Annotated in this window: 201 protein-coding genes and 2 pseudogenes (2 of these 203 cut by a window edge); 102 read left to right on the forward strand and 101 right to left on the reverse strand. The window is 57.4% G+C overall.

The features are described from left to right. Positions 1-2,079, reverse strand: partial view of an efflux RND transporter permease subunit gene (locus tag DFO48_RS03250; RefSeq protein WP_114862509.1) — the 5' portion only. The gene continues 1,176 nt to the left of window position 1, outside the view; the window shows 2,079 of its 3,255 coding nt (coding positions 1-2,079); its start codon is at positions 2,077-2,079; its stop codon lies beyond the left edge, outside the window. After that, the gene (locus tag DFO48_RS03255) at positions 2,080-3,366 is read right to left on the reverse strand and encodes an efflux RND transporter periplasmic adaptor subunit (protein ID WP_114862510.1); all 1,287 of its coding nucleotides are present in this window, start codon (positions 3,364-3,366) and stop codon (positions 2,080-2,082) included. It lies immediately after the preceding gene. 490 nt (positions 3,367-3,856) lie between these two features. Between DFO48_RS03255 and DFO48_RS25095 the strand changes: the two genes are divergently transcribed. Both DFO48_RS25095 and DFO48_RS03260 read left to right on the forward strand, forming a co-directional pair. After that, positions 3,857-4,189 (forward strand): hypothetical protein, encoded by a 333-nt coding sequence (locus tag DFO48_RS25095; protein WP_147282722.1) that lies wholly within the window; start codon positions 3,857-3,859, stop codon positions 4,187-4,189. Between the two features lie 54 nt (positions 4,190-4,243). Beyond that, complete coding sequence (locus tag DFO48_RS03260; RefSeq protein ID WP_233506292.1) at positions 4,244-5,089, forward strand: HNH endonuclease; 846 nt, start codon at positions 4,244-4,246, stop codon at positions 5,087-5,089. Positions 5,090-5,110: 21 nt separating this feature from the next. On the opposite strand, the gene mobV is transcribed toward DFO48_RS03260, so the two are convergent. Together mobV and DFO48_RS03270 are read right to left on the reverse strand one after the other, a co-directional pair. Beyond that, a complete protein-coding gene (gene mobV, locus DFO48_RS03265) occupies positions 5,111-6,241 on the reverse strand; it encodes a MobV family relaxase (protein WP_114862512.1) in 1,131 nt (376 codons plus the stop codon). Between the two features lie 1,047 nt (positions 6,242-7,288). After that, positions 7,289-8,560 carry a site-specific integrase gene (locus DFO48_RS03270; protein WP_158545653.1) on the reverse strand — a complete coding sequence of 424 codons (1,272 nt, stop codon included), beginning with the start codon at positions 8,558-8,560 and terminating at the stop codon, positions 7,289-7,291. A 134-nt stretch (positions 8,561-8,694) separates the two neighbouring features. Here DFO48_RS03270 and msrA point away from each other — a divergent pair, with 134 nt between their 5' ends. The 3 genes from msrA (at position 8,695) to DFO48_RS03285 (ending at position 12,143) form a co-directional block, all read left to right on the forward strand. Further along, positions 8,695-9,249, forward strand: a complete 555-nt coding sequence (msrA, locus tag DFO48_RS03275; RefSeq protein ID WP_114862514.1) for a peptide-methionine (S)-S-oxide reductase MsrA — start codon at positions 8,695-8,697, stop codon at positions 9,247-9,249. Between the two features lie 172 nt (positions 9,250-9,421). Next, complete coding sequence (locus DFO48_RS03280) at positions 9,422-9,847, forward strand: hypothetical protein (protein ID WP_114862515.1); 426 nt, start codon at positions 9,422-9,424, stop codon at positions 9,845-9,847. 160 nt (positions 9,848-10,007) lie between these two features. Further along, a complete protein-coding gene (locus DFO48_RS03285; protein WP_114862516.1) occupies positions 10,008-12,143 on the forward strand; it encodes a TonB-dependent receptor domain-containing protein in 2,136 nt (711 codons plus the stop codon). A gap of 61 nt (positions 12,144-12,204) precedes the next feature. Here DFO48_RS03285 and DFO48_RS03290 read toward each other — a convergent pair whose 3' ends face one another. Together DFO48_RS03290 and pdxH are read right to left on the reverse strand one after the other, a co-directional pair. Then, positions 12,205-13,284: a site-specific integrase gene (locus DFO48_RS03290; RefSeq protein WP_114862517.1), complete on the reverse strand. Its 1,080-nt coding sequence runs from the start codon at positions 13,282-13,284 to the stop codon at positions 12,205-12,207. Between the two features lie 143 nt (positions 13,285-13,427). Next, positions 13,428-14,075 (reverse strand): pyridoxamine 5'-phosphate oxidase, encoded by a 648-nt coding sequence (pdxH, locus tag DFO48_RS03295; RefSeq protein ID WP_114862518.1) that lies wholly within the window; start codon positions 14,073-14,075, stop codon positions 13,428-13,430. Between the two features lie 34 nt (positions 14,076-14,109). Here pdxH and DFO48_RS03300 point away from each other — a divergent pair, with 34 nt between their 5' ends. Beyond that, positions 14,110-14,742, forward strand: coding sequence for an NTP transferase domain-containing protein (locus DFO48_RS03300; protein ID WP_199406949.1), 633 nt, complete (start codon positions 14,110-14,112; stop codon positions 14,740-14,742). Between the two features lie 142 nt (positions 14,743-14,884). On the opposite strand, the gene DFO48_RS03305 is transcribed toward DFO48_RS03300, so the two are convergent. Next, positions 14,885-15,496, reverse strand: coding sequence for a superoxide dismutase family protein (locus tag DFO48_RS03305; RefSeq protein ID WP_114862520.1), 612 nt, complete (start codon positions 15,494-15,496; stop codon positions 14,885-14,887). Between the two features lie 102 nt (positions 15,497-15,598). Continuing rightward, positions 15,599-16,228 (reverse strand): gamma-glutamylcyclotransferase, encoded by a 630-nt coding sequence (locus tag DFO48_RS03310; RefSeq protein ID WP_114862521.1) that lies wholly within the window; start codon positions 16,226-16,228, stop codon positions 15,599-15,601. A gap of 301 nt (positions 16,229-16,529) precedes the next feature. Here DFO48_RS03310 and DFO48_RS03315 point away from each other — a divergent pair, with 301 nt between their 5' ends. Next, a complete protein-coding gene (locus tag DFO48_RS03315; protein WP_114862522.1) occupies positions 16,530-17,054 on the forward strand; it encodes an OmpA family protein in 525 nt (174 codons plus the stop codon). Between the two features lie 78 nt (positions 17,055-17,132). Here the strand turns inward: DFO48_RS03315 and DFO48_RS03320 are convergent, their stop codons facing one another. The 8 genes from DFO48_RS03320 to DFO48_RS03360 all read right to left on the reverse strand — a co-directional run bounded on the left by DFO48_RS03320 (position 17,133) and on the right by DFO48_RS03360 (position 30,122). Then, positions 17,133-17,660: a nuclear transport factor 2 family protein gene (locus tag DFO48_RS03320; RefSeq protein ID WP_114862523.1), complete on the reverse strand. Its 528-nt coding sequence runs from the start codon at positions 17,658-17,660 to the stop codon at positions 17,133-17,135. Positions 17,661-17,805: 145 nt separating this feature from the next. Continuing rightward, positions 17,806-18,222: a lactoylglutathione lyase gene (gene gloA / locus DFO48_RS03325; protein WP_003079160.1), complete on the reverse strand. Its 417-nt coding sequence runs from the start codon at positions 18,220-18,222 to the stop codon at positions 17,806-17,808. A gap of 164 nt (positions 18,223-18,386) precedes the next feature. Next, positions 18,387-19,199, reverse strand: a complete 813-nt coding sequence (locus DFO48_RS03330) for a hypothetical protein (protein WP_034349620.1) — start codon at positions 19,197-19,199, stop codon at positions 18,387-18,389. Beyond that, positions 19,199-19,471, reverse strand: a complete 273-nt coding sequence (locus DFO48_RS03335; protein WP_147282723.1) for a hypothetical protein — start codon at positions 19,469-19,471, stop codon at positions 19,199-19,201. Before DFO48_RS03335 ends, DFO48_RS03330 begins: the two co-directional genes overlap by 1 nt. Before the next feature lie 2,461 nt (positions 19,472-21,932). Continuing rightward, on the reverse strand, positions 21,933-23,030 hold the full coding sequence (locus DFO48_RS03345; RefSeq protein ID WP_114862526.1) for a hypothetical protein: 1,098 nt from the start codon (positions 23,028-23,030) through the stop codon (positions 21,933-21,935). Position 23,031: 1 nt separating this feature from the next. Beyond that, positions 23,032-25,722, reverse strand: a complete 2,691-nt coding sequence (gene mobH, locus DFO48_RS03350) for a MobH family relaxase (protein ID WP_114862527.1) — start codon at positions 25,720-25,722, stop codon at positions 23,032-23,034. Beyond that, a complete protein-coding gene (locus DFO48_RS03355) occupies positions 25,719-26,267 on the reverse strand; it encodes a hypothetical protein (protein ID WP_114862528.1) in 549 nt (182 codons plus the stop codon). Before DFO48_RS03355 ends, mobH begins: the two co-directional genes overlap by 4 nt. A gap of 231 nt (positions 26,268-26,498) precedes the next feature. Next, positions 26,499-30,122, reverse strand: a complete 3,624-nt coding sequence (locus DFO48_RS03360; protein WP_114862529.1) for an ATP-binding protein — start codon at positions 30,120-30,122, stop codon at positions 26,499-26,501. Positions 30,123-30,804: 682 nt separating this feature from the next. Between DFO48_RS03360 and DFO48_RS03365 the strand changes: the two genes are divergently transcribed. From DFO48_RS03365 to DFO48_RS03460, 21 genes are all read left to right on the forward strand, one after another. Further along, the gene (locus tag DFO48_RS03365; RefSeq protein WP_114862530.1) at positions 30,805-31,308 is read left to right on the forward strand and encodes a hypothetical protein; all 504 of its coding nucleotides are present in this window, start codon (positions 30,805-30,807) and stop codon (positions 31,306-31,308) included. Between the two features lie 311 nt (positions 31,309-31,619). Continuing rightward, on the forward strand, positions 31,620-32,675 hold the full coding sequence (locus tag DFO48_RS03370; protein WP_233506294.1) for a hypothetical protein: 1,056 nt from the start codon (positions 31,620-31,622) through the stop codon (positions 32,673-32,675). Positions 32,676-32,678: 3 nt separating this feature from the next. Beyond that, positions 32,679-33,209 carry a hypothetical protein gene (locus DFO48_RS03375; protein WP_019042358.1) on the forward strand — a complete coding sequence of 177 codons (531 nt, stop codon included), beginning with the start codon at positions 32,679-32,681 and terminating at the stop codon, positions 33,207-33,209. Position 33,210: 1 nt separating this feature from the next. Then, a complete protein-coding gene (locus DFO48_RS03380; RefSeq protein WP_099736900.1) occupies positions 33,211-33,750 on the forward strand; it encodes a PFL_4695 family integrating conjugative element protein in 540 nt (179 codons plus the stop codon). After that, positions 33,747-33,917, forward strand: a complete 171-nt coding sequence (locus DFO48_RS25380) for a hypothetical protein (RefSeq protein ID WP_199406942.1) — start codon at positions 33,747-33,749, stop codon at positions 33,915-33,917. Before DFO48_RS03380 ends, DFO48_RS25380 begins: the two co-directional genes overlap by 4 nt. Before the next feature lie 11 nt (positions 33,918-33,928). After that, positions 33,929-36,160: a type IV conjugative transfer system coupling protein TraD gene (traD, locus tag DFO48_RS03385; RefSeq protein ID WP_114862531.1), complete on the forward strand. Its 2,232-nt coding sequence runs from the start codon at positions 33,929-33,931 to the stop codon at positions 36,158-36,160. Continuing rightward, positions 36,157-36,933 carry a TIGR03747 family integrating conjugative element membrane protein gene (locus tag DFO48_RS03390; protein WP_199406943.1) on the forward strand — a complete coding sequence of 259 codons (777 nt, stop codon included), beginning with the start codon at positions 36,157-36,159 and terminating at the stop codon, positions 36,931-36,933. Before traD ends, DFO48_RS03390 begins: the two co-directional genes overlap by 4 nt. 23 nt (positions 36,934-36,956) lie before the next feature. Beyond that, positions 36,957-37,271 (forward strand): RAQPRD family integrative conjugative element protein, encoded by a 315-nt coding sequence (locus tag DFO48_RS03395; RefSeq protein WP_019042353.1) that lies wholly within the window; start codon positions 36,957-36,959, stop codon positions 37,269-37,271. An 18-nt stretch (positions 37,272-37,289) separates the two neighbouring features. Continuing rightward, positions 37,290-37,532: a DUF3262 family protein gene (locus tag DFO48_RS03400; protein ID WP_059441475.1), complete on the forward strand. Its 243-nt coding sequence runs from the start codon at positions 37,290-37,292 to the stop codon at positions 37,530-37,532. 26 nt (positions 37,533-37,558) lie between these two features. Continuing rightward, positions 37,559-37,942: a DUF2976 domain-containing protein gene (locus DFO48_RS03405; protein ID WP_003055198.1), complete on the forward strand. Its 384-nt coding sequence runs from the start codon at positions 37,559-37,561 to the stop codon at positions 37,940-37,942. Position 37,943: 1 nt separating this feature from the next. Next, positions 37,944-38,372 carry a TIGR03750 family conjugal transfer protein gene (locus DFO48_RS03410; RefSeq protein WP_003055197.1) on the forward strand — a complete coding sequence of 143 codons (429 nt, stop codon included), beginning with the start codon at positions 37,944-37,946 and terminating at the stop codon, positions 38,370-38,372. Then, positions 38,372-39,112 carry a PFL_4703 family integrating conjugative element protein gene (locus tag DFO48_RS03415; protein WP_003055196.1) on the forward strand — a complete coding sequence of 247 codons (741 nt, stop codon included), beginning with the start codon at positions 38,372-38,374 and terminating at the stop codon, positions 39,110-39,112. Before DFO48_RS03410 ends, DFO48_RS03415 begins: the two co-directional genes overlap by 1 nt. Positions 39,113-39,117: 5 nt before the next feature. Beyond that, positions 39,118-40,206 carry a TIGR03749 family integrating conjugative element protein gene (locus DFO48_RS03420; protein ID WP_059441474.1) on the forward strand — a complete coding sequence of 363 codons (1,089 nt, stop codon included), beginning with the start codon at positions 39,118-39,120 and terminating at the stop codon, positions 40,204-40,206. A gap of 7 nt (positions 40,207-40,213) precedes the next feature. Next, entirely contained in the window at positions 40,214-41,632 is a 1,419-nt protein-coding gene (locus DFO48_RS03425; RefSeq protein WP_059441473.1) for a TIGR03752 family integrating conjugative element protein, read from the forward strand. Continuing rightward, positions 41,619-42,104, forward strand: a complete 486-nt coding sequence (locus DFO48_RS03430) for a TIGR03751 family conjugal transfer lipoprotein (RefSeq protein WP_099736892.1) — start codon at positions 41,619-41,621, stop codon at positions 42,102-42,104. Before DFO48_RS03425 ends, DFO48_RS03430 begins: the two co-directional genes overlap by 14 nt. Beyond that, the gene (locus DFO48_RS03435; protein WP_114862533.1) at positions 42,101-44,950 is read left to right on the forward strand and encodes a conjugative transfer ATPase; all 2,850 of its coding nucleotides are present in this window, start codon (positions 42,101-42,103) and stop codon (positions 44,948-44,950) included. Before DFO48_RS03430 ends, DFO48_RS03435 begins: the two co-directional genes overlap by 4 nt. Further along, complete coding sequence (locus DFO48_RS03440) at positions 44,947-45,393, forward strand: TIGR03757 family integrating conjugative element protein (protein ID WP_114862534.1); 447 nt, start codon at positions 44,947-44,949, stop codon at positions 45,391-45,393. The genes DFO48_RS03435 and DFO48_RS03440 overlap by 4 nt, the downstream gene beginning before the upstream one ends. Positions 45,394-45,455: 62 nt before the next feature. Next, a complete protein-coding gene (locus tag DFO48_RS03445) occupies positions 45,456-46,685 on the forward strand; it encodes a TraU family protein (RefSeq protein ID WP_059441470.1) in 1,230 nt (409 codons plus the stop codon). A gap of 20 nt (positions 46,686-46,705) precedes the next feature. Further along, positions 46,706-48,088, forward strand: coding sequence for an integrating conjugative element protein (locus DFO48_RS03450; protein WP_019042342.1), 1,383 nt, complete (start codon positions 46,706-46,708; stop codon positions 48,086-48,088). Continuing rightward, a complete protein-coding gene (locus DFO48_RS03455; protein ID WP_114862535.1) occupies positions 48,085-48,498 on the forward strand; it encodes a hypothetical protein in 414 nt (137 codons plus the stop codon). Before DFO48_RS03450 ends, DFO48_RS03455 begins: the two co-directional genes overlap by 4 nt. A 5-nt stretch (positions 48,499-48,503) precedes the next feature. Further along, positions 48,504-50,120 carry a conjugal transfer protein TraG N-terminal domain-containing protein gene (locus DFO48_RS03460; protein ID WP_114862536.1) on the forward strand — a complete coding sequence of 539 codons (1,617 nt, stop codon included), beginning with the start codon at positions 48,504-48,506 and terminating at the stop codon, positions 50,118-50,120. Positions 50,121-50,127: 7 nt separating this feature from the next. Here the strand turns inward: DFO48_RS03460 and DFO48_RS03465 are convergent, their stop codons facing one another. Together DFO48_RS03465 and cadR are read right to left on the reverse strand one after the other, a co-directional pair. Then, a complete protein-coding gene (locus DFO48_RS03465; RefSeq protein WP_233506298.1) occupies positions 50,128-50,394 on the reverse strand; it encodes a hypothetical protein in 267 nt (88 codons plus the stop codon). Positions 50,395-50,647: 253 nt separating this feature from the next. Then, positions 50,648-51,067 carry a Cd(II)/Pb(II)-responsive transcriptional regulator gene (gene cadR, locus DFO48_RS03470; RefSeq protein WP_114862538.1) on the reverse strand — a complete coding sequence of 140 codons (420 nt, stop codon included), beginning with the start codon at positions 51,065-51,067 and terminating at the stop codon, positions 50,648-50,650. A gap of 186 nt (positions 51,068-51,253) precedes the next feature. On the opposite strand from cadR, the gene DFO48_RS03475 reads away from it, so the two are divergent. From DFO48_RS03475 to DFO48_RS03490, 4 genes are all read left to right on the forward strand, one after another. After that, complete coding sequence (locus tag DFO48_RS03475) at positions 51,254-54,181, forward strand: heavy metal translocating P-type ATPase (RefSeq protein ID WP_199406950.1); 2,928 nt, start codon at positions 51,254-51,256, stop codon at positions 54,179-54,181. Then, positions 54,171-54,677, forward strand: coding sequence for a signal peptidase II (gene lspA, locus DFO48_RS03480; protein ID WP_114862540.1), 507 nt, complete (start codon positions 54,171-54,173; stop codon positions 54,675-54,677). Before DFO48_RS03475 ends, lspA begins: the two co-directional genes overlap by 11 nt. Positions 54,678-54,764: 87 nt before the next feature. Further along, positions 54,765-55,568, forward strand: a complete 804-nt coding sequence (locus DFO48_RS03485; RefSeq protein WP_114862541.1) for an undecaprenyl-diphosphate phosphatase — start codon at positions 54,765-54,767, stop codon at positions 55,566-55,568. A gap of 230 nt (positions 55,569-55,798) precedes the next feature. Further along, positions 55,799-57,748 carry a cytochrome c/FTR1 family iron permease gene (locus tag DFO48_RS03490; protein WP_114862542.1) on the forward strand — a complete coding sequence of 650 codons (1,950 nt, stop codon included), beginning with the start codon at positions 55,799-55,801 and terminating at the stop codon, positions 57,746-57,748. Between the two features lie 574 nt (positions 57,749-58,322). Here DFO48_RS03490 and DFO48_RS03495 read toward each other — a convergent pair. Together DFO48_RS03495 and DFO48_RS03500 are read right to left on the reverse strand one after the other, a co-directional pair. Next, entirely contained in the window at positions 58,323-58,709 is a 387-nt protein-coding gene (locus DFO48_RS03495; RefSeq protein WP_083994787.1) for a type II toxin-antitoxin system VapC family toxin, read from the reverse strand. Beyond that, on the reverse strand, positions 58,709-58,924 hold the full coding sequence (locus DFO48_RS03500; protein ID WP_059441461.1) for a DUF2191 domain-containing protein: 216 nt from the start codon (positions 58,922-58,924) through the stop codon (positions 58,709-58,711). Before DFO48_RS03500 ends, DFO48_RS03495 begins: the two co-directional genes overlap by 1 nt. An 85-nt stretch (positions 58,925-59,009) precedes the next feature. On the opposite strand from DFO48_RS03500, the gene DFO48_RS03505 reads away from it, so the two are divergent. After that, positions 59,010-59,828 (forward strand): SprT-like domain-containing protein, encoded by an 819-nt coding sequence (locus DFO48_RS03505; RefSeq protein ID WP_059441460.1) that lies wholly within the window; start codon positions 59,010-59,012, stop codon positions 59,826-59,828. A 314-nt stretch (positions 59,829-60,142) separates the two neighbouring features. On the opposite strand, the gene DFO48_RS03510 is transcribed toward DFO48_RS03505, so the two are convergent. The 5 genes from DFO48_RS03510 to DFO48_RS03530 all read right to left on the reverse strand — a co-directional run bounded on the left by DFO48_RS03510 (position 60,143) and on the right by DFO48_RS03530 (position 67,244). Then, positions 60,143-62,554, reverse strand: coding sequence for a heavy metal translocating P-type ATPase (locus tag DFO48_RS03510; protein WP_370449553.1), 2,412 nt, complete (start codon positions 62,552-62,554; stop codon positions 60,143-60,145). Positions 62,555-62,946: 392 nt separating this feature from the next. Continuing rightward, positions 62,947-63,873: a copper homeostasis membrane protein CopD gene (copD, locus tag DFO48_RS03515; protein WP_114862543.1), complete on the reverse strand. Its 927-nt coding sequence runs from the start codon at positions 63,871-63,873 to the stop codon at positions 62,947-62,949. A gap of 4 nt (positions 63,874-63,877) precedes the next feature. Further along, entirely contained in the window at positions 63,878-64,264 is a 387-nt protein-coding gene (gene copC / locus DFO48_RS03520) for a copper homeostasis periplasmic binding protein CopC (protein ID WP_003055083.1), read from the reverse strand. 111 nt (positions 64,265-64,375) lie between these two features. Continuing rightward, the gene (locus DFO48_RS03525; RefSeq protein WP_179954953.1) at positions 64,376-65,347 is read right to left on the reverse strand and encodes a copper resistance protein B; all 972 of its coding nucleotides are present in this window, start codon (positions 65,345-65,347) and stop codon (positions 64,376-64,378) included. 25 nt (positions 65,348-65,372) lie between these two features. Then, positions 65,373-67,244, reverse strand: coding sequence for a copper resistance system multicopper oxidase (locus DFO48_RS03530; protein ID WP_114862544.1), 1,872 nt, complete (start codon positions 67,242-67,244; stop codon positions 65,373-65,375). Between the two features lie 366 nt (positions 67,245-67,610). Here DFO48_RS03530 and DFO48_RS03535 point away from each other — a divergent pair, with 366 nt between their 5' ends. After that, entirely contained in the window at positions 67,611-68,294 is a 684-nt protein-coding gene (locus DFO48_RS03535; protein WP_034371158.1) for a heavy metal response regulator transcription factor, read from the forward strand. Further along, on the forward strand, positions 68,295-69,686 hold the full coding sequence (locus DFO48_RS03540) for a heavy metal sensor histidine kinase (protein WP_114862545.1): 1,392 nt from the start codon (positions 68,295-68,297) through the stop codon (positions 69,684-69,686). Between the two features lie 51 nt (positions 69,687-69,737). On the opposite strand, the gene DFO48_RS03545 is transcribed toward DFO48_RS03540, so the two are convergent. Then, complete coding sequence (locus DFO48_RS03545) at positions 69,738-70,022, reverse strand: heavy-metal-associated domain-containing protein (protein ID WP_034398819.1); 285 nt, start codon at positions 70,020-70,022, stop codon at positions 69,738-69,740. A 296-nt stretch (positions 70,023-70,318) separates the two neighbouring features. Between DFO48_RS03545 and DFO48_RS03555 the strand changes: the two genes are divergently transcribed. Continuing rightward, positions 70,319-70,663 (forward strand): DUF4148 domain-containing protein, encoded by a 345-nt coding sequence (locus tag DFO48_RS03555; protein ID WP_114862547.1) that lies wholly within the window; start codon positions 70,319-70,321, stop codon positions 70,661-70,663. On the opposite strand, the gene DFO48_RS25850 is transcribed toward DFO48_RS03555, so the two are convergent. Continuing rightward, a complete protein-coding gene (locus DFO48_RS25850; RefSeq protein ID WP_369346160.1) occupies positions 70,649-70,906 on the reverse strand; it encodes an integrase core domain-containing protein in 258 nt (85 codons plus the stop codon). The two genes, DFO48_RS03555 and DFO48_RS25850, sit on opposite strands and share 15 nt — an antisense overlap. On the opposite strand from DFO48_RS25850, the gene DFO48_RS03560 reads away from it, so the two are divergent. From DFO48_RS03560 to DFO48_RS03595, 8 genes are all read left to right on the forward strand, one after another. Then, positions 70,793-71,503: a cation diffusion facilitator family transporter gene (locus DFO48_RS03560; RefSeq protein ID WP_003062571.1), complete on the forward strand. Its 711-nt coding sequence runs from the start codon at positions 70,793-70,795 to the stop codon at positions 71,501-71,503. The two genes, DFO48_RS25850 and DFO48_RS03560, sit on opposite strands and share 114 nt — an antisense overlap. 192 nt (positions 71,504-71,695) lie before the next feature. Further along, complete coding sequence (locus DFO48_RS25385) at positions 71,696-72,049, forward strand: hypothetical protein (protein ID WP_034350255.1); 354 nt, start codon at positions 71,696-71,698, stop codon at positions 72,047-72,049. A gap of 188 nt (positions 72,050-72,237) precedes the next feature. Next, positions 72,238-73,422, forward strand: a complete 1,185-nt coding sequence (locus DFO48_RS03570; RefSeq protein WP_114862548.1) for a TolC family protein — start codon at positions 72,238-72,240, stop codon at positions 73,420-73,422. Positions 73,423-73,538: 116 nt separating this feature from the next. Beyond that, entirely contained in the window at positions 73,539-74,030 is a 492-nt protein-coding gene (locus tag DFO48_RS03575) for a hypothetical protein (protein ID WP_034371214.1), read from the forward strand. Continuing rightward, positions 74,027-75,145 carry an efflux RND transporter periplasmic adaptor subunit gene (locus tag DFO48_RS03580; RefSeq protein ID WP_114862549.1) on the forward strand — a complete coding sequence of 373 codons (1,119 nt, stop codon included), beginning with the start codon at positions 74,027-74,029 and terminating at the stop codon, positions 75,143-75,145. The genes DFO48_RS03575 and DFO48_RS03580 overlap by 4 nt, the downstream gene beginning before the upstream one ends. Before the next feature lie 15 nt (positions 75,146-75,160). Continuing rightward, on the forward strand, positions 75,161-78,304 hold the full coding sequence (locus DFO48_RS03585) for an efflux RND transporter permease subunit (RefSeq protein ID WP_114862550.1): 3,144 nt from the start codon (positions 75,161-75,163) through the stop codon (positions 78,302-78,304). 59 nt (positions 78,305-78,363) lie between these two features. After that, positions 78,364-78,735 (forward strand): hypothetical protein, encoded by a 372-nt coding sequence (locus DFO48_RS03590; protein ID WP_003055055.1) that lies wholly within the window; start codon positions 78,364-78,366, stop codon positions 78,733-78,735. Between the two features lie 38 nt (positions 78,736-78,773). Further along, positions 78,774-79,169: an EamA family transporter gene (locus DFO48_RS03595; protein WP_370449546.1), complete on the forward strand. Its 396-nt coding sequence runs from the start codon at positions 78,774-78,776 to the stop codon at positions 79,167-79,169. Here DFO48_RS03595 and DFO48_RS03600 read toward each other — a convergent pair. The 8 genes from DFO48_RS03600 to DFO48_RS03635 form a co-directional block, all read right to left on the reverse strand. Next, positions 79,166-82,135: a Tn3 family transposase gene (locus tag DFO48_RS03600; protein WP_088167154.1), complete on the reverse strand. Its 2,970-nt coding sequence runs from the start codon at positions 82,133-82,135 to the stop codon at positions 79,166-79,168. The genes DFO48_RS03595 and DFO48_RS03600 overlap by 4 nt on opposite strands. A gap of 2 nt (positions 82,136-82,137) precedes the next feature. Further along, positions 82,138-82,698, reverse strand: a complete 561-nt coding sequence (locus DFO48_RS03605) for a recombinase family protein (protein ID WP_003055107.1) — start codon at positions 82,696-82,698, stop codon at positions 82,138-82,140. A 129-nt stretch (positions 82,699-82,827) separates the two neighbouring features. After that, on the reverse strand, positions 82,828-83,817 hold the full coding sequence (locus DFO48_RS25565; protein ID WP_001276635.1) for a DUF3330 domain-containing protein: 990 nt from the start codon (positions 83,815-83,817) through the stop codon (positions 82,828-82,830). Further along, positions 83,814-84,050 carry a broad-spectrum mercury transporter MerE gene (gene merE / locus DFO48_RS03615; RefSeq protein WP_003090697.1) on the reverse strand — a complete coding sequence of 79 codons (237 nt, stop codon included), beginning with the start codon at positions 84,048-84,050 and terminating at the stop codon, positions 83,814-83,816. Before merE ends, DFO48_RS25565 begins: the two co-directional genes overlap by 4 nt. Further along, a complete protein-coding gene (gene merD, locus DFO48_RS03620) occupies positions 84,047-84,412 on the reverse strand; it encodes a mercury resistance co-regulator MerD (RefSeq protein ID WP_003090698.1) in 366 nt (121 codons plus the stop codon). The genes merE and merD overlap by 4 nt, the downstream gene beginning before the upstream one ends. 17 nt (positions 84,413-84,429) lie before the next feature. Further along, the gene (merA, locus tag DFO48_RS03625) at positions 84,430-86,115 is read right to left on the reverse strand and encodes a mercury(II) reductase (protein WP_003090700.1); all 1,686 of its coding nucleotides are present in this window, start codon (positions 86,113-86,115) and stop codon (positions 84,430-84,432) included. 71 nt (positions 86,116-86,186) lie between these two features. After that, positions 86,187-86,462 (reverse strand): mercury resistance system periplasmic binding protein MerP, encoded by a 276-nt coding sequence (merP, locus tag DFO48_RS03630; RefSeq protein WP_000732290.1) that lies wholly within the window; start codon positions 86,460-86,462, stop codon positions 86,187-86,189. A 15-nt stretch (positions 86,463-86,477) separates the two neighbouring features. Then, on the reverse strand, positions 86,478-86,828 hold the full coding sequence (locus DFO48_RS03635; RefSeq protein ID WP_001294666.1) for a mercuric transport protein MerT: 351 nt from the start codon (positions 86,826-86,828) through the stop codon (positions 86,478-86,480). A 71-nt stretch (positions 86,829-86,899) separates the two neighbouring features. Between DFO48_RS03635 and DFO48_RS03640 the strand changes: the two genes are divergently transcribed. Both DFO48_RS03640 and DFO48_RS03645 read left to right on the forward strand, forming a co-directional pair. Beyond that, entirely contained in the window at positions 86,900-87,334 is a 435-nt protein-coding gene (locus DFO48_RS03640) for a mercury resistance transcriptional regulator MerR (RefSeq protein WP_000414383.1), read from the forward strand. A gap of 54 nt (positions 87,335-87,388) precedes the next feature. After that, positions 87,389-88,090 (forward strand): annotated as a pseudogene (locus DFO48_RS03645) (DMT family transporter); the annotation flags it as partial. Positions 88,091-88,140: 50 nt separating this feature from the next. Here the strand turns inward: DFO48_RS03645 and DFO48_RS03650 are convergent. After that, positions 88,141-88,521: a chromate transporter gene (locus DFO48_RS03650; RefSeq protein WP_158545654.1), complete on the reverse strand. Its 381-nt coding sequence runs from the start codon at positions 88,519-88,521 to the stop codon at positions 88,141-88,143. Positions 88,522-88,849: 328 nt separating this feature from the next. Between DFO48_RS03650 and DFO48_RS03655 the strand changes: the two genes are divergently transcribed. The 6 genes from DFO48_RS03655 to DFO48_RS03680 all read left to right on the forward strand — a co-directional run bounded on the left by DFO48_RS03655 (position 88,850) and on the right by DFO48_RS03680 (position 96,201). Continuing rightward, positions 88,850-89,194: a DUF4148 domain-containing protein gene (locus DFO48_RS03655; protein WP_003055050.1), complete on the forward strand. Its 345-nt coding sequence runs from the start codon at positions 88,850-88,852 to the stop codon at positions 89,192-89,194. Between the two features lie 268 nt (positions 89,195-89,462). Continuing rightward, entirely contained in the window at positions 89,463-89,846 is a 384-nt protein-coding gene (locus tag DFO48_RS03660) for a hypothetical protein (RefSeq protein ID WP_114862552.1), read from the forward strand. A gap of 76 nt (positions 89,847-89,922) precedes the next feature. Further along, positions 89,923-91,155, forward strand: a complete 1,233-nt coding sequence (locus DFO48_RS03665; protein ID WP_114862553.1) for a TolC family protein — start codon at positions 89,923-89,925, stop codon at positions 91,153-91,155. Further along, entirely contained in the window at positions 91,152-92,672 is a 1,521-nt protein-coding gene (locus DFO48_RS03670) for an efflux RND transporter periplasmic adaptor subunit (RefSeq protein WP_003080380.1), read from the forward strand. The genes DFO48_RS03665 and DFO48_RS03670 overlap by 4 nt, the downstream gene beginning before the upstream one ends. Further along, positions 92,669-95,851, forward strand: coding sequence for an efflux RND transporter permease subunit (locus DFO48_RS03675; RefSeq protein ID WP_034359533.1), 3,183 nt, complete (start codon positions 92,669-92,671; stop codon positions 95,849-95,851). The genes DFO48_RS03670 and DFO48_RS03675 overlap by 4 nt, the downstream gene beginning before the upstream one ends. Positions 95,852-95,862: 11 nt before the next feature. Beyond that, positions 95,863-96,201 (forward strand): copper-binding protein, encoded by a 339-nt coding sequence (locus DFO48_RS03680; protein WP_003075106.1) that lies wholly within the window; start codon positions 95,863-95,865, stop codon positions 96,199-96,201. 231 nt (positions 96,202-96,432) lie between these two features. Here the strand turns inward: DFO48_RS03680 and DFO48_RS03685 are convergent, their stop codons facing one another. Beyond that, positions 96,433-97,401, reverse strand: a complete 969-nt coding sequence (locus DFO48_RS03685) for a tyrosine-type recombinase/integrase (RefSeq protein ID WP_232538231.1) — start codon at positions 97,399-97,401, stop codon at positions 96,433-96,435. 216 nt (positions 97,402-97,617) lie between these two features. On the opposite strand from DFO48_RS03685, the gene DFO48_RS03690 reads away from it, so the two are divergent. The 12 genes from DFO48_RS03690 (at position 97,618) to DFO48_RS03745 (ending at position 109,778) form a co-directional block, all read left to right on the forward strand. Beyond that, positions 97,618-98,379 carry a DsbC family protein gene (locus tag DFO48_RS03690; protein WP_114862554.1) on the forward strand — a complete coding sequence of 254 codons (762 nt, stop codon included), beginning with the start codon at positions 97,618-97,620 and terminating at the stop codon, positions 98,377-98,379. Next, positions 98,376-98,948: a hypothetical protein gene (locus DFO48_RS03695; protein WP_003075103.1), complete on the forward strand. Its 573-nt coding sequence runs from the start codon at positions 98,376-98,378 to the stop codon at positions 98,946-98,948. The genes DFO48_RS03690 and DFO48_RS03695 overlap by 4 nt, the downstream gene beginning before the upstream one ends. Positions 98,949-98,950: 2 nt before the next feature. Continuing rightward, on the forward strand, positions 98,951-99,847 hold the full coding sequence (locus DFO48_RS03700; protein WP_224648116.1) for a hypothetical protein: 897 nt from the start codon (positions 98,951-98,953) through the stop codon (positions 99,845-99,847). A 7-nt stretch (positions 99,848-99,854) separates the two neighbouring features. Next, positions 99,855-100,436: a lytic transglycosylase domain-containing protein gene (locus tag DFO48_RS03705; protein ID WP_114862555.1), complete on the forward strand. Its 582-nt coding sequence runs from the start codon at positions 99,855-99,857 to the stop codon at positions 100,434-100,436. A gap of 227 nt (positions 100,437-100,663) precedes the next feature. Continuing rightward, positions 100,664-101,248, forward strand: a complete 585-nt coding sequence (locus tag DFO48_RS03710) for a TcpQ domain-containing protein (RefSeq protein WP_233506303.1) — start codon at positions 100,664-100,666, stop codon at positions 101,246-101,248. Beyond that, the gene (locus DFO48_RS03715; protein ID WP_003055007.1) at positions 101,245-103,035 is read left to right on the forward strand and encodes a hypothetical protein; all 1,791 of its coding nucleotides are present in this window, start codon (positions 101,245-101,247) and stop codon (positions 103,033-103,035) included. The genes DFO48_RS03710 and DFO48_RS03715 overlap by 4 nt, the downstream gene beginning before the upstream one ends. A gap of 7 nt (positions 103,036-103,042) precedes the next feature. After that, positions 103,043-104,386, forward strand: a complete 1,344-nt coding sequence (gene pilO2, locus DFO48_RS03720; protein WP_003055006.1) for a type 4b pilus protein PilO2 — start codon at positions 103,043-103,045, stop codon at positions 104,384-104,386. Next, positions 104,373-104,825, forward strand: coding sequence for a hypothetical protein (locus DFO48_RS03725; RefSeq protein WP_003055003.1), 453 nt, complete (start codon positions 104,373-104,375; stop codon positions 104,823-104,825). Before pilO2 ends, DFO48_RS03725 begins: the two co-directional genes overlap by 14 nt. Before the next feature lie 10 nt (positions 104,826-104,835). After that, entirely contained in the window at positions 104,836-106,626 is a 1,791-nt protein-coding gene (locus DFO48_RS03730; RefSeq protein ID WP_114862556.1) for an ATPase, T2SS/T4P/T4SS family, read from the forward strand. Next, positions 106,626-107,750 (forward strand): general secretion pathway protein, encoded by a 1,125-nt coding sequence (locus tag DFO48_RS03735; RefSeq protein WP_114862557.1) that lies wholly within the window; start codon positions 106,626-106,628, stop codon positions 107,748-107,750. Before DFO48_RS03730 ends, DFO48_RS03735 begins: the two co-directional genes overlap by 1 nt. A gap of 37 nt (positions 107,751-107,787) precedes the next feature. Beyond that, positions 107,788-108,369, forward strand: a complete 582-nt coding sequence (locus tag DFO48_RS03740) for a prepilin-type N-terminal cleavage/methylation domain-containing protein (protein ID WP_034371094.1) — start codon at positions 107,788-107,790, stop codon at positions 108,367-108,369. 44 nt (positions 108,370-108,413) lie between these two features. Then, on the forward strand, positions 108,414-109,778 hold the full coding sequence (locus tag DFO48_RS03745) for a type II secretion system protein (RefSeq protein WP_114862558.1): 1,365 nt from the start codon (positions 108,414-108,416) through the stop codon (positions 109,776-109,778). 408 nt (positions 109,779-110,186) lie between these two features. Here DFO48_RS03745 and DFO48_RS03750 read toward each other — a convergent pair whose 3' ends face one another. The 13 genes from DFO48_RS03750 to DFO48_RS03810 form a co-directional block, all read right to left on the reverse strand. Beyond that, on the reverse strand, positions 110,187-111,218 hold the full coding sequence (locus DFO48_RS03750; protein WP_114862559.1) for a CAP domain-containing protein: 1,032 nt from the start codon (positions 111,216-111,218) through the stop codon (positions 110,187-110,189). Positions 111,219-111,518: 300 nt separating this feature from the next. Continuing rightward, positions 111,519-113,912 carry a DEAD/DEAH box helicase gene (locus DFO48_RS03755; RefSeq protein ID WP_114862560.1) on the reverse strand — a complete coding sequence of 798 codons (2,394 nt, stop codon included), beginning with the start codon at positions 113,910-113,912 and terminating at the stop codon, positions 111,519-111,521. Positions 113,913-114,013: 101 nt separating this feature from the next. Then, the gene (locus DFO48_RS03760) at positions 114,014-114,610 is read right to left on the reverse strand and encodes a hypothetical protein (protein WP_114862561.1); all 597 of its coding nucleotides are present in this window, start codon (positions 114,608-114,610) and stop codon (positions 114,014-114,016) included. A gap of 60 nt (positions 114,611-114,670) precedes the next feature. Then, a complete protein-coding gene (locus DFO48_RS03765; protein WP_114862562.1) occupies positions 114,671-114,922 on the reverse strand; it encodes a hypothetical protein in 252 nt (83 codons plus the stop codon). Beyond that, entirely contained in the window at positions 114,915-115,262 is a 348-nt protein-coding gene (locus tag DFO48_RS03770) for a hypothetical protein (RefSeq protein ID WP_029158312.1), read from the reverse strand. Before DFO48_RS03770 ends, DFO48_RS03765 begins: the two co-directional genes overlap by 8 nt. 222 nt (positions 115,263-115,484) lie before the next feature. Beyond that, positions 115,485-115,781 (reverse strand): hypothetical protein, encoded by a 297-nt coding sequence (locus tag DFO48_RS03775; protein ID WP_224648123.1) that lies wholly within the window; start codon positions 115,779-115,781, stop codon positions 115,485-115,487. A 426-nt stretch (positions 115,782-116,207) separates the two neighbouring features. Beyond that, positions 116,208-117,335 (reverse strand): DUF6094 domain-containing protein, encoded by a 1,128-nt coding sequence (locus DFO48_RS03780; protein ID WP_003054986.1) that lies wholly within the window; start codon positions 117,333-117,335, stop codon positions 116,208-116,210. Between the two features lie 77 nt (positions 117,336-117,412). Beyond that, a complete protein-coding gene (locus DFO48_RS03785; protein WP_114862565.1) occupies positions 117,413-117,973 on the reverse strand; it encodes a hypothetical protein in 561 nt (186 codons plus the stop codon). 101 nt (positions 117,974-118,074) lie between these two features. Beyond that, positions 118,075-118,308: a hypothetical protein gene (locus DFO48_RS03790; protein ID WP_003054981.1), complete on the reverse strand. Its 234-nt coding sequence runs from the start codon at positions 118,306-118,308 to the stop codon at positions 118,075-118,077. 214 nt (positions 118,309-118,522) lie between these two features. Then, the gene (locus tag DFO48_RS03795) at positions 118,523-118,807 is read right to left on the reverse strand and encodes a hypothetical protein (RefSeq protein ID WP_003054979.1); all 285 of its coding nucleotides are present in this window, start codon (positions 118,805-118,807) and stop codon (positions 118,523-118,525) included. Between the two features lie 450 nt (positions 118,808-119,257). Continuing rightward, entirely contained in the window at positions 119,258-119,932 is a 675-nt protein-coding gene (locus DFO48_RS03800) for a DUF3275 family protein (RefSeq protein ID WP_003054976.1), read from the reverse strand. Between the two features lie 388 nt (positions 119,933-120,320). Continuing rightward, positions 120,321-121,055 (reverse strand): DUF3577 domain-containing protein, encoded by a 735-nt coding sequence (locus DFO48_RS03805; RefSeq protein WP_034400598.1) that lies wholly within the window; start codon positions 121,053-121,055, stop codon positions 120,321-120,323. A gap of 722 nt (positions 121,056-121,777) precedes the next feature. After that, positions 121,778-122,686: a LysR family transcriptional regulator gene (locus DFO48_RS03810; RefSeq protein WP_114862566.1), complete on the reverse strand. Its 909-nt coding sequence runs from the start codon at positions 122,684-122,686 to the stop codon at positions 121,778-121,780. Positions 122,687-122,808: 122 nt separating this feature from the next. Here DFO48_RS03810 and DFO48_RS03815 point away from each other — a divergent pair, with 122 nt between their 5' ends. The 5 genes from DFO48_RS03815 to DFO48_RS03835 all read left to right on the forward strand — a co-directional run bounded on the left by DFO48_RS03815 (position 122,809) and on the right by DFO48_RS03835 (position 129,146). Further along, entirely contained in the window at positions 122,809-123,879 is a 1,071-nt protein-coding gene (locus tag DFO48_RS03815) for a tartrate dehydrogenase (RefSeq protein ID WP_114862567.1), read from the forward strand. A 133-nt stretch (positions 123,880-124,012) separates the two neighbouring features. Further along, positions 124,013-125,299: a glycerate kinase gene (locus DFO48_RS03820; protein WP_114862568.1), complete on the forward strand. Its 1,287-nt coding sequence runs from the start codon at positions 124,013-124,015 to the stop codon at positions 125,297-125,299. Then, on the forward strand, positions 125,300-126,718 hold the full coding sequence (pyk, locus tag DFO48_RS03825; RefSeq protein ID WP_114862569.1) for a pyruvate kinase: 1,419 nt from the start codon (positions 125,300-125,302) through the stop codon (positions 126,716-126,718). It abuts the gene before it with no gap. Positions 126,719-126,725: 7 nt separating this feature from the next. Continuing rightward, a complete protein-coding gene (gene eno / locus DFO48_RS03830) occupies positions 126,726-128,009 on the forward strand; it encodes a phosphopyruvate hydratase (RefSeq protein WP_114862570.1) in 1,284 nt (427 codons plus the stop codon). Positions 128,010-128,210: 201 nt separating this feature from the next. Then, positions 128,211-129,146: a tripartite tricarboxylate transporter substrate binding protein gene (locus DFO48_RS03835; protein ID WP_233506328.1), complete on the forward strand. Its 936-nt coding sequence runs from the start codon at positions 128,211-128,213 to the stop codon at positions 129,144-129,146. 445 nt (positions 129,147-129,591) lie between these two features. Here DFO48_RS03835 and DFO48_RS03840 read toward each other — a convergent pair whose 3' ends face one another. Beyond that, positions 129,592-130,515 carry a LysR family transcriptional regulator gene (locus DFO48_RS03840; RefSeq protein WP_114862572.1) on the reverse strand — a complete coding sequence of 308 codons (924 nt, stop codon included), beginning with the start codon at positions 130,513-130,515 and terminating at the stop codon, positions 129,592-129,594. 123 nt (positions 130,516-130,638) lie between these two features. Between DFO48_RS03840 and DFO48_RS03845 the strand changes: the two genes are divergently transcribed. The 4 genes and pseudogenes from DFO48_RS03845 to DFO48_RS03860 form a co-directional block, all read left to right on the forward strand. After that, on the forward strand, positions 130,639-131,940 hold the full coding sequence (locus tag DFO48_RS03845; protein WP_114862573.1) for an MFS transporter: 1,302 nt from the start codon (positions 130,639-130,641) through the stop codon (positions 131,938-131,940). Positions 131,941-131,993: 53 nt separating this feature from the next. Further along, positions 131,994-132,893, forward strand: coding sequence for a L(+)-tartrate dehydratase subunit alpha (gene ttdA, locus DFO48_RS03850; protein WP_114862574.1), 900 nt, complete (start codon positions 131,994-131,996; stop codon positions 132,891-132,893). Beyond that, positions 132,890-133,498: a L(+)-tartrate dehydratase subunit beta gene (gene ttdB, locus DFO48_RS03855; RefSeq protein WP_114862575.1), complete on the forward strand. Its 609-nt coding sequence runs from the start codon at positions 132,890-132,892 to the stop codon at positions 133,496-133,498. The genes ttdA and ttdB overlap by 4 nt, the downstream gene beginning before the upstream one ends. Before the next feature lie 85 nt (positions 133,499-133,583). Beyond that, positions 133,584-134,082: pseudogene (locus DFO48_RS03860) on the forward strand (transposase); the annotation flags it as partial. Positions 134,083-134,369: 287 nt separating this feature from the next. On the opposite strand, the gene DFO48_RS03865 reads toward DFO48_RS03860, so the two are convergent. The 5 genes from DFO48_RS03865 to DFO48_RS03885 all read right to left on the reverse strand — a co-directional run bounded on the left by DFO48_RS03865 (position 134,370) and on the right by DFO48_RS03885 (position 137,578). Continuing rightward, the gene (locus DFO48_RS03865) at positions 134,370-134,804 is read right to left on the reverse strand and encodes a hypothetical protein (RefSeq protein WP_034400596.1); all 435 of its coding nucleotides are present in this window, start codon (positions 134,802-134,804) and stop codon (positions 134,370-134,372) included. Positions 134,805-134,911: 107 nt separating this feature from the next. Beyond that, a complete protein-coding gene (locus tag DFO48_RS03870; RefSeq protein WP_003054969.1) occupies positions 134,912-135,898 on the reverse strand; it encodes a hypothetical protein in 987 nt (328 codons plus the stop codon). Between the two features lie 111 nt (positions 135,899-136,009). Next, positions 136,010-136,255 (reverse strand): hypothetical protein, encoded by a 246-nt coding sequence (locus DFO48_RS03875; protein WP_003054968.1) that lies wholly within the window; start codon positions 136,253-136,255, stop codon positions 136,010-136,012. 64 nt (positions 136,256-136,319) lie between these two features. Beyond that, positions 136,320-137,063, reverse strand: coding sequence for a hypothetical protein (locus DFO48_RS03880; protein ID WP_003054966.1), 744 nt, complete (start codon positions 137,061-137,063; stop codon positions 136,320-136,322). Between the two features lie 77 nt (positions 137,064-137,140). Beyond that, on the reverse strand, positions 137,141-137,578 hold the full coding sequence (locus DFO48_RS03885) for a hypothetical protein (RefSeq protein ID WP_003054965.1): 438 nt from the start codon (positions 137,576-137,578) through the stop codon (positions 137,141-137,143). 252 nt (positions 137,579-137,830) lie between these two features. Between DFO48_RS03885 and DFO48_RS03890 the strand changes: the two genes are divergently transcribed. Then, complete coding sequence (locus DFO48_RS03890; protein ID WP_003054963.1) at positions 137,831-138,127, forward strand: H-NS family nucleoid-associated regulatory protein; 297 nt, start codon at positions 137,831-137,833, stop codon at positions 138,125-138,127. 63 nt (positions 138,128-138,190) lie between these two features. Here DFO48_RS03890 and DFO48_RS03895 read toward each other — a convergent pair whose 3' ends face one another. The 12 genes from DFO48_RS03895 to DFO48_RS03950 form a co-directional block, all read right to left on the reverse strand. Next, positions 138,191-140,041 (reverse strand): DEAD/DEAH box helicase, encoded by a 1,851-nt coding sequence (locus DFO48_RS03895; protein ID WP_059441057.1) that lies wholly within the window; start codon positions 140,039-140,041, stop codon positions 138,191-138,193. A gap of 149 nt (positions 140,042-140,190) precedes the next feature. Further along, positions 140,191-140,475 (reverse strand): hypothetical protein, encoded by a 285-nt coding sequence (locus DFO48_RS03900; protein WP_003065071.1) that lies wholly within the window; start codon positions 140,473-140,475, stop codon positions 140,191-140,193. Positions 140,476-140,529: 54 nt separating this feature from the next. After that, positions 140,530-140,856: a hypothetical protein gene (locus DFO48_RS03905; protein ID WP_003054957.1), complete on the reverse strand. Its 327-nt coding sequence runs from the start codon at positions 140,854-140,856 to the stop codon at positions 140,530-140,532. Positions 140,857-140,883: 27 nt separating this feature from the next. Next, positions 140,884-141,330: a single-stranded DNA-binding protein gene (locus tag DFO48_RS03910; protein WP_003054955.1), complete on the reverse strand. Its 447-nt coding sequence runs from the start codon at positions 141,328-141,330 to the stop codon at positions 140,884-140,886. A 66-nt stretch (positions 141,331-141,396) separates the two neighbouring features. Further along, positions 141,397-142,017 (reverse strand): hypothetical protein, encoded by a 621-nt coding sequence (locus tag DFO48_RS03915; protein ID WP_230630078.1) that lies wholly within the window; start codon positions 142,015-142,017, stop codon positions 141,397-141,399. Further along, positions 141,962-143,086: a PFL_4669 family integrating conjugative element protein gene (locus DFO48_RS03920; protein WP_233506307.1), complete on the reverse strand. Its 1,125-nt coding sequence runs from the start codon at positions 143,084-143,086 to the stop codon at positions 141,962-141,964. The genes DFO48_RS03915 and DFO48_RS03920 overlap by 56 nt, the downstream gene beginning before the upstream one ends. Before the next feature lie 28 nt (positions 143,087-143,114). Then, complete coding sequence (locus tag DFO48_RS03925; RefSeq protein ID WP_003054949.1) at positions 143,115-143,567, reverse strand: hypothetical protein; 453 nt, start codon at positions 143,565-143,567, stop codon at positions 143,115-143,117. Between the two features lie 161 nt (positions 143,568-143,728). Next, complete coding sequence (locus tag DFO48_RS03930) at positions 143,729-145,486, reverse strand: hypothetical protein (protein ID WP_003054947.1); 1,758 nt, start codon at positions 145,484-145,486, stop codon at positions 143,729-143,731. A 12-nt stretch (positions 145,487-145,498) separates the two neighbouring features. Continuing rightward, complete coding sequence (locus DFO48_RS03935; protein WP_003054945.1) at positions 145,499-145,945, reverse strand: hypothetical protein; 447 nt, start codon at positions 145,943-145,945, stop codon at positions 145,499-145,501. Between the two features lie 49 nt (positions 145,946-145,994). After that, entirely contained in the window at positions 145,995-146,618 is a 624-nt protein-coding gene (locus DFO48_RS03940; RefSeq protein WP_003054944.1) for an STY4526/YPO1902 family pathogenicity island replication protein, read from the reverse strand. Between the two features lie 16 nt (positions 146,619-146,634). After that, positions 146,635-148,323: a hypothetical protein gene (locus DFO48_RS03945; RefSeq protein ID WP_230630075.1), complete on the reverse strand. Its 1,689-nt coding sequence runs from the start codon at positions 148,321-148,323 to the stop codon at positions 146,635-146,637. A gap of 15 nt (positions 148,324-148,338) precedes the next feature. After that, on the reverse strand, positions 148,339-149,232 hold the full coding sequence (locus tag DFO48_RS03950; protein ID WP_003054942.1) for a ParA family protein: 894 nt from the start codon (positions 149,230-149,232) through the stop codon (positions 148,339-148,341). Positions 149,233-149,813: 581 nt separating this feature from the next. On the opposite strand from DFO48_RS03950, the gene DFO48_RS03960 reads away from it, so the two are divergent. After that, positions 149,814-150,692, forward strand: coding sequence for an EAL domain-containing protein (locus tag DFO48_RS03960; protein WP_114862578.1), 879 nt, complete (start codon positions 149,814-149,816; stop codon positions 150,690-150,692). 158 nt (positions 150,693-150,850) lie between these two features. On the opposite strand, the gene DFO48_RS03965 is transcribed toward DFO48_RS03960, so the two are convergent. Next, positions 150,851-151,573, reverse strand: coding sequence for a response regulator (locus tag DFO48_RS03965; protein ID WP_370449554.1), 723 nt, complete (start codon positions 151,571-151,573; stop codon positions 150,851-150,853). 386 nt (positions 151,574-151,959) lie between these two features. Here DFO48_RS03965 and DFO48_RS03970 point away from each other — a divergent pair, with 386 nt between their 5' ends. After that, positions 151,960-154,491 carry an ATP-binding protein gene (locus DFO48_RS03970; RefSeq protein WP_114862707.1) on the forward strand — a complete coding sequence of 844 codons (2,532 nt, stop codon included), beginning with the start codon at positions 151,960-151,962 and terminating at the stop codon, positions 154,489-154,491. A gap of 45 nt (positions 154,492-154,536) precedes the next feature. Here DFO48_RS03970 and DFO48_RS03975 read toward each other — a convergent pair whose 3' ends face one another. The 8 genes from DFO48_RS03975 to DFO48_RS04010 all read right to left on the reverse strand — a co-directional run bounded on the left by DFO48_RS03975 (position 154,537) and on the right by DFO48_RS04010 (position 165,934). Continuing rightward, positions 154,537-156,681 (reverse strand): ATP-binding protein, encoded by a 2,145-nt coding sequence (locus DFO48_RS03975; protein WP_114862579.1) that lies wholly within the window; start codon positions 156,679-156,681, stop codon positions 154,537-154,539. Positions 156,682-156,736: 55 nt separating this feature from the next. Beyond that, positions 156,737-157,912 (reverse strand): CfaE/CblD family pilus tip adhesin, encoded by a 1,176-nt coding sequence (locus DFO48_RS03980; protein WP_114862580.1) that lies wholly within the window; start codon positions 157,910-157,912, stop codon positions 156,737-156,739. A 72-nt stretch (positions 157,913-157,984) separates the two neighbouring features. Beyond that, entirely contained in the window at positions 157,985-160,690 is a 2,706-nt protein-coding gene (locus DFO48_RS03985) for a TcfC E-set like domain-containing protein (RefSeq protein ID WP_114862581.1), read from the reverse strand. Positions 160,691-160,768: 78 nt separating this feature from the next. Next, positions 160,769-161,272 (reverse strand): cable pilus major pilin CblA, encoded by a 504-nt coding sequence (gene cblA / locus DFO48_RS03990; RefSeq protein WP_114862582.1) that lies wholly within the window; start codon positions 161,270-161,272, stop codon positions 160,769-160,771. A gap of 3 nt (positions 161,273-161,275) precedes the next feature. After that, positions 161,276-162,097, reverse strand: a complete 822-nt coding sequence (locus DFO48_RS03995) for a fimbrial protein TcfA (protein WP_114862583.1) — start codon at positions 162,095-162,097, stop codon at positions 161,276-161,278. A gap of 1,089 nt (positions 162,098-163,186) precedes the next feature. Next, positions 163,187-164,158, reverse strand: a complete 972-nt coding sequence (locus tag DFO48_RS04000) for a tripartite tricarboxylate transporter substrate binding protein (RefSeq protein WP_114862584.1) — start codon at positions 164,156-164,158, stop codon at positions 163,187-163,189. A 30-nt stretch (positions 164,159-164,188) separates the two neighbouring features. Continuing rightward, complete coding sequence (locus DFO48_RS04005; protein ID WP_114862585.1) at positions 164,189-164,551, reverse strand: hypothetical protein; 363 nt, start codon at positions 164,549-164,551, stop codon at positions 164,189-164,191. Between the two features lie 3 nt (positions 164,552-164,554). Then, complete coding sequence (locus DFO48_RS04010) at positions 164,555-165,934, reverse strand: acyclic terpene utilization AtuA family protein (RefSeq protein ID WP_114862586.1); 1,380 nt, start codon at positions 165,932-165,934, stop codon at positions 164,555-164,557. An 80-nt stretch (positions 165,935-166,014) separates the two neighbouring features. On the opposite strand from DFO48_RS04010, the gene DFO48_RS04015 reads away from it, so the two are divergent. Further along, positions 166,015-166,905, forward strand: coding sequence for a LysR family transcriptional regulator (locus DFO48_RS04015; RefSeq protein WP_114862587.1), 891 nt, complete (start codon positions 166,015-166,017; stop codon positions 166,903-166,905). 366 nt (positions 166,906-167,271) lie between these two features. Further along, the gene (locus DFO48_RS04020) at positions 167,272-168,840 is read left to right on the forward strand and encodes an argininosuccinate lyase (protein ID WP_114862588.1); all 1,569 of its coding nucleotides are present in this window, start codon (positions 167,272-167,274) and stop codon (positions 168,838-168,840) included. 160 nt (positions 168,841-169,000) lie between these two features. Here DFO48_RS04020 and aspD read toward each other — a convergent pair whose 3' ends face one another. The 3 genes from aspD to DFO48_RS04035 form a co-directional block, all read right to left on the reverse strand. After that, entirely contained in the window at positions 169,001-170,602 is a 1,602-nt protein-coding gene (gene aspD / locus DFO48_RS04025) for an aspartate 4-decarboxylase (RefSeq protein ID WP_003075087.1), read from the reverse strand. A gap of 44 nt (positions 170,603-170,646) precedes the next feature. Continuing rightward, a complete protein-coding gene (aspT, locus tag DFO48_RS04030; protein WP_199406944.1) occupies positions 170,647-172,332 on the reverse strand; it encodes an aspartate-alanine antiporter in 1,686 nt (561 codons plus the stop codon). Between the two features lie 380 nt (positions 172,333-172,712). Then, complete coding sequence (locus tag DFO48_RS04035; protein WP_114862590.1) at positions 172,713-173,696, reverse strand: DNA-binding protein; 984 nt, start codon at positions 173,694-173,696, stop codon at positions 172,713-172,715. 443 nt (positions 173,697-174,139) lie between these two features. Between DFO48_RS04035 and DFO48_RS04045 the strand changes: the two genes are divergently transcribed. Beyond that, complete coding sequence (locus DFO48_RS04045; protein WP_114862592.1) at positions 174,140-175,246, forward strand: site-specific integrase; 1,107 nt, start codon at positions 174,140-174,142, stop codon at positions 175,244-175,246. On the opposite strand, the gene DFO48_RS04050 is transcribed toward DFO48_RS04045, so the two are convergent. Next, entirely contained in the window at positions 175,216-176,136 is a 921-nt protein-coding gene (locus DFO48_RS04050) for an alpha/beta hydrolase (RefSeq protein WP_114862593.1), read from the reverse strand. The two genes, DFO48_RS04045 and DFO48_RS04050, sit on opposite strands and share 31 nt — an antisense overlap. Before the next feature lie 190 nt (positions 176,137-176,326). On the opposite strand from DFO48_RS04050, the gene DFO48_RS04055 reads away from it, so the two are divergent. Continuing rightward, positions 176,327-177,424 (forward strand): OmpP1/FadL family transporter, encoded by a 1,098-nt coding sequence (locus DFO48_RS04055; protein ID WP_233506309.1) that lies wholly within the window; start codon positions 176,327-176,329, stop codon positions 177,422-177,424. Between the two features lie 53 nt (positions 177,425-177,477). On the opposite strand, the gene DFO48_RS04060 is transcribed toward DFO48_RS04055, so the two are convergent. The 6 genes from DFO48_RS04060 to scpA all read right to left on the reverse strand — a co-directional run bounded on the left by DFO48_RS04060 (position 177,478) and on the right by scpA (position 185,878). Then, on the reverse strand, positions 177,478-177,942 hold the full coding sequence (locus DFO48_RS04060) for a VOC family protein (protein ID WP_003054918.1): 465 nt from the start codon (positions 177,940-177,942) through the stop codon (positions 177,478-177,480). Positions 177,943-178,011: 69 nt separating this feature from the next. Beyond that, positions 178,012-178,824, reverse strand: a complete 813-nt coding sequence (locus tag DFO48_RS04065) for a YdcF family protein (RefSeq protein WP_034348465.1) — start codon at positions 178,822-178,824, stop codon at positions 178,012-178,014. Positions 178,825-178,969: 145 nt separating this feature from the next. Continuing rightward, positions 178,970-181,018 (reverse strand): acetyl/propionyl/methylcrotonyl-CoA carboxylase subunit alpha, encoded by a 2,049-nt coding sequence (locus tag DFO48_RS04070; RefSeq protein WP_114862595.1) that lies wholly within the window; start codon positions 181,016-181,018, stop codon positions 178,970-178,972. Positions 181,019-181,045: 27 nt separating this feature from the next. After that, positions 181,046-182,581, reverse strand: a complete 1,536-nt coding sequence (locus DFO48_RS04075) for an acyl-CoA carboxylase subunit beta (RefSeq protein WP_003065036.1) — start codon at positions 182,579-182,581, stop codon at positions 181,046-181,048. A gap of 80 nt (positions 182,582-182,661) precedes the next feature. Beyond that, complete coding sequence (meaB, locus tag DFO48_RS04080) at positions 182,662-183,666, reverse strand: methylmalonyl Co-A mutase-associated GTPase MeaB (protein WP_199406945.1); 1,005 nt, start codon at positions 183,664-183,666, stop codon at positions 182,662-182,664. 37 nt (positions 183,667-183,703) lie between these two features. Then, positions 183,704-185,878 carry a methylmalonyl-CoA mutase gene (gene scpA / locus DFO48_RS04085; protein ID WP_003075075.1) on the reverse strand — a complete coding sequence of 725 codons (2,175 nt, stop codon included), beginning with the start codon at positions 185,876-185,878 and terminating at the stop codon, positions 183,704-183,706. 122 nt (positions 185,879-186,000) lie between these two features. Between scpA and DFO48_RS04090 the strand changes: the two genes are divergently transcribed. The 5 genes from DFO48_RS04090 (at position 186,001) to DFO48_RS04110 (ending at position 193,178) form a co-directional block, all read left to right on the forward strand. Continuing rightward, positions 186,001-186,636 carry a GntR family transcriptional regulator gene (locus tag DFO48_RS04090; protein ID WP_003075074.1) on the forward strand — a complete coding sequence of 212 codons (636 nt, stop codon included), beginning with the start codon at positions 186,001-186,003 and terminating at the stop codon, positions 186,634-186,636. A gap of 120 nt (positions 186,637-186,756) precedes the next feature. Next, positions 186,757-188,301: an MHYT domain-containing protein gene (locus tag DFO48_RS04095; RefSeq protein ID WP_003075073.1), complete on the forward strand. Its 1,545-nt coding sequence runs from the start codon at positions 186,757-186,759 to the stop codon at positions 188,299-188,301. A gap of 76 nt (positions 188,302-188,377) precedes the next feature. After that, on the forward strand, positions 188,378-190,327 hold the full coding sequence (locus tag DFO48_RS04100; RefSeq protein ID WP_114862597.1) for a long-chain fatty acid--CoA ligase: 1,950 nt from the start codon (positions 188,378-188,380) through the stop codon (positions 190,325-190,327). 802 nt (positions 190,328-191,129) lie between these two features. Beyond that, positions 191,130-191,342: a pyocin activator PrtN family protein gene (locus tag DFO48_RS04105; RefSeq protein ID WP_255413068.1), complete on the forward strand. Its 213-nt coding sequence runs from the start codon at positions 191,130-191,132 to the stop codon at positions 191,340-191,342. Between the two features lie 231 nt (positions 191,343-191,573). After that, positions 191,574-193,178, forward strand: coding sequence for a sensor domain-containing diguanylate cyclase (locus DFO48_RS04110; RefSeq protein ID WP_114862599.1), 1,605 nt, complete (start codon positions 191,574-191,576; stop codon positions 193,176-193,178). Between the two features lie 30 nt (positions 193,179-193,208). Here DFO48_RS04110 and DFO48_RS04115 read toward each other — a convergent pair whose 3' ends face one another. Beyond that, entirely contained in the window at positions 193,209-193,571 is a 363-nt protein-coding gene (locus tag DFO48_RS04115) for a hypothetical protein (protein ID WP_114862600.1), read from the reverse strand. Between the two features lie 142 nt (positions 193,572-193,713). Between DFO48_RS04115 and dusA the strand changes: the two genes are divergently transcribed. From dusA to DFO48_RS04130, 3 genes are all read left to right on the forward strand, one after another. Then, on the forward strand, positions 193,714-194,748 hold the full coding sequence (gene dusA / locus DFO48_RS04120) for a tRNA dihydrouridine(20/20a) synthase DusA (RefSeq protein ID WP_114862601.1): 1,035 nt from the start codon (positions 193,714-193,716) through the stop codon (positions 194,746-194,748). 170 nt (positions 194,749-194,918) lie between these two features. Then, the gene (locus DFO48_RS04125) at positions 194,919-196,352 is read left to right on the forward strand and encodes a polyhydroxyalkanoate depolymerase (RefSeq protein ID WP_114862602.1); all 1,434 of its coding nucleotides are present in this window, start codon (positions 194,919-194,921) and stop codon (positions 196,350-196,352) included. Positions 196,353-196,381: 29 nt separating this feature from the next. Next, positions 196,382-197,044 carry an RnfABCDGE type electron transport complex subunit B gene (locus DFO48_RS04130; RefSeq protein WP_199406946.1) on the forward strand — a complete coding sequence of 221 codons (663 nt, stop codon included), beginning with the start codon at positions 196,382-196,384 and terminating at the stop codon, positions 197,042-197,044. 88 nt (positions 197,045-197,132) lie between these two features. On the opposite strand, the gene DFO48_RS04135 is transcribed toward DFO48_RS04130, so the two are convergent. Continuing rightward, positions 197,133-198,626 (reverse strand): methyl-accepting chemotaxis protein, encoded by a 1,494-nt coding sequence (locus DFO48_RS04135; protein WP_114862604.1) that lies wholly within the window; start codon positions 198,624-198,626, stop codon positions 197,133-197,135. A 189-nt stretch (positions 198,627-198,815) separates the two neighbouring features. Between DFO48_RS04135 and dapC the strand changes: the two genes are divergently transcribed. The 5 genes from dapC to prmB all read left to right on the forward strand — a co-directional run bounded on the left by dapC (position 198,816) and on the right by prmB (position 204,496). Further along, a complete protein-coding gene (gene dapC / locus DFO48_RS04140) occupies positions 198,816-200,021 on the forward strand; it encodes a succinyldiaminopimelate transaminase (RefSeq protein ID WP_114862605.1) in 1,206 nt (401 codons plus the stop codon). An 81-nt stretch (positions 200,022-200,102) separates the two neighbouring features. Beyond that, positions 200,103-200,936 (forward strand): 2,3,4,5-tetrahydropyridine-2,6-dicarboxylate N-succinyltransferase, encoded by an 834-nt coding sequence (gene dapD / locus DFO48_RS04145; protein ID WP_003075060.1) that lies wholly within the window; start codon positions 200,103-200,105, stop codon positions 200,934-200,936. A 197-nt stretch (positions 200,937-201,133) separates the two neighbouring features. Then, the gene (locus DFO48_RS04150) at positions 201,134-202,303 is read left to right on the forward strand and encodes a PilT/PilU family type 4a pilus ATPase (protein ID WP_114862606.1); all 1,170 of its coding nucleotides are present in this window, start codon (positions 201,134-201,136) and stop codon (positions 202,301-202,303) included. 49 nt (positions 202,304-202,352) lie between these two features. After that, positions 202,353-203,552, forward strand: a complete 1,200-nt coding sequence (gene dapE, locus DFO48_RS04155; RefSeq protein WP_003075056.1) for a succinyl-diaminopimelate desuccinylase — start codon at positions 202,353-202,355, stop codon at positions 203,550-203,552. Then, positions 203,549-204,496: a 50S ribosomal protein L3 N(5)-glutamine methyltransferase gene (prmB, locus tag DFO48_RS04160; protein ID WP_114862607.1), complete on the forward strand. Its 948-nt coding sequence runs from the start codon at positions 203,549-203,551 to the stop codon at positions 204,494-204,496. Before dapE ends, prmB begins: the two co-directional genes overlap by 4 nt. 78 nt (positions 204,497-204,574) lie before the next feature. On the opposite strand, the gene DFO48_RS04165 is transcribed toward prmB, so the two are convergent. Genes DFO48_RS04165 through DFO48_RS04175 form a run of 3 tightly spaced genes read right to left on the reverse strand, consistent with a single transcriptional unit; the run spans position 204,575 to position 207,414 of the window. After that, on the reverse strand, positions 204,575-205,438 hold the full coding sequence (locus tag DFO48_RS04165; RefSeq protein WP_114862608.1) for an SAM-dependent methyltransferase: 864 nt from the start codon (positions 205,436-205,438) through the stop codon (positions 204,575-204,577). 60 nt (positions 205,439-205,498) lie between these two features. Then, positions 205,499-206,497, reverse strand: coding sequence for a MerR family transcriptional regulator (locus DFO48_RS04170; RefSeq protein ID WP_114862609.1), 999 nt, complete (start codon positions 206,495-206,497; stop codon positions 205,499-205,501). Positions 206,498-206,553: 56 nt separating this feature from the next. Further along, the gene (locus DFO48_RS04175) at positions 206,554-207,414 is read right to left on the reverse strand and encodes a ferritin-like domain-containing protein (protein WP_114862610.1); all 861 of its coding nucleotides are present in this window, start codon (positions 207,412-207,414) and stop codon (positions 206,554-206,556) included. Positions 207,415-207,595: 181 nt separating this feature from the next. Between DFO48_RS04175 and DFO48_RS04180 the strand changes: the two genes are divergently transcribed. From DFO48_RS04180 to DFO48_RS04200, 5 genes are all read left to right on the forward strand, one after another. Further along, on the forward strand, positions 207,596-208,576 hold the full coding sequence (locus DFO48_RS04180; RefSeq protein WP_114862611.1) for a LysR family transcriptional regulator: 981 nt from the start codon (positions 207,596-207,598) through the stop codon (positions 208,574-208,576). Between the two features lie 202 nt (positions 208,577-208,778). Beyond that, complete coding sequence (locus DFO48_RS04185) at positions 208,779-210,392, forward strand: class I adenylate-forming enzyme family protein (RefSeq protein ID WP_199406947.1); 1,614 nt, start codon at positions 208,779-208,781, stop codon at positions 210,390-210,392. 1 nt (position 210,393) lies between these two features. Beyond that, on the forward strand, positions 210,394-211,614 hold the full coding sequence (locus DFO48_RS04190) for an acyl-CoA dehydrogenase family protein (RefSeq protein ID WP_114862613.1): 1,221 nt from the start codon (positions 210,394-210,396) through the stop codon (positions 211,612-211,614). Positions 211,615-211,652: 38 nt separating this feature from the next. After that, entirely contained in the window at positions 211,653-212,666 is a 1,014-nt protein-coding gene (locus DFO48_RS04195; RefSeq protein ID WP_114862614.1) for a tripartite tricarboxylate transporter substrate binding protein, read from the forward strand. Between the two features lie 99 nt (positions 212,667-212,765). Next, entirely contained in the window at positions 212,766-214,814 is a 2,049-nt protein-coding gene (locus tag DFO48_RS04200; RefSeq protein WP_114862615.1) for an ABC-F family ATP-binding cassette domain-containing protein, read from the forward strand. Positions 214,815-215,552: 738 nt separating this feature from the next. Here the strand turns inward: DFO48_RS04200 and phbB are convergent. The 3 genes from phbB to DFO48_RS04220 form a co-directional block, all read right to left on the reverse strand. Then, positions 215,553-216,290 (reverse strand): acetoacetyl-CoA reductase, encoded by a 738-nt coding sequence (gene phbB / locus DFO48_RS04210; RefSeq protein ID WP_003075030.1) that lies wholly within the window; start codon positions 216,288-216,290, stop codon positions 215,553-215,555. A gap of 260 nt (positions 216,291-216,550) precedes the next feature. Then, positions 216,551-217,732, reverse strand: a complete 1,182-nt coding sequence (locus DFO48_RS04215) for an acetyl-CoA C-acetyltransferase (RefSeq protein ID WP_114862617.1) — start codon at positions 217,730-217,732, stop codon at positions 216,551-216,553. A 145-nt stretch (positions 217,733-217,877) separates the two neighbouring features. Then, positions 217,878-219,770, reverse strand: a complete 1,893-nt coding sequence (locus DFO48_RS04220; RefSeq protein ID WP_114862618.1) for an alpha/beta hydrolase — start codon at positions 219,768-219,770, stop codon at positions 217,878-217,880. 204 nt (positions 219,771-219,974) lie between these two features. Here DFO48_RS04220 and DFO48_RS04225 point away from each other — a divergent pair, with 204 nt between their 5' ends. Continuing rightward, entirely contained in the window at positions 219,975-220,289 is a 315-nt protein-coding gene (locus DFO48_RS04225; RefSeq protein ID WP_114862619.1) for a hypothetical protein, read from the forward strand. Here DFO48_RS04225 and DFO48_RS04230 read toward each other — a convergent pair. Beyond that, positions 220,206-221,123 carry a polyphenol oxidase family protein gene (locus DFO48_RS04230; RefSeq protein WP_114862709.1) on the reverse strand — a complete coding sequence of 306 codons (918 nt, stop codon included), beginning with the start codon at positions 221,121-221,123 and terminating at the stop codon, positions 220,206-220,208. The genes DFO48_RS04225 and DFO48_RS04230 overlap by 84 nt on opposite strands. 10 nt (positions 221,124-221,133) lie before the next feature. Then, the gene (maiA, locus tag DFO48_RS04235) at positions 221,134-221,799 is read right to left on the reverse strand and encodes a maleylacetoacetate isomerase (RefSeq protein ID WP_114862708.1); all 666 of its coding nucleotides are present in this window, start codon (positions 221,797-221,799) and stop codon (positions 221,134-221,136) included. Positions 221,800-221,961: 162 nt separating this feature from the next. On the opposite strand from maiA, the gene DFO48_RS04240 reads away from it, so the two are divergent. From DFO48_RS04240 to DFO48_RS04250, 3 genes are all read left to right on the forward strand, one after another. Further along, the gene (locus DFO48_RS04240) at positions 221,962-222,657 is read left to right on the forward strand and encodes a fumarylacetoacetate hydrolase family protein (protein ID WP_003075020.1); all 696 of its coding nucleotides are present in this window, start codon (positions 221,962-221,964) and stop codon (positions 222,655-222,657) included. A gap of 138 nt (positions 222,658-222,795) precedes the next feature. Further along, positions 222,796-223,356, forward strand: a complete 561-nt coding sequence (locus DFO48_RS04245) for an NUDIX hydrolase (protein ID WP_003075018.1) — start codon at positions 222,796-222,798, stop codon at positions 223,354-223,356. 294 nt (positions 223,357-223,650) lie between these two features. Further along, positions 223,651-226,125 (forward strand): bifunctional diguanylate cyclase/phosphodiesterase, encoded by a 2,475-nt coding sequence (locus DFO48_RS04250; protein WP_114862620.1) that lies wholly within the window; start codon positions 223,651-223,653, stop codon positions 226,123-226,125. Between the two features lie 70 nt (positions 226,126-226,195). Here DFO48_RS04250 and DFO48_RS04255 read toward each other — a convergent pair whose 3' ends face one another. From DFO48_RS04255 to DFO48_RS04270, 4 genes are all read right to left on the reverse strand, one after another. Then, positions 226,196-228,685, reverse strand: coding sequence for a YgiQ family radical SAM protein (locus DFO48_RS04255; RefSeq protein WP_114862621.1), 2,490 nt, complete (start codon positions 228,683-228,685; stop codon positions 226,196-226,198). A 234-nt stretch (positions 228,686-228,919) separates the two neighbouring features. Beyond that, positions 228,920-229,459 (reverse strand): PepSY domain-containing protein, encoded by a 540-nt coding sequence (locus DFO48_RS04260; RefSeq protein WP_114862622.1) that lies wholly within the window; start codon positions 229,457-229,459, stop codon positions 228,920-228,922. A 215-nt stretch (positions 229,460-229,674) separates the two neighbouring features. Continuing rightward, positions 229,675-229,863 carry a DUF2783 domain-containing protein gene (locus DFO48_RS04265; protein ID WP_003075010.1) on the reverse strand — a complete coding sequence of 63 codons (189 nt, stop codon included), beginning with the start codon at positions 229,861-229,863 and terminating at the stop codon, positions 229,675-229,677. A gap of 12 nt (positions 229,864-229,875) precedes the next feature. Then, positions 229,876-230,686, reverse strand: the 3' end of a protein-coding gene (locus tag DFO48_RS04270; RefSeq protein WP_114862623.1) for an FAD-dependent monooxygenase. Its footprint extends 887 nt past the window's final position; 811 of the gene's 1,698 nt are visible here — the last part of the coding sequence; its start codon lies beyond the right edge, outside the window; the stop codon is at positions 229,876-229,878.

The following is a 230,686-nucleotide window of genomic DNA, read 5'->3' on the forward strand; positions in this document are numbered from 1 at the left end:
CATGAGCGAGAACTCGACCTGCTTTTGCCCGCCCACGGCCTCGCGCAGGCCCACGTGGGTGAGCTTGATGCCTGCAATCGCCTGCAGCCTGGGGCGCAGATAGGCAGAAATCTCGTCCACATTGCGGCTGCGCTGGTGGCGGTCAACCAGGCGCACATAGATATTGGCGTAGTTCTTGCCGTTGGCATTGCCGGTGTTGATGGTGGTCAGCGTGTAGCGCACCTCGGGCAAGGCGCGCAATATGTCCGTCACCTGTCTGGCCTTGGCTTCGGTGGCTTCTATCGAGGAGCCTTCGGGGGTGTTGAAGCTGATCGAGGTTTCCGAGAAGTCCGCCTTGGGTACAAATTCGGTACCAAGCAAGGGTACAAGAGCGATGCTTGCTATGAAAATAATGAATGCCAGCGCCAGGGTGAGCAGCTTGTGGGCCAGCGACCAGCGCAGTATGCCCTGGTAGAAGTCCGAGAGCCGATCGCTCATGCGCTCCACCCAGGCCGTCACGCGCCCCAGCGTGCGGTCGTACAGGCTTTTGCTGCCATGCTCGCCATGGGCGTGAATCGCCGGGTCATGCCAGACGCTGGAAAGCATGGGGTCCAGCGTGAAGCTGACAAACATGGAGATCAGCACGGCTGCCACGATGGTGATGCCGAACTCATGGAAGAACTGCCCGATGATGCCGCCCATAAAGCCTATGGGCAGAAATACGGCAACGATGGAAAGCGTGGTGGCGAGCACGGCCAGCCCGATCTCCTGCGTGCCTTCCATGGCTGCCTGGTAGGCGTTCTTGCCCATCTGCACATGGCGCACGATGTTCTCGCGCACCACGATGGCATCGTCGATCAGCAGGCCCACGCACAGCGAGAGCGCCATCAGCGTGACCATATTGATGGAAAAGCCGAACCAGTACATGAAAAGGAAGGTGCCGATCAGCGCGATGGGCAGTGTCAGTCCCGTGATCACCGTGGAGCGCCAGGAGTTCAGGAACAGAAACACGATGAGCACCGTGAGCAAGGCACCCTCGATCAGTGTCTGGCGCACGTTGTCCACGCCCACGCGGATGGCGCGCGAGTTGTCGGCAATTGCCTGCAGGCGCACGCCGGGCGGCAGCTCGGGGGCGATGGCCTTGATCGCTGCATTCAGGCCGTCGACCACCTCGATGGTGTTTTCGTCCTGGGCTTTTTGAACGGACATCAGCAGGGTACGGCTGCCGTTGTACAGCGCCAGGGTCTGCAGCTCCTGCGCATCGTCCTGCACGCGGGCCAGCTGGCCGACGCGGATCGGAGCGCCATTGCGGTGGGCCACGATGATGCGGGCGAATTCCTCGGGGCGCTGAATGCGGGCATCGATCTGCACCACGCGTTCCTGGGCCTTGGAGCGGATCGCCCCCACAGGCAGATCCTGGTTCTCGGCCCGCACCGCCTGGGCAACCTGCTCGGGGGTGATGGAGTAGGCCTCAAGCGCCTGCGGGTCTAGATAGACATTGATTTCCCGCTTGGTGGCTCCCACCATGTTCACGGCGCCCACGCCGCGCACGTTCTCCAGCCGCTTTTTCAACACCTGGTCGGCCCAGCTGGTCAGTGCAATCGCATCGGGCGGTGTCACGCTCTGGCCATCGGGGGCGGTCTCGCCGTGCAGGGCATGGGGGTCTGGCAGCACGGCCAGCGACCAGACAGCCGTGCTGGCCGGGTCGAAACGGATGACACGCGGCTCCTTGACCTCGTCACGCAGAGTGGGGCGCACCGAGGCGACCTTCTCGCGCACATCGTCGGCAGCGCGGCGCCCGTCTATATGCAGCTGGAACTCGATGATGACGACGCTGGTGCCTTCATAGCTGCGTGAGGTCAGGGCATTGATGCCGGCGACCGAGTTGACGGCCTCCTCGATCTTCTTGGTGACCTCGCTCTCCACGATCTCGGGCGAGGCTCCCGGATACTCGACCGTCACCACTACCACGGGAAATTCGATGTTCGGGAACTGGTCGACCTTGAGCCGCTGGTAGGAAAAAACGCCCAGCACCACAAAGGCCAGCATGAGCATGGTGGCCAGCACCGGGTTTTTCAGACTGATGCGCGTGAACCACATTTATGGGCTCCCGGGGCGATCTGCATCCGCCGCCTTGGCGCCTTGGGCAGCAACCGCAGCCGGGCTTGACGCTTCAACCAGCGTGCCTTCGCGCAGACCGCCGGTGCTGCCGGCCAGTACTCGGTCGCCCGCATTCAGGCCCTTGAGTATCTGCACCCAGGTTGCGCCTTCATGGGCGGACTGGCGCCCCAGTTCCACGGTCCTGTGAACCACGCGAAGCTCTGTGCGGCCGGCCATCTCCTGGGCACGCTCCGGTGCGACTGCGGCCACGGCCGGCTTGCCGGCTTGCAGCACTTGCACATAGGGCAGGGGTTTGTCGGTGCGCACGGCGGCCAGAGGCACGGCCAGTTGGTTGTCCTTGCCGGTCGTTATGCTTCCCTGCAAGAAGAGGCCGGGGCGCAACTGGGGCGCGCGCTGGCTGTTATTGTTCTTGGCGGCCTCATTCTCTTGTACCGCCAGATAGGCGGCCACGGTGCGCGAGCCGGTCTGGGCGCTGGGATTGATGCGCGCCACCTTGGCGCTGATGGCGGTCATATCCTGGGGGGCACCGGGTACTTGCAGCTCGGCCATCTGGCCGACCTGGACCTGTACCGAATCTGCGGGTGCGAGCTGGGCCATGATTTCCAGCTTGGCTGGGTCGACGACTTCGACAATGCGCGCTTCCACACCGACGCGCTCGCCGTTCTGGACAAAGCGCTGGGCGATCTGTCCGTTCATGGGGCTGGTGATGACGGCGTCGGTGACGGACTTGCGGGCCGCATCGGCGGCGGCCTGGGCGGCGGCCAGATTGGCGCGGGCCGAATCCAGGTTGGCCTGAGAGGTCAGTAGCGCCGTGGTGGAGATAAAGCCTTTTTGTACCAAGGCTGCATTGTTGTCCTGATTGCGCTGGGCAATCGCCAGCTGGGCTCTGGAAGCGTCGGCCTGCTGCTGGGCCTGGCGCCAGCGTGCCTCGGCCTCCGTGGCATCGACGCGCGCCAGCTGCTCGCCCTTGCGAACGCTATCGCCTTCGCGCACCGTCAGGCCGCGCAGCTCGCCCGCGACATAAGCCTTGACCACGGCCGAGTTCACCGCCTGAACCACACCGTTGAGCGGAACGCTCAAAGCAAGCTGAAGGGGCTGGGCCGTCAGAACCTCCTGGGCAGCCAGTTGTATGGGCAGCTCCTGCGGAGCCGCAGCATGGTTCGCGGCCTGTTTTTTATGCTGCAGATTGACGACTGCGCGCCAGCCTATGACGACCAGCAAGCCGATGAGGGCCAGACTCAAGGCCCAACGGCCGGAACGCTTCATGGTGTGTATCCCTCTGAGGCAGGTTTTTCTGTTCTATGCGCCACATGGTAGGTGCGCCGTAAACGGCTTGTATTGCAAAGCAGCAAGCAGTGTAGTGGGCGCCCTGCAGCATAGCGGGGCGGCAATCGCTGTCATTGGTGAAAATGGGTAGTTGATTTGAGCTACGCTTGACGCGTCTTAAAAACAAGGAGCCGGTGATGGCAGCGGAAACCATTTATCTGGGCGGAGGTTGCTTCTGGTGCAGTGAATCTGTTTTTAAATAAAAAACTCAATAAAATCAATTGTTTGTGAAATTTGTAAAGTGATAATTTGTGAAATTCCAGTCTTTTTCACCAGTCGCTATCACAAATAAATAACTTGAATTTTTTGCTTTGCTACTAATTTTAGGTCGCATGGGCTTGCCGGAGGTGAGGCCAGGTGACCACCCTGCCGAGAGGGCTAAACTGTTGAATGAGATTTAAATTCCTTTGACTAAGGTGTGAGAATATTTATGGAAGATGAGATACCAGAGTACCCAAAAGAAATTGAGGTTGAATGGAGTAAAACTCACATATCAATGATTTTGTTGTCGTTTTTTATTTGGCCTGCATTTTTTTACATAAATCAAGGTGATATTTTTCCTAAAATATTATCAGTTGCTGGGTTGTTTCTCAACTCCGTTGGGGCAACAGTTGCGACACTAAAACCTCCATTTTATGGTTTATATATGGATGGAGGTGCATTGCAAAGAAAGAGTGAAAAAATAGCATATAAATACTTTAGGTTCGGTATGCTTATAGTCGCTTTAGGATTTATCTTGCAGGCAGTTAAAGAGGTCCTTTGAGAAATTTATCAAGCGAATTTAATAGAGGCTGAATAAGAAATTATTTGTGATTTTTTGGGATTTTTGGCTTGCAAGAAACTAGGTAAAGTCGAAGCTATTTTTCAGGTCTTAGAGGATTGGAACGCTGGAATGAGTTTATTTGCAAAGCTTGTTAAGTTTCGAAAAAAAATTAGAATAAATCAGAAAAGAATTATCGAGACAATAATAAAAGACCATTCTGCAAACATTTGCATATTTTGTGGTACGGACGACAACCTTACCAAGGAGCATGTAATTCCGCAATGGGTCTACAGTCATTGCCCTGAAAGATTTTTTATAACAACAACAAATGGTAGCGAGCAAACCTACAATAAAACAACAGTCCCTGCTTGCAGTGACTGCAACACCAATCTTTTAGGTGCGCTTGAAAGACATATTAAACATGAATTTGAGAAAGCTGATTTCAAAGAAAAAGGATTTACTTCAGAGAATCTAGAGTTAATTATTATTTGGCTCGAAAGTTTGGAGTATAAATTTCAAGTGCTTGATTTGCGCAGGAAATTGAATAGGGTCAAGGGTGGCGAATATATTCCATATATTGGGAAGATGCCAATTTCAATGTTTCAAGGGCCATTGGATACAAGTCCAGCAAAAGTTTTTTCTAACTTGCGCTCTGCCCTAAAAGTACTGGGCGTTAAATCAAAAGTACCAAGATTAAACTCGTTATGCGTACTCCATACTAAAAATGAAAACTTTCATTTCTTCCATTCTAGTAATAATTTTATATTTATTGAGTTAGCGGTTTTTGGGGTTGCATTTTTCTATTTCTATAAAGAAAATTTTGACAAACATGAAGATGCTGTATCAAAGGTATTTGAAATTGTCAAAAAAGAGTATTCTAAAAAAGAAGCAAAAAAATAATAAGAGTATCCATCTGCTATATTATTTCTTGAATGCCAGAGGCATGTTTTCTCTCAAGATAGAAGGGGGAGCTAGTTCCTCTGGAACTTGCTGACGCTCTTGCACGCTAAGGCGTGTGGGTTCTGGTGTTTCATTGGCTTTATCTAGTTTCTTTTTCAAAGGACTACCGCCAACCTTTAGAACATAATCAAAAGCTTCTTGAGCCTTCTTCCTTTGCTCCTGCTCTTGTATAAGGCTAGCCTCATATTTTTTGTGTAGCCTTTCTTGTTCTCGTCGGTTTTTTAATTTCTCGGCTTCCAATTTTTTGTCATATTCTTTAAGGGCACGCTGTGCGTCTTGCTCTGCTGGGGTAAGTTGATTCCAACCAGTAAAAAGGCCGGTTTTAATGGTTTTTGCCATATTTCCTAGCTTTACTAATGGTTTTTGAGCTTCTTTAAGTGCCTGAGCTTTACCAGCTTTTAAACCTCGACGATAGCCTTTTTTCTCTGCTTGCTTAATTGCATTGGCAAGCTTGTCGTCGTGCTTTTTCTCACTGCTGATGCCACGTCTTAGACCCGTTGCTTTGCTGTAGTTGTCTTGCCATTTAGTGGAAGTAACTGGGGTAAAAAACTGCTTTGCAGTGAGTTTTCCATTTACAACAGGGACAACAAGTAAATGCATATGGGGTGTCTTCTCATCCATATGAAGGATAAGATTAACAACGTTTTTACCAAATTCATTTTGTACCCAAGCGACAGTATCAGTTTTCCACTTTTCAAAATTATCTTTTTTCAAATGTTTTTGAACTCTTGCGAGTTTCTGCCAATAAACATCCATTCGGTCTTTATAGTTTGCAGGTATTAACTCATCCCACTGCTCTCTTGTAATACTGGCTTTTTCAAAATCGTAAAAATATTCCGGTGAAGCTGAAAGCACAATCTCTATTGCGCGATTCGCGTCTTTACGAACTGCTGTTTTTAAATCTAAATCATCAATGATTTGATTGAGAGTTTTAACAGTGTCACGACTGCCGAGAAGTAGCTCGTTATCGCTGCTGCGAGAATGGTTTACGTTCGGCTCTGTCTTGCTTCCACTTGCTCGCAAGTTGTGATTATGGGCGGCAGTCTCGGTGCCCTGGTCAATCTTCTGTATTCTTAATGACGCAAAATTCATAAATAAACTCCTGTTATTATTTTTATAGGGTTATTTATTTTGTAAGAGTAACGCTCAAAATGAATGACCTAACAAGCATAGCGCGTTAGGGTATTTTGCGTCCGCAGGACCCCGCACCTTCGCAGAAGGTATAGTGGGTGTATACCTTACGCATATACATATTATAAGAATAACGATTTTTTGGCAAAAATCAAATACCAGAATACCAAGATTAGATGGCCCCTGATGGGTGGGGTACTTATAAATAAAAAAGAGCACCATAAAGGTGCTCTTGTGAATTTTATTTATTCTTGTTTATTGTTGCGTAAAAATATTGACACTCTCCAAAGATATATATACTAAATCGTAGTAGAAATAATAAATGGAATGCTAATAATGCTTATATGTCAATAGATATACATAATCTAATTTATTATTAGATTATGATTGAGCCAGAGAAGGCAAAGTCTACCCAAAGCCCAAAATATAACAATCGAAAAATGATTTTATTTTGTGCTGTTGACTTTCCTTGCTCTGGCTCGATATGTATAAAAGCACTTGTGTAAATGCACTTATGCATATCGCCGTCGTTTAGGACTGATAACTATTAAGCTGTATCAGTTTTGCAGTTCGTAGTGCTTAAACTACTTAAGCGGGGTCTGCTCTGAGTCTTCCCTAACGGCTTTGCTTAATTCCCATTCTCGCCGTCTTTAAACAATACTGAACCTAATCCATAAGTTATACAGAATAGGTATTTAATGCGTATTTCAAGGTTACAGGTTTAACTGCATAAGATGCTTTAGTCTTACGACATGGCTAGTCCAGTTAGCCTACGCTTAAAATCTATTCTGCTGTAATGTTTTCTGAGTATTTTTCGAATCGTGATAATTAAATGACGCATAAAAAAACACCCTTCAGTTTCGCTGTGGGTGTAGATGAATACTTGACTTTTCATAAAATCTTTTTTATTATATTTCTACTACAGCGACCAAACTGTTAATTAAATTTATATAAGATTTTTCTGAAAAGTCAAATATGAATTTGAAAAGGAACCTTTCGGTTCCTTTTTTATGTGCTTTTCTTGAGTGAGAAATAGTGCTTGCTAGTTACATTGGGGTTTTTGTGTCCTATAGATTTCAAAACGCCTTCTTGCGTTTCAAGATTAGGGCGGTCTTTTTCTACTTCTTTAATAGTCTTTTCCAAGTGTCTTATGTTTGAAATTCCCAGAATTTCCGCGATTAGCAATGAGTTCTGTCCACCAATTTGCTCAATGAAGTTAGAAACCGCTTCTTTTCTTAGTTTATGAGCTGTAATATCTTCCATTCCATTTGCTTTTAATAGCTTCGTATATGAGCCTTCGAAGCCGGATACAGTGTATTTAAATAATCTATCTTGTTTTGGGTTTTTTGTTATTTGAGCTAGAACGTCTTTGGCTTTCTTTGTGAGAAATACTGTTCGAGGGTCTGTTTTGGTGGTTTCTAGCTCAATATAGCTTTCGTGTATTTGAGACCATCTAAGTAGAACTACTTCGCTACGCCTCATTCCAGTGAATAGCATGAGCTTGATGATATGGCTCATATCTTTATTGCTGTATGAGTCAATAACGCTTAGATATTGTTCTAATTGCGCTTCTTCAAACCTAAAGAATTTTTTCTTGGGCTTCTGTGAAAAACCCAATAATTTTTTATCAATCCTCAATACAGGGTTGTCGTGTAAGATGTATTTTTCATTAAAATATTTAAGATTTCTGAATATATTGCTGATAAAGGTTAATTCTCGCTCAATCGTTCCACGCCGTTTTTGCATTGCCGTGCGGTTAACGATATAAGAATTCAGGACATTAGGGGTTATTTCTTCTATTGTGCAATCGTTTAAACGCTTTTTTTCAGTATTAACTTTATGAAAAGCCCCAATACCTTTATCAGTTCCCAATAAAATGAATTGATTTCCGATGATTTCAAAGAATTTTACGATGTTGTAATACTGGCGATAAAGTTTTTTATCGTCTGCTGTTTTAAATAATTGTGAATATCGCTTGGAGCTAATCCTGTTTATTGCCCTTCTTTTTTGTTCTTCATTGATTAAGGGGCAGATGCTGGGGAATTTAGGCTCTATGTATGTCTTAAGGTACTGGTCTACATAATCTGAGAATAGAGGCTCTACAGTGCCTAAAATTCGCTGAAGAATTAGTTTTCCTTCGTAACTCTCCAGCGATTTGTTTACATCAAATATAAGTGGGATAGGTTTTAAACCTAGTTTTTTCCTCTGTTCATTGAGGAAGATTGTGGCTGTCTCAAGGTCTGCAAAGAGCTTGTTGACCTGCAAGCCCTTACGGTTCATCTGCACTCTGTACGATGTGACGACGATGCCTTCTTTGGTCGTTCGTGTGAGCTTTTGAACACCCTTTGGAAGTTTGTAGAGTTGTGAAATTTGCATAAAAGTTGTGAAATTTCAGAAAGGAATTTAAAAGCATTATGAATGAAATCAATAACTTAAGTCAACAAACCATCTACCTCGGCGGAGGTTGCTTTTGGTGCACTGAAGCCGTATTCGACCGTGTGCGCGGCATTGTCGATGTGCAGAGCGGCTATGCCAATGGCCACCTGGATCATCCCAGCTACGACGATATCTGTACCGGACAGACCGGCCATGCCGAGGTGGTCAAGCTTGAGTTCGACCCTGCGGTCATCAGCCTGCGCGATGTGTTGCTGATCTTCTTCGGCACCCATGATCCGACCACACTGAACCGCCAGGGCAACGACGTGGGCACGCAGTACCGCAGCGCGATCTTCACCACCGACGCGCAGCAAACGGCCGAGGCACAGGCATTGCTGCAGGAAATGCAGAACGAAAAAGCATTTGATGCGCCCATGGTCACTCAGATCGAGCCCCTGACCAATTACTGGCCTGCCGAAGACTATCACCAGGACTATTTTCTGCAGCACCCCGGCCAGGGGTACTGCGCTTTCGTGGTGGGCCCCAAGGTGCAGAAGTTCCAGAAAGCGTTTTCACGCTGGCTCAAGGAATAAGCCAGTCTGTCAGCGTATGGCCCGGAGTGCAGATACACTCTGCAACCCTTGGCCGCTTTCGCACCGTCCGAGGCCGAACTAGCTCCATAACGTGTCACTTCACTCCCATCTGCGTCGACCCACCCGCTCAGCCCGTGCTGACGGTCGTCTGTGTCTGCGCGAAATCTGGGTGATGCGCTGGCTGATGGGCCTGCTGGCCCTGGCCATGGTGCTGGGGCCGACGCTGGGCCAGATGCACCGTGCTGTTCACCTGGGCAGCTCGCCCGGGGGCAAGATCTATGCGGCGCACAGCCATGCGGCACCCACGCTATCGGCAGCCTCTGCCGAAGTGGCGGGAGATTGCCAGGCCGACCGCAGCAACTGCGCCTCGGACCTGTCCTGGGTGCATGCGCTGTTTGCCGGTCATGGACCGGCAGAATGCCAGCTGCTGGACCAGGCCAATCACGGCTATGCCGGACCTGTGGCCGTGCTTGCTTTCAGTGCGCCGCCACCCGACAGCTTCATCCCCCGGCCTTTTGCTCCCGCGCCCAGATCCGTCTTTATTGCAGCGCCGCTGGCTGCACGCGCGCCCCCTCTGTCTCTCAGCTCCCTGGCCTAGGTAAGAGCCATACTGCGGCATGGCTTGCCGCCCAGGCCAGAAACTTCAGAATTGATAGCTATAAGCGCTTTATAGATAAGCGATTAAGGCTGTTTTTATTGAATATCCGTGCGTACTTTCTTTGATCGTCTGCGTGCGCACGGTTGTTTGTGGAACTGAGATGTCTCAACGTTTTTCGAATTCTTCAGCCCATTCCTTGCGCCGCTCTCCCAAGTCGGCTCTGGCCCGCGCCATCGAGGCGCTGCAGCCGGCAGGGCGCGGACTGGCCCTGGGCACAGGCCTGGGCCTGCTGGCCTGTTCACCCCTGGCCTTTGCGCAGTCCGATGCGGCCAAGCAGGAGTCCAGCCTGGCTGAGGTGACCGTTTCGGCGACCGGCATGGCCGCCGGCGATATGGCTACGCCCGTTCAGGTGCTCGGCGAAGAGGAGCTGCGCCTGCGCCGCGCTGCAACCCTGGGCGAGACCCTGGCGGCCGAGCCCGGCATCAATGCCAGCCATTTCGGTGCGGGAGCCAGCCGCCCGGTGATTCGCGGTATGGATGGTGCGCGGGTCTCCGTGCTCAGCGATGGCTCGGAGTTGCTCGACGCATCGACCGTCAGCCCCGACCATGCGGTGACCACCGAGCCTTTGCTGGCCCGGCAGATCGAAGTGCTGCGCGGCCCTTCGGCCTTGCTTTACAGCCCTGGCGCCATGGGTGGCGTGGTGAATGTGCTGGACGGCAAGATTCCGACCCAGGCGCCCGAGAAGGGCCTGGAAGGTTCGGCCGAGGTGCAGGCTGGCACAGCTGCAGGCATGTCGGCAGGTGCGTTCTCCCTGACCACGGCCACACCGCTGAAGAACGATAACGGCCAGTTGGTGCTGCATGCCGAAGGAGTGGCGCGCAACGCGGGAGACTATCGCGTAGGCAGCGGCTGGGGCCAGAGCAAGGTTCCGGGCAGCTTCAGCCGCGGCAACACGGGCAGCGTGGGTCTTTCCTGGGTTGGCAATCAGGGCTATCTGGGCCTGGCCTACACGCGCCAGCAGGCCAAATACGGCTTGCCCGGCCATCAGCACAGCTTCGAAGGCTGCCACGCACATGGTGATCACCTGCACTGCGGCTCCCATGACGGGCACGACCACGACCATGATCACGAGGAAGGCGGCAGCGTGCCCGTGGTCGATCTGACCAGCGAGCGCTGGGATCTGCGTGGCGAGTGGCGCAAGCCCACCGCCGGCATTGCCGCGCTGCGTCTGCGCGGTGGCCTGACCAATTACCGTCACGACGAGATCGAGGACGGCAGCGTGGCTACCCAGTTCAGAAACAAGGCCCATGACCTGCGCCTGGAGATGGAGCATGAACCCATCGCCGGCTGGCGTGGCACGCTGGGTCTGCAGACCCTCAAGCGCCGCTTCAGCGCCACGGGCGAAGAGGCCTATGTGCAGCCCACGGATACCCAGCGCCACAGCCTCTATCTGCTGGAGGAATACCGCTGGCAGGATTGGAGCTTTCAAGGGGCCTTGCGTCACGACCGCCAGCGTGTGGAGGCAGAGTTGAGCAACGAGCGTCGCAGCCATAGTGCCACTTCGGCGTCGCTGGGCACGGTCTGGAAGTTCCAGCCCGGCTACAGTGCATCGGCTTCGTTCACCAGCGGCAGCCGCATGCCGACGGCCGAAGAGCTGTTTGCCAACGGTCTGCACATGGCCACGGCAACCTACGAGATCGGCAATCCCAATCTGTCCCGCGAGCGCTCGCAGGCGCTGGACCTGGGCATGGCCAAGACGGCCGGTGATACGACCTGGAAGCTCAATGCCTATCACTACCGCATCAAGGGCTATATCTACGGCGCCACGCTGGATGCCCACGAAGGGCTGCAGCTGCTGCAATACACCCAGGGCAATGCGCGCTTTACGGGCTGGGAGGCCCAACTGAGCCAGCGCCTGAGTCGCGAGTTGAGCCTGAGTGTGTTTGGCGACGGCGTGCGTGCGCGTCTGGAAGACGGCTCTGCGCTGCCACGCATTCCGGCATTGCGTGCCGGCTTGCGTGTGAACGCGCGTCTGGCCGGCTGGGACACCATGGCTGAATGGACCCAGGTGCTGCGCCAGAATCGCACGGCCCAGTACGAAACCCAGACGCCGGGCTATGGCATGCTGAACCTGGGCGCCAGCTACCTCTGGAAAAGTGGTGGCAACCAGTGGCAGTTCTATGTCAAGGGCCAGAACCTCACCAACCGTCTGGCCTACGCTGCAACCTCGTTCATCAAGAGTGCTGCACCTTTGACGGGTCGTAATCTGGTGGTCGGTCTGAGAATGGACTTCTGAAGCAGCTCTTTGTGAGCTAAATGACATCCAGCCCAGGTTTGCCCTGGGCTGGATGCCATGGCTATAGATAGTGCTGCAGATGGCGCAGGGAACGAGTGCTGTCCACGCCTATCCTTGCAATCACTTCCGATTCGGGCACGCCGGCGCGCAGCCATTGCACGATGGCCGTGTTGCGCAAGACCTGCGGCCCCACGCGCTGCAGCGGAAATTTCTGGCTGTCCTCGGGCTGGGCATTGTGAGCGCGCTGAATGATCTGCGAGGCCACATGGAACAGCATGCGTACCGACAACTCGCCGCCACGGCGCGAATAGAAAACGATATGGTTGCCGTCGATCACCGACGGCCCGCGCTGTGCGGCGCTGAATCTTCTCCAGCTTTGCAAGGCCTGGGCCACAGAGTCGGGCAGCTCAAGCAGCCTTTGCTGAGCATTTCTGCCGCCTTCTATCTGCAGATAGCGGGGCAGGGGTGACTCTCCATTCGCAATGCTCTCCGAGCTGCCAACCCAGACCTGATTTGCGTTTGAAAGCAGGTTCTTCCATAGCAGGCAGCGCACCTCTTCGGGGGCCAGAGCCAGCTCGTAGAGCAGCAGCACAATGGCGCGGTCGCGTGCGTCCTGATAACCGTCGGCGCTGGGAAAGTGCCTTGGCAGTGACTGCCAGAGCAGGGGAGGCAGGCAATGGCCCTTGCCGTCTTCCGAGGGGGGGCGTTCGGCTGGTTCAAGACCGGTTGCGGGGTTGGCGCTGATCCAGCCGTGCTCCATCGCATGGTCGTAGATACGCTCCAGCAGCCGCCAGTAGCGGCGGCGGGTGACCGGACTGATCTTGCGCTCGGGGTGGTGGTGCGCACGTTGGCCGTCGCGTATCTGCAAGAAGCTCTGCACATCCAGCTCGGTTGCCTGATGCCAGGACTTTGAAGAACGCGGCCTGCGGGCAGGGCGCTTTTTGTCGACGATAGCAACCTGTCCGGACAGATGCATCAACCAGGCCTGCCAGACCTTTTCATAGTTACCGTCTGGAGAGGTGTCCAGCGCATCCCAGCTCTTGCTGCCCTCATGCTCGAGCCAGTCGCGAAACAGCTGGCTTCCGGTTGGCAGTGTGGATGGATCTGGAGGCTGCTGATCCGGAATGTTTCTGTCTTGCATGTGATGAGTTTAATGTAACTTACATGAATTGGTTATTGCTACCCACAAAAATATATTCACTTAACCACAAGCCTGAAGTAAACAGCGAAGAGGGCGCTTTCTGTCGCAGCGCCCTCACATTCTCATGAAGGACCCATCAAAACTCAGGGCGCCAGTCGCTCACGAATCCAGTGCTGACCTTCCTGGCGGTAGCTCAGGCGGTCATGCAGCCGGCTCTTGCGCCCCTGCCAGAATTCCCAGCGCTCGGGCACCAGACGAAAACCGCCCCAGTGGGGAGGCCGGGGAGGATTGAGCAAAAACTGCGCACTGTATTTGGCGGCATTGGCCACCAGCACGCTGCGACCGCTGATGACCTGGCTTTGTGGGCTGGCCCATGCCCCGATCCTGGAATCCAGCGGGCGGCTGGCAAAATAGGCATCGCTTTCCTCGGCGCTGACTTTTTCCACACGGCCTTCGATGCGCACCACACGCTCCAGCTCCACCCAGTGAAATTGCAGGGCAGCGAATGGATTGCCCGCCAGTTGCTGACCCTTTCGGCTCTCGTAGTTGGTGTACCAGACGATGCCACGCTCGTCATAGCCTTTGATCAGCACGATGCGCGTGCTGGGTCGCAGGTCGCCGCTCACGGTCGCCACAGTCATGGCATTGGGCTCGGGTACCTGGGCTCTCACGGCTTCCTGCAGCCATTGGTCGAACTGCTGCAGGGGATTCTGGTTGGAAGCGGATTCGCTCAGCTCTGCGCGTTCATAGCTTTTGCGCAGATCGGCAATGGATGAAGATAGGCTGCTCATGTTCACATTGTGCCGCGCAGCCAAAGCCGGCGTTATGCTCGACAGCAATATGAATCAAGAAGTTTTGCCCGTTCCCATGGTCGATCCGGACCGGCCTTGTGTGCTGGTTCTCGCTGCGGGCAGGGGAGAGCGCTTTCTCGCATCGGGCGGCTCCAGCCACAAGCTCCAGGCCATGCTGGGCCAGCAAACCGTTTTGCAAACTACTCTGGCTGCAGTGCAGGCCTCTGGCCTTCCATGGCATCTGGAATGCGGGCCGCATCCCGGCATGGGCGACAGCATTGCGGCTGCCGTCAAGGCCACAGCCGGCGCCAAAGGCTGGCTGATCCTGCCAGCAGATTTGCCTTTGGTTCAGGCCGCTACGCTACACGAGTTGGCCTTGCAGCTAACGCGGCTGGATAGCCGTGAGCTGCATGTGATTCAACCCTTCTACCAGGGGCGGAAGGGCCATCCAGTGGCTTTTAGCCGGGCGGCAGCTCAGGCACTCGCCCTGCTGAGCGGCGATCAGGGCGCGGCCTCCATCGTGCGCAATGCGGCGGAGAATCAGCGTCTGCAACGCTGGGACTGCGACGACATAGGCTGTGTGCTCGATGTGGACACCGTGCAGGCCTTGGAGGAAGCGCGCAAGATCTGGCATGACCGCAATTCATGGTCGTCAAAAAGCCCCTGAAGGAGGGGCTAGGACTCGACAACCATTGACTTTGCCGAGCTCGTCCAGGTTTGTCGCTGTGTCTCGGTCAAGGCTTGGTCGACCATCAGACCTTGTCTTGCTGGCGCGCGTTCGCGGCTCTTTCCATGCGAGAGCGACGGCTTTACGCGCCGCGCTCGATTACGGCACAAGCCAGGCGCGCGCCTGAATTGCCGGTAGGCTGGGTCGTGTAGTCATCCGGATCGTTGTGCACGATCAGCGACCGACCCAGAATGCCGTGGCCTCCTCTGTCCAGTTTGAACTCCTTGCTCACAAAATCGATAGTTGCCACGCCCTGGGTATCGGCGTCAAGGCTGGGCAGGTCACCGATGTGATGGGCCTTGCTGTCGCCGAATTTGCCATGCGCCTGTTGTCCAGGGTTGAAGTGGCCGCCGGCGCTCAAGCCGTCACCGCTGGAGCAATCGCCTTTTTCATGGACGTGAAAGCCATGCTCGCTGTTCGGCGCCAGTCCTTCCACGCGGCCCTGTACTCGAACGCTGCCATCTGGCTGTGGGAAGAACTGCACCGTGCCCGTTACCTGGCTGCCCTTGGTGGCTTCCAGACGTGCAATCGATTGCACGCCTTTGCTGGGAGTTGCTGTAGGGGCTGTCTCCGAAGAAGAGGGCGCGGCCGTGTTGCTGGTCGTGGAGCAGGCCGTCACGGCCAGGCTTGCAGCAAGCGCCAGACCTGTCCAGGCTGGGCGCGAAAAGAGGGCGGCAACACGGTTAGGGAGCATGGCAGTCTTTCCGAAATCAAAAGGCCATTGTGCCCCGGATCGTCAGAATTTCAAGCATTTTTGCCTTGTAGCCCAATACAGCAGAGCGATGTTAGCTACGTTTCAAATAGCAGCAAGAGCTGAGCACTTGGCTTGCTGGAAGTCCGCATAGGCCAGCAGGCGCTTGAGCGCCTTGTCGTCGATGCCCAGCCGTTGCAGCTCGTCAAAAGTGGCCTGGGCGTAGTCCAGTGTCGTGCCGTATATGCCCTGGGCCTCAGAGAAGATGCGCCGGTATTCATCCGGCGCCAGCTCGCCGGTATGGTGCGGGCTTTGGCGCGAGAGCGTGAATGCGAGGGCCTTCACAGCCCCATGCGGGGTGCGGCAAGGCAGCCAGCGCGGGTCATAGACGGCATTGGGCATCTCACGCAGCCAGAGCTTGCGCATGACGGTATCGCCCTGGTTTCGAGGAATACGGAAGGCCATGCCTTGGCAACTGCCGCCCGAGAGCATGCCAAACACCAGGCCTGGCACCTGGGGCGTGCCACGGTTGATGGTGCTCCACATTTTGAGAGCACGATGCCAGCCATGAACATGGGCCGAACGGCGTTCGCTGAAGTCAAATTCGGGGCGCCAGATCAGGGAGCCATAACCAAAAATCCACAAATCCTCGTCACCTCCCCACTGCGCCAGAGCCCGCTCTAGCATCTGGTCAGCATCGCGCATGGAATGGTTCAACAAGGGCAGGGCGGACATGGGAACTCCTCAAACCGGATTCAGAGCTGAATTGACTTTGATATATAACGCGCGGACGCGCCATCGGTGTACCTGTGCACGCACGAAGGCGTAAAAGCAACGCTTTCCCGCTCTGAAGCAGCTGAAATTTGAATCTTTTTTGCGATTGCCGTGAAGGCAGCCGTTAGGGCGTTTCACGGCAAACCTCTAGAATGCGTGGTTTTGTCGCTTTGTCAGCCCGAAGCATGTAGTCGGGCCGCAAAGTGTCATGAATACAGGTTTCGTACTTTCATAATCACCCGCAAATACGGAGATTTCATTCATGTCCTTCAACAGCTCTGACGACGATAGCCAACAACGCTTTGCCCTGGGTTTTCTGTTTGCCCTGATCGCTCTGGTTGTCTCCACCGTCGTCGGCACCGTCGTCTACAAGCGTGGCATTTCCCATGCTCCCAAGGCTGAAGCCGCCGCGTCCGCACCCAGCGCGACCAACGTGCCTGTGGTGGTGGTTGAAGAGGCTGCCCGCGTGATCGTGGAAAACGGTGTGGTCAAGTTCTACTTTGTCTCGGGCAAGGCGGAAGTGGCCGCTGGCGCCAACGAAGCGCTGAGCGACGTGGTCAGGGGCGTGGCCGAAGGCAAGCGCGCCGTGATCTCCGGCTTCCATGATGCAACCGGCAGTGCTGAAATCAATGCCGAGCTGGCCAAGCAGCGTGCGCAAGCGGTCCAGGCCGCTTTGGTGGCACTGGGCGTGGCAGAAGACAAGGTCGAGCTGAAGAAGCCCGAGCAATCTCAGGCCGACGGCTCCAATGCCGAAGCTCGCCGTGTGGAAGTGATTCTGGCCGACTGATAAACCCAGTTCTCTTGCACAAAGCCCGATATGGCATTCGCTGTATCGGGCTTTTTGGTATTTGCAGCAGAGCAAGGATCAGTTGTTTTCAATGAATCCAGCTGCTGGAGGCTTGCCCAGGGCAATGACTCTTTCAATACCTGTCGCATCGACCTGGCGCATGACAAACGATCTCCGCGCAAAGCGCATGGAACGGATCTGCCAGCACCCGTTGATGCGCTCGTACTCATCGCTGTACTGACCTGAGAGGTTGACGATGGTGCGTTCCTTGACATTGACCTGGCAGAACTCCAGATCCCACAAGCCTTTTGCACTATCAGCTCCCGTAAAGCTGATCTGAGGGTTGTGGCCGTGGTGCATGTCCTGGATGGACGGATTGGCAACTGCCAGTCTGGTGAAGGTTTCAACCCATTCTTCTCGATCCGTAAAAGACGGAAAACCATCGGCTTCGATGACTGCACCATGCTCCACAAAGCACTCACGCATGGCATTCGGCTGCTTCTGATCACAGGCTCGCAAGTACCGAGCCTTCAAAGCCTGTATCGACTGAATATCCTCAAGATGCTGCAAACGCTGCTGGAGCTGCTCCAGAACCGAGTCACTCATTGCCTGTCTCCTGATTGGTGTTGGAGTACCGAGTCTGGAATGCCGGCCAATGCCTGCAAACCCATGTTTGGACGATAGGTAGGTCGTTCAGGCAAAAAAAGCGGCACTCATGTGCCGCTCGATCCAGGAATCTGGAGAAAAAGAATCAGCGCAGACCGGTGCCGGTGCCCAGGTCGTCTTTGCGTTGAATCAGTTCAATCTTGTAGCCGTCGGGATCCGTCACAAAAGCAATCACGGTACTGCCGCCTTTGACGGGACCTGCTTCACGGGTCACATTACCGCCGGCCGCCTTGATCTTCTCGCAGGCTGCATAGGCATCGGGCACACCCAGGGCAATATGACCGTAAGCCGTGCCCATGTCATAGCTCTCGGTTCCCCAGTTATAAGTCAGCTCAATTTCCGCCTGACCCGGGTTACCACCTTCGAAGCCAAGAAAGGCCAACGAGTACTTGTACTCGGGGTTCTCGGACTTGCGCAGCAGTTGCATGCCGATGACGTTGGTGTAGAAGTCAATAGAGCGCTGGAGATTGCCAACGCGCAACATCGTGTGGAGGAATCGCATGGTCACCATTTTGCCAGCAGGTTCGGAGCTGCGTATGCATAGGCTTGGCAGCTCTTGTCGATAAATTTGGCCTGCTCGTGGACTTGCAGCCGCGCTGCGAGGTTGAAGCCGCTTAGAAGACGAAAAGGGCGAGAGCAAAAGCAAGGAGAGAACGCATGGCGTAATCAGGAGGCGCGTGTACGGGGTTTCTGGGCTGTGCGCAGTGCTTTAGCAGCATTCAAGGCATCCTCGGCAGCGCTGAACTCATCCGGGGTCAGCAGCTTGTCCCCGGGGCACAGGAACCAGCCCTTGATGGATGAAAGATCGTGCACCGCGAGCTGGAGGTGTGTGTCATCGTATATTGCGCTCGATGGGTCAACTTGCTTGCCTTGTTCAAAGGCACCCCTCGAAGCTTGAAACGGTGCTGTATTGACAATCTGCAGGGTGGCTTCTCCGAGTTGCTTCAGCTGCGATGCAGTCAACGAGGATGAACCGCTCTCATTTAGCCCCAGCAACTGAGATAACTGAGCCGCCAGAGCGATCGCCTCGGTATTTGCATGTCTGCGCAAGGCATGAACCATCTTGCACACTTCTCGGTCGAAGGCACGGTGAAGATTTTCGGTGTCACCCGGAAATGAAGGCCTATTCTTGGGCGGCTCTTTGCCATCGACTTCATAGGCCTTGACCATGAGTTCCGCAGCGAGGGTGAAGTTTTCAATCCCGCTCTGCGTGGTCAGGTCGAACAGGCGATCAATCTCAATAATTGCCCCAACAACAGCTGGCGTAGCTATAGGGTTGCGTGTGAGCTTGTGTTGAGGCCGCTTGCTGGAGGCTGTAGCAAGCTTCAAGGCGCGGGCTGAGTCGCCTTCGAAAAAGTACATTCCGTCATAGAGCCAATCATATGGGTTGGACGAAGGTACAGGGCTAGTGCGTCGTGATACCAGTGCATCACGGACTGTCGCATCGGTGCCGTGATACGCAATGAGGATCTGGCCCATCAGGACTTGGGCTTGGAAGTCTTTACTTTGCTAGACAAGGCGAAGCCGCCAACGCTGCGCATGAAGTGCAATGCCTCATGGCCTGTCAGTTTGGGAACAACGAAGCCAAGATGGCTGTTGACGGACGCCTTACGCGCGGCGGCCATTTTCTTCTCAAAGCTGCGCGCGATCACCTCTTTGGATGTGCTTTTGTCAGCAGATTGAGTAACCACACGACCGCCTGCGGGGATCGTGCCCGTTTTCGCTTTGGTGAGTGTGTGTGCTTTAGACATGGTCATAGTTTGCCACATACGAAAGAAAAGGACAGGTGTTGGTCATTTCTGAATGGCTCTGGCTAGCCGACACTATGTGTTGCTGATCTCATTCGGCCAGCGCCAGCAGAGCGCGAACACGGTCCAGTTCTTCTGGGGTGTGGACCGAGCCACCGGCATTGATTCTCAGCATGTCCGTCGCGAGCGTGGCCATGCTCGCCAATGCAGCCGAGCCGAGTAGGGTGGCAGGCTGCACAAAGACCGCCAAAACACGCACCTGCTAAAGCCATTCCGGTCGGCCAGTTGAGTTCTGCGAATCCAAGTTCGCGCCCCCTCAAGGTGATGACGTTTGAAGGCGGCGACATTTCAGCACTGGTCACTCCGGTTCGCATCAAGCTTCCAGCGCCAGAAAACGAGCCATTCAAAAAGCTGCCGATCCAGTGGCTGATTGACGGAGGTAGCGGGGCCGCGCCCCTGATGTTTACCCGTTAATCAGGCAATGCCGGCCGAAAATGAATCACGCGATCACGGCACCACTCGCAAGGCGCGGTACAAGCTCGCGTGGCGCGCTTCTGGCAAGCCGACAACCGTCGGTGTATGTCTGCTTACTAGAGAGGTTTAGCGCAGCTTTTGTGCGAAATTTTTCCGAATTTCGCGGCTAATGTAGCTATTCAAACCCACGCCAGCCTGAGCAAGACGCTGCATCTTTGAAACTGCTACTGCACCGGGTCGAAGAGAGTTATACAGGTATAGTGTCCCGTCTTTAAATTGAACAGTGATTTGCCCTGGAGCGACTTCATAGCTGATGACCCCAGAGTCCCCGCCGTGATTTGCATAACGCTGCACTTTCTTTCCTTTGATGGATGAATATAAACGTGGGTGCTGTTTTGGATCAGAACTAATCTATCCTTAATCAGGGTTAACTAGCACTGAGCCTGCACCCAGATTACAGGGATTGTGCACAACCAGTAAAAACAAGAGAGGTATTCGCTAAGTCAACCCTACTAGAAGGGTATAGCGTTTCAACATTTTTGTAGCCTACGCATTAGTTTTCTGAAATTGTGTGGTTGCAATACGCGACTGGAATGGGATCCTTCATCATTAATTGCCACCACTTACATATCAGTTGATTGGCGGGCTCTTGCTATGTACTCTATGATTGCGCCCATAGAGGAAGAGGGCGTTATGGGACACTACGATCCTGGAGAATGGAAAAGGGATAATCCGTTCACGAGTGGGAGACATGAAATGGGCTTTGTCACAAAGCTCATTCTTACTGTTGCAGTGCTTTTGGCTTGTGCACTAGCGTACAGATACCAGTCCGAAATATTGCGCTTTTTAGTTGGCCCTCCTCGGACGGCTCCTCAACAATCTGCATCTCGGCCTCCGCCAGAGCCCGTGGTCGTTGCTCCAAGAGTCTTGGTACCTGAAAAGCCTCGTACCGAAGCCGCAAGCCAGATTTATCGGTGTGGAAATACCTACAGCACTACGCCCTGCGAGGGTGGTCGGCAGATTGCGCAACCAAGCGGGGGGCCAAGCTCGAGGGAGATTTATCTCTGCAAAGACTTTCAGGGCAACCTGACATGGGAAAGCGCTCCATGCTCAGCTAACGGGCGCTTTATGGATCGCATTGCGCGTGTCCCGACCAATGTCTCATGGGAAGAGCAAGTAGCAATTGCGAGACAGCAACGGGATAGGGCGCACGCAATTGCCGCTGAGCAAGTAGTTCCAGTCGCAACTCGTCCCACTGGAGGCAGAGCGAATGCTGCTGAGTGCCAGACTCTAGATGAACGTGTGAATTGGCTGGATTCCTTGGGGCGAATTGGCGGTGGCGGTTACACCATGGATTGGATTCGTGAAGAGCGACGTAAAGCTCGCGATAGACAATTTCGCATTGGTTGCTAGCCAATTTGGAGAATTGGAGCGTTTGCCGATGCGGTTTTATGCCTCGCAAGCTCCTTTTCCATGGTCAAGATTTGCTTGATAAGCTTGGCGTTTTTGCGATTCAGAGATTCGGCTAGTGCGTAGTTGCCCGCTGCATGATTGAAAGCGATGGCGTCGATGGTAGAAATTCCCCATCGTTACTCCCAAAAACAGCGCTAAATGAACGGCGCGAGGTGCTTGCCCGCCACGCCGATACTTCTTGATGGCGGGTGGCTTGAGGTCTAGGCAATGTGCAGGGTAAGGTGCTCTAAACATCACCCAGCATTTCGCATTCGCAGCCTTTAGATGCTTACAGTGAAAGGGCGTACTGCTGCAACTAGCCTAGCATTTGATATTTAACATAATATACATCGTGTCTAGTAGAAAAGCTCTAAAAATAGGAGCGCTAGAGCTCCAGTTTTCAACGCTTTCAGTAGACCCATGGGACTACGTTTTTACCTCTTCCTCTTAACCAATTCCGCGAGAGTTACAAATAGCTCCCGTTGACGCACGGTACGGACTCTAAGGACTTCGCTGCCAACTGTCAAACATTTTTGTTTCACCTGTCATGTTTTGGCGGCTCAGGCATTGAGTCGATTGCTACAAACTCGCAAGCACCAGGCCCTCCATGAGCGGCCAATGGGTCGCCGCACTTCTTGCACGGACTCAAGTCGATCTCGTCCAGCTCGTCGCCCCCGGAGTCAATGTCGCCACAGCCCATCGGACAGCAATGCGGGTCCAGACCGTGGCTGCAGCATCCGTCATCCTGCAGCATCCGCTCTGTCTGTGCACGTTGCTCTGCCGTGGTGTATCCGTGCTCAGTGGCGATCTCGATGGCACGTGGCCGCAGGAGCTCGGGGACCTGCTGCAGCGCCAGGTCAATGCTGGCTCCGACGCGCAGCTCGTAGGTCTCGTACACCAGGCCACAGCCTCGATTGGCAGCATCCGACAAGGCTGCGCACTTCGCTGCCCAGTCGTTTTCCGAGAAGACTTGCGCCTCGCTCGCTGGTGCCACTTCGAGCGCGACGACACTTGGAGACGTAGTAGTAGTTCTTTGTATAGAAGACCCTTGTATATAGAGTGCAGGAAACGGCAAATCCAGTTTGCAGGTTTCGGCAGACGTTTTTGGCTCAAGTTTGCAGGTTTCGGCAAGCGGCTTTGTGGCCTGCTTGATGACTTGGCCAAGCCATTGGCCATCGACGTAATCGAGTAGCCCCTCGAGGACGGCCTGCCGCTCGTCATTGGTCATGGGGCGACCTGGGCATTGCGTGGGCAAGGCCCTGCCAGATCCGCCGCAACTCCTGCACTGGGTGCGATCGTGGCCGATGCTGTGGAGTGAAAAAACAGCGGCCCGTGGCGCGGGCTTGTCGGAGTCCATCATGGTGCGATCGATGTGCTCGAGCTCGGCAATGACGGCTGGGCAGACTGGCATCAATCCATTGCCCGGTGGCCAGCGCTGTAGCCACATGACTTGATCCGGGTACTTGAGGCCGAGCTTCGCGTGGTGCCAGGTCAAACTGCCCTCGGCAAAAGCACTGAGCACGTTCCATCGGTGCCGCAGCCGAAACCAGAAGCTACGCGATTTCCATAGCTCTAGGCGCTTGTCTGGCGCGGTGTTGTCGCCAATCTCGTAATCAGTTGAGCAGGTGGATTTCATATCAAACCATCTTCAATGCGGGATTGCTGGGGGGGATGGGCTGGACCCACCGGCCTGGGCTGGTGAGGACAACACAGGACAGATGGGCCACAACCGTGCCGCGGCTGTGGATCTCATAGCGGACGATGTTTGTGCGGTTCGCGGCTGGCAGGTGCCAGCCACACTTGATGACCTCCCGCTGGGTTTTGGTGCTGAGCTCGTCGACGGTGAGATCCTCGTGGCCGTCCTCACGGTCGCCATGGCGTGCGTACTCCTTGAAAATCTTGGGCGAAACCAGGGCCATGCCCTCCTCCACGAAGTGAATCGCCGCGCCGGTCTCATTGAACTTGAGCTCGCGATTGACCAGACCCATTTGCACCCACTGCATGAAAGCCAATGCCAAGGGGCTTGGCTCGGGTGGCGGCTTGTCGGGGTTTGCGTCGATGTCGGGCAGCGGCTGCAGTAGGAGAACCGGCCCTGGTGTTGCTGCGGCCGGCGGCGGCGGACTTGCAGTGACGGAGCGTCCCTTGAGTACGGGCAGTTCATCGAGCTCGTCCAGCTCAGCGGCCATGCGCTTGAACTCGGCACTCACGCTTTGAGAGCGCGGCACTTGGTCATGGCGTGGCTCGGGGGCGGGATTCTTCGGTGGGCTTGGCGTGGGCGGCGGCGCAGCTGCTGCAGGTTTGACAGAAGGCGGCCTTGCGGCCGCAGTTGCGGCAGCTTGGGGCGGCTGGTGCAAGGTGGCGGGCTGAGGAGGCGCAGCTGGTGGAGGCACCGCTGCGGCATCTTGGAATGGTTGCTCCAAGGGCGCTGCGCCTTTCTCTGCTGGCTGTGGGTTCTTGGCCGGCTTGTTCTTTTTGCCAGGTCTGTCCGATGCTGTTGCAGATTCGGATGGATCGAGGAAGTAGCTGCCCTCGCTGTCGCCCAGCAAATACGCGGCTTCGCCGTTGTCGAGGCTGTCGTAGTCCAGCTTCAATGGGGTGGGCACGCCGGATCTCGATGCTGCCCCAACTTCAAACTCGTCGTAGGCTGTATCAGCTTGGGTCTGCTGCACTGGCGCCGTAGGCGCCCTAACTGCCATGACTGCCGCAGTTTGGGATGGAGTTTCTGGTGCAGTGGGCTTGGCTGCTGCCGCAGTGGTTGCCGCAGGCCTGGGCTTTGCCGCAGCATTCGGCGGCTTGGTGAAAGTGGGCTCCCGCATGATGGCGGCATGCTTTTTAGCTTCTGCAGCATCCTGGGGCCGTTGCTTCGCAGGCTTTGCCGCAACTTGGGATGGTTGGGCTGAGGATGCCGCAGCTGCTGGTGCGTTGGCATCGATTGCTGCCGCAGATTCCGATGCACTGAGAGTTGCAGCAGCTTGATGTTCGTCTTGCCCTGCTCCATCCTTGCGACGGTCGCGGATCTCCAGCCGCCCGCGCATGGCGGCCGGGTACTTGCTCTCGTGGTTGAACAGCTTGGCCAGAGGGAACTTGAGCATGGCAAAGTCATGCATGTAGGCCCCCTGCTCTGACCCATCCTCGGCGTAACCGTGCACTGTGACATGCCAGACGGCCTGGCCGCTGGCCGGGTTGAGCTCGATCGCTCCGTAGTCCTGCCAGGTGTCGAACAGCCGGTCGTTCTTTGCGTTGCCAGGCACGCTTTCATCGGGCTCGTTTGCTTGAATATGCTCTCGCACGGTATCGGCGAGGCGCTTGGCCACGAACCATATTGCCCCCTCAAACACCCACCCTGCCGCACCATTGCGATTCAGGGGGAGCTGTGTGCCAGCTTGGAGCATGGTCCTCATGGATTGCATCAGCAGCTCTATGAGTGGCACGGCCTTGGCCGTGGCGAATCGGGCCTTGGAGCCTTTTTGCAAGGCGCGCTGCGTGGACAGCTGGTCGGCCCGCTTGACGATCTTGGCGACGAGACTGTCCTTGTCCTGGCCGGTGAGGTATTGCTCCAGGGCATCCAAGGCTGTGGGCGTGTGCGCCAGGAATCGCAGCGCACTTTCTGGCGCAATGCGGGGTAGCAGAAGCTGGGCCAGCTTGGCATGGGCGCTGTAATCGCGCTGCCCCTTGGGCGCGAAGTCCACCAGGTACTCGGCAGTGCGTTGGCCAGCGATCTGCGACAGGCTTCCGCCTGCAGGTGCCCAACGGATTGGATCGGCCTCGCCCACAGGACGCCATGCGATACGCAGGTCGGTCATGGGCTTGGCGATGTCATGCAACAGAGCGCAGAAGAACACCACATAGGTCCACTGATCGCGCTGGGCGTCAACGATCTCGATCTGGCTTCCGCCAGGCAGCAGATGGGCATTGCGCCAGGTCATGGCCGCAAGCAGCATTTCGATGGTGTGCGACAGCAGGCCCCCTGCGTGGGCGTGGTGGTGCGCTTCCGATGCTGGCATGAGCTGCACGAACTCGGCGTACCGCCGAATCGCCGGCAGCAGGTCCCGCTCCCAAATGGCCTGGGACTGGTGCGACTGGCTCCAGATCTGGGTGATAGCCCGCTCTGCGCGGACGGTGGCCAGCAGCTGTTGGGCATTGAGCACGCGCAACCATCCGGGCTCACTGCCCGCGATGTGGATCTCGTCTGGCTTGAGTGGCTGGTCTTGAGGCCGCGTTGATACGGGCGCGTCGGGCAGCGGCAGCGGGCCTGCAGGCGCAGACTTCACGGGCGTGGCCTTGCTCCAGGGCACCATGGCAAGCAACTTTGAAGCAATACTCTTCACGCGCACTCCTCTTGTAGCAGGATTCGAGCGAAGTGCTGGGCACGCGCTGACTTGCCATCGGTGGGAGTCCAGATAGAAAGCTCCTCCCCAGGCTGGCCCAGCGCGAGGAAGTCCATGAAACTCTGCTGCAGCGGGTCCCATTTGATGCGTGACGCGATGCCGTCACGGCCCCAGTCACCGCATGTTTGCACGAACGGCTGCGCCACGACTCGCATGACAAAGCTGTGCCAATTCTTAACTTGCTGAGGTTTGGGCACATGCGGCATTTTGGGATGGTCAGCAACCAGCTGCAGCAGGATTGAGCGCACGCTCAAAATTGGATCAAGCTCCTCTTCCAGATGCTGCTCCAGCCCCTCGAATCTTCCCAACCAGCGCATGAGCGGATTGGTTTTGCTGGCAAGGCCCAAAAGCTGCAGGCTGTCTGCGATAGCGAATATCGAGCAGCCACGATCAAGCGGATCTCTGCCTAGAAATGGTGGATCACTGTTGGCTCTCTGCTGGATGTGCTGACTATGTAGGTGCGGTGCGCGGGCGAGGTCGTCCATGGGGCGCAACCGTACCTAGTGCGCCCTCACCTGTCAGCGCGAAACCCTGTGGTGATGACCGGAGGCTTTTCGCTTGAATTTCCACGCTACATATGCTACCGAAGTAACATATAAACACAAATACCGTCGAGTCTCTCTCCGTCAGCACTGCCTTTTCTGGTCAGGATGGGTTTAGGTTCATCGTATTTAGGCCTAGACAGACAAAGGCCATCTCATACCGAAAAACAAGAATCAAGACCCTCGTGTCCTATAGAGGTTAACAATTAACTTGTTTTCGAAGAGAAACGAACTCTCACTCCATGAGGAAATAATATTACGTGAGTCGAGCCAAGTTAAAAAATGGATATTTACGGGAGTATTCTCTAGCCTTGGCCTGTTAAACCCTATTTTTATTTCTGAGAAAGGTTCAGGCAGTGCAGCTAATAACTCACGTACTTCATCGTCACTAAAAACTGAGTGATATCTATTGAAAAGAGATATCTTTGTTTCGTCGGGGTGAGAGTTTATAATAACTGACTTAGCAATATTGGCATCAATCTGTGGTAATTTTTCTTCGATGGAATTAATGATTGGGCCGATAAGCGCAGCTCGTTCAGGCAGGTTAACTATCGCTGTCAAATCCATTAGCAAAACAACTTTTTGCTTATCCGAGGTACTAATATTTGTTCTAAGGAGAGCTTCTCGAAATTCATCATCTAGCGCAAGAGCGTCGGGGTCATCAAAATACATATTGATGTTGCTGGCTACGAACAATACCTGGAGCTCTATAAAATTTGAGAGTGATTGGAGGTTTTTCTTGGTTAGTTCTATTTTCTGTTCACTCACAAGAATTTGAAGTTTAGATAGTTCTGCCTTCTCCGGAAATGTGCCAAGTTTAAACGGTATGACATGCATGTAATCCCGATAGGAGTCATCCGATAAACTGATTGAGCTAATAAGAAACTCTCCAAGTTCCTGCAGTTCTGGCCCGTTCGGTAGTGGGAGCTGCAAGATAGCTGCACGGACATCATCTTGATCTAGGTATCCGATAAGTGCATCCTCCACAAAAGCTTCAGCGTTTATAAAAGCATGGCAATTTCCCCAACTTGCTTCAATTACCTTCGTTCTGAATAGCATCTCATATAAAGTCTCGGGGACTCCTTCAAGGTTCTCTAGTTGATTTCTCTGTCTTTCGAGGAAACTCTGTAGATTTGCTTCAGAATTAATATTTAGGCGGAGGATTTCCAGAATAGCAGAAGCATCCTCTTCAGAGTTGTCATCCAATTTTAAGAGAATATCGTGCAGATAGTGATTGATGTCATTCTCTATCCTTTTTGTGAGCGACTTATTATTTAGAGCACATATGGTAGTGAAATTCTTCTCACGAAGTGAATGAATGTCGCTTTGCCCTAAGATATCCTGGTAAATATATTCAATATTTTCAATTGTGAGTTCATAAAGTCCCTTCTCGAACATCGTGCGTACGATTTCCGAGTGGTCTTTTATCGCACCAAGGTTTTTAATCTTAAAGTTAAGACATTCAAGGCGCTCAGGCGCCATTTGGGGAAAGCCCGCTAGTATTTCTTGAAGGTTTTCGGAAACGAACGTAGATAAGGCTTCATGGCATTTAGCGAGATTTTCTAGAGAGATTACTGGCAGACTTGCGATCAATTGAGTAACGTGGGTGACATTGTTTGGACTGGAAATTGCAGTTGGTAACAGTTCTTTCCAAGAATTTATTAATCTATAAAGCAGTGCTGCAGTTTCCCGCCCACTAGTGTAATATGAATCAAAAAATTCTTCGCATCTCTCAAATTCAGATGAAATAAAATCTATCAAATGACTTGCTTGATTCGAATACGCCTTCTGTTCATTCAGGAGAGTATCTACGATTTTGACATTTAGGACGTAGCTTTGCCGGAAGTCGGCATCTCGCATCGCCGCGATAACTTCTTTAGGATTGTCCAGCGGGAAATTGGGCTCAGGCGTTATGAATGCTCTTATCTGAATCAGAAATTTATTGTCGTTTGGTGACAATCGGCCAGAGTGAAACAGTGAGGTGTATTGATAGTAGGTGTCGTCGAGATGGCCTTCGAGAATAAGAAAGCGGGCAAGCTCACCGTTCTCATCGAATCGCTTAAAAATATCTTCGATGCTTTCAGCGTTTAGACGCAACAACTCATTCAGCTTAGTCATCCTAAGCGTTGCTATTTTTGATCTGAGGTCATATATTTTCTGCAGAATCTTGTTCTTGCTATCAGCGGTCTTGTTCTCGATTTCCTCTTTTCGTTGCAAGTAAGATTTTTTAGGAGCCACGTCGGATTGCCAATTTGACAGATCGATCGTAGTCTGACCCTGATTTTGAATAAGCGCGAATAGACGTGATGCCCCAATGATGATCTCGAAAGAGTCATGATTGGCGAGCTCAGTAATCGGAATCCATGTTCCTCGATCAAAACTAACGTGGTGAGTCGCCCCTGGCATTTTTTCAAGCAGAGTCATGGCGTATATTTTGCGCAATTCTGTCAAATCGACAGGAGTCTGTCGCTCAGCAATTTCTAGCCTACTTTCTAGAATTTCTATCTCAGTCCGATATCTATCTTCTCCTTTTTGTATGAGTTCATCTTGGCGGTTCAGTAGTTCCGCAATATTCCCTGTCCCACGGTGTAATTGCTCAAAATCTCTAGGGTAGACATTCTTATAAATCAGGATTGCGAGAAGTTTGTTGGCGTTAAGCAGGATTTCCCCGTCTGTTTCCAAATTAGCTACGTAGACAGCGTATTCGTTAAATATATTCTGAATCAATCTGAGGTCGTTCAAGTAGCGCGAGACCTCTCTTAGAAATTGTCGATCTAGGCGTTTATCAAGCTCTAGTCTTTTTCCATGAGCCAACACCATATCAATGGAGTTCGATGAATTAATTATTGGTATGACTGGTATAATAAATTCAAAGAACTTAGTTCTGTCAGTACTGATAAACATGTCGTCACGTAAAGCGTATAAAAATCTGATGGTTCGCTTTACACCTGAATTTTCATTTACAAGACTATTAATTTCTCTTAGTGTTACGAAAATATCTGGTTCATTAAATCTATCCAGATCCTCTACGATTACAAGATCATATTTCGTTGACTGGAAGAAATATATTATTTCATCCAAATGCCGATTAAGTATTGACGTCTGATCGTCATATGCCGGCTTTATCTCAACGTCCTTCAATGAGATGCTCTTTAGTGACAGTCCAAAGCTAGCTACGTAAAAATGATGCAACGTTACCCATAGGAAAATTACGGCGAATATGCACGCTGCCAAATCGATCGCGTTGCTTAATACAAGTGGCTTAAAGTAATTCTCAGTAAATATCTTTTCTCGAATGGTGTACGTGTACCAAAGTGAGAGAACTCCCGCTGTTATATACAGAGACTTAAGGAATGACCATATGCTCGGAGACTGAATTCTTTTGAACCGTGAAAGTGGAAGTCTGTTGGCGTCGGCACCATACAGCATCTGCTGCAAAATACTTCTCTCAATCTCTTGTCGACCGATTTTTCCACCTTTTGAGTCCGTTTCGGGAATGAACGCCGCAAGTGAGATGTGAAGAGCTGGCCGCCGATAAGTTTTTAAAAAGGACTGAATGATGCTGCTCTTCCCTGATCCATAAGGACCGGTTAAAGCTATATTGGTAACCTTCTTATTATTCGTGGCAAAATGAATTGCTTCGCAGTATACGCCGGCCTTATCAGCTTGATCAGTTGGGGCGAGATCAATAAATTTGTTCTTGATATCTAAAGATCTATCTTTGCTTTCCATCCAAGATAAAATAGTATTTAGTTGGTTGCTGATCCAGCATGTTATAGCAGTGATATTTTTTATCATTAGATAGTCTTTAGATTTAATATCTCAGAATTAACTTCTATTCAGTATTGTTCATATTAGCATCAGTTCGAGGTGAGTGCTCCAGGTTGGGTCGCTTGGCAGGACTGATTGACTCTGCAGATGCATCGCTTAGTCTGTTAGCTTGTTCCTCCCTTTCCATTTCGGCTGCATCAGGGGCCCCGACCCTGAAGTTGCTGCCCGCTAGCCCATAAAGGCCCTTTCCCTGTACCAGTAAATCCTTTGCGCATGCTCCGAGCTTTGAGGAGCATGCGCGCCCTTTGAGTAGGCCCTGTACCCAGTAAAGCCGTTTTCCCCGTATGCGAGCGGCCCCTGGCGCTCGCTTTCCTTTGGGCCTTATCACCATTTAATTACCTTGTTGTCAAGCGCAAACGCTTCGGAATGAAAGGTATGGTTTCCGCTGGTGATAAAGCTATCGCTCTGAGAACATACAGCTCGGCGACTACTTTCTCGGCAAATATTTGACAAGCATTTATTGTCTTTTGTGTCAAGCGTATACCGTTAGGTATGTAACGTACGGTTTCCGCTGGTGACAAAGCTGCAGCTCTAAGAACATTCGGCCCGGCGACTGACGCATTGCGTCGACACCCCCGGGCCACTGATCTTCTTCGCACACCTCCTCTTGGTTGTGGTCCGGGTTCTTTTTACGGAGTTCCTACGGTCCATGACCCGCACGCCCAGATTCTTTGCCAGCATGGCTTTGCTGGCCATGGCCTCAGCCCAGGCCACCCCTCAGCTTGTTGACGGCAACAAGCGCCTGCAGTTGGGCCGCTACACCACTGCCGAAGCCCTGCCGCAGCCGCATCTGAATGAGCCGCTGGCCCTGGTGGCCCAGCTCACATTCCCGCGCGAACAGGTGACGACCGTTGGCGAAGCCATCGAGTACACGCTGCTTCGTACTGGCTATGCCCTGGTGGATTCCCAATCACTGACTTCCGATGCGCGGCGCTTTCTCGGTCTGCCGCTGCCCGAGGCTCAGCGCACGCTGGGCCCGTTCTCTGTTCAAGACGTTCTGAATGTGCTGGTGGGCACAGCATGGCGCTGGCACACCGACCACATCACTCGCCGCGTTTGGTTCACCCTGGCCAACGCACCCAAGCCCCGCCGCCTGGAGCCTATCGTCAGCCCTAGCACTACGCCTCAGCCGAAGGCGTCCGCCAAGGAGTGAGCATGTCGGAACAAAGCACTGTCGATGCGGACGTACAAGTGACTGAGCCAAGCGTGCCACCGCCGCCGCCTCCCAATGTGGCAGATTTGCCGCCTGCGGTTTCTGTGGCCCCCGAGGTCACTGGTGTCGACGATTCTGCCGTCGACCATTCTTGGTTGAGCGAGCTTGAGACTGCGGCTCCACTCAGTGCTGCCACTGCAACTGCGGCGGCAGCTGCTGCGCCTGTAGAGGCTGAAAAACGCCCAGGATTCCTCGCCCGCGCATTTGGTCGCGCACCAGTTGCAGCAAAGCCACGTAAGGCCGATGTGCCTGTGAGTGTTGAGTCCAGCGAAATCCCATCTCGCCGCAAGGCGACGAACCCATGGGTACTGCGCGCAGTCGGCATTGCGGGTGTCGTGGGGATCTTGGCATTGGGCTACCTTCAATATGGGCAAAAGCGTCTGCCAGCACTGGATCTGCTTGGCTCATCGCTTCCCGAGGCCGGCCTGGTGACGCCGCAGCTTGCTTTCGATGCTTCCGAGTTCGATCCGCGCCTGGCTGACACCTCCCCGCTGCCCCTTGCGCCCTTGGCTGATGCGGCTGCGGCACCTATCGGCGGAGCACCAGCTGGCGATGCGGACCCAATCCCCGTGGGCGTGCAACCAGAATTCGATCCAGAGGCGGTTATGCGGCAGTCTGCAGCTGATGCAGGCGTTGCCAGCCTGGGGGACGCGGGCGCTGTGCCGCAAGCCGTGGCCAACTTGGCCCCCCAACGAAATGAGGCCGCTGCTGCAGCACCGGCTGGTAGTGCCCCTATTACTGCCGCACCCGCGCCGACTATGGCGGTGGCCCCCACGGCAGTGGCGACTGCAGCACCAGTCGGCGTTGATCCCCAGATGCTCGATCGCATGAAGCGCATGGAAGACATGATGTTGCTGATGTCGCAGCAGTTGGCCGCTATGCAGCAGGCCAACGCGATGGCTAGCAAGCCCTCTGCGGCATCGGCTCCCGCTCCTGCGGTAGCGCCTGCAGTGGCTCCGGCAGCCGCACAGGCCGCCCCCGTCGAGCAGCCGTCGCCGCGCCCAGCGCCCAAGCGCGTCATGGTGAAGGCGAAGCCTGCGACTCCACGCCAGGCTGCAAAGGTCGTCGCTGCGAAGCCTGCGGCAGCCCCTACGGGTGCCCAGCTTGTGTCCGTCGATATGTGGAACGGCGAGCCTTCGGTCGTGGTCGCGTCGGGCGTGCCCGGTGATCGCCGAGTGCGTGTCTTGCGCCCAGGTGATGTGGTCAATGGTCTGTCGCTCAAGTCGGCAGATCCTGTGTCTCGCACAGCCACATTCGTGGCTCCAGGCAGCCAAGGCCTGACCCTTTCAGTGAGCAATGGAGGCTGATTCATGAAAAAAACTGCCTTTATTGCCACCGTGGTCGCATTGCAGCTGAGCACGGGCGCCCTTGCGCAGCTGCGCACTGGCCGCACTGCAGAAGCGAGCTCGCTGCCCAGCACGACTCAACAGGGCCGCTCGCAACTGGACGAGACAGCGCGTGCTGTGCAACAGATGTGGGGTCTGACTGCCGATGAGATGCAGCGCGCCAAGGTGCTGTCGCTGGGACCTCGTGCCAATTTCTCAGTCAAGGAGCTCTCGCCCCTTGAGGTCCTGGGCATTCATGCTCGCAACGATGCAGAGCGCCGCCAGTATGCCGAGCGCATGGCGCGGATCTTCCACCAGGATGTGGAGCGAAGCATCTTGTGGGACCGTGAAATGCAGGCGGCTATGGCCCGCCTGTATCCCAACGAGCCGATGGTGAACTATGACGGCCTGCCGCGCGTGCAGTCGTCTGTAGGTGCAGCCGACATGCTGAACGTGCCACGCACGCAGATCATCGAGCGCGCATCGCCAGCTCCCGCCAACCGCGGAAAACGCTGATATGCGCTGCCGCTTCGCCATCCTCGCCCTTGGATTCGCTTGCAGCGCGCCGGCCCTGGCCGGCGTGGAGCTGGAGATGATCCACGACAGCGGCAAGTCGGTGCCGTTGGCGCCCTATGTGGCCCAGATCGTGGGCGGCACAGATGAGGCGAATGTGCTCGACGGGCTGCGTTTCCCATTTCGCAGCCAATTGCGCGGAGGTGTGCTCAAGCAAGACGGCGTGCAGGTCTTCAATGGCCAATGGCTGACTCAGCCCATGTTCGTGATCGGCGCGGACGACGCGTCTTTGCGCTGGGTAGCCTTCAATCACAAGAAGCTAATACAGCTGAATGCTGTCGGCATTGTGGTGCAGGCAGCAACGCCAGCCGCATTCAAGCTGCTGCAGCAAGTGGCCAACCCCTTGCAATTGGCTCCTGATACAGGGGCATTCCTTGCAGAAACATTGATCGCCAAGGGTGCGCCAGTTTTTCCCGTGCTGGTGCACAGCAATGGCCGCGCCTACCAGATCCTGCCTCAGCGCACGTTTGGAGTGGCTCCATGAGCGAACTCGGCCTGGTGCATATCGGATTGGAAGGCGCGATGAAAGCATGTGCCAATGCTCGGCTGTTGCGCTTTAGGCTGGTTCAGCTTGGAACGCCTTTTGCGGCTGCGAAGTCCCAAAATGTTCCAAGCCATCACGGCATGTTCCAGCTGGAGGGCATGCAGTGAGTGACGGGACCATGGAAGGCGTGCTGAGGCCGCCAGTCGAAGCATTGAGCGCAGCCACAGCCTTTGGGATTGCTGGCGTAGCTGCAGCCGCGCCATGGGCGCTGATGATGCCCCACTCGCTGGGCGCCGTCTCGGGCGCAATCGCTGCCGGCTTCGGTTGCGTGCGTGCGCGCCAGGCGTTCCAGGTCTATAGCTATCAACGCGGGCTGAAGTTCACCAAGATGACGCGCTTGGCCCCTCACAAGCTTCCTGTCAATCTCAAGGAGCATCTCTACCTGGGCGAAGGCTTTGAGTGGACGCAGTTGCACACCCAGCGCTTGCTGGACGCGCGTGAGATAGATGTTCAGCGCTTCGTGAAGGCCTCGCCTACCGAGCTCAAGCGCGCAGCGACCGGCGAAAAGATGCGCAAGTGGGCGCAGGCCAAGACCGACAGCCTGCTGGCCAGGGTACTGGAGCGTGCGCTTGATGTCGGCGGTACCGCCAACCCCTTCGCCACGGGCGTGGACCTGGGTGGCAACCCTGTGCTTCATGGCGTGGGAGTGCAGAACGAAAAGCCGGTGGTGTTGCGCCAAGGCTCGCGCTCTGGCCACTTGCTGGTGATGGGCACGACTCGCGTGGGCAAGACGCGCCTCCTGGAGCTTCTGTGCTCTCAAGACATTCATGCCGGCCATGTGGTGATCGTCATCGACCCCAAGGGCGACGCGGAGCTGATGCTTCGCATGCATGCTGAGGCACGACGCGCCGGACGCCTGGATCAGTTCTATATGTTCCATCTGGGCTACCCGGAGATTTCTGCGCGCTACAACGGCATTGGCAATTTCGCGCGTATCACCGAAGTCGCTGGCCGTGCCACGAATGCCCTGCCCTCCTCGGGCAACTCGGCAGCCTTCAAGGAGTTCAGCTGGCGGTTCACCAACATCGTTGCTCAGGCCCAGGTGGCACTCGGCCGCATTCCGACCTACGAGACGCTGCTCAAGGACGTGACTGGCATTGACCCGCTGTTCATGGACTACGCGGGCATGACGTTTCGCAAGCTCGCGATTGACCATCCCCAGCGCTTTGGCAGCTATCAGGACCGCCTGGTGGAGCTGGAGCGCGCCATCGTGGCAAAGAAGGCTCCGGTCCCTCGAAGCCTGCAGGATCGTTCACCCGATCAGGTGGCGATGTATCTGCTCATCAAGGAAGCACGACTGGACGACAAGGTACTGGTCGGCCTGGCGGCAGCATTCAGCTACGAGCGTTCGTTCTACGAAAAGATCATTGCCAGCCTGGGGCCATTCCTCGAAAAGCTCACATCGGGTGCCGTGGGCAAGCTCATCAGCCCCGACTACTTCGACCCGAACGACAAGCGGCCGATCTTCGACTGGATGACGGTGTTCCGCCAGGGCGGCATCGTGTATGCCGGCCTGGATGCCTTGTCTGACTCCGTGGTTTCGTCTGCCGTGGGTAATTCCATGCTGTCCGATCTCGTTTCGACCGGCGGCAAGCTCTACAAGACAGGCCTCGACCCACACGGCGACGGGAAGCTGCAGCTGCCGACTGTGTGTTGCCATTTCGATGAAGTCAATGAGATTGCAGGCCCCGAGTTCGTGCCCATGGTCAATAAGCTGGGCGGCTCTGGCTTTCGCATCACTGCATACACCCAGTCGATGTTTGACATCGAGGCGAAGGTTGGTGACAAGGCCAAGGCTGGCCAGATCCTCGACAACTTCAATCACCTATGCATGCTGCGGGTGCGCAGCAAGGCGACTGCGAGCCTGCTGACGGACCAGGTGCCACAGGTCAATGTGACGGTGCTCACGCCGGTATCGGGCGTGTCGGACACGGCGGCACAGGGAAATGGCGTCGATTTCACCAGCCAGAACAACGACATAGCGAACAAGTCGAAGGCACCGCTGATCGAGCCTTCTGATGTTCTCTCATTGCCACAGGGGCAAGCGTTTGCGCTGCTGGAAGGCAACCGCTGTCACAAGATTCGCATCCCTCTGGCTGATACCAAGGACGACCCGTTCATCCCTGCGTCGCTCAAGGCGGTTGCTGAGGACATGAAGCGCCGTTATCGCACGAGTGAGACATGGGCGGCAGAAACCGACTGGCTCAGTACCCAGCCCTTGGGCGCTGGTGCAGGTGGGCTGATCGACACGGATCTCGCCTCTGCCTTTGATGACGATATGCCTGGCTACGCCATGACAGGCGCCACTTCGTCCGCCGTGGCCGGCAACGTGATGGGACCGCACTCATGACGGCTCCGAACTCGCCCGCCAGAAAGCCAAGCACACACGGCCCTGTGGGGGTGGCCGTGTTGGTTGGCTTTGGACTATTCAGCGTGACAGTGTCCTCGTGGCTCATTGGTCTGGTGATTGAAGTCGGCGGTGGCTATTTCTTCTGGCGTGGCCAGGGCATCCGCCATGCACAGGAGATGGTGCAGCAGGATCTGCGCTATATCGCAGCCGCTCCACGCAGTCTGCTAGTGCCAGACACCGTGGACTTTTCGCTGCGCATCGTGAAGTGGGTACGTATGCCCTACGAGCGCCTTGGCGCGCTGCGCTGGTATCAGCGCAACTTGGCCGCCCAGCAGGCTGGCACAGATGCGGCACTGCCTAGCTTTCTGGGTCAGAGCGTGCAGCCTCAACTCAAAGGGTTGGCCATGGCTGGTGCGTCGTTCATCCACATGCTCAGCGAATGGGTGGTCATCAGCATGTTTGTCCTGCAGGACGTTCTGCTGCGCCTCTGCACTGCAGTTTTCGCACTCCCTGCATTTGCGCTCGCCTGCCTGATGGGGGTGATCGACGGCTTGGTGCGCCGGGACCGCCGCCGTTGGCAAGGTGGCCGCGAATCCTCGTTCGTCTACCACCACGCCAAGCGCTATGTGGGCTGGGCGCTTACGGGTGGCTTTGGTTTGTACCTGTCCTGGCCATTCGGCGGATTCAACCCGGCCTACATGGTGCTGGTGTTCACGGTACTTGTGGCATTCACCCTATCGACAACGGTAGGCGCGTTCAAGAAATACGCATGACATTGATTTTGAAGGAGATATTGATGAAACGCTCACGACATTCGTTCTTTGCCCTCTTGGTGATTGGAGTGCTCTCCACCACTGCGATGGCCTGGGCTGATGTGGCCGACGACGAGCTGGAGCGCGAGCGCCTGGCGCGCATCGCTGGCGAGATCGAGCAGGTGCAACTGATGGTTGCTGATGCGGAAAAAGCCGCGCCGACCGGCCAGCGCGTGAAATTCCGCTACGACTGGCTGCAGCGCGACCTGGAGCTGCTGCGCCTGGGCGTAACGAACCATGTGGATGCGCCTCGCCAGCCTCGCCCCGTCGCCCCATTGCGTGGTGACTATCGGCAATAACCAAAAGAAAAACAAACCATGCGTTCAGAAATGGCGACGGCATTCGTACAAGGCGCCGGCTTCAATCCTCAAAACTTGAAGTACCTGATTTTTGTCTTGGTGTTTGCGATGGTGTTTTCTGTCGGTGCATGGCTCGGGACACTGATATTGAAGGCCTTTGGGGATGGAGAGCTAGATACATCGGAGGCCATGAGGGCATGTATTGGTGTCGCTATTACCGTTTTATTAGTGACCGGAGTGCTTGGATCAATCATCCTATAGAAATCAATTAATCGACTGGAGAAATCATGAAGAAACACTTGAAAAAAATTAACTCTGGCATCGCATCTATCGCATTGGCTCCGGTTGTGCTGCTTGCAACCTGCCCTGCTTTTAGCGCTCTGCCAACAATTCAACCTCCTGCAGGTGGAAGTATCGGCGGCGGCACCACACAAGAAGGCGATATTCTTGGGATCATAGGCGCTTATCTGAAACTCGGATTTACTATCCTGGGGTTGGTCCTTGCGGTTGCCGCATTTTTATATGTGGTAATTGCTTCGCTGCAACGCTATCGCGACTACACCAAAGGCACTATTCAGCTTGGCGATCTAAAAGAGCACGTAATTGTTAGCGTCATTATTCTCAGTCTCGTGGTGTTGATGGTCAATTACGCTACTCAGACCCTGGCCTGACATGACAGCGAAAGACACCCGTCCTCAAGGCATGTCCATTGCTTCGGCTCCGCTGACCGATCGCGTGAACTCTGAGCCACCTATTATCAACGGCATGGCAGCAAGCGAAGCCGGGTACATTGGGGCCGTGTCTTTCGCTGCCAGCCTGTTTGTCGGAGGCGTGGTTGCATATATCTCCGGGCTTTGGATCACTGTTCCAGTTATATGCATTATCGTGCCTTTCACAGTGCTGTGGTATTCATCACTGTACCTGCAAGAAGTAAAGAGAAACCGCCCTGAAGGCTACTACCTTCATTGGATGCATTTTTTTCTCGTGTCACATAACTTGGCCAAACCAAAATTTCTGGTCCATGACGGCCGGATGCAATTGGGTTGCAGCTATCGCTTGAATTCGATCAGGGCTGAAGCCAAATCATCGGAAACCAAATAATGAGCAGTGGTGATTATCTGGACGCACTTGCGTCCGAGCGCAGCCATAGCGCAAAGCTTACCAAAATCATATTTGGCATAGTAGGGCTGGCAGTAGCTGGCATGTGGTTCGCTTCGCGCGTTCCAAAGAATATCGACTTGCACGTCGCGCCAGATATTAAGGCGGGTGACACGATACGGGTTATTGATGGGCAGTCTCCAGTGCCGTCTACAAATGCCTACGGTTTTGCGTACTACATCTGGCAGCAGATTAATCGCTGGCAAAGCGATGGCTCTCAAGACTATGGCAAGCAGATTTATGCGATGCAGTTCTATCTGACGCCTCGTTGCCAGGCGCAACTGCAAACCGATATGCAGCAGCGTCATGCCAAAGGCGAGTTGCGCCGCCGTACTCGCCAGATCAGCGAGATCCCCGGATTCCCGTACAGCGAAAACCGTGTGATCCGTGAAGGCTCGGATGCTTGGACGGTGCTGCTGGACATGCAGGTTCAGGAGACCTTCGCAGGGCAGCCGGTCAAGGACGTATTCATTCGGTACCCGCTGCGCGTGGTGCGCTTCGATGTGGACCGTGAGCGCAACCCTTGGCGTCTGGGCTTGGATTGCTTCGGCAGTAGCCAGCCCGCACGCCTCAATCCTGCGGAGCTCAAGCCTGGCGCGCCGGTTCAAGCGGACCTGAAAGCACCGCGTCTGCCCGGAACTATTGCCCCTTCGAGCCTGCCTCGTGACACCTCTGTCGATTGATCCACATGATCCAACGTCGTTCTCTTTCGATCTGCCTCCTGGTCGCCCTGCAGCTTCTGCATGGCAGCGTCGCTGCTCAGCAGGTCGAATCGCTGGCGGGCAGTACCGAGACGCCCGAGTTCAATGAGCCTATTGACCTGGGCCAAACGGGTGCAGCAGCTGCAACACCAGCTGCAGGAGCCAATGCAGGACGCGCCCCAGCTGGCGGGCGCATGGTGGCAGGCGTTAGCGTGCCCGCACCGCTGGCGAATACAGCCGTAGGTTCCGCCAGGCGCGCAGCTGCCGAAGCGTCTCTTCGCCGCGTTGGCCCGGCTCCTTTGACTTCTGGCCCCGCCGAGCGTGCTGTGTTTGCGCGTGAGCCAGTCCGGGTGAATCTGACGGTCGGCCAGGAGCGCCTTGTGACCCTGCCAGCCGATGCGTTGCTGCGCATGCCCAGTGACATGGATAGCGTGGCGCGTATCGAGACGATCGCCGGCACGATCTATGTGACTGCGCTTGTGCCATTCACGGCGATCCGAATCATTGCCGAGCTTGTTGATAGCGGCCAGCAGATTCCGATGGATCTGATTGCGGTAGCCGCTCCAGACGCCAAAGACTCCAAGGGCAAGGTCGTGTCCACGCAGTCCGCTAAAGGCGAGCTGCAGGTTTCTGTGATCGAGCCCGCGACCGTGCCGAACCCCATTGGTGGAGCTGCATTGTCTGGTGGCCAGTCTCAACAGCAAGAGAGCGTTGCTGCGGACATGGTGCAGCTCACTCGACATGCTGCCCGCCAGCTCTACGCACCTCGACGCTTGGCTGGTGGCACGCCAGGTGTGAGCCAGGTTGGCGTAGGAACCGAGCCCGTGCCGACACTGTTCCGTGGCGCTGCCGTGGACGCTGCGCCCGTAGGCCAGTGGAAGTCGGGAAACCTGTATGTGACTGCGGTGCGCGTCACCAACCGCTCGCGCTTTGCCCTGGAGCTGCCCTTGGAGAGCTTGCGCGGGCGCTGGCTCTCGGCCACTGCCCAGCATGGCCGGATCGGTGCTGCTGGTACAGACACCGACACCACGGCGGTGTACCTGGTGTGCGATCGCACTTTCGAGTCTTGTCTGTGAGGCACCCATGGCAGTGAAAAGCAACAAACTCACCCCTGTTCTTGTCATCGTGGCCTTCGTCATCGTCGGCTCGGTCATGGTCATGCGCCAGAACAATGTGCCGACCGCTGCGCCAATGGCAGCGGCCCCGCTGCCCAAAACGGCAGGCGCAGATGAGGACACCCCCAGCGAGACGCTGGCCACAGTGGTCGCGGCCAACAAGGATCTGCGAGCAGATATTCAGGACGTGCTCCGTGCTAACCAGGATTTCAGCAAGCGCCTGGAGCGCTTGGAGAAAGGTACACCTGCAGGCACTTCTTCTGCTGGTGCTGTCGGTGGTACCAGCAATGACACAGATCCAGCCCCAGTCGATGTCTTTAAGCCCATTGGCGACGCCATCGACTCTGTTACGGGGCTTGGCTCGAATGGCGCCGGCGGAGGTCATCGTCCCGTTGGTGGCTCCCAGGATCTAGGCTTGTCCGGTGGCAGCACTGCCTATAAGGTGGTTCCGCCCATGGGCTACACGACCGAGACAACTCAGCTTCAAGGGAAGATGGTTACGCGCTACGTGCGGGTAGCCCCGGACGGCACGCAATCCATGCCCAGTGCTGTCAGCGCGGCCCAGGCCGCACAAGCTGCTCAGGCCTCTCAGGCGGCCACGAAGCCGCAACCCGTGGCTTATTTCACGCTGCCGGAGAACTCCACGCTGGCGGGCGTCACCGCGATGACCAGTTTGATCGGCCGTGTGCCGGTCAATGGCCGTGTGACGGACCCCATGCAATTCAAAGCCATGGTCGGGCGCGACAACTTGGCCGCCAACGGCTGGGATTTGCCCGAAGACCTCGCCGGGATGATCGTTACCGGCGTGGCCGTAGGCGATATGGCGCTTTCGTGCACCGAGGGAAAGATCCGCAGCATGACTTTCGTGTTCAACGATGGTGCGATCCATACGGTTTCGGCGCGTCGTGCGCCGCAGACCCAGGCAGGTGCCGGCGTCACAGCCATGGCTACCAATGGTTCCACAGACCTTGGATTCATCAGTGATCTGTACGGCAACCCCTGTATTCAAGGCAAGTTCGTGACCAATGCGCCGGCTTACCTGACCGACATCATTGGTGCCAAGGGCTTGGGCGTGGCCGCCGAGGCCTTGGCGCAGGCCCAGACCAGCACCATGGCCAGCAGCAATGGCACCACATCCTCGATCACCGGAAACGCCGGTAGTTTTGCACTGGGCCGCATGGGTTCTGGAGCCACCGATGAGCTGGTGCGCTGGCTGACTGAGCGCCTCAAGAGCTCGTTTGACGCGGTGGTCACGCCCGCTGGCCAGCAACTGGTCGTGCATCTGGACCGCCAGATCGAAATCGACAAGCCCGCCAACCCAAGAAAGATCGTGCACCGCACGCAGTCCCCCAATGTCCTGTCTGGAGCCCGCTATGGCCTCGAATAATTCCCTTCTTCTTGCCATCGTGCTTCCCGCGCTACTGGCTGGTTGCACGGCTATTGGGTCGCGCGAGTCTCCGCTGAAGGAAGCTACGGCTGGCAGTCCGACCCTGGTGGATGTGTATCGGGGCAAGTTTCAGCCTCCGCAGTCAGCGGCTTCCTCTCGCGAGACGGCGCGGGACCGCCTGGAGCGTGCGTCTAGTGCGCGCCCGATCGCGCGCGGCGACGAAATGACGCAGCGCTACTGGTCAGCCCTGGAGCCTATGCAACAGCGCTTTGCACGCGTACCCAACCCGGATCTGGTCATGGTGGTCTATCCCCACCTGGCCAAGGGTCGTTACCCCGTGCCTGGCTATGTCACGGTTTTCCCAATGTATGAGTCAACGGAGTACGCCATGCCCGGTGAGGTGGCCGAAGAGCTGCAACAAGGCCGCGCCGCATTCTCACGCGGCCGCACTGCGCGGGAGGCTGGCCAATGAGCGGATTGCTGGAAATGCTGGGTCTGTCTGGGGGCACCAAAGGCAAGCACAAGCGCCGGCTCATGACAGCCGCCGACCGCAAGCAGATGGCCGCCCGTCCGCCCTCCTTCACTGAGCTGCTGCCTTGGGTCAAGTTTTCCCCCAAAGACCGCAACTTTGTGATGCGCGACGGCAAGACCTTGGGCGCGCTGTTCGAGCTGGGCGCAGTCGCTACGGAGGCGCAGCCGCTGGAGTACCTGCAAGAGCACTGCCGCAAGATTCAAGAGGCTATTCAGGCGATTCCCGAGGTCGACTCTTCTCCTTGGGTGGTCCAGTTCTTCCTGAGCGATGACCGAAACATCGACGGGCTGAACCAATACCTTCACGACTACATCCTGTCCCAGCACAAGGACGCCAAGCGCGCGCAGGCCATCATCGACTCGGAATACACGCAGTCCGTGCTGAAAGAGTTCCGCAGTCACCTGTCGCAGGTTTCCCGAGAGCAAGGGCTGTTCACCGACACCTTGGTGACGGGCCAGACGTGGCGCGGCCAGCAGCGCCGTGTTCGCTGCTGCATCTATCGCCAGTTTGATGACTTGGTCAATGAGCGTCGCCTGGCCGAGCAGCAGATGGAGGCGGTGGCCACAACCTTGCTGGCCACGCTGAACGAAGCCGGCGTGACGGCGCGGCGTGCCAACGGCAAGGACTTCTACGAGTGGATGCTTCCATTCTTCAACCGTAATGTGCCCTGGGCCAGCACGGGCGCCGAGCTGTTCCGCGGCGCGCCCTATCCGGGTGATGAGGCTCCAGAGGGTATTTATGACTGGGATTTTTCCGAGTCGCTGAACCTTTCGGAGCCCTCGTGCAACCAGGAACAAGGCTGCTTCGAGTTCGATGGCCAGCCGGTGAAGTTCCTCACGCTGCAAAACCTTCGTGCCCACCCTAGCATCGGGCACTTCTCCGCAGAAAGCAGGATTGGGAACGAAGCCTATGCACGGTTTGACCGGCTGCCGCCTGGCTCGATGCTGTCCGTGACGGTGACGATTGCTGCGCAGTACCAGGTCGAGCGCCACGTCGAGGACATCAAAAGGGCTTCCCGTGCTCAAAACGCCGTGGCGCAGGAGACCCATAGAGAGTCGGAGCAAGTGCTCCAGCACATGGCCACCGGGGACAAGCTGTATCCGATGTTCATGGGGCTGTACCTGAGCGGCAAGACCCATGCGGATCTGGATGCGGCTGTTTCCGAGGTCAATGCCCAGCTGACGCCGACCGGAATGCGTTTCATCGAATCCCGAGAGGACCTGGTGCCGCATGACGCGTTCCTGCGTGCATTGCCATTCGCATTTGATCCCACGTTCGATCTGCGCAGCATGCGACGGTCGCGCCTGACGTTTGCGAGCCTAATCGCCGCCATTTTGCCGGTCTATGGGCGCTCACGCGGCACGGCCAACCCCGGCTTTTGGTTCTGGAATCGGGGCGGCGAGCCCTTGTGGATCGACCCACTCAACAAGATTGACCGTAAGAAGAACGCCCATATGGTGGTGTTCGGCCCTACAGGTGCGGGCAAGTCGGCGACGTTGAATTACCTGTCCATGCTGGTCATGGCCATCCACCGCCCACGCCTGGTGATCGCGGATGCAGGCAAGTCCTTCGATCTGATGGTCAAGGACATGGCCACCAAAGGCTTGAGCGTGTATCGCGTCAATCTGAGCGGTGATACCGATGTGTCACTGCCTCCATTCGTATACGCCAGCGAGCTGCTGCAGGACAAGGAGATCATGGATTCCTTCAAGGCAGCTGAGGAATACTTCGGCGCTGGAGCGGACATTCCCTCCGAAGAGGATGCTGAGCTCGTCGGTGCCGAGCGACTGATGGAGTCGGTCAATGAAGTGATGGAGCCGGCTGACGCCGACGACGACTCGGACGAAGAAAAGCGCGACTACCTAGGCGAGATGCTCATCTCGGCCATCATGATGATTACGGGTGGTGAAGACGCCGAGCTAAAACGCATGACGCGCGCCGACCGCTATCTGGTCACCAGGGCCATTATTCGAGCCGCAGTGCGCGCATCCAAGGAAGGCAAGCCCCATCCTCTGACACAAGACGTTGCCCTGGAGCTGACGGCCATGGTCAAGGACGCATCTCTGTCGGAGCACCGCCGCTCGCGCGCCGAAGAGATGGGCCATTCGATGATGAGCTTCACGACAGGCCTGCGCGGCAAGCTCTTCAACCGCTTGGGCCAGGACTGGCCCGATGCTGATGTGACCCTCGTGGAAATGGGCACACTGACCAAAGACGGCTATGAGGATGCGCTCGCTGTGGCCTACACCAGCCTGCTGGACTCGGTGCAGTCGCGCGCAGAGGCCGCTCAGCATGAGGATCGCCCCCTCATCATGCTGACTGATGAAGGGCACTTGATTACTACTAACGAGCTGCTTGGCCCGAAGGTGGCCAAGGGCACCAAGATGTGGCGAAAGCTCAATGCCTGGTTCTGGCTGGCCACGCAGAACTTGAAGGACTTCCCCGGCAGCATGTCCCGCGTGCTGTCCATGTGCGAGTTCTGGATGTTGCTGACCATGGACAAGAACGAGATCGAGGAGATCGCGCGCTTCAGGTCGCTCACACCAGAGCAACGCCACATGATGGAGTCTGCCGTCAAGGAGCCGGCGAAGTACACAGAAGGTGTGCTCATCAGCGCGAACAATCAGTGGCTGTTCCGAAACGTGCCGCCGGCATTGCCAATTGCGCTGGCAATGACCGAAGGCCACGAGAAGGCTGAGCGCCGCCGTCTCATGGACGAGCATGGATGCACCGAGGTTCAAGCGGCCTACCGCGTAGCGGCACGCCTGCAGGAGGCGCGCGCATGATGCGGTCATCCCTCACTGCCCTGGTGCTGGGCGTTTGCTCTCATGGCGTCCTGGCCCAAGGCTCCATCGGCCCTTCGGTGACGACCGTGGAAGTCTTCGCCAATTCGGCCACGGTGGTGCGGCCGCCGTTTCGCCAGCCTGGCTACGTGCTCAAGGTCTATCGGGTGGACGCTATGGCTCAGCTTGAGCAGCAGCTCAATGCTGGGCTGCCCAAGAACGAGGCCGACGCCATGGCCTACATGCGTCAGCACGAGGGCGAGATCCGCCGCCGCTACAAGGACCAGATCACCAATGCGGCCTCCGGCATGACGCTGGCCGTCCAGTACCGATTGGACCGGCTCCCGGCCATCGTCATCAATCGCGCCAAGGTCATTTATGGAGTTGCGGATGTGGACCGCGCCATCGAACTGTTCGCCGCGGCTCAGCAGAGGCCTTCCCGATGAAAAAACGAGCTTCCCTAAATCTCAGCCTGCGCCGTCTCGTCGCGGCCGTCAGTACGGCCTCGATGTGCGCCGTGCTCACACCGGCCACCACCATGGCAGGAACCACCACCCCGGCCATCATCGCGAATACGGCCAAGGCAGCCTTGTCTTGTGTGTCGTACTCCGTCGAGGGCGTGTGCTTCTTCTTGAGCTGCGGCTGGACCGGATGCTGGATTCGGACCTCGATCAAGATCTCCCACTATGTGCCAGATGTGGTGGTCAGCACCTACAACGAACCGCTGCGCCACCCTTGGACCGACATCGGCACGGTCGTGGCCACCACGTTGACAACGGCTGGATCTGCACTGACAGGACGGCTGCTGGACTCGTCCGCCGGCGGCCTGGACAGCAACTCGGCAATGGCGAACTTCAAAGGGGCGGATGCCATAGGCAATCCTGCCGGCATGTTTGCCAGCATGCTCGCGTCGGGGGGAATGTTCACGATGCCGAAGTCCATTGCATTTCCCACGGTTAGCGAGTTGGCCAAGTTCCCCTCGAAGGAGCTGCCGAACATTGGGCGCCAGTGGACCCAAGTGCCTGCCAGCATCGCGGAGACCGTGGCATCTGACGCCAAGGGCCTGTTGAGCTCGGAATCATTGCTGGCCAGCCTTGGAACGATCCTCAAGACCATTGAGGGCGTGAAGCAGGTGATGGAGATCGCCGAGACAGTGCAGCAGATCCAGGTAGGCATCGCCGGTCTGCAGCAGCTCTCCGAAATTCTCTCGGGCAGCACCGGAGGTGCCCTCTTCTGTCCTGGCGGAGCCAGCTATTTCAACCTGCACTTCCAAAGCGAGCTCGATGCGCCTTTCTGGCGCGGCATCGTGCCGGTGGAAATGATCTATCCGCAGGCCTGGGTACCCGGCCTGGGCGAGATCGGCTCGGGCTATACGCAGACCTGGGGCAACCTGTACCCACGTACCGGAGAAATCATCCAGTCGCATCCCGTGAAGGCTTCTGCAGTGCTAGCTGAGCGTGTCGCCTCGATCATCTACAAGGAAGCTCAGCCTCACATCTACTCGCGCGTCCAGCCCTCCGGGGGCTATCGCTACTTCAACTATGGCGAGAAGCGTAAATGGCAGATGTTGTATCCGCAGGCTTGGTCCGGGTGCCAGCAATTCGGCCAGAACGACTCGCTGTCGCTGACTTCGTTCGGGGATGGAGCCACCAGCTCCGATGACGGCTACGCCTGGAACCTTTGGCAAAAGTACACCTGCTGCCGGCGTCGTGGCGTGTATCTCTACTCCGTGCCCTGACCTCCCACTCCAATTTCACTATGACAATCGCACACTCCTCTTCTCTGCGCTTCAAGCGGATCTGCGCGGCCGTGACCTTGGCCTGCGTGCTGGCTCCGTCGGTCGTGACACCTGCGGCCGCCCAGACGATTACCTCGTCGGGCCTCTACTATCGGATGGGCGGGGGCTCGCCGATCAGCGCTGCCCCACATCGCAGCGCGCTATCGATGCAGTTGGGTGCCGGCGTCCGCGCGAACTATTCCTGCGGGAAGTTTGACATCGGGCTATCGTGGTCGGACCTCATGAATAGCATCCAGAACCTGGGTGCGACGATTACCGGGGCCGTGCAAGCCGGTATCTCGGCCCTGCCGCTGTATTTCCTGCAGCGCGCGCAGCCAGGCCTCTATCAGCTCTTCCAAAACTTCAGCCAGAAGGCGGATCTGCTGGTCTCTGCATCGCTGAAGACCTGTGAGGACATGGAGGCGATGATTAAGAATGGCCAGGACCCGTATGAGGAGTACATAGCCCTGGCCAAGGGCGATGCCTGGAAGGTCAAGGCCAATACGGGCGGCAGCGTGGTTAATGCCAAGCTCGATATCAACAAGAACGAGGCGGGCCAGCGTGCCGGGTTGCCATGGGTATTTGGCAGCCGTGCCGGTGGGGCTGGGACCCCACCTATCCAGCCAATCCGCGACCTGGCCGTCGCCGGCTACAACGTCACCATCAACAAGGCAGCCAACTCCCTGTCGACGGCGAACTACGGCAGCTCCTCGCTGGCATCGACGCGCCTGGTCCAGGCCTTCAAGACCCCGGACGACCTGGCTCGCTGGAGCGCCGAAGTTCTTGGCGACCAGAAAATCTATATGTGCACCCAAGGCTCCGATTGCCCGAGCCCCACCATCACCTCGACGGCGACCGGCCTGGCCCCGAAATTCGAGCGCGAGCTCGACGAGGTACTGCCCACGATGCGCAATATGGGCTTCAGCACTTCAAGCAGCCATGCCGACCTGGCCAAGGTCAGCGCTCCCGGCATGGCCGTGAGCCCACAGCTGATGGACGCTGTGCGTAAGCTGCCGACCGATGTGCGGTCCGTGGCCATTAACCGCCTGGCCCAGGAGGTTGCGGTCTACAAGACCATCGACAAGGCGTTGATCGCGCGTAACGCGCTGATCTCCGGCATGAGCCTGCCCGAGGCCACGGGCGCTGCTCCCGTTAGATCCGAGGTGCAGACGAAGATTGACCGCCTGACTCAGTACATCAACGACATGATGTTCGAGTTCCGCATACGCAAAGAAATGACCGGCGAGACAGCTTTGTCGATTATGGGCAACCAGCAGCAAGCCGGTGCCGCGTCGATGGATGTGCAAGGGGGCACGCGTGCAGATCCTGCGCCGTTGGTCGATGGACGTGTGAGCACAAGATGACCGACACCGAAAAAGTCGTGGAAGCGTCTGAGCCAGTTCCAAAGCGTAAGGGGCGGCTTCGTCGTTGGCTGCCCTGGCTCATCTACGGTGCCTTGATCGTATTGATTGGCGGCACCCTATTGACCTGGCTGCTCAAGCTGGAGCCCTCACAGGTCGTATCTGTCTCAGCGTGGTTTCGCAAGGGCGCGCAACTCGGGACGCTTACTCAGACCGCCCTGTGCAGTTGGGTGATTGTGAGCTGGCGTCCGATCGTGGCCTGGGGATTCAGACGCGGCTACGTGGCCAAGCATGAGCTGCGGGCGGTGCTGGCTATGCGCTGGCGCGTCGCCGGCATGCTGGCCATGTACTTGGCACTCGTGCCAATTGGCGCGGGCAATATTGCCCGATTCATCATGGGCCTTATCTCCTGATCGATATGCAGCTCGATAGCTATCTTGAACTATTTACGACGCTCTACGGCTGGGCATTCGCCAACTTACTCGGCGAGATTTTGACCGGCACCGGCCTGGCCGCCCTGCCCTTCGCGCTCATCGCGTTTAACGCGTGGCATAGCGCCAAAGAAGAAGGCGCAGGGTTTAACGGCGTGCTGGCTCTCATCGAGTCCATACAGACCAAGCTGATTACGGCATTGCTGGTTATGGCGCTGTGCTTTGCGACAACGCCTTTTACCTCGCTGCACAACATCAATCTCAGCTACAAGCCAGAGCGGGCTGCAGATGGTTCTGAGCCCCAGGTCGTGTCGACACAGGGCGGGACGAACTCGGGCTACGACCGAGCCATGGCAGACGCGGTGAACGGCTCTTTTGCCCGATCTGGAAACCTGTCCTATGTCCCCTTGTGGTGGTACAGCGTCATGGGGCTGTCCTCTGGCATCAATGGCGCTTTTCGGGCGGGCATGACCAGCTCTGAACGCGATCTGCGCGTCGTAGCAGATCTGGCCAGGATGGCCACGATTGAAGATCCGGCTCTGTTGCACGATGTGCAGCGCTTCTACAGCGAGTGCTTTGTGCCGGCACGGAGCCAGTATTTCTCAATGGACAAGAACCAGATCTCGGCAAGCGGCCGGGGCATTCTTGCTGAGGGAAGCATCTATGGCCCCACGGATGTGGACTGGGTCGGCAGCCAGTTGTTCCGAACAGAGCCCGGTTTCTATGACGTGATGCGCTCATATAACCCGGTGCCTGGCTGGAGCATCGACTTCAATCGCGACAGCGAATACATGCAAGGTGGCGCTTCGGATCAGGGCTTTATGAACCCGGACTGGGGGCGCCCAACCTGCAAGCAATGGTGGGAAGCTGATGCTGCTACCGGAGGAGTGCGAGAGCGCCTCACCAGCAACACCTCGACATGGCGGAGTCTCTTGCAAGTCGCCCAAAACTCTATCACGTTTAACTCGACAGATGAGGCCAAGGATGCCATGGCCAAACTGGCCTTCGAGAAGGCCAACCCAACTTTTGTCAGCCCAGACAAAATGCTCGGCGATGACTATGGCAAGGGTACGAATGCTTGGCGAACTGTCACTGGGGGAATTAGTACCATCGGCGTGGCTCAGCAAGCGTTTGAGTCGTCGCTCAGTATGGCCCCGATGCTTAATATGCTGCCAATGCTACAAGCACTAGTGTTGATGGCTCTTTATATGTTCCTACCCTTAATCATCTTAATCAGTGGCTATGACCTCAAGGTGATGCTGGTTGGTGGACTAGCTATATTCACGATCAAATTCTGGGCCGTAATGTGGTTCGTCGCACGATGGCTTGATGCCCACTTGATCGACGCCATGTACCCTGGCTTTACAGGATCGGCATTGATGCAAGAGATCACCCATAGTATTAGTTCTGGTCAGCCGCAGTTGTATAAACGAATAATCCTCAACACATTATTAGCGGTGATGTTCATCGCACTTCCGCTTATCTGGAGTTCCATGATGGCGTGGGTCGGCTATCGTGTGGGGTTTGAGAACTCCAGTATTAACAAGGCAGACAATCTTTCTGACAAAGCAGGCAAAGGCTCAAGCATTCGCTTAAAGCGGTGATCGTAATTTAAAGATCTTCTTCTTGTTGACAATAATACTGAAGGTCCGCCATGCCTACTTCCCCATTCTGGAATGCTGTATGAGCATCGTATGCAGAGGAAATTGAGGTGCTTTCTTCAATAGTCTTGGGTGACGTGAAGAAGGCCAAGGCTGCATTCCAGAACGATCCGAGCACCAACCCACCAATAATGAGGGCGAATCGCCAAAGTAGGCCGATGAGTGCGATTAAGAACTTGAGCATAAGAAGCCCCAACGATATGAAATGGATCTTCATGTTTCCCTGGTAGATCGTGCATTCCACACGATCCAAATTGAGTGACTTCGACATCCCTAGAAGGTTGGGCGTGATGTTTCTATGTATCGAACCGACTGAGGTTCAGATTGTCAACGTTGCGCGATCAAATCAGAAGTACCTGTGCAAGTATGCGCAATACACCGAAAGTCCATCGTCCATGCAGACGCCTCGTGTAAATCAAATCTCTTCCGAGGCAAACTCTTGGGTTCGCTGAGTAGACGGCCGATATCTTTCATAACATCCTTGGCACCGGACTTTGCAACGCCGATGACAGGCCATCAAGTATTCCACACAGCTCGACGACTTGCCCGGAACAGCATTGCGCTCTAAGGGCGATCAACTGTCCCTCGAGAGCCTTCAGCTCCTCAATGCGTTTGACTAGCTGGAGGATATGTTTGTCCAGAAGCTCATTGACCTCGCCGCAAGGTTCGCACTGCCTATCTTTCAATTGAAGTAAAGACCGGATATCGTCCAGCCCAATATCCAACGAGCGGCAATTTCGCACAAACGCTAGTCGCTGGACGTGCGATCCGTCATATCGCCTGTAGTTGCCTGCCGTCCGTGCTGCAGGCGGCAGCAATCCCTCCTGCTCGTAGAAACGAATTGTTGGGATCTGCACCCCTGTCGCGCTGGCCAATTCACCGATCTTCACTCTGTATTCCCTGGAACTAGTTGCGGGTTTCCCTTGACTCTCAATCTGCTTTAGGGTTTTTAATGATGCGCTAGATGGACTCCGAAGTCAAGTGACGGCGTGATGATCAAACAGAGTGCGCTGTCGCACCTGATGCCGTTGCTTCCTGCAGCGAACCAGCGATCAAAAATTCAAGGACAACTGACTATGAACAATGCAATGACGCAAGCAACTTGCGGCTCAACATGTGGGTGCCCTACAGGAACCACGAAAGCGACAGTTGAGCCGCTCGTGACAGGTTATTTCATACGCAATATGGACTGCCCTAGCGAGGAAGCCCAGATCCGCAAGCGGCTAGCGCAAATTGATGGCATCCAAGATGTAGTTTTTGACTTGCCCGCTCATTACTTGGAAGTAGTACATGGACCTGCCGGCCGAAATGCAATCCTGCGTGCACTTCACGACATTGGCATGCAGGCGGTCGTGCAACCCAGGTCTTCGCAGCTTGTCTATCTCATCCAGCAAATGGATTGCCCCAGCGAAGAACGCCAGTTGCGCGCAACGCTGGAGCCTTTGGAAGGGGTAGAGAAGTTGGACTTCGACCTGAAGGCCCACACGTTGACGGTATCCCATACGCTCACCGATACCACTCCGATTGCCCAGGCCATCGTGAATCTGGGTATGCAGCCGGTAGAAAAGACGGCGGGTAGCATGCCAATCGCTGTCGAAGCCCTCCCCCCTCGCATGGCGGCGTCTTCAATCCGGACACCGGCGACAGGAAACGGTACATGCTTCCTTATTCCGAATATGGATTGCCCCACCGAAGAGGCAACGATCCGCAAGCGCTTGGGTTCAATCAACGGTATCGAGCGACTGGATTTCAACCTAATGGGGCGACGGCTCGATGTTCTGCATCATTTGCCGGACCCTGCGCCGATCCTCAAGGCGCTGAACGATGTTGGCATGAAGGCCAGCATCGAGCGCAGCGGCGACACCGCGCCGCAGGACCAGGCCGTCTACCTCATTGAAAAAATGGACTGTCCAACCGAGGAGGGGCTGCTGCGCAAGGCGCTCGAAGGCATGCCAGGGGTGAAAGCCCTGAAATTCAATCTGATGGGCCGTACGCTTACGGTGAGCCACGATCTTGCCGATCTGGCTCCGGTAACGACCGCGATTGAGCGACTCGGCATGGCTCCAGTGCTCCAAAGCACGTCCGACCCAGAGCCATCCGCGCCCCGTGATTTCGGCACCAGCATCTCGCGCGGGCAATGGATTCGGATGGCGGTCTCCGGCGTACTAGCGCTCGGCGCAGAGGCCATGGTCTTTGCGGGGGCATCCGAGGCCTCCTGGCCCATCATTCTTGCTTGCCTCGCGGCCATCAGCTTGGGTGGGGTCGAGACCCTCAAGAAGGGCTGGATTGCGCTGAAGACGCGCTCGCTGAACATGAACCTGTTGATGACGGTCGCCGTCATCGGGGCGGCCCTGATTGGTCAGTGGCCTGAGGCGGCGGTGGTCATCTGGCTCTTCGGTATCGCTGAGATAATTGAGGCCTTGAGCCTGGATCGGGCCCGCAATGCCATCCGCAAGCTGATGGATCTGGCGCCGGAGAACGCATTGGTACATCAGCCGGACGGGCAATGGCGTGAAGTCAAGGCGGATTCCGTGCCGCTCGGCAGTGTTGTGCGGGTGCGTCCGGGTGAACGCATCGCATTGGATGGTGAAGTCGTCGCGGGTCAATCATCGGTAAACCAGGCGCCGATCACCGGTGAGAGCATGCCCGTGGAGAAAACCGCCGGTGCCACGGTCTTCGCCGGCACCATCAACGAGCGCGGCACGCTGGAGTTCCGCGTCACCTCTCGAAAGGGTGAAACCACCCTCGACCGTATTGCACGATCGGTGCAGGAAGCGCAGGGGCAACGCGCACCCACGCAGCGCTTCGTGGACAAGTTCGCCAGCATCTATACACCGGCGGTCTTCGCGGTTGCTCTTGCCGTTGCAGTCATTCCTCCGTTCGCTTTCGGGCAGCCCTGGTTCGAATGGGTCTACAAAGCGCTGGTGATGCTGGTCATTGCCTGCCCCTGCGCATTGGTGATCTCCACGCCGGTTACCGTGGTCAGCGGCCTGGCAGCTGCCGCACGCCGGGGCATCCTCGTCAAGGGCGGTCTTTACCTCGAACAGGGGCGACACCTGAAATCGGTGGCTTTGGACAAGACGGGAACCCTGACTCATGGTCGCCCTTCTCTGACCGATGTCATACCGTTGCGTGGCCAGCCGACTGAAGAAGTTCTGCGCATTGCAGCGAGCATCGATGCGCTGTCGGAGCATCCTGTGGCCACTGCCATCGTGGCTGGCTACAACCAACCGCACGCTCAGGTGAGCAATTTCGAAGCGATCCCTGGACGAGGCGTCAAAGGCAACGTCGATGGAGATGTCTATTACGTCGGCAACCACCGGCTGATCAAAGAGCTGGGACTTTCAACACTTGAGATCGAGACTCAGCTCGATGCGTTGGAGAACGAGGCCAAGACCGTTGTGCTCCTCGCAGCTGACCAGAAAGTACTCGCCCTGCTGGCCGTGGCCGACACGGTGCGCGACACCAGCCGGCAAGCGATCGCCGAACTCAGGTTGCTGGGGATCGAGCCAGTCATGTTGACTGGGGATAATTCGAAAACCGCGCAAGCCGTGGCTGCGCAGGTGGGCATCACCGACGCCAAGGGCGAACTACTTCCGCAGGACAAACTGTTGGCAATCGAAGGGCTACTCGCGCGCGGGCCAGTCGGTATGGTAGGGGATGGCGTTAACGATGCGCCAGCGTTGGCCAAGTCGAGCATTGGCTTTGCGATGGGCGCTGCTGGCACCGATACAGCGATCGAAACGGCTGACGTCGCATTGATGCAAGACAACCTCCGTAAGCTTCCGGAGTTCATCCGACTATCGCATCGCGTTGCGGGCATCTTGACGGCCAATATCGTGTTTGCGCTTGGGACAAAGGCGGTGTTCATGGCCTTGGCCATTACTGGACATGCAAGTCTGTGGCTGGCGATTCTGGCCGACATGGGGGCTAGCCTGGCCGTCGTTTTCAATGGGATGCGCTTGCTGCGGTCGTCTGAGGAAATCAAGCCCCATGGCCATTAAGAGGACTAATATGTGGGTATACCTGCTGGCCGTGACTGTGCTTACCGCCGACATAGCGACCAAGGCGGCCATCGTCGCGTGGATTCCTTTGTATGGCTCCCATGAAATCACACCATGGTTCAACATCGGGCATTGGCTGAATCCAGGTGCGGCCTTCAGCTTCTTGGCGCAGGCGGGTGGGTGGCAACGCAGCTTTTTAGTTGCTCTTGGCATTGCTGCTTCTGCCTTTCTCACCTGGCTTATTGCCCGCGAAAAGACTGCAACACCTGATGCTGTGGGCTATGCGGCAATTCTCGGAGGCGCTCTCGGCAATGTTATTGATCGCGTGCGGCATGGGGCCGTGGTGGACTGGCTCGATTTCCATTGGGGTGATTGGCACTGGCCGGCGTTCAATGCAGCCGACATTGGCATCACCCTGGGAGCGGGGTTTCTGCTGATCGCTGCTTTTCGCGGCCATGAACGAAACGGCGCAGATTCCCATTCGCCAGCACGATGATCCATCTTTTCATTGACACATGCGGAGCCGTGAACATGGATTCGGAGAAACTGATGACCCACTCGGCGCTACCACTGTCGTCTGCAAATGCACGCTGAACTTATTCTCAAGACGCTAATGATGGGCGTCGTCGAAGGCATCACGGAATTCTTGCCAGTCTCCTCGACAGGGCACTTGATCCTTGCGGGCAATGCGCTCTCATTCCTTGCGAAAGAGAAACGCGACGTCTTTGAAGTGTTCATCCAGTTCGGCGCGATGCTCGCGGTCATCTGGGAATATAGGGCTCGTCTGGCAAGCGTTGTTGTTTCAGCGCGTGCCGATCAGGAATCACGCCGGTTCTTAGTGAACCTCGCCATAGCATTCATGCCTGCGGCAGTGCTCGGATTGCTGATTGGATCTCATGTGCAGAGGCTGCTATTTAGCCCTGGGCCAGTGGCCGTCGCACTCGTAGTCGGTGGTATCGCGATTTTGTGGGCCGAGCGACGGCCCGTGCATGTAAAGGCCGAGCGTGCCGAAGAGATCAGTCGAATCGACGCATTGAAGATTGGTTTTGTGCAGTGCTTTGCACTTTGGCCGGGTACTTCGCGCTCAGGCGCGACGATTATCGGCGGGCTATTGTTCGGGGCTTCACGGCAGGCTGCGACGGAGTTTTCGTTTTTCCTTGGCATTCCAATCTTGGGGGCCGCCTCCGGATACAACCTCTTCAAGCACTGGGACGCATTGTCGAGCGACGACGTCGGCGTTTTTGTAATGGGTCTCCTTGCCTCTTTCGCATTTGCGCTGCTTGCCATACGCCTTCTGATGCGCTATCTGACCGGACATGGATTTGGAGTTTTCGCGTGGTATCGCATTGCACTGGGGACACTAATCTTGGCAGCGGTTGTCACGTAATCGTTCAGCAACCACGACGAAGATGGATATGTTGCCTCTTAAAGGCATTCAGCACAGTTGGCTGTGACTCGATCGAGAAATGCAACCTAAGATATTTGGCGTTGTGGGTTAAGTCATTTTTTGCCTACAACAAGCAAATCTCCTTTTTAGAAACTTATGCCGAACGGCCTTGGGCAACGCCCAGTAGACCATATTCTGAATAAAATGAGAATCAATAACGCTTCCATATCATGAAAATGCTTTCTCTTTACGCCAGAAGATTCCTGGCAATAGCCGCATTGTTTGTGCTCTGGTCGGCTTCTCCCGCCTGGGCTGCCGACCCTGCCGCCAGTGATCAGGCTAAGCAGACCTGGCAGTTGCTGGACTACCTGGCGGTTGACTATGGTGGCGCAGTAAGCAACGGCCAGATTCAAAGTGCGAGCGAATACGAAGAAATGAAGGAGTTCGCGGCAACCGCTGTACTGCAGCTCGCCGCATTGCCGAGCACTGCGATGCTGCCCGAGTTGCAGCGGCAGGCCAAAGTGCTCGGAGACCTCATTGCCGCAAAGGCGGACGCCAAAGCAGTGGCCGACAGCGCCAATTCGCTGGCTGCGGCGTTGGTCAAAGCCTATCCGTTTCCGCTATCTCCGACTCAGCCACCGGATCTCGCACGCGCTAAGGTGCTGTTTGAAACCAAGTGCGCGTCATGCCACGGGGCAACGGGTGCTGGCGACGGCCCACTCAGCACCAAGCTAGACCCGCCCCCGATCGCCTTCACCGATCATGATCGTGCCCGTTCGCGAAGTGTGCTCGCGCTGTACCAGGTTATTTCTCAAGGCATGACCGGCACATCGATGCCGGGCTTTGGCACGCTCGCTGACGAGGATCGATGGGCGCTGGCCTTCTTCACAGGAACACTGTCGCATGACGATGCCATGCGTGCTCGCGGCGAACAATCCTGGGGTCGAGACACCGCCGCTAAGGCTGTCTTTCCCGACCTAGCTGCTGCAGCGACCTTGACCGAAGCCGCTTTATCCGAACTGATAGCTCCAGACGCTGCTCGCGACCTCACCGCATATGTTCGTAGCCACCCAGAAGTCACCGCTGTCGTGAGCGGCTCTGGCGGACTAACCCAGGCCCGCTCGCTCCTTCAGGAGAGCCTTGCCGCGGCGCGCGCGGGTGACCGGGCCAGCGCAACACGACTGGGCCTGTCGGCCTACTTGGATGGTTTTGAGCCGCTGGAGCCTGCATTGCGCGCGCGCAACCAGGCACTTCTCACAGAAGTCGAAAATGCCATGCTGGCCTATCGCGGTGCGCTCGCCGGTGGGCGGTTGGAACAAGCCGATGCCACAGCACAGAAGTTGGACGATCTGTTTGCCCAGGTGGACGCCGAACTCGGCGCTAATAAGGCAGACCCACTAACCACCTTCGTTGCCTCCCTCACGATCCTGCTACGCGAAGGGGTTGAAGCGCTGTTGATCGTCGTGGGAATGCTGGCTTTCCTGAAGAAGGCAGAGCGACGCGATGTGCTGGGCTATGTGCATGGTGGTTGGGTGGCCGCACTGGCTTGCGGTGGTCTGACCTGGGCGGTGGCCACCTACTTCATGAGCATCAGCGGCGCAAGCCGTGAGGTGACCGAGGGGGTTTCATCTCTGTTCGCGTCCGTTGTGCTGCTGAGCGTAGGGCTCTGGATGCACCAGAAAAGCGCAGCGGGCAAGTGGCAGGCCTACCTAAAGGAAAAACTTTCGGCAGCTATGACGCGGCGTTCAGCGTGGGCATTGTTCGCCTTGTCGTTCATCGCCGTCTACCGCGAGGTGTTTGAGACCGTGTTGTTTTACTCGGCACTGACCAGTGACGGCAACAACAGTGCCTTGCTAGGCGGATTGGTATGCGGAGTGGCCATCCTAGCCGTCATTGCATGGCTTATGCTGCGGAGCAGTGCGCGCATGCCGATTGGCAAGTTCTTCAGCCTCAGTTCGATCCTGGTTGCGGTGCTCGCGGTAGTGCTCGCTGGCAAGGGGGTTGCCGGCCTCCAGGAGGCCGGCTGGTTGAGCGCGAGCCCGATCCATTGGCCGCGCATTGAAGTGCTTGGCATCTATCCGTCAGCGGAAACCGCGATTGCCCAAGCTTTGGTGTTTGCCGTTGCTTTAGCGGGCTTTGCCATGAACGCCGTGAAGGCTCGAACCCCCCGAATCGTTTGAGACTAATAGGCGCACTTAGTGGGGTGTTTCGGGCATGCTCCGAGCCCCCTACTCTCAGAGATCTTCAGGCGCCAGCAAAAACATGATCCATTGGGGAATGTCCAACAGCAGTAGCCGGAAGCACACACCTGTACTGCCAATAACGGATGCCTGTTTTAGTCCAATTTTCGGCGGTTGGTAGCAGCTAAACGAAAGCCCACGATGGCTCGCGAATTTAGAGCTCTGCTAGTACGCTTTGCGCCTAAACGAATGTCTTAACCAAAGAGCCTGCCGTGGACGGCAGGCTCTTTTTTTATATCAGCGGCTCGGTTTCAGTTCCTTAACCATGGCCTTGCCATTGATCGCCTCTGCTTGGAACGGAATGGAGTGAGTTGCTGCTGTCATGGCTTTTACCTGCATGGATGTACAGTATAAAAACCTGAAAGCTTATTTGCGCTATGACGTTGATGGCATTTAGCTAATGCTGCGGATTGAGTAGCAGCACTTCTTGTCTTAATGCGGTCGGCGCGACTTCAGGATGCGGCGAGGTTCGGCGTCTGCTTATCCGATCGACGAAGAAGGGCTTTCCCGACTCTCAATGCGTTGGTATGGCATAGGCCACGCCAAGCTGAGCGGCCAACTCCGCGAGGCGTCGATCTGCAGTCCAAAGCAAAGCGCCTGGTGTGATTAGCGTCGAGGCCAGCAGCGATAGATCGACCAAGCCGCAGCCCTTACCGAATAGCTTGTTATTCTCAAGGAAGGCCAAAGTCTCGGGAATTGACGCTTCCTGGCTCGGACGCAGCATGGCCAAAGCTGCGAGCGTATCGGCACGCGGCGCTGGCGGCGTGCCGCAGGCCAACTCTGCATGCACCATGGGATGCATCAGCACGCTGTCTTGCACCAGCAGCTCCTGCAGGTGTGTGTCGGCCTCACGAAAATGCCTCACCCACACCGATGTATCGACTAGAACGGACACCGGCATCAGCGAGAGCCTTCAGCATCCGCCTCACTGCCACGGCGTGGCACATCAGGCATGTCTGGCACGCTTCCGCCCAGGGCAGCCAAGCGCTTGCCTGCCTCGACGCGAGTGAAGGTTTCAAGTGCTAGGCGTACTAGTTCAGGCACAGCAATACCAGGCGCTGCAACAGCACGGGCACGGTTCACGACTTCGTCGTCGATCGTAAAGGTCGACCTCATGGCTACTCCTTTAACATCAAATTTGATGCATTGTCGCATCAGATTGGATGTTTGTGAATGATGATTTGTATTGCACAATACAAATATGATCAATCAGCCAAACCAGCTTGACCTTGTGTCCTCACCCCGCTTGGCGCCCACGCAGGAAACCTACAAGGAGCTGCAGATGGCCTACGACCATTTCAACGAGCGGCTGTTTGAGGGGCAGCTTCCAAGCTGCTTGATTACGCTGCAGTGGAAAAAGCGGACTTTCGGCTACTTCTCTGCAGCTCGCTTTGCCTCGTTGGACGGCTCAACCACGGATGAGATTGCGATGAATCCGACCTACTTTGCGGTCGTACCGATCATCGAAACACTCCAGACCCAAGTCCATGAAATGACGCACTTGTGGCAGCACCATTTCGGAAAGCCTGGGAGAGGCCGGTACCACAACGAGGAATGGGCACGAAAGATGGAAAGCATTGGGCTCATGCCCTCTTCCACCGGGCAACCCGGTGGCGCGCGAACCGGTGATTGCATGGCGGACTATGCGGTCGCAAGCGGCAGGTTTCTGACTGCTTGCCAGGAGCTGCTGACAGCAAAGTTTCAGCTCAGTTGGTACGATCGTTTCCCTTCGGTAGATCACGTACTTGCAGGCCAAGCCAGCATGGCCAACCACATTCAAGGAATTGAGGGCAGCAAGCCGCCGATGGTCAGCATGCCCGCATTGGCAGAAGCTTTGAAGCCCGCCGGCCAAGCTTTCGCGACCGCTACCGATGATGAGGGGGCACTGATTGCCCCTGCGAACAAGTCGAACCGAGTGAAATACAGTTGCACCGGCTGCAAAGATTCGATATCCGTCTGGGGGAAACCGGGCATTAAGCTGATATGTGGTGAGTGCAGAAAAAGTTTTGACGTTCAATAAATCATCAACGACAGGAGATTCATCGAGCGCACGCATAAACTTCGCTCGTTTGACCGGACTGGCTAACATCTGCCTGCATTCCATTCTGGCTTGTCTTAGAAAGAACAACTGACAATCATTCGGTTTCCGGTATGGAGAGCGACTGGACTGCCCCGCTACAGTAGATAATTCCCAGCCTCTTGCTCAAGCACGCTCAAACGTTTTGAGCGCAGTCCGGCACCATCAAGCTCAATGCTTGTATTCACCCGATGAATGACCCCGAGGCATTGAGCGGAACGGCCGCGTAAGTAAACTGAAAATCACCAATGCAACCGCTACCTTCTTAAACGCAGTGCATTGAAGATTACAGACGCCGAACTCAGGCTCATAGCGAGTGCTGCGATCATTGGCGACAGAAGCCACCCTGTAAACGGATACAGAACTCCCGCAGCAATCGGTACACCAATTCCGTTGTATATAAAGGCAAACAGCAAGTTCTGACGCATGTTGCGCACTGTGTCAGTTGAGATTTCACGAGACTGGGCAATGCCACGCAAATCACCCTTGACCAGCGTGATCTGACCGCTGTTCATTGCTACGTCGGTCCCTGTTCCCATGGCTACACCTACATCAGCTTTTGCCAAGGCCGGCGCATCGTTGATCCCGTCACCAGCCATGGCAACCACATGGCCTTCACTTTGCAATCGCTCCACGAGAGCTAGCTTGTCGGCGGGCTTGACTTCGCCATGGACTTCATCAATTCCAAGCTTGGCACCAACAGCCTTGGCTGTGGTCAGACCATCTCCGGTTGCCATGACAATTCGCAAGCCGCTTGCATGAAGCGTTTGGATGGCATCCAGAGTGCTAGCTTTGATAGGGTCTGTTACCGCCAGAATGCCCGCGAACTTCCCATCAGCCGCTAAATGCATGATGCTTGCACCCTCTCCTCGCAGGCGTTCTCCGTCCGCTTGCAAGGAAGATACAGATACGCCCTCTTGAGCCATCAATGTGGTGTTGCCTAATGCCAAGCGCCGCCCCTCAACGGTTCCACGTACACCAATACCGCTGGCGGAATCGAAGTCCACAGGTTTAGCGAGCTGCAAGCCTTGTTCACGTGCAGCTCGGACGATGGCATCCGCAAGCGGATGCTCGCTACCCTGATCCAAGCTAGCGGCAAGCCTCAAAACTTCGTCAGCGGTGAAATCTGGAGCAGGAATCGCTTTATCGAACGCAGGCCGACCTTCTGTAAGGGTGCCCGTTTTATCTACGATGAGGGTATCCACTTCACGCATTTTTTCGATGGCGCCCGCGTCACGGAACAAAACGCCTTGCTCTGCAGCGCGCCCTGTGGCCACCATTACTGACATGGGTGTGGCCAAACCTAGCGCACATGGGCAGGCGATGATGAGTACCGCGACGGCATTGATCAACCCAAACACCCAACTGGGCTCTGGGCCAAAAATTCCCCAGACGAAGAAGGTCACTACAGCAACTAGCACGACAACCAGAACGAACTTTCCAGCCACTACGTCGGCCATTCGCTGCATCGGTGCCTTAGACCGTTGGGCCGATGCAACCATCTGAACTATCTGGGAGAGCATGGTGGCAGTGCCCACCTTTTCTGACCTCATGACCAGAGCTCCACTCGTATTGAGTGTGGCGCCGATCAGTTTGTCGTCAACGCGCTTTGTCACAGGTATTGGCTCGCCCGTGAGCATCGATTCATCAACGGCGCTTTGACCTTCCGTGACAATGCCATCCACGGGTACTTTCTCGCCTGGACGTACGCGCAGCAGGTCTCCGACATGCACGTGGCTGAGGGGAACATCTTCCTCACTGCCATCTGCATTGATACGCCTTGCCGTCTTAGGAGCTAGGCTAAGCAATGATTTGATAGCGGCCGAGGTCTGAGAGCGAGCCTTCAGCTCAATGATCTGCCCCAACATGGTCAAAGAAATGATGACCACCGCTGCCTCGAAATAAACAGCTACACGGCCCATGGATACGAACGAGTCGGGAAACACACCAGGTGCCAGCGTCGCTACGAGGCTGTAGACAAAGGCGGCTCCCGATCCCAAGCTGATCAACGTCCACATGTTCGGACTGCGGTGGATGATTGACTGCCAGCCTCGAACAAAAAAGGGCCAGCCTGTCCATAGCACTACGGGCAGCGAAAGAGCCAACTCGACCCATGTTTGGGTCTGCATAGTGAACCAGCCGAACTTGTGTCCGAACATGGCCAGAGTAGTAACAATCAGTGTGAGTGGTAGCGTCCACCAGAATCGCCGTTGGAAGTCTTGCAACTCGCTGTTGTCCTCTTCTCCAACCGGGATCAGTGGCTCAAGAGTCATTCCACACTTGGGGCAGTTTCCGGGATGATCTTGCCGGACCTCCGGATGCATCGGGCAGGTATAGATCGTTCCTGCCGGAACCACGCCCGGGTCATCAAACGATTTCTGATCTGAATGTCTTGCAGACCCATGAGCATGTTCGTGCGAGCTGAGCAACTGGGCCTCAGGCACCAAATGCATTTGGCACTTGGGGCAGCGCCCCGGATGATCTTGATGGACTTCAGGATGCATTGGGCATACATAGACTGTGTCCCCTCCTGCGTGATCAGCCTGCTCGTTACTCGATATGAATTGCGCAGGGCCATGAGCAAATTTTTGCTGGCAACCGTTACTGCAGAAGCGATAGATCCGTCCTTCGTGAACTATCCGATGGGGCGACTGTGGAGAGACAGTCATACCGCAAACAGGATCCTGCAGAGGCTCGGCGTCAGTTATGGTTTTTTCCAACTCAACTGATTCTGAAGAAGATCGATGCTGATGATGTTGCATGCAGATGGCCCTTCGCGATGTTGGATCGATTCTTGGCTCTTACACCATGTGAATGTCAAGCCAGAATCTGCTTGAGAAATAACTCTGTCCACCTCTTCTGAGGTACCGCAACTTGAGTACGGTGTTTGTGGCCATCTCAATCCACGAAATGATTCTGGGGTTGAGGTGGCCTTTGCCATGACTACATGACACGGAGATCATCCAAGCATGAATCCTCCGAAGCGATGTACCCTTCCTCTGCGTGTGCAGTTCTGCCTTGTGCAGTCCCCGTGTCAGCTGTCGGTGGGTGATCTAAAGGTTCAAATTCCTTTTGGCGAAAGAATCCCTAGCCAAGCCACACTCGCCAAAACCAGAACTGCCAGTGTTGCTTCCATGAACAGACTCTGGCGTAGCTTGGCGACTGCTTGCGCGCGATTCCCTGAGCCCAATGATGCCTCCAGACTTGGACTAAGCCGGAACCGATTTGCAGCTGCCAAAGCAAGCATTCCGAGAACCAGCACTAGCTTGCCTAGCAGCAACTGACCATAGAGTGTCGAAACAAGCGGATCAAGCGAAGGCCCTGCGATCAATACATAGTTGACTACACCACTGGCCGCAAGAACGAAAACGATAAGAGTTCCGATATGGGCGAAGCCGTTTGATGTTCGGCTCAATATGGCGACAGTGTCCTGTGTCGCATTTGCCCTACTTGTTGCTAAGATCAAAAAAGCAAGTAACGCGCCGACCCATGCACCTGCTGCCCAGAGATGGAAGATATCTGAAGCAAGGTGGACGTATCCACGCATTCCGTCGTCCATCGCACCGTGACCAGCCCAGGCCAGTGTCGCCAGCGCTACACCGCTAGATGCGGACATGGCAACGAAGCGAAACGTTGGATTGAACTTCACTAGGGCAATCAAGATGCAAAGCGCTAGCGCAAGAATACGAATGCACCAAGCAAGGCCCATGTGAGTGCCGGTGATGAGCATCTCGAAAACATGTGTTGATAACTCGGCATATGTTTGCGCACCGGACATTGCCTTGGCAAGGACTGTCATGCTGACCACGGACAGCCCAATTCCGAATGCTGCAAATGCACCGACACATATTCGATAGCTGCGCGCAATTGCCAAGGATCGCTCGTCATGGCCAAGGGCATAGACGCCAAACATGGCGACGCCAAAAGCCGCTGCCATGTCCAGATAAAGCGCAAGGCGCAAAACGATGGTGAACCAATCCTCGGCCATTTGGTTACTTCACCTGAAATGTGACATTGCCATTGATCGGGTGTGTGTCCGAAGACACGGCACGCCAATCCACGCGATAGGCACCGGGTTGAAGTGCTTGCGCAGGAGTAATGACCATGGTTTTGCCATCGCTAGCGCCAGAGACGCTTGCGCTGACCTTCATTGCACCGTGGTTCGGCATCCCGGGCATGCCCGTCATGATCAAGTTCGCAGCCGAGAACTGAGGAACCAGCGTTTCCGAGAACTTCAGCTCAATCGTTGCAGGTGCAGCAACCTGCGACTTATCCGCAGGTGACGAGGAGACTAGCGAAGGATGGGCAAATGCTGCAGAAGCGAACAGAGTTGCGGCGATTGGTGCGATGTACTTAGCTACCAGGGTTGAGCGGTTCATGAGGACTCCTATCTAAGTGTGATGGTGGTTTGAAAATCGATTGCGAATCTGGGTCTATGGAGTTGGCGCGCCCTCAAGAACGCGCCAGCGAGGAAGTGCACATTGGTCTGGCTAGAACCAGAAGCGGACACCGGCCACCCATCGTGTTTGTTGAGCACGGCCGCCGTCTGCACGAACGAGATCTGCGGTTCGCCCGAAACTGCCCGCACGTTCGACGCCGATATATGGAGCGAACTGACGGCTGAACTCGTAGCGCAGTCGCAAGCCCGCAGATGCTTCGGCTAGGCCCTTGCCGATGTGGCGCTCTGGATCATCCTTGCCGTAAAACTGCATTTCAGCTCTAGGCTCAAGGATCAGGCGCTGAGTCAGCAATAGTTCGTAGCTTGCATTTAGGCGAAGCGCAGTTCTGCCGCCACTGCCAACATAGGCTGTGGCCTCCAGCTCGAACCAGTAAGGGGCTAGGCCCTGTACACCAAATGCCAGCCATTGACGGCTAGGTCCCACGCCGTTGTCTAAGCGCAGACCAAGCTGTGTATCCCAATAGGTTGTGGCAGCACGGCTCCATAGCAGTTCGGTGCGAGACTCTTCGAGCTTTCCTTTGGCGACGTCACCTTCTGCCTTCAAGACAGCTTTGTTGTATGAGGTCCCGTACCATGCTTGCAAGTCATAGGCCGTTGAATCATCACCTCTGCGTGAAAAACGGCGTTCCAGGGTCTCACCACGCAGCGAGGCAAAGGTATGCTCGTCCGCAAGCATCAAGCGCGGGACGCCAGGCACCGCGTAATCGCCCGATCCCAAGGTCAGCCCATTGGAATACCCATGTGGGTCGCGAGCATCTGGAGGTGCGGATCCCCCTTGCATCTGCATGCTGCCGTGATCCATCGCAGGGCCGCTTGCAGCGCTGCCAGTCATAGCACCATGACCTGCATGTGGATCAGCTGCAGTTGTGGCAGGGCTTGCCGGTGCTTCCATTTGCATATCCGCTTGGCCATGCGATGAATGGTCGCTTTGCGCCTGGGCCGCAATACTCACCAGAGCGAGGAGCGCAGTGGACAATGCACGAATAGGGAGTGCTTTGGACATTTTTGATCTTCCTTGTGAGGTTTGTTCAAGACACTACGACTTCGCGGAACATGCCTGCATCCATGTGGAACATCAGGTGGCAATGCCATGCCCAGCGCCCCAGAGCATCTGCCGTCACCAAGAAGCTGATGCGTTGCGCAGGCTGTACTGGCAAGGTGTGTCGACGGGCGAGGAATCGACCATCAGGGCTCTCCAGTTCACTCCACATCCCATGCAAGTGCATAGGGTGAGTCATCATGGTGTCGTTGTGTAGGATGACCCGCAAACGCTCGCCGTGACGGAAGTGAACAGGCGTTGATTGCCCGAACTCCAATCCATCAAGAGACCAGGAATAACGCTCCATATTGCCCGTCAGGTGCAACTCCACCTCTCGTCCAGGACCGCGCGAGTCCATCGGACCTGAAGGTGTATGTAGATCGGCCAAGGTCAGCACGCGTCTGCCGTTATTGCGCAGACCGATACCGGGATCGTCGAGATTGGTGCGGGCCATATCGACTCGCATATCTGTTCTCGCGCCATATTCAGTGCGAGCATGGCGTGCTGTGGTGCTGGGCACTGCCAAGCCCCCAGCAGACCTGGCATGCTGACTATGGTCCATCGCCATACCACCGTGATTCATGCCGCCCATCGCACCATGATCCATGCCTGCCATTGCCCCCGACATACCAGCCATGCCCGTCATGCCGGTCATCCCAGACATGCCAGACATCTCCATGTCGGCTCCGGCAGTGCCATGGCTCATGGCGCCCATCATGTCGCTCATACCCAGCCATTCGACGGGATCGAGTGCGGGGACAGGAGCTTGCAGACCTTCGCGCACTGCTAACGTAGCGCGTGCGTAGCCTGTTCGGTCCATCGACTGAGCAAAGATCGTATAGGCGTCATCACGTGGCTCGACAATCACGTCTATGGTTTCGCCAGGGCCGAATCGGAATTCATCGACAGTCACAGGCTCTACGTCGACGCCGTCAACATGCACCACCGTGAGCTTCAGACCCGGAATACGTACGTCATAGAAAGTATTGCCCGCGCCATTGACCATGCGCAGTCGGACACGCTCGCCTGGGCGGAAAAGAGCAGTCCAATTGCCGGCAGGTGTGACGCCATTTGCGAGGTAGGTCAGGGTCGCAGAAGAGAGATCGGCTAAATCCGTTGGATTCATGCGCATCTCGTTCCACATCTTGCGCTTGTCTAATGCCGCTGACACGCCATCACGCGATGCATCACGGAAGAAATCAAAGACCGTGGGCTGGTTGTAGTTGTAGTAGTCGCCCTGAACCTTGAGCTTTGCGAAAACGCGCATGGGGTCTTCGTCAGTCCAGTCAGAGAAGAGCACGACATGGTCACGATCTGCACGGATAGTCTCAGGTCCTGCGGGATCAATGATGATCGCTCCATACATGCCGGTGAGTTCCTGCATGCCTGAATGTGAGTGATACCAGTAGGAACCGCTTTGCTGAACCTTGAAGCGGTAGGTAAACGTCTCTCCAGGAGGAATGCCCGCAAAGCTGATGCCTGGAACTCCATCCATCTGGTAGGGCAAGATAATGCCGTGCCAATGAATAGAAGTGGCCTCGCGAAGCTTGTTCGTGACGCGAATCGTCACCGTCTCACCCTCTCGCCAGCGCAGGGTTGGTGCAGGAAGCGATCCATTGATCGTTGTCGCCATGCCAGGCTTGCCCGTAAAGTTCACTGCGGACTCGGCGATCACCAGATCGAACTCGTTACCCTTCAGCACCGGCGCGGCCCCACGGACTGTTGAGCTCTGCTGCGCGAATGCCATGAGCGACTGCGTTGACAGGCCCGCCAGCACGCCTCCTGCGGCCAGTCCCTGAACGAAGCGCCGACGAGAGAACCCTTGAGTGGGAGTGACAAAAAATGGCGAATGACGCGGCATAAGGTGAAATCCTCCAGAGCTTTCAACAAAATCGTTTTCGGCGACGCTTGCTTGAAGCAAAGAGCGCTCGATATGTTCAGTATGCTAGGGCGCGCTGAATTTCGGTGGAGTGACTCGCTCATTACATTCATGTAATGCTCGCGTCATGTTCACTGCGACTGGAGGCGTCTATCAAGAAATGCCTTCGTTGCAGCCAGGAGGTTCACTCTGCTCGCCACGCTTGATGACTGACCAGGAGGGAGCAACTAGGCAGTGTTAAGTCTTTCTATCGCCAGGATTTCAGGAGCATTACATTTTTCTTATCTTCATGTCAGAGGGCGTCAAACTAGGCACACTCTTGAGCATCTACTGCAGCGGAGCGATTACATGAGGGTTTTGATTGTCGAGGATGAGCCTAAAACAGGTGAGTACCTGCGCCAAGGATTGACCGAAGCTGGCTACATTGCTGATCTGGTTCCAAATGGTTCAGATGGCTTGCATATGGCTCTGCAAGGAGAATACTCATTGGTGATCTTGGACGTCATGCTGCCGGGTCTCAATGGTTGGCAGGTCCTCCAAGCTCTGCGTGATCGGGGACTACATATGCCGGTTCTGTTCCTTACTGCACGGGACCATGTCGAAGATCGCGTCAAAGGGCTAGAGCTCGGTGCAGATGATTACCTGGTGAAGCCGTTTTCGTTTGCGGAGCTACTTGCCAGAGTTCGCATCATTCTTAGACGCGGACATCCGGCCAACGAAGGCACTACTCTGACTGTTGCAGATCTTGAGCTAGACCTGCTGCGTCGCCGCGTATCTCGCAGTGGCAAACGTGTTGATCTCACTGCCAAAGAGTTCGGACTCCTGGAGTTGTTGATGCGCCGACATGGGGAGGTGCTGCCACGTTCATTGATCGCATCACAGGTATGGGACATGAACTTCGATAGTGATACCAATGTCATCGAGGTGGCCATGCGCCGTCTGCGAGCCAAAATTGATGAAGGCCACTCGATCAAACTGATCCAGACCGTACGGGGAATGGGCTACGTGCTTGACGTTCCTGAGGAGGAATAGGTGCAGCGTCTCAATCGCAAGGGAAAGCTCTCTTTAACTAGTCGTTTGGCCCTTTTCTTCACGTCTGTTGCGGCAGCCGTAGTGCTTGGCTTAGGTGGTTTGTTCCTAGTTGTTACAGAAAAGCATTTCGTGGAACTGGACCGAATGACGCTTCAGGACAAGCGCCATTTGATTGAGAAAATTCTCCAGAACACCAAGTCGGTCGATGATGCTCGTTGGCGTTTAAATGAGGCACTGAACTATCACGAGGATCTTCAAGTCCAGGTGAAGGATGCCCAAGGAGAAACCGTATTTCAATCGCCCGCATCCGGCTTTGCAGTGCCGGATCGCAACTCGGGTTTTATCGACAAGGAAGGATCGTTTGGGGTGTGGCGGCACGCAGATGCAGAATTCCACACCTTGAGCTTTGAGACGCTACCGGCCTACGCACCGTCACCATTAAAGGTACTGATCGCTGCAGACACAAAGCATCACATTCAATTTCTCGACGGAATTCGAGCAAGCTTCGCCATTTATGTGATTGCCGCAATTTTGCTGTGCTCGCTTCTGTCTTGGCTCGCCGCTCGACAAGGGCTGGCACCGCTGCGAGAGATGAAATCACGGGCGGCAGTTGTGACCGGGCAGAAGATGAGTGAACGCATGCCGGTCGAGGCTGTGCCCGTTGAAATGGCCGATCTGGCGCATGAGCTCAATCGCATGCTGGATCGGTTGCAGGATGATTTTCAGCGACTGACAGATTTCGCGTCTGACTTGGCCCATGAACTACGTACACCCATCAGCAACCTGTTGACCCAGACTCAGGTTGTGCTGGCGTCCAAGCGTGATGCCGCGACATACAGAGACATTCTTGCCTCGAATGCCGAAGAGTTTCAGCGTTTGGCTCGCATGGTGTCAGATATGCTGTTCCTGGCCAAAACCGAACGGGGCGTGAGCTTGCCGCGTAAGGAGCAGTTCTTCGCAAAACAAGAAGCATATGCATTGCTGGAGTTCTACGAGGCTGTCGCGGAAGAAAAGCAAATTCATTTGAAATTAAAAGGCGATGGACTCATTGATGGTGATCGGCTGATGTTTCATCGTGCTGTGAGTAATTTGCTATCTAATGCTTTGCGCTACACGCCGCAAGCAGGCATGGTCACCATCGACATTGAGACCGCAGCTTCTTGGACACTTGTCACTGTGGAAAATACAGGACAGGACATTGATCCCAAAGTCCTGCCCAGGTTATTTGACCGATTCTACCGAGCTGACCCTTCCAGGGCTCATCCGGACTCAGACGGTAGCGGATTGGGTTTGGCGATCACCCGAGCGATTGCTGAAGCCCATGGCGGCTCCATTGCGGCCACTTCTGCTGATGGACGAACTCGCTTCACCTTGAAATTCCCCAAGCCGTAGCCGACTTCCTAAGCAGATCGAAAACCGGTTTTTATTGAGCGAAGGAAGACGCTATCCACAGCAAGAGGTCTTTGCTGAAGTTGAGCCGCAACATTTCGACTGCGGCTCCTCAGCATTTGCCTGCTCGGTTTCGGCTAACGCCAATAATTCTGGAGTGTATCCAGCGGCCTGGATAGCCAACATGTAGTCGGTGTCGCTCAGATCGCCGGAGACTTGCACCGTTTTATCGCGCGCATGCACTCCGATATTTGCTTCATCATCGATTGCCAAAATGGAGCGCTGAATCCGCGCGGCACAGGCACCACATTTCATGTCATTGATGCGAAAAATAGCCATTACGTACTCCTTTAAAGCTTGTGGCTAAAGTTTCATCCTTCACATCATGTGAATGTCAAGTGTCTGTCTGCACAAGCACTGGAGCACGCTGTGTACACCAACTAGGTTGGTCTTCACTTTTCGCTTTGGGCTTTTGGTGTACAGATTTGGGATAAGAACTGCCGCGAAAAAGCTGACAACAATGTCACCGGACAGTCCTGTTTTTGTTGGGCTCTGCTTCCTAAGATCAACCCATCTTCTCCTCACCTTGATCAAGGCCCAGGAGATGTGTTCATCAACTTTCTTAGGAGCCAACCATGTCTCAAAACCGCATCTCCATTTCCTCTGTACTCGCAAGCGTTGCTGCTGTTATCACACTGGCTCTTCCTGGAATTGCGTCCGCAGGCTATGAGCATCCAGCCAACAATGAACAAGGCGTGATCGTGCATCCGGAGCACTTTGTAAGCCAGAAAACCCGAGCTCAAGTCAAGGCCGAGACTGAAGCCGCCATGAAGCAAGGCCGCCTTTCTTACGGTGAAAGCAATTTCCCACGTGGTACTCCCGAGACTGGATCGAGCAAAACCCGCGAGCAAGTTATCAACGAAATGCGTAATGAAACAACAGCTGAACGGGATGCTCGCATGCAATCAACTGCGAACTAAACACGCTGAGTGTGAAGCCCCCTCGCTTTCCTGTGTGACATAAAAGCAGAGGTTGGTGAAACTTTTAACAAAATACGCGACCGGCGGTCTTCGGCTCAACGATTCGTGCAAACGATAGTGGTTGTAAAAATGCTGCCAGCCCTCGTTCCTAGACCGGACTTCCTGTACGGATCCATAGACATCGCAGTCGAGCACCTCCGTTCGGCAGGACCTGTTGAAGCGTTCGACGTAAGCGTTCTGGATCGGCGTGCCTCGCTGAATGTGGCGAAGGTTCCTACCCTTGCTCTGCGCCCATCGCTTTACTGCGTGGGCAAGGAACTCTGGCCCTTAGTCCATCAGCATCAGCATCATGGCCATGATCACCATGGGCACAACCACGACGACAACTCAGATCATGGCGACCTTAACTTGCGTTCAGCCTATCTTCACGTCCTTGCGGATGCCGCTACTTCGGTGCTAGCCATCGTTGCTTTGCTGGGTGGAATACACTGGGGTTTTGGTTGGCTGGACCCCTTGATGGGCATCGTCGGTGCGGCTCTAGTCGCCATTTGGGCGTGGGGTCTGTTGTGTGATAGCAGTCGAGTCTTGCTGGATGCCGAGATGGATGCACCAGTGGCCGAAGAAATTCGAGAATCCATCGCCGAAGGTCCATATCGGGCTGTCATCACGGACCTGCACGTTTGGCGGGTGGGCAAAGGGAAATATGCCGCCGTCATTGCCGTAGAAGGAAACTCTGAAGTCACCCCTGACTACATCCGCCAACTTGTCACTATTCATGAGGAGTTAGCGCATGTTTCAGTGGAAGTGAATCCACTGAACTCATCAACGGCACTCATATAAGCATTTGCTTGGCCGCTGCTTTCGCCGGAAGCAGACTCTCGTGACTTTTCATTGAGCGGCAGCTTTTTGCCTCAGTGGAAGCGTTACGCAAATTCAGTCAGTATGAGCAATACTGGTCTGGCCGTGCGTCAAACAATTTCGCAGCGTCCACAAAGATTGTGGGAGATACCTTCCACATATAATTTCTGAACTATGACACGCCGTCTGGCCATGTTCTTCGTGATGCTGAGCGTCTTCTGGCAAGCCCTTGCTGTGGCTGGCCAGATGCCTGTCTTCGCGTCACATGAAGCGCTTGAGCATGCGGCGATGCATCTTCAAGAGGAAGGCCACCACCACCATGATGATGGTGCCGTGGAGCTCGATGACTCCTCTGACTCCAAACTGCACATGATGGCCAATGGGATGCCATCTGCAGCGGTTGAAGCTTTCACCTTGAGTGTTCCGGTGCCCGACTGGGTAAGCTCTCCACTCTGCCCGGTCGTCGATTCCATGCTCCCCCATCCGATCCTGGAAGGTCTTCGACGGCCTCCCAGACTCACAGCCTAGCTCTCTTTAGGTCGGCTTCATCCGTCTGAAGCCATCCCTTCGTTCGTGCATGTCATATCTGTCGCAGTACCTCGCGACGGTATTGCTATGTACCCAGAGCATTTAGAGGCTTTGTGAACCCCAAAATTAAATGGAGGCTCTGCATTCTTGCAGGGCTGACGTTGGCGTGCACGTCGTACGCACAGCCAATGGAAAGCGTTGCTGCGCCAAAATCGAGCAGCAACATTCAAAAAACAACCTTGGCGACTGCCGTTGAAGGGGCCTGGAACCGCGCCGTTGCGTCTGCTGAGGCGGCAGGCATTTCTCGGCAGGCCACCGCAGCAAAGAAAGCGTCAAGCGCTCTTTGGGCTGCACCTCCCTCGGTGGAGTTAAGCCACCGCAATGACCGCCTGCAACGCAACAATGGCGCTCGTGAGACTGAGGTAGCTTTGGCGGTGCCGCTCTGGCTTCCTGGCCAGAAAAGCGCCAAGCAACAAGCCGCAGATTCGCTGTCATCTCTATCTCAGTTGTCTGAAGCCGAGGGAAAACTGCGTGTTGCAGAGGTCGTCCGTGAGTTGCATTGGCAGATTGCCGAGTTGCAGGCCAGCCAATCTTTGTCAAAGCAGCAGACCAGCACTTTTGCGGCCATCGCATCAGACGTGGATAAACGTGTCAAAGCCGGTGATCTGGCAAGAGCAGATGCCTTGGCAGCCAAGGGGGAGCTTTTAAGCGCACAAGCAACTCAGTCACAGGCTGAAACCCAGCTTGAAGCAGCAAAGCGCCAGTGGACAGCCCTGACAGGATTGGCCCAAACACCTGACGCTACGTTTGCGAGTGCTGAAAGCCCATCGCCTCGCCAGTTGGCTGAGCATCCCGAACTGTTGCGTGCAGAACAACAAGTAGACCTGGCACGTAAGCGTTTGGATTTGGTTGCCAAATCGAATCGCAGTGCTCCAGAGCTGATCACCAAGTTCAGGCAAGACATTCCAGGCCATGGTCAGGGTTCCGCCTACAGCCTGGGCCTTGCTGTGCGTATTCCGTTCGGCACAGACGATAGAAATGCACCCTTGCAAGCTGCCGCCTTGACCGAACTGGACATAGCTCAGCGCAAGGAACAGGTGCTTCGTGCTCAGTTGTCTGCTCGCATGGAAAGCGCCAAGGCTGCAGCAGCGGCAAGTCAGTTGCAGTTGCAGACCGAGCGTGAAAAAGCCTCTTTGCTTAACGAACGAGCCAAGCTGATTCGAGCCTCCTTCAATGCAGGCGAGACATCGCTCCCAGAGCTTCTGCGCGCAGCCAGTGCAGCAGCTCAAGCCGACTACAGCGCTGCTCGGCAGGAGGCTGCATTTGGCCTCGCACGTGCACGTCTTCAACAAGCCTACGGACAGCTACCATGAATTCCCCGTTTTCTATTCCTTGCGTTGTGAAGCGCGTGTTCTTATTGAGCGGCTTCGCCCTTTCTACGGGGATCGCCGTGGCGTCCCCTGGTGCACATGGTCCCAATGGAGAGCATTTGGATGCTGCCCCCACGGCAGGAGCCACTTCTTCTGCACCCAGGTTCGAGGCTAAGTCCGAAGACTACGAGCTGGTTGGTCGTCTGCAGGGGGGCGAGTTTTCGATGTTCATTAATCGATTTGCTACGAATGAGCCCGTGGATCAAGCCAAGGTGGAAGTCGAGCTGGGTCAACTGAAAGCCGCTGCGCCTTATCACTCGGACCAGGGTGACTATGCAGTGGCTGACGAGAAGTTCTTGGCAGAGCTCGGCAAGAAAGGGTCACACGCGCTGGTGATCACGATTCTGGACGGCAAAGAGTCTGACCTGCTGGACGGCACTTTGGAAGTCGGGGCGACCCAAGCTGCAGCTGAGGCCACCCATGCTCATGGAGATGAAAACGCTTTGCTGTTTGGCGCATTGGCAATTGCCGCATTGGCCGCAGTGGGTGGATTGGGATGGCTCTTGGGCCGCGGCTCTAACAGCAAGGTAGCAAAGGGAGGCGCCCAATGAAACGCATCTTCATCATGTCTGCGGTCTTGGCCGTCACCATGGCTCAAGCCTCTCCGGGCGCTCATGGCCCCAACGGAGAGCATCTGGATACGGCCTCGGCCACTCCATCGGCAGCAGGTTTGAGTCGCCTGCCTGATGGCAGCGTCAATGTGCCCATGCTGTCCCAGCGTCGATTGGCAATTCGCACGGAAATTGCCCTGATGTCCGAAGCAAGCGCAACCACCGAGCTGCCCGCCAAAGTCATTGCGGACCCCAATGCAAGCGGCCTGGTTCAGACGGTTGTGGGCGGAAAGATCGAGGCCGGAGCCCAAGGCTTGCCGTTCGCTGGCAAGACTGTACGTAAAGGGGAGGTCCTGGCGGTCGTAGCCCATCACGCAGAGCCACTTGCCTTGTCGGGACAGCGTGCCCAGTTGGCCGAACTCAGAGGTGCCCGAGAAATCGCACAAAAGCGTGTGGAGCGGCTTAAAGGGCTTGAAGGCACTGTCCCGCGCAAAGAGATTGAAGCAGCTCAGACAGAACTTGCAAGCCTGAGGGCACGTGAAAGCGCAATCGGTGGCGGTCTTGCAGCCAAGGAAAACGTTGTCGCACCGGTTTCGGGTGTCATCGCCAGCGCCAATGTGGTGCTCGGCCAGGTTGTCGAATCCAAGGATGTCTTGTTTGAGATCACCGATCCAGCCAAGGTCATGGTGGAGGCCACAACGGCCGATCCTGCTCTAGCAGCCAACATCAGTGCAGCAACGATCAAAGCGACGCCGGGAGTCCGTTTGGAGCTCATTGGTGCTGGTCGAAGCTTGCGCGACGGTGTGTTGCCATTGACATTCAAGGCGGTTGCGTCCGATGGCACTCAACAGCTACCGATTGCTATTGGCCAACCTGTCACCGTGATTGCCAACTCCAAGCAAAGTGTCAAAGGCTTTGTTCTTCCCGCACAGGCGATTACTCGCAACCCTGCCAATGAGCCTGTCGTCTGGATCAAGTCAGGTGCAGAGCGCTATATCCCGCAACCCGTGCAGTACCAAGCGCTGGATGCGAACCGGATCGTCGTCACCAAGGGGCTTGGCGATGAAAACCGGGTCGTGGTTCAAGGTGCGGCGCTGATCGCACAAATCCGCTGAACTGTGAGGTGACACATGTTCAACTGGATTGTTCGTAACAGCCTGCATAACCGGCTGTTTGTGCTGGCGTTCGCTGCGATATTGATGGTCTACGGAATCATCACGGCGGTCAAAACGCCTGTTGACGTCTTCCCGGACCTCAACAAACCTCTGATCACTGTTTTGACCGAAGCCGGGGGCATGGCCCCCGAAGAAGTCGAGCAGTTGGTGACTTTCCCCATTGAAACAGCATTGAATGGCATGCCGGGGGTCACTCGCGTGCGCTCCATGTCCGGGGTCGGTTTGTCGATTCTCTATGCCGAGTTTGACTGGGGAACTGACATCTACCGCAATCGCCAGTTGGTGGCGGAGCGGCTTGCGCTCGTACGCGAGCGACTTCCCGCTGATGTGGTGCCGGTGATGGGCCCTGTGTCCTCCATCATGGGTGAGGTCATGCTGCTGGCCCTGCCCTTGAATGTGAGCGAAAAAGGCGCATCTGCCGCAACACCCATGCAGGCACGGGAGTATGCAGACTTTGTGCTGCGTCCCCGCTTGTTGGCGGTCCAAGGGGTTTCGCAAGTCATTCCCATCGGGGGTGAAGTACGTCAATTGCGTGTGGAGCCTGACACCGCCCGGATGGCTCAGTTCGGCGTCACCCTTTCTCAGCTGGAAACGGCTCTCAAGGGGTTTGCTGGCAATGCAGGCGGTGGATTCATTGACCTCAATAGCAAGGAGTATCTGATCCGTCACATTGGGCGCACCAACAAGGTCGAGGACCTGCAGTCCGCTGCCGTGGCCTGGCGAGATGCCCGTCCAATCCGCCTGGAGCAAGTTGCCAATGTCCGGTTTGCTCCAGCCATGAAGCGCGGTGACGGTGGTTACAACGGCTCTCCTGCGGTCATCGTCAGCGTTCAGAAGCAGCCTGAGGCCGATACCGTTCGCGTGACGCGTGACATCGAGCAAGCGCTTCGAGAACTCAGCAAGGGCCGTCCTGAAGGCATCAACGAACCCAGAGCCCTGTTCCGACAGGCGGATTTCATTGAAGCCTCCATTGGCAACGTGACAGAGGCACTGCGTGATGGAGCCATCATGGTCGCCATCGTTCTGTTTGCCTTCTTGCTTTCAGCCAGAACCACTCTGATCTCACTAGTCGCGATCCCGCTGTCGCTGGCTGCCACGGCGCTGGTATTTCACTGGCTGGGCCAATCCATCAATGTGATGACCTTGGGTGGACTTGCCATCGCTATTGGTGAATTGGTTGACGATGCGGTGGTGGATGTAGAAAACATTCTGCGCAGACTCAAGCAAAACCGGGAGCTGGAGCACCCGGCGCCGACGCTTGAGGTTGTCCGCAAAGCCAGTGTGGAGGTTCGCTCCGGCATCGTCTATGCCACAGCCATCGTGGTGCTGGTGTTCGTGCCCCTGTTTGCTCTGCCAGGCGTCGAAGGCCGCTTGTTCTCGCCGCTGGGCATCGCCTACATCATCTCCATTCTGGCTTCCATGCTGGTGTCGATGACGGTGACGCCGGTACTGTGTTCCTACCTCTTGCCGAGAATGAAGCGCATTGATCACGGCGACAGCCCCATCGTCAGACGCCTCAAGCAATGGGATGAAAAGCTGCTGGCTTGGTCTTTCACAAGAAGCAAGGCACTGATGGCTGCGGCCTTGGCTGCAGTAGTGATTGCACTGGCCAGCGTTCCCTTCTTCCCGAGAGCGTTCCTGCCAGCCTTCAATGAAGGCTCTCTGGTTCTGGGCATGGTGTTCAATCCGGGGACGTCCTTGGCAGAAGCCAATCGAATGGGCTCCTTGGCTGAGACCTTGATCATGGAAGTGCCCGAGGTCACCCAGGTTGGGCGCAGAACAGGTCGCGCAGAGCTGGATGAGCACGCAGAAGGGGTTCACTCTGCAGAGATCGACGTTGATCTGAAGCGCAGCGAGCGTGATCGTGAAGCCGTGATGGCCGATATTCGTGCAAAGCTGTCTGTGCTTCCCGCACAAGTCGCGGTGGGCCAGCCGATTTCTCATCGGCTGGATCACTTGCTATCTGGTGTCCGCGCTCAGATCGCCCTGAAAATTTCCGGTGACGATACCGACACGCTGCGTGGTTTGGCCGAGCAGATGCGCCAAAGCCTTTCGAGCATCCCTGGCCTGGTTGACCTGACCGTCGAGAAGCAAGTGCTGATTCCTCAGATTACTGTGCGTCTTGACCATCAGAAAGCCGCCCAGGTGGGGTTGGCTCCCGGGGAGGCTATTCGTGTGCTGCAAGCGCTGACGGATGGTGCTCATGGTGCACAGATCGTGGATGGCCCTCGTCGCTACGAACTGGTGTTGCGTTTGCCCGATGAAGGTCGGAGCCCGCAAGACCTGGCTCGAACCCTGATCGACACGCCGGCTGGCAGGATTCCTGTCTCAGCGATTGCGACGGTCTCCGAGACGGATGGACCCAACCAGATTGGCCGGGAAAACGGTCGTCGTCGCATCGTGGTCTATGCCAATACGGATGGATCAGACATGAGTCGTATCGTGCGTGACATCCGCGCAGCGATAGATCGCACCCAGCTGCCGACAGGCAACTCCATCTCTCTGGAGGGGCAGTTCCAGGCTCAGGAGCAGGCTGCGCAGAAGATTGCGTGGCTATCGCTGATGTCTCTGGCTTTGGTGTTCCTGGTGCTTTACACACGCTACCGCTCCACGACGCTGGCCTTGATCATCATGGCCAATATCCCGTTGGCTCTGGTGGGCAGTGTGCTTGCAATGTGGCTTTCGGGAATCACGCTCTCCGTGGCCTCCATGGTGGGCTTCATTACCTTGACAGGCATTGCAGTTCGCAACGGCATCCTCAAGGTGAGCCACTACATCAACCTCTGCAAGTTTGAAGGGGAGCAGTTCGGCCAGTCCATGGTTGTCCGCGGCTCGCTGGAGCGCCTGACGCCTGTTCTGATGACTGCACTGGTGGCTGCGTTTGCCCTGACGCCTTTGCTGCTGTCTGCCGATGCTGCTGGCAAGGAAATCTTGCATCCAGTTGCGGTGGTCATCTTCGGTGGTTTGGTGAGCTCCACGCTCCTAGATACGTTGTTGACTCCACTGATGTACCTGGCATTTGGTCGAACGGCCACCGAAAAGCTTCTGGCTTCAAATCCAGAAGCCGAAGGCACGCCTGAGCAGCAAGAAGCGTTTTAAAGCAATTACGGGCTTTGAGGCGCAGCCCTTGATGCGCCTCGCTTTAGCTAGGAATAGTTATGAAAAAACTGCTGTCTGCAGCTGTCCTGGGCCTTTCTCTGATCAGCATGAACGCCATCGCGCATGGCACTGCCAAGCCTCAGCACGGCGGCATTGTCCAATCGGCCAGCGATCTGTCCTTTGAACTGGTTCCACAAGCCAATGGTGCTGCCATCTACGTAATCGATCACGACGATCCTGCTGACGTGAGCAAGATGGGCGGAAAACTGACCGTGCTCAATGGTGCGGAAAAGTCTGAAGCCGACATCAAGCCTGCCGGTGGCAACAAACTTGAAGCAACAGGTATCAAGGTTGCCAAGGGCAGCAAAGTTGTTGCAGCAATCACCGGCGTTGAAGGCCAAACTGTCACCGTGCGTTTTTCGGTCAAGTAATACCCAGCTCGACAAAGCATAGGTAAGACGAGGTAGCTATGAATGTTCTGGCAAACCGTGGAGTTGTGGCCGCACTCAGCGCAGCAGTTCTGTTTGGTGCAGGTACCCCAGCAGTCAAGATGCTGCTGGAGCATGCCAGTCCCTGGTTGATGGCAGGCATTCTCTACCTCGGCTCTGGTATCGGCCTGCTGATCTACAGGCTGATTACGAAAGCTCCTGCAGTCGCCCTGAAGCGGCATGAAATGGGGTGGTTGGCTGCAGCCGTCATAGCAGGCGGCATGATGGGGCCGCTGCTTTTGATGACAGGCTTGTCTGGGATGGCTGCGACCGACGCATCTTTGCTGCTCAACGCCGAGGGCGTACTGACAGCCGTTCTCGCGTGGTTTGTGTTCAAAGAGGGGTCGCCTCAGAAAACGGAAAATAAAGCACGCTAAGCCGGTTGCAACGGTCGTAGCGGCCTGAACTTGCCCGCGCCGATCTTGGCGCTGCTGCGCCAGAGGTAATCGCCGGTCAGGTTGATGTGTTCCCAGCCGAGCGGCGACAGGTATTGCAATAGCGCGTCATCGACAGCATGCCCGTTGCCACGCAACGCATGTGCTGCGCGCTCCAGATAGACCGTGTTCCACAACACGACGGCCGCCGTCACCAGGTTGAGGCCGCTGGCCCGGTAGCGCTGCTGCTCGAAGCTGCGGTCGCGGATTTCGCCCAGACGGTTGAAGAATACGGCGCGGGCCAGCGCGTTGCGCGCTTCGCCCTTGTTCAGTCCAGCGTGGACGCGGCGGCGCAGCTCCACGCTTTGCAACCAGTCCAGGATGAACAGCGTGCGTTCGATGCGCCCCAGCTCGCGCAGGGCGATGGCTAAGCCGTTCTGGCGCGGATAGCTGCCGAGTTTCCGAAGCATCAGCGAGGCTGTCACCGTGCCCTGCTTGATCGAGGTCGCCAGCCGCAGAATTTCATCCCAGTGGGCACGAATAGCCTTGATGTTCAGCCTGTCGCTGCTAATCATCGGTTTGAGCGCGTCATAGGCGGTATCCCCCTTGGGGATGAACAGCTTGGTGTCGCCCAGGTCACGGATGCGCGGCGCAAAGCGGAAGCCCAGGAGATGCATCAGGGCAAAGACGTGATCGGTGAAGCCTGCCGTGTCGGTGTAGTGTTCCTCGATGCGCAGGTCGGACTCGTGGTACAGCAGGCCGTCAAGTACATAGGTCGAGTCGCGCACGCCGACATTGACCACCTTGGTGTGGAACGGCGCGTACTGGTCGGATATATGGGTGTAGAAGGTTCGCCCAGGGCTGCTGCCATATTTCGGGTTGATGTGACCGGTACTCTCGGCCTTGCTCCCGGTTCGGAAGTTCTGGCCGTCCGACGATGACGTGGTGCCGTCGCCCCAGTGTTCGGCGAAGGGATGCCGGAATTGGGCGTTCACCAACTCGGCCAGCGCTGTCGAATAGGTTTCGTCGCGGGTATGCCAGGCTTGTAGCCAGGCGAGCTTGGCGTAGGTCGTGCCGGGGCAGGACTCGGCCATCTTGGTCAGGCCCAGGTTGATCGCGTCGGCCAGGATGGTGGTCAACAGCAGATTTTTGTCCTTGGCCAGATCGCCCGATTTCAGGTGCGTGAAGTGGCGGGTGAAGCCCGTCCACTCATCGACCTCCATCAGCAGCTCGGTAATCTTGACGTGCGGCAGAATCATGGCCGTCTGGTCGATCAATGCCTGCGCGGTGTCGGGCACCGCAGCATCCAGCGGCGTGATCTTCAAGCCCGATTCGGTGATGATGGCGTCCGGTAGGTCGTTGGCCGCCGCCATGCGATTGACCGTGGCAAGTTGCGCTTCCAGCAACTCCAAGCGCTCGCTCAGGTACTGGTCGCAATCGGTGGCCACGGCCAGCGGCAATTCGCTGGACTGCTTGAGGCTGGCGAACTTCTCGGGTGGCACCAGGTAGTCCTCGAAGTCCTTGAACTGACGTGAACCCTGTACCCAGATGTCGCCCGAGCGCAACGCGTTCTTAAGTTCCGACAGTGCGCACAACTCGTAATAGCGTCGGTCGATGCCGGCGTCGGTCATCACCAGCTTCTGCCAGCGCGGCTTGATGAAGTTGGTCGGTGCATCAGCGGGCACCTTGCGGGTGTTGTCGATGTTCATGCCGCGCAGCACCTCGATGGCGTCGAGCACGTCCTTGGCGGCGGGCGCTGCTCGCAGCTTGAGCACGTCGAGGAATTCCGGCGCGTAGCGGCGCAAGGTGGCGTAACTTTCGCCGATGCGGTGCAGGAAATCGAAGTCATCGGGCTGAGCGAGCTTCTGCGCCTCGGTGACGCTTTCGGCGAAGGCATCCCAGGACATGACGGCCTCGATGGCGGCGAACGGATCGCGGCCAGCTTGCTTGGCCTCGATCAGCGCCTGGCCGATGCGCCCGAACAGCCGCACCTTGGCGTTGATCGCCTTGCCGGATGCCTGAAACTGCTGCTGATGCTTGTTCTTGGCGGCGTTGAACAGCTTGCCCAGGATGCGGTCGTGCAAGTCGATGATTTCGTCGGTGACCGTGGCCATGCCCTCGATGGCCAGCGCCACGAGGGTGGCGTAGCGCCGTTGCGGCTCGAACTTGGCTAAGTCGGCGGGCGTCATCTGGCCACCCTCACGGGCGATCTTGAGCAGGCGGTTCTGGTGCACCGACCGCTCGATACCGGAAGGCAGATCGAGCGCCTGCCACGCCTTGAGGCGTTCGATGTGTTCCAGCATGTGCCGCGAGTTCGGTTTAACCGGCGACTGGCGCAGCCAGGCCAGCCAGGTCGTCTTGCCGTTGTCCCGGCGCCTGAGCAGATCGTCGAGGCGGCGGCGATGCGTGTCCGACAGTGGTTCGGCCAAGGCGTCATAGATGCGCCGGTTGGCGCGAGTGATGGCCTCGGCGCTAGCGCGCTCGATGGCGTTGAGCGCGGGCAGGATGATCGACTGTCGCCGCAGATGCTCAACCAAGGTGCTAGCCAGCACGATGCCTTTGTCGGTTTGCATGGCCAGGTCGGTCAGCGTGTGCACGGCCTGCCGGTAGTGGCTCATGGTGAACGGCTGGAAGCCAAACACCGTTTGCAGCTCGACCAGGTGCTCGCGCCGGGTCTGCTCCCGCTGCCCGTAGTCGTCCCAGCTTTCGACGCCGACCTTGAGCTGGTCGGCGACCAGTTTCAGTAGGGGCAAAGACGGCGCCTGATCGACACCAAGGAAGATTCCGGGAAAGCGCAGGTAGCAGAGCTGCACGGCAAAGCCCAAGCGATTCGCAGGCCCGCGCCGCTGGCGGATGATGGAGAGATCGGTATCGCTGAACGTGTAATGTCGAATTAGGTCGTCCTTGGTGTCCGGCAACGCCAACAGGCTTTCCCGCTCGGCGGCGGACAGTATGGAACGACGAGGCATATTTATTGATCCAATTTCAAGTATTGATACAGGGTCTCCCGGCTGACACCAAATTCACGGGCCAGCTTCGCTTTTTGCTCGCCCGCCGTGACGCGCCGTTTCAGTTCAGCAATCTGTTCACCGCTCAGAGACTTCTTTCGGCCTCGGTAGGCTCCGCGTTGCTTAGCGAGCGCGATGCCTTCGCGCTGCCGCTCACGGATCAAGGCCCGCTCGAATTCGGCGAATGCCCCCATGACCGACAGCATCAGGTTCGCCATCGGTGAATCCTCGCCGGTGAAGGTCAGGCTTTCCTTGACGAACTCGATGCGCACGCCGCGCTTGGTCAGCTTTTGTACGAGGCGGCGCAAGTCATCGAGGTTGCGCGCCAAGCGATCCATGCTGTGAACCACCACGGTGTCGCCTTCGCGCACGAAGGCCAGCAGCGAATCAAGCTCGGGCCGCTGGGTGTCCTTGCCCGACGCCTTGTCGGTGAACACCCTGCCGACTTCGACATGCTCCAGTTGCCGCTCCGGGTTCTGGTCGAAGCTGCTGACCCGGACGTAGCCGATGCGTTGACCCTGCAAGATACCTCCAAATACGAAAGTGTCAGGAAGAAATCTATGACCTTTCGCCGCAGGTGTCAAGAAACACAAAAGTTAACTCTATTCTGACGTTGCTGGGTGGCTTCTCCTGACATCAGGATAGGGTATGCCTCAGTCTGACAGTGATGAGTCGCAGGCGTTCGGATCGGCATCGGTTTCGCTCCCGGTCTTGGCGCGCGCCTGGAAGCGCTGATAGCACTCCAGCCCGCAGAAGTGCTCGACGTATTCCGCGCCTTCCGGGGTGAAGGCGGCATCGAGCGGGATTTCCTTGCAGCACACGCAGCAACTGGTGGCAGTCGGATCATTTGCATTCATGGTGGCACCCCTCCATTGACTGACGAAGACGGCGAATGCCGCCGCCGGCATCGGCTTGGCGAACAGGAAGCCTTGTCCTGTGTCGCAGTCCGCTTGTCGCAACAAATCAAGACTCGCCGATGTTTCCACGCCTTCGGCCACTACTTCCATGCCAAGCCCATGCGCAAGCTGAATCACGGTGCGCACGATGGTCTGGTCGCGGTGGTCGTTGGCGAGTCCGGCGACAAACGATTGGTCGATCTTGAGCGTGCTGATGGGGCAGCATTTCAGGTGTTGCAGGCAGGAATAGCCGGTGCCGAAGTCGTCGGCGGCGAAGCGCACACCGATCTGTCGCAAAGCTTCCAGGGCGGGGAAGATCGCCGGATCACCGAACGCAACCGATTCGGTCAGCTCAATTTCAAGATACGCGGCGGGCAACCCGGCATCGGCCAGCACGCCCTTTACCCACTTGTCGAAATCTGGCCCCACTTGGCTCGCCGAAACATTGACGGCCAGCCGGAACGGTTGCCATGCCAGCACCCGCCAGTCGCGCATTTGACGGCAGGCTGCGCCCAGCACCCATGCGCCGATTTCCGGCATCAGGCCGGACGATTCGATCACGGGCAGGAACTGGCCCGGCGGCAACAGTCCGAGCGTCGGATGACGCCAGCGCAACAGGGCTTCCGCGCCGACAATCTGCTCACTGCGCAAATCGACAATCGGCTGGTAGTGCAGCTCAAGCTGCCCGCGCTCGACCGCCTGCGCCAGTTGCGCCACTGTCCATTCAATTGGCTGGGAAGCGCTCATGATCGACCTCTGAAGGCCCGCAGCAGCCGCGTCACAGACAGGACAAACAAGCCGGTCAGCGTGAGGGCTGCAATACCCCAGTGCTCGCCGATGAACGCGCCGGCCGTCGTGCCGGCCAGCACAATGGCGAGAATCGGCAAATGACAGGGACAGGTGAGCACCGCCAGCGCACCCCACAGGTAGCCGGTGAACGGCTTGTGTGTCTCGGTCGGCAAGCGCTCGGGGCTGTTCATGGCAGACTCTCCGCTTGCTGGGCCGGCGCGGTCGGCATCGCGGCCAACTGCACTTCCAGATCGGCCAACGCTTCGCGTCGGCGTTCGACGAACTGACTCAGCACGGCAAGCTGTGCGGCTGTTTCATCGCAGTCCGCCGCATCCAGCGCCCGGCACAACCGCGCCAATGCGTCCAGGCCGATGCCCGCCTCAAAAGCGGCCCGCACAAAGCACAGCCGCTGCAAGGCGGCGTCATCGAACAAGCCGTAGCCGCCCGTGGTGCAGGCGACTGGCCGCAGCAATCCGCGCAGCAGGTAGTCGCGCACGATATGCACGCTCACCCCGGCCTCAAGGGCCAGTCGGGACACTGTGTAGGCGTTCATCGAACACCTCCTTTTCCTTATCCGGCGCAGCAGGACAGTTGCTTCACGTCCTTGCTGAAGGTCTGCGCCGCGAGCTTCAAGCCCTCGACCATCGTTAGGTAGGGGAACAACTGGTCGGCTAGTTCCTGCACCGTCATGCGGTTGCGAATGGCGAGAACAGCCGTCTGGATCAGTTCGCCCGCTTCCGGGGCCACCACCTGTACGCCAATCAGCCGTCCGCTGCCTTCCTCGATGACCAGCTTGATGAAGCCGCGGGTATCGAAGTTGGCGAGCGCACGCGGCACGTTGTCGAGCGTCAGCGTGCGGCTGTCGGTTTCGATGCCATCGTGGTGCGCTTCCGCCTCGCTGTAGCCCACGGTCGCCACTTGCGGGTCGGTGAACACCACGGCCGGCATCGCGGTCAGATTGATGGCGGCGTCGCCGCCGGTCATGTTAATGGCCGCACGAGTGCCGGCCGCTGCCGCCACATAGACGAACTGCGGCTGGTCGGTGCAGTCGCCGGCCGCGTAGATGTTCGGGCTACTGGTGCGCATGCCCTTGTCGATGACGATGGCCCCCTGCGCATTGACGGCTACCCCCGCCGCTTCCAATGCCAGGCTGCGCGTGTTCGGTGTCCGGCCGGTGGCGACCAGCAGCTTGTCGGCGCGCACTTCGCCCTGTCCAGTGGTCAGCACGAATTCGCCGTCCACATGGGCGACTTGGCTGGCTTGCGTATGTTCCAGTACCTTGATTCCTTCGGCACGGAAGGCGGCTGTGACGGCCTCGCCGATGGCAGGGTCTTCGCGGAAGAACAGCGTGCTGCGCGCAAGGATCGTGACCTGGCTACCCAGCCGGGCGAAGGCTTGCGCCAGTTCCAGCGCCACCACCGACGAGCCGATGACGGCCAGGCGTTCGGGAATGGTGTCGCTGACCAAGGCCTCGGTCGAAGTCCAGTAGGGTGACTCTTTCAGGCCCGGAATCGGCGGCATGGCCGGACTGGCACCCGTGGCGACCAGGCAGCGGTCGAACATCACGACGCGCTCACCACCCTCGTTCAAACTAACGATAAGGCTCTGGTCGTCCTTGAAACGCGCTTCACCGTGCAGAACGGTGATGGCTGAATTGCCGTCCAGGATGCCTTCGTACTTGGCATGACGGAGTTCTTCGACACGGGCCTGCTGCTGGGCCAGCAGCCGCTCGCGCAAGATCGTCGGCGGTGTGGGTGGCATGCCGCCGTCGAATGGGCTTTCCCGGCGCAGATGGGCGATGTGGGCGGCGCGGATCATGATCTTGGACGGCACACAACCGACGTTGACGCAGGTGCCGCCGATGGTGCCGCGCTCAATCAGCGTGACCTGCGCGCCTTGCTCGACGGCCTTCAGTGCTGCCGCCATCGCGGCTCCACCGCTGCCGATCACGGCGACTTGCAACGGGCGCTCGCCGCCGCTGCCCTTGTCGGCGGCACCCATCCAGCCGCGCACCTTGTCGAACAGCCCAGTGCGGTTGTCGGTCGGCGGGGCATCGGCGAGCATCGCTTTGTAGCCCAGGCCAGCCACGGCGGCGGTCAGTGCGTCCGGCGCTGTGCCTGGATCAAGGGCGAGCTGGGCCGCGCCCTTGGCATAGGACACTATGGCAGATTGGACGCCGGGTACTTTTTCCAGCGCTTCCTTGACGTGCGCCGCGCACGAGTCGCAGGTCATGCCGGTGATTTTTAGATGGGTCATGCGACAGATCCTTTTTCGTTTGTGGTAGCAGACAAGGGCGTCAGATGTGCTGCGCTGCCGTTTTCAGTGCCTCACTTCTTGACGCTGGACGGATAGCCTGCGTCTTCGGTGGCCTTGGTCAGCTTCTGCACGCTGGTCTTGGCATCATCGAAGGTGACAACCGCTTCGCGTGTCTCGAAGGTCACGTTAACTTTGCTGACGCCTTCGACCTTGGAAATCGCCTTCTTGACGGTGATCGGACAAGCGGAGCAGGTCATGCCCGGTACGGACAGCGTGACGGTCTGGGTGGCGGCCCACACGGGGGCAACAACGGCAGCGATGGCGAGAGAGGCAAACAGTTTTTTCATGATGAACTCCTGTGATTAATAGAAAAATGGCATGACGTAGGGAAATCCGAGCGCGACCAGAACCAGCGCGGCCACGACCCAGAAAATGAGCTTGTAAGTAGCGCGCACTTGGGGAATCGCACACACATCCCCTGGTTTGCAGGCTTGCGCCGGTCGGTAGATGCGCCGCCAGGCGAAAAACAGCGCCACCAACGCCGCGCCGATGAAGATCGGGCGATAAGGTTCCAACACCGTCAAGTTGCCGATCCAAGCGCCGCTGAACCCCAGGGCGATCAGAACCAGCGGCCCCAGGCAGCAAGCCGAGGCGAGGATGGCGGCTAGCCCGCCAGTGAAGAGCGCCCCGCGCCCGTTTTGAGGTTCAGACATACGCTTGTCCTTTCAAATCTGGATTGGATAGCTTAAGCTTACTTCCGTACCAATGTACGGAGTCAAGCGATATGGAAAAAAATTTGGAGAATCTGACTATTGGCGTTTTCGCCAAGGCGGCCGGGGTCAACGTGGAAACAATCCGGTTCTATCAGCGCAAGGGCTTGTTGCCGGAGCCGGACAAGCCCTATGGCAGCATCCGCCGCTATGGCGAGGCGGATGTGACGCGGGTGCGCTTCGTGAAATCAGCCCAGCGGCTCGGATTCAGCCTCGACGAGATCGCAGAGCTGCTGAGGCTGGATGACGGCACCCACTGCGAGGAAGCCAGCAGCCTGGCCGAGCACAAGCTTCAGGACGTGCGCGAAAAAATGACCGACCTGGCGCGCATGGAAACCGTGCTATCCGAACTTGTGTTCGCCTGCCATGCGCGGCAAGGGAACGTTTCTTGCCCGCTGATTGCTTCGCTGCAAGGGGAGAAAGAGCCGCGTGGTGCCGACGCGGTGTAGCCGAGGGTAGTTACGCCTTAGCGTGCTTTATTTTCCGTTTTCTGAGACGACCCCAAAGAAAACTTTGATCGCCGCATCGCCTTGGGGATGGTGGCAATCGTCGCTGGTGCAGTCGTGCTCAGTTGGCCGAGTCAAACAAGCACTGCCAGTCTTTGGCCCACGCTTGCAGTGCTCGGTGCCTGTCTGTCCTGGGCCATTGATAACAACCTGACCCGTAAGGTGTCGATTGCGGATGCCTCCTTCATTGCCATGATGAAGGGCCTGGCTGCCGGCGCTACCAATTTGCTGTTGGCTCTGGCAACTGGTGCAGTCTGGCCGTCACCAGGAGTCGTGGCTTTGGGGGCGGTGATTGGCTTCCTGAGCTATGGCACGAGCTTGGTCTTGTTCGTGATCGCCTTGCGCTATCTGGGTACAGCTCGCACAGGGGCGTATTTCTCCATCGCGCCGTTTTTTGGAGCCGTGCTGGCCATTGCTTTCTTGGGAGAGCCTGCATCGCCTCGATTGCTCGTTGCTGGCGTTTTGATGGGTATCGGGGTCTGGCTACACCTTACTGAAACCCATCAGCACGAGCACACCCATGAGTTGCTAGAACATAGTCATGAACATGAACATGAACATGATGAGCATCATCAGCATGTCCACGCGGATGGGTCGATGCCAACGGGTAAGCATGCACATTTGCACACTCATGAGCCTACGACGCACAACCATGAGCATTTCCCAGATTTCCATCATCAGCACGAACACAAACACTGATGTGCAGATTCAGCGTGCCGACACGCGTGAACCGCACTCGCCTTACGATGTCAATGATCTAGTTGATAGATGACAAGGCCAACATCTGAAGCTGCTGCGACGATGACTGGCCCTGGGAGCTTTGTTTGAAGTTTCCACTGAGTTACTGTAGAAATGATAGAAATTGCAGCGGCGATCCCGTCTGTAATTGATCGCTGCGCAATGACTGCAACTGCACCGATGATTTTTCCTATCGCTGCAGCAGTAATCCCACGAACAATGGCGATGAAGCCTGGCTTTTTTTCCATATTTCTTGAAATACGGAGATAGAACCAACGTGAACAAGAGGCAATGCAGAAAGTCGCCGCAGCCGCCTCGACCACGCCTCTGAAACCGTGCACGAGAAAGCCATTAAACACTGGCGTACTGACAATAGGTCCAGGGTTGGTCATGCATGCCATTCCATTTTTCCAATAGTCGGTCGGCATAACCTCCGGGTTGCGAAGCGAGTCTCAACCTTTAAGCTGCGTGGATGTCTAGATGTACTTCGCAATCCTGCTTGAGCCACCTCGAACGGATTTACATGCCATGCTTTGTTCGTCTCAACTGGCGCACTGAGTTGAACCTCTGAAGCCAAGGAGGCTGCAAAGAAGCTGACAACAATGTCACCGCGCTGTCCCGATTTTGTTGGGCGCCGATTCCTAAGATCAACACATCTTCTCTTCACCTTGATCAAGGCCCAGGAGATTGTGTTCAACGACTTTCTTAGGAGCTTCAACCATGTCTAAAAGCCGATTCTTCATCTCTTCCACACTGGCAAGTGCTGCAGCAGCCATTGTCCTAGCGCTTCCGGGTATTGCCTCAGCAGGCTACGAGCATCCGGCAAATAATGAACGAGGCGTGATCGTGCATCCAGAGCATTTCGTGAGCCAAAAAACCCGAGCTCAAGTCATAGCAGAAACTGAAACTGCGATGAAACAGGGTCGCCTGTCGTACGGCGAAAGCAACTATCCAACCCAGGTACCTAGCGTGGGCTCTAGCAAAACACGCGCAGAAGTAATCAATGAACTGCTGCGTGAATCACCTTCAGAGCGTGAGGCCCGTCTCCAATCTATGGCGCGCTAAGCCTTGAGTGTGTCTTAGGTCCACCGTCGTATACTGGGCCTAAGACTTAAACCATTTCATTCACCTATTGGCTTTGCTTGACTGACATTTCAGCATCTGGGACTTGTGTTTACAATATGGAGGCTTCTTCAGCCTCCTTTAGCCAAGGCGACGAATAAGATGCGTGCAGGCCATCTGCCCCCTCTAAGACCTTTGACATCTAGAAAGCGGTTATGTCGTGTAGCGTTGACTGCCCAAGGCTGGTAGATTGACTGCACTTCCTGTAATCATGCTGCATCGTCGCATTTACCGCCTGACCACCGCCATCGTGGTGGTGCTTTCGGTGCTGTTCGCACAGCTGGCGTTGGCGGGCTACGTCTGCCCGCAAGAGGACAGCGTTGAAGCGATGACGGCCAGGATGGAGGCCGGCATGCCATGCGAAGGCATGGACCAACAGCAACCGGTTCTGTGTCATCAGTACACCAATGCCCCGGATGTGACCTTCGAGGCAATCAAACTGCCCGTGGCGTCATTACCAGCCATCGTGCAGGTATTGGAGCTGCCGCTAGTGCTCGAATTTGATGCTGCGCTTGCAGTGTCCTGGCCCATCACCTTGGACGTTCGACCGCCTCCGGACCCTCTTTTTCTCTCTATTCTCAGACTCAGAGTCTGATCACTTCGTCGACTGACTGGTGCTGGCGTGGCTTGTCCATACGCCGGCAATGCCCTCGTTCGTCCACGGAGTTTCCATGTCCCCTATTTTTTTGCGAGCAGCCTCCTTGGCTGCCGTCTTTCTGCCGGCCGTTGCTGCTGCAGAATCGATTTCATTCGACCAGGCAATAAGCTTGGCCGTCCAACGCTCCGAAGCAGCCCGCGCAGCCCAGGCGGCGATGCAAGGCTCTGTCCATTCCATCCAGGCTGCGGATCAGTTGCCAGATCCCATGCTGCGGGCCGGCATCGACAATTTGCCGGTTACCGGCTCAGACCGCTTCAGCGGTACCCGTGAGTCCATGACGATGAAGCGCATCGGTGTCAGCCAGGAGTGGCTCTCTGCAGATAAACGAGCCGCGCGCGAAGGTGTGGCTCGTGCACGGGCCGACCGCGATGCCGTACAAAAAGACATTGCCGAAGCCGAGGCTCGCCTGCAGGTCAGCATGGCGTATGTCGATGCGTGGTTCGCCACTGAAGCACTCAAGCTAACCACACAAACCGAGCATCACTTGCACGAGGAGCTGAATGCGGCAAAAAGCCGCATAGTAGCTGCCACAGGCAACAGCGCAGAAGCGTTGCAGCTCCTATCCGCCAAAGGGATTGCAGAGGATGAAAGCGAAGAGGTTCGCCAACAGCAGTCTGCAGCCATGGTTAGTCTGCAACGCTGGATCGGCATTCTTCCCGATGCCCTCAACAAGCCGCCTGCCTTCCCGGTTCCCGAGGAATGGGACTACGTGGCGAGATATCCAGCCGTCGCAGGCTTAAAAAGCGACGTCGAAATTGCTCGCCAGAGTGCAAACGTCGCAGCCAAGGAGCGCTCTCCCAACTGGACCTGGGAAGTGTCCTACGGCCAGCGCACCGGCTATTCCGATTTGGTTTCGGTCGGTGTCAGCATCCCGCTCCAAATCGCACCAAGCCAGCGCCAAGACCGCGAAACCTCGGCCAAGCTGGCCATGGTCGACAAAGCAGAGGCTGACCTGACGGAGGGAATGCGCGCAGCCATGGCCGATTACCGCACCTTGACTAGCGACGCCGCGCGCCTGCAGCAGCGTATCGAGAGATACCAAGGCTCCGTAGTGACTCCGGCCAGACAGCGCACTTCCGCCGCCCTGGCAGCCTACCGCTCAAATCAATTGGCCCTGACCGCCGTGTTTGAGGCACGACATGCCGAGGTCGAAGCTCAGAGAAAACTCCTCGCACTGCAGCGTGATTTGGTACGTACGCAGGCCCAACTAAACCTCAAACCCATCGCTCAGGGAGGTGCCCAATGAAGCGCACAGCACTGGTCACTTCATTGGTTACGGCAGGCGTACTGCTGGCAGCCGGTGGCTTCTTTATTGGCCGCTTGACCTCCGAAGGCGCTGCCCCCCAGGCCGTAGCCGCCTCGGAATCCAAGGCTCCCACAGGCGAGCGCAAGGTCCTCTACTGGCATGACCCCATGGTGCCGGGACCACGCTTTGACAAACCGGGCAAGTCGCCATTCATGGACATGCAATTGGTGCCCGTCTATGCGGACGATGCCAATGACACAGGTGTCAAAGTCAGTCCAACGGTGCAGCAGAACCTCGGCATTCGGACCGCGACGGTCAAGCGAGCCGACATCGGCGCGTCGTTCGACGCCGTTGGAACGGTGCAGTTCGATGAGCGTCTGAGTGTCGCCGTTCAGACCCGTGTTGCCGGTTATGTCGAGCATTTGGCTGTGCGCGCTCCCATGGAGCAGGTTCGCAAAGGTCAGGCTTTGGCCACCATTTTTGCGCCCGAGTGGCTGGGGCCACAAAACGAACTGCTCGCACTCAAGCGTTCAGGTGTACCTCAGGAGCTTATTACGGCAACCCGTGAGCGCATGCGCGCCATGTCCATCCCCGCAGAACTGGTACGCAAGAGTGAGGAAACCGGGGTCGCCCAAGCTCGCTATACCTTGCAGGCTCCGGTAAATGGCGTGGTGACGGAACTTGGTGTGCGAGATGGAGCCCAGGTGTCACCTGGCCTTACGTTGTTCCGTATCTCCGGCCTAGAGAAGGTCTGGGCCGTGGCTGAAGTGCCGGAAGCACAAGCCGTACGTCTGACGCGTGGCCAGAAGGTCAAGGCCGTTCTGCAAGCCGATGCATCCCAAACCTTCGAAGGCGAGTTGAAGGAAATCCTGCCACAGGTCAACGCCAGCACACGCACCCTGCAAGCGCGATTCGAGGTCGTTAACCGCAGCGGCAAACTGATACCCGGGTTGCTGCTGCGCCTGCAGGTCGGCGACGCTCCAGCCTCGCGCCTAGTCCTGCCTTCCGAAGCCGTCATCCGTACCGGCACCCGTGCATTGGTCATCGTCCGCAAGGAGTCTGGCAACTTCGAGCCTCGGGAAATCAAACTGGGCGAGGACTTGGGTGATCAATTGGAGGTGCTGCAAGGCTTGCGCGAAGGCGAAGAGGTGATTGCCAGCGGCCAATTCCTAGTGGACTCGGAAGCGCGGCTCAAGTCAGCTCTGGGAGCCATGGAGGCCGGGCAATCCCAGCCTGTGCCCGCTACGGCCACCGAAGCCCCCGACATCTTCCGCGCCGAGGGCAAGGTGGAAAGCATGGATGACGACGGGATCACGATCTCGCATGGCCCTGTGCCGGCTCTCAAGTGGCCCGCCATGACAATGAGCTTTGGCAAGGCCGACTCGATGACGCTCACGGGCTTGAAGCCAGGAGATCTGGTGCGCTTCGAGTTCCGAAAAGGCGGGCCCATGGATTGGGAAGTCATCTCCGTGCAGAAAAGCGGCAGCGCCGCTGGAACCACCGGAGGCGCCAAGTGATTGCTGCTCTGATCCGTTGGTCCATCACCAACCGCTTTCTAGTGCTGATTGCCACCGCGTTCCTCGTGGCGGTAGGCATCTGGTCGGCATCTCGCACCCCGGTCGATGCATTGCCGGACCTCAGCGACGTACAGGTGATCGTTCGCACCACCTACCCAGGCAAGCCGCCCCAGGTGGTGGAGGACCTCGTGACCTACCCGCTGACCACAACCATGCTGAGCGTACCTGGGGCTAAAACCGTCCGAGGCTATTCGTTCTTTGGCGACTCCTTCGTCTATATCCTGTTTGACGACAAGACCGATCCATACTGGGCACGGTCACGGGTGGTGGAGTATCTGAACCAGGTGCAAAGCCGCTTACCAGTAGGTGCGACAGCCGCGCTAGGCCCGGATGCCACTGGTGTGGGCTGGGTCTACGAGTACGCGCTGGTCGACCGCAGCGGCCATAACGATATTGGACAGCTGAGAGCCCTCAACGACTGGTTTCTGAAATTCGAGCTGAAAACCGTTCCGGATGTGGCGGAAGTCGCCAGCATCGGCGGCATGGTCCGCCAATACCAGGTGGTGCTCGACCCGGACCGCATGCGAACGCTCGCCATCACACAGTCCATGGTCGTGCAGGCCCTGCAGAAGGCCAATCAGTCGTCTGGCGGCTCGGTAGTGGAAATGGCCGAGACCGAGTACATGGTGCGCTCGCGCGGATTCCTTCAATCACTGGAGGACTTCCGTACCATCCCGATCACCCTCAGCGGAGCGACACCCGTGCTGCTGAGAGATGTGGCCATAGTCCAGATAGGCCCGGAAATGCGACGGGGCATCGCCGAACTAGATGGTGAGGGTGAAGTCACGGGAGGGGTAGTAGTCATGCGCTCCGGCAAGAATGCCCGAGCCACTATCGAAGCCGTCAAAGCCAGGCTGGAGACGCTCAAACCCAGTCTGCCCAAAGGCGTTGAGGTGGTGGAAACCTATGACCGCTCCAAACTCATTGATCGTGCAGTCGACAACCTGCGTGTCAAGCTTCTGGAGGAGTTCGCCGTCGTCGCCGTCGTCTGTGCCATCTTCCTATTCCACCTGCGCTCCGCGCTGGTGGCAGTTGTAACACTGCCTATTGGGGTGCTAGCGGCTTTTGGCGTGATGCACTGGCAAGGCGTGAGCGCGAACATTCTCTCGTTGGGCGGTGTGGCCATTGCTCTAGGGGCTATGGTCGATGCCTCGGTGGTCCTGGTCGAAGCTGCGCACAAGCATCTGGAGCACTTTGAAGAACGACATGGACGCCCATCGTCCGTGGCCGAGCGCTGGGAACTGATCGCGCAATCAGCCGTGGAGGTCGGTCCTGCGCTGTTCTTCTCGCTGCTGGTCATCACGCTGTCGTTCCTGCCCGTGTTCACCCTGGAGGCCCAGGAAGGACGGCTGTTCTCGCCACTGGCCTTCACCAAGACCTATGCGATGGCGGCTGCTGCTGGCTTGTCGGTGACTCTGGTTCCAGTGCTGATGGGATACCTCATTCGAGGACGCATTCCAAAGGAAACTGCGAACCCTATCAACAGAAGCCTTATCGCCATTTACCGGCCTGCTTTGGAGTTGGTTTTGCGTTTTCCTAAGTTCACGCTGCTGGCAGCGACATTGGCCCTGGCCATCACCGCAATTCCGGTCATGCGGCTGGGCGGTGAGTTCATGCCGCCGCTGGACGAAGGCGATCTGTTGTACATGCCCTCGGCGTTACCTGGTATTTCGGTCTCAAAGGCCGCAGAGTTGTTGCAACAGACAGACCGGCTTATCAAAACAGTGCCCGAGGTTCAGCGTGTGTTCGGCAAGGCGGGACGGGCAGATACTGCGACCGATCCTGCGCCGCTGGAGATGTTCGAGACCACGATCCAGTTCAAGCCACGTGAGCAATGGCGTCCTGGCATGACCCCGGAGAAGCTGGTTGAAGAACTGGACCGGGTGGTCAAGGTTCCGGGTCTATCAAACGTGTGGGTGCCCCCGATCCGCAACCGCATCGACATGCTGGCCACCGGCATCAAGAGCCCCGTCGGCATCAAGGTCGCCGGACCAGACCTCGCCACCATCGACAAGCTCGCGGCACAGATTGAATCCGCCGTGCGCGGAGTGCCTGGTGTTTCTTCCGCGTTAGCCGAACGCTTGACAGGGGGCCGGTACATTGACGTGGATGTGGACCGACAAGCCGCTGCGCGGTTCGGACTTTCTGTGGCAGACGTGCAGGCGGTCATATCCACAGCCATCGGTGGTGAGAATGTCGGAGAAGTCATTCAGGGTCGAGAGCGTTTTCCAGTGAACGTCCGCTACCCGCGCGAAATCCGCGATTCGCTGGAACGCCTGCGCAAGCTGCCTTTCGTGACAGACAAGGGTGCCACTGTGCTCCTGCAGGACGTTGCCAAGATCGTCATCGCAGAAGGCCCACCTATGATCCGCAGCGAAAACGCAAGGCTCTCGGGCTGGGTCTATGTCGATGTACGTGGCCGGGACTTGCGCTCCGTCGTCCATGACATGCAAGCCATTGTCGCCAAGCAGGTGGCCATGCCTGCCGGCTATGCCTTGTCGTGGTCTGGCCAGTTCGAGTACTTGGAGCGGGCTACGGAACGCCTGAAAGTCGTCGTACCACTCACTCTGGCTGTCATCTTCATGCTGCTCTACGTCCTGTTTCGCAGTGCAGGCGATGCCGCATTGGTCATGGCAGCAGTTCCATTCTCGCTTGTCGGTGGATTCTGGTTCATCTGGGCGCTCGGTCACGCGGTGTCGGTGGCCTCTGCCGTGGGGTTCATTGCCCTGGCCGGCGTTGCCGCCGAGTTTGGCGTCGTGATGCTGGTCTACCTGCAGAACGCCTGGAGACAGCATCTAGCCTCAGGCGAGCCGGACAATGAAGAAACGTTGCTGGCTGCCATTCGCGAGGGAGCCGTCATGCGCGTGCGGCCAAAGGCCATGACCGTGGCTGTAGTCATGGCGGGTCTGCTTCCTATTCTGGTCGGACATGGCACGGGCTCGGAAGTCATGACCCGCATCGCCGCACCGATGGTCGGCGGTATGGTCACGGCCCCCCTCCTAAGCATGCTGGTCATCCCAGCTGCCTGGTACTTGATCCATCGCAGGCGTCCATCAACTGGGCGCCACGCTCCAAACCAGACCCCTCCCGCAATCGAAGCTTCCAAACCGCATTTTTGAAAGACAGACTCATGAAGGCAAACCACATTCTTGCCACAGTTCTCGCTCTGGTCGCGTTCGCGGTAGTCCACGCCCAGGACTTGAAAATGCAGATGGCGCCTGGAACTGGAGCCTCTGCAGCCACCATGCCCCTCGTTGATGGCGAAGTCCGCAAGATCGACGTCCAAAAGAACCTTATCGTCTTGCGTCATGGAGATATCCCGAACCTGGCTATGCCCGCCATGACCATGGGGTTTGAGGTGGCCGACAAAAAGATGCTCGACGGCCTGCAGGTCGGTGACAAGGTGAAGTTCCAGGCCAAGGTCATCAAGGGTAAGGCCATAGTTACGGAATTGAAACCGAGCCGCTAATAAAAAATAGACTGCCCTACCCATGACAGTCTATTTTCTGAAAAGCCTCGTTTATACCGCAAGACACAGCAGATACGCTGCATTGCCACAAATTGGAAGAATGGCGCTACACATGCTGATTTGCTGACAGTGCAGCGGGTAGTGCTTTGAGACAATGGCTCTGCGATATTCAAAAGCTCAGGCGCGTAGAAAACGCGGAAATGCTACCGATTCAGCCTCAACGGGACAAGACTACCAACGCACATAGCGCTCGAAATTCGCGCCACGTGGATGGTGCTGATCCGCCATGGCACGAATATCCTCATGCAAGATAGAGACATAGTGTGCAGTCGTCTCTTGACGCTCATGACCCAGCAGTAACTGGATAGTGTGAAGAGACGCTTTTCCCTGGTGCAGATGCGACGCAAAGGCGTGTCGCAATGCATGGGGTGTCAAGCGAAGGCCGCATTCGCGGCCGTAACGGCTGACCATTCTGCGCAACTGGTAGTAACGGTAGTCTGGATAGCGTCCGCTACTAACAAACAGTTTGGATGTGGATCTTTTGCCATGGCCTCCGGCTGCAAGGATCGCTTGTCGCGCCGCTTTGTATTGAGCAAGCCAATACCTAGCATGTTCTCCAACGACAACCAAACGCTCTTTGCTCCCCTTTCCCCATATCTGCATGGGCTTGCCGCTGGCGGGGACCTGATCGAGCGTGATGTTCAGCAGCTCTCCTGCACGTAGTCCAGATCCATAAAGCAGCTCCAAAGCTGCGCGATCTCGCATGCCGTTGGCAGTTTTCGTGTCCGGTAGCTCCATCAGCTTAGCGATCGCGTTACTCGATGGTGGGCGACGTGGGCGGCGCAAGCCTCCGCGCAGTGGTAGCAGCGCGCGGTGAACGCCAAGGTCCACGATGCCGGACTCTTTCGCCCAACGGTACAGCCGCTGCAGCATCCATTGTTTGAGTCGTAGCGCCGACACTGATCTGGTGTCTTTCCAGCTAAGTAGGAATACCTGCAAGTCGTCGACCGTAGCATGTTCCCAAGAGCGGCCGGTCGCTTCAAACAGCCATGCGTTGAAAGCTCGCAACTGGATCTGGAGCACCTGAAGAGTGCTATCTGCCAGGCCCTCTTGAAAAAATAGATCGGTTAGAAAATCTCCAAAACGGAAATCCCAGCCGGCGGGAACATCCATCGTGCCGGCAACAAGCAAATTATTCATTCATCTACCCGTGTGAATGCCCGCACGAAGAAGCCGCCTCATCGGCGCCTTCTTTGGCTGGCGAGACACACACCTCGACAGTTCAAAATATAGATCAATTCGGGTTTGATATGTCAAGCGGAAACCGTGATGTATGTAACGCACGGTTTCCGCTGGAGGCAACGCCGACCGCTCCCTACAGTGCGGTCCATGCAAAAGCAATCACATATCAAAGCAATGCCTCGCGTTGTGAGAGGCAGGCTTGCCGCAGCCGCGGCTTTGTTCGTTAGCCTGACGGCTGGAGCAATAGCTGCAGACGTATCAGAGAAGGTTGCGGCGCAGATCAAGGCTGGCGTCAACGCAAACACGAACGGAGCGGTGCGTGTAGAGCAAATCAATACAACACCACTCACCAACATTTATGAGGTGATTTCCGAAGGGGAGATATTCTATGTGAATGAAACGGGTCGTTACAGTTTTGTTGGCGGCTCGTTGATGGATTTGAAGAGCAAAACAGACCTGACCGCCTTGCAACAAGACAAGAGGATGGTCATCCCATTCAACAAGCTTCCCCTGCAGCACGCGATTAAGGAAGTGCACGGAGATGGAAGCCGTGTGATGGCGCTCTTCGAAGACCCGTTCTGCCCCATCTGCCGAGTCTTCACAAAGTTCGTCGACCAGATCGACAACGTGACGATCTATCGTTTCATCTTCCCTATCACTGACCGGCGAAGTCAATCTCTTGCACGTATGGCCTGGTGCTCACGCGACCGTGCCGGCGTGTGGAAAGCCATCATGGACGGCGCACGGCCGCAATTGCCCGAGTCGTGCAACACCGATGGTTTGGTTGAGATCCTCAAGCTCGGCGAGCGCTATGACATGAACAACACGCCCACCGTGGTGCTGGCAAGCGGCAAGCGCTTGGTTGGCGCCACACCGCCCGAGCAATTCATGGATGAGTTGGAGCGTGGCGGTCGTTTGAAGGCGGACCAACGATGATCGCGCCCGCCTCCGTTCGCCCCCTCATTTCTGCCCTATTCCCTGCGCTTGCCATTGCCATGGCGACAAGCTCTCACGCGCAGTCCTGGGAGATCATGCGAGAAGTCGTCTTCGACAGCTCGGTGTTTTCGTCCACGGGTACAGCGGAGGACCGGGAGATCCTCAAGACAGTTTGGGCAACAGAGCTTTCCGCTCCACGACTGGGCAGTGCAGGAAAGCGCATGCCTGCGTTCGCGCTGCTGGGTGACGCCGCAACCGCTGAGGGCAAAGTCATCTTCAGCATGTTCGCCGCTGCGGGCAACACACTTTGCCTGGATGCACCAAATGGCGCGGCAGCCATGGACATCTACAGTGTCTGCACCATGCGTGTCATCGCTTGGCCGCCTCGGCCTGGACTGCGCGCCATTGAACTCCCCGGCTACTGCATGTTGTACGCCAATACCGACCGATCGCAGAACCGCGTCGAGTACCGCATAGAGCAGACCCAGCCAGCCCTGACGATTCGATTCCGCGCATGGCAGTTCGGCAAAGTCATTCCCGCATGCAATCGCGCCATGCGCCTGAGCTAGACATGAGCTGCCGCTTTTTCCCGCGACTATCCAAGCTTGTGTGGCTATTGCCAGCCGTGGCTCTGGCCGCCATCGTCAGCTCTGCAGACATTACCCAAGCCATTCAAAACTCGCCAAATGCGAGTGCCTGGCTAAAGCAGAACGCGCAGGCTGTGGCCAACCTCGCTATCAACGTTGAATCGGGCGGCAACACCAGCGCGTTCAACGGCAGCTGCTGCTATGGCGTCCTGCAGATGAACAGGACAAACATCGCCAAGTATGCAGGGGTGACGCCTGAACAGTATCGCCAGCTGCCCCTGCAGGCCCAGATCGATGCTTGGTCCCAACTGACCGCCGACGCCATGCGTTCCGGGGTGGTCCGCCAATTGATTGGCTTGGGCACTTTTGATGGGCGCGCCGTCGACGGGAATCTGGTGCTCGCTTGCGTGCAGCTTGGCATCGGCAACTGCCAGCGAATGATTAACTCAGGGTCTTGCCGTGGCTTTGCCGACAGCAATGGCACATCTATATGCGACATGGCCGCCAGGATGGCCAATGGACGACCTACCAACCCAGGCAACACCAACCCGCCCGGAAACGGCTCTGGAAGCACGGGTGGCAACGGTGGCACAGGGTTGAGTGGCAACAGCTGCCCGCGAGACGTCACCGGCGCATGCATGGAAGTTTCGGCGGCAATGCAGCAAGGCTTCCTGCAGGGCTCCGGGATACAGATGCCCAGCCTCAAGCAAATGCTGCTTGCAGGAAGCGGCGCGTTTTTCTTTCTTGTCACAGCCAGTGCCTTCAGCGGCCTTTACGGTCGCTACACCTCGGGACGTGTTGCCACGGGCGAGCTTGTGCACTATCTCGTGAAAGGCACAACAACCTTGCTCATTGGGCTGTTGGCCCTCTCGATGCTGTGAGGCGCGGATGTTTAGCCTAGCCCACATCACTCGCAATCTGCTATTAGCAGCCCTCGTCGCCGCACCTGGCCTGTCCCTGGCCCAGGTGCCGCCGAAAAAGCTCCCGACCTACGACTGCCTTCGCGGAAATTCCAGGTCTGCCCACTGTGAGCAACTGCTCCGCAACTATTGGCAGCACGAGCCGGCCATTCGCGCGATCGCTGTTCACTACGGACTGGAACCTGCGCTGCTAATGGCTCTCGTGGCTATCGAGAGCCAATTCAACTCGCGTGCGAGATCGCCTGCAGGTGCTCTCGGTCTCACTCAAGTCATGCCAGATACAGCCCGTGGCGAAGGCTTGCAGGACCCAAAGGTGAACCTGTATCAGCCCGAGATTGGGCTGGCCACCGGCGCAGCTTACCTGCGAAAGATGTGGTTCGAGTTTAGAGACTGGGAGCTGGCACTCGCCGCATACAACGCCGGCCCTGGCGCCGTGCGTAAGCACAAAGGCATTCCGCCGTACCGCGAAACACAAGCCTACGTCCCCATGGTTCTCGCTTTGTACCGCGAGTTTGCCTGGGCAGACGCCATGGCCCGAGCAAGCAAATGAGGAACGCAATGAAATTTCATCACCTAGGACGATGCGTGGCAGCTGTCGCTGTTGCGCTTACTGCCTGGCCGACCATGGCACAGGAAGCTGAAGGCACCAGCGCCAAATCAACGCTCCTGCAATCAGAAATCGAAGTCACATGGCAGGACAAGGCGCAAGGCCTGGCTCAACTCTTGGCAGATCGGCTGGGCGTTCCCTTCAGCAGCCCAGTACCACTGGACACTCAGGTGTCCGTCAAACAGGCAGGCGGCTCCACGGTCGCCAATCTGATCTCGACGGTCAACAGCCAACTCCCTCCAGGGATCAAGCTTCAGCTCACCGAAACTGCTGCTGGCACCAAGCTGGAAGCAGTAGCAGCGAGCGCACCGACTACAGCGGTGGCCACTGCAGTGGTACAGGGAAGCGCACCATCGCGCGCGCAGATTGAGGGACTGTTCACAACCAGCGCAGTTCCAGGCTCGGGCTCGTGGGTGGACCAGGCGCGCCAACACTGGAAAGCCTCCTTCACTGACGGCTCTGGACAGCCTGCACGTCGCTGGGAGCTCAAGCTCCAGGACGTAACGCTGAACAAGGCCTTCACACGCTGGGCCGCAGAAGCCGGCTATCGCGTGCGCTGGGATGCGCGCAAGCATGTCGTGATCGGAAGCCCCGAGACCTACGAAATGCCATTCGAGCAGGCCGTGACCGCCGCCCTGTCGTCACCAGGCATTCAAGCGAGCGAATACCCGCTCGATGTCTGCTTCTACCCCAATAACCCGCCCTTGGCCCGTATCACCCGCCGTGGCGAGCAAGACAAGGAATGCACCCAATGATTCTGGCCAACCTAAAGCACAGCGTCGTACCCACGGCCCTCGTTTCTGCTCTGCTGCTCGCAGGATGTGTCTCGCCCGCAGTCACCCAGCAAGTTCGTGGCCACATTGACAGCTCCATGGAGGCCGCAGGTGTCATGAATCGGAGCCTGCGCGTAGAAGAGTCCACACAGGGCCACAAGACTGCCACAAATGCAGCGGCAGCCCGTCAGCTCTCGCCCATCGTTGCGCGCCGTGCATCGCGTCCATGGATCGGCTCGGAGATGATCGAGATCAGCTCCGAAGACTCCCTTCCCGCCATCTTCGATGAAACCTTCAAGCTCATCAGCTTTGAAGACAAAAGCACTGGCGGCAAGGTCAGCCTCGCAGTTTGGGCCGAACGCATGTCCCGCATAACTGGCGTTCCGTTTCGCATCAAGCAGGACGTATACAGCTCGGCGTCATCGGCAGTCGCCTCTAGCCCAAGCACCGCCCAGCCGGCCAAGCCCGCGACCGCCACAGTTGCAGGAATGAGCATGCCTGCACCTCTGGCCGCTGCTGGCCAGGCGAGCGTCGAGGTCATACGCCCTGGTCCAAACCTCCTGCTCGACACGGTTGAGATGGACTGGAAGAACAACACGCCGCGCGGCATCACTGAGTTCGTGACAGCCAGGCTGGGACTGTCCTATGCGTATCGCGATGGCGTGATCATTATTGAGCGCTACGTCACAGAAACCTTCGAGATCGCCGCTCTTGAAGGAAGCAAGGACTTTGCTATGAATTTGCAAGGTGGCTCAACCTCGGGCGCAAGCAGCACCACCGGCGCCACCGGCAATTCCCAGTCAAATTTCCGCATCGACGAAGCTGGATCACTGGACATCTTCAATTCATTCATGAATAGCCTGCAGCAGATGGTGGCTGCGGTGCCCGGATCATCCATCGCTATCAACCAGGGTACCGGTAGGTTCGCGGTGACGACGACCAAGGAAGCCATGCAGCGCATCCGCCAAGTGGTCAAGTCCGAGAACGAGTCGCTGACACGCCAGGTCCGCATTCAGATGGACATCTACTCCATCACGACGAAAGACGGCGACGAGAAAGGCGTGAACTGGGGCGTGGTGCTCAATTCGCTGACCTCCAAATGGGGCGCCACCATTGATTCGCCCACTTCGCTGGTGGGCGACACGGCTGGCCAATTCGGGATGACGATCCTCTCTTTGGCAAATGGAGGCAACCCGAACAGCGGCACGGTAGCACGCTGGGGAGGCTCACAGGCGGCCATTCAGGCGCTGAACGAGTATGGCACCAACATCCAGCATCGCCCCATTGAAATGCAGGCGATGAACCGCCAATGGGCTCGAAAGACCAACCTCAACGACCGTTCATACGTGTCTGAGACGCTGCCTTCAACCTCCACTGCAGCCGGCTCAGGGTCAGTGGGCATGAAGACTGCCAATGTCACTACGGGCGATCGCTTCATGATCCAACCCGCGATCTTGGACAACGGCTCAGTGCAGTTGAGATTCGGCATCAGCATGACCAACCTGGTGGCGATGACTGAGACGACCTCGGGCCAGGGTACTTCGATCTCAAGGGTCCAAAACCCCGAAAGGTCAGGCATCGACGATCAATCGACGGTCATGCTCAAAGCTGGCCAAGTCATGGTCCTCACCGGCATGGCCCGCTACAAAGCCAAAGACAACCGCCGCCGTCTGGCTGAAGGTTGGAGTTTGCTCGCTGGCGGCTCTGACGCGCAAAGCCTGGAACGTGAGGAATTCCTCGTTGTGGTTCGTCCTGTGCTCATGAACTGAGGCCACCATGAGCGCATACCTCATTGAGCGGCGCTATGTGATCGGCGTGACTTGGCAGCAGACTGTCCAAGCCGTGAATCTCAAGAAGCACGCACAACAACTTGCCCGCAAGGGGAAGGCGGACTACTACTGTACGGTAGCACCAGCCACCGTGGGCACCGCGAAACTCAAAGTCTCCAACCAGGGGGAAAAGCTCATCGCCTTGGCTACCGGCGTGGCCGCCTTCGCCAATGGCCATGTGTTTGCAGCCATCAGGCTCCCACAAGGGATCTGGATCTGCGCCGCAATCGACGGAGCACCAGCGACTGGCTTCGATGCGCTGGTGACGGACGAAGAAGCGGCTCGCGCGCGGCTGGCTGCATTTGAGCGCTTGGCCACCTCGTCCATCTCACTGTTCACGAGTGAGCCAGATTTACTTTACCCTGCCCCACAGGTTCAGCCCGTAACGCTGAGCCAGGTCATCAGCGCAGCAGCCAGTAATGAGGCAAGCGAGCCCTTGGCCAAGGTCGGCACCAGCATCCCTCCAGCTGTGCTCTACACCGTCGCCGGCGCGATCCTTTTGCTCGGGGGAGTTCGTGCTTGGGACTATTGGCAACTGGAGCAAAAACGCCAAGCAGAGCTCTTGGCCAACGCCAATGAGCTGGACCCCAAGACAGCATGGACTCAAGCCTTCCAAGCATATGCACAGGAAAAGTCTACCTACGGGCACGAAGCGCTACGCGCATTGCGCGAAGCCACTGAAAAACTACCCACCAGCATCGCGGGGTGGCGCCTAAAGGAGACCGACTGCAAGCCAAGCGCTGGCAGCACTTGGGGCTGCACGCTGAAATTCGAGCGCACCGCAGACGTGGGTCTCGACCCCACCAACGAGGACTTCGACCGCTTGCGCCCACGCGAGTGGACGGTCCGCTATTCCACAGTGGATGAAATAGAGGCTGTGATGCAAGTGTCAGCGCCTGCACGCCGCCTCAATTTCGATGAACTAACCCCACTGGCCACCCAGCAAGTACGTGGTCTCAGCTCGTTGCAGCTCATCTTGCGCGCTTTCAGCGGAAAAACCATCGGGCCATTCCAGCCGGAAGCAGTTCCTGCACCGCTCAACAAGGTCGGAGAGCCCGTGTCCATGCCTGCCGAGCTAGGGCTGGCCATCTACAAAGCTGCGTTGACCAACCTTAGCGGCCCCTTGCTCAGCGTGGATCTGCTGATCGCTCCAGAGGTGCCAGTGGCATGGACCTCATTCAAGGTTGACTTTGCCCGCCTGCCAAACGACTGGCAGGCCAACGGCGAAGCGTCTCTCAAGAAAAGCCTCATGACGGCCACATTGGCCGGAGAAATCTATGCAAAGAACTAAGCCCGCCGTTGCAGCCGCGCTGATTGGCTTCGCTATGCACGCTGCCGCCCAGGATCTCGCTGCGGCCGCATCGCAGCCACAGCCAGGCTATGGCTTTGCTCCAACCGTGAAGAAGCTCATGCAACTCGAAGCCGATAAAGCCGTTGAGGCTGCGCTCGGCCAAACGGGCGGCTCCGCTCCTTCAGCCGCGGCTCCACAAGCACCTGCACCAACGGTGCAGCCAGCCGTAGAAGTCCCGCCAGAGCCTCGCCCACTTCTTACCCTCGATGGCATCTACGGGCGCGGAGGCCGCTGGACGGCCGAGGTCGCTATCGACGGTCGAATCTACGCCTTTATGCCTGCAGAGACGAAGGCAGGCTACACAGCGAAGCGCATTGATGCGCGGTGCATCGAACTGCAGCACAACAAGTTCCCGCAGAAGCTCTGCAGCGACCGCTGAGGAACCAAAGATGCAGTGGCCATTCTTCTCACGTCAACGCTCAACAGTCCCAGCTCCACCGACTGCGACCACTTTCGTCCTCAGTCAACGTGTCATAAAGACCGAGACCGAGCTGCTCAAGGAAGTGAGCTTCCATCGCCCGCTCGGGAAGGACAAGGACATCAACCTGGCGGGAAGTCTGGCCCAGCACATCTGTCCTCTCGAAACACGAAAAGACAGCAAACAGTTCATTTTGCTCGTGAGCAACCGCCACCGAAGCTCGCAAGAACTACGGGCTACGACCGAGCTCCTCCTGTCCAAAAACTACCGTCTCGCACCAGGCGCCAACGTCTATCTGGTCGAGAGTGAAACCATCATCCATGCCGTCTCGCGTGGCCACATCGACGGGACCCAGGGGGAGCGCCTTCGCAACATCTTGGGCGACAGGGCAAAAGCCGGCTACTACCAGTCGTTCGAGGAACTGGTGCGTTACGGCGTAACCAACCGCGCCTCTGACATTCACCTGAACATCTTCACTGCCCAAGCACGCAGCGAGGTCCGGTTCACCATCGAGGGCAAGTACGTGGCCCCACCACGCTTCCACTTGCCAACTGCCACGCTTCTGTCCATCGCTGGAGTCGCGTACCAAACTGCCAAGGGCGTCAAAGACCCCGTTTTCAATGGCACTGTCGAATCCCAGTGCCGGATCTTCATCGATCTGGCCGAGTTTGGACAGTTCATGCTGCGCTGGGCGTCGATGGCCTGTGACGAAGGCCCGCAGATAACAATGCGGATCACGCCCATTAATGCCAAGAAAGAACCGCTGACGCTGGAGCAACTGGGCTACCTCCCTACACAGATCGCCATGCTGATGCGAGCCATGCGATCCGAGGGCGGTGCAATCATCCTCTCGGGGGTCGTTGACTCGGGCAAATCGACAACGATATCGACACTACTCAGTGGAGTTCCAAGCACGCGCAAAGTGATGACAGTGGAAGACCCGCGAGAAAACATCTTGCCTGGCAGTCACTTCCACCAGAACACAGTGAGTCGCGACCTTGAAAGCGATGAGGACCCTTTCAAGCCAAAGAAGAGAACATTAAAGCGAACCGCTCTTAACGATCTATTCATCGGCGAGATTCGTGACCAGCAAACCGCAGCACTGCTTCAAGATGCTATCGAATCGGGTACTAACTGCTACACGACTGTGCACGCTCGTAATTGCATGGGTATACCAGCACGCTTGATATCGCCAGGTATTGGCATTGACATCGATGTCGTTTCCACACCAGGGAACCTCAAGCTGCTGGGATATCAGGCGCTACTTCCGAAAAACTGCCCAGGCTGCAAGCTAAAGGCCACAAAGCTCCTCCAAGGTGAAGACGCAATAGAGTGGGAAGATTACTTCTCACGCATCAAACGTCTCTACGGCATTGAACCAGAGAAAATATATGTCAGAAACCCCGATGGATGCGATAAATGCCGGCGTGATGGATTGCCTGAACTGAATGGGCTACTTGGTCGCACCGTGGTCGCCGAGTTGGTCGAGCCTGACGACCATTTCCTGGAATGCATCCGCGACTCCAAAACAATTGAACTTAGCCGGTATCTGGCGTCATTGCGTACTGCACCCTATGACGATCCAGATATGACCGGAAAGTCTGCAATGGACTGTGCCATATACAAAATGAGCAAAGGTGAAATAGACCCTAGAGAGATCGAGCCTCGATTTATGTCGTTCGTCACAGTGGAACGACGCCGTGAAATGGCTGCAGTTCACACAAAAAATCTTCAATCTATTAAGAAGCTGCAGGCTGTGTGATGCATTCCATACTTGATTTTTTCTCGCCATTAAATCGCGCAGCACGTCAATTCAGAAGGCATCGTGCTGACTATTACGAGTATCTCGCAGACGTGCTTTCAGATTCCGATGGCCGAATTCTCATGCACGATATATTCGTGAAGGATGCTCAACGCTACGCGCCAAAGAACCGTTGGCAGAAGCTCCGCCCCCATCCGCGAGCAGTGCTTTCTGAATACTGGGCAGGCAAGTTTCTGGACACGGGCACAGACATCGGCGCTACTTGGCGAGGCACGCTGCCCGATGCAGACATGCTGATTATTGCTTCAGCAGCTAACCACGGAGGCACTGGATCAGTACCGGATGCATTGAAAGAGGCTGCGCGCTTGGTGAGAGTGGTTGATGAGGCCCGTAGCCTGTTTCTCTCAATCATTGCTGTAGCAATATTCGCAATTATTGTTGTCCTTGCAACTCTCACAAGCGTGCCTGCTTTTGTGTGGCCGCAAATTAAGGCGACCTTCGACTTCGTTCCTGAAACACTTTATGGTCCGCATGCATTGGATCTGGATCATTTCTCCAAGGTCTTCGCCTCATACATTATTCCTCTAGCAATAGGAATCCTAATACTTTGCATCGCATTTAGTTGGTCCTTGACACGCTGGAGCGGTCGCTCTCGTCAATGGGCGGAAAAGATAATTATCTACCGTGTCTACAGGAACTATCGCGGCGCGATGTTTCTTTCGACCCTATCCACTCTGGTGAAGCGCGGCTCTGGTCTAAACCTTCGAGAAGGCATAAAGGCAATCTCATTGCAGGCGGAGCCTTGGCTGCAATGGTATTGCCAACGCATTCAAGAAAATATCGAGCTCGGCTTTGTGGATGGTAGGCTATTCGATGTAGGCCTAATGGAGCCGGATGCTCTTTATTACTTGTTCGACATTTCTGAAGCAAAGTCTTTAGAAGCCGGCCTTCAATTAACAGGCCGCCGCACAGAGCGAGATATGGGCAAGAGCATTAAAAAGCGTGCATTCATCCTCCGATGGGGAATTCTGTTTGTATCGTTAGCAATAGTCGGTTGGGTTGTTTTCAACACATTTTCTGCCATTCAAGAAATGACCGATGCCGCAAAAATGGTTTTCCTGTAAGTCTATTTCAACCTGCTTTTTCAAGGAGCAAAAAACTATGCAGAGCTTTATCAATCAATCTCGTCGCATGCGCAAGTCGTTTCGACGCAAAGGAAAAGAAGATGGCTTCACGCTGATCGAATTGATGGTCGTTGCGGGCATTATCGTGATCCTCGCGGTGCTGGCATTTCCAGCGCTACAAGGACTCTATCGAGAATACCGTGCGCCGTACTTTGCGCGAGACCTTGCCAAGGCCGTGGCGTCGATCCAGGGCGCAGCAAACACCGTGGCCACTGCGACGCCGTATACGGGCGTGACAACGGCCACGCTGGCCAGCGCACTGAAAGACTCTGCTTTCAGCGTTTCCGGCGCTACCGCGACCCACTCCATACAAGCAACCGGATTGAACCCACAGGCAATTGCCGTAACCGGCACGCCTGGCGCCAATCTGCTGGTCACGGTCTCAAAGGTTCACGAGAAGGCCTGCATGCCGATGATTACGCAGATGGTGCGTGCAGCAGAAAGCATCAAGGTGGGAACGGTCGTCGTAAAGGCCGCTGGTGGCCAGCCTGCTATCGCAACGCTGCAAAGCAGCTGCGCGGTGCCGGCGGGCGTCGACATTGAATACACCTTCCAATAACTCCCCCGCACGCCGTGCCGCCTCTGGCACGGCCAAAGGACACTATGCTGCGCAAGCGCCCTCATCGTAAACAACAGGCTGGCTTCCTCCTGCTTGAGCTCATCGCTGTGCTTGGCTTGACCGCTGTTCTCGGCGTCTATGCATCCAAGGAGGCAATCGACAAGATCAACAGCGGCCGCGCAGAAGCTACTGGCGTCTACCTCTCGACGCTCAAGGATGGAATGGACAAGTTCCTGAACCTCAATGCCCAGGCCCTTGCCATGGGATCGGTTGTGGCCGGCTTCTCCGATCCGCTCGCTCCCACGATCGACGAGCTGCGCACTGCCAAGTATTTGCCTGCCTCATTTCCTCTCATCGACCCAATGAGACGCCGGCAACTTCTCACGGTAGATCGATCTGGCTGCCCCGGATCGGCATGCTCGCTGACCGCATATTCGTATAGCCACCTACCACTGACCGCCAGTTGCAATGGATATGCAGCCGATGGAGGCTGCGCGGCCGCCACGGGCTCCGTTTGGCATGTGCAAGCTGAAGAGATCAGATCCGCCAGCCAGGGGTATGGCACTACGGTGACCTTGCTTGCGCCGAGCCGCCTGCGTGGGAGCAGCTGTGACTATCCGGCTCCAGTGGGCGCAGGCCCAGCCACTTATGGCGTTTGCACGACCAGGACTGCAGCGATCTATTCTCAATTTGTACGCATCCGAGACGACCGAGATCCCGATCTGCAAGGCGACTTGAGTGTGGTGGGGAAAGTGAAGTCAGGTTCGCTCGTGTCTCAGTCGTTGTCAATCAGCAATGGGCCAACCGAGACCACCAACATCAACAGCAGCGGCGACCTGACGGTTAAGAACGGCTCTGGCATCCCTACAGCCGGCATCTCGATGAGCGACGGTTCTGGTCGAACGTACGGCCAAGTCATCAAGCCAACAAGCATTCAAATCAAGGGCAACTGGTGCGCAGGAACAAACCAGCAAGGCGATATTGCTCAGGATTCGACCGGCCAGGGACTTGTCATGTGCATCGGAGGCTATTGGAAAGGAATCTCCCCACAAAAAGATGCTGTAGCTGGAGGATGGTGTCCGCAGAATGGAGGAGTTGCATGGAATGCACAGGATATTGCCCTCTATTGCTCTGGAAACCAATGGGTACCGCTAGCAGATCGATTTGGAAAGAAGATATTTGTTGAATCTTACTCCGCGAGCAATGGGACCTGGGTATCTAAGCCAGCCTGCGTTTCTGGAACTGCGGGATCGATGGTTATCCTCACTCCCAAGAATCAAAGCACTGATGCCGTCAAGTTGAATCACTATGCCACTGACTACGGCTGGGCGTGGTTAATCTCGGTAGTAGATAACCTTGGTTCGCCAGCTACCGGCGAAGCAATTGCTCAGACTTATTGTATTTACTAAAGAGGCGCACATGAAACGCATACTCGTCGCGTTGGTCACTTTGGCGGCTTATTCGTCAAGCGTGATCGCCCAAAACTACGATTCCACCGGGACAAACCGCCTTTATGTTCCAACCCCTCCAACACCTCAAACAGTCGTCCCTGTCCCTGTCCCTGGCTATGGCGGCGCTCCTGAGGGGGCAGTGGTTACCATACATTCCTCAAAGACAGGCGCTGTCACAACCTTCTATGCTTGCGTGGTTAGGGCTGGGGCTAGCGGTGGACGCCCGCCGCTAACTAATGGCACCTCATGTCCTACCAACACCATTCCGATAGTTACGGCATCAGGCGTTTATCACGATGGCGGTGGCAACGATGGGGGCTGAGCCGCAGGGATAAAAAAAGGCCTGAAATTCAGGCCTTTTTTGCTTTAATACTGAGTACCAGTTCTGTAGCTAAACGACTTAGCGAAGTGCTTGCCGTTCACTGTCCCGGTGATTTCAACCTGGTAGGCGGTATTACTTTGCAGAGGCGCGTCCGGGACGATGAACACCTCATTCTCTTTAACCAAGCGCTGCGGGTCGTTGGAGCTCGTCAAGGTTTGCGCCTGGACAGAGCTACCGCTGCTGGTCACCTTATAGCTGCTAAGTGCAATCTTTTGCTGGGCTGGAGCTGCGACATAGATCGGCATGCCCATGGGCGCTGCGTTGAAGTCTCGGGCCGGGAATGGGCTAGGAGACTCGCCAATGAAAGCCGGCGCAACATCAGCTACGCCCTCGCAAGGGAACGTGCGAACGTCAGAGCCTGCGTATGCCACAGGCTGAGAACCCTGCGGCGTTCCAAAATTCACAACGGCAGCAGAGTAAAAGTTCGTCGTTCCAGGCACGGCTGAGATGTTTTCGCTAATCGAGAATCCTATGCCCATGTCGCTGTGCTCTCCCAAAGCTCCCTGCAGGTGGTAGACCGTCGCAAAAAGCTGTTTGATGTTGTCCAGGCCAGAGGGCTCGTCAGCGCTAAACCCGCCCGCCCCGGCAAACAAAGTTCCACCGCTGACAGCAGAAGCTATCTCAATCGCTCCCATGGTTTCAAATCCCGCCTTCGCGATGCGCTCGCTAAGTGTCGCAGCATAGAAATCCGGATTTCCAGCGTATTCAACATGGCCTAGCGTCTTATTTACTTGAAGATATTTGGCATGCCGCCCGGCTGACTCGTCCAGTTCCGCACGCTGCTTTACCGAGTTGAAGCCGCACATCGTACGATTCTTGTTAGTGAAGTCGTAAATGTCGGCCCGGTTCTTGTCTGCATAGCTGCTTGGCACGATGTTTACAGGGAAGTTCTCCTTCGGAGTCTCCGGGACGCTTCCACCGTTAGATGGTGTGTCATTACCACCGCCACCACCACCGCCGCAAGCAACTAGCGCGCAGGCAATTGCAACAATCGAGAGAGTGCTGGAAATCTTCATCTGGAACCTCTATTTCAAATATGAAAGCTGCGCTCGATCGACTGAAAAATCGAGTGCGAAAAATTGAATGGAAATTTGGAAGAGACGCGACAGTCTGTATGGACTGTGCTTGGTAACGATATGGCGTTATTTCATTGGTACTCCGCGTGGGACATATCTTGTGGGCTTCTCACAAGGGGTGACGCGAAGATTTCCAACGAAGCCTTGTGTAACTTTGCGTGACAATTGTATTTCTGTCAAGTGCCTCCAAAATAAAAAAAATGACCACAAGCTGTGAAAACAGCTTGTGGTCAAAATGGGCTACATCGTCAAAAGGTCTCTCGCGAGAGCCATCTCAATGCTTTCGCCCTCGTTGTCGTTGAGAACGTCCAGTCCACTTTCAGGCATATCGCCAGAGGTGGACTGCGATACCGCGATTTTCTTGGCCATGAGTCGCAGGCATTCCATTTGTGAAGTGCCGGCGTAGCCAAGGAAGATCACGCGAACATCATGCTTCTGACCAATGCGCCAGGAGCGCCTGGCAGCCTGAAGCATCGTGTAGACGTTGAATCCCGATTGCATGAAAGCGATCGTTGGGAACTCAAGCAAATCCAGGCCAGTCTTCACCAGTTCGGGATTGGTGATGAGCACATCGATGCCTCGCTCTACCTGGTCTGCTACCCAGTCTTCACGCTTGGCCGCATCTACGCTGGCACGCAGCACAGCTACCTTGAACCCCCTGGCTTCGAGCAGCATGCGCAACCGGGCCGTGGTGTCGCGGGTGCCTGAATAGATTGAATAGACCAGGACCTTGCGGCCGAGGGCTTTCTCATCCATGCAGAGCTCAATGAGCTTGGCCTCTTTCGGAGTGCATTCCACATCATCGAACAGAGCCGGCTGCATGTGCAGCAGCTCCTTGCTTCTTGGATGCCTCACCGTTTCCGAACGAAAGCAGCATTCTGGCCATGCAAGCAATACGTTCATGACCACACCCAACAGCGTGCTGTCCTTCATGGCCAAGGCCTGCTTAAGGATCTGCACCAGTTTCATCGACATAGCGACGTATGCCTCGGCTTGGTCATCGCGCATTTGCACGTCAACAAAGGACTCGTCATACGCCGGCAGCACCTTCTGCCCAATGTCCCGCAGCTTTAGGAATACCGTAATGGGAAGCACGTAACGCAAGATACCCACAGGGCCGAACCCTGGAGCCTTGCTTGTGCGAACAGTCACGCCTTTGCCCTTGGCCGTGCGGTGGGAAGTAGTTGAGGTCTCTTTGTAGATGTCCTTAAGCACTCCATGCACGCGCATGAAGCCCATGGTCGCGGCAGCCATGGAGCCGGTCTTGGATGGCTTGAACCCGTCCTCGATCAGCACCCTGGGATTGACGCGCCAGAGCAGGTGAAAAAGATCATCCGCATAGCCGCCCATGAGTGTGCCCGTCAGCAGCAGCACTTTTTCGCACTGACTGGCCAACACGCCCATTGCCTGACCCTGGGCCGAGCCCTCGTTTTTGTACTCGTGTCCTTCATCGACCACCAGCAAACCAAAGTAGTTGGTCGGCAGATAGCGCTTGATGAACTCCGTGGGCTGATAGCCGCCCTGCCCGATTGAAAACTCGAACGTGGCCAGGCTTCGCTCCATGCGCTTCGCCTGCTTGTCGCTGAATACAAGCTCCCCGTTCTCGTCCATCAAGTTCAAGAACTCGTAGACGTTGTCCTCCAGCATCGCAGCCAGTGTTTTCTCTCCAAACTTGCTGAGCAGCCGCTTCGCAGAAACCGGGCCGATGGTTGGCATCTGCTGAAGTGCGTTGAGCACCAGGTCGGACATAGAGTCAATGGGCCGCCCATTGCGAATCAGCGTCCACAGCGTCGAGTTGCAGTGTTCGCACTTTCGCCGGCGGTCACTGAGGACCTGCTTGGCCAAGGGCACGGACATGGGCAAGGTCTCGTCGTCATCGCCCTTCGATTCGAGCGGCCGCATGCAGCAAGGGCAGCATGCAGCCACGAAACGCTGGCCACCAACGAGGATGGTGCGCTCGATAAAGGACGGACGCCAATGAAACCCCATACGCATCCGCACACGGCCCAGCACGAAGAACTCCGGCTGGCTCGTTGTGATGCCCAAGCGGGCGCGCATCTGCAGCAGCTTGCGCAGCGTGTCCGGGCCATTCAAGATCCAGACCCGAGCGCCGGGTACCGTGTCAAGAATCTCCCGACGCCACTTGTAGACAAGGTGCGGCGGTGAGATCACAAGAGTGCGCGGATTGCGTCGCTGCAGCTGCTGAAGCAGCACAGACACGCAGATGGCCATCATGGTCTTGCCCGTGCCCATCTCCGCGTTCAAGACCGCAGCTGGCTCGCCTCGATCAGCCAGGAGCTTTACGATGGCCTGAACCGCTTCGGATTGCTCTTTGAATGGCTTGCGCTTCAAATTGTCGAGGATCTGCTGGCGGGCCAGCCAGACCTCGGACAGTTGATCGCGCTGCGGTAGATAGACAGGCGGGTTCTGTGACCGGACCTGATCGAGCAGCCCTTGGCCAAACTCGCGTATGAAATCTCCCAGGGGCAGGGTTTCATCAATCACTTCGGCCAGAAAATCTGCGCCTTCGATCGTGCCAAGTTCATCAGCGACTTCCTGTACCACCGGGGCGGCCTCGGCCGCAGTAGTCAATGCCTCTGTCACAGCGGGCTCAGCAATTACCAAATCGTTCATTGTTTGCTCCAAAAAAATGAGCGCACACCCCACAAAGGAGTGCGCGCCCAACGGTTAGATGAATGAAGGTGAGAAAGGCCTCTGGCGAGGCCTTGATGGAGTTAAGGAAGGAGAACGCGGTTGCGAACGCCCTCGCTTACATGCCGAATGAAGTGATCAGAAATACTTACACGCAGCGCGCGAAGATTTCCGATCCGTGGATAGAGGCCACCCCCGAGCTCGTGGACAGCGCCCTTCTCTCGACACCAGGCAATCAAGGGTGCTTGCCAGTGATCGAGCAGCGCAATGGGAGCCAAGGTTTTCACCAGGGTCCACACCTTTTCCTCGATGCCGGCGTCGACGTTGGACACGACCCAGCCAATGCGGTTGGGCTTGTCGATCTCCTGAAGGCGTTTGTCGTAGACGAACAGGTGGTTCAAGGGTCCAAAGAGGTTCTGACGCGGCAGACGGCCGGTGAACTTTCCCAGGCGCTCCGCAGATCCAACCTGGACATGGTTTCGCGTTCCTTCAGGGCTCACCAACGTGAAATCCGTGATTCCGTGCTCAGTCCTGCCCAGCTCCATAGCCGCGATGAACTGCATGGCAGAAGCATCGCGCCCATAGAGCGAGAGAAACATGAGCTCGCCCTCATCGTTACGCAGGCAAGCGTCGGCCCATAGATCCGCGAAACCCTCTATACGGTGAAGCGCTCTTTGCATGAAATGCTCCTTTTATGGAGCAGCCCACAAGGGGCGTGCCCCGTGTGGGTGGATGAAAGACTATGGATTCGGTATCCAGAGCCAGGCGGCGACGTAGGTACCGTCTTCCGCCGGCGCTACCAGCGGCAAGGGATCGATGACACATTGGTCATCGGCGTGGATCTCCCTGGCACGGGCGATTGCATCGGCGCACTCAGCGCGATTCAGATCCTGGTTGTTGAGAAGCCTGCCGAGCTGCGTGACAGCACCGGCAAGGTCGCCCGACTCCCAGGAGTCAACGACATCCCGCGCTGCTTCCTCCAGCTCATGCATGGGCAGCCGCCTTGCGTTTCTCCAAGGCGTCGTAGTGCATCTCGACCTGCAGTTTGAGGTCCTCGATCTGGGTCAGCGCCTGCGTATGCTGTTCGCGGACAACCTTCTCAGTCACACGCTTAGGCTTTGAAGCCACGAGCGTCTTGCTGAAATCGCCATCGCCGCCAAAGCCCATGACAAAGCGCTTGAAACCTCCCTCAACCAATGACACAGAGGCCGATGTGACGAGGGAGCTATTCAACTTACGTGTTGAGACGGTGAGCACACGCCGGTCGCCGAGATCAATCTCGGTGTTCCCACGGTGGCCATCACGGATGTTGTTAGAAAAAGATGTATTCATGGATCGCTCCTGGTTGAAGTGGATGGAGCGCGCCCCTCCCCTGCGGGAAAGGCCCGCACGGGTGGTTGAAGAAATGCCAAGGTCTCTCGACCTGGTGCGCTTTCGTGGCTCAGCGCGCCTTAAAACCGCTTCTGATAGGTCAAACGGTTTTCCGCAGCTCACCCTACAGGTAGGCTGGGGAAAACCGGCTGCAGCCGGTTCTCGTGGGTTTAATGGGTCCTATCAGAATCCATCACTGATGCACGGCTTGCTGCTGGAAGCAAGCAGGCCAAGCGCCAGTGACAGATCGAAGGCAACCAGGTTGCGAAAAGTCCGGTCAGATTCCGTCATGCGCTCCCCGAGATGGAGCATGACGTTCTCAAGACTTGCAGATGCATCACACGCCTTGTTGAGCGCATCCAAGATCTGGGGAATCTTGGCGGGCAGCTCTGCGAGTGCGGTGGCCATAGGCGCGTCCAGCAATGTCAGCCCCTGTTGATCGAGGCTGAGGATGTGTTCCAGTAGCTGGACGGTATTCATTGAGCTCGCCATTCGGATGGAAGCATCAACTTTGTCACCGACCAGTCAGCACTTGTCAGGACCCATACATACTCGCTGTTGACGAGGAATGCAGATAGTCGCTGGCCACGCGCCGCTTCCAAGTCGCGCGCAAGCATGACCATCTTCGTGTTGGCCAGCTCGCCTGGATCGCCACAGATGTGCCGCTGCAGGAGCTCGTGGGGATTGATGGTCCCCTGGCAAATTAGGTTGTCTAGGCCCAGCGTTGCTACGCATCGGCCCGGTCGAAACAGCGGTGTGTCATAACGCTGCGCTGGTTGTGCTGGCTTCACAGCATTTCTCAAGGACATCTCCAATCAAGTGAATGAACGAGGACGACCTTCCCTGGGAAAGTGTCCCCAGGGGGTTGCGGTTCGCTGACCGAGGCCAGCAGTGGTTAAGGAAAAACTATGCGACGTTGACGATCCGACCCAGCCGGTGGTCGGGTGTGAACTCGATGGCATTGATGACGGGGACGAATCGGTCCAGCATCACCGTGGTTTGCGATGCTTGACCTTTCTCGTCAAAGTCAACGGACACCTTGCGCTCCTTGCGCTTGTAGGTATCCCCCTTTATCAGGAGCGTTCTGCCGCCGGCGCCGTGGATCATTCCGACCACCTGGCCAGCCGCAAGGGCAAGCGCAAGGTGCCATGGCGTCAGATCGCGCAACGGCGGTCGACAAGCGCCGCCGACCTGACTGAACTGCGATGAAAGCCCGCTCCAAAGCAGACTCGATTCATACTTGTCCAGCTCGTCGCCGAGCTGCTCGGCATCGATCTGCACAGCGTGGAAGTCGAACTCCTGATCGACCTGCAGCGCAGGAATGACATATGGCTCCAACTCCCAGGAGTCTGGAATGACAGGGGCGCCCTCTTCCGAGGCCTGGGCCTCAGTCAGTGGCTGCAGGGCCGCCTTGGTGGCATGGGTTGCCCGGCAGCGCTTGCCAATCACAATGCATTGTCGAAACTGCTGCACTGGCGCCATGAAGATCCGCAGATCCTCAAAGTTGCGCACCAGGTAGCTGCGTATTTCGTCGTCGAGCGCGTAGTGCGGAATGATGTAGACAAGCACTCCGCCATAGGCGAGATATGGCAAGGTTTTCCGAAGAAAGGTTCGCTCCAGGCGCTCGGCCTTATCAGCCTCCGCCAACAGCGAGCGCTGGGCTGATTGATCGGCTACGCCGAAGCCATAAGGCGGATTTAGAAACAGCAGGCCCATGCTTCTCGGCTTGAGCACGACATCGTGCACGTCCGAATGAATCACACGGTCGAGGATTCCCTTTGCATGACGCGCTCTGTCACGGTCGAGCTCGATGCCAAAGGCCTCGGCACCGCCGATTCGCCCTCGATCGACGGTCAGTAGCTGCCGTAAATCGGCGAGCGCGCTGCCCTCGCCGCAGCAAGGGTCAAACATGCGTATACCCCCCTTCTCGGGCATCTGCAGCAGGTTTGAGATCCGGCGTATGGATTCCTCGTCCGTGGGGTAGTAGCCGTTTTTGACATAGTTGTGCGCCAGGCGCGAGAACATTAAGGCCATGGGCAGCTCCAGAAATAGAAAAGCCAGTCTCCTTATGGAGAGCTGGCTTGGTTAAAGAGGTGGTACGTCAGTACCGCTTAGAACGGGATCTCGTCAGGATCAAGACCCACGCCGGTAAGTTCTTGAACCTTTCCGTAGATGTCGAGGCGCGGCAATGCCCGCTTCAAGGCTTCTCGGTAGAGAGGGTTAGAGCGTGCATGCACCGCGATGACGGACGCTGCTGACTGCTGAGCAGGCAAGTCTTGAATGCGGCGAAAGGCCACGGTATCGGCAAGCGCCATTACGTCTTCAACGTCTGGCGACTGCAGCTCCTCAATCTCAGCACGCATCTCTAGGCGACGCATGATGTGAAAGAGCGCCTCATGATCGAACAGCCTCTGCACGGTCGACAGCATGCTGCCGCCTTCATGCATCCATATGCCATTGACATACCGGATCTGCTCCACGGTGCGGTCCATGAGACGACACTGGAAGGCTGTCAAGCCCAGCTCAGTTGCCTTAGCAATAGCGTCCTTCGCGATATAGAGCCGGTATTTCACCTCCATATGCGTGTCGTAGACCTCGTAGCGATGCGCGGGCTCATTCTGAGTCCACAGGAGAAGCTCTTTGAACGCAGCTTCATTTGCACTAATAGACATAGAGTCCTCCAAACAAGGCTCAGGGAACTCCAGCCCATAGGGACCAAAGCCCCATAGGGAAAGAAAATGCCAGCCCTGATTTCTCAGGGACTGGCACGGGTTTAAAGGTGGTCCTTCTGGGACCAGTGACCCTTCGCCCAGGCCTTTTCAGCCTTGGCTTGGGTATTCCAAGTCTCCAGAGATTCACGAGTGAACGGGCCACGCTCGGTACAAGTACCGAGGTAGAAGCCGCCTCCACTACGCAGAACCTGCATCGGCAGAACCTCGCCACATTGAGCAGCGAGAACGCCGTAAGTCACACCAGTAGTTGCTTGCGATTGAACGATTTGCGTCATGTCTTTTCTCCTGTTGATGGGGGAAAAGGACGAGCGCGCCCGAATGGGACACGGCCCATCCGGGGTTGAGAGAGGTTGAAAACGTGAGACACTTTCCAGATGACTGAAAAGCGTCCCCAGTTGAGAGTGATAACAGGGACTCCTCGTCTTGAGGAGCCTCTGGACCTAGTGCATCTTTTCGAGGAAATGGATGCGCGCGATGCGCTACCTATTCTTAGAAAGAGGATGCGTCAGCAGACGGCGGCGGCAAATTCCGCTCTTTCAATAGTTGAACCAAGCTCGACGGCATGCCGTCAAGCAGCTCCGGCTTTTGATAGCAAGAACTGATCAGCGTCACGATCGAACAAACCTGCCCTGGTGCAACCTGCTCGCGCAGTCGCATCAGTGCTTCGTAGTCCTGCTCGGTACACATCGCCACGAACTTGCGATAGGCGTCATGCATTTGCATGCGCTGGTCCTCAGACCAAGCAATGAGCTTAAGGCTGGAAGGTGTGCCCATGGAGACTCCTCCCGATAAGGAGCGGGCACGCCGGCCCTTGCGGACAGTTGTGCCCGCGAGGGTTATAGAAAAATGATGCCCATGGCATTGCTGCCTGCACTTTTCAAGGGCTCAAAGTGCGCGAAACCATATTGATGGTCAGATGGTTTCCCAGAAGATCCGCAATTGCTGCAGACACTCTGGGAACCCATCGGGCTCCCGGCATTGCCAGATTACAGTACCCAGGCCGCTAGGCTGGCCGGCTGTCACAACGGGCTCAGACAGCCAAGGAACGGCGCGGTCACGAGGCCGGCTTGGCTTTCACCGGACACGCACTATCGCAAAGCCGCTGCGCATCAGGTCGCAGCCACCCTAATTCCACCTTCCCGCTGCCTGGCTACCAGGCAGTAGGCTGATCCATATACGCGCGTTCACGCATATGGATCAGCCCGCTGATGCGGGCGATGGGCTTTATTTTGGATGCCAAGTTTGATCTTGGAACACAAATTTATAGGAGCCCAGTTGGCCGATGGCCTTGGTCTGCTCTCGCAACATCGAGCGATCGACAGTGGGATCGAGCTTCACTGGTTGAAGAGCGCGGATCTGATCCCAGTATTCCCGGAGCACTTCAGGAAGATCGGGCGTATCGACCTGACCTACATCTTCGACTGAGGACGCTTGTGCAATTGCTTGGGCTGGTTGCCCAGGGTTTCGCTTTATTCTCTCAATGCGCTCTCGCATCTGTTCGCCCAACCGCCTGGACCCCTCGGTCTTCGACTCGGTACTCGGCGCGGGCAGCGGAGCTGACCACACAGGCGTTTGAGACGCCAGGGATGGCGATTCAAGCAGTGGGTCGGGCTCGGCCAATTCCGTTTCGACAGGAGCGTCGGAGGCGCTATCGAGCTGCATGTCATGCAGCGTTGCTCTCATCTCCGTGACGGCTTTTCCAAACGCAATGTACTGGTGCAGAAAGATTCGGCTGATCCAAACAGTACCGTGATACTCGCCTTCTTCAAACTGATCCAGGAGTGAATCCTTGACCTTGAGTTCGCAGCACTGGTGGAATAGCTCCCCGACGCAGAAATCGCCGTAGCGGCCCCCTCGAATTTGTTTGACACGCAACGTCACGTTTTCGAGCTTTATCAAGCTTTTGCTCCATCAGATTGCGGAGCACCAGTCCAACGCGGGGCCAGGCCCGCGTGGGTGAAAGAAAAACACTCCACACGCATATGCCTGTGGAGTGCTGTTTGGAATCTCCAAAGGACTTCCGATCCTTTGGGAATGAGACAGAACACACCGGTTCGAGGTGTGCGTCAACGAGTGAAGTGTGTACCGTCTATAAGTGCCTCGGCCCGTAGGGCGCGCAAGTTTCAGAGGCTCACCTGCTTCGCTAGTTGCCTAGCATCCGGTTTGGTTTGAGTGATACCGGCAAACACTTGGAAAGGCTGAGAGCATAGCGCAATTCCAGGGAATTCGGGCCACAAATCACTCCCTGAATTGCTTTCGCAATTCAGGGGTGGGTGGCTACTGCTGATTACGCGTAATCATGTTCGCGTCGATCAGCATATCCGCCTTGCCGTTGATGGCCAGGCGTACTGCCGTACCCGCCAGAGCGGGCTGGCTGGCGCGTAGGCGCCGAAGGTGTACGGCCCTGCGGAGCAGGAGCACGATACTGAGGTTGCTGACGTGGAGCTGGAGCTTGTGCACGTTCCTGCGGTGCAGGTCCATGTGGTTGCTCATCCTGGCCGCCCTGCTCGGGACTGCCAACACCATGATCATCGTAGAACGCTTCATCGCCCTGCGGTTGACTGCCGACATGAGCAGCCTCCGCATTCGACTCGGCACGTTGATACACGAGCTGACCATCGACCCTCACCGAGTTCACAAGAATCAGACGGCCCTTGATGAGGCCGGCCAGTTCCTTCTTCCCGGTGGGGCGTCCCTTCTGATCACGCTCGTCTCGTTCATACGGGTGAGCATAGAGGTCAGCTATACGGAAAGAGATCAGCACCTTGCGGCGCTCATCAACTTCCTTTTGCAGACTTTCGATAAGCTCGATGGCCTCGGCAGAGGACACGCGCAAATCGAAGTAGGTGTAGTCAGGAGAATCCGCTGCCCCACGCAGCGCACTGATAGCGCAAGCGAGGAACGGTTCAGCCTTGCGACCACGACCAGTGGGCGTAACCCAACGAACACGGGACAAATATCCAATGCCGTTAGCGTGCAGGTTGAAAAACTCACGTTGAGCAGGTGCTTGTTGTTGCTGCATGATGACTCCAAATTTCCAATGTTTGGACGGAGCACAGCCACACCTGACCGCAAGGTCTGGATGGGGCGATGATCCCCATCCGGGTTGCGAGGTAATGCTTTGACCGATCCTTGGGGGATCGGTTGACGACTCTCAAAAGCTCAGTCGTCTATGTGTGCCCAAGGGCGTTCACGTGCAGGAGAATAAACGGTAGATTTCTGCCCGTCAAACAGTGTTGACAGTTGGCGCGGCGAGTTTGCGGGCGCTGGCCTTAATTGACCATCATTCCGAGACGTGATGACCGGCCTGCTTGTACTGACCACCGGCAGCAATCGACCCGTTGCGGTCCTTCGCCCCTCGGTAGCTAAAGTCTGCTTCACAGCAATTGCCGTCGTTCGCATCCGGACCTGAATACACGGTGCGTGGTATGAAAAGGCCTCGGCTCATCCGGGTTTCCATCTGCTTCAAAGGCCTTGGAGGGAGCAGCGGTGTTTCCGCCAGCGGGCGGTGTCCATACCATCTCAGTCGAATGCCGCAGCTAGTCAGAAAGAGCAGGCCGGTCATCTCGTTGTGGAATGATGGTCATTGAAGACCTGCGCCCGCAATAGATCAGCTCGAGCGTCATAGACTCCCAGTAGTCTCGTTCGGAAAGGCTCTGAAGCTGGTGCGGATGTGTCCTCATTCACCGGTACGAGAGGTACTCAACTTCGTAGAGCGAGCGACTAGAGAGCGCGTTGCGTGCGCTAGCGCTGGAATGCCTGGGTCACATACTCCACGAAGGCTTGGACGCGAGTGGCCATTTGATGACGCTGAGGGTATACCGCGTAGATATCGGCATCTGGAGTGTGCCATTGCGGCAGCACTTGCACGAGACGACCGCTATGCAAGTAGCGCTCAATGTCCCACTCGGCACGCATCAGAATGCCATGACCATCGAGGGCCCAGGTCACGGCAATTTCTCCATCATTGGTGGTGAGGTTTCCTCGTGTCTTTATGGTGCTCACCTTCGCGCTGCTCCCGCGCCCGCTGGAGAGTCTCCAGACACCATAAGCTTCCTCACCTTGGCGGATGCCTATGCAGTTGTGTTTGTTCAGATCATTGGGTACTTTGGGGGTGCCATGTGCAGCAAGATAGGCAGGGGATGCACACAGCAGACGGCGATTGGGTGCGATGCGCTTGGCAATCACTCTTGCATCTGGCGGTGGGCCGAATCGAATGCACACATCGAAAGAGTCGTCTGTCAGCGCTGGCGGGTTCACCGAAAGTTGAAGCTGTACCTCTACCAGGGGATGCTTGCGAACAAACCTGGATATGAGCGGTGATACATGCGTACGGCCAAAGCCCAGCGTCGCGTTTACCCGCAACAGTCCTTTTGGCGTGGCCTTTCCGTGGCCTAACAGGTGCTCCATGTTGTCAATCTCACCCAGGATGCGACGAGCATGCTCAAGGTACACCTCGCCCTCTGGTGTCAAGCTCATGCGCCTTGTCGTCCGGATGACGAGTGCCGTGTTCAGCCGGCTCTCCATCAGGGTAAGGTGCTTGCTCACTGCGGGCGTTGTAATGCCCAGCTCTCGTGCCGCTGCGCTCAAACTGCCTGCACGAGCGAGAACTGAGAAAAAACCAAGATCCGCAGGCTGGATGGATGCCGTCATATTTCCCCTGAGTGAGGTTGGAAGATCGTTAGCTTGAAGTAAACAATGGATTCACTTGCAGGCTGAATTCTAGGCTTTGACGTGCATATAGTCACTCATCGACTAACTACTCGGAGACCCTAGTGAAGACCTACAAAATTGCGACTATTCCTGGTGACGGCATCGGCAAGGAAGTGGTTCCTGCAGGCCAGCAAGTCTTGCAAGTGCTGGCCGAGCAGAGCAAGGCTTTCAGCTTCGAATTCGAAGACTTCGACTGGGGTGGTGATTACCATCGTAAGCACGGCGTGATGATGCCGGAGGACGGTCTGGACGCATTGCGTGGCAAGGATGCCATCCTGTTCGGCTCAGCAGGAGACCCCGATATTCCGGACCACATCACACTGTGGGGTCTGCGTCTCAAAATCTGCCAGGGCTTCGACCAGTACGCCAACGTGCGTCCCACGCGCATTCTGCCTGGCATCGATGCTCCACTGAAACGTTGCAAGCCCGAGGACCTGAACTGGGTCATCGTGCGCGAGAACTCCGAGGGTGAATACTCCGGCGTGGGTGGTCGTGTGCACCAAGGACACCCCATCGAAGCCGCAACCGACGTGTCCATGATGACCCGTGCCGGTGTCGAGCGCATCATGCGCTTCGCCTTCAAGCTGGCACAGTCGCGCCCTCGTAAGCTGTTGACCGTCATTACCAAGAGCAATGCGCAGCGTCATGCCATGGTGATGTGGGATCAGATTGCTCTGGAAATCTCCAAGGAGTTCCCTGACGTCAAGTGGGACAAGGAACTGGTGGATGCCGCCACCGCTCGCATGGTGAACAAGCCCGCCACGCTGGATACCATCGTCGCGACCAACTTGCATGCCGATATTCTGAGCGACCTGGCCGCCGCGCTGGCCGGAAGCCTGGGTATAGCCCCCACTGGCAATATCGATCCCGAGCGGCGCTATCCCAGCATGTTTGAGCCCATTCACGGCTCGGCCTTCGACATCATGGGCAAGGGCCTGGCTAATCCTGTCGGGACATTCTGGTCGGTGGTCATGCTTCTCGAACACCTGGGCGAGTTTGAGGCAGCAAAGCGCGTGATGAGCGCTGTTGAGAAGGTCACGGCAGACCCATTGCTCCACACCGGCGACCTGGGCGGCAAGGCTACCACCGTTCAGGTCACCAAGGCTGTCTGCGACGCGCTCGCGGCCAGTTAAAGCGCTCTTTCCAAGGGACCTACAACGCCGCAAGGCGTGTCAATCATCGAAGCTTGGCGGCGCTTGCTGTGCCGCTAGCTCTGCTGCAGCCGCCATCAAGAGCGGCCAGCTTATGAACGGACGGAGACAAGAGATGGAGTCCAGCGAAATCCGGCGACTGTTGCGTGCGATGTTCGACGCAGCCGTGGCCGCTGCACAGCCTGCCTTGTGCATTCCGCCTCACTTGCCAGCTGCGCCTAAAGGGCGCTTGATAGTCATCGGCGCGGGCAAGGCATCGGCCGCCATGGCACAGGCTGTCGAGGCGAACTGGTCGGGCCCGTTATCCGGCCTGGTCGTCACGCGATATGGCTACGCACAGCCGTGCCAACACATAGAGATTGTTGAAGCGGCACACCCTGTTCCTGATGCAGCGGGAGAGCAAGCCGCAGCCCGCATGCTCGATATGGTACGAGGCCTAACTGCGGATGATCTCGTGCTCTGCCTCATTTCCGGAGGCGGGTCGTCCCTGCTTCCGCTGGCCCTGCCTGGACTGACACTGGAAGACAAGCAATCGATCAATCGCGCATTGCTCCGCAGTGGTGCCAGCATTGGCGAGATGAATGTCGTCCGGCGGCACCTGTCCGCCATCAAAGGGGGACGGCTTGCAGCCGCGTGCTACCCCGCACCGGTGGTCAACCTTCTGCTGTCCGATGTGCCCGGGGACGATGCCATGGACATTGCATCCGGCCCCACGGTCGCCGATCCAACTACATGTGCGGATGCGCTCGCCATCCTGCGACGCCACTCCATAGAGATACCTCCCGCCGCACTCGCCCTTCTGGAAAGCGGTGCCGGTGAGTCCATCAAACCTGGCGACCCACATCTACCGTCCATCGAGACCCGCTTCATTTCTACGCCGCAGATGGCATTGGAGGCTGCCGCGAAGGTGGCAGCCTCGGCGGGTGTCGCCGTTCACATTCTGGGCGATGCGATTGAAGGCGAAGCCCGCGAGGTCGGCCGTGTCATGGGCGGCATCGCAAGCCAGGTAGCCCGTCGAGGGCAGCCTTTTGAAGCGCCCTGCGTGCTTCTGTCGGGGGGTGAAACCACCGTCACTGTACGTGGGAAAGGCCGGGGCGGGCGCAACGTCGAGTTCCTCCTGGCTCTTTGCATCGCGCTCGACGCCACGCATGGAGTGCATGCGTTGGCGGCGGACACAGATGGGGTGGATGGCCAGGAAGAAATTGCCGGTGCATTGCTCACTCCTGACACCCTGAGTCGCGCCAGGGAACTCCGGCTGCGCGCCAGAGACCACCTGGACGATAACGACGGACACGGATTCTTCGAGGCATTGGGTGATTCCGTGATCACCGGACCGACATGTACCAATGTGAATGATTTTCGGGCCATCTATATCGGAAGCCCTCAACCTGGAGCCTCGTAAATGCTTCATTTACGCAACGCAAAAATTCTCGCCACGCTTGGCCCCGTCAGCACTGAACGCAAAACCATTGAGGCCCTCGTACATGCAGGTGCCGATGTCTTTCGGTTGAACTTCAGCCACGGTACCCATGAAGACCATCGACGTCGTCATGAAGCCATTCGCGCCATCGAAGCAGAGCTTGGCCGGCCTATCGGCGTGCTGTTGGATCTGCAAGGCCCCAAGCTTCGCGTCGGCACGTTCAAGGAGGGGCCTGTTCGTCTCATCGAAGGCGCTACGTTTCGTTTGGACCTGGACAAAAGTACTCCTGGCGATGCGACTCGGGTATCTATGCCACACCCTGAGATATTTGCAGCACTCCGCCCTGGGGTAGACCTGCTTCTTGATGACGGACGCTTGCGGCTTTGTGTCGAGGAGGCCGGACTGGACTTCGCAGTGACCCGTGTCGTCACCGGCGGCATATTGTCCGAACGCAAAGGCGTGAATGTGCCGGGCGTAGTACTTCCGCTCTCCGCATTGACCCAGAAGGACCGGGATGACCTCGACTTCGGCCTCTCGCTCGGTGTTGACTGGGTTGCCCTGTCATTTGTGCAACGCGCTGCCGATATAGATGAAGTCAAAGCGATTGTGCAAGGCCGTGCAGCCATCGTCGCGAAGCTCGAAAAACCTGCGGCCATTGACAGCTTGGATGCCATCCTGACCGCAACAGATGCTGTCATGGTTGCACGCGGAGACCTCGGTGTAGAGATGCCAGCCGAACAGGTCCCTGCAATACAGAAGCGTATCGTCCGTGCTTGTCGGCGTCTAGGCAAGCCCGTGATTGTCGCAACGCAGATGCTCGAGTCCATGATCAATGCACCGGTTCCGACGCGAGCGGAAGCCTCTGATGTCGCAACGGCCATCTACGACGGAGCGGATGCGGTGATGCTGTCAGCCGAGTCGGCATCCGGTCAATTCCCGGTCGAGTCAGTGGCCATGATGAGCCGCATCATCGTGCAGACAGAGGCCGACCCTCAGTACCGCGCGTCGCTGGATGCCAGCCATACGCCACCCACAGCCCGGACCGCCGATGCAATTGGCTGGGCTGCACGTTCGGTTGCAAGCCTGTTGGACGTAGCAGTCATGGTCGCCTATACGAGCTCGGGCACATCGGCGCTCAGCATGGCGCGGGAGCGCCCAAGAGCTTCTATTCTGGGTGTGACGCCGCACGCGTCCACAGCACGCCGGCTATCCCTAGTCTGGGGCGTGAGGCCGGTTATCAGTGACGACGTACCCACGGTCGACAGCATGACTGATGTAGCAGTCGATGCCTCCATCCGCATTTTGAAGGCGCAGCCTGGCCAAACCATAGTGATTGCGGCCGGTCTGCCCTTTGCCACTCCAGGTTCCACGAACCTGCTGCGCATTGCGCAAGTACCTTGAGGTAAATATGGTAGTGATACAGAGCATCTCTGGATTCGAGATACTGGATTCGCGTGGCAATCCTACGGTGGCCGCTGAAGTCGTGTTGTCGGATGGCGCGCGCGGATTTGCAGCAGCACCGTCAGGGGCATCGACCGGCTCTCGTGAGGCCATTGAACTGCGTGACGGTAACCCCAGGCGCTATGGAGGAAAAGGCGTCACCAAGGCCGTCTCAAACGTGAACGGCGAGCTGCGCCGCGCGCTGGTCGGACAGGACGCATGCGATCAGGAGAACATAGACCGGCTCATGATTGCGTCGGATGGAACGCCCAACAAGGGCCGGCTTGGCGCTAACGCGCTGCTGTCTGTATCGCTCGCAGCCGCCCATGCCGCCGCCGCGTCAGCAAGCGAGCCTCTATACCGCCACCTCGCTAATGGCTGCTCGCCCAGACTGCCTATGCCCATGATGAACATCATCAACGGGGGTGCACACGCAGACAACAGCGTGGACATGCAGGAGTTCATGATTCTTCCCGTTGGAGCTCCCAGTTTTGGAGAGTCCATGCGCTGGGGCGTGGAGGTATTTCACGCGCTGAAGGCAATCCTCAAGACGCGAGGCCTGTCGACCGCTGTTGGAGATGAGGGTGGATTTGCCCCCGACCTACCTTCCAACGAGGCTGCAATTGAAGTCATTCTGGAGGCTATCGGGCTGGCAGGCTTCAAGTCAGGAAGCGATATTGCCTTGGGCCTTGATGTTGCTAGCTCTGAGTTTTTCTCCTCGGGCGTCTACAAGCTGGCATCAGAGGGTAAACAGTTCAGCTCGGAGCAATTCGCGGATTTTCTCGGCCATTGGGTGGATAGCTATCCCATCGTCACCATTGAAGACGGTATGGCAGAGGGTGATTGGATGGGTTGGGAGCTACTGACCGCCAAGCTTGGAAAAAAGGTGCAATTGGTTGGTGATGACCTGTTCGTCACGAACACCGAGATTCTGCGTGAGGGGATTGAGCGTAGCGCTGGGAACGCCATCCTTATCAAGCCAAACCAGATTGGCACCCTGACCGAAACATTGGCCGCTATCGATATGGCGGAGCGCGCCGGCTTTGCGTCTGTGGTCTCGCACCGCTCCGGAGAAACGGAAGACACCACGATCGCGGACTTGAGCGTCTGTACAGCCGCAACCCAAATCAAGACGGGGTCTCTATGCCGGTCAGACCGCATGGCTAAGTACAACCGACTGCTGCTCATCGAGAGCGAGCTTGGAGCCGCTGCCGCTTTCGCTGGTCGTTCATCCATTCGGCAGCTTCGGTAGCCGGCCTCGTGTTCAGGCATGTCTGTCGCTGCGGCATGCCTGCCCAGGCTTGCTGCCACTGTTGAATCTGAGTTAACCATGCATTCACCGTGGCAGCGGGTTCTTTCCTCAAAGGACCATAGAGTCCGTTTCATAAGCAAATAGGAGACAAGCATGAGCAACAAGCGTACCTTTCGAATCAAATTCCTGCCGGCGATTGCCATGGTGGCTGTGCTGTCCAGCACTGGAGCCATCGCGCAGAGCTTCCCTAGCAAGCCCATCACCCTTATCGTGCCGTTTCCGGCCGGCGGTACCACCGATGTGTTAGCTCGTTCACTTGGAGATCGCCTATCGCGTAGCTGGGGCCAACCGGTCATCGTAGACAACCGGCCTGGTGTGGGTGCAACTCTGGGTGCAAGCATGGTCGCCAAGTCAAAGCCCGACGGCTACACACTGCTGATTGGCGCGGTTCATCACACTATTGCGACGAGCGTATATCCGAAACTTTCCTACGATTTTCAGAAGGATTTCGCACCCATCACTGTGATCGCGATGGTTCCTAATGTCTTGGTTATTAATCCGCGCGTACCAGCAAAGAATGTGGCCGATCTCGTGGCGTTGGCAAAAGCCCAGCCGGGTAAGCTGAGCTACGGGTCCAACGGAAATGGCACAGCACAGCATCTGATTGGCACCCAGTTCACGAACATGACAGGGACGCAGATTCTGCATGTGCCCTACAAGGGCAGCGGCCCGTTGGCAACCGACTTGCTTGGCGGACAAATTTCAATGTCATTCGACACCATCACCCCCGTGCTTTCCCACATCAAGGCAGGCAAACTGACTGCTTTGGCGGTGACCACTGACAAGCGCTCACCAGCTCTTCCCGATGTACCGACTTTGGACGAAGCTGGTCTGAAAGGCTTTAACCTGGGTACGTGGTTCGGTGTTCTGGCTCCTGCAGCCACACCCAAAGACGTGGTGAGCAAGCTCAATGCGGAGATGGTCAAAATCATCCACTCACCGGAATTCCGCCAGAAGATGGAGGAGATTGGCGCTGACCCCATCGGCAACTCACCAGAACAGATGGCCAAACAGATTGGTGAAGAAACCCAGAAGTTCTCGAAGCTTGTGAAAGAGGGCAAAGTTGCAATTGAGTAATCCCTAGATACTGAACTGCCCATGCGCCAGCCGTATCTCTCAGCGCCATTGGAAGAACAACTTCTTCCGAGCTTGGGCAGTTCCAGCTTCGATGCGTCAAGGGATGGTACGCAACTGGCATACAAGCATTCCGAAACACAACAAGGCGATATTGGATGCGTTAAGGTCCGCCCGCACCCTCTATCAGCCTACGTGAATGCGAGTACCTGCTGATAGAACCTATCCATGCTCTATGCCGCAGGACAGTGGCCTAGCTGGCCCGAATGGGTAGCTTGTAAAAACTGCATGCTGAACTGTTTTGATCGGCCCACTTATTGGGAATCGTCCTAGCTTTGAACTTTGCACGGCGACTTATTAATGCACAGCTCTCCAATGCATCGTTGTGCGGCATGCCTGCGTGAGAGGTGGACGAGGAAAATGCCATCGCGGCTGACCTAGATTGCTACTACCAATTTGAATCGCCCGGTCTAGGACCATCTGCATGCTGCCCCAAGTACTCGCGAAGGTAGTCAACAAAGCAGGTCACCTTCGCAGACAGGTTTAGACGCTCAGAGAAAACAGCGTGAATGTCGGCTGCCGGCGTTTCATAGTCCGCTAGAACTTGCGTCAATCGGCCACTACGCAGGTATTTGGCGACATCCCATTCAGCACGCATTAAGATTCCTTGGCCCGCCAAAGCCCAACCAAGAGCTACTTCACCATCATTGGTACTGAGTGTTCCGTGGACCTTAATGGTCTCCGATCGATCACCTTTAATCAATCGCCAGTTCCCGTAGGCCCCCGAGTTTTGACGTAGCACGATGCATTGGTGCTGTGTCAAATCATGGGGGTATACCGGCGTTCCAGATGCATGCAAATAGGTGGGTGAGGCAACCAGCAAACGGCGGTTCGACGCCACCTTGCGGGCAATCAACCGCGAGTCAGGGATCTCTCCGAAGCGGATCGAAATGTCAATGGACTCGTCGGGCAGACTCACTGGTCGATCTGTCAAATGCAGTTGAACTGAGACCTCTGGATAGTCTTTGCTAAAGCCTGAAATAGCCGGTCCCACATAGGAGCGTCCAAATCCAAGAGGCGCATTGACCCGCAGCATCCCCTTTGGGGCTGCACGACTGCTGGACACAAGACGCTCCATGTCATCAATGTCGTTGAGGATGCGCTGGGCACTCCTGAAATAGACCTCCCCCTCGCTGGTTAGGCTGATGCGCCGCGTTGTGCGGTTGAGCAGTCTTACACCCAATCGGTCCTCAAGCAGCGCCAGTCGTCGAGACACGGCAGGTGGTGTCAGGTTCAGTTCACGAGCTGTTGATGCCAAGCTTCCTTGTTTGACCAGCAAGCAAAAGAACCCAAGTTCAGAGTCTTCTTTCATTATTCAGTTTTTTGCACTTATAGATTAATTTTAAGTCTATTCATCAGTGATGTGGTGTGACTTACAGTCTGCCCATCTTGGCTCCCACGATATTGAACACAGACCAAGATGAAGGAGACATAAGTGGAAAACGAGCTTGAAAAGCGCACGCTGCGCAAAGTCGGATGGCGCATCGTGCCGTTCATCATGTTGCTGTACTTCATTGCGTACATTGACCGTGTCAACATCGGATTCGCCTCTCTGACCATGAAGGACGATCTAGGCTTCACGGCCTCTATCCTGGGGTTCGGCGCTGGCATCTTCTTTTGGGGCTACTTCATATTCGAAGTCCCCTCGAACATCATCTTGCACAAGGTCGGTGCACGCATATGGATAGCACGAGTGATGGTGACCTGGGGGATCATTTCCGCAGGCATGGCTTTCGTCCAAAGCTCGACTAGCTTCTACGTAATGCGATTTCTACTGGGTGCTGCCGAAGCAGGGTTCTTCCCTGGGATCATTCTGTATCTCAGCTATTGGTTTCCAGCCCGCCGCCGTGCAGGAGTCACTGCTTTATTTATGGCAGCAGCTCCCATATCCACTGCATTGGGGTCACCGCTTTCCGCGGCCTTGCTGGAGATGAACGGCGTGATGGGGCTGCACGGTTGGCAATGGCTGTTCATTATTGAAGCCATACCTGCTTTGATACTTGGTGTAGTGGTCTTTTTCTATATGACCGACAGGCCCGAGAAGGCCTCCTGGCTCAAGGATGATGAGCGTGCCTGGTTGGTGCAGGCAATGAAAGCCGAAGATGCGGGCAAGGCCGGAAGTGGTAAGCACGGAAGCTTTGCAGGATTGACCAATCCTCGCGTTTTGGCATTGGCTCTCGTCTACTTCGGCACCTCGGCTGGCCTGTATACCCTTGGTATCTGGGCTCCGCAGATCATCAATCAGCTGGGCGCAACCTCAATGCAGGTTGGTCTGCTCAATGCGATCCCACCAAGCATTTCGGTCGTAGCCATGATTCTGTGGTCACGTCACTCTGATCGAACCAACGAACGGACGTGGCATGTCGTATTGGCCTGTTTGGCTGCAGCAACCGGCCTGGTCATTGCTTCGGGCTCGAACAGCCTGATCGGCTTAATCGCCGCACTGACATTGGTGAACATTGGCATCAGTTGTGCCAAGCCCCCCCTCTGGAGCATGCCGACGATGTTTCTCTCCGGTGCCGCTGCTGCCACAGGCATTGCAACCATCAATTCGATCGGCAACCTTGGAGGCTTCGTAGGCCCCGTCATGATTGGTTGGATCAAGGACAAGACTGGCAGCTTCTCCGGTGGCCTGGCGTTCGTGGCCGGCTTGCTCGTGATGTCGGCGGTGTTGACGCTGATTCTTTCTCGCACGCGGGTTCAGACCGTATCGCCCGTCAATTCGGTCAACTCTTGACTAAACAAATTACAAGTCCCCCTCCCCCACGAACTGAAATTCAGGAGTTACTCATGGAAAAGGAAGTTGCCATTCAGTCCCTCACGGACACCATGGCCAAGTTCACTGCTTATATCGGCAAGCGGCTACCCAAGGACGTCAAAGCCAAGTTGGCAGACTTACGAACAATGGAAACCAACCCATTGGCCAAGTCGGTCTACGACTCCATGCACGGCAACCAGGAGGCAGCTGACAAGCTGAACCGCCCCAGCTGTCAGGACACGGGTGTGATCCAGTACTTCATTGAGGCGGGCGCGCAATTCCCACTGCTCGGTGAGCTGGAAGATGTACTGAAGGACGCTTTGGCTGGCGCAACGAAGCTGGGGCCACTGCGTCACAACGCAGTCGAGACATTCGAGGAAAAGAACACTGGTACCAATACCGGAACTCAGATTCCGTGGCTGGACTGGCGAATCGTTCCGGACAAGGACAGCTGTACGATTGATGTGTACATGGCTGGTGGCGGTTGCACGTTGCCCGGTGCTGCAAAGGTGCTGATGCCAGGTCAAGGCTATGAAGGTGTGGCTGAGTTTGTAATGGACGTCATTACCGAACGCGGGGTTAATGCATGCCCTCCCTTGTTGGTCGGTGTCGGTGTATCCACCTCTGTCGAAACGGCCGCACGACTTTCCAAACTGGCCATCCTTCGCCCGGTTGACTCCCAGAGCTCAAATCCACGCGCAGCGTTGATGGAACAACTGCTCGAACAAGGTCTGAATGAAGTTGGCATTGGCCCACAAGGACTGACTGGCAACAACAGTGTCATGGGGGTGAACATCGAATCGTCTGCACGTCACCCATCCACCATTGGTGTGGCTGTTAATACGGGCTGCTGGGCGCACCGGAGAGGGAAGATCCGCATCAATGCCGATCTGTCCTACGAAATTCTGTCTCACGAAGGAGTTGTGCTGTGAAGAAGATTCTTACGACCCCCATCAGGAACGAAGACCTGGAAGATCTGAAGGTCGGAGATGTCGTGTATCTGACCGGCAAGCTCGTTACCTGTCGTGACGTGGCCCATCGTCGCCTTATTGAGCAGGGCCGCGAGCTGCCGGTTGACCTTGAAGGTGGTGCGATCTTTCATGCGGGACCCATCGTCCGCAAGAAAGACGACGGCAACTTCGAAATGGTCTCCATTGGACCCACGACCAGTATGCGCATGGAGAAATTTGAGCGCGAGTTCATCAAGCAAACCGGTGTAAAGCTAATCGTGGGTAAAGGTGGGATGGGTCCAGAGACAGCTGCGGGTTGCCAGGAGAACAAAGCAGTTCACGCTATCTTCCCGGGAGGCTGCGCTGTGCTCGCGGCCACTCTGGTCGAGGAAATCGAGGATGCGCACTGGCAGGATCTGGGCATGCCCGAAACGCTATGGGTCAACCGGGTTCGTGAGTTTGGCCCCTTGATCATCTCTATCGACACCAAGGGCAACAACCTGATCCAGCAAAACAAGAGTGTCTTCAATGAGAAGAAGAAACCTATCCTCGAGAAGATCAGCAAGCAACTGAGCTTCATTAAGTAAAGCCAGTCAGTGGCGCCAGAGCAGAGCTTCTGGCGTCATTTGGCGTTGTTGCATAAATCGCCTGCTGCCCTCCGGGTAGCCTCGGGTGCCGAGTCAGCCCGCGTCGCCCAAGCCCCGCTACCGCACCACCAACTGGAAGCAGTACAACGCCACACCCAAGGCTCGCGGCTCCTTGACCGTCTGGTTGGACAAGACCATGTCTTGGTTTGCCCCTGCCAGCGGCAAACGCGTCCGCAGTCCGAAGCGTCTCCGATGCGACCATTGACCATCAAGAACTTCTTTGGATTGGCCTTGCGGCAGACCATATGCTTTTTTCAGTCACGACTGGCGCTGTCTGGACTGCTGTGGCCAATTCTCAACTTCAGTACATTGTGTCGCCGCCAACGCAGTCTAGACGTGCAGGTGGCGTACCGCTCTAGCGCAGCCGGCCTGCACCTGCTGGTTGACTCCACGGGCATCATGTTCCTCGGCGAAGGCAGGTGGAAGTGCAAAAAAATGGGCCAGAGCGCTGCAGCCGATGGCGAAAGCTGCACATCGGTATTGATGCGCAAACGCTGCAGGTACGGGCCATCTGCGCTACTTCTGCCGTTCGGCGACAGACCGCTTACAGCTTAGACCTGCCGCCCACGGCAACCGACCGAACGACAGCTTCTGGCCGAACTCAGTCGGTCACGACCAGCAGACTGGCCAGCAGCAACCGGCACAGGCGGTCAGTTCGACCGGAATACGCAGCATATCGAGGTAACGTACCTTCTGCGCATCTTTCCGTGATCGACGGACGGCCAAGGAAACTAGGACAGCAGGCCCGGCACCACCAATGAAAAAAGCCCAGTCACAAGAACTTGTGAGCTGGGCTTTTTGGGTGTGGCAATTACATGCCAGGACTCAGAGAGTCGTTAGTGACTTGCTTAAGCAATTGCTCGTGACGCAGGGTCACAAAGTCTGGGCATGTCAATGTAGCGATGTTGGCTTCAGCCTCGACGCCATCCCAACTATCGTTACACCAGGCACTGATGTCGAAGTCCGACGCAAGATCTGGGGAGTAGATGCCATTGGTTTCGTTGTAGAAGAAAACGACCTCTGGTTTTCCGTTGAACTCCGCTTTCAGGATCACATAGGGGCTATGTATCTCCTGAATGCCGGTCATCAAAGGCGCATCAGCGAGTAATGATGACGCGGCTGCTATCCACCCCTTAAAGGTGCGGAGATCGTGGCCAGCGATGGCAATGGCGACCTGTTCAGCAGTCAGTGCGTAGCTCTGACGATCCGCAGTTGTGCAAAGCGGCTGATTGTTAGTTGCGGTCATTTCCAACTCTCTAAATTGGAAAGGCGCGGCCCGACTGGGCGACAACGCCCGTCCGGGTTAAAAAATCGCTGGCCCTTGGCCAGCGCGAGGTTCAAATAGCTTGCGCTTTAGATGGCGATAACGGACGCAAAGCACACCTTCAGATACCCATCGGAATCCTGGTATCCAGGCCAGTCTTTACTGCAACTGCTCATATCACCTGGACGATAGTTGCAGTGGCCGCAAGATGCGCATAAGTCATCGTCAGCGATGCTTTTGACGCCAAATGACTGGACCTTGAGCAATGCACCGCTCGCCAAGGCATATGCCTCGTGAATAGGGATGCAGTTCTCGCCCTCCTCTGCTGTCACTTCACACGGCCCGAACACCTTTGCCGCGGAAAAGCCAGCCCAACTATCTCCAGCCCAAAAGCCCGTTTTATCTTGTACGAATTCGTGATCCGAGAAGACAACAAACAACTTGGATTCGAGCTGCAGAATTGGCGGCACAAAGCCCAGAATGCGGTTCAGAACCGATCCTATGCCTTCGCCAGGATGCTTTTGGAAAGCGCCCTTCAAGAGCCGCGCATGCATCGTGTCAAGACGCTTGAGCACATCCTGTTCATCGAGTACCGGCCATTCACCTTCTTGTGGCAAGACATCACAGAGCAGAGATGGCACATAGGCTTGATAGTCCTTGGATTGCAGCAAAGCATATGTGCCAAGATCTTCCTCGCTGTCAGTGAACCAAGCCCACACAGGGTTATCGGTTGGCAGCACGGACGGCATCTGTTGGCGAAAGCCCAGCTGTAGCAGTCGTCTGTCGGATTCCGTTTGCGTGTAAGGCTCGTGCTCGATGAAATCATTACTCCCATCGAACATTGCTTCGATAGCCAGGCGATCCATCATTTGGCGAGGGACTACTAAGCCATGCTCTGCAGTCACGGTGAGCAACCAGCCAGAGTCCTTCGACCCGAGCTCCACCAGTGAGGTGTAGTAAATGTCGCCTTCGGAATGAATATTGGCAAAGAATGAGCCTGTTGGGCGGTCGTAGCCGCATTCCAGAACCATTTCAATACCGTTCACGTTCGTTTGATTAATTAAGTGCTTGGACATGGGATTCCTTTCGTTGAAAGCAGAAAGGGCACCGTCCCCCCCAGGGGCATGACGGCGCCCCAAGGGTAAAAAGAGAGTTAGAAGAAGATTACCCAGTGAATACGGGACAAGTTACAGAACCCTGTCTTTCGCTGTGAGCGCTTTCTGGAGCATCGTGCGAAGATGATCCTGTTCCAGTACAACACGAGCCTTATATTTCTCTTTAGCAGATGGTTCCAAGGCATCGTTTGAAGCTAATGTCCAAATTGATGCAATCACCATTACCTGGTCCATCAACAATTCAATGCTCGGGTTTTTCTCTGTATGCACCATGGATTTGTAATTCCTTGGACGTTCAAAGGTGTTTTCGAGGCTCATATTCATCTCCAGTAGATAAGGAAGATGGACACTTGCCCCAGGGCATCTAGTGCCCATCAGGGATTTATAGGTTGACACCCAACTTGCTCATTGCCGCAGACGCCGAAGCCTGCACATTTGCTTTTCGGTATGCCAGGTACGCATCAATGTCTTTGGTACCCACGTACACGGACTTTTGATTGCTCATCAACTCAGAATGGTCCCTGCGACAATCGGAGGCGTAAACAAATGAATAGGCTACTGCCCGCATCCGTTCCTTCACGCTTTGTTTCTCATGAAAGGTCAGATATAGCGACAGGATAAATTCATTGGCTGGTACGTTGAGATACCGCTTATTCAAATGAAACCAATCACCAACGCAACTGCGCGTTTTGAAGTTGTCAGCCTCAAGCAATAACTCAAGCTCTAGCTGAAACTCCACTTCATCGCCATGCCAGCGTGCTTGCGCAAACGCATCGCATTCTTCATTCTGATCGGCAAGAACCGTCTTATCGTAGAACTCCTTATAGCTCTTAGCCCAATTTTCTAGCGGAACCAGCGACTCGGCGAGATCGCGCATCATCGTTGAGGCATCCTTCAATTGCTTCAATTGAGTTGGATTGAGGTTCTCGAAATTACTTTGAGCTTTCACCAATGAGGTGGCGGTTCGCTTCGCATGGGCAATCTGATGTTTGATCTTCGCAACGCCTCGGAGCTGAATTTCAAAGTACCAACGTTCAATGAGCTCCATATCCAATGACGCGCCACGCCTTGAAGCCTTCAATGGATGCAATTCGAGATAGCGTTCAAGGACTGATTTCTTATTCATATGGCCTCCAAATATTCGAACAAAGAAAAACCCACTACCCGACGAATTTCGGGTAATGGGTTGGTTAGAGCCTCTGCTTAGTTATCTGTGCCAGTTGCCTTGCGAGACAACGGGAGCATGATGACATTGGCAGAAGGAGCCGGTGGCTTAGGCGATTTATGGGACTTTTGCAGCTTGTACTCATTGAGAGCCACACGGGTCCAACGAGCAAAGCAAACGCTAAGCGACCAAAGGGCACGAAGCAACTCCAAACACTTTCGCTTGATTCGCGCAGTAGCCTGACCCACGTCATGAGCCTTTGCATATCGAATCTGCGAGCGCTTGACCGTCTCTTCCGCCATCAGATAGGCACCTAGGAACTGAAGTTTCAGATCCGGGTACATATCCAACGTGTTGAGAAATATGCGTGCTACGACAGGGTCGTTGACGCGAGAGATCATCTTCACCAGCAGCTGGCGATCCACGTCAAAAGGCGAGGATGCCGGCTTCTTGGCAGAACGTTGAGATTGATGCATGTGTTGCTCCTAGATGTTGGGCAACACGGTCCCCGACGGGATTGTGTTATCCCGTGGGGTTGAAGAATGTCCTCGCCAGCGTGAGCTGATGCGCATCTCTCAAGGACTCAGATGCTACAAAGCTCCGAAGAGCCAATGTGCGTCGATTTTAGCGCCGAAACTGAGTGCAACGCAATCCTTGCTTCCAGCAAAGCAACCATCATCTCTTAAAATGCCTCATAATATGTTCTGTCATTTTAATGGAGCATATTGATGTCTAACTCTGCGGTGTCGTACAAGGATCTGCTGGCCCAACGCGCAACACTCGAAGCCCAGATTGAAGCAGCACGTAAAAGCGAAATCGGCACAGCCGTGCAACAGATTAAGGGTTTGATCGCGACATATGGATTGACCCAAGACGATATATTCCCCCAAGCGAAAGCAAAAGCAATTCGCGGCTCTGTTGACCCCAAGTATCGTGACCCTGAGACTGGTCAAACTTGGACAGGCCGTGGCAAGCCTCCTGTCTGGATCAAAGATAAGGATCGCTCGCAATTCGAAATCAAATGATTGCAGCAGGTTTGATATTAGATGGCCACTAAGTGGCCATTTTTTATGAGCACTTAAAATAGATCAGGCATATTCAAGTGCCCGCACTTCCTCGCGAGCTTCATCTGGCACAGTTTCTACAGCCGCTCGTTGTTGGACAGGCAATGCTTTCTTGGCTGCCTCCACCACTTCTATTTCTGTGGTGTGCTTGTTCTCCTGCTGCTGCAGCACGCCCTCATCGATAGTGCCCTGGATGATGGGCACCAGGACCAGCACATCGCGGATCTGACCCAAGCGGTAGGCCCGGTCCTCTGCCTGGCGCATCAAGGCTGGCGTCCACGGCATGGAGGCAAATGCCACGATGTTGGCAGCCGTCAGCGTGATGCCCACGCCCGCAGCCATGGTGGTGCCAATGAATACCTTGATGCTTGCGTCCCTCTGGAACGCATCTACCGCAGCCTGCCGACGCTTCAAGCTATCTGAGCCGACCAGCGAGACACAGCCTACGCCAAGGCTGGCCAGGGCCTGTTTAAGGGCCTCCACGGTGCTCATGTACTCGCAGAAGATGATGAGCTTGTCGTCCTCTCCCATTGCCTGCACGGTTTCGACCAGGTACGGAACCTTCAGACCTTCAAGGCATTTACGCAGGCGAACGATCTTGGGCATGGCCTGCAGGGTCATGTCGCCATAGATCTCCTTGTAGACATCGAGCCCCTCTGGCGACAGAGGCACAAACTGCCTCGCCTTGTCACCCAGATCCTTGAGCACGTCCTTGCTGCGACGGATCATCCAGCCCTGGATCGCTGCAGCCAGTGCTGCTCGCTTCTCAGGGCTACCCGCGTAGCTCTTGCGGAACTCAGCCAGCGTGAGACTACCGAGGCGATGGCCCGTGATGCGCAGCAGTGTATGCATCTCAATCTCGCGATTGAGCAACGGCGTGCCGGTGACGACAAAGCATCGCTCTATCCGTGCTGCCAGCAGGAACACATTGCGCGTGCGGCCGCTCTTGTATTCCTTCAGGTAGTGGGCTTCATCCACGGCCATCACCGCGAACTCCAGCTCACTCTCGCGCACTAGGCCGCCCATGCGTTCGTAGTTGCCGATCACCCAGTCACAGCCAGCCAGCGTCGAAATCCGGTCCTCACCGATCATCCCGACGCGAGCGTCTGGGTAGACCATCTTGATCTCTCGCTCCCAGTTCAAACGTAGGGATGCAGGGCATACGATCAGGACCCGGCCGCTGCCAGCAGCCATCCGGGATGCCACGACCGTCTGGCGGCTTTTGCCCAGGCCCATGTCATCGCCCATGCAGGCGCCCGATTGGCGCAGCATATGTGCGACGCCTTCGGCCTGGTAGTCGCGCAGCACGCCACAGGCGACCAGGCTGGCCAGGGCCACCCGGTCATACGGCATGTCATCGACGTGGCCATGCTCAGTCGATAGGAAACCGGTGCCCTCTTCTTCACCAGGCCCGCCGCCCTCGCCCAGCGGTGGCGATGCAGCGGGCACGCTGATAGGCGAGCCTTCGTTGCCACTTGTGGTCAACTCTTCGATGACCACCGGCTGCTCATGGACGAATACGAACTCCGACGACACGCCGGCAATGCTGGCCAGCCGCTCCATGATGAGCTCAGGATCGGCTCTGACTTGCCACGCTGACGCATGCTTGTGGAAGTAGCCGCCCAACGAGCGCATCGCCTTCACGCATAGCGGGTCGTAGGTAAAGCTAACCGCCCATGAACCGCGTGCTAGGTCTCCCTTCACCAGCGGGAAGATCTGAACATCGAGCAACTGCGAGAAGTAGTCGGGATCAGGAGCTGCGACAGCGGCGCGCAGTTGCACATCGAGCTGCTCCATATCCACGAAGTGCCCAGCAAACGCATGCTTAATCACATCGTCGGCATAACTGGAGTCGGTAGTTTGAAGCAGCCACATGCGCCGAGCTCCACTCCACCAAGCATCGTAGTTTGCAAGTGGACGGCTCACACCTGGAACTGCCAGGAGCTGCAGGCCGAGCCTGCGTCCATCCGAGACGGCTTTGATAAGGAGATCCGGCGGGCGGATCGTGACGGGCCTAGGCAACATCAAAGCCCCTCGCGAACAACTCTTGTTGCTGGTGACTCATAACCCCAACCTTCGGCCATCCATAGCGCCCATGTGAGCGTTGAATCAGAAACCTGCAGCCCCGATATAAGCGGATCAAAATCGCTGGAACACTTCAAGATAAAAGTGTCGTAGGACTTCCCGATCAGAGCGATATTTTTATTGAACACATCCTGGCAAGTATTGGCCCATGCCACAGGATCGAAATTCGTATCGACTGGATCGGGAACAACGAGCCCCAAAAATTGATATTTTTCTTGCACCATATTCTCCTGTGGACTCAATTGGCGACTGAGCATGCGCCACAGGAAAACCGATATTTATTCTGTCATCTGGTAGCTGAAGTTATGACGGACAAGCCATAACCGCACCACCGCATCAACGCGACTATCAAAGTCGCCAATCAACATAGAGTCCGACTGCGACGATTCATCGTATGTGACCGTGAGACGCGTGTGCCAGGTACCATCAAACTGGAGCTTGCAATATCCCACGCATACATCCTTGCCATTGGAATCTCGCACGACTAAGAATGCGGGTGCGTTTTCTTCATTCACCTTTTGCGATGGCGCAACCACCATGGTGAATCGACCATCGACAAGCAATGTGATGTCGTCCGAGGCCTGTTGATCGGGATGTAAAGTCAAGATGTGCTCCTTGGTTAAAAACGGTCTTTAAGCAGGCTGGCCTGCGTGGTAGGGTTCCTGCACTTCGCCTGAGGAGCCATCCGACTGCTCCGTGGACGAGCGGCGTGAAGCCTCGAACTCAATGGTCTTCACACGCGACAGCAGAAGTGCGACATCCTGGGCCTCGATCTTGAACACCATCACTTGACCGCCAGTAGCCTCATCGCGCGCCATGTACTCAAGCTCTTCCCCCATCACTAGCACTCTGGCTCCCTTGCGCAGGAGCCGCGCGGCATCGCGAGCCTTCGCTCCGTAGATTTCCACCTCGCGCCAAAAACCGCCAACCTCTTCGATTCCGCCCTCCTCGGTGCGGCCGTATCGGCTGAACCGAACACGCATACTGGCGACATCAAACTCGCCGTTAGGCCCACCCTTGAGCGTCCTGAGACTAGGAGAACTACCCAGGTTTCCCTTGCCGATAAACAATTGCGACATATCCAATTTCCTTGCAGTGCTGATTGAATGCCCGAGCTGCTGCACCAGGTCAGCCCAGGCACGGACTTAGAGGGTCGAAATCGGGGAGCGTGGATAAAGAAAGACAGGAGCCTTGTCCACGCTCACGCGAATACGCTTGATATCTCCACGCGTCTGCTGGTGCTCCTCATTCAAGGCCACAGCGCGTTGGGACGCTGCCATGCACCATTGACGGAGTTCACTGGGCAGGCCTGACGCAAGCTCCTCCACCTCTTCAAAGCTCAAATGGCGGTTAGAGCCCATGCGTTGGCGCCAGCGCAGAAAGACATAGCCCGTTGTGCTTTTCTGGTGCACGACCAGATAGAAGCTCAGTCCTGGAACAGATTTCGACTTCTCGGACAAATCGCGCATCTGTTTCAGGATTGCGTCGATGCCGTCAAGTTTCTGGCGCAATCTGGACAGGGTGCCCCTACCCGTAAGGGCCTTTACGTCAGCTCGATCTTGACAGTCCTGATCCGCCAGGGCTTGACGACCCCACAGCACGTTGTTGACGACTCGGCCACGACCGGTGTGCTGCGAAGCCCCTTTTATTTCCAGATCCCTTTTCACACCAATCCCTTTCAATATCAGTTCCAAACGACTGCGCGCGGTCTTAATCAGCGGTGGCTGTAGCTTCTGGGCCAGTAGAAGCGGATGCATCGGAGCCATGCTCTTGCGCCTGCTGCAATTGGTCGCCAACTTGCTGCAGCAACGCACGTTCGGCTTCGCTGATGTTGATGAGCCGGCGCGAATGCGAAGGCTTCACTTCGGCCTTGTAAATCTGGGCTGGCACTGCACCAAACGTGCTCACCACAAACTGAATGCGCTTCGCAGCTTCCGGGTCTGCACTGAACCAGTCAGAACGGCTCAGCTCACGAATCTCTGGACGGCCAAGCCATTTGTCGAATCGGGCAGTGCCATAGAACACGCCAAGGATGGCGCGGCTCATTGCGCTCAGCACAGCACGCGCCTGCTCATCACTCAGCAAGTTCTTGCGCTGCAGCGTTTTCTGGATACGAACAAAGTAGTCGTAGTCCACGATCAACATGGAGATCGCATAGCCGTAAGGGCTGCGGAATCCGAGGTTCAGGGTCATAGGGCGAGCGGACTGAACGATGCTCAGGCTCAGGCCGCGCTTGCGCTGGCTCTCCAGCAGCTCCTCGGCTTTAGCGATTTGGGTGCGCAACGACTCTTGAACTTGCGAGATGCCGTACTCATGGCGTACCAGTGCCCAATCTGCATATGGGTTGTCACGGCTCGTCAGTGCCCAAAGGTTCCGCAGAGAGGAAGCAACACGCTTGCCGCCAATGATCGCGTTCAAGCGCTTTTCAGGCTCCCCAGATCGCCCCTGAAAAAGTCGGTGGGCCTCGATGGTGTGAATCGTCATCTGGTCCACGCCTTCGTTCGTCAGCGGCCCGAGATCATCAATGCCTTGTGCTTCGGAGTTCGTCACCACCGCGTCCGCACCACGACGATCGCGTCGCTCCGCTTGCATCTTCTGGAATTGCTCTTTGCGATCTTCCAGCTCTACATAGCGATCAAACAAAGGATCGTCTTCAGACGCGCCAGCCTGGATGAATGCCGCCAAAGCAGCTTCTTCACCAGCAATTGAGTAGCCGTCACGAAATGGCGAATTCGGGTCGGTGGCGAATTTAATGCCTGGTGCACCTGCACCCAATACACCGGCCAGCATTACTGGCTGAAAGCCGGGGTCTGTTTTGATTCGATCAGTAGCCAAGGTCTTCTCCTTAAATTAAATACTTCGTCTATCCAGCGTCCGGGACTTCTCCCGACTTCCCGCCCTCGTCGGCACTGGCGTTCTCTATTGCCACTTGCGCAGCTTCTTTAGCGATGTCTTCATTCCAACCGTCGATAAATGGAAAGTGCTTCTTACTAACTGATGGCAGCCGCTCGGCAATGGGCTGTCTTAGCAAATCGAGTACCGCATCGCGATTCACGGTCACCAGCGTTTTCGTGTTCTTCTGCACGCGGACATTAATAAATCCGGTCTCTTGCAACCGCTGGAGAGTTCGTTTTACGGTGGGTAATGGAATGGTTCGGCACAGTTCGACTTCAGTGATCGACCCAGACGTAATGGCGATCTCTCCAATATCCCCCCGCTCTTTGAGTAAGACCCAAAGAACCGCAGCATCCGTGTAGCTTCTGAATTGCTGAACGAGCTGAATAAATAGATCGTTCCCTGATTTCTGATAGCTCATATTGCTTCTCTTGAAAATTGCTGTGGCTCATTTCGAGCTACATGGCACTAAGTGCCGCGTGGTTCATTTCGAGCCACATGGCACTAAGTGCCGTGTGGTTCATTTCGAGCTACTTGGCACTGAGTGCCATATGGCCCATCTCGGGTTATTCGGAAGTCAGCTCATTTCTTCGCCATTCCGACCTTCGCTGCCCGCTCATTGCGAAGAGCAAGCAACTTGGCACGCGCCGCTTCTTTGCCCAAAGGCCCATTGCCTTCGACCGCCACTCGCACTGGATTGGCGACGGCGTTGGCCGATCCTTCGTGAAAAGCTTTCAGCGATGCTTCTTTCTGGGCCTGTTGAGCATCGGCCTGTTTGGCTAACTCAATGCGCTCTGCAGCGATGACGGGGGCATACGCCCAGATGCATTCGCCGTCTCTATATTTCTTCACCACACTGTTTAGCCAGGCCACTGGCGACTTCACTTTATGAAATCGCCGGTTCGCACCTTCCATCTCGTCCAACGCTTGCTGTTGTTGCTCAAGGGGAAACTTGGCCAGCACCTTGGAGAGGGACGCGTGCAGTGACTTCTCAATCCAGGTGGGGAAGATGAGGCCAGAGGCAAGTCCGGCGTTCAGCTTGTCCGAACTCGAAGACTTACCACCCTCACCTGCCTGAACGTCAGCCGTGCTGCTGGTGTTCACCGGCGAAGTAGTAGTGGATTGAATAGAAGTCCTTTGAATATTGATTGCGGGAAACGGCAGATCAAGCCTGCAGGTTTCGTCCAAAGAGTCAGGCTCTTGTTTGCAGGAAACGGCAAACGATTCCTTCGCTCCACCCTCGCTACCCTTATCGCTAAAGCTCTTCGCTAACTCCTTGCTGGCATTGGAGATTTGCTCCGACTTGGCGGGCTGCTCACTGATCGAAGAAGTAGCTCCAGCTTGTCGGATTTCGACAGGTTTGTGAGGCACCAGATCGTCGTTCAAAAAAGACAGCAAGAGATCGCGCGGGCGGGGAGCAGGAGGGGTCGCGGACAGTCCAAGCGTCGCTTGCGAGAACGCGAATGAAAGGCCGGACAGGTCCAGCGTCTGGTTCGTGGCTGGAGCGCTATTTGACGGTGCAGCCTTCGTTGACGCCGCAGGAGTAGCCTTGTCCGCGTCAGCCTTGCGAGGCAAAGGCTTGATGCTTTGCCCACGCAGGCACAGCAGAATGGCGTCGAAGTTAATGCGGACCAACGCTCCGCCGATGCCGACCTCGTTAATGAATCCAGCCTTCTTCAGCCGCTCCCGAGCATTGCGCTGGACCTTCGGACCGAGCACAAGCGCTGTTGAGATTTCATCCTGGCTGACCGGGATAGCGCCATCGGTGAGCTGGCCTAGCTTCAGACACTCCCGGTGCCGCTGCAGCAGATAGGCCAAGTACAGCCCGCCTGCGATGCTTCCAGCCACATCAGCCAGGGGCTTGTAGTAGACCTTGCAGCCCTTGAACCAGCTACTTGCCAAGTCCCACGTAAGTTTCTGCCCCTTGCCGCGCATGGCCAGTGCCTTGGCGAGTGCAGGTACGTTCAGGCGGTAGTTCAGCACCGCAGGACGCCCAACGAGCATCTCTTCGAGAACGCCCTCGCCCATCAGCAGCTCGCGCACACTGGCTTGCTCGGTGCGGGTCAGCCCAATGGCCGACTTCCACTGCTGCAAGGACATAAAGAACCAGCCACCGCGCTCGGGATGGTTGCGGAGACTGTGGCGCGTCCAGTAGAGCGCCATGCCCACGAAGATGGCGGCTTTGTGGCCGAATTTTTCAGCCAGCACCGGATGAAATGGAACGAAACCTCGATCGTCCAGATGCAGAAAAATTTGCTCGGCACCCTGGTGGATCGGCGCATCCTCCGGCAGTTCATAACGAACTGTTGGAATTGCTGCGAGTGAAAGAGAGCCGCGCACTGACAAGCTCCATCAGTGCGCAGCTGCGGCTACGGAGGTTGTCGCTGCACTGCGCATTGCGCTGGCCAAGGGCATGGCTTGCTGCTGCAAAAGCTCAAGCAAGCGCCGCTTCGAGATCCGATAGGTAATGATGCGGCCCTGACCAGCTTGCTCATGCAGGATGCCCAAGTCCACGAGGGTCTTGCGGCAGGTTTGCTGCTGTGCCCTCGTTATGCCGGTGTCCTTGGTGCAGCATGACGATGACATAAGGATTTCGAAAAAATCCTCCGACTCGCTGCGACGTTCCCGCTCCATCGCATAGGTAAGCCAGAGTGCGCTCAAGACGTTACCAGTGAGATCCACGAATGCGCGATTGATGGTGATGGGCTCTTGGCCGATGAGTTCCAGAAACAGTGCGGACTTCAGAAATTCACTATCACTATTCGACAGCTGGGCGGATAAATTCTTGGTGTTCTTCATGTTCAAGCTATATCGATAATGGTTGTAAATAGAACGTCCTACGGCTGATTTATTTTCCGACCGGGAAAGCATTTCTCCTTGGAAGAGCCAGGCTATCCTCGTCTTCAAACTCTTTGAGTGTTGAATAAAGCGAGTCGATGGTGTACTCCGCAAAACGAGAATGCAGCTCGAAAATCCAATCACGTAGAGATTTCCCAGGCGCCGATTGGCTGGTAATTTCGGCCCAAGCTTGATGAATCTGATCCCGAACATCAAACTTCTTGGGTAATTTGGCCCTACCACCGGTGACGCTTCCACCAACCAATTCACGCATCCTACGAATATCGTCTGCGGAGCGCTTAAAAAGCCGGGTAATCAGTGCACGCGATGCGCCATTACGCACAAAATATTCGCAAAGTGCATCGTCTTGCCGTTGTCGGTCCAGGCCTTCCAGTTGCTGCCGGAGTTCGCCAGGAGAAAATACGAGTTTAACCCTCGTTAACTTAGTAGAAATATCCAGAATATCGCGAGTCTTGCGATGCCGAAGTTGGTCAATCAGTTCGGCATCGCAACCCATCTGCAATAACTGATCTATTCCAACCTCGGTTTCGATAGCACGAATTACCTCCGTCAGCAGCAGAAAATTTAACTGCGGATTCGTGTGAATATCGACGGGAACAATATGATCTGTCATTGCTTAACTAACGTGTTTATTCCGTAAATAACGGTTTATAGGCTTCGCGGCTATCCTCTTGCACGGCGATATTAAATTCAGCGAGTGTTTGCATCAGTGCAGACAAGCATCTAGCAACCGCCGCATTGCCGAAGAGATACCCATAATGGTCAGAAGTGACATAAAGCTGCCCATTCTTCCCGCACAGAATTGCTCTATCTGTGCACTCCTGACGGAACGTATCAACGCCAGCCTGAATAGCCTTTACCCAGCGGCTTTCTGGGTCGCATTTCGAGAGTAGGTTTGCGTTGCACTGCCCGGTTTGCGTTGCAAGAAATGGCCAGAGATACACACGCAGAGTTTCGAGTTCTTCGGAGAGCTTTTGATCGCCCAAATACGACATACGTTCTGGAATATCCACCAAGAACCCGTATGGCAATGCCGGCATTGGCTTCACGAAGTCCGACAACGGTACGACAGCATTCAGATCCACAAGATTCTGCGATAGCCGTGCGGAAAACGCTGCCAGCTTGTCTGCTGGGCCAGCACCCGCCCCTTGCCGATCGGCCTTTGTGGTGGCTCTTTTACTGCTAGGCGATGCAGCCGCCGACACGCCGCCAAGCATTCCCGACAGTGGCGCCTGCTTGGCTTGCTGTTGCACCTTCTTGTTCTCGCTCTCTATCGAGCGCATGTCCTCAACAGAAAGCTTCGGGTCCTGGAGATAGGACTGGACGACTGACTCGATATGGTCGGCGGCAATACCAAAGTGCTTCGAGGATACAGACTGGATCTGGGTGAGCAGCGATTGAACATCCAACTTGACCTCTGTCCGGCTTGCAGGATCGGCCTCGGAGTTCGCTTGCTCCATGGCCTCAAGATCGGTCGCGTGCATCAAGAAGATTTCCTCGATGGAGTTTTTGACCTCATCACGCTTATCAAACTTAGATGCCATTTCGTGAAGTGCTGAAACGGTAGGACGAATATTTATATTCACGTCAGACGTTTGAAGCCAATTACCAATCAACGCGAGATTTTCGACAGCGAAGATGAAGTTTTGAACCATCCTCACGCCATAGCTCAATCCAACCTCTTTAAGTGCTTTATTAAGTTCGGTGGCGGAGAATGATTTAGCAGTCTCCTTCTCAATTTCACGCTTGTAATTCATCACGCCCTGAGCTCGCTCCCAGAACGAAATATCACTTCGATTGTCGTTTTCGCTCAAGTGCGCGGCAATGACAGCAGCCTCGCCAGGCCACTTTCGAGTAACGACATGGATGCGCCGCAGTTTCTCGACGCCTTCATTCACCAGCTCTTTTGCGATCTCCACACGAGTATTTCCGCCACCATATGGAAAATACTTCTCCGTGGGGTTTCGACGCGTAACCGAGAACATGTTGGTGATGCCATCGACCTTCATACTCGCTTTGATTTCCGCCCGCTGGGAATTAGCTTTCTTGCGAGGATTCAGCGAATATTCATCAATATCAAAAACATCCAAGACGATGATGGAGCCATCAATCTCATCCATCGGATCAAAACTGGTAGTTGATCTTTCAGAGTCTCGATGAAGAGCTGCTTTAGCCGCCTCAAGACGTGCTTGATTTGGAGTGAGCTTTGGTTTATCTGGTGCAGTCATAGCTGACGTCCCTTGCTTATTTCCAGGGGACGTAGTTAGGTTTAGCGAGGCTGCCCGTTCGCGAGCAGTCATGGTTTCAGGTGTACGCATGCTTTCCTCCTAAAATTAATTGGAGGGTGCGTTCAGATCGAGATATTGGGGGTGGTTAGATGCGTACATCTCCGACACGCTGGGCACAATTTCCCAAAGAAGGGAATGAAGCGTGTTGGAAGCTTTCACTGGATCAACCCAATGCACTGGAACTCCGGCACTGGCCGCTTTTTTCCAAGCCGTTGCATCGGGAACATCGGTATCCAGCATCGTGATTTTTCCGCTCAGCTCAATAAAGCTTTCGCGAATCATTGCGGACATTTCCTTGCTATCGCTAGTCTTCTGGCTTTTATTGAGAAATGCCTTCATCTGAGGCATCTTCAAGCCCATGCTAGACACGCTATCGTGGCGTTCAATGAGTGCCTTCACATTTGCGATGAACTCGCGAGCAGAGATCATGTCTGGCGTTGCAGGCACAAGAAGCAGATCAGCAGCAACCACTGCAGCATCTTGCAGATGACCCACAGCACCTTGGGTATCAATAATCACCACGTCATATGCGCTAGCGATTGCAGGGTGCTTCAAGGGATTCTTGAAGCTGAACTGCATGCTCACTGGATTGCGATTGGCCATCCAGACCTGCAAAGACGAGTCCTTGGCGTCAGAGCGAACGATATGCAGGCAACCGCCCTCGCTCTTAGGTGCCTTCTCAAGCTTGCCTTGATAGGAAGTCGGTGGCAGTTGGCAATGCGAGATGCAGTCCGGGGTCAGTGCACCAGACTGCACCAACTGCGTGAGCCCAAAAGGTGCCGCATAGCGCAGCTGGTAATAGCGTGAGAGCGACGGCTGAATATCGCCGTCGATCAGCAGCGTCCTAAAGCCGATGTCGTGCAGCAGGCCGCCCAGATTCGCAGCTGTAGTTGTCTTGCCGACTCCGCCCTTAGAAGCCAGAACAGTGATGATGAACATTGAAAGTCCTCGTTGAATGGTTGTTGATCCATTCAACGGGAGCTGAAGTTCGCTCGCGCATTGGTAGGCCGTTGCGACCCAAACTTAGGCCGCAGTGGCCCTCAGAAGCCACCCTTGATCGATGGTTATTTCGTAACCTTTTGTTGAATATCAGGCAAAAAGCCTTGACTTCCAGCTTAAAAAAGTGTCAGAAAATATACATCGCATCTGATTTTTAAGGAATGCTTCAACTGAGCCGTGAGAACGCGATTGAGTCGATCGGATCGAACTTGCTCATGCTGCTGAGCACCGTCAATGCCTTTGGCCGTTCACGAAATTTTCAGACTGTTCTGATTTATCCCGCGCAGTTCCTTAACGATACTGAAAGTCAACAGGCAAGTGAGTCGCAGCAACGATGGCTTCTGACTTTTGCCAGAAGCGCTAGCAGCCAGTTTCTGGTGATCCATCGGACTTTGACTGTGCCCTTGAAAGCTAGCTTATGAATATAGGCAGGCCTTCTTAGGCCGAGCTGCGATAGGAGCCCGTCGTAGGCGCGGGGTGCGAGCAGAAAGCAAAGCCACCTCCGCAAAAAAGGAGTAATCATGAAGGACGACTGCGCCATGAGCGTTGAAGTTGCAACGCTATCTGGCACGAGCCGACTTGTTGATCGAATTTGCGCCGGCGTCTTGGCCGGTGAGTTTTCGGTGGCGTTCCAACCGATCATTGACGTCCACTCTGGCCGCACGGTGGGGGCCGAAGCTCTATTGCGCTGGCAACATCCGGAGTTCGGTCAGCTCTTGCCTGGAGCCTTCGCTAAAGCGCTAATGAAACCCGACGCCGCATGGGCAACCACAGCGTTTGTCATTAATGAAGTGTGCCGACAACTCAGCGCCTCGATGACCACCTCCTCTGCAGGCGTCCCTGGAAATGGCGCCGAGCTGCAGTTCGTGTCATTCAATGTTTTGCCGTCCCAACTTCATGACCCAAGGCTTGAAACGTTGATCCGCTGGTCATCTTTAAGACATCGTATCAATCCATCGCTGATTTTGATTGAATTGCTCGAGTGCGAGCCGATAGTTGATCAAGCCGAGCTGCAGCAAGACATTGAGAGGCTGCAGCGGCTGGGAGCGCGTGTTGCCATTGACGACTTTGGCAGCGGCGCATGGACCTTAAGCGATCTGGCCAACCTCAAGATAGATGTCGTCAAAATCAGCGGTGAGCTCGTGAACCGAGGCTCACTGGAGTCAAGAACGAGGCCTATTCTTGGCGGCATGATCGGTTTGCTTTCAGATCTTGGCGTCGCGGCGGTCGTGGAAGGGATCGAGTCGATGGACCAACGAGCTTGGATTGAAACGCAGAAGCCTGTTATGGCGCAAGGCTATGGCTACGCGAGACCTCAGCCTTGTCTGCGCTCTGCACTAGATAATCGGCTGCACCAGATCGATCGGAGTGCCTGCTGCCCTCCCCTTGCAGTTGTTTGAAAGCTACGAAAGAGCACACCGGTGGTGCTCAAGGACTGACCTTGCCGCGACAGTGGGCGCACCAGACAGGTGGCCGAGCACTTCCCCCTCAGATTTCGATACGGCAGTCGTTCGAGTCAACCATTCCTGCCACGCTCGAAATCACAAGGGTTGTACACTCAGTGCTCCTCTAGCAGTTTGCGAGATGCAAATAGCTCGGCATCGTTGCGGATACCAAGCTTTCGAAGTGCCGATTGCTTTTGCGTGCTAATCGTCTTAGAGCTGCGAGCGAATTTCGCCGCGATGTCGGACACGGACATGCCCGCGAGATAGCAGCGCAGCACTTCATGCTCGCGCGGACTTAAGCTAGAGATCGCAGATAGGCTGGAGTCGGAGGCCGATGTATTCTCGGCGCTCATGACTTTTTTTCTCGCAATGCGAGGGTCCGGCATTGCGCTGGACATGAGCTTACCGGACAACTCTGCGCTGATGTACGGACGGCCGCTCGCGACGACGACGATTGCATCTGCGAGTTTGCTGAGATTTTCGCTCTTGCCGAAAAAACCGAGCGCGCCCGCACGCATTGTCATGTTGACGGTCGCAGGCGTATCGCTACTCGACGTCATCAGGATCTTGCATTCCGGGAAACGTGTACTGATCAGCTTGACCAGATTGAGGCCGTCGATCTCGCCGGGACCTAGTGTGTAGTCAAGCAACACAACGTCTGCTCGATTCGCCTGGAGCCAGCAAATTAAGTCACGCGATTTCCCGAAGCTCGCCACCACCTCCATGTCGTTGCTCTCTGCCAGATAACTGGAGATCCCATGCTGGACTACGGCATGGTCGTCCAGGATCACGACCCGGATCACCCGGTGTTCTGGCCTCATTGCTAACCCTTTCATTTTTGCGAAATGGCTTTGAATGGCTGGATCATCTTTAGTCATCATAAGCAGCTAGCAATGCGGATGAGCATCGGAATCAGACCACAGCCTTTCAAGATAATTTATATGTCCTCCACCTAAACCGGTCGGAGGTTCGCGCCTATCACTCGCGTCCGAGCAGCTTCAGATAACTTAGGGCTGCACAAAGGATGCTATGCGCCTGGCGGCGTTGCGCTTGCGATGCACGGCCTATGATTGCAGGCTCGTCTCTCGACTTGAACCAGATTCAGACGAGCGATACTGCTGTAGATATGCACCACTATGCCGGATCGACATTATCGCAGCCGCTCAAGCAATGCGGCCGATTCATTACAGCTCGACCGAGCCTGTGGTGGAAGTACGTAAGCATGTTTAATTTGAATGGACGCTCGATCCTAATCTGTCTGGTGTTCGGGCTGACGCCGGCGCTAGGGTGGGCAAACGGAAGGCCTCAGTTTACGCCGGAGGAACAGGCATGGATCGCTACGCATCCCGTAGTTCGGACTCGTGTCGATCCAAGCTGGCCTCCGTTCGAATTTCGACAAAATGGCAAGATCGTCGGTGTCGTTCCGTCATTTCTAGAGGCAATCTCGCGGATTAGCGGGTTGCGTTTCGAGTATGTCGACGATGTCACCTGGCACAACTCGGCGGAGGCGTTGCGCTCCGGCAGGATCGACATCGCTCCAGATCTGACCTGGCGCAACGCGCTTGATGCATGGAAGGTGCCTCATCCCGATACCAGCTCAGGTATCCATGCAGGTTCCACCCCGGCCTCAGTCCGCGACAGCCTCATCTTCAGCCGCCCCTATTTCGTCGGCACAGTGTTTGTCGTGTCGTCAGAGCGTCTGAACCTGTTAGTCGACGCCCGTAATCTCGCCGGCCGGCGCATTGCCATCAAGGGCGGAGGTGCAATTGAAGACGCGATTCGCCATGGCGACATCCCCGTCATTTTATTGACCTACGACGATGATCGGGATGCACTTGCGGCGGTCGCCGAAGGCAACGCCGATGCCGCTATCGGCCCGGACGTGTCGATGCTGCCGCTCGTGCAGCGTCAATACCGCGACAAGCTGTTCGTGTCCGGAGGGCTACCGGACACTCCGTACGCTCTCTCTATTGCGACGCGCAGCGACCTGCCGGTGCTCGCCTCGATTCTCGATAAGTCCCTCGCCTCGATCCCGGCGCGCGACGCCGAGCAGGTCGTGCATCAATGGATCGAGTCGACCGACTACGGCAAACCGTCGCTTCAATCGATCCTTTACTACCGACGCTGGCAGGTAGCGGCAGCTGGAGCCGGCCTGCTCGCGCTGATAGCAATCGCATTCGCTGCCTGGCGCTCGCGCGTCGCGGCCGTGCGCAGCGAGCAGGACAAGGCGATGTTTTTCGCATTTATAAGCCACGAGATCCGCACACCGATGCACACGATCCTGTCTTCGCTGGAGTTGCTGCAACGCGCGAAGCTGCCGCCAAAGCAGGCAGGTCGCGCGGACGCGGCTGTGGCTGCGTCGGAATCACTGCTGGCATTGCTCGACGACCTTCTCGAATACTCGCGCCTAGAATCACGCAACGTGGTGCTCGCACCCGAGCCTACATATGTCGAACCCTGGGTACAACGAAGTGCCGATATGGTGCGCTGGAGGGTCGACGAGAAGAAACTGGGCCTCGCGCTCGAGCTCGCCTGTCCGCCAGGGCTGTGCTTGCTGATCGATCCGATGCGCACGCAGCAGATCGTGCTGAATCTGCTTGTCAACGCCATCAAGTTCACATCGGCCGGTTCGATTACGCTGCGTGTCGACTACCTCGACGGTAAACAGGGCCGTGCCGGATCACTCGTGATTGAGGTCTGCGATACCGGCATCGGCATTGCGCCCGAGCGCCAGCGCCACATTTTCGAGCCCTATCAGCGTGTCGAGCACTCGAGTACTCGCCGTGTCAGTGGAAGCGGATTGGGGTTGTCGATCTGCCGCGAACTGGTCGATCTGATGAAAGGTGTGATTACCGTCAGTAGCAGCCCAGACAACGGCACGGTCTTCACCGTGATTCTGCCGGCGCCACGCATCGCACATGCGCCGGCTGCAGGCATGACCGACACGCGCGACACGCAGTCTGGCCCATCGCTGCCTGTGGCAGCGCAAGCGCCGGTGAAGGCCTACCCGCAGCCGAGCGACAACGGACCGATGGTCCTGGTCGTCGACGACCACGAGGCCGTTCAACACGCGATCCAGCACCAACTTGACGCGCTCGCGTGCCGCTCGACCGTTGCCGACAACGGCGAGCAGGCACTCGCGCATTTCGCGCGGGCCAAGTTCGACATGGTGCTGCTCGATTGCGACCTGCCCGATATCGACGGCTATACGGTCGTGCAACGTATGCGCAACGACGAACGACTTCAGCAGCGGTCGCACACGCCCATCATCGCGATCTCTGCGTCGAGCGGCGACGCACATCGAGAACGGTGCTTCGACAACGGCATGGATGGCGTACTGTGCAAGCCGCTCAGGCTCGAGGAACTGCGCCAAATGATCGACCTGTGGTGTCCGTTCGCCTTCATGAATGAGAGCGCACCAGCGGCCGGAGACATGCGAGCGCCGAAAGCAGACTTCTGGGCGGTCTTTCGGCGAAGCGTAGATGCCGATCTGGCAGCGCTTGGCGCCGCATTGTCGAATGGCGACACTAATCGTGCACGTCATGCGTCGCACCGTATCAAGGGTGCCACAGCGATTGCAGGCCATGCAGCGACGAGCGAACTGGCAGCCGAACTCGAGCGCCTGCTTGAGGCTACATCCGGCATCATGCCGTCAAGCATCCATGCTCTAGCTGACGAACTGTTGCGTCTGCATCGCGCCGACATGGCCGGGTTGGACGCCACCGAGCGAAAGTCGGCCGCCCCTGATGCATAGACCGCCGAGATGACCGGATATCAGCCTCGGGGAAATGTCGAAATCCTATGACGCGTCCGATGCGTCGAAAGCATCGATCAGGCACCACGTCGCGATCGCGTTGCGAAGCATTTCGAGCCGCAACGGTTTTCCAAGCACGTCATCCATGCCGCTATCGAAGCACTGTTCGCGATGCGCCTCGCCAGACTCAGCCGAAATCGCGATGATCGGAACCCGCCGGGTCTTGCGGGCGGCCTCTTCCTGGCGGATCGTCCGCGCGAGTGCATAGCCGTCGATATCGGGTAGATTGCGATCGAGCAACACCATGTCGATCCGGTCCTGTGCGAGGTAGCGCAATGCGTCTTTTCCCGTGCCTGCAATCACCCCGACGCAGCCAAGTGCATCGCACTGATCCTGCAGTGCGGTCCTGACTGCGTCATGATCGTCGACGATCAGGATGCGTGCTGCACCGCGGTGCACCGGCCCGGCTGTTGCGCGCTCCAGTGTCGGCGCAGCCGTGACTGGCGGCGTCTGGAACACCCCCTGCTCTGCCGGAGCTGGCAATTTCACCGTGAATACGGTTTCTACATACGGCGTGCTTTTGACCGTGATCGAGCCACGCATCAACTCGACGAGCTCGCGGCAGATCGCGAGCCCGAGCCCGCTGCCGCCAATGCCTTGCAGGGGCTCACGATCTGCTTGCCAGTATGGTTCGAAGACTCGGTCGACGCGATCGGGCCCGATGCCGATGCCCGTGTCGCGCACTTCTAGAATCAAGGAGCCGAGGCGTCCATGACGGGCGGCGTGATAACCCACGTGCAACGTAACGGCCCCGCTCGCTGTGAAATTGATCGCGTTGACAAGCAGATTCAGCACAATCTGGCGCACACGAACCGGGTCAATCCGCACGAGCATCGACGGCAGCTCCGGCACATCGAGCTGCAACGCCAGTGCTTTTCTCTCCGCCCTCCATCGCACCATGTCGACTGTTTGACGGGCCCACGCATCGAGTTTGACCGTTTGGGGCAACAGAGTGACCCTGCGTGTCTCCAGGCGGGAATAGTCAAGGATATCGTCGAGCAACGTCAGCAGCGTTTCGGAAGCCGACGCGGCCGCATGCACACGGCAGGCCTGCTGCACAGGGAGCTGCGAACGCTGCAGGAGCTCGAGTGACGACAGGACCGTCTGCATCGGCGTGCGTATCTCGTGACTGACAAAGGCAAGGAACATCGCCTTGTCGCGCTTGCTGCGGATGGCTGCTGCACGGGATTTCCACATCAGGTATACAAGCACCGCGAACGTCAGCAACGTGACTACGGTCGCCAGTACCACTGGTGCACGATAACGCAGGATCGAGCGGAACGACGGCTTGCCGTAGTCGCCCAGCTCGATCGAGTCTCGTGTGATGCCGGCCGTCTCGCTGACCGTCATGGCAGCGAGTGACTTGTCGATGATTGATGCGAGAATCGGCAAATCGGCGCGGGTGAGCATTGCAAGCGACACCGGGCGATCGGCCAGCATGCCGGACATGTAAATCTGGCCAATGAATTGCCGACGCATGATCGGCAGGATCGTGACGTCGACACCAAGCGCGGCGTCGGCGTCGCCGTTTGCAACTGCAGCTAGTGCGAGCTCCTCGGTGTCGAACGTCCGCACGTCGAGCGGCACGCCGCTGTGACGGACGAAGTATTCGACCGCTCCTTGTCCCTTTATGGCAACGCGCTGGCCTTTCAGCCGCTGCAGGCCGAAGATCATTGAGGAGTTGTTGCGCGTCACGACGGTCAGTCGGCCGACCAGGTAAGGCGCGCTGACCCGAGCACCGGCGCCGGTGCGTTCGGGCACCAGTTCGCGCCAGACGCCCGGCAGCAAATCGACCTTGCCGGACGCGAGCGCCTCGTACGCGTGACCCCATTCCGTGCCAGGCACGGTCCGGAACGTGAGACCGGTCATCTTCGAGATAGTACCCAGGTAACCTGCAACGAGGCCCGCATGCTCACCGTTGTGCATGTATTCGATCGGGCGCCAGTTTGCCTCGACTGCGATATGGACGACCGGATGATTGCGAATCCAGCCAAGTTCCTCGTCAGTGAGGATCGCCTTTCCTCTGACGTTCGCTGTGCCCGTGCCGACCGAAAGGGTCAGCAGCATGGTCGTCAACACCTGACGAAACATGCGCGACACCGGAAGATGTGCGAAGGACGTAGCTTCCATGATTGATTCGCTGGGTATAGAAGCACCCGACGCCCGGCAGCGGGCGCCTAGCGCGCTAGAGATTGGCGGATGACGGCGTAAACGTGATCGTCAGCTTGTTGCTGTAGTTGCCAGGACGCTTCCAGACCGACTGAAATTCCGGTGTGTCGAGTGTCAATGGCGCTGGCGTGCAGACGACCGGCACCGAAATTCCCGGCAGCGAGACCAAGCGACCGGCACTGTTGTTCACGCCCTGAAGCCGCACCTTCTCGTTGTTAGGCAGTGCAATCTTCTTGCCCGCATACGTCAGGCTGAGCGCGTAATCGATGCGTGATTCGTAGCTGCCGCTCTTGTCCGTGTCGAGCAGGACCGAATACTGGCCCTTGTCACGGCGGTTGACGGTGAGACCGTCGCTCGCCGATATATCGAACCAGGTGCTTTGCGAGTTGTAACCGTCGTACAGGCACAAGTCGACGTTCGACGTCCCCGACAACCTGCTGCCATTCGGCAGCGCTCGCAGTTTGAGGTCGACGACGGGCGTAGCGGTCGCGAACTCCGGAAGATAGATCTGTATGTTGCCCTTGTCGGTGACATCGAGCTTGATCTCTGCACGGAACACCGCGAACACCGGTGCGCTGCTGTCGTGCCAGGATCGCAGATTGAGTCGCAGGTTCGCCTTCCAGGTTCCGCCCGACGGGAGTTTCTTCAACTCAGCGGCGGGAATCCTGACGAAGAGTGCACGCCCGTCAAAGTAGATGACGGAGGGGCAATTCTCAAGGGTCAACGTCCTCACTTGTTCTATCGGACTTTGTTTACTCCCAAGGATTCCTCCGGGAATGATAGCGCCCGAGCAAGTTCGATGAAGCTCCAATGCACTTGAACCCTGAAGAGTCAGTACTGCCGTCGCGCCGCTCTTTTCTTCCTTGAACAACAGCTTGATGTCGGTCGAGCTTCCGGTTGGTGACCACAGCCATACCGGCTCGGACGGACATGCACCGGTCGTCATATCGTTGAGAGAATCGCAAGTCCACGTGTTCTTTCCCCATTTGAGAGGGTCGTCCGTATCGTAGCCCCCCGATGCCCGGTCGAAGATGATGACATCGCCCACCGGAGCGCCACGATCGTATGTGGTTTGCACCGTAACGGCGCGCCCTACTGGCTGCTCCATTAGCGCCGACGCATCTACTGGGAGCACTCCTGCTGTGGCGGCGAGGATGGTTGCCAAGCAGCGAGTTCGAATGATCTGAAACATATTGATGACAGTTTTCGTATATGTTGTGGTTGACAGTGGAGGCACACTGTGTAGGCAAGCGCACGTTGTGTGTCATCGAGACGAGGCGGTCGCGCCTGCGGCTCGCTCGTGCATCACATTCGCGTAACGGCGCTCCAGCAGCTTGCGCACGCGGGCCTGCTTGCGTAGCGACTCCGGCAGCTCGTCCGGGTCGGCCATTTCGCAGTGCACCTTGCCCACCATCATCAACACATCCTGCTGACGCTTGACCTGCAGCGGGCAACGCATCAGGGTAGGACCGTCGACGACGAAGAGTTCGCTTTCCCTGTGCTCCATTTCTGCAACGAAGCCGCCCTGGCTGTCGATCAACGGCATCGAGCCATTGAGAATGACGCCGTCCGACAGCGGCATCCCGTTCTTCGAGAAAGCCTGCCCGACATAGGTGTAGCTGACCTTCGCATCGACGTTGCGCAGCGCAAGTTGCCCGGGCACCATGAACAGCGTGCGCTTGCCGAGCCCCTCGGTAACGCTCGTCGTTCCAGGAGCCGAGTGCGCACCTGCGTCGCTCACTTCGGTTGTCACCGGCGTAAAGGCCGACACCGGCAGCAATGCGCGTTGCCCAAAGCCCACTTTGATTCGCGTACCCGAATCACTGCTGAGCTCGGCCGCCATGCCACTCGCATCGTCGCGCTTTCCCACTTGCACGGCGAAGCCCGCGAGCGGATCCGACTGTGACGCGGAAGCGCCGAGAAAAACGCCCTGCCGCGCCACGGCGAACGACGACGAATAGCTTGCCGTCACAGACGGATTGTTGCCGCCGTTATCGCGGCTGTAGCTGTTCGCAACCGTCCCGGCGACGTCACCGTAGCGCCCCTTCCAGCGTCCCTGTATCGCACCGGTCAGACTGTCGATGCCGTCGCCCGACAGACCGAGCGCGAGCTCCCGGTAGCTATCACCCTGCCAGTTCCAGTTTCGGTCGAGCGTGTAACGAGTTTTCGTGCTGTCGCGATTCGAGCGAACGTCAACGCCCGCCGATGTGTAGGCGGACGCACGCCGCGTCTGCATCGCGGGCTCAGCCCTCGAAAGCGTCACGCCGACGTAGCCACCATAGTCGTTGCGCGCCACTGCGTTGCGATTCGCGTACAAGCCAATCCTCAGGTTCGCGCTGATCTTGCGCCACGTCATCGATCGCGAAAGCGCTACCTGAAACGCGCGGGACACCTGGTTGCCTTGATGGACAATGGGCGTCGCCCATGGTCGCTGCGACGCGTCAGTTAGTTGGAAAGGTGACCGCCCGACGCTCTTGTTGTAGGTGTAACCCAGCATCGCCGACCAGTTTTTGAGCGGAAACGACACGTTCGCGTTCAGCATGTCGTAGCAACCGATGTCACGATATGACGCCGCCGAGCCGCTGCACGCCGCTCCGCGCATTTGGTAGCGATATACGCTCCACGACAAGCCATTGACGAACGAAATCTGTTGCGTGTTGCCGCGCGAGCCGTCGTTCCCGACAAAGAGCGAACCGCCGGCGGATAACACCCCCTGCGGAAATGCATGGCGCCACTCAAGTGCCGTTTCGTTGTACACATGCCGGCCGATGCTCGCAATGCCGCTTGTCAGCGCCATTGCGCGCAAGAGCGGAATGCGCACGCCGGCAGCTGTTGCCATGCTGTCCGAAGCATTTCGGTCGGACGTGCGGCCAGCCTGCGCAAACCATTGCCGCGTGCGCGAATTGACACCACCGCCCGTCTTTGTGAATGGAGTCGTCTGCGTGCGCGCCTGCACGCCATTTTCGAACACGCGCAGCGTCAGCGGATACGTACCTTCCGGAAAGCGCGACGTATCGAGCGCGTTGACGCCGGCCTTCATGTAGACCGTCCCGAGCAGCTCTTGTCCACGGTACGCATCGATGCGCGAGTCGCGCGGCAGCAGCAGAGTTACAGGCGTGCCTTGCTGAGCAATTTCCGGCTTCACATAGGCGAGCGTCGTTCCGACACGTACACCGTCCAGCGTGCCGACAGGCAGCATCGTGAAGCCGAAGTTGCCACCTAGCGCGCTCGCGAGGTTGCGATTGTCCATGCGGCCGGCCTGCGCATAATGCTCGGTGCCGAGATCGTGACGGTAATAGAGATCCCGGAGCAGGAATTCGCTGTTCGATCCGCGCGAATAGTCCGCATGGGTAAAGCCCCAGTTTCCACCGACGAAGCTTTTCGGCGTAAGGCCGAGCGCACCCGTGCCCGACAAGGACAGGCTTTTGTAGTCGCGCCCGCCCGAAAAATTGATCGTCTGCTGATGGATCAGCGCGTTTTCTGTCATCGGCGACGGTTCACGAAAGCGCTGATCGCGCTGTTGAGTGCTCACCCAGTCACGCGAGAGGAACAGCTCGATGTTCCCATCGCTTTCGTCATAGATCACCGCAGCGCTGTCCGTGTCGACATACCCGCAGCCGTTCACGCCCGCCTGTCCGGCGCAAGCGAGGTTGCCGTTGCGGGGCATCATTGTCGACAGCGCGTCGCCGATCAGCGACATGTCTGCTGCTGGATCGATCTGCGGACCGAGCGCGTGCAGCAGGGGCGCAGGATTCTCGAATCGAACGGCGTCCGGCGTCACAAAGACGCGAAACAAGCCAAGCGACTTGCCTAGAAAATTGACGTTGATACGTTCGTCGTGCCCCGTCATGATGTCCTCGAAGCCCGGCGGCACAGTCGAAGCGGGGTAGGCAGAGGACGCCGCGAGGCCCATCATGCTTAGCGCGCCCAGGCATGCGACAACGGTTTTCTTGAGGTCGAATGGAACCATGCAGGCACAGGAACTTATTGCAAAGGACTACAAAAAAGGCGCGCCGCTAAGACGCGCCCGTCTTTACTGCGAAGAGGCTTAGGGTGTTACCGCTGCCGCTGCCTGCGTGAGGACTAGGCTAACGAGACCCTGATAGCTGCCGGACGCTGTGATGGGTGCGACAGTCGTCTGAGCGATCGACAGCGGCAGCACGACCGAACCCTCTGCCACGGTACCGGGGAAGGTTGTCGCGGCCGTCAGCGTTGACGCTGTCGTGGTCAGCTCATTGCCACCCAACTTAACCGTCAGCGCGACGTCATCCGCGCTAGGGTTCGTCTGGTTCGTCAGGGACGGCGAACTCGCGAGGCGAATCTGCACATCCCTAGCCGTATCGTTCGTGAAGATCTTCGTGTTCACTACAGCTGGCTGGAGACCGCTGCCCGGCAGATATTGCATCCGCATGGTTGTCGGCAGTGGAGAGCCGTCCGCCGACAACATTTCGAGTGTCGTGTCGACGGTCGCAGTGACGGTGATGTCCTTTTGAACAGCATGAGCCGACATGGCCATCAGGGCAGCGGCAGCGATCGGGACGAATTTCAACATTGGTTAGTCCTTATGGTTGGTTGATAAATTGGTGGGACCCGGTTGGGTTTCGTTGTTAGCGCTCGGCGCGTCTATCGCGTTGATGGGAGCCGTACGTACAACCTTCTGCTGTACATCTGACATTCCCTCGACTCGATATCGGATTCGCACATAAGGTGCGGAATCCAGTCCGTCCATCCTGAACTGCTGGTCTGGATAGACGCTGCGTTCAAATTTCTTCCACTGGCATGAAGAGTCTTCTGTCTCGGTCTGACAGGCACCGGCGTCAACAAGGCCGATCCGAACATTGCCGGTGTTGGTCAGAAGTCCGTTCGACACCTCGAAATCGGGAACGGGCGTCTTGGGCAGTACACGAACGAGCGGTGCCCACGAGATGGTGAAGTTGACTTTGCCGGACACCTCATCGTTCACTGCGGAATGGTCTTCAGAGAGCGACGCCACCGGTTCCATGTAGATGCGATACAGCACCTCCTTCTGAGGTACGCCCAGCGAAATCACCCGCACGAGCCGCGTGCCGCCAGCAGGCAATGCGAACTTCGCTGGCGAGATCACGACCGCGTCGTCGCCGGAGTTCATGCTGGTCTCCTCGCGCTCGTGATCTGTTGCCGGGTCTATTACGCGCTTCGCAGTCACCTTCACGTATTGCGTCGATTCGGATTTCGAATAGATGCGCAGCTCCGCGGCTGGCCCACTGCCAGCCCCGATGGAGGTCCCCATTGGATAGACCATCATGTTTGCGCTGGCGATCGGGGAAACAAGTGACGTTGTGATCGTGGCGATTAATGCCGCTGCAATACGGTATTTATCTTCAAATATGATCTGCATAACTCCTTGATAAAAATCCAGAATCGTTCATGCATTCATAGGTCAAAATGAATTTGGCGTTTACCTAGATGGCATATACGACTCAGTAAATGGGCCAACCATTACGATGCAATGCTTGTTGCTATGTAATATCTAGATTGGATTTTTACTAAGGGAGCGAATCAGGTCTATAAGAATTGGACTAAAAATCCCGAAATCGTGCGATTTGCTCAGTTGGAGTGCTGGCGAAGCTGCAGTCACCTGCTGGCCAGGCAACTTCTCATATGGGAGGCAAAGTGGTACACGATTGGAGGACGCTTGGCCGTAGCGGGCCGCAACTGCCGCCAAGCATAGTTGGCAGAAGGGCCGTGAAATCTGGCTGCGGGTCGGGTGATGTGCACAACCCGATGCTTCCAGATTGTTCAATCCACGGCTCCATGGTGCGCGGCGAGCTCATGCAGCGGTAGGTCAACGTGCTTTGACGGTGATATTCGTTTTGCTTAATGGCAAGTCCTGCCATTTATCCAATTTCTCAAGAGCAGTTAAGTATTTTGGGACGGCTTAATTTAAAGCCGAATGATTTAATATTTAAAACCTCTTGTCGATGCCAAAGAATGCTTGAGTTTTCAAAGGCTTGATTGTGAGGCATTTGCATTACTATGCTTGTATTAGGTTGCCTTACGCAGTGTGACTTCAATTGATCAGATCAAGCAGATCGGCTACCCATACTGGAAGATTGACGTCGATATCCAAGGTGGTTTCAAGCGTTAGTCTGCTCAGACTGGTGCTTGCTTTGGCCAAAGGTTAATGCGCATGGTTTGGAGTTGCAATTGACCAGCATTTTTCAACTCCGATAACGGAACATCGGGCGCTTTGGCGAGGCGTGTCTCATCAAATGAGCCTTTTGTTCTGCTACTTTTCACGTCTCCGTCGACTTCGGCACGGGATAGTTTTTCGTGCGCAGCGTCTCGCAGGTGCAACTGCATAACGCGTGGTGGCGTGCTCTACAGCGAGCGCCAAGCACCTCAAGGCAGCCGGGCTGTTCACTTGAAAAGTGAGTGGTGTGCGAGTCAGCGGCCAATATCCTTGACCGCTGAGCAGTCGTCTGCTTTATTCAGGGGTAATGCCTGCCGCCTTGATGACCTGCCCCCACTTGGTGGTTTCGGCGGCTTGGAATTGTGCCAACTCCGAGGCTGAGGTGGTCCAGGCTTCGGAGCCGGACATATTGAAGAAGGACTTGGCCGCAGCACTGTTCACGGCTTTGGCCAGCAATTGGTTGAGTCTGCCCGCGACAGGTGCTGGTGTATTGGCGGGTGTGTAAGCGGCAAACCAGTAGCCCATGTCATAGCCTTTGACACCCGCTTCCGAGATGGTCGGAACATCGGGCAACTGTGCGCTGCGCTTCTGGGTGGAATATCCCAATGGGCGCAACTTACCCGCCTTGATCTGAGGAACGCCCGTTGAGACGTCTGTAATCATCAGGTTTATCTGCCCCCCGAGGAGATCCGTGAGAGCAAGCGGATTGCTCTTGTAGGGAACGTGAAGGATATCGACGCCAGCGAGCTGCTTGAGCATTTCGCCTGCGACTCTGCTTGAAGAGCTGCCGCTGCCGAAACTCAGCTTGCCGGGATTGGCTTTGGCGTAGCTCAGCAGCTCGCCCACGGACTGATATGGCGAAGTCGCAGGGACGACCAGAACCTGCCCACCTTTGCCCAGACCTGTGATGGGGGTGAAATCCTTGACAGGGTCATAGGAGAGCTTTTTGTACAAATGTTCATTGGCCGCATGCGTCGTATTGGTCGTGATGAGCACGGTATAGCCATCCGGCGCGGCCTTGGCCACCGCTTGAGCCGCAATCATGCCACTGGCACCGCCTTTGTTTTCCACCACGACCGGCTGCTTGGTTTGCTCGGAAACGGCTTGTCCCAAGGCGCGCGCAAGCTGGTCTGTGGCGCTGCCGGCGGCAAACGGAACGATAAAGGTAATGGGCTTGTTTGGATATTCGCCCTGTGCAAAGGCCAAGGGGCTGAGTGCCAGGCTTGCACAGCATGCAAGAACAGTGCGTCGTGTCAGAAATTTCATGGTTTGTCTCCTAGTGGTTGTTGTAGCAATTCAGGGTGTCGGACCGGCCAGCAGTGACTCGAGATGGCATGGAACCACGACAGGCATTTCAAGCACCCTGAAGCACAGCGTTTTTCCATGGCTATCAAGATTCAGCGAGTCATTGACCCCCCCATCCAGCACGTTGTCGAGCACCAGATTCATGGCGTGTAGCCTGGGTAGCAGGTATCGCTGGACATGGCTTGGTTTGCGGTCTGCAAACAGACGAATCACGGCTTGCTCGGTGACTTGCTCGCACACCACTTCCCACAACTGCGGATGCCATGCAATGACGCTGATGTTGGAGCGGTTGCCTTTGTCACCCGTGCGCCCATGCGCAACTCGGTAAAGGGGAACGGTAAGGCTTGAGTTCATGGCTTACTCCTGATGCGACTTGGTCCAGTGAAAGCCAGTCGTAATCTGTTGCTGAGGTACCAGGCACGACACCATTCCCAGGCGCTGGCGCATATGGGTGCGAACGCCCCCTCCCCCCGCCGGGCCGCAGCAATACAAGGCATTTATCTCGCGTGGCAGACGCGCAGCAACTGCATGGTCGGCATGCTGCCAGGCCATGCGAAGCCGAACATCCCGGGATTCGCCGGCAATGCTTGCTTCAGTCAGCCAGTCGCTGCTGTCGTTTCCCCAGACGCTGGTTACGCCGATCAGGTCTGTTCTGAGGGGGGCAATATTCGCCAGGCGCCTGGATATGGTCTGGGCGGCCAAACGCGCACGTTCAGCAGCTCTTGGACCTGCGTAGGAGATCTCTGCCTCGGCAAACCACCCTGATTCGAAGCAGACATTGACTTTGAGCGTCTCCGGTCTCGGGTGGCCGATGACACCTTCCAGGCGCACCCGGTCAGGCCCAACCGAAATCACTTCTGCCTGAGTGATGTCGGCAACAACGTCTGGCGTGAGGTAGCAGGCAGGGTCATGGATTTCGTAGAGCAGCTGCTCCTTGACCGTCGCTGCAGTGATGCACCCCCCGGTCAGAGATGGCTTGAAGATGGTGCTGTTGCCTGCGCTGTCGATTTCGGCTATGGGATACCCCAGGCGGTCCATGTCCGGTACATCTTTGTACCCGGGGTCGGCGAAATAGCCGCCAGAGACCTGGGTTCCACATTCCAGCAGATGCCCGGTCATCGTGGCTCGGGCCAGGCGATTCCAGTCATCCCAGGCCCAGCCGAAGTGGGCCATGGCAGGGCCCACCACCAGTGAGGGGTCGGAGACGCGGCCGCACACCACAATGTCTGCACCTGCCAGCAGGGCCTCGGCAATGGGTCGTGCACCTATATAGGCATTGGCGCTCACCAGTTGCTGCTCTGGCATGTCCGAGCCCAGAGCGTTTTCGAGCAACTGGTAATGCGCGGGGCCGCTGAGGTCATCTCCATGAACCACTGCTATTTGGGGTTGGCGCGTTCCGAGCTCCTTGGCCAATGCCGCGATGGCTCGGGCTGCACCTTGTGGGTTGGCCGCGCCAAAGTTGCTGACGATTCGGATGCCGTGCGCGAGGCAGTCGGCGAGCACGGGCCGGAGAAACTCCACCATGAGAGGCTCATAGCCGGCATCGGGATTCTGACGACGAGCAAGTTGTGCCAGTGCCAGAGTGCGCTCGGCAAGCGTTTCAAAGATCAGAAAGGCAGGTTTGCTTTGTCGAACCAGCTCCCGCACGACGGGTTGCGCTGCATCAATTCGATCGCCGGAAAAGCCTGCCGCACATCCGATGAGCAATGACGTCGTTTCGTTTTGCACTCTTGTCATGAAACCTCCTGTTGCCCACTATAGGAAAACCGCTATAAGCTGTGAAATCGATTATTGATATTAATTAATCTGCATTTCAAATGAATCTATCGTCGCGCGATGTGCAGGCATTCCTGGTACTGGCCAAACAAAAGAACTTCACCCAGGCCGCCAGCATGTGCCACTTGTCACAACCGGCTTTCAGTGCCCTCATCCGCTCCTTGGAGCAAACGGTAGGTCTCAAGCTTTTCGACCGCAGCACAAGGCACGTGGTGCTTACCCGTGAAGGGGAGCGATTTTTGCAGTCTGCAGAGCGCCTCGCCGCAGAGTTCGCTGCCTGCGAAAGAGCGATGCGTGATACTGCACAACTGGCCCAGGGACATGTATCAGTTGCATTGCTGCCATCCCTTGCCGCAGGCTGGCTTCCTGAGGTGCTGAAGGTGTACACGGCCCGGCATCCAGGAGTTCAGCTGAGTGTGTTGGACGTGCTGTCCGAGCCATGCATTGCTGCCGTGGCCAATGGAGAGGCGGATTTTGCGCTGGCCGCCATACGCGTGGATACTCCCGACCTGAAGGCTGAGCCGTTTTGCAGTGACGGCTTCTATATGGTGTGCCCTAGCGACCATCCACTGGCGGACAAGGACGCGCTGTCGCTGGAAGATCTGACGCCCTGGCCATTCATCCACCTGGCACGCCACAGCAGCGTTCGTCAGTATCTGGATGCCGCTTTTTTCCCGCGAAAAATGCAGACTTTCGTTGAAGTTGAGCAATTGGCCACCGTGATGGGGCTGGTGCAAGCCGGACTAGGCATCACCGTAGCTCCCGCGCTGAGCCTGTTTCACTTCGACAAGCCTGGATTGGTGGCGCGGCACCTGCTGCTGCCAGGTATGGACAGGCAGATCTACATGGTCCGGAAGCGAGAGCGCAGCCTTTCATTGGTGGCTGAAGCGCTCTATCAATTGATGCAGGACATGCGTCCGGCAAACGCCTGAACCTCATCCCTGCGAAATCCAGGTCGCAAATGCTCGGCGATCGGCCACGCTGCGAATGCTGCCATGCATGAGGGATCAGCTCCTTCGAAACCCAGGAGACTATGGCCACGCCTGCAACCGCGAAGTGCGCGAAAACACAGCATGCATGGCCGGCTGTCGTCAGCCTGCCACTGCCCAGGTTTGCGCATCTACACGCTGTCCTCTCCTGGTCTTAAGCTCAGCTGCTTACGGGTCAGCTCATTGAAGCCACTTGCGTCCTCGCATCATGCAGAGATATCTCGCCTCTGTGCTTGCAGAGAACGCAAGTCGGTCATGCAGTGCAGCTGGCCTTGCTCAGCATCAATTTCTAAAGCCGCGGAGACATACATGAAGTACAGAGCCAGTCGAAAGCGCACTGCCGTCAACCTCAATTTCCCTGGCCGTCTTGCCGACGGCGCGCTGCGCAAGCTGATAGTTGCCGGGTTTGCGCTGGCAGCGCTGGCCAACGTCACGCTTGCGCAGGAGTCAAAGCGAGATGCCTTTTTCTGGCTGGGCCAGATCAACAAGGCTTCGGCAGTCATCAATACCGACGAAGGCCTGCTGGACAAAGCCATGGCGCCCAAAATTGCACGAGGTCTGCAGAGTGTGCTGGCGGCAGGCGATGCTCCCAACGGAAAACGACCGGGTCTGGTGATCACATTCGAGCCCCTGCTCATCGAAGCTGCCGGCGTGGAAGCCACTTTGCTGCATGCCGGGCGTTCAAGTCAGGACATGCTGGCCACCGTGCGCTCCGCCATACAGCGCGACGACATGCTGCGTCTGGCCAGGCAGCTGGCTCAGACCCGTGCTCATCTTCTGCGGCTGGCGGAGACCTATGCCGGCACAGTCGTTCCGAACTATACCAACGGGGTTGCGGCCCAGCCCAACAGTTACGGGCACTATCTTCTGGGACATCTCGCGGGCTTTGACCGTGATGCCCAGCGTCTTCACGAGGCTTTTGCACGCATCGACCAGTCGGCAATGGGCACTACGGTTCTCAACGGCACCAGCTGGCCGCTGAATCGGGAGCGCATGGCCAAGTACCTTGGCTACCCGGGCACCGTGGATAACGCCTACGATGCCGCGCAAATCCTGGCTGCGGAAATGCCGGTGGAGGTTGGCGCAGTTGCTTCGAGCATTGCCCTGCATGTCGGAGCTTTTGTCGAGGACGTGATGGTGCAGTATGCACAGCCCAGACCCTGGATTCTGCTCCGGGAAGGCGGAGGCAACACCTATGTCTCCAGCGCCATGCCTCAGAAGCGCAACCCTGGATTGCTCAACGACACCCGCGCCAATGCCTCGCGGGTCTTGGCCCTGGGTGTGGGGCGCCTCATCAGCCAGCACAATATTCCGCCGGGAATGAGCGACAACAAGTCTTCCCATGACTCTTCGGCGCTTGTTGGTGCCACGATTTCCACTCTTCAGGGGTTTGACAAGGTGCTAGGCGGCCTGGTCATCAATCCCGAGCGCGCACTGGAGGAGCTCAATCTCGACTGGACGGCATCCCAGGAAGTGGCCGATGTTCTGATGCGCAAGTACAAATTGCCGTTCCGCGTTGGCCACCACTTTGCGTCGGAGGTCGTGAGCTTTGCCAAGGAGCGCAATATCACCCCACGAGACTTCCCCTACGCCGATGCTCAGCGCATCTATGCAGCGACGCTGAAACACGAGATGCCCATCGAGAACGGCAGCCTGCCAATGTCAGAGAGCGAGTTCCGGGCAGCGCTGGACCCTGTGGCCATCGTGAAGAATCGTGTGACTGCTGGCGGCCCCCAGCCTGCGGAGATGGCCCGCATGATTGCGCGCTCCAGGCAAATGCTTGCCCAGGAGGAGCAGTGGACGGCCGAGCGAAGCAAACGCATCGAGACGGCCATCAAGGATCTTGATCGCGACTTCTCACGCCTGACGGCTCAGTGAAGAGGAAAACCAGAAAAGAGGCCGAAGCCTCTTTTCAAATGCATTGGTGGCGGGACAGGCTTTTTGTGAGTGACGGTGCCGCAAAGCCTTGATGCACTGCACCGCAGCCTGAATGTGGCCAAGAGGATCACTCATGGCCATTCAGGCAAGCCCTTCACCGTCAGCGTTTGTTGCCTTGCTCGGTGTATTGCGCGTACAGCTCGTCAGCCATTTTGCGCAGCGCACGACCTATGGCCGCATACTCATACTCGTTGAGATTGGCCAAGGAGGCGCGTCCCGATGGACGGTCCGATCCAAAGCCGCGCCCCGGCAGGAGCACGATCCCTGTTTCGTCGGCAATCCGGAACAGCATGTCGCCGGTCGAGGACTGCTTGACCGCCCATTTGGAGAACGCTTCGCCATAAAGCTTCGACGTCACGTCCTGCAGATCAATCAAGGTGTAGTAATCGACCGCATTTTCATCTCTTTGCGGAGGCGTTCCCAACTCGCGATACAGCGTTGCTTCACGACGTCGTATCAGTTGCTTGAGCGTGTGCTTGTACTGGTCGCTCTCGTCCATGAGCGCAAACAGCGAGAACAAGGTCATCTGGACCTGCTGCGGCGTGGACAGACCGGCCGTGTGGTTCAGGGCAACAGCGCGGCTGTCGGCAACCAGGCGATCTATGAATTTCAATGAACGCACATCGGGCAGCAGTGAACGATAGCGATGATCGAGCGCTGTTTTCTCGGACTCAGGCAGCTTGCCCAATGCCAAGTCGAAGATGTTTTCCTTATGGGCGGCCACGACACCCAGACGCCAGCCAGTGGCACCAAAGTATTTGGAGAATGAATAGACCAACAAAGTGTTGGCCGGGCAAATCGCAAAGAGCGACTGAAAGCCATCGGCAAACGTGCCATAGACGTCATCGGTCAGGATCATCAGATCCGGTCGATGTTCGGCCACAATCTTGCGCACACGCTCAAGGCTGCGCTCGTCCATCTTTACCGATGGCGGATTGCTGGGATTCACACAGAAGAAGATCTTGATGGCCGGGTCCTTGAGCTTGTCCAGCTCGGAGTCCGGATATTGCCAGTTGAGGGCCGGGTCGGCATTGATGGCTACCTCCTCCAGCGCATACTGGGCCAGTTCCGGAATTTCTATGTACGGAGTGAAAACCGGCATGCCGATGGCTACCTTGTCACCAGCCTTGAGCAGGCCGTTGACCTTCATGCTCTCGAAGATGTAGGCCATGGCGGCCGTTCCCCCCTCGACCGCAAACAGGTTCACGGACTCGCTGGGAATTGCATCGGCCCCCATTTCACGGATGATGTACTGGCGCACGATTTGTTCGCTGATGTTCAGCATCCGAGGGGGAACGGGATAATTGCAGCCCAGAATGCCGTCAACCATTTCGTGCAGGAAGGCGGCCGGATCCAAGCCCAGCTGATCGCGCACATAACTCAGGGATTTACCGAGAAAGCGCACGCCTTCCTGATCGCGGTTCTCGGCAATATAGCGCTCGAAGCGCCCTTCTATGCCCTCGATCTTTGCCAGGCCTCCCACACCGACCGTGGTCATATACGAATACGAAAGTTCCGACTCGGCAGCCGCGAACAAGCCCAGACGGAAAAATGCTCTTCTCGGGGTGGTTGCCAGAAAATTGGGATTGCCCCGCCCCGCATTGAGCATGAGGCGATTTCCGTCGCCCGAGGCGATCTTGATCAACTCATCCTTGAGCTCGAACGGGCTCAAGTTCGCCAGACTCTGATAATCCTTGCTCATATCGCAACTCCTTCCATTCGTCCTAGTGAATCAGTGCAGGGGTTTCACGCAAAGGCAATGACCAGCGGACCCAACAAAGTCAGGAACACATTGGCCAACGCATAAGTGATTGCAAACGGGGTGGTGGGGATTGAATTGCCGGCCTTGTCCAGAACCTCGCCAAACGCGGGGTTGGCACTGCGTGCGCCCGACAGCGATCCCGCGAATACGGCCACGTTGTCGTAGCGCAGCACATACTTGCCGAACAAAATGGCAATCAGCAGCGGAATGATGGTGACCAGAACGCCCAGCATGAACAACGTCAAGCCCTGCTCCATGACCGTGCTGACCGCCTGCTGGCCGGACTGCAGGCCCACCATGGCCACAAAACCGGCCAGCCCCAGATCGCGCAGCAATGTTGAGGCGCTTGTCGGCATATTGCCCATGGTGTGCTTGCGGCTTCGCCACCAGCCAAACAGCAGGCCCGAGAGCAAGGCTCCACCACCGCTGCCCAAGGTGATGGGAATAGCGCCTATGCGCAGCACCAGCAGGCCGATCAGCAGGCCGACGACAATGCCGAAGCCGTGGAACACCCAGTCGGTCTTGTCGCTGGGAACAATGATGGGACCGGCGGCCTGGGCTGCCTTCTGAACGTCCTGAGGCGTGCCGAACAAGGTGACCACATCGCCGGGCATCACCATGGTCTGCGCAGTGATGGGAACCGGCGATCCCGCGCGTATCAAGCCCTCGGCATATACGCCGTGCTTGAGATCCTGAGACAGGCTGTCCAGAATGTCCTTGACGCTGCGGTTCAGATACTGGGAATTGGAAATGGCCACATCGCGGCGCACCATCACCACATCCATGCCCTGGGCACCGGGCAGCTCATCGCCTACCGACTTGCCCAGAGACACCACGGCGGAGCGGCGTCCGACCAGCAAAATAATGTCGCCAGCCTCAAGTACCAGGCTGGAGTCCACGCCGACCAGGGCATTCTTTCGCTGAATGCGCTCCACTGTCACCCTGCCCTGAGTCCCCTCTGCTTCGAGATCGGCCACGGTTTTGCCTGATTGAGCGACGCGGAAAATACGCCCCACCAGATCGGGTGCCGCTGGCGATTCACCCACGCCATAAACTCGAACGCCCTTGAGCTGCTCCTGCTCGGCTTGAACCGCGTCATCCCGGATATTGCGTCCGGTAATCCATGGCAGGACATTGACGCACATGATGATGGCGCCGAAAGAGCCAAATATATAGGTGACCGCATAGCCGATGGCGACATTAGCCTGCATGCGCTGCACCTCTTCACCCGAGAGCCCGAGTTTCTCAATGGCAGAGCCAGCCGTCCCAATGATTGCCGACTGCGTCAATCCGCCGGCTGCAAGGCCTGCAGCCAGGCCTTTGTCCAGCCCGAATATCCGAGCAATCACCACCACCGTGATCAAGCCGGACAAGGCCACCACGACGGCCATCATGATTTCCTTGACCGAATGACGCCCCAAAGAATTGAAGAACTGGGGGCCGCTTTCAAAGCCTACGGCGTATATGAACAAGGCAAAAAGCACAGCCTTGATGCCTGAATCGATCTGTATACCGATCTGACTGATCAACACGGCCGCCAATAGCGAACCAGCCACACCACCCAGCTGGAATGATCCGAAGCGGAACTTACCGACCCAGTACCCCAGAGCCAGAGACGCGAAAAGTGCGGCCTCCGGTGATTGGTGAAAGATGCTTTTGAGTAATTCCACGGCCACCTCTACTTCCGGATAAAAGGATCAAGCAACGGAAAGCCCGTCCAGGCACCCAAAAAGCAGAGGGCCTGGAAATGCTTGAACTCAGGAGAAAGCGGTTTGCTACTAGGCAGCGTGGATCGAGATCGCCTATCTCAAAACTGATGCCACGTCCATTAGCTGGGTAGGTTCTTGTCTTCTTCTATTTCCATCCACTATTAAAGACAAAAGCGTGCCGAAATGTAGGACGTTGCCGATTATTCTTTTCAAAATACTCATGGCTCTTCAGTTACGGCTTGGCATTGACCGCCAATATTGACAAGCCACCGGCATCAACCGGCGGTCAAGCCTTTGGCGCCGAGACTGAGCTGGATCGCAGCCTGGGCGCCGGATAACGGTTAGCGCAAGGTTCGTCGGTTTATGGAGCGCCGGGTTGCCGCCAGATTGCTTCGACGCGTCAGGGGTTGGGCCACATTGGGATCCGTTGCATTGGCTGCTGCCGCCAGTCTTTGTTGTGCCTCCAGCAGGCTCTTGAGATCGGCTGCACGCTCCTGCGCCAATGCTGCCGTGTTCTGGGCGGTCTGTAACTGGGCATGCAGATTCAGGATCTCCTGCTCGGATTGTTCAAAGCGAGTCTGCAACTCCTGATAGCGGGACTCTGCCTTGCGTTCCTGCTCCTGCAGGCTTTTTCGCGCTGCAGTGAGTTCCTGCCGCGCACGATCGACCTCGTTGAGCATATGGCGTTCGTTGCCCGCGTACTGCTCGGCCATGCGCTGGCGCTCGGCGGCGGCCGACTGAATTTCCTCGCTGTGCTTTTGCTGCTGCAACTCACGTTGGCGTACGGCCTTGCTCAGCTCATCACGTAGTTCTTCCAGGCGCTGATCACGTTCCTGTAGCGTCTGCTGCATTTCGTCAAGACGCCGAGCCAAGTCTTGGGCGTGATTTTGAGCTGCCTGCAGGGCTTGATTCAGCGCATCTTTTTGCGCTTCCATAGTGGCCTGGCGCTGCGCGAGTTGCTCCTGTTGAGCCACAAATGCCTGCTCTGCAGCTTTCAAAGCCTGTTCGCGAAGATCCAAAGCCTTGCTGGCTGCGGCTTTCGCCTCTTCCTGCGCCGTATTCCAGAGCTCTTCGGCCAGACGCTGCACAGGGTCCGGCACCGATTGCAACACGGACGGGTCCTGCTCTCCAGCCACGCCCAGACGACGGCCCAGCGTTGCAAACCAGGTCTCCAGCATGGGGCTGACCGTATTGGGAGAGCCTCGCCCTATCTGCTGACGCACCCGCTCTATGGTCGGACGCAGCCCCTGGGCAATCAAAGCATCCGCCGCAGCCCAGACATCGGACTCCTGAACACCTCTGGACGTAGTTTTGCTTGTATTCATATCCATGCTTCAAATAACTAACGATAAGTGATTGTTATCGTGATCTATATTTAATATACGTAATACACAATACATCTTATGTATTAAATATTACGTATGAAATTTTCATACAGATGACAACGTACATTAACCCGTTTTCACCCCCTTTTATTCGGATGAAGTCCGTTCTGAGTTCGAGCGAGAGCAATTTCGCTGGTTTGCGTACTGGCGGTTCTGCCAAGCCTGTGATCAGGCTGGCATGAAGGCATGCTGTGCCTGATAGCTGTCATTGATGTACGCGATGCCTGCCATCAGCTCGCAGGCCCTCACACAGAGTTGCGCCCGCCTGACAGGGCGTGAATAAGGACGCGTGAGCAAGGACAGCAGGGTCTGCGGTGCTGCGCCTGCTTTTGCCGGCACATCGATTTCAGCTGGCATGCAAAGTCAGGGGGGAAAATAGCGCCATGGATTCAAGAAAGCCCTCGCCCTTCCCTGCTCCTGTGACTTTTGATGCCTACCGCCTGCAGACACAGGATGTGCCGGAGTCTGCTCTTGCACCCAAAGCGCATGAAGCCATCAAGGAGCTCATGCAGGAGGGAGAGTCCAGCAATACGCGCAGCAGTTATCAAAGCGCCATGCGTTATTGGGCGGCCTGGCATCTGCTGCGCCTTGGTCAGCCCATGCAACTGCCGTTGCAGGTTTCCACGGTGCTGCAATTCATCATCGACCATGCCCAGAGGCAGACCTCTGGGGGCTTGCTCCATGAAATGCCACCCGAAATCGATGAAGCCCTGGTTGCAGCCGGCTACAAGGGTAAAAAAGGGGCTCCTTCACACAGCACGCTGGTGCATCGCATGGCCGTGATGTCCAAGGCGCATCAGGTGCATGCCCTGCCCAATCCCTGTCAGGACGGGGCAGTGAAGGAGCTGATGTCGCGCACGCGCAAGGCCTATGCAAGGCGCGGCGAGTTGCCACAGAAGAAAGAGGCGCTGACGCGCGATGTGCTGGAGGAGTTGCTGGCAAGCTGCGACGACAGCTTGCGCGGCCTGCGCGACCGGGCGCTGCTACTGTTTGCCTGGGCCAGTGGCGGGCGTCGCCGTTCCGAAGTGGCTGGCGCCGATATGCGTTTCCTGCGCACTGTGGCTAATGGGGAATTCATCTACACCCTGAGCCATAGCAAGACCAACCAGAGCGGCACCGATGCCCCCGAAAATCACAAGCCCGTTACCGGCCGTGCAGCCATTGCCTTGAGAGCATGGCTGGATGCTGCACGGATCACAGAAGGTCCTATCTTCAGGCGAATCCGCAAAGGAGGCCATGTGGCAGAGCCACTGACTCCCGCTGCGGTGCGCAACATCGTTAAAGAACGCTGTGCGCTGGCTGGTGTGGAAGGAGACTTTTCGGCACACTCGCTACGCTCTGGATTTGTGACCGAGGCCGGCAGGCGCAATCTGCCACTGGCTGACACCATGGCATTGACCGGGCACCATAGCGTGAACACCGTACTCGGCTACTTCCGGGCCGACTCGGCACTCAACAATCAGGCCGCGCGCATGCTGGACGGGGACTGATCAAGCCCCATCAGCTGCAGCGCAGTCTGATGAATGGCGGATTGCGGATCGGCCAGTTGCAGTGGCAAATCAAAGTGGTTGGTAGCCGGTGCCTCCACCCATTGCCCCGGCAGACAACGCGCCTGCCAGGCAGCCAGATATTCGCGCGACTGGCGCTTGAATTCATGGCTTTCAAACTCGCCGCAGCTCACGCGCAACTGGCACTGACCATGCGTACTCGCATCGGGCAGCAGAAAGCGCGGGCTGTTGCGTATGGCTGCAGCATCGTCCAGCTGCATCCAGTCGTTGATATGGGTTGTCAGCAGCGGCTGCAGGTCAAACAGGCCGCTCAAGGTCAAGACCGATCGAGGCACTGCCTGCACTGGCAGGTCATAGTCTTGCTGCCACCCCCTAGCCAGCAGCATGGCTGCCAAATGTCCACCGGCCGAGCTGCCGCAGACACAGATATTGCAGGCATCACCACCGTAGATGGCGATATTGCGCACCACCCAGGCATAGGCCTGGCGCATCTGCTCGACGATATGGTCAAGCGTGACGGCCGGTGCCAGATCGTAGTCAGGCACCACGACGATGGCACCTTGCTGCGTCAGTGCAGGTGCCATGAAAGCCGAATCATCCTTGCTCAAGGCCTTCCAGTAGCCGCCATGGATGAAGATGAAAACAGGCGCAGCCTGTGCTTTCGCTGTCCGCGTTGCGGGCAGATAGATATCCAGAACATCCGTAGCCCTGGGGCTGTAGCGCTGGTTGCGAACTGCGCCAGACAATGCAAATGCGGCCTGGCTTTCCTGCGTGTAGCGCGTCATATACGCCAGCGGATCCTGCACGCTGGCGCGGGCGTTGTATTGGCGGTCGTAGTAAGCGGTCGTGAGAGCGGTCGAGATGGGAGGCATTTTTCTGCGCGGCTTTGGGGTTCGAGCGGCGATCACTCGCAGCGCGCAGCATAAGCCACGTTGATAGCTCTCTAGAGCCCCGAAAGCGTCAACTGCACGAGACGGCATCCTCCAATTAGACCTATGCGCCTGTCACTTGGACACATTAAATTACATTCATGCAACTGGAATCAGAGCGTTGGAGCAGGCGTTGAGAAAAGCAAAAGCGGGGGCTGGCTGTGCAGCCATGATGTGGGGGCTCTGCGCCCAGGCCGGCGGCCTTGATAGAACGGGCCAGGATCTCGGACCTCTATTTGAGAACGGCCGCTATCTTTCCGTAGAGACCTATACGGTTCGGCCCCGGATCCAGGGCCTGGATGCCCTGGGCAAGTCTACCGGACAGGTGGCTGACGATTACACCCAATGGGGCTTTGCATACAAGCAGGATGTGAATCCACGCACCTCGTTGCTGCTGATGTTGAGCAAGCCTTTTGGCCTTGACATCGCTTACAGCCCGCTGCAATCGCCTCTTTTTGGCGGCACGCAGACCCGCGTGAGCAGCCATGAGCTCATGGGAGCGCTACGTTACCGCTGGGATGAGCACTGGGCCGTGCATGGCGGTCTGCGCCTGCAACGCACCGAAGGACATGTCGCCCTGGGGGGCATGGTATTTGGAGCGCTCAATGGGTACCGGGTGGATTTCAGACCCAGTACCGAGCCAGGCTACTTGCTGGGCATGAGCTATGAGCGCCCGGATATGGCTTTGCGCGTCGCTGCAACCTATTACTCGGCGATCACGCACAAGATCGCGACCCGTGAAAACCTATGGCCGGGCGAAACGAGGACGGCATCGACTGCCCCGCAAAGCTTGAACGTGGATATTCAGGCAGGTATCACGCCCGGCACCCTGCTCTTTGGACAGGTTCGCTGGACCAACTGGTCGCAATTCAGGCTGTATCCGCAGACCCTGGCGGCGGTACTACCTGGCCGCAGCCTGGCGGACATGGAGGACACCACCACCTACACGCTGGGTCTTGGGCAGAAGCTGGCGGCGAACTGGTCCGGCTTTGTCGCCGTGGCTTATGACAAGCGCAGCGACAAGGCTGCATTGTCGCCATTGCGCCCCACCGATGGCCGTCTCGGCTACACGGTGGGGGTGAGCTATCAGCAAGGACAGTTCAAGCTCACGCCCTGGCTGAGCTACCAGCGTCTGGGTTCGGTAAATATCTCCAGCGGCGGCACGACCCTGGCGGCATTTGATGCCGAGTCCGCCACGGCTTTCGGGATCAGGCTCGGCTATCAGTTCTGAGAACAATCGCAGCTATTACGCTGCTGCAATCTGGCTGCCGGTGCCAGAAGCACTCAGCCCAGCGCCGCAATCACGTCGGCCGGAGCCTGCACCAGCTCGATCAGCACGCCCTCGCCCGCAATCGGAAACTCGTCATTGCTCTTGGGGTGCAGAAAAGTGATGTCATAGCCTGCCGCTCCCTTGCGGATACCGCCGGGAGCAAATCGCACGCCATTGGCGGTCAGCCATTCCACGGCCTTGGGCAAGTCGTCGATCCACAGGCCGATGTGGTTCAGCGGCGTGGCGTGCACGGCGGGCTTTTTCTCGATGTCCATGGGCTGCATGATGTCCACTTCCACCTTCATCGCGCCCCGCCCCATGGCCAGGATGTCCTCGTCCACGTTCTCGCGCTCGCTCTGGAAGGTGCCGGTCTGCTCCAGACCCAGCATGTCCACCCACAGCTTTTTCATGCGCTGTTTGTCGGTGCCACCGATGGCGACTTGCTGAATGCCCAGAACCTTGAAAGGACGATTGCTCATGAATGACTCCTTGATTGATAGCTTAAGGCGCAATACTGGTAAGCGCCAGAGCCGGTTTTTATTGAAATATCAGACCTCGCCCAGCAACCAGCTGCTGGCCATGGCAAAGTATTCGCGCAGCCAGGAATTGAAACGCGTGGTCAAAGGGGTCGGAGCTGCCACGGGATAGACCTGAGGCAGATCCTGCCGCTTTGCAATGTTCATGGCACGCATCAGGTGAAAGTCGCTGCTGACCATGGCCATGGGTGCATCCGCGGCCACGCCGCGCTCGGCCAGCAAGGGCCGGCTGAGTTTGAGGTTCAGCTCGGTACTGGTACTGAGCTTTTCCAGCACCAGCCGCTGCGCAGCAATACCGTGACGCTGCTGCAGATAGCGAGCCATGACCTCGGCCTCAGACTCTTTTTCACCCCAATCGACACCGCCGCAGACAGCGACCAAGGCCTGGGGCTGCAGCTTGGCCAGTTCTGCTGCCGTATCCAGTCGCGCAGCCAGAACCGGCCTGGGGTGACCATCGAGCGTGCCGCTGCCCAGCACCACAATGGATTGCACGGGCGGCACTTGCTGCGGCGCAAGGCCCAGACCGAAAAGGTGGCTCCAGAACCAGAAAAGGCTGATCAGCCACAGCGCCAGGCCGGCCCAGGCAAGTGACCAGAGCCTTGCATGCAGGGCCCTGGCTGCACGCCAGTGCTGCACGGCCTGCCATTTCCAGCTCAGCCCCAAGGCCGCAGCGCCCAAGCCGGCGGGCAACACCACGCCGACATTGAAATGCCCCATGCCCATCAGTACCAGAGCATCGACAAGCAGCAGCGTCCCCAACAGAGCCAGCAGCGTACGCGTCAATCTGCCAGGGCGGGAAATCGTTGTATCTGCTTTCAATGTCATAGCTACTAGCTGAATCTGGATAAAGGATAGAGCCGATCTTATTGAAAATTGGAAAGCCCGCAGAGCCAAAGCCGTGCGGGCTTTTGCTTCGGGGCCTTATGCTCAGACCATATCGGCTCTGAACAGTGGCCCCGAAAAGCTCTCATCACTCGAATTCCAGAATGATGTCGTCCACCGCCAGCGAGTCGCCCTTGGCGGCGCTGATCTTGCTGACCACACCATCCTGCGCTGCGAACAAGATGTTCTCCATCTTCATGGCTTCGATGACGGCCAGCTTCTCCCCGGCCTGCACCTTCTGGCCGGGCTGCACTGCCACATCGACCAACAGGCCGGGCATGGGCGAGAGCAGGAATTTGGACAGGTCGGGCGGGGCCTTGTAAGGCATGAGCTTGTGCATCTCTGCGCCCTTGGGAGAGAGCACCAGCACATCGGCTTGCGTGCCGTTGTGGATGACGCGCAGTGCCAGCGGGTTCTTGCCGTTGCCGCGTTCGATCTGGCAGGTGAAAGCGTTGCCGTTGCACACGCCACGCACCACCAGGTCGCGAATATCGGCATTGCTGCGGAACTCGTAGGCCTTCTCGCCGATCACGACCTTGCAGACGCGCGCCTGGGCATCGAAGTCGGTCACTTCGCCAGTCACATACTGATTCTTGCCTTCAGCCCCCAGAACCACGGCAGTGTACTTCTCGCCCACCTGCACCTGGTGGCCCTGCATCTGGCCGGTGATGGTCGATGCACGCGCACGGTAGCGGCGATTGCGGAACAGGGCCAAAGCCACCAGGAAATCGGGATCATCGTGGGGCACGTCCTCGGCATGGAAGCCGTCGGCATAGTGCTGGGCGATGAAGCCGGTGTTGAACTTGCCCGAGACAAAGTCCGGGTGTGCCAGCAGAGCTGCCTGGAACGGGATGTTGGAGCTGATGCCGCGGATGGCAAAGCCGTTGAGCGCTTCGCGGGCCTTGACGATGGCGTCGTTGCGATCCTTGCCGTGCACGATGAGCTTGGCGATCATCGAGTCGTAGTACATGGGGATCTCGCCGCCGTCGTAGACGCCGGTATCCACACGCACGCCGTTCAGGTGCTCGGTATCGGACTGCCACATGGTCTGCTCGGGAGGTGCAAAGCGAACCAGGCGGCCGGTCGAAGGCAGGAAGTTGCGGAACGGGTCTTCGGCGTTGATACGGCACTCGATGGCCCAACCGTCGCGTTTCACATCGGCCTGTGCAAAGGACAGTTTTTCGCCGGCGGCCACACGAATCATCTGCTCGACCAGATCGAGTCCGGTGATGCATTCGGTCACCGGGTGCTCGACCTGCAGACGGGTGTTCATCTCCAGGAAGTAGAAGTCCTGGTCCTTGCCGACCACAAACTCCACGGTACCGGCGCTCTGGTACTTGACGGCCTTGGCCAGGGCCACGGCCTGCTCGCCCATGGCCTTGCGGGTGGCATCGCTGATGAAGGGCGAAGGCGCTTCCTCGATCACCTTCTGGTGACGGCGCTGTATCGAGCACTCGCGCTCGTTCAGGTAAACCACATTGCCGTGGCTGTCGCCCAGAATCTGGATTTCGATGTGGCGGGGCTCCTGCACGAACTTCTCGATGAAGATGCGGTCATCGCCAAAGCTGTTGCGCGCTTCGTTCTGGCACGAGGCAAAACCTTCAAAGGCTTCCTTGTCGTTGAAGGCCACGCGCAAACCCTTGCCGCCGCCACCGGCCGAGGCCTTGATCATCACCGGGTAGCCAATGCCCTTGGCGATTTCCACGGCCTGCTCGGGGCCGGCGATGGCATCGTTGTAGCCGGGGATGGTGTTGACCTGGGCTTCGCCAGCCAGCTTCTTGGACGCGATCTTGTCGCCCATGGCTGCGATGGAATGCGACTTGGGGCCGATGAAGGCAATGCCCTCTTCTTCGCAGCGCCTGGCAAAGCCCTCGTTCTCCGAGAGAAAGCCGTAGCCGGGGTGCACCGCCTGTGCGCCGGTCTGCTTGCAGGCTTCAATGATTTTCTCGCCCAGCAGATAGGACTCACGGCTGGGTGCGGGGCCCAGGCGCACGGCCTCGTCGGCCAGCTTGACATGGCGCGCGTCCTTGTCGGCGTCGGAATAGACCGCCACGGTCTGGATGCCCATCTTGCGGGCGGTGGCGATGACTCGGCAGGCGATCTCGCCGCGGTTGGCAATCAGAATCTTGGTAAACATGGATATATCTCCTGGTTCTTCTTGTTCTTACAGGGGGATGTTCCCGTGCTTGCGCCAGGGGTTGTCCAGCTGCTTGTTCTTGAGCATCTCCAGCGAGCGGCAGATGCGCTTGCGCGTTTCGTGCGGCTGGATCACATCGTCGATAAAGCCACGGGCGCCAGCCACAAAGGGGTTGGCAAAGCGTTCCTTGTACTCCGCTTCGCGTGCAGCCAGCTTGACGGGATCGTTCTTGTCCTCACGGAAGATGATCTCCACCGCGCCCTTGGCGCCCATCACGGCAATTTCGGCGTGGGGCCAGGCCAGGTTTACGTCACCACGCAAATGCTTGGAGGCCATCACGTCGTACGCACCGCCATAGGCCTTGCGCGTGATGACGGTGATCTTCGGCACCGTGGCTTCGGCATATGCGTACAGCAGCTTGGCGCCGTGCTTGATGATGCCGCCATACTCCTGGGAAGTGCCGGGCATGAAACCGGGCACGTCCACAAAGGTGACCACGGGGATGTTGAAGGCATCGCAAAAGCGCACGAAGCGCGCCGCCTTGATGGAGGACTTGATGTCCAGGCAGCCGGCCAGCACCAGGGGCTGATTGGCCACGACGCCCACGGTCTGACCGGCCATGCGGGCAAAACCGATGATGATGTTCTTGGCGTACTCGGGCTGCAGCTCGAAGAAATCGCCATCGTCCACGGTCTTGAGAATCAGCTCCTTCATGTCGTAGGGCTTGTTGGCGTTTTCAGGCACCAGCGTATCCAGCGACATGTCGGCGCGGCCCACGGGGTCTGTGGTTTCGCGCACGGGAGCCTTTTCCTTGTTGTTCAAGGGCAGGTAGTTATAGAGGCGACGCAGCATCATCAGTGCTTCCACGTCGTTGTCGAAAGCCATGTCCGCCACGCCGCTCTTGGTGGTGTGGGTGATGGCCCCGCCCAGCTCTTCGGCCGTGACTTCCTCGTGGGTCACAGTCTTCACGACTTCGGGCCCGGTCACGAACATATAAGAACTGTCCTTGACCATGAAGATGAAGTCGGTCATGGCCGGCGAGTACACCGCGCCGCCGGCACTGGGGCCCATGATCATGGAGATCTGGGGCACCACGCCCGAGGCCAGCACATTCTTCTGGAACACATCGGCATAGCCGCCCAGAGAGGCAACGCCTTCCTGGATACGTGCACCACCCGAATCGTTGAGGCCGATGACGGGAGCGCCGACCTTCATGGCCTGGTCCATCACCTTGCAGATCTTCTCGGCATGGGTTTCGGACAGTGCGCCGCCGAACACCGTGAAGTCCTGGCTGAACACAAAGACCAGACGGCCGTTGATCATGCCGTAGCCGGTGACCACGCCGTCGCCGGGGATCTTGGTGTTTTCCATGCCGAAGTCCGTGCAGCGGTGCTCCACGAACATGTCCCATTCTTCAAAAGTGCCGTCGTCCAGCAGCAGCTCGATACGCTCGCGTGCGGTCAGTTTGCCTTTCTTGTGCTGCGCATCGATGCGCTTTTGTCCCCCACCCAACCGAGCGAGTTCTCGCTTGGCTTCCAGCTGCTTCAGGATATCGTCTTGCATGCTTGTCCTCTAACGTGATTTGGGTTGCTTGTCTCGCAATGGTGATGCTGCGATGCTATGGTAATAAGAGCTACTAGCGCCTACTGCATTTGGGCTAGAAGCAGATTTCTTGCTGCCGTACTGGCGGCGATGCGACCCGAGGCCACATCGTCCTGAAGGACGGGGAGCAGGGCCTTGACCTGCGGGTGCTGGCGAAACGCCTGCTTGAGGCCGAAGTCGATGCGCTCCCACATCCAGGCCAGGGCCTGCTTCTCGCGGCGCAGGGCCAGGCGGCCGTTGGCGGTCTGCAGCTCCCTGAAGCTGCTGACTGCAGCCCAGAAGCCCTCCACCCCCTGCCCCAGCAAGGCACTGATCTGCAGCACACGCGGCTGCCACAGCGCGCCGGTGTTGGCGTGATCGGGGTTGCCGTGCATGCCCAGCAGGCGCAGGCTCGATGTGATCTGGGCCTGTGCACGCGTGGCGGCATGGGGGTCGATGTCGGCCTTGTTGATGACCACCAGGTCGGCCAGCTCCATCACGCCCTTCTTGATGGCCTGCAGATCGTCGCCCGCATTGGGCAGCTGAAGCACGCAGAACATGTCCGTCATGCCGTGTACGGCGATCTCGCTCTGGCCAACGCCCACGGTCTCGACGATGACCACGTCGTAACCGGCGGCTTCGCAGACCAGCATGGCCTCGCGCGTCTTTTCGGCCACGCCGCCCAGCGTGCCGCTGCTGGGGCTGGGGCGGATATAGGCCTCCAGCCGCATGGACAGTTGCTCCATGCGGGTCTTGTCGCCGAGGATGGAGCCGCCCGAGACGGTGCTGGACGGATCGATCGCCAGCACGGCCACACGCAGACCCTTCTCTATCAGGTACAGGCCCAGAGCTTCGATGAAGGTGGATTTGCCAACGCCCGGCACGCCGCTGATGCCAAGGCGAAACGCCTTGCCCGTGTGCGGCAGCAGAGCGGTGAGCAGGCCGTCGGCCTGTTCACGATGGTCGGCCCGGGAGGATTCAAGCAAGGTAATGGCCTTGGCCATGGCCCGGCGCTGCACGGCAGGGTTGCCGCGCAGGATGCCGTCTTGCATTTGCTCAGGTGTCACGTCGCGATCGCCTTTGCTATCGATGCTTGCCGGCCGATCAGAGGCCGTTGGCCTTCTTGATCTGCTCCAGCACATCCTTGGCGCTGGCAGGAATGGGGGTGCCGGGGCCGTATACGCCCTTGACGCCCGCGTTGTAGAGGAAATCATAGTCCTGAGCGGGGATCACTCCGCCTACGAAGACGATGATGTCGTCCGCGCCCTGCTTCTTGAGCTCCTCAATGATGGCCGGCACCAGGGTCTTGTGACCGGCTGCCAGAGTGGAGACCCCCACAGCGTGCACATCGTTCTCGATGGCCTGGCGAGCGCATTCTTCGGGTGTCTGGAACAGCGGCCCCATGTCCACATCGAAACCCAGGTCCGCAAAGGCGGTTGCGACCACCTTGGCGCCGCGGTCGTGGCCGTCCTGACCCAGCTTGGCGATCATCACGCGGGGGCGGCGGCCCATGGCCTGCGAAGCGGTGTTGATCTCTTCCTTGAGCTTGTCCCAGCCTTCGGCCGAGTCATAAGCGGCAGCGTACACACCGGTCACCTTCTGGGTATCGGCGCGATGGCGCCCAAACGCCTTTTCCATCGCGTCGGAAACTTCACCTACCGTGGCACGCAGGCGCACGGCCTTGATGGACAGGTCCAGCAGGTTGCCCTCGCCAGATTCTGCAGCAGCAGTGATGGCAGCCAGCGCTGCTTCGACCTGGGCTGCATCGCGCTTCGCCTTGATATTCTTGAGGCGCGCGATCTGGCTGTCACGCACCTTGACATTGTCCACTTCCAGAATGTCGACCGGGTCTTCCTTGGCCAGCTTGTACTTGTTGACGCCGACGATGACTTCCTTGCCCGAGTCGATACGCGCCTGCTTCTCGGCGGCGGCGGCTTCGATCTTGAGCTTGGCCCAGCCGCTGTCCACGGCCGCAGTCATGCCGCCCATGGCATCGACTTCCTCGATGATGGCCCAGGCCTTGTCGGCCATTTCCTGGGTCAGCTTTTCCATCATGTAGGAACCAGCCCAGGGGTCGATCACGTTGGTGATATGGGTCTCTTCCTGAATGATCAGCTGTGTGTTGCGGGCAATGCGGGCCGAGAATTCCGTGGGCAGTGCAATGGCCTCGTCCAGCGCATTGGTGTGCAGGGACTGGGTGCCGCCAAACACGGCTGCCATGGCTTCGATGGTGGTGCGAACCACGTTGTTGTAGGGGTCCTGCTCGGTCAGCGACCAGCCCGACGTCTGGCTGTGCGTGCGCAGCATCAGGCTCTTGGGGTTCTTGGCGTCAAATCCCTTCATGATGCGGCACCACAGCAGGCGCGCGGCACGCATCTTGGCCACTTCCAGGTAGAAATTCATGCCCACGGCCCAGAAGAAGGACAGACGGCCCGCGAAAGCATCCACGTCCATGCCCTTGGCAATGGCTGTCTTCACATATTCCTTGCCGTCGGCCAGCGTGAAAGCCATTTCCAGCGCCTGGTTGGCGCCGGCTTCCTGCATGTGGTAGCCCGAGATCGAGATCGAGTTGAACTTTGGCATGTTCTGGCTCGTGTACTCGATGATGTCGCCAATGATCTTCATTGACGGCTTGGGCGGATAGATATAGGTGTTGCGCACCATGAACTCTTTCAGAATGTCGTTCTGAATCGTTCCGGCGAGCTGGTCCTGCGAGACGCCCTGCTCTTCTGCGGCCACCACATAGCCAGCCAACACGGGCAACACGGCACCGTTCATGGTCATGGAAACGGACACCTTATCCAGGGGTATCTCGTTGAAGAGGATCTTCATGTCCTCGACGGAATCAATCGCCACACCGGCCTTGCCCACATCTCCCGTCACACGCGGATGGTCGGAGTCGTAGCCACGGTGCGTAGCCAGGTCAAAAGCAACAGAAACGCCTTGGCCGCCGGCAGCCAGCGCCTTGCGATAGAAGGCGTTGGACTCTTCGGCGGTGGAGAAACCTGCGTACTGGCGAATGGTCCATGGCCGGCCTGCATACATGGTGGCCTGGGGGCCGCGGATATAAGGGGCGAATCCAGGCAGCGTGTTGGTGAATGGCAGATCTTGCGTGTCTTCGGCCGTATACAGTGGCTTGACCGTGATGCCGTCCGGCGTGACCCAGTTCAGGTTGTTGATGTCACCACCGGGGGCCGCCTTGTTGGCGGCCTTGTTCCAGGCTTGCAGATCAGCGGGTGCAAATTCTTGTGGGTCCTGTGCCGGATTCTCTTGGCTCATGTTGTCTCTCGTATGCGGTGCGCGCAGTGAAGTTTGGAATTGCGGTGAACTACCTAGATGCGACTAGTGTACATGATTCATAATTATGAATTCAAAATACTTGCAGCATATAATCTCGCGTAATGACAAGCAAAACACTTACTCCTCTTGCGCTATATGAGCAGGTCGCCGAGCAGTTGCGTCAACGCATCTTCCGGCGAGAGCTTGAGCCCGGAGCCTGGATCGACGAACTCAAGATTGCCGAGGAATACGGCATCAGCCGCACGCCCCTGCGCGAGGCACTGAAGGTGCTGGCCGCCGAAGGCCTGGTGACCATGAAGCTGCGCCGGGGCGCCTACGTGACAGAGGTCTCACGCAAGGACATCTCCGACGTCTATCGCTTGCTGAGTCTGCTGGAGGCAGATGCTGCGGCCGAGGTTGCCGGCAAAGCCACGGACGAGCAACTGCAGCGTCTGCAGCAGACCCACGAGGAGCTGAAGCGGCACACAGCCGACGCCGAGCGTTTTTTTGCACTCAACGAGAGCTTTCACATGCAGATTCTCGATATTGCCGATAACCGCTGGCGTAACCAGTTAGTGGCCGATTTGCGCAAGGTCATGAAGCTCAACCGTCACAAATCGCTGTTCAAGCAAGGCCGTATTGAAGACTCCCTGGCAGAGCACGAAGCCATCATGCAAGCACTGCTGAAGCGAGATCCGAAAATTGCCATGAGCGCAGTGCAGCAGCATTTCGCAAATGGACTCGAAGCTGCGATCTAAAAGATCGACGTTCGATCCGTTCCAGTGTTTATCCTACATATTTGAAATATTGGCCTACCCACTTCATGAGAAGCTTGCCAGGTAACTGAATGTGCTTTCAGTGTTACAGGATCATGATTCATGCTGGCGCAATTTTTCTGGAGCCCGTCTGCCGACGCTCACGTGCTCAAGGGTGAATATGACCCCTTCCTCGTGACCTTATCGCTGGCAGTTTGCTGGATTGCCTCTGGCCAAGCTTTGCGCCATGCAGCTTTTGCCAGATTGGCCACATCAAGGCAGTTGCGCAACTGGTCCATTGTGAGCGGCTCGCTGTCACTGGGCATAGGCATCTGGGCCATGCATTTCATCGGCATGCTCGCCTATTCGATGCATGCTGCAGTTCAGTATGATTTGCCAGTTACCGTCTTCTCCATCATCCCAGGCATCGCAGCATCAGCAGTGGCCCTTGCCTTGCTGGCTCACAATGAACTCAACATCAGGCAATTGGCTTTAGGTGGCTTGGCGGTTGGTATCGGCATTGCTGCCATGCATTACAGCGGCATGGCAGCAATGCGCATGCCTGCCACGCACCAGTATTCACCACTCTGGTTTGCCATTTCTCTCATTGTTGGCGTAGCGCTGGCCACCTTGGCCCTCTGGATTCGTTTTGGGCTGGCACGCTTCAACCTCAAACAAGATCATTGGCGCAAAACACTGGCGGCCATAATCATGGGCGCTGCGATATCGGGCATGCATTACACAGCCATGCTGGCGCTGCGAGTCACGGCCGAGCATGAAACGCACGATGCGGCATCATCGAACGATCGTTTGATTCTGGCGCTGACCATTGCCGTGATTACTCTGCTATTTGGCGGACTGATTGCACAGGCCAATGCCTTGATTCAGTACCGCAGTCGCTGGCTGAAAGTGGATATGAATGAAGCCCGACTGCAAGCTTTGGTGAATATGGCAGCAGATGGAATTATCTGCATCGATAATCGGGGATGCGTCACCGATTACAACCCGGCAGCTGAGGTCATATTCGGCTGGAGCCCAGATGAAGTACTGGGCCAGAACGTGAAAATGCTCATGCCCGCTGCACTGTTCAACCAGCATGATCACTATCTGGAACAGCATGAAGCCGGCCAGCGAAACAACGCGCCACCTCTGAAGAACAAGATTTCAGAGGTGCTTGGTCAGCACAAGGACGGTACGCTGATTCCCATGCGCCTGGCCTTGAGCCAGGCCGAGGCACGGGGTCAGCGCATGTATGTAGGCCTTCTGACCGATCTATCGGACCGCAAGCGCACCGAGCGGCAACTGCATATAGCTGCCACGGTATTCAATCATTCCTTCGAAGGCATGGTGGTACTTGATGCGAACCGAAAAATTGTAGACATCAACCCGGCCTTTGCACGTATCAGCGGCTTGAACCGCCAAGCGGCGAAGAACAAGGAGTTTTCCAGTCTCTTCATCCATGGCGATGACAATACGGCTGTTCAATGGTCGCAGATCTGGACGGAAATCGGTAAAAAAGGACACTGGCAAGGCCTGCGCGTCATGCACCATGACGGGAACCGCCATCAGATTTCCCTGACGGCAGTGCGCGACGAGCAACAGCGCCTGCACCATTACATCGCCGTCTGCTATCAAAGCATCGATATCCCGCTCGGAGCCACAATCTGAGTCCTATACCGGCCTGAATGTCTCTGGCGCTATCATTCACGTAGCGGGAAATTGCCCGCTTCCTGAAGGCAAGCGCATGAATCAAGCAAGTGAAACCGATGTACTGGATCTCCAAGCAGAGAAACAGCATTTGACTATCGAGCAAGTGCAAACCTTGCCAGAGCTTTTGGCCATGCGCGTTCGCTGCACGCCATCGGCCGAGGCTTACCGGGAGTTCGATGAAGGCACAAATGCTTGGAAAAGCCTGAGTTGGGCCGAAACAGCCGAACGTGTCGCTCTGTGGAGCCGCGCCTTGTGCGCCTCGAATCTTCCTGTCGGTGCAAGGGTTGCAATCTTGCTGCCCAATGGCTTTGATGCAATGACCATCGACCAGGCCTGTCTGCGCTGTGGTTACGTGCCAGTTCCTCTGCATGCCATCGACAATGCCGGAAGCATTGCTTACATCCTGGCCGATTCGGGGGCTTCCTTGCTGGTCGTGGCTGACACAAAGGCCTGGCAGAAAATTTGTGCAACAGGTCAGGACCTGCCTGAACTCCAGGCCGTCATTCACGCACAGCAAGGCCGTCCGAACGATTCATCGAACGCTTATGTCGTGCCTATCGAACAAGCAGAGCAGGACTCAGTCAAGGCCTTGCAGCGTAAACCGGTCATTGTTTTGTCTGCCTGGCTTCAGGCTGGTCAGCGGCATACCTCTGCCCTCCCCCTGCCACCAAAGAAAACGGAGCTGGCAGGCATTGTCTACACCTCCGGAACGACGGGAAAGCCCAAGGGCGTCATGCTCACCCACGACAACGTAGTCAGTGATTTACACGCGGTGATGCAGCGTGTGAAGGCCTTCCCCGAGGACGTCTTTCTCTCGTTTCTGCCGCTATCACACACTTTCGAGCGAACTGCGGGCTACTACCTGGCCGTTGCTACCGGTTCCTGCGTCGCCTACGCGCGCTCTGTTGCACAACTTGCGCAGGATATGAAGCAGGTCAGGCCGACCGTACTGATCTCGGTGCCTCGCATCTATGAACGTGTTTATGCCAAGATTCAAGAGTCACTTGCTTCCAGCCCTCTCAAGCACAAGCTGTTCGACGAGGCAGTCAACAAAGGCTGGAAGAGCTTCTGCGCTCATCAAGGCATGCCCTTAGGCGAGCAACTGAACGCAAAAGCCAGCTGGGCTTCCGTTTTGCCCGGCTGGCTTTTGCGCAAACTTGTCGCTCAGCCCCTTCTGGCACAGTTTGGAGGCCGGCTTCGTGTGGCTGTGAGTGGCGGAGCCCCACTGTCTCCGACAATTGCGCGCACTTTTCTGGGCCTGGGCCTGCCAATGGTGCAAGGCTATGGCATGACCGAAACCGCTCCTGTGGTCAGCGCCAACGGACTCGACGATAACTGGCCCGATACCGTTGGCCGCGTACTTCCAGGAATTGAGGTTCGAATTGGCGAGGACCAGGAGTTGCAGGTGTCTGGCCCGGTAGTGATGCGCGGTTATTGGAATCGTCCGGAAGACACTGTCAAAGCCTTTACTGCCGACGGCTGGCTGAGAACCGGTGATCAGGCTTCAATCGAAGATGGCCGCATCCGAATCAAAGGTCGCATCAAGGAAATCATTGTGACATCGACGGGCGAGAAAGTGCCTCCCAATGATGTGGAACAGGCCATCCTCGTCGATCCCCTGTTTGAGCAAGTGTTTGTGGTTGGCGAGGATCGTCCCTTCATTGCCTGTATTGCGGTTGTTAGTCAGATGGAATGGGAAATGCTCGCCAGGAGTGTTGGCCTGAACCCAAAAGACGGATCCAGTCTGCACCATGCAGCAGCAGAGAGAGAAGCACTTACCCGAATCGAAAAGCAGACACACAGCTTCGCGCGTTATGCAGTGCCCAGAGCCATCCACTTGGTCAGGGATAGCTGGAACATTGACAACGGCCTGATGACCCCTACTCTCAAGCTCAAGCGAAAGAACTTGATGGCCCACTACAAAGACGCTATCGAGCAGATGTACGGCAAGCCCATTGACAGCTGGAAGACCAAGGATCGGTAATTGATCCATACAGGGTTTAAGGAACCCTTTAAAACTCCATGTAAGTTACATTAAAATAATTTAAAATTCTCAAACCGATGGTTGAACCTGCCCTAGTCAAACTTCTTTTCCTTCTTGCGCCCCTGTACAGTCTTCGCCGCACTAGCCCCCTGCCTTCACCTTCACCACCGACCATCGCCTGGCAGTCATCAAGCAAAAGATGGACGACCACGCATTCCTGATCGAGCTGCCGGCAGACCCCTACGCCTAGCCCACCGACATGACGGAACGCTGGGTCATCAGCGCCGACTACACGGAACTGCAGGCCGTTGAAGTACAGGAGGAACCAGCATGATCCCCGCACTCAGCATTCGCCAACCCTGGACCTAGCTGATCGTCAACGGCCGCAAGGACATAGAAAACCGCGACTGGCCCACCAACTTTCACGGCCGCCAGCTCATCCACGCGGGCCTGACCATGACCCGCACCTACTACGACCAGGTCGTGCAGGAGCCGGACGGCATGGGCCTGCTACCCGCAGACCTGCCCGCCTACGACGATCTGCAGCGCGGCGGCTTTGTGGGCTGGACACATGTGACCGACTGCGTGCAGGAGCACCACTCGAGTGGAAGCAGGAAGGCAGCTGGGGCTTTGTGCTGCGCAACAGCAGCGCCATCGAGTTCAAGCCCTGGAAGGGCAAGCTCAACTTCTTCAACGTCCCCAAGGAGCTGCTCTCAGCCCCAGAGCGTCCGACTGCTCATGAGAATAAAGAGAGGGCCGCACCATGAACACCCACTTCGCACTGCTCGCCATCTAAGGCGACGTGAACATCCCTCTGGAAAAGTGCTGCATGGAATTCTTCGGCCTAAGCCCCAAACGCGCCGCCGAAGCCGCGAACAAGCAGGCATTGCCCGTGCCTGCTTATCGCCTGGGGTCCAACAAGAGCCAGTGGTTTATGGATGCGGGCAAGCTGGCTGCGTATATCGATCAGAAGAAGGTTCAGGCGGAGCAGGAGTGGAGAGCTGTGAGTTGCTGACTCAGAAGTCTCGCATTCTTGACCGGTTGCAGACATCGCGGGTTGATCCATGCAATCAGGCAAGCGACTTGCCAACGTTGCCCGCCGCCGACGGGAAATGAACCTGTCAACAGAGTCTGCACTTTTTACACAGGTAATAACCCCAGCAAATTCTCACATAACAGTAAAATAAACAAATAGATTAGCGCGTATCGATAGTTTTTTTATTAACGCCTGTTTTCTGGGAACTCTGTGAAATTCAACATAAGCAAGATTTTTTGCAAGATTGATCTTAGGCGTTTGATCCTATTGCTCACGGTTGCCAGCGCATTTGTCTCCTTGGTTAATACATTCTACGCAGCCTATACAGTTCAACGCCAACAACTCATAGATGAAAATCTCAATGGGAATTTCGTCTACGCGACAAAACTGGCAAAGAGCACTGATGATTTCCTTAAGGCAGCCCAACAACAACTAGCTGCAAGCTCAGTCTATTTATCCAAAGACTTCAAAAACATCGAATTACTAAAATCAGAGTCAGAGAGACTCAAAACTCAGACAGAAAGCTTCAACTCTGTCCTTATAGTTGATGCTCGCTCTAGTGTGCTAGCTTCTTCACCTGAAAATCTGAAACTCACGGGAAGAACTCTCACAACACCAGGCATTGTAGAGTCGATAAAAACGCAGAAACCACTGATTAGTGACTCATATATTTCTACCATTGGAAATTTGCTGGTATTCATCTCTCACCCTATCCACGACCCATCTGGCAACTATTTAGGCATGGTTGGAGGAACGATCTACCTCAACCAACAGAGCATCCTCAACCATCTGCTTGGTACGCACTATTACAAAGATGGCTCATACTTGTATGTCGTCGATCAGAGCAAAAAGCTTGTCTATCATCCTGACCAAAATCGAGTAGGAACACTCGTGAGCGGCAATGAAATCATCGGGAAAATTCAAAATGGTGAATCTGGCAGCCAGATCGTCAAGAATACTCGTGGGGTTGAGATGATTTCAGGCTATGCAATTATTCCCACCACGAACTGGGGAGTCGTTGCACAGAGGCCCCTGTCAGCAACCCTTGCTCCATTGGACTCACTGATGAAGCAAGTAATTCTTAAGACGCTACCTATAGCGGTAATTTCTGTATTTCTAATCTGTTGGTGCGCAAACAGAATTGCAAAACCACTGCAATTGCTGTCTGAAGGCGCAAAAAACATAGGCCACCCGGAAACAGAGAAGAAAATACAGAAAATAAAATCGTGGTACGTGGAGTCCTATGAGTTGAAAAAAGCCATGTTAATTGGCATTTCCTTGCTCAATAGAAACATACAAAAGCTTCAGGATGATGTTAAGACTGATCCTTTGACCAAGCTTGGCAATCGTCGAAGCCTGGAAGCTGCATTGCAAAAGCTCGAAGCGTCCAGCCAGATTTTCTCAGTAGTTTCTATCGACATCGACCACTTCAAGAAGGTCAACGACACCTTTGGGCATGATGCAGGTGACATCGTCTTGCGTGACCTGGCCAAGCAGATGAAATCTGTCTCACGCGCAGATGACTTACCTTGTCGTGTTGGCGGTGAAGAATTCTTAATTGTCTTGCCTCAAACCAGCGAAACGACCGCAGTTCAAGTCGCAGAGCGCTTGCGCAAGCAAGTGGAAGCAGCAGTGTTTGAAGGCGTGGGCCACATTACCATTTCCCTGGGAGTGGCAAGCTGGCCGAACAGCTCTTCCGACATTCCAACGGTTATCAAATACGCCGACGAAATGCTCTACAAAGCCAAGCGTGAAGGCAGAAACCGCGTGGCTGTCTATCAACAATCAGAGGCTGAAGCAGTGCAGCCAGCATAAGGCGCGTGCTGGTCCTGCTTGACCAGCTTTTCACCCTGCTTCAACCCCCTGGGCAATGCCCCCAGTGTTCAAGCAGACGATGTCATTGAGCACTGTAGCCGGGCCTGCATCCTCTTCGGTACGGCGCCACCTGGTGTACTCGATGAAGTCAATGGCACGCAGATGCCTAGCATCCCGGTGCGCCAGCTTGGCCTTCTGCAACCGGGTGATGTCGGCCGTCTTGGACCGCCCCCATGCCACGATGCCTTTTGCATCGCTGACATAATCCTGCAGTATCTGCTTGAGGGTGACGAGACCTTGAATATGCAGGCCTGTCGCTTGGGCCTCCTCGATTTCTGCTTCACGTCTATGCAGCCACTCCTGCGATCTGAGCCCGAGACGATACGACGCCATCGGCTTTCCTTCTCTGGGTGATGGTCTCAATCAGTGCTCCATGAAACTCGGGGCGCATCAACGCAGCACTAACGTCAAAAACCCGGTAGAACGGGCTAAAACAGGGTCAAATTTCAGTGCACCACAAGGCACTTTTCATAGTATGAGCACCGAACAAACCGTTAAAAAACAACTAGATAGCAGCATGTGGCGCATGTCGGTGGCCCCTATGATGGACTGGACAGACAAGCATTGCCGCTACTTCCACCGACTGCTAAGCCAGCACACCCTGCTCTACACCGAAATGGTGACAACCGGAGCGCTGGTGCATGGCGACGTGGCTCGCCATTTGCGGTTTGAAGTCGAAGAACACCCTGTTGCATTGCAATTGGGTGGCTCAGAGCCAGCCGATCTGGCGCATAGCGCGCGCCTGGGTGAACAATGGGGCTATGACGAGATCAATCTCAACTGCGGCTGCCCTAGCGAACGCGTGCAGCGCGGCGCTTTCGGCGCATGTCTGATGAACGAGGCCGCACTGGTGGCCGATTGCGTCAAGGCCATGGCAGATGTGGTGTCCGTGCCGGTCACCGTCAAGCACCGGATCGGCATCGACAAAATCGAAAGCTACGACTTCGTACGTGACTTCGTCGGAACCGTTGCCGACGCAGGTTGTCAGGTGTTTGTGGTTCATGCTCGCAACGCCTGGCTCAAAGGCCTCTCCCCCAAGGAAAACCGTGAAGTCCCGCCGCTGCGCTACGAGGTCGTGGCACAGCTCAAGCGCGACTTTCCGGGCCTGACAATTGCCGTCAACGGCGGCATCAAGACCGACGAAATAGTGCTGCAGCAGCTGCAGCAGGTCGACGGAGTCATGGTGGGCCGCGAGGCCTATCACAACCCCTGGTGGATGTCGTCCTGGGATGCTCTTTACTATCAGGACAAGAGCAGGGAACGCACACGAGAGCATATTGAAGAGCAGATGGTGCTGTATATGGAGCGCGAAGCGCGCGAGCATGGCACGCACTGGTATTCGATTGCCCGGCATATGCTGGGGCTACGCAATGGCCTCGCCGGTGCACGCCGCTGGCGCCAGGTCTGGAGTGATCACCGCCTCAAGACCCTGCCGCCGCACGAGGTCATGAAACTGGCCCGCACCAAGCCGAACGAGATTCAACGGGAACCCGCAGAGCAGATGCTTTGAGCACTCATGAAAAAGCTGACTTCGGTCAGCTTTTTTACTTTCAAACTCAGTCAGATCCGGCCTGCGTTGCGCAATCCCAGCAGATCCGCCATTTGAAGGGAATTCACTACTTCGCATGTCAAACTGTGCTGTTATATTGCACTGCAACATAACCCGCAAAAGTGCGTCCCATGCTCTATCAGATCTACGAAATGCAACGCGCAATGGTCGAGCCATTTGCAGACTTTGCCCAGGCCGCCTCCAAGTTCTACAACAACCCTCACTCGGTCTTCAGCCAGGTGCCCATGGCCCAGCGCATGGCTGCGGGCTTCAACCTCATGTATCGCCTGGGCAAGGACTACGAAAAGCCCGAGTTCGATCTGCATAACGTCGAAGTCAACGGCGTGGATGTCACCATTCGCGAGCGCGTGGAGATCGACAAACCGTTTTGCGAGCTGCGCCGCTTCAAGCGTTTTTCCGACGACCCAGAAACGCTGGATCTCATGCTCAGCCAGCCTGTGGTGCTTATCGTAGCCCCACTCTCCGGCCACTACGCCACCTTGCTGCGCGACACTGTGCAAAGCATGCTGGGAGACCACAAGGTCTATATCACCGACTGGAAAAATGCCCGCATCGTGCCATTGTCCGAGGGTGAATTCCACCTGGACGACTATGTGAACTATGTACAGGAGTTCATTCGCTATCTGCAAGGGCGCTATGGCCAGTGCCATGTAGTCAGCGTCTGCCAGCCCACGGTGCCGGTGCTGGCGGCGGTCTCTCTGATGGCCAGCCGTGGCGAAGTCACGCCGCTGTCCATGACCATGATGGGCGGCCCCATCGATGCGCGCCGCTCGCCGACGGCCGTGAACAACCTGGCCGAAACCCGCAGCTACGAGTGGTTCGAGAACAACGTCATTTACGAAGTACCGAACAATTACCCCGGTGCCGGCCGCCGCGTCTACCCCGGCTTTTTGCAGTACTCGGGCTTTGTGGCCATGAATCCCGACCGCCACGCCAACAGCCATTACGACTATTTCAAGGACCTGATCAAGGGTGACGAAGCCAGCGCCGAGCATCACCGCAAGTTCTATGACGAGTACAACGCCGTACTGGACATGGACGCCGACTACTACCTGGAAACCATCTCCACCGTGTTCCAGGAGTACAAGCTGGTCAAGGGCACCTGGGAAGTCAGGAACGAGCAAGGCAAGGCCGAGCTGGTGCGTCCGCAGGACATCAGGAACACCGCCTTGCTGACGGTGGAGGGCGAGCTGGACGATATCTCGGGCGCCGGCCAGACCCGCGCCGCCCATGATCTATGCACCGGCATCGCTGCCGAGGCGCGCCACCATATCGAAGTGCAAGGCGCAGGCCATTACGGAATCTTCAGTGGCAGCCGCTGGCGCAAGACCGTCTACCCGCAAGTGCGCGACTTCATCCTGGCACATCAGCCCGCAAGTGCCACGGCCGCCAGCGCTGCTGGCCATCTGAGCAGCGTCAGCGACGACGGCCCCGAACTGGAAAGCAGCGAGGCCCATGCAGACAAGTCTGCCAAGGCGGTAAAAACAGGTCAAAATAGCGCCCCTGCCCAGAAAGGACGCGATGCCCATCGCGCCAGGGCGTAAAGGCTCACCAGACCAGAATGAACTCATCCATGTCCGCAGCCTCTTCGCTTCAAGCACTGGCTGCGAACATTGATGCAGCCCTGCCCCAGACACAGTGCACGCGCTGCGGCTACCCCGACTGCGCGTCCTATGCCCAGGCCATTGCCAGCGAAGAGGCCTCCATCAATCAATGCCCGCCAGGCGGTCAGGAAGGCGTGCGCCGTCTGGCTGCCATCACTGGCAGGCTTGAGTTGCCGCTCAACGCCGAAAACGGCATGGAAGCAGCGCGCACCCTGGCCGTGATAGACGAGGCCTGGTGCATAGGCTGCACACTGTGCATCAAGGCCTGCCCTACCGATGCGATTCTGGGCGCCAACAAGCGCATGCATACCGTGATTGCCGAGCATTGCACGGGCTGCGAGCTGTGCATCCCCGTCTGCCCCGTTGATTGCATAGAGCTTGTCAACGCCAGCGCTGAAGCCACAGGCTGGTCCGCCTGGAGTACTGGGCAGGCCGAGCATGCCCGCAGCCGCTATGGCGCGCATTTGCTGCGTACGGGCCGCAAGGCCAACGCACCGGTACGCACCACGGCACAAGCCCCAGCTGAAGAAGCTGGCGCTCAAGCCGACACACCGTCAACGCCCGCCACAGACAAAAAGGCCACGCTTGCCGCCATTCTGGCCAGGGCCAAAGCCCAGCGCGCAGGAGCCTGATACCCAGTCAGCCCCTGGCGCTTGAGAAAAGCGCTTTTGCTCCCGATGCAGCAAAATTCAATGGCGACAAGAGCCCATCAGGACCCCATTAGGCACTGATCAGGCCCTTGTAGACACCGCAGCCCCAGTACAAGCCTGCATGCTTGCAGACATAGGACATCTTGGTCTGCACCTGCTGGTTGCTGGGGTTGATGTAGTCGTATTCCACCCAGCCCGGACGAAGCTCGGCCTGGGCCATGATGTCGGCCATCAGGCTATCGCCGTCGATGCCGGGCACATCCTGAACGCGCAGCCCCACTTTGGCCGGATTGCCACCAAAGGCCCGGTATTCCCCCTCGGAAGACAAGGCAAACACATACATGTCGCGGTCGTGGAACGGCTGCGAAGGATCGGTGACAGTCTGCAGCAGGCTGGCAACACTGGACGAGCTTCTGGCTTGCCGCATGGTCGCATTCACCAGAGCCACCGCCTCCTCGGCCGTGCCCTGCTGCAGCCTGAAGCGCGACACCGCATCCGACAGATGCCGGGCGCGCAGCTGTAACTCCTGCGCCTGCTGAAGCGCCTGACCTACCATCTGGGCGTTGTTCTGGGTGATTTCATCGATCTGACGCACGGCATTGCTGATTTCCTGAAGGCCCGAGCTCTGGCTGCTGGCCGTGTCTGCAAGCGTCCCCATATGGGCGACCACATCGTGAATGGCCCGCGTCACTCCCTGGATCTCCTCGCCTGCACTGCGTAGCTGCTGCGTGCTCTGAGTGACCTGCTGCACGGTCTCGCCGATCAGTTGCCGAATCTCCTTGGCTGCTTCGGCGCTACGCTGGGCCAGCGTCCGCACCTCACTGGCCACCACGGCAAAGCCACGCCCCTGTTCACCGGCTCTGGCAGCCTCCACCGCTGCATTCAAGGCAAGAATATTGGTCTGAAAGGCAATGCCGTCAATCACGCCAATGATTTCCCGCATACGCCCAGCATTGCGCTCGATCAGCTCCACCGACTGCACCGCATGCTGCATGGCTTGGGCGCCCTGATCGGCAGCGGCGCACACGCCGTCAGCGCGGGAATGTGCTGCCTTGCTCACTTCTGCATTGTGCTCAACCGCTGCGGTGAGTTGCTCGACACTGACCACCGTCTGCGCCAGATTGCTCGCCTGCATCTCGGTTCGTTCAGACAAGGCCTGATGATCCTTGACCATGCTCTGTCCAGCCTGGGCCACCAGGGCAGCGTTGCTGCGAACATCGGCAACCATGGCCGACAGCGCATGCACCATGGACTTGGTGAGGCTTGATGCGGATACCCCTTGTTGCGGCTCTGCGGCAACGCCAAGACTCAGGTCTCCATGAGCGACTTTTTCAAGCGCAAGCTGCATGTCCAGCCACTGCTGCTGCCAGCTTCTGTGAAGAGCACCGACCCATAACAGCACTCCCAGGCCCCACAGCAGCAACCAACCCAGCTGCCATGTTCCGTTCAGGCCCAGCACTGGCAAAACAGGCCCCGCCAGCAACCATGGCAGCCCCAACCACAGCACCCCGGAATTCCTCACTCGTACGCGGTTTTTTTTGTCGGGCAAGATGCGCTTTTGCATTGCCTGTCTCCATTCGTTTTTTGTTGTTGACTTCGTTTGCTGACCTCGCAGCACGCTCACGGTAGCCACTTGCTCTGTCGTCCAGCTTACGTAACAAATTGCAATTCATGGAGCCTGCAAACCCGCAAACTCAAAACTATGAGCGCTGTTTTCTCATGCGAAAATGGCATCAGCCCATAATGTGCAACTATGAACCCCCTGCTCTCTCGCTTACAGCCTTATCCGTTTGAACGTCTTCGCCAACTGTTTGCCTCGGCTCAGCCACCTGAGGACCTGCGCCCTATCAGTCTGGGCATCGGAGAGCCACGCCATGCCACGCCAGCGTTCATTGAAAAAGCATTGAGCAGCGAACTGCAGGGCTTGTCCGTTTACCCTGCCACCGGCGGTCTGCCGGCCTTGCGCCAGGCCTGTGCGAAATGGGCCAACCAGCGCTACGGCATCGAGTTGGATGCAGCAACTCAGGTTCTGCCCGTCAATGGCTCGCGTGAGGCACTGTTTGCCTTCACCCAGGTCGTGGTGGACAACACCAAGGCCGGTGCGCGCGTCATCTGCCCCAACCCCTTCTATCAAATCTACGAAGGTGCGACTCTGCTGGCCGGGGCCACCCCCTATTACGCCGCCAGCGATGCCGCGCGCAACTTTGCCGTGAACTGGGATGCAGTGCCCGAGGAGGTATGGCAACACACACAGCTGATTTTTGTGTGTTCGCCCGGTAATCCCACGGGTGCTGTGATGCCGCTCGGCGAATGGGAGAAGCTGTTTGCCCTGTCCGACAAGCATGGCTTCGTGATTGCCAGCGACGAGTGCTACAGCGAGATCTACTTCCAGGAAGAAGCCCCGCTGGGCGGTCTGGAAGCCGCCCAAAAGCTGGGCCGCCATGACTTCAAGAATCTGGTGATGTTCACCAGCCTGTCCAAGCGCAGCAATGTTCCCGGACTGCGCAGTGGCTTTGTAGCGGGTGATGCGGCTCTGCTCAAGTCCTTCTTGCTCTATCGCACCTATCACGGCGGCGCCATGAGCCCCGTGGTGCAGACGGCATCGATTGCCGCCTGGGGCGACGAAGCCCATGTGCAGGAAAACCGCCGCCTTTATCGCGAGAAGTTTGCGCAGGTCACACCCGTGCTGTCCAAAGTCATGGATGTGAAGCTGCCTGATGCCAGCTTCTATCTCTGGGCCGGAATTCCACCGGAGTTGGGTATGGATGATGCACAATTCGCCAAAGAACTGTATATTCATACAGGCGTGACGGTTTTGCCGGGCAGCTACCTTGCGCGTGAGGCTCAGGGGTTCAACCCCGGCGCCAACCGCATTCGCATGGCTCTGGTAGCAGAAACGGCGGAATGCCTCGAAGCCGCTCAGCGTATTGCACAATTCATCGAATCCCGTACCCGCTGATCCAAATACAAGGCCTGTCAAGTGCAGGCCTTTCATGACTCAACGATTCACCTCAACTTTCGATCCTTGACCGAAAACATCATGACGCAACAACTGCAATCCATCATCGACAACGCTTGGGACAACCGTGCCAATATCTCGCCTTCCGCCGCCCCCAAGGAAGTGGTGGATGCCGTGGAGCACGTGATTGCCGAGCTCAACGACGGCAAGCTGCGCGTGGCCACCCGCGAAGGTGTGGGCCAGTGGACCGTGCATCAGTGGATCAAGAAAGCGGTGCTGCTGTCCTTCCGCCTCAAGGACAATGCCCTGATCAACGGCGGTGCACTGAACTTCTTCGACAAGGTCCCCACCAAGTTCGAAGGCATGAGCGAGGCCGAAATCGCCGCCACCGGCGTGCGCGTGGTGCCTCCCGCCGTGGCCCGTCGCGGCTCCTTCATCGCCAGGGGCGCCATCCTGATGCCCTCCTATGTGAACATCGGCGCCTATGTGGACGAAGGCACCATGGTCGACACCTGGGCCACCGTAGGCTCGTGCGCTCAAGTGGGCAAGAACGTACACCTGTCCGGTGGCGTGGGCCTGGGCGGCGTGCTTGAGCCCCTGCAAGCCAACCCCACCATCATCGAAGACAACTGCTTCATCGGCGCTCGCTCTGAAGTCGTCGAAGGCGTGATCGTGGAAGAGAACTCGGTTCTGGGCATGGGCGTCTACATCGGCCAGTCCACTCCTCTGTTCAACCGCGAGACCGGCGAAATCACCTACGGCCGCGTGCCCAGCGGCTCGGTGGTGGTCAGCGGCAACATTCCCAAGCAGACCAAGGATGGCAAGGACTACTCCATGTATGCCGCTATCATCGTCAAGCGCGTGGATGCACAGACCCGCTCCAAGACCAGCATCAACGACCTGCTGCGTGACTGATAGGGCCCTGGCCATGCTTGCGCTGCCTTGATTCAGGCACTGCCATGGCCGCCCCTGCTCACAAGCCTGCCCGCTCCCGAGCGTGCAGGCTTTTTTCATGCCAGAGATCAGCTTTGCGCATCAAGCGCAACCTGCACCGAGTTGACACACGCTAACATGCGCGCATAGAGAGGCTGAGCGAAAAGGATGAAGAAAAAATGAGCACCATGGAAAAAATTCTGCGTCTGATGTCCGAAAAAAAGGCCTCGGACGTCTATCTCTCCGCCCGTGCCCCTGCGCTGATCAAGATCAACGGCATCTGCATCCCCATCAACAATCAGGAGCTTCCGGTCGAAGCTCCGCTGGCCTTGCTTTCCGAGGTCGTCAAGCCTGAAGCCATAGAAGAGCTCAAACAGACGGGCGAGCTGAACATGGCCATTCCCATGAGCGGCGTAGGACGTTTTCGTATCAGCGCCATGCGCCAGCGTGGCTCCTATGCGGTAGTCGTGCGCTTCATCTCGTATCAGATTCCGTCGCGCAATGAACTGAATCTGCCCGCTATCGTCAGCGAACTGGTCATGGAAAAGCGCGGCCTGGTGCTGGTCGTTGGTGCAACGGGCTCGGGCAAGAGCACGACACTGGCAACCATGATCGAAGAACGCAACGAAAGGCTCACCGGCCACATCCTCACGGTGGAAGACCCCATCGAGTACCAGTTTCGCAACAAGAAATCCATAGTCAACCAGCGTGAGGTTGGCACCGACACCAGTACCCTCGCGACCGCACTCAAGAATGCGCTGCGCCAGGCACCCGATGTGATTCTGATCGGCGAAATCCGCGACCGCGAAACCATGTCGGCTGCGCTGGCCTATGCCCAGTCCGGCCACCTGTGCCTGGCCACTCTGCACGCCAACAACAGCTATCACACGCTCAATCGCATCCTGTCCTTCTTCCCCGAGGAGGTTCGCCCCAGCATGTTGGGCGAGCTGGCCGCCTCGCTCAAGGCCGTGATCTCTCAGCGCCTGGTCCGTACCGTCAACGGCACGCGCGTGCCGGCCGTGGAAGTCATGCTCAACACCAAGCTCATCAGCGACATGATCGTCAAGGGTGACTTCGGCGGCGTCAAGGAGGCCATGGAAAAATCCATGGCCGAAGGCTCGCAGACCTTCGAGGACGCACTGGCAGCCCTGGTGCGCAGTGGCACAATTGAGCGCAGTGAAGCGCTGGCCTATGCCGACTCGCCCACCAATCTGATGTGGCGCATGGATAATGACGTCAGCCACGCGGCCACTGCGGCCAACGCCCCGGCCGTCACCGATGTGATTCTGCCCGGCGATGACGATATGCCGTCCTTTACGGAAATCACCCTGGATGTCAGAACCGCCTGAAGCCGCCAGCCTAGGCGGCCTAGGCATTGTTTTAGTTTGAAGCCCCTCCATGTCCCGGACACTGCAACTGACCGAGCAGCTCATCAGCCTGCCCTCCGTCACCCCCGAAGATGCTGGCTGCCTTGAGCTGCTCGCCGATGCCCTGACGCCCATGGGGTTTACCTGCGAACGCCTCGATAGCGGCCCCGCAGACTTTCGCGTAAAAAACCTGTGGGCAAAACGCTCTCCAACGCAGAATCAATCTACACAAGACGCCATCGGTTCAGATAGGCCTGTGCTGGTCTTTGCCGGCCATACCGATGTGGTGCCGCCCGGCCCGCTCAAGGAATGGACCAGCCCGCCTTTCGTGCCCATGCACCGCGACGGCAAGCTCTACGGCCGTGGTGCTAGCGATATGAAGACCTCCATCGCGGCCTTTGTCGTGGCGCTGGAAGAGTTTCTGCAGGCCACGCCCGAGCCCGCCTTCGACATTGCACTGCTGCTGACCAGCGACGAGGAAGGCCCCTCGGTCGACGGCACCAAGGTCGTGGTCGAGCAGCTACGCCAACGCGGCGAACGCCTGGACTGGTGCATTGTGGGCGAGCCCACCTCGGTCAAGCAGACTGGCGACATGATCAAGAACGGCCGCCGCGGCACCATGAGCGGCAAGCTCACCGTCAACGGCGTGCAAGGCCATATCGCCTATCCGCAACTGGCACGCAACCCCATTCACGAGGCCCTGCCAGCACTTGCCGAGCTCGCCGCTACGGTCTGGGACCACGGCAATGCCTTCTTTCCCCCCACCAGCTGGCAGATCAGCAATATCCATGGCGGCACGGGCGCCAGCAACGTCATCCCAGGCCATGTGGTGATCGACTTCAATTTCCGCTTCTGCACCGAGTCCAGTTCCGACTCCCTGCAAAAGCGCGTGCATGAAATCCTGGACCGTCACGGCGTCGAATACTCGCTGATCTGGACCGTGGGCGGCCAGCCATTTCTGACCACGCCCGGCACGCTGGTGCAGGCCGTGCAGGCCGCCATCAAGGATGAAACCGGACTGGATACCGAGCTATCCACCACCGGCGGCACCAGCGATGGCCGCTTCATCGCCCAGATCTGCCCCCAGGTCATCGAAATGGGCCCGCCCAATGCCAGCATCCACAAGATCGACGAACACATTGCCGTGGCCGATATCGAGCCGCTGAAGAACATTTACCGCAAGACGCTGGAGCAACTCCAGCGCCAGCAGACCGCGCCCCAGACCGCATGAGAACTACCAACACAACCCTGATCTCCGGCAACACTGTTGCCGAACTGATTGCCAGCGGCACCCAGGCTCTCACCGCTGCCGGCGTTGCTTTTGGTCATGGCACGGCCACGGCCGAAGACGAAGCGGCCTGGCTGGTGCTCTGGAAGCTGGGCCTCCCCCTGGACAGCGAGCTCACTCCAGGCGCTCCGGAATCTGTCGCAAATCGGCCTGTTTCCCTTGATATACAAGCGCAAACAGCTACGCTTTTTGATGAGCGTATCCGCAGCCGCAAGCCCGCCGCCTATCTGACGAACGAAGCCTGGCTGGTAGGGGTCCCCTTCTACATCGACGAGCGCTCCATCGTGCCGCGCAGCTTCATCGCCGAGTTGCTGGCCGACGGCAGCATCGACGGCTGGCTGTCCGACAAGACCGTGCAGGTGCTCGACCTATGCACCGGCAACGGCTCTCTGGCCTGCCTGGCCGCCATGGCGTATCCCGAAGTCCGGGTGACCGGTGCCGATATCTCGACCGATGCCCTGGCCGTCGCCCGTATCAATGTGGACAAGCACGGGCTGCAGGATCGCGTGACACTGCTGGAAAGCAACGGCATGAGCCAGGTGCCCGGCCCCTGGGATCTGGTACTGTGCAACCCGCCCTACGTGAACTCCGACAGCATGGGCAAGCTGCCTGCCGAGTACCAGGCCGAGCCCGAGCTGGCCCTGGCCGGCGGCGCCGACGGCATGGACTTCATCCGCCAGCTGCTTCAGGACTTGCCTGCACGCCTGAACAAGGACGCCGTGGTGGTGCTGGAGATCGGCAATGAAAAGCCGTACTTCGAGGCAGCCTTCCCCGATCTGCCCGTGTTCTGGCTCGACACCAGCTCAGGCGACGAGCAGGTGCTGCTGATTACCGAGGAGGCGCTGCGCCACTGGTCCGAGGGCAATACCGCAGCCTTGCAACTGTAAGCTCTTTGTCCCGCATGCAAGGCACAGGCTGCTCAAGGCCCTGTGCCTTTTTCTTTATGCAGGTCTTTGAACAAGCGCTCAAGCCCGCTTGACTGCACTCAGATAGCGAAAGCCACCGCCCGCAATCTGCAGACCATCGCGCCGGCCTGCAAAGAAGCGGGCATTGAGCAGCGATGGTCCCAGATCCTCCTCCACCTCGAAGCCCGCTGCGCCCAGCAGCCCTGTCATGCGCTGCGGCGTGCTGGATGCATGCCAGGGTTCGCCACCTGCGGCCATCATCTGCGCCGTAAACTGCATCATCAGCTGTTCCATGGGATTGAGCTGCTGCTCATCCACTCTGTAGTCCAGCATGATGGTCGACCCTGTTGCCAGACGGCTCAGTGCAGATATTTCGCGCTCGACGGCCTCATCGCTCAGATACACCAGCAGCCCCAGCATCGACAGGCTGACTGGTGAATCGAGATCCATGCCGGCAGCCTTCAAACCCTGCACAGTCCCTGTTTCACGCAGATCAATACCAAGCTGACACAGGCTTGAGGGCAATCCCCAGCCATTGCTCTCATACAGCCGGTTCTTCCAGGTCAGCATTGCCGGCTGGTCCAGCTCAAAGATACGGACAGCAGGCAGCTGAGCCGCCATGCGCAAGGCCCAGGTATCCAGGCCTGCACCCACGATGGCGTACTGAATGCATCCCGCAGCCACGGCCTCCAGCAGACGGTCTTCGGCCCATCGGGCCCGGGCCACGACGCCGGCACGCAGCGACCGCGAAGCCACATCGTTATGCACCAGAGGCTGACGCAGCAGCTTTGCGGCCTCCGCGCTGCCGAGGGTGGCTACGGCAAAACGGTCAGCGAAAACCGGCTCGTCCTCCAAAATTTGATGAACGGCGCGTGCCATGGCAACACGCAGGGCCGAGGGGCTAGGGCAAACAATCGCAGTCATCGCAAAACTCCTTGCTTTTTCAACAAAGAGCACAGCTTCAGGCCTGACGTAGCGTGAGGGTCAAGCCTCGATGGTGTTCAGATAGTCCCTCAGCTTCGGCGATACAAAATGTCCGAGTGCCAGCACAGGCTCGGTGGCATAGGCCTGGGCCAGTTTGGCCGCCAGCAAGGGATTGTTTCCGGCAGTCCGCAGTGACAGCTCCCGATATCGCACGCGCAGCTGGCGTGCGACGGCGGTCTGGGCTGCAACGCCCCGCGCCAGCAGCTTTTCGCCGCTGGCAGCGAATACCTCCCAATCCGGCCCGGTAGAGCCGTCAAGCTCCTGCAGTTCCGCAGTCGTCAGATGACGCTGCAAGGCCGCCATCCTGAGGCCGATTGCCTGCTCCAGATAGGTCAGCAGTTCAGGCTCAAGCCCTGCATGTCGAGCCGTATGGGGCTCGTGTTCATGCATGCGGGCCCAGTTCTGGATCAGGCCCAAGCGTCCGCGAAAAACCGTCATCGCCACATTCATCCAGCGCTGTGCCAGCAGTTGCACCTGGGCGGTACCGACCTCCAGCCCCTCGGCACGGCACCTTAGCAGGGCATCGGCCACAGGCTGCCAGCGTGGCCTGGCCCTGCGCCAGCGTCCCAGCATCTGTCGTATGCCAGCAGCGGGCAGATACAGCCGATAGGTGTCCAGCAGCCGAATGCCGGCCAGCAAATCATCGAACGAGCCCTGCTGGCCAGAGACCGCATCCTCCAGAAATTGCAGCTTGTCCTTCAGCGCCCTGGCCTCGGTCAACATGCGCTGAGCCTCCTGTACCTGATGTTGCAACAAGTCCTTAGGCTCAATGCCCTGTCCCGCCAGCGCGGCAGCGATGACCTCCAGACTCAAACCCAGAGATTTGAGCGATTGCACGGCATGCAGGCGTGCGATGTCTTGCGCACCATAGAGGCGATAGCCTGCTTCGCTTCGCGCGTCTGGGCGCAGCAGACCAATGCTGTCGTAGTGATGCAAGGTCCGTACGCTCACGCCTGCACGCTGCGCCACTTCTCCGGTCGTGAGATAGGTGCCTGTCATGGAAATCGAATGCCCGGACAACTGAAGCTGGCCGGGCTTGTTTGCAACTGCAAGACTCAGTACGACATCATTCGTGTCGCCAGCTTCGAGATTGGTGTTCGCACCATGCCCTCCACGCGTGCCGGCAACAGCATGGGCTTGAGCAGCATGCGCACGGCCAGATCGGCAGGCAGACGACGGCTGACCAGCTCGTAAATGCGCTGGGCCATGTCTTCGAAACGAGTGCTGCTACCGGCGAAATAAGGGCCCTTGTGCGCCCAGACATGACGCAGGGCGATATCCGAATCGCTCTCACGCAACTCCTTGAGGCGGCCGTACAGTGCCTTGGCAATGCGCGTGCGGCCCACAGGCGACTGCTGCTGCAGCTCCTTGAAGTACTTGAGGAAATGCTTGAAGTGGTTGACCTCGTCGTTGCGGATATTGCCCAGCAACTCGCTAAGAACCGGCTCGTCGCTGAGTTCGCGCAAGGTGTGGTAGTAGGCCGTGGTGCCGGTCTCCACCACGCAGCGCGCCACCATTTCCAGGCGCGGGTCCGGGTAAAGCTCCTCCATGGTGCATAACTGCGAATATTCGGCGAAAAAACTGTCGTAGGCTTTTTGCCAGGGAAACTCCGGCCACACGGCTTCGACATAGGCCCGCAACGCGCGTCCGTGCTGCAGTTCTTCGCACTCCCATTGATCTTTGAGCCAGATCGCGATCTCGGGCCAGGCCGCGTAATGCTCGGCCAGGTTGGCCGCGTAGGTATCCGAACCGGTCTCGATGAACGAGGCGCTCATCAGCAAGAAGAACAGGTCCTGGTTGTGCCCTATGGCGCTGCGATCAATGGCAGAGAAGTCAATGTCTTCAATGCGCCAGTGGGCTGAGCCGTTTCTGCTCGGGGTGGTTGAATGTGAAGAGAGGGACACGTTTTGCTGCATCAGTTGTAGGACCGACATACTGAATCTGTCGGGCTTCAGACTTAGAGATATGCCATCTTGTCGACATTTGGCCCTTACGCCATGTCAGATTACACCGACATTACAGGAGGCTAACAATTCTTCAAATAGCCTTCTACAGGCTTTCATACCGGCTTTCAAGCTGATTTTTCGAGTTGCAATTATGGATCTGCGTGCGCTTCGCTACTTCATCACCGTGCTGGAGGCCGGCTCGATCTCGCGGGCCGCCCATTCGCTCTATGTGGCCCAGCCGGCACTGACGGCGCAGATCAAGAAGCTGGAGTCAGAGCTCGGCGTCCAACTGCTGGAGCGTACCCATGCGGGAGTCACGGCCACGCCCGCAGGTACCCGGCTGTATGAGGATGCCCGCCGCCTGCTCTCCGATGCCGACGCCATGTGCGAACGCCTGCAGCGCCTGCCCATGGGGCCCGAAGGCTCGGTCAGCATTGCCATGCCGTTCCTGCTGACCGGCCTGCTCATGGGGCCGGTGATTGCCGGCTTGCGCCAGAGTCACCCGCGCATAAGGGTGTTTGTGCTCGATGACTCCAGCCTGATGGTGCAAAAAGCCATGCTGGAGCGTCGCGCCGATCTGGGCGTTCTGGTCGACACAGCCACTCTGCAAGGCCTGCAGGTGCAGCCTATGGCCACCGAGCCCATCTATTTCTGCGGCCATGACGAACAGGGCAAAGTCGCGCCCCTGCTCTATAGACACAGCACGGCGGAAAACACTCCCTGCCTGGACTTTACCCATGCCGCAGCACAGCCACTGGTGCTGCAGTCACGGCGCTTTTCCATACGCCAGACAGTGGAGCAAGCCGCCAGCGATCTGCAGCTCGGTCTGAACATCGTGCACGAACATGACTCGGCCCGTGTCATTCGCTCGCTCTATCAATGCGGCGGGGGCTTTACCTTCAGCCCCGCCTGCTCGGTGGCCGAGAACCCGCAGCCCCAGAACGCCGGCAGCGCCTGGATCGTGGCCAGAGTCTGCAACCCCGATCTGCAACGACGCTACTACCTGGCGCGCCAGCCCGGCCGCACCCATGATGCCGCGGTACAGGTGGTTCAGGACGCCCTTCTGCTGCAGGTCCAGACCATGATCGGCGAGGGCCGCTGGCCAGCCCGCTGGGACTACGCTGCTGCATAAGGCACAGCCAAGCACGGGACAAACCCTCAGCGCAGCACCCTGCAACCAGGCATATGGAGGCACAAGTCGTTGATTTTTCATGTCATCAAAAATATTGATGGACACGAATAAGCAAACGGTATTTCCTTGATCTCCTTCGTTTTGGGACAGTCCAAGCAGATGCCGCACATCGGTGCAGCACTGCTTCAACAAGGACTTGCCCATGACCACTGCTTTGCCAGCGGCTAATATGCCCGGCGCCCCTACGCCGGGCACCCCCATATCCAATGTCGGTGCACTCGTTGCGCGCTGCTGCCATCTGTACGCCGACCACCTTGCGGTAACCAGCGCCAGCAAAAGTCTCAGCTATGCTGCGCTGGAGCAGCGCAGCAACCGCCTTGCCAATGCCTTGCTGGCTCAGGGTCTGCAGCGTGGCGACCGCGTGGGCATCTATCTGCCCAATTGCACCGAAATCGTCGAAATCGAGCTGGCCTGCTACAAGGCCGGTCTGGTCAAGGCGCCGTTCAACGCCCGCCTGTCGCCCCGTGAGGTGATCGAGATAGCCGACAACAGCGATGCAGCCCTCATCGTCACCACGGCGGAACGTGCCGAGAGCTTTCGCGCACAGCTACGCAACCCGCAGGTTCGGTTGATGCTGCTCGGCGACAATGAAAACAATAGCTACGAGCGATTACTGGGAAAGGCTTCAGACCAATTCTCAGCAGTATCCGTGCATGAGCACGAAGTGGCCGTGCTGCATTACACCTCTGGCTCTTCGGGCACGCTCAAGGCCGCCATGCAGACTTTCGGCAACCGCCTGGCCCAGTTGCGCAAGTTCCTGATGCGCGGCGAAGGGATGCAGCCTGGCCATACGCTGGGTCTGGTTGGTCCTGTCACTCATGCCTCGGGCATGCAGCTGATGCCAGCCCTGTGCACAGGCGCCACCATCCATCTGTTCAGCGGCTTCGAGCCTGCACGCTTTCTGCAGGACATGCGCCGCCTGCGCGTGACCCACACCTTCATGGTGCCGACCATGATCAATATGCTGCTCGCAGAAACCGCTGGCCGCTACCGCCCACTGCCAGATCTGTTGCGCCTGGGCTATGGCGCCGCTCCCATGGCACCGGCCCGCATTCTGCAGGCCATGGATGTGTTCGGCCCCGTGCTCAGCCAGGGCTACGGCGCGGGCGAAACCACTTCGGGCGTCTGCGCGCTCACCGTGCAGGACCATCTTTATGCCCGCGCCGCCAGGCCCGAGCTGCTGTCCTCCTGCGGGCGGCCTTTTCTCGAGTCCTGCGTGGAAGTGGTGGATGACGAAGGCCGGCCCCTACCTCTGGGTGAGGTGGGCGAGATCGTGGTCAGCGGCGCCGACGTGTTTGCCGGTTACTGGCGGGCCCCCGAGCTGACGGCCGAGGTGCTCAAGCACGGCCGCTATCACACCGGAGACCTGGCGCGTGTGGACGAGCAAGGCTTTGTCTACATCGTGGACCGCAAGAAAGACATGGTGATTTCAGGCGGCTTCAACGTCTATCCGTCCGAAGTGGAGGCCGTGCTCCATGAGCATGCGGCGGTGCAAGACGCCTGTGTGTTTGCCATACCCGACGACAAATGGGGCGAAGCCGTGGCTGCCCACATCGTGCTCAAGCAGGGGCAGACACCCGGTGACGCGGGCATCAACGAGGCCATCGACCGCTTCTGCGCCGATCGCCTGGGCGGTTTCAAGCGCCCGCGCCATATCGAGTTTGTGCAGCAGTTGCCCAAGAACCCTAATGGCAAGGTCATGCGCAAGACCGTGCAAGCGCCCTACTGGGCCAATCACAGCCGAAAGGTGAACTGAGATGAATGCCAAAGACCCCATGCAAGCCGCATCCCCGAGCTCTGCCTTGCTTGCCATGCCGTTTGAGGGCTCGCCGCGCGCGGCCGAGCTGATTGCAGCCCTGCAGGATTTCCTGCAGGGTGAGCTGGCAGAGCTGGCCCAAAAGCACGGCATCAGCCATGACAACAGCGCCAGCAAGGAGTTGCTGCGACAGGTCTGGAAGCGTTCGCGCGAATTGGGCTTCTACGGCATGACGCTGCCCCGCGCCATGGGCGGGGAAGAGCTCTCGGTGCTGGACCAGGTGCTGATCAAGGAAGCCATCTATGCCAGCGGCTCGCCGTTCGCCCCGCATCTGCTGGGCGAGCTCAGCGGCCCGCCGCGTATCGGCTCTCTGGTGCGCAAGGCCACTCCTTTTCAGATGGAGCAATTCATCGTGCCCGTGGCGCGCGCCGAAAAATCCATCTGCTTTGCGCTGACAGAATCCCAAGCGGGATCCGATGCAGGCGCTGTGCAAACCAGGGCCGTGCGAGAAGGCGAGCACTATGTGCTGACCGGCCACAAGCGCTTTATCTCGGGATCGCCGTTTGCCGACTTTGCCGTGCTCATGGCATCCACCGCCCCCGAGGGCAGCGCCGAGCGGGAAATAAGCGCCTTCTTTGTGGACCTGGCCGCACCCGGCGTGGAAGTGGTCAGCGGCTACAAGACCATGGCCGGGCAGTCGCACACCGGCGATATTCATCTGAACGCCGTGCGCGTGCCCGCAGCGCAGCTGATTGGCGAACAAGGGCGCGGCCTGGGCCTGGCGCTGGGGCGCATTACCGTCAACCGACTGCTGCACTGCCCCGCCATGCTGGGTCTGGCGCAGTGCGCGCTGCGCGATGCGCGCGACTATGCGCTGAGCCGTCAGCAGTTTGGCCGCAGCATTGCCCAGTTCCAGTCCATACAGCACATGCTGGCCGATATGGCCACCGACTGGACGGCCGCCCGTGCGCTGATGGTCCAGACCGCCCGCGCGCTGGATGCAGGCATGGATGCACGCGCCCAGGCATCGATGAGCAAGCTGTTTTGCTCGGAAAAAGCCTTTGCCATCGCCGATCGCGCCGTGCAGATCCATGGCGGCGAAGGCATTGTCCAGGGCCGCCGCGTCGAGTTTCTGTTCCGCATGCTGCGCATGTACCGTGTGCTCACCGGCACCAGCGAGATCCAGCGCAACACCATTGCCAAGGAACTGCTCATGCCCTGACGGGACATAACCAGGCAGCTATAAAACCAGGAGACAAAATGAGCAAGCAATCCTTGAACCCCTCTGTCAGCAACAGCGAGCGTCGCCAGTGGCTTCGCATGGCTGGCGCCAGTCTGGGCGCCGCAGGCCTGAGTGCTGTAGGACTGCCCGCCCAGGCCCAGAGCTGGCCCAGCCGCCCCATCAAATGGGTGGTGCCCTATATGGCGGGTACCGGTCCGGACAATGCCGCGCGCATCGTCTCCGATGCGTTGAGCCAGCAGCTGGGCCAGCCTGTGGTGATCGAAAACCGGCCCGGCGCAGGCGGCAACATCGGTGCGCGCCAGGTCGCCCGCGCTGCCGCTGATGGCTACACCCTGCTGTATTCAGGCTCGCCCATGGCAGCCGCCATGCGCATGTACAAAAACCCGGGCTTTGAGGTGTTCAAGGATTTCCGGCATGTGATGGGCATGTCCCGCTCGGACATTCTGCTCGTGGTTCATCCCGGCTCCGGGCTGCGCAGTCTGGCCGACCTGATCGCCGCCAGCAAATCCCGCGATATCGACTACGCCTCCGGCGGTGTGGGCACACCGTCGCACCTGGGGGTGGAGTTGCTGCTCTCGGCGCTGCAGATCCAGGCCACGCACGTGCCATACAAGGGGGCGTCCGATCTGGTCAACGCAGTGCTGGGCCAGCAGGTGGTGTTTGCAGCTCCTATCTTTTCCGTCGCCTACCCCCATGTGCAGGCCGGCAGGCTGATCCCGCTGGCAGTCGCCGGCGAGCAACGCAATGACAAGCTGCCCCAGGTCCCGACGCTGGAGGAGGCCGGCGTGAAGAACGTGCATCTGAGTTCCTGGGGGGGCCTGTCCGTGCCCAGAAACACTCCGGAAGCCGTCACCACAAGACTGCGCAATGCCATGGATGCGGTGCTGAGCCAGCCCAAGGTGCGCCAGATGCTGGAGATGGATGGCGGCAAGGTGCAGATTCTGGACTCCGCTGCCTACACCCAGGCGTTCGAGTACGAGCTGAAGTTCACCGAAACCATGATGAGGCGCATAGGCCTCCAAGCGGTGTGAGGACTCCGGCAGAGCCGCAATGACCGGTGCGCCGCTGCCGCCTGCTCAATCCCGCAAGCTCCTGGGTCTGCGGGCATTCGCGGATAATCGGCCCCAGTCATGATCAGTCTCAAGAACATCACGCTGCGCCGCGGCACCAAAGTCCTGCTCGACCAAGTCAGCACCACCATCAATCCGGGAGAGTCCGTCGGCCTTGTCGGCCGCAACGGCGCTGGCAAGTCCAGCCTGTTCGCCCTGCTCAACGGCAGCATCAGCGAAGACGGCGGTGATTTTTTCATCCCTCCTCAGTGGCGCATGGCACAGGTAGCCCAGCACATGCCGGAAACCGACGAATCTGCCACCCAGTTCGTACTGGATGGCGACACGCGCCTGGCCGAGCTGAACGCCCAGTTGGCAGCCGCCGAAGCCTCCGGCGATGGCATGGAGATCGCTCAGGCCTATGTGGATCTGGCCGATGCCGGCGCACATGATGCGGAATCGCGCGCACAAGCCCTGATTCTGGGCCTTGGCTTCAAGGTCTCCGAGCTCGATCACCCCGTCAACAGCTTCTCGGGTGGCTGGCGCATGCGTCTGCAGCTGGCCCGCGCCCTGATGGCTCCCAGCGATCTGCTGCTGCTGGACGAACCCACCAACCACTTGGACCTGGATGCCCTGGTCTGGCTGGAGGCCTGGCTCAAGCGCTACAGCGGCACGATGATTGTCATCAGCCATGACCGCGAATTTCTGGACGCCATCACCAACGTCACACTGCAGATCCAGGGCGGGCAGATCAACCGCTACGGCGGCAATTACTCGCGCTTTGAAGAGCTGCGCGCCCAGCAGTTGGAGCTGCAAGCGGCCAGCTTTGCCAAACAGCAGGAGAAAATGGCCCACCTGCAGAAGTTCATTGACCGCTTCAAGGCCAAGGCCAGCAAGGCCAAACAGGCACAAAGCCGGGTCAAGCAGCTCGAGCGCATGGAAAAGATCGGACCGGTGCTGGCCGAAGCCGAGTTCACCTTCGAATTCAAGGAACCCGCCAATCTGCCCAACCCGATGCTGGCGATTACCGATGCCAGCTTCGGCTATGAAGACGAAGACGGCAAGCAGACCACCATCTTGCGGGGCGTCAACCGCTCCGTGCTGGCAGGCCAGCGCATCGGCATTCTGGGGGCCAACGGCCAGGGTAAGTCGACCCTGGTCAAGACCATCGCCCGCGAAATGAAGGCACTGGCCGGTACCGTCACCGAAGGCAAGGGCCTCAATATCGGCTACTTTGCCCAGCAGGAACTGGACGTGCTGCGCCCCGGCGAAAACCCGCTGGAGCATATGATCCGGCTGGCCAAGGAACTCGGCGCTGCCGCGCCTGCCGCCAGCCGCGAACAGGACTTGCGCAACTGGCTGGGCACTTTCAACTTCAGCGGCGACATGGTCAAACAATCTGTGGGCAGCATGAGCGGCGGCGAAAAAGCCCGCCTGGTGCTGGCCATGATCGTCTGGCAACGCCCCAATCTGCTGCTGCTGGACGAACCTACCAACCACCTGGACCTGGCCACCCGCGAAGCGCTGGCCATGGCACTCAACGACTTCGATGGCACCGTCATGCTGGTCTCCCATGACCGCCACCTGCTGCGCGCCGTATGTGAAGACTTCTGGATGGTGGGCCGCGGCGTTGTCGGCCCCTTCGATGGCGACCTGGACGATTACCAGCGCTATCTGCTGGAAGAGTCCAAGCGCCTGCGTGAAGAAGCACGCAATGCCGAACAGCAGGCCGCGAGCACGCCAAAGGTGCAAACTCTGGAAGAAATCAAGCCAAGTCTGCCTGAAGCCTCTGCGCAAAAAGCGCCGGATGCTCCTAAAGCGGAAGCATTCAGCGACAGCGTGGCCGACCCCAAGGAGGCCCGTCGCCTCGCCGCTGCAGCTCGTCAGCAACTGGCCGAAAAGACCAAGCCTTTCAAGAAGGCGCTAGAGCAGATCGACAAGACGCTGCCCAAGCTCAATGCCCAGCGTAGCGCGCTGGAAGAAAAGCTGGCCACGCCCGGTCTGTCCGGTGGCGATATCGTGGAAGCCGGCAAGCAGTTGAGTGCCGTCAATGCTGAAATCGATCAACTGGAAGAACGCTGGCTGGAGCTTTCGGAGCAGATCGAAGCCGTGTCCACCGAAACCTGCTGAGGCCGTAAAGCAAGCCCTGCCATTGCCCAGCATTGGCAGGGCGCTATTCATTTTGAACAATTGCCGCAGCTGCTGACAACATCAGTAAACGTGAGTTGCATTTTCTTGCGCTGTTGATTCAGCTTCTTGTCAACCTGCAGTTCAGGCCAGGCGTTGAACACGCAACAAAGGAGTGAACTGCAATGACCACTGTTACCGACACCGCCAAAGCCCAGCCCGCACAGGCCGCAGCAGCTATGTCTCTGATGGCTTGGCCCTGGGACGAACGCGATCGCAAGCGTGTCCCCGCATTTGCTGCCTGATTATCACTGGATAAAAGAACAGGTAAAAAATTTCCAAAAAGCTGTCAACGAGCTGAATCCGTCAGACGTTAAACAGACATACAGGAGAGATTCCCATGCAAACCACGAACATCATGTCCATCTGGCCCGAAGACGAACGCGATCGCAAGCGCTAAGCGCTCGCCGCGCAACACTGTGCAGACCAAAGCGCAGTGTGTTGCAGCCAGGTGCCCGGGCAGTCGGCACTGATAGGCCAAAGAACCTACAAGCCTTACTGCCCCGCGCTCGACCAGCCGCTTTGCGAAGTGGCACAGAAACTCAAGACCCGCATGAATGATCTCTGCGGGTTTTGTCATTTGGGCATCATCCCGCTCTTTGCCCACAGGTTTGCAGAGAAAAGCAGCATCGACATGAAAAAAGGAGCCGAAGCTCCTTTTTTCCGAATGCCTGAAAAGGCTTAGTGCATATGCAGGCCGCCGTTGACCGCAAAGTCTGCGCCGGTGGAATAGCTGCCCTCTTCCGAAGCCAGCCAGGAGATGATGGAGGCGATCTCCGCAGGCTCACCCAGACGCTTGACGGGCACGCCCGACACAATCTTCTCGAGCACATCGGGACGGATGGCCTTGACCATATCGGTGCCGATGTAACCAGGGCTGACTGTATTCACGGTCACGCCCTTGGCGGCCAGTTCCTGAGCCAGTGCCATGGTGAAGCCATGCATACCAGCCTTGGCAGCCGAGTAGTTGGTCTGGCCGGCCTGGCCCTTGGCGCCGTTGACCGAGCTGATGTTGATGATTCGGCCCCAGCCCTTTTCCACCATGTCTGCCACCACCTGCTTGGTGACGTTGAACATGGAGTTGAGGTTGGTTTCGATAACCGACTTCCAGTCGTCGGGCGTCATCTTGACGAACATGCGGTCGCGGGTGATACCCGCGTTGTTGACCAGCACATCGATGTTGCCGTGCTCTGCCTTGGTCTGGTTGAAGGCTTCGACGGTGGACTCCCAATCCCCCACATTGCCGACCGAGGCATAAAACGTGTAACCCAATTGCGCCTGCTCGTCCAGCCACTTGCGGTAGTCGCGCGATGGGCCGCAGCCCGCGATCACCTTGAAGCCATCCTTATGCAAACGCTGGCAGATTGCGGTACCGATACCGCCCATGCCCCCCGTGACGTACGCTACTTTCTGACCCATTCATCTCTCCTGTCAATCAATGGTTATTTCACGATCACACTATCAACGATAAGAATTCTTAGGAATTGCGTATCGTTTTGAACGCCACACACCCTGCACGCTGGCCATGCCAGTATGCAATCGAGCAGGTCCGAATGAGCCCGCTTTCGCCGTGGTTTGCCTCGTGATCTTCCCTAGGGTCGATGAGAGGCTGGCATCAGCGGGCTTCCCAGACTGCTGCGGCCTTCAGGAGCACCGGAGCAGTCTGCAATCCTGAAGCCTCAGCAGGCTTCCACAGCCATAGCAACACCCATGCCACCGCCGATGCACAGGCCGGCCAGGCCCTTCTTGGCACCGCTGCGCTGCATTTCATGCAGCAGCGTCACCAGAATGCGGCAGCCCGATGCACCGATGGGGTGACCGATGGCAATGGCGCCGCCGTTGACGTTGACCTTGGCGGTGTCAATGCCCAGATCCTGGTTCACCGCGCAGGCCTGTGCGGCAAAGGCTTCGTTGAGCTCGAACAGGTCCACATCGGCTGCCTTCCAGCCGGCACGATCCAGCGCCTTGCGCGTGGCGTAGACCGGGCCCAGGCCCATGACCTCTGGAGCCAGGCCGCTGGTGGCGTAAGAGACGATCTTGGCCAGAGGCTTGAGGCCCAGAGCCTTGGCCTTGGCAGCCGTCATCACCACCACGGCGGCAGCGCCGTCGTTCAGACCCGAGGCATTGCCGGCTGTCACCGAACCCGCCTTGTCGAAAGCGGGCTTGAGGGTGGCGAGCACATCGGCATTGGTCTTGCGGTTGACGTATTCGTCACTGTCGAACACGATGGGGTCGCCCTTGCGCTGAGGAATGCTCACAGGAACGATTTCGTCCTTGAACTTGCCCGCATCCTGCGCGGCCGCAGCCTTTTGCTGGCTGGCCAGCGCCAGCGCATCCTGCTGCGCGCGGCTGACGTTCTTTTCCTTGGCCACGTTCTCGGCAGTGATGCCCATGTGGTACTGGTTGTAGACATCCCACAGACCGTCCACGATCATGGTGTCCACCATCTTCCAGTCACCCATGCGCTGACCGTCGCGTGAATTGGGCACGGCATGGGGCGACAGGCTCATGTTTTCCTGGCCGCCGGCGACCACGATTTCGCTGTCTCCGGTTGCCACGGCCTGAGCCGCCAGCATCACGGCCTTCAGGCCGGAGCCGCAGACGGCATTGATCGTCAGCGCAGGTGTCTCCTTGGCAATGCCGGCCGCCATCATGGCCTGACGCGCAGGATTTTGCCCGGCCGCCGCCGTCAGCACCTGGCCCATGATGACTTCACCGACCTGATCCTTGGCCACCTTGGCACGGGCCAGAGCCTCGGAAATCACGGTCGCACCCAACTGGGTTGCAGGGATCTTGGCCAAAGAGCCGCCGAACTTGCCGACCGCCGTACGCACGGCCGAAACGATAACGATGTCTTCCATTGCTGACGAACCTTTCTAGGTTTCTTACAAGTGATGCATGCGTGCGGGTTGCATCCTGTTCATCGTGCCACCCGCCGCTTCCTATCACGGTGCAGGCCTTGTTTGCTGCACCGCAATATGGAACTGATTGTGCCTCAGGCCTCGCTCAGGCTTTTGACAGAACGTAGCGACCCGGAGCATCTTCGATGGCTTCATAGGCACGTGCACGGCCATAGCTCTTGGGAGCCACAAGCTGCTTGCCTGCATGGCTGCCCAGCCAGGCACTCCAGTCCGTCCACCAGCTGCCCGGATACTCCGTGGCCTCGGCCAGCCAGTCGTTGAACGCGCCCGGAAATTCGCCATCCTCACGCAGCCAATGGCTACGCTTGTTCTTTGCCGGCGGGTTGATGACGCCGGCGATATGGCCGGAGGCACCCATCACGAAACGACGCTCGCCGCCCAGTACCTGCGACGAGGCATAGGCCGCCGCGACAGGAACGATGTGGTCCTCGCGCGAGCCGTAGATATAGACCGGCATCTTGAGCTGGCTCATGTCGATCTTCTCGCCGCACACGGTCAGCACGCCGGGCTTGATCAGATTGTTCTCGAGGTAGAGATTGCGCAGATACCAGGCGTAGAACGGGCCGGGCAGATTGGTGGAGTCGCTGTTCCAGTAAAGCAGATCGAACGGCGGCGGCGTCTCGCCCTTGAGGTAGTTGCCCACCACATAGTTCCAGACCAGATCGTTCGGACGCAGAAAGCTGAAGGTGGATGCCATGTCCTGGCCCTTCATCAGCCCGCCCTTGCCCATTTGCATCTCGCGCAGGCGCACCATGTTTTCATCGATGAAGATGTCCAGAATGCCTGTGTCGCGAAAGTCGATCAATGTAGTCAGCAGCGTCATGCTGGCGACGGGAAAAACTTGGGCCTGCGCCTTGGCCGCAGCAGTTTTGCTGCTTGTCTTTGCAGCCGCAGCGCGGCTGCGGGGCTTGGCCGCTTGCGGCTGTCCATGCTCGCGGGTATGGCGTGCAGCCAGCACTGCCATGGCGGTGGAGAGCATGGTGCCGCCCACGCAGAAACCCAGAACATTGATCTGCAGCGCCTCGCAGATATCCTGAACCGTGCTCACTGCCTTGAGTACGCCATCTTCGATGTAGTCATCCCAGCTCTTGTGAGCCTGGCTTTCGTCGGGATTGCGCCAGCTGACCACAAAGGTTCGATGGCCCTGGCTGACGGCATAGCGAATGACGGAGTTGTCCGGCTGCAAGTCCAGAATGTAGAACTTGTTGATGCAGGGCGGCACCATCAGAAAAGGCTTTTCGAATACCTTGGCAGTCAGCGGCTTGTATTCGATGAGCTGGAACAGTTCGTTCTCGAAAACCACAGCGCCTTCGGTGGTCGCCACGTTCTTGCCCACGGTGAACAGGCTTTCGTCGGTCATGGAGACATGACCCTGGCGCATGTCGGCCAGCAGATTGGCAATGCCCTGAGCCAGGCTCTCGCCCTTGGTTTCAACAACCTTGTTGAGCGCATCGGCGTTCAGTGCCAGAAAATTGCTGGGCGCCATGGCTGCCACCCATTGCTCCACCGCAAAACGCACCCGGTTGCGTGTTTTCTCATCGCCCTGAACCGCTTCGGCCATGCCGGTCAGCATGCGACTGCCCAGCAGGTAGTTGGCCGCGGCCATCGATGCAACGGGATTGGCGCTCCACTCGGGCTTGGCAAAGCGCTTGTCCCTGGACAGCAGGGCCTGAATCTGCTTGCCATCCGCGAGCGATTGCACTGACTGCAGGTATTCCTGTTGCAACCCCTGCAGTTTGGCCGCATCGAACTGAACCGCTTGAGCCGGACCCGTTGCCATCTGGGACATGGCCGATTGCATGGCATCCATGACTCCGGACCATGGGTTGGGGGCTGCACCCAGACCCGGCATGGCGCTGAGCCCCATGGGAGCACCGGACTGCATCTGCTGAAGCGTCTGGAGGCTCTTGCTCCACTGCTCCTGCCAGAATTGTTGAATGGATTGGCCAGCCTGGCCCCAGCTCGGGTCAAAATTCATGCTTACATCCTAGTCAAGGCAAGCGACCGGCGATCTCAGGGTCTGGGGACGCTTGCGGAATCTGCAATACGGCTCACACGGCGGCATTGTCACCTATGTGCCAGGCAGTTCCGACAAGAAGTAGCTTCATTTAGCCGTTATGAAGCTGTTTTGACACAAAACAACCCGGAGCCAGCATGCTTTCTGGCTCATTACAGAAACACCATGTACCTCATTGCCATCGCCTGGATGTACGTTGTCGTGATGATGACGATCGCCGAGGCTGCCAGCCCCGGCGGCACCCTGCTGGGTGCATTTTTCACCTTTGTGCTCTATGGTCTGCTGCCGCTTTCCATCGTGCTCTACATACTGGGCACGCCGGCCAGAAAGCGCCGCCTCAAAGCCCGGCAGGAACAGGAAGCACTAGCTGCAGGACACGCGCGCCCCAGCCCCGGCTCAGGCGTCACGCCAGATGCTGGCTGCCAGCCGCCCGCTGCCGCCCAGACGGACGGCGTCGCGCCGGTGCGAGAAGAATCGTGATGCATTGCTGACCGTGCACCAGGGCAGGCTGCCATCGTTGCCAAAGATTGCAGCAATGCCCAATGCAGCAAGCCGCTGACGTGCCAGCTGCGCCAGATCGGCCAGATATTTGGTGCAGTTGCCCTCCACAGGCACAAAGTGTCGTGCCGCCTCGGCGTCATGCGCCACGAAGATATCCCGCACCTCGGCCCCTACTTCGAAGGACTTGGAACCTATGCACGGGCCCAGCCAGGCCTGAGTGTGAGCGGCAATGCTGGACGGCTTCATGTCGCCCTCTGAAAGCGATTGCTGCGCCTGCACTTTCCGTGAAAAGGACTCGAAAAGCATCTCCAGCACACCGCCGGGCAACGGACCCTCGGACTGCTGCCTGCCAGGCGGCATGCCGGCCAGACCGCGCCAGCCCGCATGGGCCGCGCCCACGACCAGCCCCGAATCATGAGCCAGCAACACGGGCAGACAGTCCGCCACCATGATGGTGCAGACCACGCCGGCGTCGCCAGTCACACAGGCATCGAAGGCTGCACCATTGGACTCGAGCACATTGCCTGCATCCAGCGTCAGCACGTCCACGCCATGCACCTGCTGCAAGAAGGCCGTGCAGGCACCAGGGGTGCGGGCCTGCAGAGCCGCGTTGAACAGTTCACGGTTGCGGCGCACGTGAGCGGGGTTGTCGCTCACGTGGTCGCCCAGGTTCATGCTGCCCCAGGGTGCCTGACTGACGCCCCCCTCGCGCGAGGTGCAGATGGCATGCACGCCGGGCAGAGCCGGCCAGTCCGGGACCAGCCAGGAGTCGGGCCAGAGGTCCTGTGGACCCGGCCGATAGGTCTCGCTCATGGCGCCCTCTTCACTCTGCATCCGGACAGGCCGAGGGATGGGCCTGCTGGAAAGCCGGCAAGGCGTTGCAGCGCTCTGCCACGCCCATCAGTCGCGGCAGCGCATCGAGATTCACGTTGAAGCGCTGGGCGTTGTAGATCTGCGGCACCAGGCAGCACTCGGCCAGCGTGGGCGTGTCGCCCCAGCAAAACGTCGAAGGCAGCAGGCCTGAGGCCTTGCGTTCGGCATCCAGCAGCGCCAGCTGACGCTCGAAGGCTTCGAGGCCCGAGCGCACCCAGTGCGCATACCAGCCATTCTTGGCTTCGTCGCTGACGCCCATTTGGTGCACCAGGTACTTGAGCACGCGCAGGTTGTTGAGCGGATGGATCTCGCAAGCCACCATCTGTGCCAATGCGCGCACATGGGCACGGCCCAGTGCATCTGCGGGCAGCAATGGTGTTTGAGCATGGGTCTCATCGAGATATTCGATGATGGCCATGGACTGTGTGAGCCAGTGCCCCTCGTCCGTCACCAGTGCAGGCACCAGCGTGTCGCCCACATGGGAGGCATAGGCCGCAGCCTTTTGTTCGCCGCGCACCAGATGCACGGGCACGGAGTCATAGGACAGCCCCTTGAGTTGCAGCGCAATGCGCACACGGTAAGAGGCGGAAGAGCGGAAATAGGTATGCAGCTTCATGATGCCGCCAGCATAGCGCGAGCCGCGCAGACTGGCATTTTCCCTAGGGCCGGAATACGTAAAAGCCGTCGCGCGCCGTGCCGTCGGCGCTGCCGCATCGTGGCACACTGCTTGCCACATCAACCATTGCTGATTTCAGCGCCTGTTCCTGCCGAGGACTTCATGAGTTACGTGTTCAATCCCCCTGCCGTTGCCAGCCTGCCTGTTGTGGGCCGCGGCGAGCGCTTTCCCATTCACCGCATCTACTGCGTGGGCCGCAACTATGAGGATCACGCCAAGGAAATGGGCTTTACCGGCCGCGAGCCGCCGTTCTTCTTCATGAAGCCTGCGGACGCGACCGTGGCAGTGGAAGCCGGCAGCACCACCACCGTGGCCTACCCCACGCTGACCCAGAATCTGCACCATGAGATCGAGCTGGTCGTCGCCATCGGCAAGGCCGGCAAGAACATCAAGGCAGCCGATGCACTGCAGTACATCTACGGCTATGCCGTGGGTCTGGACATGACACGTCGCGACCTGCAAAACGACATGAAGAAGCAAGGCCGCCCCTGGTGTATCGGCAAGGCTTTCGAACAATCGGCCCCCATAGGCCCCATCACTCCGGCCGATCAGGCGGCAGACATCGTCAACGCCGAGATTTCGCTGCAGGTCAATGGCGACTATCGCCAGCGCAGCCACATCCACAAGCTGATCTGGAATATCGCCGAAACCATTGAGCATCTCTCCAGCGCCTGGGAGCTGCAGCCCGGCGATCTGATCATGACCGGCACCCCCGAGGGCGTGGCCGCCGTGGTCAAGGGCGATGTGCTGGAGGGCGCAGTCAGCGGACTTGAATCCATCAAGATACAGATCGCCTGAAAATCCTTGGCGCACAGGCAGTCAGCGCCGACCGGGTACTCGGGGAGTCACACCGCAATCAAGGTGTGACTCCCTTTTTCATAGCTGTTTGCACATGTTGTACCTGCGCTAGCGGCCTGATTTGCTTATAGTTGCGGAATGATTTTTCGCAGCCCCATCAAGTTCTGCCGCAATTGCGGCACCGCAGTCACCTACCGCGTTCCTGACGATGGGGATACTCGCGAACGTGCCGTTTGCCCGGCCTGCCACACCATCCACTACGAGAACCCGCTCAATGTGGTCGGCACCCTGCCTGTAACGGACGACGGACGCGTGCTGCTTTGCAAACGCAATATCGAGCCGCGCCGCGGCAAATGGACGCTGCCCGCAGGCTTCATGGAGCTGGCCGAAACCACCAGCCGCGGGGCCCAACGCGAAACCGACGAGGAAGCCGGAGCCGACATCGAGCTGGGCAGGCTGTTCAGTCTCATCAACGTGCCCCAGGTGGGACAGGTCCATCTCTTCTATCTGGCCCGCCTCAGAAGCACGCAGTTCTACCCTGGCCCCGAAACCATGGAGGCCCAGTTGTTTGCCGAGGCAGACATCCCCTGGGAAGAAATCGCGTTTCGCACCGTCAAGCTCACCCTGGAGCGCTTCTTTGCCGACCGCAGGGCCGGCGTGCTGGAGCAGCCGCAGGTGCACTGCATAGACCTGCTCTGAGCTGCCAGACTGGTTACCCACTTTCTCACATGAATCACCGCTCTGTCTTGGGGGGACAGAGGAAGTTGTCCGACGCCAGGCTCACCTCTACAGGCCAAAAATTACCAATAAATACAAATTGCGTGTGATCTGACATACCTCCTACGCAATGCTGTGAAAGGTCGAGCATGAGAGCGGGCATCGCGACGGACTTCTGATCGCCAGCAGGACGGCGTCTGCTGGCTGTTTCGTACCCGTACGTCTTGTGAATGCCCTCACTCATGCGTCTAAAGTCTATTTACTGGATGAGGCGTCATGAAGGCATCTTTGAGCCCCGCACTGAAGTCTCAACAATTGCTGCAGCGCGTCTGGGCTTTTGCACTGCTGGCTCTGATTCTGATGCTCAGTGCCAGCTGCAGCCTGTACCTGCTCTCGGCCGTGCGCGCTTTCGTCAACGGAGAAAGCCTCTGGTCCAAGGCCCAGAAGGATGCGATCTACTCGCTGTCCCGCTATGCCGACGAAGGCAATCCAGTGGACTTCGCCCACTACCAGCGGGCCTTGCAGGTGCCGCGTGGCGATGCCGAGGCACGTATTGCCCTCTACGACAAGCCCCTGCGCCTGGACCTGGCGCGCAAAGGCATAGAGCAAGGCCAGAACCACCCCGACGATGTCAGCGCCCTTATCTGGTTGCTGCGCACATTCCGCTATTTCAGCTGGGTGCAGGAGCCCGTCGCGTACTGGAAGATGGGTGACGAATACCTGAACCAGCTCGATACATTGGCCCAGGAAATCCGCCATGGATACGAAGTCGGCAACATCAGCCGCGAAAACATTGCCACCTGGAAGCGCGAGATCGACCTGATCAACCAGGGCGTGACGGCATTAACCAAGGCATTCAGCGACTCCCTGGGAAAAAGCTCACGCAACATCGTCTGGCTGCTGCTCGCCCTCAACGGCGCCCTGGCCATTGGCCTGGTGGGCCTGTGGGTATGGAATACCTGGCGCCTGATCCAGCTGCGAGAGCAGGTTCAAGATGGCCTGAACAGTGAAAAAGAGCGCGCGGAGACCACGCTGGCAGCGCTCAGCGATGCGGTCATCACCACCAATGCCAAGGGCATGGTCAACTATGTCAACCCCGCTGCCATAGGCCTGCTGGGTCTGCAAAAGCAAAGCTATCTGGACAAGCCCATCAAGCAGGTGCTGCAGTTCTACACCATGGACGCCTCCATCACCAGCGAAGGCCTGCTCGCCCAGCTGGTCAGCGAAACCAAGGAAAGCACTGTCGTGCGTGATGAACAAACGCACTGGGTGCGCCGCACCGACCACAGCATCGTGCCGGTCAAGGTACTGGGCTCCGCCATGCAGCGTGAGGGTCAGACATCGGGCGCCGTCTTCGTGCTGCGCGATGTATCGCGCGAGCAGCAGTACATGGACCAGATCTCCTGGAATGCACGCCATGACACGCTGACGGGGCTGGAAAATCGCGGTGAATTCGAGCGGCGGCTGCAAAAGATGCTGACCCAGGGTCTGCACCAGGTCAAGCCCTATGCCCTGCTCTACATCGATCTGGACCAGTTCAAGCTCATCAACGAAACCAGTGGCCATGCAGCCGGTGATGAAGTGCTGTGTGAAGTCTCTCGGATGTTGCAGGCCAATCTGCGCGAAACCGATTGTCTGGCACGCATGGGCGGTGACGAGTTTGCCGTGCTGCTGGAGAACTGCCCTCCTTCCAACGTCGCGAGCATTGCCGAGAAGCTGCGCCTGGCAGCCCAGCAACTGCAAACCACCTGGGGAGAGAAGATATTGCGCACCGGTTTTTCGATCGGTGCCGTGCATGTTCCCGGCGATGCGGTCAATGCCTCCGATCTGTTGCGCATGGTCGATATGGCCTGCTACCAGGCCAAGGAGCGCGGGCGCAACAAGGTCTTTTTCTACAAGGCCGAGGACGGAATCTACAGCCGCTATGTCAGCGAGATGGAATGGGCCACACGCATTCGTACCGCACTGGACGAAGACCGCTTTTGCCTCTATGCTCAGAGCATTGCACCGCTGCAGGCCCGCAAGAACAGCCGCCACAGCGGCATGCACTTCGAAGTCCTGCTGCGCCTGCGCGATGAAAACGGCCAGATCCTGGCCCCCGGACATTTCATCCCCGCCGCCGAGCGCTACGGCCTGATGCCATCGCTTGACCGCTGGGTGATCTCCCGGGCCCTGCAGACACTGGCGCAACAGCCCGGACACGCCAAGCTGGTGGAAACCTGCGCCATCAATCTCTCCGGCCCCAGCCTGGACGACGACGGCCTGCTGGAATTTGTGAAGGAGCAGTTGCAGCAGCATGGAATTGCGCCGCAAAAACTATGTTTCGAAATCACCGAAACCAGCGCCATTGGCAACCTCAGCAATGCCACACGGCTGATTCAGTCACTGCGCGCCCTGGGTTGCCGTTTTGCCCTGGACGACTTCGGAGTCGGCATGTCGTCGCTGACCTATCTGAAGCAGTTGCCCGTCGACTACCTCAAGATCGACGGCGGCTTTGTGCGCGACATGCTCAAGGACAAGGGAGACCACGCCATGGTGGAGATGATCAATCGCATCGGCCAGACCCTGGGCAAAAAGACCATCGCCGAGTTCGTCGAGAGCCGCGAGATCGCTGAGGAACTCATGACCATGGGCGTGGACTATGTGCAGGGCTACGCCATCGCCCGCCCCAAGCCCATGACGACCGAATACTTTGCCCCCACGCAGGAAAACCAGTTGCCGCAGTGGTGCGCCGCGCTGGCCATGAGCTGACAAGCTCGCATATCCACACAAAAAACGACGCATCAAGCGTCGTTTTTTTACTGCAATCAGACCGACGCCATCAACGGGACTTGCGCGAACCCTGGCCCGCCGGTCTGGCGGGCCTCGCCGCAGTTTTGAAACCTGGCTTGGCCTTGCCAGTCGTCACACCCGCGCGCGGCGGCAGGCCGGTATGCTGGGTCAGCAGCTTGCCCGGTTGCGGCTGGCTGCTGCGGAAGCGCACATCGCCCTTGGGCTCCAGGCTCGCCTCTTCGCTGCGGCGTCGCACGGCCACGGCCTTGCCATCCTTGTTGGTGGTGTAGCCGATGCCGCCACCCGCTTTGGTCGAGGTACTGTTCTTCTTTCGGGCACTCTGATAGCTGCCGTCCACCAGTGGCTGGAAGGTCGGGATCAGGTGCTGCTTGCCGTTGCCGATCAGATCGGCGCGCCCCATGGTCTTGAGCGCCTCGCGCAGCAGCGGCCAGTTGTTGGGGTCGTGATAGCGCAGGAAAGCCTTGTGCAGACGGCGGCGCTTTTCACCGCGCACGATGTCCACGCGCTCCTCGGCCTCGTCGCGCATCTGGCGGCGTACCTTGGTCAGCGTATTGCGACCGCTGTGGTACATGGCAGTGGCCGTGGCCATGGGGCTCGGGTAGAAGGTCTGCACCTGGTCGGCACGGAAGCCGTTCTTCTTGAGCCAGATGGCCAGATTCATCATGTCTTCATCGCTGGTGCCAGGGTGGGCGGCAATGAAGTAGGGAATCAGAAACTGCTTCTTGCCGGCTTCCTCGCTGAACTTCTCGAACAGCTGCTTGAACTTGTCATAGCTGCCGATGCCCGGCTTCATCATCTTGGTCAGCGGGCCTTGCTCGGTATGCTCAGGGGCGATCTTGAGATAGCCGCCCACATGGTGCTGGACCAGTTCCTTGACATACTCTGGCGACTTGACAGCCAGGTCGTAGCGCAGGCCGGAGCCGATCAGGATCTTCTTGATGCCTGGCAGCTTGCGCGCGCGGCGGTAGATCTTGATCAGCGGCCCGTGGTCGGTGTGCAGGTTCTGGCAGATGCCGGGGAAGACACAGCTGGGCTTGCGGCAGGCCGCTTCGATCTGCGGACTCTTGCAGCCCAGGCGGTACATATTGGCCGTGGGCCCGCCCAGGTCGGAGATGGTGCCGGTAAAGCCCTTGACCTTGTCGCGGATCTCTTCGAGCTCCTGGATGATGGAATCTTCCGAGCGGCTCTGGATGATGCGGCCCTCGTGCTCGGTGATGGAGCAGAAGGTGCAGCCGCCGAAGCAGCCGCGCATGATGTTCACCGAAGTGCGAATCATCTCCCAGGCCGGAATCTTGGTGGCGCCCTCGTGGCTGCCGCTTTCGTCGGCATAGACAGGATGCGGGCTACGGGCGTAGGGCAGACCGAAAACCCAGTCCATCTCGACTGTTGTGAGAGGAATGGGCGGCGGGTTCATCCACACATCGCGCGCCGTAGCTCCCTCGCCATGGGCCTGGACCAGCGCACGGGCGTTGCCGGGGTTGGTCTCCAGATGCAGAACGCGATTGGCGTGGGCGTACAGAATCGGGTCGCTCTTGACCTCTTCATAGCTGGGCAGGCGCAGCACGGTGCGCTCGCGCGGGGGCAGCTTGGACTTGCTGCGCAGCGAAAGATTGGGCACAAACTGGATGGGCTGGACCTTGGCTACCGATGCGCCGTCATTGGGGCCGTCCGCTTCCGATTTCGCGGCATCTTCCTTGGAGCAGGTCTGGCCCTGGGCCTCGGCCTGCTCGCTGGTCGTCATATAGGGGTTGATATGGGGCTCGACTTCGCCGGGCTCGTCCACTGTGGTGGAGTCGACTTCGAACCAGCCGTCCTCCGAAGCACGGCGAAAGAACGAAGTGCCGCGCACATCCGTGATCTGCTCCACCGGCTCGCGCGCCGCAATGCGGTGCGCCACTTCGACCAGGGCACGCTCGGCATTGCCGTAGAGCAGGATGTCGCACTTGCTGTCCACCACGATGGAGCGACGCACCTTGTCGCTCCAGTAGTCGTAGTGGGCAATGCGACGCAGCGAACCCTCGATGCCGCCCAGCACGATGGGCACGTCCTTGTAGGCTTCGCGGCAGCGCTGGCTGTAGACGATGGCTGCGCGATCGGGGCGCTTGCCGGCCACATCGCCGGGGGTGTAGGCATCGTCGCTGCGAATCTTGCGATCAGCCGTGTAGCGGTTGATCATCGAGTCCATGTTGCCGGCCGTCACGCCCCAGAACAGATTGGGCTTGCCCAGGGCCTTGAAGGCCTCGGCGCTGGTCCAGTCGGGCTGGGCGATGATGCCCACGCGAAAGCCTTGCGCCTCCAGCACCCGGCCGATGACCGCCATGCCGAAGCTGGGGTGATCCACATAGGCGTCGCCCGTGACCAGAATGATGTCGCAGCTGTCCCAGCCGAGCTGATCCATCTCCGCACGGCTCATGGGCAGGAACGGCGCCGGGCCGAAGCGCTTGGCCCAGTACGGCTTGTAGCTGGTCAGCGGTTTGGCATCGCGATGGAAAAAGGAAACATCAACCGGGGCGTTCATGTGGATGGGCTTTATATGGCCTCATGGCCTATGCGGAGAAAGAACCGGCCAGTGTACTTTTCTGCCCTCAGCCTTGCACGTGCAAGGTCTTGCACAAACATGGCTGAAACTCTGAAACTCATAGCATCCAGCACCCTCCATGACAGGGATTCAACATCAAACATGTCTAAAACCCATTATGGGAAAGCGCCAGATACTCATTTCTTCATAGCAATCCGCCCCTCAAGGCTTGCCCTAATCCTTTTCCTGGCCCGTCACTGCACCGCTGACAGGATCCAGCCTGAGCTTCATGACCGTCTGATCGGCGCGCAGCATCTTGACCTTGTAGCTGGTCTTGTCCCAGTCCGAATCCAGCTGGGCCTCCAGCGGCTTGCCGGGCAAGGCGGCAATAGCTGCATCGACGGCCTGCACCAGCGTGATCCGGGCATCGGCCAGACGCTTGACATGCTTGGCCTCGGCCTGTCCCTTGTTCTTCTCCACGGCGGCATCGCCCGTGCTGGCATTCACGCGCAGCTTGATTTCCTCATTCACTGGGGAGATCAAGGTGACCGAATAATAAGGCGCAGCGCCTTTCTTGCCCTCTTCCAGCTCGACATCGATCGCTTTTCCGGGAGCCACGGCCTGGGCTTTTTCGACGGCCTGGCTCAAGCCGATCTGCACGGCACCTGTCAAGGCCAGCCATTCGGCAGCCGACTTGGCCAGGGCCGGAGCCGCGCTCAATCCACTCAGGCTCAGGACTCCAGATAGCAGCAAGGTACTGGGACGCAATTTCATGGACCAATCCTCCTACGGTGGCAATGGCTCCAGTCTGCCTCGACTCCGTGGCGCGGCCTTGTCGGATATCAAGCCATATCGACTTTCAGAAAATCCATCTCAAACTATTGATAGGCAAAGATTATCCGCTATGAAATCCGCGAATCAACACGCACAGAACCCGCCAGAACCCGGCCCGGGCGGGCCGGGATGACTGCCACGTACAGGCCTTTTGCTTACAGATCTTGCTGGGCCGCCGCAATCATTTCGCCAAACTGGCGGGCATCACCGAGCTGATTGGCGGCCAGCAGCGCCAGCTTGACCAGCAGCAGCTCGGACTTTTCCGCGCCCACGGCATCGATGGCGCCAGCAAGCTGGTCGTACACGGTCTCCAGACCTGCGATATCAAGAGTGGTTTGCGTCATTTGAATCTCTCCTCAGGCAGGCAAGGCTGCCTTGAATGCGGCTTGCAGACGATTGGCGTCCAGCGCCATCCAGCGCGCACAGACATGCTGATCGGGGCGCAGCAGATAGGCAGCGCCATCGGCCATCACGCCATAGCGGGCGCGGCAGCGGCCTTCGCTGTCATCAAGTACCAGATCGGCACCGTCGATAGCGCTCGCAGCGTGGCTGCTGACGGCGATCAGGCGCACTGCAACGCCGCGAGCTCTGACCCCGGCCACGACCGCCTGCAGTTCGGCGGCAATCGCCTTGCCGCTCGTGAAATACAGCAGATCGAAGCCGCCCCCCAGATGATCGAGCAGATAGCTGTCAGGCGCAAAGCGCACGTTCAGAGGCGGCGCGCCATGGGCAGGGCCGGCCTTGAACAGCAGATTGTCGTCGCCCATGCTGTTGAGCGGCGAGTTGCCGTACTCATGCGGGCGCGAGGTGCGCCAGTGGTAGAGCGGGCCGACAAAGGGCTGGCTCAGCGACAGGGACAGCACGGCATCGCGCAGCAGCCTGAAGCCTCTGCTGGGCGGTGCCATGAAACGCGTGCTCTTGCCGGCCTCCTCCACAATCTCGCGGGCCGCGCCCACGCGCTCGCTGCTGTAGCTTTGCAGCAGCGCGGCGCTGGCCACGCCCTTGGCGACGAGTGCCAGACGCCAGCCCAGGCCCTGAGCATCCTGAAAACCGGTGTTGGCACCGCGCACGCCGAAGATGGGCAGCATATGGGCGGCGTCGCCCGCAAAGATCACGCGGCCATGCACATAGTCGGGCAGGGTCAGCGCGCGGGCCGAGTAGACGGAG

It is taken from the genome of Comamonas sp. AG1104, from assembly GCF_003350425.1.
In the GTDB taxonomy this organism is placed as follows: domain Bacteria; phylum Pseudomonadota; class Gammaproteobacteria; order Burkholderiales; family Burkholderiaceae_C; genus Comamonas; species Comamonas testosteroni.

Coding starts and splice junctions, on each gene's coding strand:
- DFO48_RS03255 (WP_114862510.1), bottom strand. CDS start 3,366: ATGAAGCGTTCCGGCCGTTGGGCCTTGAGTCTGGCCCTCATCGGCTTG.
- DFO48_RS25095 (WP_147282722.1), top strand. CDS start 3,857: ATGGAAGATGAGATACCAGAGTACCCAAAAGAAATTGAGGTTGAATGG.
- mobV (WP_114862512.1), bottom strand. CDS start 6,241: ATGAATTTTGCGTCATTAAGAATACAGAAGATTGACCAGGGCACCGAG.
- DFO48_RS03270 (WP_158545653.1), bottom strand. CDS start 8,560: ATGAACCGTAAGGGCTTGCAGGTCAACAAGCTCTTTGCAGACCTTGAG.
- msrA (WP_114862514.1), top strand. CDS start 8,695: ATGAATGAAATCAATAACTTAAGTCAACAAACCATCTACCTCGGCGGA.
- DFO48_RS03280 (WP_114862515.1), top strand. CDS start 9,422: ATGCGCTGGCTGATGGGCCTGCTGGCCCTGGCCATGGTGCTGGGGCCG.
- DFO48_RS03285 (WP_114862516.1), top strand. CDS start 10,008: ATGTCTCAACGTTTTTCGAATTCTTCAGCCCATTCCTTGCGCCGCTCT.
- DFO48_RS03290 (WP_114862517.1), bottom strand. CDS start 13,284: ATGCAAGACAGAAACATTCCGGATCAGCAGCCTCCAGATCCATCCACA.
- pdxH (WP_114862518.1), bottom strand. CDS start 14,075: ATGAGCAGCCTATCTTCATCCATTGCCGATCTGCGCAAAAGCTATGAA.
- DFO48_RS03300 (WP_199406949.1), top strand. CDS start 14,110: ATGCTCGACAGCAATATGAATCAAGAAGTTTTGCCCGTTCCCATGGTC.
- DFO48_RS03305 (WP_114862520.1), bottom strand. CDS start 15,496: ATGCTCCCTAACCGTGTTGCCGCCCTCTTTTCGCGCCCAGCCTGGACA.
- DFO48_RS03310 (WP_114862521.1), bottom strand. CDS start 16,228: ATGTCCGCCCTGCCCTTGTTGAACCATTCCATGCGCGATGCTGACCAG.
- DFO48_RS03315 (WP_114862522.1), top strand. CDS start 16,530: ATGTCCTTCAACAGCTCTGACGACGATAGCCAACAACGCTTTGCCCTG.
- DFO48_RS03320 (WP_114862523.1), bottom strand. CDS start 17,660: ATGAGTGACTCGGTTCTGGAGCAGCTCCAGCAGCGTTTGCAGCATCTT.
- gloA (WP_003079160.1), bottom strand. CDS start 18,222: ATGCGATTCCTCCACACGATGTTGCGCGTTGGCAATCTCCAGCGCTCT.
- DFO48_RS03330 (WP_034349620.1), bottom strand. CDS start 19,199: ATGGGCCAGATCCTCATTGCGTATCACGGCACCGATGCGACAGTCCGT.
- DFO48_RS03335 (WP_147282723.1), bottom strand. CDS start 19,471: ATGTCTAAAGCACACACACTCACCAAAGCGAAAACGGGCACGATCCCC.
- DFO48_RS03345 (WP_114862526.1), bottom strand. CDS start 23,030: ATGAAATCCACCTGCTCAACTGATTACGAGATTGGCGACAACACCGCG.
- DFO48_RS03355 (WP_114862528.1), bottom strand. CDS start 26,267: ATGGACGACCTCGCCCGCGCACCGCACCTACATAGTCAGCACATCCAG.
- DFO48_RS03360 (WP_114862529.1), bottom strand. CDS start 30,122: ATGATAAAAAATATCACTGCTATAACATGCTGGATCAGCAACCAACTA.
- DFO48_RS03365 (WP_114862530.1), top strand. CDS start 30,805: ATGACCCGCACGCCCAGATTCTTTGCCAGCATGGCTTTGCTGGCCATG.
- DFO48_RS03375 (WP_019042358.1), top strand. CDS start 32,679: ATGAAAAAAACTGCCTTTATTGCCACCGTGGTCGCATTGCAGCTGAGC.
- DFO48_RS03380 (WP_099736900.1), top strand. CDS start 33,211: ATGCGCTGCCGCTTCGCCATCCTCGCCCTTGGATTCGCTTGCAGCGCG.
- DFO48_RS25380 (WP_199406942.1), top strand. CDS start 33,747: ATGAGCGAACTCGGCCTGGTGCATATCGGATTGGAAGGCGCGATGAAA.
- traD (WP_114862531.1), top strand. CDS start 33,929: ATGGAAGGCGTGCTGAGGCCGCCAGTCGAAGCATTGAGCGCAGCCACA.
- DFO48_RS03390 (WP_199406943.1), top strand. CDS start 36,157: ATGACGGCTCCGAACTCGCCCGCCAGAAAGCCAAGCACACACGGCCCT.
- DFO48_RS03395 (WP_019042353.1), top strand. CDS start 36,957: ATGAAACGCTCACGACATTCGTTCTTTGCCCTCTTGGTGATTGGAGTG.
- DFO48_RS03400 (WP_059441475.1), top strand. CDS start 37,290: ATGCGTTCAGAAATGGCGACGGCATTCGTACAAGGCGCCGGCTTCAAT.
- DFO48_RS03405 (WP_003055198.1), top strand. CDS start 37,559: ATGAAGAAACACTTGAAAAAAATTAACTCTGGCATCGCATCTATCGCA.
- DFO48_RS03410 (WP_003055197.1), top strand. CDS start 37,944: ATGACAGCGAAAGACACCCGTCCTCAAGGCATGTCCATTGCTTCGGCT.
- DFO48_RS03415 (WP_003055196.1), top strand. CDS start 38,372: ATGAGCAGTGGTGATTATCTGGACGCACTTGCGTCCGAGCGCAGCCAT.
- DFO48_RS03420 (WP_059441474.1), top strand. CDS start 39,118: ATGATCCAACGTCGTTCTCTTTCGATCTGCCTCCTGGTCGCCCTGCAG.
- DFO48_RS03425 (WP_059441473.1), top strand. CDS start 40,214: ATGGCAGTGAAAAGCAACAAACTCACCCCTGTTCTTGTCATCGTGGCC.
- DFO48_RS03430 (WP_099736892.1), top strand. CDS start 41,619: ATGGCCTCGAATAATTCCCTTCTTCTTGCCATCGTGCTTCCCGCGCTA.
- DFO48_RS03435 (WP_114862533.1), top strand. CDS start 42,101: ATGAGCGGATTGCTGGAAATGCTGGGTCTGTCTGGGGGCACCAAAGGC.
- DFO48_RS03440 (WP_114862534.1), top strand. CDS start 44,947: ATGATGCGGTCATCCCTCACTGCCCTGGTGCTGGGCGTTTGCTCTCAT.
- DFO48_RS03445 (WP_059441470.1), top strand. CDS start 45,456: ATGTGCGCCGTGCTCACACCGGCCACCACCATGGCAGGAACCACCACC.
- DFO48_RS03450 (WP_019042342.1), top strand. CDS start 46,706: ATGACAATCGCACACTCCTCTTCTCTGCGCTTCAAGCGGATCTGCGCG.
- DFO48_RS03455 (WP_114862535.1), top strand. CDS start 48,085: ATGACCGACACCGAAAAAGTCGTGGAAGCGTCTGAGCCAGTTCCAAAG.
- DFO48_RS03460 (WP_114862536.1), top strand. CDS start 48,504: ATGCAGCTCGATAGCTATCTTGAACTATTTACGACGCTCTACGGCTGG.
- DFO48_RS03465 (WP_233506298.1), bottom strand. CDS start 50,394: ATGAAGATCCATTTCATATCGTTGGGGCTTCTTATGCTCAAGTTCTTA.
- DFO48_RS03475 (WP_199406950.1), top strand. CDS start 51,254: ATGAACAATGCAATGACGCAAGCAACTTGCGGCTCAACATGTGGGTGC.
- lspA (WP_114862540.1), top strand. CDS start 54,171: ATGGCCATTAAGAGGACTAATATGTGGGTATACCTGCTGGCCGTGACT.
- DFO48_RS03485 (WP_114862541.1), top strand. CDS start 54,765: ATGCACGCTGAACTTATTCTCAAGACGCTAATGATGGGCGTCGTCGAA.
- DFO48_RS03490 (WP_114862542.1), top strand. CDS start 55,799: ATGAAAATGCTTTCTCTTTACGCCAGAAGATTCCTGGCAATAGCCGCA.
- DFO48_RS03495 (WP_083994787.1), bottom strand. CDS start 58,709: ATGCCGGTGTCCGTTCTAGTCGATACATCGGTGTGGGTGAGGCATTTT.
- DFO48_RS03500 (WP_059441461.1), bottom strand. CDS start 58,924: ATGAGGTCGACCTTTACGATCGACGACGAAGTCGTGAACCGTGCCCGT.
- DFO48_RS03505 (WP_059441460.1), top strand. CDS start 59,010: ATGATCAATCAGCCAAACCAGCTTGACCTTGTGTCCTCACCCCGCTTG.
- DFO48_RS03510 (WP_370449553.1), bottom strand. CDS start 62,554: ATGACTGTCTCTCCACAGTCGCCCCATCGGATAGTTCACGAAGGACGG.
- copD (WP_114862543.1), bottom strand. CDS start 63,873: ATGGCCGAGGATTGGTTCACCATCGTTTTGCGCCTTGCGCTTTATCTG.
- copC (WP_003055083.1), bottom strand. CDS start 64,264: ATGAACCGCTCAACCCTGGTAGCTAAGTACATCGCACCAATCGCCGCA.
- DFO48_RS03525 (WP_179954953.1), bottom strand. CDS start 65,347: ATGTCCAAAGCACTCCCTATTCGTGCATTGTCCACTGCGCTCCTCGCT.
- DFO48_RS03530 (WP_114862544.1), bottom strand. CDS start 67,244: ATGCCGCGTCATTCGCCATTTTTTGTCACTCCCACTCAAGGGTTCTCT.
- DFO48_RS03535 (WP_034371158.1), top strand. CDS start 67,611: ATGAGGGTTTTGATTGTCGAGGATGAGCCTAAAACAGGTGAGTACCTG.
- DFO48_RS03545 (WP_034398819.1), bottom strand. CDS start 70,022: ATGGCTATTTTTCGCATCAATGACATGAAATGTGGTGCCTGTGCCGCG.
- DFO48_RS03555 (WP_114862547.1), top strand. CDS start 70,319: ATGTCTCAAAACCGCATCTCCATTTCCTCTGTACTCGCAAGCGTTGCT.
- DFO48_RS03560 (WP_003062571.1), top strand. CDS start 70,793: ATGCTGCCAGCCCTCGTTCCTAGACCGGACTTCCTGTACGGATCCATA.
- DFO48_RS25385 (WP_034350255.1), top strand. CDS start 71,696: ATGACACGCCGTCTGGCCATGTTCTTCGTGATGCTGAGCGTCTTCTGG.
- DFO48_RS03570 (WP_114862548.1), top strand. CDS start 72,238: ATGGAAAGCGTTGCTGCGCCAAAATCGAGCAGCAACATTCAAAAAACA.
- DFO48_RS03580 (WP_114862549.1), top strand. CDS start 74,027: ATGAAACGCATCTTCATCATGTCTGCGGTCTTGGCCGTCACCATGGCT.
- DFO48_RS03585 (WP_114862550.1), top strand. CDS start 75,161: ATGTTCAACTGGATTGTTCGTAACAGCCTGCATAACCGGCTGTTTGTG.
- DFO48_RS03590 (WP_003055055.1), top strand. CDS start 78,364: ATGAAAAAACTGCTGTCTGCAGCTGTCCTGGGCCTTTCTCTGATCAGC.
- DFO48_RS03595 (WP_370449546.1), top strand. CDS start 78,774: ATGAATGTTCTGGCAAACCGTGGAGTTGTGGCCGCACTCAGCGCAGCA.
- DFO48_RS03600 (WP_088167154.1), bottom strand. CDS start 82,135: ATGCCTCGTCGTTCCATACTGTCCGCCGCCGAGCGGGAAAGCCTGTTG.
- DFO48_RS25565 (WP_001276635.1), bottom strand. CDS start 83,817: ATGAGCGCTTCCCAGCCAATTGAATGGACAGTGGCGCAACTGGCGCAG.
- merE (WP_003090697.1), bottom strand. CDS start 84,050: ATGAACAGCCCCGAGCGCTTGCCGACCGAGACACACAAGCCGTTCACC.
- merD (WP_003090698.1), bottom strand. CDS start 84,412: ATGAACGCCTACACAGTGTCCCGACTGGCCCTTGAGGCCGGGGTGAGC.
- merA (WP_003090700.1), bottom strand. CDS start 86,115: ATGACCCATCTAAAAATCACCGGCATGACCTGCGACTCGTGCGCGGCG.
- merP (WP_000732290.1), bottom strand. CDS start 86,462: ATGAAAAAACTGTTTGCCTCTCTCGCCATCGCTGCCGTTGTTGCCCCC.
- DFO48_RS03635 (WP_001294666.1), bottom strand. CDS start 86,828: ATGTCTGAACCTCAAAACGGGCGCGGGGCGCTCTTCACTGGCGGGCTA.
- DFO48_RS03640 (WP_000414383.1), top strand. CDS start 86,900: ATGGAAAAAAATTTGGAGAATCTGACTATTGGCGTTTTCGCCAAGGCG.
- DFO48_RS03650 (WP_158545654.1), bottom strand. CDS start 88,521: ATGACCAACCCTGGACCTATTGTCAGTACGCCAGTGTTTAATGGCTTT.
- DFO48_RS03655 (WP_003055050.1), top strand. CDS start 88,850: ATGTCTAAAAGCCGATTCTTCATCTCTTCCACACTGGCAAGTGCTGCA.
- DFO48_RS03660 (WP_114862552.1), top strand. CDS start 89,463: ATGCTGCATCGTCGCATTTACCGCCTGACCACCGCCATCGTGGTGGTG.
- DFO48_RS03665 (WP_114862553.1), top strand. CDS start 89,923: ATGTCCCCTATTTTTTTGCGAGCAGCCTCCTTGGCTGCCGTCTTTCTG.
- DFO48_RS03670 (WP_003080380.1), top strand. CDS start 91,152: ATGAAGCGCACAGCACTGGTCACTTCATTGGTTACGGCAGGCGTACTG.
- DFO48_RS03680 (WP_003075106.1), top strand. CDS start 95,863: ATGAAGGCAAACCACATTCTTGCCACAGTTCTCGCTCTGGTCGCGTTC.
- DFO48_RS03685 (WP_232538231.1), bottom strand. CDS start 97,401: ATGAATAATTTGCTTGTTGCCGGCACGATGGATGTTCCCGCCGGCTGG.
- DFO48_RS03690 (WP_114862554.1), top strand. CDS start 97,618: ATGCCTCGCGTTGTGAGAGGCAGGCTTGCCGCAGCCGCGGCTTTGTTC.
- DFO48_RS03695 (WP_003075103.1), top strand. CDS start 98,376: ATGATCGCGCCCGCCTCCGTTCGCCCCCTCATTTCTGCCCTATTCCCT.
- DFO48_RS03700 (WP_224648116.1), top strand. CDS start 98,951: ATGAGCTGCCGCTTTTTCCCGCGACTATCCAAGCTTGTGTGGCTATTG.
- DFO48_RS03705 (WP_114862555.1), top strand. CDS start 99,855: ATGTTTAGCCTAGCCCACATCACTCGCAATCTGCTATTAGCAGCCCTC.
- DFO48_RS03715 (WP_003055007.1), top strand. CDS start 101,245: ATGATTCTGGCCAACCTAAAGCACAGCGTCGTACCCACGGCCCTCGTT.
- pilO2 (WP_003055006.1), top strand. CDS start 103,043: ATGAGCGCATACCTCATTGAGCGGCGCTATGTGATCGGCGTGACTTGG.
- DFO48_RS03725 (WP_003055003.1), top strand. CDS start 104,373: ATGCAAAGAACTAAGCCCGCCGTTGCAGCCGCGCTGATTGGCTTCGCT.
- DFO48_RS03730 (WP_114862556.1), top strand. CDS start 104,836: ATGCAGTGGCCATTCTTCTCACGTCAACGCTCAACAGTCCCAGCTCCA.
- DFO48_RS03735 (WP_114862557.1), top strand. CDS start 106,626: ATGCATTCCATACTTGATTTTTTCTCGCCATTAAATCGCGCAGCACGT.
- DFO48_RS03740 (WP_034371094.1), top strand. CDS start 107,788: ATGCAGAGCTTTATCAATCAATCTCGTCGCATGCGCAAGTCGTTTCGA.
- DFO48_RS03745 (WP_114862558.1), top strand. CDS start 108,414: ATGCTGCGCAAGCGCCCTCATCGTAAACAACAGGCTGGCTTCCTCCTG.
- DFO48_RS03750 (WP_114862559.1), bottom strand. CDS start 111,218: ATGAAGATTTCCAGCACTCTCTCGATTGTTGCAATTGCCTGCGCGCTA.
- DFO48_RS03755 (WP_114862560.1), bottom strand. CDS start 113,912: ATGAACGATTTGGTAATTGCTGAGCCCGCTGTGACAGAGGCATTGACT.
- DFO48_RS03760 (WP_114862561.1), bottom strand. CDS start 114,610: ATGCAAAGAGCGCTTCACCGTATAGAGGGTTTCGCGGATCTATGGGCC.
- DFO48_RS03765 (WP_114862562.1), bottom strand. CDS start 114,922: ATGCATGAGCTGGAGGAAGCAGCGCGGGATGTCGTTGACTCCTGGGAG.
- DFO48_RS03770 (WP_029158312.1), bottom strand. CDS start 115,262: ATGAATACATCTTTTTCTAACAACATCCGTGATGGCCACCGTGGGAAC.
- DFO48_RS03775 (WP_224648123.1), bottom strand. CDS start 115,781: ATGAATACCGTCCAGCTACTGGAACACATCCTCAGCCTCGATCAACAG.
- DFO48_RS03780 (WP_003054986.1), bottom strand. CDS start 117,335: ATGGCCTTAATGTTCTCGCGCCTGGCGCACAACTATGTCAAAAACGGC.
- DFO48_RS03785 (WP_114862565.1), bottom strand. CDS start 117,973: ATGTCTATTAGTGCAAATGAAGCTGCGTTCAAAGAGCTTCTCCTGTGG.
- DFO48_RS03790 (WP_003054981.1), bottom strand. CDS start 118,308: ATGACGCAAATCGTTCAATCGCAAGCAACTACTGGTGTGACTTACGGC.
- DFO48_RS03795 (WP_003054979.1), bottom strand. CDS start 118,807: ATGGGCACACCTTCCAGCCTTAAGCTCATTGCTTGGTCTGAGGACCAG.
- DFO48_RS03805 (WP_034400598.1), bottom strand. CDS start 121,055: ATGCAGCAACAACAAGCACCTGCTCAACGTGAGTTTTTCAACCTGCAC.
- DFO48_RS03810 (WP_114862566.1), bottom strand. CDS start 122,686: ATGACGGCATCCATCCAGCCTGCGGATCTTGGTTTTTTCTCAGTTCTC.
- DFO48_RS03820 (WP_114862568.1), top strand. CDS start 124,013: ATGGAGTCCAGCGAAATCCGGCGACTGTTGCGTGCGATGTTCGACGCA.
- pyk (WP_114862569.1), top strand. CDS start 125,300: ATGCTTCATTTACGCAACGCAAAAATTCTCGCCACGCTTGGCCCCGTC.
- eno (WP_114862570.1), top strand. CDS start 126,726: ATGGTAGTGATACAGAGCATCTCTGGATTCGAGATACTGGATTCGCGT.
- DFO48_RS03835 (WP_233506328.1), top strand. CDS start 128,211: ATGGTGGCTGTGCTGTCCAGCACTGGAGCCATCGCGCAGAGCTTCCCT.
- DFO48_RS03840 (WP_114862572.1), bottom strand. CDS start 130,515: ATGAAAGAAGACTCTGAACTTGGGTTCTTTTGCTTGCTGGTCAAACAA.
- ttdA (WP_114862574.1), top strand. CDS start 131,994: ATGGAAAAGGAAGTTGCCATTCAGTCCCTCACGGACACCATGGCCAAG.
- DFO48_RS03865 (WP_034400596.1), bottom strand. CDS start 134,804: ATGACCGCAACTAACAATCAGCCGCTTTGCACAACTGCGGATCGTCAG.
- DFO48_RS03870 (WP_003054969.1), bottom strand. CDS start 135,898: ATGTCCAAGCACTTAATTAATCAAACGAACGTGAACGGTATTGAAATG.
- DFO48_RS03875 (WP_003054968.1), bottom strand. CDS start 136,255: ATGAGCCTCGAAAACACCTTTGAACGTCCAAGGAATTACAAATCCATG.
- DFO48_RS03880 (WP_003054966.1), bottom strand. CDS start 137,063: ATGAATAAGAAATCAGTCCTTGAACGCTATCTCGAATTGCATCCATTG.
- DFO48_RS03885 (WP_003054965.1), bottom strand. CDS start 137,578: ATGCATCAATCTCAACGTTCTGCCAAGAAGCCGGCATCCTCGCCTTTT.
- DFO48_RS03890 (WP_003054963.1), top strand. CDS start 137,831: ATGTCTAACTCTGCGGTGTCGTACAAGGATCTGCTGGCCCAACGCGCA.
- DFO48_RS03895 (WP_059441057.1), bottom strand. CDS start 140,041: ATGTGGCTGCTTCAAACTACCGACTCCAGTTATGCCGACGATGTGATT.
- DFO48_RS03900 (WP_003065071.1), bottom strand. CDS start 140,475: ATGGTGCAAGAAAAATATCAATTTTTGGGGCTCGTTGTTCCCGATCCA.
- DFO48_RS03910 (WP_003054955.1), bottom strand. CDS start 141,330: ATGTCGCAATTGTTTATCGGCAAGGGAAACCTGGGTAGTTCTCCTAGT.
- DFO48_RS03915 (WP_230630078.1), bottom strand. CDS start 142,017: ATGGCTCCGATGCATCCGCTTCTACTGGCCCAGAAGCTACAGCCACCG.
- DFO48_RS03925 (WP_003054949.1), bottom strand. CDS start 143,567: ATGAGCTATCAGAAATCAGGGAACGATCTATTTATTCAGCTCGTTCAG.
- DFO48_RS03935 (WP_003054945.1), bottom strand. CDS start 145,945: ATGAAGAACACCAAGAATTTATCCGCCCAGCTGTCGAATAGTGATAGT.
- DFO48_RS03940 (WP_003054944.1), bottom strand. CDS start 146,618: ATGACAGATCATATTGTTCCCGTCGATATTCACACGAATCCGCAGTTA.
- DFO48_RS03945 (WP_230630075.1), bottom strand. CDS start 148,323: ATGCGTACACCTGAAACCATGACTGCTCGCGAACGGGCAGCCTCGCTA.
- DFO48_RS03950 (WP_003054942.1), bottom strand. CDS start 149,232: ATGTTCATCATCACTGTTCTGGCTTCTAAGGGCGGAGTCGGCAAGACA.
- DFO48_RS03960 (WP_114862578.1), top strand. CDS start 149,814: ATGAAGGACGACTGCGCCATGAGCGTTGAAGTTGCAACGCTATCTGGC.
- DFO48_RS03965 (WP_370449554.1), bottom strand. CDS start 151,573: ATGAAAGGGTTAGCAATGAGGCCAGAACACCGGGTGATCCGGGTCGTG.
- DFO48_RS03970 (WP_114862707.1), top strand. CDS start 151,960: ATGTTTAATTTGAATGGACGCTCGATCCTAATCTGTCTGGTGTTCGGG.
- DFO48_RS03975 (WP_114862579.1), bottom strand. CDS start 156,681: ATGGAAGCTACGTCCTTCGCACATCTTCCGGTGTCGCGCATGTTTCGT.
- DFO48_RS03980 (WP_114862580.1), bottom strand. CDS start 157,912: ATGTTTCAGATCATTCGAACTCGCTGCTTGGCAACCATCCTCGCCGCC.
- DFO48_RS03985 (WP_114862581.1), bottom strand. CDS start 160,690: ATGGTTCCATTCGACCTCAAGAAAACCGTTGTCGCATGCCTGGGCGCG.
- cblA (WP_114862582.1), bottom strand. CDS start 161,272: ATGTTGAAATTCGTCCCGATCGCTGCCGCTGCCCTGATGGCCATGTCG.
- DFO48_RS03995 (WP_114862583.1), bottom strand. CDS start 162,097: ATGCAGATCATATTTGAAGATAAATACCGTATTGCAGCGGCATTAATC.
- DFO48_RS04000 (WP_114862584.1), bottom strand. CDS start 164,158: ATGAAATTTCTGACACGACGCACTGTTCTTGCATGCTGTGCAAGCCTG.
- DFO48_RS04005 (WP_114862585.1), bottom strand. CDS start 164,551: ATGAACTCAAGCCTTACCGTTCCCCTTTACCGAGTTGCGCATGGGCGC.
- DFO48_RS04010 (WP_114862586.1), bottom strand. CDS start 165,934: ATGACAAGAGTGCAAAACGAAACGACGTCATTGCTCATCGGATGTGCG.
- DFO48_RS04015 (WP_114862587.1), top strand. CDS start 166,015: ATGAATCTATCGTCGCGCGATGTGCAGGCATTCCTGGTACTGGCCAAA.
- DFO48_RS04020 (WP_114862588.1), top strand. CDS start 167,272: ATGAAGTACAGAGCCAGTCGAAAGCGCACTGCCGTCAACCTCAATTTC.
- aspD (WP_003075087.1), bottom strand. CDS start 170,602: ATGAGCAAGGATTATCAGAGTCTGGCGAACTTGAGCCCGTTCGAGCTC.
- DFO48_RS04035 (WP_114862590.1), bottom strand. CDS start 173,696: ATGAATACAAGCAAAACTACGTCCAGAGGTGTTCAGGAGTCCGATGTC.
- DFO48_RS04045 (WP_114862592.1), top strand. CDS start 174,140: ATGGATTCAAGAAAGCCCTCGCCCTTCCCTGCTCCTGTGACTTTTGAT.
- DFO48_RS04050 (WP_114862593.1), bottom strand. CDS start 176,136: ATGCCTCCCATCTCGACCGCTCTCACGACCGCTTACTACGACCGCCAA.
- DFO48_RS04060 (WP_003054918.1), bottom strand. CDS start 177,942: ATGAGCAATCGTCCTTTCAAGGTTCTGGGCATTCAGCAAGTCGCCATC.
- DFO48_RS04065 (WP_034348465.1), bottom strand. CDS start 178,824: ATGACATTGAAAGCAGATACAACGATTTCCCGCCCTGGCAGATTGACG.
- DFO48_RS04070 (WP_114862595.1), bottom strand. CDS start 181,018: ATGTTTACCAAGATTCTGATTGCCAACCGCGGCGAGATCGCCTGCCGA.
- DFO48_RS04075 (WP_003065036.1), bottom strand. CDS start 182,581: ATGCAAGACGATATCCTGAAGCAGCTGGAAGCCAAGCGAGAACTCGCT.
- scpA (WP_003075075.1), bottom strand. CDS start 185,878: ATGAGCCAAGAGAATCCGGCACAGGACCCACAAGAATTTGCACCCGCT.
- DFO48_RS04090 (WP_003075074.1), top strand. CDS start 186,001: ATGACAAGCAAAACACTTACTCCTCTTGCGCTATATGAGCAGGTCGCC.
- DFO48_RS04095 (WP_003075073.1), top strand. CDS start 186,757: ATGCTGGCGCAATTTTTCTGGAGCCCGTCTGCCGACGCTCACGTGCTC.
- DFO48_RS04100 (WP_114862597.1), top strand. CDS start 188,378: ATGAATCAAGCAAGTGAAACCGATGTACTGGATCTCCAAGCAGAGAAA.
- DFO48_RS04115 (WP_114862600.1), bottom strand. CDS start 193,571: ATGGCGTCGTATCGTCTCGGGCTCAGATCGCAGGAGTGGCTGCATAGA.
- dusA (WP_114862601.1), top strand. CDS start 193,714: ATGAGCACCGAACAAACCGTTAAAAAACAACTAGATAGCAGCATGTGG.
- DFO48_RS04125 (WP_114862602.1), top strand. CDS start 194,919: ATGCTCTATCAGATCTACGAAATGCAACGCGCAATGGTCGAGCCATTT.
- DFO48_RS04130 (WP_199406946.1), top strand. CDS start 196,382: ATGTCCGCAGCCTCTTCGCTTCAAGCACTGGCTGCGAACATTGATGCA.
- DFO48_RS04135 (WP_114862604.1), bottom strand. CDS start 198,626: ATGCAAAAGCGCATCTTGCCCGACAAAAAAAACCGCGTACGAGTGAGG.
- dapC (WP_114862605.1), top strand. CDS start 198,816: ATGAACCCCCTGCTCTCTCGCTTACAGCCTTATCCGTTTGAACGTCTT.
- dapD (WP_003075060.1), top strand. CDS start 200,103: ATGACGCAACAACTGCAATCCATCATCGACAACGCTTGGGACAACCGT.
- DFO48_RS04150 (WP_114862606.1), top strand. CDS start 201,134: ATGAGCACCATGGAAAAAATTCTGCGTCTGATGTCCGAAAAAAAGGCC.
- dapE (WP_003075056.1), top strand. CDS start 202,353: ATGTCCCGGACACTGCAACTGACCGAGCAGCTCATCAGCCTGCCCTCC.
- prmB (WP_114862607.1), top strand. CDS start 203,549: ATGAGAACTACCAACACAACCCTGATCTCCGGCAACACTGTTGCCGAA.
- DFO48_RS04165 (WP_114862608.1), bottom strand. CDS start 205,438: ATGACTGCGATTGTTTGCCCTAGCCCCTCGGCCCTGCGTGTTGCCATG.
- DFO48_RS04170 (WP_114862609.1), bottom strand. CDS start 206,497: ATGACAGGCACCTATCTCACGACCGGAGAAGTGGCGCAGCGTGCAGGC.
- DFO48_RS04175 (WP_114862610.1), bottom strand. CDS start 207,414: ATGCAGCAAAACGTGTCCCTCTCTTCACATTCAACCACCCCGAGCAGA.
- DFO48_RS04180 (WP_114862611.1), top strand. CDS start 207,596: ATGGATCTGCGTGCGCTTCGCTACTTCATCACCGTGCTGGAGGCCGGC.
- DFO48_RS04185 (WP_199406947.1), top strand. CDS start 208,779: ATGACCACTGCTTTGCCAGCGGCTAATATGCCCGGCGCCCCTACGCCG.
- DFO48_RS04190 (WP_114862613.1), top strand. CDS start 210,394: ATGAATGCCAAAGACCCCATGCAAGCCGCATCCCCGAGCTCTGCCTTG.
- DFO48_RS04195 (WP_114862614.1), top strand. CDS start 211,653: ATGAGCAAGCAATCCTTGAACCCCTCTGTCAGCAACAGCGAGCGTCGC.
- DFO48_RS04200 (WP_114862615.1), top strand. CDS start 212,766: ATGATCAGTCTCAAGAACATCACGCTGCGCCGCGGCACCAAAGTCCTG.
- phbB (WP_003075030.1), bottom strand. CDS start 216,290: ATGGGTCAGAAAGTAGCGTACGTCACGGGGGGCATGGGCGGTATCGGT.
- DFO48_RS04215 (WP_114862617.1), bottom strand. CDS start 217,732: ATGGAAGACATCGTTATCGTTTCGGCCGTGCGTACGGCGGTCGGCAAG.
- DFO48_RS04220 (WP_114862618.1), bottom strand. CDS start 219,770: ATGAATTTTGACCCGAGCTGGGGCCAGGCTGGCCAATCCATTCAACAA.
- DFO48_RS04225 (WP_114862619.1), top strand. CDS start 219,975: ATGTACCTCATTGCCATCGCCTGGATGTACGTTGTCGTGATGATGACG.
- DFO48_RS04230 (WP_114862709.1), bottom strand. CDS start 221,123: ATGAGCGAGACCTATCGGCCGGGTCCACAGGACCTCTGGCCCGACTCC.
- maiA (WP_114862708.1), bottom strand. CDS start 221,799: ATGAAGCTGCATACCTATTTCCGCTCTTCCGCCTCTTACCGTGTGCGC.
- DFO48_RS04240 (WP_003075020.1), top strand. CDS start 221,962: ATGAGTTACGTGTTCAATCCCCCTGCCGTTGCCAGCCTGCCTGTTGTG.
- DFO48_RS04245 (WP_003075018.1), top strand. CDS start 222,796: ATGATTTTTCGCAGCCCCATCAAGTTCTGCCGCAATTGCGGCACCGCA.
- DFO48_RS04250 (WP_114862620.1), top strand. CDS start 223,651: ATGAAGGCATCTTTGAGCCCCGCACTGAAGTCTCAACAATTGCTGCAG.
- DFO48_RS04255 (WP_114862621.1), bottom strand. CDS start 228,685: ATGAACGCCCCGGTTGATGTTTCCTTTTTCCATCGCGATGCCAAACCG.
- DFO48_RS04260 (WP_114862622.1), bottom strand. CDS start 229,459: ATGAAATTGCGTCCCAGTACCTTGCTGCTATCTGGAGTCCTGAGCCTG.
- DFO48_RS04265 (WP_003075010.1), bottom strand. CDS start 229,863: ATGACGCAAACCACTCTTGATATCGCAGGTCTGGAGACCGTGTACGAC.